The following is a 226,015-nucleotide window of genomic DNA, read 5'->3' as shown; positions in this document are numbered from 1 at the left end:
AAGGTATTTGCCAGCAGGAAGTCACCGTCGGGTTGATAGAGACTTATGAAGGGATTGTCACGGTAATGACATAGTGGTGTAGGATCGTGGGTATCGTCTCGACTCGTGGGGAGTTTCGTGTTATGCGCCAACCCATGGTGTTACGTCTTCATGCCTCCGGCATTCCGATCGACTGGTTGACGCTTGAAGAGGCTGCGGTGTTGATGTCGCGGGCTTTTGAAGGGGGAGTGGTGTGGGCCGATGGCGAGGCCGCCTATCGACTCCATGGTGGCACCAGCTCGTTGACAGGCCAGCAGTCCTTTATTGATATTCCCGAAGTGATCGGGGTGTCGCCGCCCGTCAATGCCATGCTGGCATTTGAGCATACCGGCTTCAATCGGGTGCTGTGCAAGTACCGTGAAGGACTGTGCTGCGCCTACTGTGGAGTCACGGTGACGCGTCAGGCGCTGACGATCGATCATATCCTGCCACGCTCGCGCGGTGGCCGGCTCTCGATGCTCAATGCCGTCGCCTGTTGCCAGCGCTGTAACAGCCTCAAGGGTAATCGCACTCCCGAAGAAGCGGGTATGGCCCTGCTGTTAAAGCCGTTCGTGCCTACCATGGCGGAAGTGCTCTATATGACCCGGCCAAAAAGCATGACCGCCAGACAGCTGTGGTATTTAAAGTGCCAGTTCAAAAATGCGCCACTTCGAGCCTATCTGACAAAGGCGCTGGTGGCCTGAAGGCCATTGATACTCAGTAACGCATCAGGTTGGCCATGCGCTCGCTCAATGTCTTGCCGCCCAGCCTGACGTTAGAGGGGGCTACCGGCACAAAGTGGCCCTTTTGCCAGAGCGCGCTTTGCGTGTCATCAAAGGCCACGATGGGCGTAAGGTCAGTACGCTGCGCCTGCGGCAATATCAGCGTGGTCAGGTTATCCAGAATCAGATAACTGCCATCATCCAGTTGATAGCGTAAAACGGCGTGATAGGTAGGGGTCAGCGTATCTCTGGCAGCAAGAAAGTCGAGCCTGTCTGCGGTCATGCCGGCGTCTCGCAGGATCTGGTATTTGGCGATGGCAAAGTCTTCACAATCGCCGTAGCCCTCACGAGTCAAACGGTCGAATCCTTTCCAGATATCAGTGTCTTCCTCCTGCTGACGCGCTGCATTGTTGATCACTCGATTGACGTACTGAAGCTGCTTGAGCCCCTGATATTGGCGTACTTGCTGTACCAGTTCGGCTTTCGATTGAGTGATGGCCATCTCGCTGCTGTCGTCCCACCAGGTAAAGGCGTGCGCCTGTGTGGCGAAGGACAGGGCAAGGCCGCAGGTCAGCAGAGTGGCGGCAAAAAAGCGATGGGTTTTCATGGGCAGATATCGACAGGGTCATGGGCGTGGCCGGAAATGGCGACGTTATGATGGCCTGTGTTGATCGTGTGTCATGACATGATCAGGCCCCTTAACCGGGGCCATTTTGTTGTTATCGGTTCGACACGCCTTCGACGCCTTCCAGGGCCGAGTCCTGATCCCCTGCAGTGCCGATCACACTGAAGGCACCATCGGTTTCCAGAACGACAGCGTGTACCTGCTCGACATCAGCCATGCCCTTTTCACGAATGGCCGCCAGAATTTCGGCCTTTGCCACACGCTCACGCTGCATGGCCTCCAGACGGTACTGGCCCTTGAACAGCAGCAGAGTAGGCTGAGACTTGATCAACTTGAGCACGCCGCGCGAGCGCACCGAAGTGAACGTAATCACAAACTGCAGCATGACGATCACAATGAAAGCGGTCACGCTCTGGGCAAGGGAAACCTGTGTTGAGGTCAGTGCCGTGGCCAGAATGGAACCCAGCGCGATGGTGGTGACAAAATCGAACGCGTTCCATTTTGACAGGGTGCGCTTTCCCGAGAGGCGTAAAACGATAATCAGGACCAGATAGCTTAAAATGCCCACCACAATGGTATGCATGACAGGGTTCATGAGTGCTGCCTTTTGAAGGAATATAAAGTGAACCTTCAGGGTAGGTGTAGAGGAACCCTGATGTCAGGTTGCTGCGGGAAAATACAGGTGCGACAGGTTGTGTTGCCGCCACGAAACCGGAGATGTCTCATGTTGGACAGGCACTTGCCAGTACGCTGTCAGTGGGTTCAGGGTAATCCTGTGCTGGCGCACTATCACGATCATGAATGGGGCGTACCGGAACCTGAGGGTCGGGCGCTGTGGGAGAAGTTGATGCTTGATGGTTTTCAGGCAGGCCTGTCATGGCTGACCGTGCTGAACAAACGCGAGGCCTTTCGTGAGGCTTTCGAGGGATTTGATCCCGAACGTGTGGCCTGTTTTACCGAGCGTGATGTTGAAAGGCTGCTGGGTAATGCCGGCATCATTCGTTCACGGGCCAAGATTGAGGCGACCATCGGCAATGCCCGGGCCTTTTTGCATATGCAGGATCAGGGCGAGGATTTCGCGACGTTCTGCTGGTCGATGGTAGAGCATCGGCCAATTCAGAACTCGCCCCCGGTACCGGCGCAAACGCCGCTGTCTGCCGCGTTTTCGAAGGCGCTCAAGGCAAGGGGATTCAAGTTTGCAGGGCCTACCATTGTATATGCCTGGATGCAGGCGACGGGAATGGTCAACGATCATGCGCATGACTGTCATCGGCGCCAGACCGTGGCTGCAATGGGCCAGGTGCCCCTTATAAGTCGGCCATGATGACGGATGCCGGCCGACATGCGTCGGCCGGCAGCTCCTTTTAGGGTTGTAAAATGGTCATGAAAAACATCATTGCGCCCGAAGGGTCAGGCAATGTGTTCGTGAATGACGGCTTCGGGAAAATAGCGACGCAGCATGCGGTTTTGAAAACCATCCACGAAGCTTGAGTTGATGATGATGATGAATCGCTCATAGGGTTGCCCCGAGTCTTCCTGACGCAGCGCCTTTGCGCCGTGGAAAAGGCGATCATCACGCAAATGAAGTACATCGCCTGGTTCCATGACCTGATCGGCCAATAGCGTCTGGCCTGCACGATCTGCGTAGAGAACGCTTTCGGCCCCGCTGACGTTGTGACGGTCCAGTACCATGATGCTCAGATAGCGACAGCCATCGGCATGAATGCCCTGTCCCTGCAGGGGGTCAAGCTCCCCCGAGCCTCTGACGCCGGTGATCTGCATCAGGATGGGCTCGTTGGCACCCAGTCCCCAGAGCCCGGCCCAGGCTTCTACGAAGGCGCGGACATCGGGACGATCAAGAAAGTCCTGTTCCAGCGACGGGTACCAGCGCAACTTGTCCGCCATGCTTTCAGCGTCGTTGTACTGTCCCCCCTGTGCCATGGGGCATTCGCCCAGGTTTTTCATATGGCCGTGCTCATCAAGTGCCAACCAGGACATACGCTTCCAGCGGCGTTCAACGTAAGGGTCACGGGGAATGTCGCGGGTATAGGACTGCCATGCCTTTAGATCAATATGATCGCGAACATGGGTAAAACACCAGTCGTGTTCGGCAAGCGCTGTGGGTACATTGTGCTGCCAAAAGGACTGTGCGTTGGTGGTGGTCATCATGTTTCTCCTGAAAGGATAATAAGTCACGCTGACTGTCTGCATTTGCAGACAGCCCGCAGACAAATGTTATGGGCTTTCAGAAGTGGATTGATGATCGAGTGCGGAGTATGAAGGGAAATTCGAGTCGACAGCAGCGTACGGGTCACGCCTCAATTATTCCTTGTGACATGACGTAAGCTGTTATGCTGACAAGCTACGCCAGTATTTTTGACCAGCCGACCCTTGTCCGGGTCAGATCAGGATTAATCGGAGATGCGTATTTCGCACAATGACCCGCGCTATGGCCTGGTTCTATGGATAGTGGGCCTGGTAGCAGCGCTGGTGATCACACCTTTTATTGGTGCGCGTAATCTGGCGATCATGATTCTGGGACTGGCCCTTCTTGCGGTTCTGCTGGCCTGGCATCGCACTCGTTCGCGTAATCGCCAGCTCTATCAGCAGCTTCATCATCCAGCAAATCGCCTCAGCAGCCACGAGCGTCTGCGCTACGATCGAAGCGAGCAGCGCTTTCGGGCACTGCTCGAAAGTCTGCCGCGCGTCGCCGTGCAGGGTTATGACCGTAAACGGCGCGTTATCTACTGGAATGCTGCCAGCACGCAGCTCTATGGCTATATGCCTGATGAGGTGATGGGGTGCCGGTTTGAGGAGCTGATTATTCCGCAGGAGATGCGCGAATCGGTGGTACGTGCGCACCAGACCTGGATCAATGAGGGTGTAGAAATACCCGGCAGCGAAATGGAGCTGGTACACAAGTCAGGACGCAGTGTGGCGGTGTTTTCTCATCATGTCATGCTGGGCCAGCATACGGATAATCCGTTGATGTTCTGCGTAGACGTTGATCTTTCGGTACAAAAGCAGGCCCATCGCGACCTTGAGTTCATCCGGCGTTATGACCCGCTGACACTGCTCCCTAATCGAGCGGCCTTCATCGCAGAGCTCAATCGGCTGCTTGAAGATGAGGATCGTCACAGGGCGCCGCTGGCGGTCTTTTTCATCGATATCGAACATTTTTCCGAAATCAACGATTCGCTGGGGTATGAGCAGGGAAACCACCTGCTGACCCAGGTCGCCGAGCGACTTTCCCAGCACTGTTATACCTCTGATTTACTGGCGCGATTTGGTAATGATGAGTTTGTCATGGCCTGTACTCATCTTGATTCCAGGCGCCACGCGCTGCAGTTGATTGACCGGGTCGACAGCATGTTTGAGCTGCCCTTCATGCTGGATGGCAAGCCCCATCATATTACAGTCAGTCAGGGCATCAGTCTTTTCCCCGACAATGGTGAAGATGCCCAGTCACTGATTTATGCCGCCAATGTGGCTCGAAATCGGGCCAGAATGCCCGGTGAAAGCCGCTTTCAGATATTCAGTCACGAGTTTCATCGCGATCTGATTTACCAGCATGAATTGCTCAAACGTCTTGAAAATGCCATCGATCAACAGGAGCTGGCGCTGCATTTTCAGCCGCAGATATCGCGCAGCGGGCGCATTGAAAGCATGGAAGCACTGCTGCGCTGGTTTCCCTCCGAGGGTGGCATGGTGTCGCCGTCAGAATTCATTCCACTGGCTGAACGGTTTGGGCTGATGGGGCGACTGGGAAGCTGGGCCATTGAGGCGCTGTGCTGTCAGCAGGCCTGCTGGAAAGCCCAGGGGCTTCATGGCTATCGTGTGGACATCAATCTTTCGGGAGAGCACCTGCGCTCTACCGCAATGCTTGAAGAGCTGGAAAGGACCATGCAGCGCCATCAGCTTTCCATGCGCGATGTGGGTATCGAGATTACTGAAAACGTCCTGGTGCAGGCTGACGAGACGGTCAAGGCCCATCTGCAAACGCTTTATCATCGTGGCATGAAAATCGCCATCGACGATTTCGGTACCGGTTACTCCTCGCTGGCCTACCTGAAACAATTCCCCGTGACTTCTCTCAAGATCGATCGCACCTTTGTCATGGACTCTCCCGAGAGCCTGAAGGATCGGGCCATTCTGGCCGGTATCGTCTTTATCGGTCATCGTCTGGGTCTTGAGGTCATTGCAGAAGGCGTGGAAACCAGTGAGCAGCTGGAACTGGTTCACGAGCTTAATGTCGATCTGGTGCAGGGGTTTTATTACTTTCGCTCCATGCGTGCAGAACGCATTACCCCGCTGCTTGAAACCCAGCCTCTGTTCCAGGGTCTTCGAGATCCCTCTCTCAAAAAGTAAATACACTTCGGGTCTTTGTGAAAGTGCCTTGTATGGCACCTTCGGATTCGCCAGAGCGATGCCCGGTCCGGAGATTGCGGCGCGTTTCCCTCTAAACGATTGATTTTTTTGTAACTTGCATAATCCAGGTTAGCGGCATTTGAGCGTGATTCGTCCAACAATGGCGCCTATCTTTGGACGGTAATGCATCAATTATTACTATAATACCGAATGGTGATTTCAAGGCTATTCGGGGGGTGCATGCCATGTTGGACAGGGATCGCTGCCTGGTGCGTAACTTCAAATACTATTGTGCGCTTGATGAGACAGAAGCCGAGCTTCTGGCAGCACTGGAAAAAACGCCTCAGACCGTGTCGAATGCCCAGATGTTGTGGGAAGAGCACCAGCCCGCTGAAAATCTTTGTGTCCTCAGCGAGGGTTGGGCATGTTCGTATCGATCGATGGACGATGGTACCCGGCAGATCCTCAATATCTTTTTGCCGGGAGATGTGGTCGGTCTGAGCGATTTTTCGCCTCGTCGTCATTTGACGTCGGTGGCCATGCTGACAGAAGGCATTGTTTGCCGTTTTCCGATCAAGAACCTGACGGATATTTTCACGACATCACCCAAACTGACCACCGTACTGTTTTCGTTGGCAGGCCAGCAACAGGCCATCATGGCAGAGCGGCTGGTCAATATGGGGCGGCGGACAGCGCGTGAAAAGGTGGCTCATTTCATTTGTGAAATGCATTTGCGTTTAAGCAAGACCTGCCCGGACATTACACATCGATTCAACCTGCCGCTTTCGCAGCAGGTGCTGGCAGATGTGCTCGGGCTGTCGGCCGTTCATGTCAGCCGGACCTTTTCCGAACTTAGGGAAGAAGGGCTTTTGTATCGTGAACGCAATCGAATCGAGATTTGCGATTTGGAAGCCTTTTACAAGGTGGCCAATTTCTCGGATATCTATCTGGGTGATAGTGTCAACGAGCTATTGAAACTGTTTGAAAGGGACAGCAATACACTGCGTTGATGCCTTCATTGCCAAAATCATCAATTTATTAAACTCCTGATGACTCTACGGGCAGGTCACATGATGACCTGCCCGCCTCAGCACGCTTCTCGTATCGTCTTGCTACTGTCATGGTGATCGTGCCCTCACTGCCAATAAACAGTTTCTCCCGGTTTGTGGCTTCCATTGGTTGCCGTTTCCTCTTTTCGTGGCCCACTATACTGTCGCGACGCAGTGTTGTTTGACGTCTGTCGATGTCGTATGACGGATTTCGGCAGGCACGTTGAGTCTGTTCCGAGCGCAATTGACAGCACTGGTTGCGCCAGCGATAAAACTGTTGCGCCAGTGATAAACCTAATAGTGGAGATGAGCATGACGCAGTCCATCGAACAGTTGAGCGCTACCCGCAGTCATGGCGGGTGGGTCAAACGCTTCAGCCATCGCTCGCAGGTGCTTGATTGCGACATGACCTTTGGCATCTTTTTACCGCCTCAGGCCGAAACCGGGCCCGTTCCGGTGCTGTGGTGGCTCTCGGGGCTGACCTGTAACGATGAGAACTTCATGCAAAAGGCCGGGGCCCAGAAAATGGCTGCCAGGCTGGGCATGGCCATTGTCTGCCCGGATACCAGCCCGCGAGGCACTGATCTGCCGGGCGAGCATGACAGCTACGATTTTGGTTCGGGCGCCGGTTTCTATCTCAATGCCAGACAGGAGCCCTGGAACAAGCACTATCACATGTATGACTACGTGGCAGATGAGCTGCCGGCGCTGGTGCGCGAGCATTTCCCCATCAGTGCGCGGGAAGCCATCAGCGGACATTCCATGGGTGGGCATGGTGCCCTGGTCTGTGCTCTGAAACAGCCGGGTCGTTATGCCAGCGTGTCTGCCTTTTCACCTGTCGTGAATCCCATGGATTGCCCCTGGGGTGAGAAAGCTTTCAGCCGTTACCTGGGAGATGATCGCGCCGAATGGTCGGATTGGGATGCCTGTGAGCTGGTGCTTGCCGGGGCATCCAAACAGGCGATGTTGATCGATCAGGGTGAGAATGATCAGTTCCTCGAGGAACAGCTCAAGCCCGATCATCTGGAAAAGGCATGCCATATTCAGGGCGTCTCGCTGAAACTGCGGCGTCATGAAGGCTATGACCATAGCTATTTCTTTGTGGCGAGCTTCATTGACGACCACCTCGAATACCACGCCCGTCACCTCTTTGCTGATCACGCATAGTCGTTACCGTCGGTCAATGCTCGGTATCCTTGCACGTTGTCATCTCCGGGGCGCTTTTAAGAGCCCCGGAGGCGTATTAGCAAGAATAGATGGTAAGGGCATTCATGATCCGCTGCGTGTAACCTGTGGTCTTTAACAATGATCGAGCGACCCCGCTGTCCTGAACGCAGGGCAGTGTGGACAGGCACACGTCGCCGACACAAAAGGGGATGAGGGCATTGATCGGACAGCTGCTGCGCTGGTGCGTCAAAATCGTATTGGGCGCGATTGTGTTTTCAATACTGCTGGTCACCCTATTTCGCTTCGTGCCATTGCCCGGTTCAATGGTCATGCTGGAGCGCAAGGCAGTAGCCATGATCGATCGCGAGCCCATTACGATTCACTATCACTGGACGCCCTGGCGTTCCCTGTCCGATCAGGCCAAGCTTGCCGTGATGGCCGCCGAGGATCAGAAGTTCCCATACCACTATGGGTTTGATCTGGACCAGGTGTATGCCGCCATCCAGGCCTGGAAGCAGGGCAAGACCCTGCGTGGTGCCAGTACCATCAGTCAGCAGACTGCCAAGAATGTCTTTTTGTGGTCGCAGCGCAGCTGGCTGCGAAAGGGCCTTGAGGTCTGGTTTACGCTATTGATCGAGCTGATATGGCCCAAGGAACGCATCCTTGAGGTTTATCTCAACGTGGTGGAGTGGGATAGAGGCGTCTTCGGACTTGAAGCCGCTGCACAGCACTATTACGGCATCGGTGCCAGCCAGGTGACGGCAGAGCAGGCGGCAAGGCTTGCCGCCGTACTGCCCAATCCACGAGGCTGGAGCCCGATCTCGCCCAGTGCCCGTGTGGCACAGCGTATTGCGTGGGTTCGACAGCAAATGCGACAGCTGGGCGGCACACGTTTTTTACAGCGTCTATAGTGGGATAGGGTCTGCATGGAAAGACAGGGCAATAAAGCCTTTAAAATTAATTACATGCAGTAACAAATTCAGTTGAACTTAGTTTGTCGTGCGGCGTCATAGTGACAGTACGCATTGAAAAGCAAAGGTAGTCAGGAGGATGTTCATGAAACGTTTTGCCGCAGTTGTTTCCGCATCGCTGGTCGCGACCGGCCTCGCTGCCACGCCGGCGCTTGCCGCTCAGGAGCAGCCGGCTCAGGGCGCTCAGAGCCAGCAGCAGTCACAGAATTTCAGCGATGACCAGCTGCAGAACTTTGCCTCTGCTTCTCAGGAAATTGCAGGCATCTCTCAGGATTATACCAAGCAGCTTCAGGGTGCCGGGGATGCTGATGCTCAACAGAGCATCCGTGAAGAAGCCAACCAGAAAATGGTTCAGGCTGTGCAGGACAATGATTTGCAGGTTGAGCAGTTCAACCAGATTGGTCAGGCCGTTCAGAACGATCCTCAAATGATGCAAAAGGTTCAGCAAATGGCGCAGAAAAAGCAGTAAGCCATTTCAGCGATCTCAAAAGGCTGCCTCGAAGAGGCAGCCTTTTTTGTGTCAGAAAGAAAACATCACCCTGACAATTCGAGCAAACCGAGATTTTCTACTAAAGTCTTCTCCTGGTTAAATTAAGGTCAGCGAAAGGCTGATGACATTCAGGGATGAAGACGGACGTATATGACGGATCAAAAAGGGGCCGGCGGGATAGGCTACATACTTTCCATCTGCCTTGTGGCCGCACTGGGCGGTATTTTGTTTGGCTACGACACGGCGGTGATTTCAGGGGCCATTGACTCGATCACTACCTATTTTGATCTCTCTGCCACCATGAAGGGATGGGCGGTATCGAGTGTCGTGATTGGCAGCATTGCAGGTGCATTGGGGGCCGGTTACCTGGCCAATATTCTGGGGCGTCGCATGACCATGATGACGGCTGCCGCCCTGTTTCTGGTGTCGGCACTGGGCTCGGCTCTGGCACCTGCCTTCTGGTTTTACATTATCCTGCGTCTGGTCGGCGGCGTCGCCGTCGGGATTGCAAGCGTGGTGTCTCCCATGTACATGGGAGAGTTGGCCCCTCAGCATTGGCGGGGCAGAACGCTGAGCATGTTTCAGCAGTCCCTTGTGGTGGGTCAGACCATTGTTTTTTTCGTGAACTATTTCATCGCCCGTGATGTGGCCCAGAGCTGGCTGGATAATTATGGGTGGCGCTGGATGCTGGGCTCCGAGGCCATCCCTGCCGTACTTTTCGCGGGTTTACTGCTTTTGGTGCCCGAGTCGCCGCGCTGGTGCATTATGCATGGTCAGCAGGATCGGGCACGACGAATTCTGGCACGCTTTACACCGCAAAAGGATATCGAGCCAATGGTCGAGGAAGTGCGCAACTCTCTCGATGAAGGCAAGTCTTCCGGACGGCGTGCCATGAATCGTCAGCTTCGCCAGGAAAAGCGCGGCTCACGCAGTGCGCTCAGAAAGCCGGTCATGATGGGGATCGCGCTGGTGGGTATCTTCCTGTCGGCAGCGCAGCAGTTTTCCGGAATCAATGTCGTGATGTACTACGCGCCGACCGTGCTTTCGGGCGTGACGGACAGTACCGGCAGTGCGCTTTTACAGACCGGTTATATCGGGCTGATTTTCATTGTCGGTAATCTGGCAGGCATGTTTTTGATCGACCGCGTTGGGCGCGTTCGTCTTCTGACCATTGGCTCGCTGGCCTGCATTGTCAGCATGGCCATTCTGGGTACCGTGTTCTGGTTTGATGTACAGGGCTATACCGCCATGATTGCCATCATGGTGTATGTGACCGGCTATGCCATCTCCTGGGGATGCTGCAGCTGGGCGCTGCTCTCGGAGATTTTCCCCAACGCCATTCGTGAATCCGGCATGGCACTTGCCATGGGTGCACAGTGGACAGCAGGCTTTATCGTGGCGCAAACCTTTCCGATGATGCGCGGCAGTGAATGGCTTAATGACGTTTTCAACGGTGCCTTTCCGTTCTGGCTCTTTGGTGCCATGACGCTTGTCAGTCTGTTTATTGTCTGGCGCTTCGTGCCGGAAACGAAAGGCGTACCACTGGAATCAATGGAGACGCTCATGAGCGAGAAATTCCGACAGGGGCGCATCAACAACTTTTCGCAGTACCGCCAAGGTGACGCGCAGACGGCTTGAGCCTGATGCCATTATCCAAAAAAGGCCCCATTTCGATGGGGCCTTTTTCATGGTTCAAGCCGCCAAAAGGAGGCTAGATGACCCACATCAACATCAACGGCAAATAAATAAACGAGGCCAGTGTCGAACACATGACAAGACTTGCCACAAATTCCGGCGAGCGCCCGGCCTTTTGGGCAAAGAGGTAGTTATAAACCGCCATGGGCATACACATCATCACCATGAGAATGCCCCGCGCTTCCTCATCCAGGCCCAGCAACAGGCCGATCCCCTGAGCGATCGCACCGGCGACCACCACGCGACTCAGCGCGAAGGCAAGTCCTACTGACAGGTTACGAGCGCGGATACTGGCCAGCGCCACGCCAAGCGTAATCAGCATGATGGGGATGGTCATGCCGGCAAGCAGTTCGATACTGTTGGAAAGCCAGGCGGGCAGCGTAATCTGATAAGCCATCAGCAATATGGCAATGATGCTGGCGTAAATGGTCGGATTGGTCAGCAGGTTTTTGACCGGCCGGGAGCTGCTGGTGATACTGCCCACGACAAACTGTGCGATCGAGACGATTACGAAGACGGCAATGGCCAGTGAAAAGCCGCGTCCTTCGCCAAAGGCATACATGGCCAGCGGCAACCCCATATTGCCTGTATTGGGAAACAGCACCGACGGCACAATGGTGCGCCAGTCCATTTTGGTTACCCATGAGAGCAGCAGGCCGACAGCCAGCAGTACCAGAAGACACAGGAATGTGGCAGTTGCCATGCTTGAGAAGGCTGAAATATCGACATGGGTGCTCGACAGGGCATTGACGATAAGACAGGGGGTGCCAACGTTGAAGACCAGCTTGGTAACAAACCCCGTGGGATAGGGCTGTCGAAAGCGCACCCAGAAGTAGCCGATGCCAGCACCCACCATGATGGGCACCATGACAGCCATAATTTGTGAAAACATGAAAAACCCTGTGGAGTCGACCGTAGTAACGGCAACGAAGCGTGATCGTTATTTTCACGGGGTTATAAGGACAGTTGCAAGCTGTCCGGGAAAAATATTCTACTTTCGTAGTGTTTCTATTTGGGCAGCGTAATGGTGTGCCCACGTTTGTCGGCCAGCCGACTGTCCTGTCCCAGTCGCCGAGCGCCATGTCGGGCATGGCTGATCAACCCGGTAATCAGAACGCGCTCTGGCATATGGCGCCAAAAGCGCGAGGGCATACTGCGCACCATGGTTTTTTCATTGAGACGGGCCGGGTTAAACGTACTGGCGTAGTAGGCCAGCCAGAGATCCTCGGCATCGTCCTCCATGGTCGATAGCGCCTGATAGTCCTGAACGGTAAAGGTCCCGGATTCGGGACGTTCGATATGCCACTGTCGGCCATCGCAGAGAATGGCTCCCTCAGGCGTCATGATCAGCCAGCGGTGCTGCCCCATCCGGTCGATAAAGTGTCGTGCGGCCGCCTCAAGCACATCATGGCGGGGCTCGAACCAGGCAATGAATTCCGGGGCGTGCTGTTCTTCAGGGGTAACAGGTTGCTGATGAAAACGCAGAAAGGCATGCATATGATGCACTTCATGATTGACTGCCTTGATACGCTGTTCGACAACGCCACCGTCGCTATCCCCTGCCAGCAATGCTTCACCTTCACCCTGGGCCAGTCGCCAGACGACACGATAAAGCAGTGCCCAGCGGCACTCCTGTTGATGAGTAGGCCAATAATGCGAAGCACACTCGAGCCGACGAAGGTGCTGCCTTGAAAGCTTCAGCGCCAGCGGTGTCTCGCTCGGTGGCGGCAGATCCGTATCGCCGCTGGCGAAAAGATCGCCTGCCGAGTCATCGTCCTGCCACAGTACGTCCCCGGGTGACACCCGTGCTGCCAGCAGCCGGCGGGCGTTATCGCGCCAGGCAACGAAGTCGGCCTGTGCCATATGCAGGGTATACATCGTCATGGTAGTGGCTCCCAAAGCCCTAGAGCAGGGCCATCTGCGCCGGCGTTGAGGTCTGCATCTGAGCCAGCAGTGCCTGTCGTTCGAGACCGGCCTGACGCGGACGATAGTCTTGAGTGGTAATAAAGGGGGCCAGCTTCTTCATGGAACAGCCCAGCCGGGTCAGATCGGTATAGCGAATACGCCGTTCACGACGCAGTGTCTCGATCCGCTTGGCACTGGTAATCCCGATGCCTGGCACCCGGGCAATCATGTACATGTCTGCCTGGTCCAGATCGATGGGAAAGAGCTCCCGATGGTTGAGTGCCCAGGCAAGCTTGGGATCAATGTCCAGGGACAGATTACCCGGCCCTGTCAGGAGTTCATCGGCGCGAAAACCATACCCCCGGATCAAAAAATCGGCCTGATACAGGCGATGCTCACGCAATAACGGTGGGGCGATCAACGGGACCGACGATGGGCTTTCGGGAATAGGCGAAAAAGCCGAGTAGTAAACCCGCTTGAGTCGGTAATCACCATACAGGGACTGAACGTTGCCCAGAATGGTGTGATCATCGGTATCGTCAGCTCCCACAATCATCTGGGTGCTCTGACCGCCGGGTGAAAAGCGGGGGGCTCGAGGTTCGGCGGTCGCCTCATCCAGCCCATCGCGAATGGTCGACATGGCAAGACGAATAGTGGTGTCGCTTTTTTCCGGCGCCAGACGATTGAGGCTCTGGCTCGTGGGCAGCTCGACGTTGACGCTGAGACGGTCAGCGTACAGTCCGGCCTGGCGGATCAGGTCCGGCGAAGCATCCGGAATCGTCTTGAGATGGATATAGCCGCGAAACTGGTGCTCTACGCGCAGTGTTCTGGCCACCCTGACCAGAGCCTCCATGGTGTAATCGTTGGAGCGGATAATACCGGAACTTAAGAAAAGCCCACTGATCAGGTTGCGGCGATAGAAATCGAGCGTTAAGCGCACAATTTCATCCACGCTGAAACGCGCTCTGGGCACGTTGCTGGAGCGCCGGTTGATGCAGTACTGGCAGTCATACAGGCAGAAATTGGTCATCAGGATCTTGAGCAGGGCCACGCAGCGGCCATCCGGCGTAAAGCTGTGACAGATGCCGTTGCCGTTGGTCGCCCCTAGTCCCTTCTGGCCCCTTGATGAGCGTTTGGGCGCGCCGCTGCTGGCGCAGGAAGCGTCATACTTGGCGGCGTCCGCGAGAACGATCAGTTTGTCAGTGAGCTGCATGAACACTCCTTTAACTGTATTTGTATACAGTAGTTGGGGCGCGCATAAACAACAACTGAATTACATTCATTGTGGCGGCAGGATATGTGAGCGAGTTCCCTTATCGCCGAGGGGCTGTCGAGTCCGGTATGGCATCGGTCATGACGGCGGTCAGTGCATGGTTTCCCATATCGGCAAAGTCACCGATCAGACGTACGCCAGGCAGCCATGTATCACTCAGGGCACAGTTCAGTACCAGTCTGCATTGGCCCGGTGAGACCATGGGGTCCAATGCCTCGACTCGAGCATCGTGAAAATAAAAGCGTGTGCCGGTGAGCGGATAAAGGGCCTTGAACAGGCTTTCCTTGAGCGAGAAGGTCAGGGTGATCGCGCGGGCACGTTGTTCAGGCAGCAAAGTGCCAATTACCTGCTGCTCGCACGGTGTGAGAATCGAGGCGGCCAGATAATCGGCACGCTCGGGGGTCAACCAGCGCTCGGCATCCACGCCCACCCCCTGGTGGGATGGCGCTGTACTGACCAGCGCCGCCGCAAGGTCGCGCGCATGAGTAATGGAACCTCGGGCCAATTCCGGCCAGTCAACCTGACGGTCGGCAAGGCTTGGCAGGGCGTTGACATGAATATCAAGGCGCGCCAAGGCATGACGGGCGCATACCCTGCCGGCCAGATATTCGGCGCGGCGCTTGGGGACCGCACGCGCAAGGCTTTCTGGCAGCGCCATGCTACAGGCAGCGAAGGCGCTGTCATCAAAGCGTTGTACATCAAAGGTGGCAAGGCTGAGTCGCGCCCCCCGGTCCGGGGAAACAAAGGGCCAGCAGGATTTTGGGGGCGCGATGGCGTTGGACATGGGATGCAAGAATTACAGCGACAGTAAGCCGACGATAATACCACCGAAAATCAGCCACTTGATCACGTAATACAGTGTCTTGTTGCGCTTTTTAAGGCGCTTGCCGGCTTCACGAACCTTGTAGATGTATTTAAAGGCACGATTGAGTCCGCCGGTGTGATCATTTTCGTCATTGGGAGAGGCTGCGGCGGCCATGACGTTGCGACTGAACCAGCGGTTGACCGCCGCCGCCCAGCGATACTTCATGGGCCGCTCGATATCGCAGAACAGAATCAGGCGGTTCTGATCGGTCTCATTTTGGGCGTAGTGGATGAAGGTCTCGTCAAAAAGCACCGCTTCGCCGTCTCGCCAGCTGTAATCGATGCCATCCACATTGATACGGCAGCGGTCATCGTTGGGTGTTCGCAGGCCAAGATGATAGCGGATCGAGCCGGCATAAGGGTCGCGATGCTTCATCAGCTTGCTGCCGGCGGGCAGTTCGGCAAACATCGCCGCCTTGACGCTGGGGATGCCGGCCAGAATCTCGGTTGTGCGCGGGCAGAGCTGCTGCGCGGATTCATGGCTTTCGCCGTACCATTTGAGATAAAAGCGCTTCCAACCACGCCGGAAAAAAGAATTGAAGCCGGCGTCGTCCTTCTTGGCGGACCCCTTGATATGGTTTTCAAGGGTCAGGGCTTCATCGCGAATTTCCTCCCAGTGCGAGGTCAGGGCCGCGATTTCAGGAAAGTCCTCGGCGCGATGGTAGGGGCGATCCGGGACCTTTGAAAACAGATACATGAACGCATTGATGGGCGCCATGAAGCTCGAATGGTCCGACAGCTGACGAAAGGGTTTGTGCCGAACACGGCCACGAAAATGTACATAAAGAATACTGGCCACGATCAGGGCCACGATTGTCCATTTGATCATAGCGATCTCTTTTTCGGGATAATTGCCCACAACGTCGTCGATGATGTTGGCTTCCAGACTACTGGCGGCGCAGTCTCGCATGTCCGTGATGGGGTGTCATTACGAAAGTCTTAGGGCCTGGGACAGGCTAGGAACATCATGGCTTTGATCTCTTCACTTGTCGATATGGTTTGCAGACTAATGACTTGAAAGCTGCCCTGCATGGCCTAATGTCAGTACTGGGCAATTCAATGTCCATGGCCGATGGCCACAAGGCGTTTACAAGGCGCCCTCGGGCGCCACTGACAGGAGGTCGCATGATTCCCGATATTGGTCTGGGTACTTATCGACTCAAGGGACAGGACGTCATCGATTCGGTGACCACAGCGCTTGAGCTGGGATATCGACATATCGATACCGCACAGATGTATGGCAATGAAGCTGAGGTCGGGCGTGCCATCGCTGACAGTGGTGTGGCGCGTGAAGATATTTTTCTGACCACCAAGATCTGGACGGATCGCTTTACCCATGATGACCTGATTAAAAGCCTTGAAGATAGCCTTGAAAGGCTGGGTACCGATTACGTCGATCTGGTGCTGCTGCACTGGCCTTCACCCGATAACGAGGTGCCGGTAGCCGAGTCGATCGGGGCGCTGGTCGAGGCAAAGTCGCGCGGTCTGACCCGTAACATCGGCGTCTCCAACTTCACCATGTCACAGCTTGATGAGGCGCTTGAGGTCGAGGGCGGTGATCAACTCATTACCAATCAGATTGAAGTGCATCCCTTTTTGGCCAACAAGGCCCTGGCCAATCATTGCAGTGAAAAGGGCGTCAGGGTCACGGGCTACATGCCGCTGGCAGTGGGCAAGGTCATGGAGGATGACAGGCTCAAACAGATTGCTGATAACCACAGTGTGACGGCGGCACAGATTGCGCTGGCCTGGGTGGCGGCGCGTGGCATCGTGGTAATTCCTTCATCCACGAAACGGGCGCACCAGCAATCCAATCTGGAGGCCATGAACCTGACGTTGAGCAACGATGAGATCGAACGCATCAATGCGCTCGATCGGGGAGAGCGTATTGCCAATCCCTCGTTTGCCCCGGTCTGGGATGAGTAATCCTTCCAAGCAAGAGGGAATGGTCAGGAGATGAAGTCCTGCGATAATTATTAGTAGAAGGGGCGCCCGATGGGCGCCTCTTCTGCTGATGGAACACACCCTGCCATTACCTCACGAGGTCAGCAGAGACGGATTGAGCGTCAGCATCTGCATGGAAAAGGCCGTTGGCGTTTTCGGCTTGCCCTCGGCGTCAACAAAATATAGCTCGAACCCTGTGCACTGGCGTCGCGTCTTGCTGGAGTTGACGTAACTACCCAGGTGCTTGAGTCCGTCAAAACGAATACCCCGATCTTCGACGGTGACCTGAATCAGCGGGTTATCCAGCAGGTATTCGGTCACCAGTTTGATGGTGCCCTCCGTGGTGACCTGGTTGGTCGTAAAGCATCCCAGTCCTCGACTGAGTTTGTCCTGACGCCACAGAAAATGCTGCGGTATACCAGTGGTCAGTTTGACCTTTTCGCCATTGATCATCATTTCGCTGACGCCAGTCATGCCCACCGTTGTTTGGCCGCCTGCATTGCGAGTGAGGCTGTAACGCTCGTAAAGCCCCTCACCCTTGCCGATCGTAATGGCATCCGAGAAAGGTAAGTTTTCACTATCTTCAAGCGTCAATGGACCGCCCTTGGTGCGCATCAGGATGCCCTTGGCCGAACCAGCACTGTTTTTACTGGCTTCAATGACCAGAGGCGGTAGATAGGCCCATTTGTCGGCCTGCTGAATGATGCTATCCGGCGTAATGCGCATCGCACGGCCTGATGCACTTCTCACCACCACTGCGCCGCCATGTGCAGACACGCCACCCATGCGTGCATCGTGCAACAGGGAGCTGAATACGTTACGCCAGCCCCAGGTCACTTTATTGCCCGCAGCGAAGCAATTCATGATCTGTTGATAGCTGGTACTGCGAATGGCGGGGTAGCCACTCTCATCGTCGGTTTCATCTGCAGGGGCTACCAGAGGCACCTCGGCGGCAGTACCAGTACTCCGACGTTTTTCCCACCAGTTGCCCGTGAAGTTACAGTCATAAATATGCGAGGCCACCACCGCGTCACCACTCAGGAACTCAAAGATGTTGTCCTGAAAGGTAGAGCCATTGATCTGGCGACGAAAAACAAAGGCATTGCCGCAGTTGTTGAACTCGTTACGCAAAAAGCGCGCCGTGGTCGAGTAGCTATTTTTGCTGTCTTCACAATACAGACCATGGCCCACCTGAATGCAGACACAGTCCTCCATCGTAAAGTTGACTACGATGTCTTTTACATAGATAGCGTACTGAATATTGCTGAAATGAATATTTCTGAAAACGCTGTTGTAACCGTAGGCGTCAAAAGCGGTCTTGCCGTCGCTTTCCTTTTGCCCCTGAATCAACAGGTTGTCAACCATCGGACCCTGTTTAATAAACATGGCACCACTGAGGCCGCTGCCTGGACGAAGGCGGGCACGGCTGCCTTTCTGATTTTCACGCAAACGGCCAGGGCCACTCAGGTTTTTGTACTGCAGGTCTACCGTTGTGGCGATCACGTAGTCACCCGGCGGCACGATAACCGTAGTGACGTCATCAGAAGCGGCAGCACTAATGAACGCTTGAGAGCTGTCGACCTTGCCGGTCGGATCAGCACCAAAATCGAGCACGGTTTTCATTGCAGTAGCAGTAACAGTTGTCATGAGTATTCTCCAAAGATAACCATATTGAGAGTTTTCGTTAACCTTTTTGGTTAACTTGTAATCATGGTTAATCATTTGGTTAATACGGTCAACCCATAATTGGTTAAAATGGTTAATTATTCTCAGTCGAAATAAGTAACCCTTTCCAAACAATAATTTACTTACGGTCTTTTTGGAGGCTATCGGCGAAGCATCATCTGCGCCATGACGACGCCAATGATTCGACAGTGCGGTCCCAGCGTCATGTACTGCTGCGCCCAGCCCCGATTCAGCGCCTTGAGCATGGGTGGCTGACCCGGTTCCTCGATATAACGTTTGAAAGTAGCTTCAGCGCTGCCGTGCTCCTCACATTGAACGATCACATCATCACCTGACATGGCTTGTACATCAGGGTCAACAAAGATCAGGGTGCCCGGCGGATAGACTTCCATCATTGACTCGCCGCGTACGCGCAGCACAAAACAGCTCGGGCCACAGTTGGGCGGGCGGGGAAAGGACTCCTGATCCCCGTCATCAATGATGCTTGCCGAAGTATCTGTCCATGCACCGGCCTGTACCCAGCTCAAAAGAGGGGCCATTCCGCTCATGATGGGGGCCTGTTCAACACTGTTGTCACTGCGTGATGGCATGGCGACCACGTTATCGTCATGAGCCGAGGGCTGTTCATGGAGGCTGTCCAGCCAGCCATCTTCCTTGCCAAAGGCCGATTCAATACGGCGCGCGAAATCATCGCCGATATTGCGCGTCGCCTTGCTGCTCAGTACCCGGCTGGCCGCCGGCGGTTCAACGCCAACACACTCTGCAAATGCCTTGTTGCTTCCTGCCTGGTCGCGTAGCGCGCGCGCGTTTCTACGTCGTATTTCACTCACTCTTTGCATGACAGATTCTCATTGAGAGTATTAAGACTTTACCAAAATTATCCTTGATGGATAATTAAAACCGAAGCATACTCCGCTTTGTTAACCAAATGTGTGCATATTGTGCATCCGGTGACTGAATATTGCCATGTGAAAAGAACGTGAGTCACGGCATGTCAATGCGCTTCACGTAGCACCTGTATCCATGGAGAGTCTCATGAATGAATCACAGCGCAGCAAAATTATCGTCGCCCTGATGAAACGCGAAGGGGGCTTTGTTGATCACCCTGATGATCGAGGCGGCGCAACCAATTATGGCATTACCCAGCGTGTGGCGGTTGATCATGGTTATCGCGGCAGCATGCGTGATTTACCTCAGGCATTGGCCGAGAAAATCTATCTGAAAACCTACTGGCATGCGATGAAACTGGATGAGGTCAGTGTGCGTGCGCCCGCACTGGCAATCATGATGCTGGATTATGGCGTGCACAGCGGTACCAAACGGGCAGGTCGACAGCTACAGGAGGTGTTGAATGTATTGAGCAACAATGGACGGCGCTGGAGCGCCATCGATATAGACGGTTGCATTGGAACGCAGACGCTAGTGGCAATGGATGCCATGTTCAAACTTCGCGGTGTAAATACGGGTCATACACTCGCGAGTACCATCAACGCGCTGCGTCTGGCGTGGCTGGTCGATCTTGCACGACGCGATGTTTCTCAGCAGGCATTTGCACAGGGCTGGATCGACCGTGTCGTCAGGCTTGAAAAGGATATGTATGACTTCGAATCTGACACTGGTCGAAATGGAGCATCCGAAGAACGACGAGGAAATCGTCATGGCCTGGTCTGACGTCGGACGACGTCTTGAAAAGGAGGCGCCTGAACTGGCAGCGCTTTTTAAAAATCCGGATAACTGTGACGCATTGGGCGCGATTGTTGCTGCCACCCTAGAGTGCTGGGCAAATGCTTCTGCGCAAGGGGTTACGGACATGCTGGATCAGAACCCGGAGGCCATTGAGCGCCTCAGACAGCTGGATTTAGAGCGCATCAAGCTTCAGTTGGATGTCGCATCACAAAAGCCGTTGATGCCGCGGGCAACCGGAAACGCGATCAAGGGGCTTTTCAACAACGACTGGCGAGCTGGAGTCGGCTGGACACTGTGTGGCATGTTGGCACTTATGTCGGTAGCCATCTGTATTACGGTCATCAGGGACCCTGACCGCATTCAGGATTGTGTGGATATCATGACCTGGTTGATTTTCTCCGCCAGCGGAATACTGGGTGTTAACCTGCACGGCAACAGCGTAGAGCGCCGTGTCATGATGGAGGAGACGCATATGGGGATGCAGGAACGTCATTCGCAGGGTGCGGCGCCGCCTCGCCCGAGGGACCTGCAGGATTGAAAGGCTTTTACCTGCCCTGAACGCCCGGCCATGCCGGGCGTTCTTGTATGTACCGGCTTATCGCTCGATCAGACGTGCATTGAACTCGATCGGTATAGTGTCATCAAGACGCTTATACCCCAGCAGCGATAAGACGGTCTGCGCATTGTCCAGCTTCATCAGCTGTTGGGTGTCCACACTGATCGGCTCGGCCAGCGTCAGGTGATAGTACTGCTGATCCAGTCGCTCAAGCGTTAAAGGCACCTGCTCGCTTCGTTCAAAGTGATTGCCACTGGCCGTAAGCGTCACGTTACGGGTGGTCGAATCCCCCGGCTGCAGATTACTCAGCCAGGCCGGATTAACCTTCGTTGACAGGGTCACCATGGCAGAATCGGATGAAAGCCCCGACAAAAGACCACCAAGACCACTCTGCTTGCCCAGCAGATCGGTCTGTTCAAGACGCAGCGGCATCTCGAAGCGCCCGTCATCATCAATGGTGCCCTGTAGATCCGAGACGTGATAAGTGCGTTCCATCGAGCCGCGCTGACCCTGGCCTGATACATGAGCGGTAATCTCACTGTCGCCAGGGACAAACTGCCAGGCTGCCTGTGCCTGAGTGGTCACCGCAAGCGTTACGCCTGCCACACCCAGCATCTTCCAAAAACGATCACGCATGCGCTCACTCCTTGTTAATTACAGCACTGGTCTCACAGCGATGCTTTGGGTATTATACGCAACCGCAATATCAGGGCCTATAGCTCAGTTGGTTAGAGCAGGGGACTCATAATCCCTTGGTCGTAGGTTCGAGTCCTACTGGGCCCACCAATCATTTCAATAGCTTACGCTATTTCTTGCCTGCCTCATCACCCTCATTTGTACCCGGTGTCAACGTTGTGTCAACGCCGCGTCTCGGTCCGAATTTCACTGCTTCCAGTAGGTGTTCCGGGGAGAGGTGAGCATAGCGCATGGTCATCTGAATGGTTTGATGGCCAAGTATCCGTTGCAGCGTCAGCAGATCGCCGCCGTTCATGATGAAGTGGCTGGCGAATGTGTGCCTTAAGACATGGGTTCTCTGACCCTTTGGCAAGACAATCGTTGTCCGGTTCAGTGCCAGGGTGAATGCCCGGTAGGCATCTGTCGGGAATATACGGCCAATCCTTGGTCCGTGTGCCTTGAGCTTCAGATAGAACTCGCTGTCTACCGGCACGGTTCGCTTGCGTCCGTTTTTTGTGTCGACATAGGTCACGGTGTTATTGCGCACGTACTCGGCGCGCAGCGACTGGGCCTCACCCCATCTTGCCCCAGGTATACAGGCACAGCTCTGCCATCAGCACCACATGACGGTGACGCGACTCGTGCAGCACGGCAAAACTATCAAAATTGACATGATGTCTGGCCGCTTATCTTCTTCGTTTTTCACAGCTTGACTCCACTTTCCTTTTCCCTTTAAGCGTTGCGCTAAGGCTGTCCCCAACCCCAGACAGCAGTAGAAGTGCGCGCCGCAAGTTTAAAATTGACATCTAAAGCGGACTTCAACGGCGATTCTGTGCTTGAAGATAAACCAGCGAGGTTTATGATTCATTTTGGAAACGGAATTTAAGGTCGCTTTCTCACGTGAAAATAAACCAGCTATTGCACAGGATTCCCTATGGCGCCGTGGTGACGACCGCATGGTTGGCGTCACACGGCGTCACTTCTGACCAAGCACGAAAACTAGCCAGTAGTGGCTGGCTGCAACGCGTGGGGCACGGCGCCTATTGCCAAGCGGGGGAGCCTCTTACCTGGGAGAGCGCTGTTTTCGCCTTACAGACGAGCGACGACACGGATTTGCCACCGCTTTGGCCGGGTGGCCAGACGGCCTTGGCACTGCATGGCTTCGCCCACTATCTGCCCATGGGGGAAAGCACGACGCACCTGTATGGCCATGAGGCCGTTCGGCTGCCTCGGTGGTTGAGTGATGCCGAGTGGGCAGGGCGGATGGTGCTCCAGTCTGAAAAGGGCCTGCCGGCGCAGCTTTCTGGCAGCTTCACGGGCTACGCACCAGATGGCAGGACCTTCAGTTTGCAGATATCGACCCCGGAGAGAGCAGTTTTGGAGTGGATTGTCGTGACGCCAAATGAGCTGCTGTTCAGCAGTGAGCTAGTGGATACCTTCGATGGGCTCAATACACTGCGTCCGCGCCGGCTGCAGGCATTGCTGGAGGGGTGTCGTTCTGTGAGAACGAAGCGTGCCTTCCTTGTGCTGGCTCGTCATGCTGGACATGCCTGGTATAGCCGTCTTGAACCAAACCAGCTGGACCTTGGCAAAGGAAAGCGGCAGCTCTGCCAGGGCGGCAAGCTGGACAGGGAATATCAGGTCACGGTACCGGAGGCATTCCTGCATGCCGGTTGACGCTCGCTACCACGAACAGGTCAGGCTGCTGGTCTCGCTGCTGCCTTTCCTCAACGACGAGCCGTGCTTTGCCCTGAAGGGCGGTACGGCCATCAACCTCTTCGTGCAGCCTTTACCTCGTTTATCTGTCGATATCGATCTTGCCTACCTGCCGCTGGAGCCCCGTGATGAAGCCCTGCAACGCTGTCGCGAAGCGCTGGGGCGATTGTCAGAAGCCTTTAATGCTCGGCTGCCAGGTGTGCGGGCCGAGCTTCAGGAGAATCGCCGAGACGAGCTGAGGATTTTGGTGCGCAGAGAGCGTAGCCAAGTAAAGGTGGAAGTGTCGCCGGTGCTGCGTGGCACCCTGCACCCGCCTCAGGAGCGCGATGTCGTTGGAGCCGTGGAAGATGATTACGGCTTTGCTGCAGTGCAGGTGGTGTCACTGCCGGACCTGTATGGCGGCAAAATATGCGCCGCGCTGGATCGCCAGCATCCTCGCGATCTCTTCGATGTAAAACTTCTGCTTGATCAGGGTGGCTTGGATCGAAGCGTATTCGAAGGGTTTTTGGTCTATCTGCTAGGCCACCCACGACCCTTGAATGAGGTGATCAATCCGCGATTCAAGCCACTTGAGGATGTCTATCGACAGGAATTTGTCGGGATGGCCGGGGCCGATATCCCGTTGCAGCAGTTGGAGGATGCCCGGCACGAACTTCTGACGCGGCTGAGCCAACTGATGACGGATGAAGATGTTCGCTTCCTTCTGTCCTTCAAGCAGGGGGCCCCTGACTGGAGCCTGCTGCCTCATAACGGCATTGATCGGCTACCTGCCGTGCGCTGGAAGCTCGCAAACATCCAAAAGATGCATCCAGACAAGCATCATGAGTCTCTGACGCTGCTAGAGGAGGCGCTAAGCAGATTTTGAAAGTAATGCCTACCATCAAAAAACGTGCCTTCTTAAGTAGGGTTCTCTTAATATCGCTAAAGCGCTAGCATGTTACACATGGTTACGGGGGGTTATTGTAACTTCATAGGTAGAAGGCTTGCTTATAAAGATGCCCCCCTGTGAAGAACATTAGCTCGGTAATTATTACTACTGTGCTGTGATTTGGGGATGGGATACATGTACCTTAAAAAGGTTGCGATACGAAACTTCCGTCGTTTAAAAGATATATCAATCGATTTTGAAGAAAAAGAAACTGTTTTTGTAGGGCCGAATAATAGTGGCAAGACATCCGCAACCGCAGCGATTAGGAGCTTCCTAAGCAATCGGGACTTCAAGGTTCACGATTTCTCGCTTTGCTCCCTAACAGCTATCAACGCATACGATCCAGATGCTCCTACAATTCACCCATGCATCCAGCTCGATCTTTGGTTTCACATTGACCCTGACGCGATCGAGTTTGGCACAGTTTTCGCGCTGGCAACTGACCTCACAGGCGACTTCACGGAAGTTGGTATCCGATGTTCCTTGGAAGCAGAGGATGCAGGTGAGCTTTGGACCAAGTATGATCAAGCATTCCCTGTTAGAGCAGACGGTCAACGCAAAAAGACCTTGGTAGATTTCCTATCTCTAGAAGGGAATCTCAATGCTTATTTTAAGACGAGATATTATTCCCTAAACAATAGTGACACGGGTATCGTTCCAACTCCGCTTGATCCCGGCGTGGGCAAGAAGACACTTCGCTCTTTGCTTCGTGTCGATTTTGTTGATGCGCAACGGAATATCGATGACGAAAATGCTTCTCGAAGTAACAAGCTCTCAGAAGCATTTGCAGCATACTATCAAAGGAATCTGCAAAAAGCTGAAGTCGCCGAGGGAGCGGTGGCAGTGATCGAAGAGAATAATCAGAATTTGACTGATCACTATCAACAACATTTTCAGCCCTTAATGGGGATCATTTCGGAATTGGGGTTGCCCTCGCACAATGATCGGGCAATGAAGGTTGTCTCGACACTTAGCTCCGAAGTTGCACTGCGAGGCAGTTCCGAGCTCTTTTATGTAGATGCTTCGTCCAGTCATGAATTGCCTGAGGCTTACAATGGTCTTGGCTTCAAAAATCTTGTTTTCATGGCAGTCCAAATCGACAATTTCTATAAACAATGGCTTACGACTGAAGAAAACCGGCCACTCTGTCAGGTGATCTTTGTCGAAGAACCAGAAGTTCATCTGCATGCGCAGGTGCAGCAAACATTTATTAAGCAGATGTGGAAAGTGGTCACTCAAGGCGCCGGTGACGACAAGCCGCTTCCACAACTTACTGTAACAACGCACTCGTCTCACGTTCTAGATGCGGTGGACTTTTCAAAAATTCGCTACTTCTGTCGCGTTGATTTGGATGATGGCGGCTCTGGGAATACATACCCAGGATCGATTGTAAGAAGCCTAAGAGAATTTCGGCCTGATGAAATAAATGTTGGCGATATTAATATCTCTTCAGATGAGGCATTAGCTTTTCTAAAAAAGTATCTACGGTTAACACATTGCGATCTATTTTTCGCTGACGCTGCCATTTTAGTTGAAGGGGCAGTTGAGAAATTGCTCTTACCGAAAATGATCGACCTGTCCGCTAATGGTTTAAATTCGAAGTATCTCACGATTTTAGAAGTCGGCGGCGCATACAGTATGCGGTTTTCTAAGTTGATTGATTTTTTGGGTATTCCGTATCTAATTATTACCGATATCGATTCTGTCGATCCGGCCGACAATAGAAAGGGATGTAAGGCAACCGATGCAGGAGCCGTTACTTCGAATGCTTCTATAAAGTATTTCTTCTCCGATAGCGATCTTGTCTCTGACTTGGCCACTAAAGCCAACGTGGATCATATCCAGGCTGACAATATGCGATTCGTCGCTTATCAGAAAAAATTAGAGATTGAATATGAGGGTGCAGTCCACAGCTTCCACGGTAGGACACTTGAAGAGACCTTTGTTTATGAAAACCATGAACTCTTCTCTAGTGAGGCGCTATCGATTGGTAAGGAAATACCTGCTGACGCTGCAGAGTTCCACGATGTTGTATGGGGACGGATAAAGAGTTCAACTTTTAAGAAGACAGAATTTGCGATGGATGTTCTGGCTTGGGAGTCAGGCGTTGAAGGCTCTGCGCCTTGGGTGGTACCAAAGTACATAGCGGACGGATTGCGCTGGCTAGAGAGCCGTGTAAACGACCAGCTGGTCGCAGGAGAATAGAATGTCTAATCTTAAGCCAACTGAAGCAGATAGCGAAATTGCAAGTTGTATTGATGGAAAAACATCTTTTGCGGTCATTGCCGGTGCTGGATCGGGTAAGACTACATCCTTGATTGAGGCCTTAAAAAAAATTCGGAAGACCCAAGGGCGTCAACTGAAAGAGTGTGGCCAGAAAGTGGTTTGTATTACCTATACCAATCGGGCCGTAGCGGTGATTTCATCACGTCTGAGGTTTGATGAGCTTTATTTTGTAACGACACTCCATGGGTTCCTCTGGGGAGAGGTTTCTAGGTTTCAAGCTCCTCTGAGAAAGGCGTTGGTCGAGCACATTATTCCTAGCCATATCAGTAAGGCTCAAAAAGCCGATAATGGAGGGTGCTCCCAAAGAGCGATAGCCGCGAGAAAAAAGGTTGAACGTTTACAATCTGAGCTCGCGGCACTTATCGAGAACAGTCCACCCGTGAATTACGCAGAAACAACAGCAAGCGATTATTCGAAATGCTTACTTAATCACGATGACGTCATAGATGTGGCTTCGCACTTAATCTCAACGAAACCAATGCTTCAAAAAGGTCTCGGCTTCAAGTACCCCTACATTTTCGTTGATGAAGCACAAGACACCTTTCCGCAGGTAATGACTGCGCTAAATTCTGTTTGCGCTTTGGAAGGGCTCCCAATCATAGGGTATTTTGGCGACCCCATGCAGCAGATTTACGACAAGCGCGCGGGGGATTTCGCTGGGCCTGAAGGATCAGTGCCTATTACTAAGCGAGAGAATTTCCGCTGTTCTATCTCCGTCATTAACCTACTTAATAAGTTTAGGGACGATGTCGAGCAGTTTCCTGCGGGTAAGAACGTGGACGTCGAGGGTAGTGTTGAAATCACTATCGCTCGGGCCCCGAATCCTGAGGGGAGCAGAAGAACATACACGCCAGAGCAGCTTGATCATGTGTCCAGCATATTTCATCAAGCGCTGGAAGATTGGGAGTGGGATAACGATCCGACTGTGAAAAAGCTGTTCTTGGCAAGGCAAATGATTGCAAGACGTCTGAATTTCTCAAAACTTCATCGACTGTTCACTGGCATTTACTCATCATCTAGGTCCCAATCCGAATACGAAGACGGGACACACTATCTTCTGAAGCCTTTTTTGAAAGTAATTTACCCTTTGGTTTCTGCCTCGATCAAGGGTGATTCGAAGCGCGTTCTAGATGTCTTACGTCACGAAAGTCCCGCATTCTCATCAAATGGCCCGAACAAGGGGAAGTCGCTCAAAAAAATGCTCAACCGGGCCGGCGAGGTTTCTCGGCAACTGTCTGACTTGTGGGGTGTTGCGACAATTAAAGAAATTATTAAGTACTGCGAGAGCGACGACTTGCTTTCGATTTCGGATCGCCTTTCTTCACAGCTAGGGCGTGATGCGCGCGATGATTTTGACCCGGAGAATGAGGACCATCAGCGAGACAAAGGAGACTGGTTGGCCGATGAGTTTTTTAAGATGGGTTGTAGCGAAATCGCTCCTTATGCGGACTTTCTTGATGAAAACTCCCCGTTCAGTACTCAGCATGGTTCTAAGGGCGAAGAATATCCGAAGGTGCTGGTGATGATCGATGATGTCGAAGCCTCTTGGAATACGTACAGCTTTGGGAAGATACTTACACCTGGAACTGTCGGGAATCCAACCGAACGTCAAGCCGAGCTTACCCGAAAACTTGCTTATGTTTGCTTTTCGCGGGCTGAAATAGATTTACGCATCCTCTTTTTTTCTCTTGATCCAGAGAAGGCCGGATGTGAGCTGATCAACAAAGGCTTATTCACAAAGGAACAAATTTCTTACATTTAACAGTCCGAGCAAAACTAAGATGTTCACGCCGCTGGACGTTTTGCCCGTGTAACTGAAGGTGTTTTACACTCCAAGCTATATTCGAGAAAAGAGGGGAGCTTTAAACAGTACATCAGTAGTACACATACTAGCTTCGCGTGCCATCCTCAACTTTCGCTAAACTACTGATTATAAAGAACTTTACCTTTCGCTTGATTACGTTAGCTTTTCCTTGTGCATCAGTGGTTTATTGTTTTAAAAGCCAACTCATAATCCCTTGGTCGCAGGTTCGAGTCCTGCTGGGCCCACCAATAAAATCAGTACGTTAAAGCCAACCTTGTTGATCTCTAAATACGCTCTCTGGATTTGGGAAGCATATAGGAAGCATGGTGAAAACGTTTCTACTTTGATCCCTGTCCAGCAGTTCGGATTCCCTTCGATACATCTCTTTGTTTAGTTAACTGACTTGAGTGGCATGCTCAAGCCATTGATACTTCTTTTCGCATTTTTGGCATCTTTTCGGCAGCTCTGTGTGGCTTTGGCGCATAACGTCGGATCTGAGTTTATTCACCCCATGCTGACGATTCATACCCCCTTTCAAAATGTCTGCTATAAAAAAGCTGACTTTTTAAAGTACTACTCTTTAGGTTTTAAACCAATCCCAGAGCCCGGTGGAATAGCCGCTGAATAAATCAATACCCAGTGCAGACTTGAGTAAATACAAAACAATCACAATAAAGCAGGTCAAAAATATAACGGTCAGTGCGATAAGCAGAAGCATTGAGAATACAGCAATATATTGTTCCGTGGCATTTAAAGTACGGCGGTTTTTACCCATTAAAAAGACCAGATAAAAACTGAACGGGACAAAAGGTAGCTTAATGGTAGTGCGTACGTCGATTGCGTGTACGCGACCTCCACGGGCCCCGACTATCGATGCCAGCGCGATGAGCTGCTCAGTGGTAAAGCTGTTTGCGATAGACGGCGATAATCGCTTTAACAGCGCCTGCATTGCCGGGTCGGATGTAGGGTGGCTGTTTTTGCTCATGGATCATTTTCCTTCACTTCATGGTGATAGACAGGTAGGTAGACAAGCGTTGGCGAACTACCGCCAAACCGTTCAACTCAGATGGTAGCCAGCGCCAACGGAGTCTTCCACAACATAGCCAAGCTAAAGATTCGTATTTTTGGTAGGTGCATATATTCCCTTTGCCCCAGCGCTTAATGCCTTGTAATCAATAAAAAGATAGAAATGCTGCTTTCCCCAGCCTTGTGTCCTGATCATCTAAAGCCTCTCAGTTAATGAATGTGCGCTCGATAGCCTGGCTTTTAATCATTAGCTTTCCCCCTTCTGTTATCGGTCAAGATAGTTGGCGTCCATTCAATCGCTTTAATTGCAGCTGGTGCAGGGGTTTTTGTCTCAACCAATGAGATCGGCCATGTGCTCGTACTCTTCAAGGCCAAACGGGAAGCCATAGCCTTCGCTCTGCCAGTAGGGTGGGGCGAGGTAGAACACACGATCATACGATTGAGGCCTGGTAGTGGTGGCGGTGCCGAAGGATTGTCCTTCAATCCGGGCGCCGAAAGCGTTCTGCTGCAGATAATACAAGCGGGCGGCCCGCTGAATATCGGTTAGCTTTTCGACGCGGTTCATCTTCAGCCACTCGAATACCTGATGCGAGCTGAGCGCCCACTTGAACTGGCGTACGAAATTTTCGAGGTGATTCTGGACTACGCGATACAGGTTGACCAGATCGCCGTTGATGTCATTCAGCACCTCGACCTGCGCTGGCTGTGAGCGACGGAAGTAGAGCGCTGCGCCGCCGGCGAACGGCTTGACGTAGCAGTCATGTGCTGGCATCAGCGGGAAGATTTTATCGGCGAGTCGGCGCTTGCCGCCTATCCACGGGACGATTGGTTGAGCCACGAGTTTGTCCCCTGTTTGGCATGGAGCTTGCGGTCGAGAGGTCACTGGTGCCCGGGCTGAATCGTTGTGGAAGCTTGCTGATAGCGCTTCAGAGGGCTGCTCGGCGGATAATGGCTTTTGAATATGCCATTACCCGCCTGCTTTCGGAAAATCAGGCTTTACTGGAGCGCATAGGCAAACCCGCCCTGTTCATCAAGCGTGATATCGAGGCGTTCGATGGCTTCACCGCGCGCCATACGATCCAGCACCTGCGCTGAGAGCGAGGGCATGAGTGATCCGGAAAGAATGTTGTCAATGCTGCGGGCGCCGCTGTCGGTGTCGGTGCAGCGCTCTGCAATGGCTTCGATAATGTTCGGGTCATAGACCAGCGTTGCACGATGGTTGTACTCGAAACGGCTTTTGATGCGCTCAAGCTTGAGGCGCACGATGTTGGCCAGAATTTCCTTTTGAACCGGGTAGTAGGGAATGATGTTGAGCCGTCCCAGAAAGGCCGGTTTGAAGACCGTGTTGAGCTGGTCACGCAGGCCGTTGACGATATCATCTGGTGCCGGCAGGGTCTCGGCCCCCAGACAGCGCCGCATGATCTCCTCGGTGCCGACATTGGAAGTCAAAAGAATAACCGTATTGCGGAAGTTGATCTCGCGGCCTTCACCGTCATCGAGTACGCCCTTATCGAAGACTTGGAAAAAGAGCTCCAGCACATCCGGATGTGCCTTTTCGACCTCATCAAGGAGCACGACGCTATAGGGCTTGCGTCTGACGGCCTCGGTCAGCACGCCACCCTCGCCGTAACCCACGTACCCCGGCGGAGAGCCCTTGAGACTCGAGACCGTGTGGGCTTCCTGGTATTCCGACATGTTGATGGTGATGACATTGCGTTCACCGCCATAGAGCGTATCAGCCAGCGACAGGGCGGTTTCGGTCTTGCCCACGCCACTGGGGCCGAGCAGCAAAAAGACACCGATCGGTTTGTTGGGATCTTCCATACGGGCGCGTGAAATGGCGATACGCTTGCCGATTTCAGCCAGTGCGTGATCCTGCCCCAGAACCCGCTCGCCCAGCAGTCCGGGAAGCTGCTGAACCGTAGTGATCTCGTCGCGCACCATTTTGCCCAGCGGGATGCCGGTCCAGCCGGAAATGACTTCACCGATCACATTGCCATCGACATGACCATGTACCAGCGACGCCGTCTCCTGAGCCTGTGAGAGCTCGCGACGGATATCACCGATCTGGCGGCCAAGTGTCTCAAGATCTATTTTTGAGTCGTCTTCATTATCTTCTGCCGCTGCCGCTGCCGCTGCCGCCGTATTGCTGATCAGCTCGTTGCGGCGGGCTTCCAGCGCTTTTAGCCGTTTGACAATGTCCATTTCGCACTGCCAGCGGGATTCGAGCGACTCGATCTCCTGGTGGGTGAACTCGAGTGTCTCGTTGAGTGCCGCCAGGGCGTCACTGTGATCACTGCCTTCGAACTGCTCACGTTCGAGCACCTGAATTTCGGTTTGAAGATTATCAACACGGCGATGGGCGTCTTCCAGCGCGGCAGGCTGGGAAGACTGAGCCAGCGCTACGCGGGCGCAGGCGGTATCCAGCACGCTGACAGCCTTGTCAGGCAGCTGCCGGCCGGTGATATAACGATGAGACAGCCGAACGGCCTGAACGATGGCGTCGTCCATGATGGTCACGCCGTGATGGTCCTGCATGCGGCTGGCCAGACCACGCAGCATGTTGATGGCCACCGGCTCTTCGGGCTCTTCAACCTTGACAACCTGAAAGCGTCGAGCGAGGGCGGCATCCTTTTCAAAGTATTTTTTATACTCCGCCCAGGTCGTGGCCGCGATGGTTCGAAGCTCGCCGCGGGCCAGTGCCGGCTTGAGCAGATTGGCCGCATCGCCCTGGCCAGCCTGCCCCCCGGTGCCGATCAGCGTATGGGCTTCATCGATGAACAAAATGATTGGCTGGAGACTTTTGCGCGTCTCTTCGATCACGTTTTTGAGACGGTTTTCGAACTCGCCCTTGACGCCGGCACCGGCCTGTAAAAGGCCGAGATCAAGCGTGCGCAGTTCGACATTTTTTAACGGTGGCGGCACGTCACCGTTAACGATGCGAAGGGCCAGGCCCTCGACCACGGCCGTTTTCCCCACGCCGGCTTCGCCGGTGAGAATCGGATTGTTCTGGCGCCGACGAGTCAGAATATCGACCATCTGACGCACTTCCTGCTCTCGCCCCAGTACCGGGTCGATGCGTCCGGCCCGGGCATTGCCTGTCAGGTCAATGGTGTATTGGTCGAGCGCCGGGGTTTTTGGGCTTCGAGCACTGCCGGCAGCGCTTTGGGCGCTTTTTGGGCCAGAAGGGTCGGCTGAGGCTGGGTGGGCATGAGGGTCCTCGCCGCTGCCGGCGACCAGGTCACTGAAATGAGCCTGCAGGTCATCAACATTGATGCGTTCAAGTGCTCGCGCGCCATCCATCACGACGCGGCGCAGTTCGTCATCCTTCAAAAGCGCCAGCAACAGGTGGCCGCTTCGAATCAGGTCGACGCCCTGGTCAATGGAGGCAATGACCCATGCACGTTCGATCAGTTTCGTAATGCGCGGTGATAGGGCAGGCGTGCGCGTGTTGCCGGTCTTGAAAGTCGCAATGGTCTCTTCAAGCTGACCGGCCAGACGATCAAGTGCCACGTCATAGTGGCGTGCAATGCGCAGCACGTCATTGTCGTCGCTATCGAGCAGCTTGAGCAGCAGGTGCTCAATATCAACGTCGTACTGACGTTCGGCCAGACAGAGTGCTGCCGCTCCCTCGGTGGCAGTGCGGCTGGGTTCATTGAGCTTGTCGAACAGGGATTTGAGACTCACGCCGTGGCTCCATCGTAGAAAATATCAAAGATTGCATGACCGTGTGATCGGGGCGGGCGACTGCCTGACGTCAACCATCCCAGCTGCCCTAGGCAAGCGTTACCGTTTGCGCCGAGCTGCGGCTCTGGAATGGCACTGCGGTCAAGGATCAGCTCAATCTGGAAATCCAGTTCGATGCCGACATAAAAACGCGCCATGCGTACCAGCCTGCGATACTGCTCGGTGCCTGGCAGCAACGCCTTATAGGCCTCAAGGGTGAGTGGTCCGAAGGTGATGCGAAAGGTGGACTGGTAGTCACGTACCCGGGTACCCGCGATGGCACTTTCCCCCAGCGTCGCATTGGACTGACCCAGGCAGGTGTACTGATCGCGCGCCAGTGTGATCCAGCGTCCGGAAAAGGAGTCGACCCTGCAGGGCTGGCGGAAAGTATATTCCAGCATTGCCTGCAGGTTGCCGGCATTGCGGGGTCGCTGCGTCCAGAGCCCCGAGAACCAGTCAAACAGCTCACGGCGCAGCGCTGCCGGATCGTCATCGGCAAACGTTCTGGTCATGGTGTTTCGGGTCAGGCCGGTCAGATGCAGCAGGGCATCTTCAAAGGCGGCGCTGCCCTTGCGCTCGTACTCGATATGAAAGCGATACTTCTGCCATGCCTCGTAGAACAGCGCCGTCATGCGATGCGAGAAAAAGTCCATGAACGCGTGGGCCGCATCGTCACGTTTTTCCATGTGGCGATTGATCAAAAGTTCGGTATAAGGGCGAGGCAGCACGCCCGAAGGACCGACCAGCCCCATGAACGTCACCTGAACCTCGCTGAGCGGGGCATCGCCGGCAGGTCCTGACGGTACGCTTTCAAAACGCAGATCGCTGATCTCGCTGGGTGGGAAATTCAGCGAGAGCAGGCTACGAAACCGCAAGGGATCCTGATGCGGCCGATTCTCGGGGTCGATGCGCCCATTGCGGCTGTAGTGAAGACGCAGCAGTCGCACCAGCTGAAAAAAACCGAAGCGCCAGGGCTCCGCGCGCGCTTGGTCGATCAGACCAGGGGCTGAGTACCGGTTCTTGGAGGCCATTGGGCTACTCGCTGTTCGCGCTGGTGCGAGCGCAGGGTCAATTGGGTGAAGCTGTTCAGGGAGCAGTACAGGCCGAAAAAGTGATCCAGCACCATGGCAAAGAGATAGATGCCGCTGCCGGTGAACTGACTTTCATCCAGTGTCAGTGTGATGCCGGTGCCGCGCACGAAAGAGGGCCGTGGATGACCGATACGCGTCATGACCGGGGCACTCTCTACGGCGGTAATGCCATTGATCTGCTTGCGGGTGGCTGACGTCTCGCGGTAGTTGTACAGCGACAAAAGCTCCATTAGAGCTTCGCGTCCGTCATTAACCAGCGACATATGGTTGAGTGACAGATGCGAAACCAGACGCCAGATTCGTCCCTTGCCCAGCGGCGGGCGCACCGGTGTCGTTGGTTTTCTCAAACCGCGGATGCGCTGTACGACCTGCTCCTGCTCCATGGTGAAATCTCCCTGCGGATGACCGATGGTCATCAATCCCGGGAGATCACGGTTGCTGCAGGTCAGACGCAGACTCAGGGTGTCGCTGCTGCTTTCCAGAAGCTCCAGTTCGCGGTCGACGATTCGCAGTCGCATGTCGGTGCCCGGATCGCGACCGTTGGCGGCGGCGACGCGCCGGCCGATCCAGTAGCTCTGGTGTTTGCCATGATCGCTGTCGCGGGGCTCGAAAAAGGGTAAACAGGGCGTCACCTCATCGCGAGTCGCGCTGCGGATCACGCGGGTCACCTCATCAATGGACACGATTTCCGTTGAGCTCGCGTGGCGCACATCGGGAACTACCGGATATTCATGCCGGGTATGGGTCAGACGAACGGGTTCGGCCTGCTGGCTGAAGAGGTTGACGATCGGAGTGCAGCCCAGGCGGAAGTTATGCCGGCCAAGCGTCTGCTCCAGGCGTGCCAGCTGGTCTGCCTGGTCATATTGATGAAACGAAATGTTGATCTGAAGGGCGGTTATGGGACGATCACGCAGTCGCCGGGCCATGCCATTGAGATCGAAAAAGAGAAACTTCTCGGGGAATACGAAGTATTCATGCAGTAGCCGATAACCCATGAAGGAGCGTGATGAATAATCGATCAGACCTTCTTCGGCGCTGAAACCGACCGGGGTAATGGCACCGTGATCAAGTGCCATCTCGCGGCGCTGGCCATTGTCGATAAAACTCAGACTGACCCGTGCAACGTTATTGAACAAAAGCTCATGCAGCGTGTGCATCAGGCCGCCTTCACCATCCAGGAAAAAGCGCAGCCGATCGACTTCCATCTGGGCGAAATCGGTACTGCCAAGACTTTCCAGAGAGAGGCTCAGGCGTGCCACGTGCTCATTGCCGTGGGCATTGAAAGCCGAGCGCTCCAGCCTTTTCATGCTGGCATCCGTGACGGCGATGGGCCAGACATCGACGGGATAGCAGGTGCGAAAACGGCAGAAGGTATCGCCCACCGGACGCGAGTGCAGAAGGCTGTGGCGCGGGACATGGTAGCGCCCGATCAGCGATGTCTGCTTGCCCGGCTCGAACTCGACAATCGACATCGATGGCGTGGGGCGAAGATAGTGGGGATAGAGCACGTCCAGAAAGGACTCGACGATTTCGGGAAAGTCGTCATCGAGCTTTTTGTGTACGCGCGCACTTAAAAAGGCAAAGGACTCGATCATGCGCTCGGCATGCGGGTCTTCGCAGTGATCCCCCTCCAGCAGCAGGCGGGAGGCGATCTTTGGGTAACGTCCAGCAAACTCCTGACCCAGAAAGCGCAGGTGCGAGAGTTCCTTTTCGTAGTAGGGAAGCAGATCGTCGAGCATCAGGTCAGATTCGATACCTTGTATTGACGGGTGGTCACCTGAAGCACGGCATCAAAGGCAACCCGCTGTGAGACTTCGCTCAGTGACAGGACGGCTTCAACACGAAACTGCAATACGCGCTCGTGATGCTCCTGATTGAGCAGGCGTACCCTGACGCTGCTGAAACGTCGATCTCCATGTTCAATGGTGCGCTCAAGCTGGCGCTGAATCAGGCGTCGGTCCTCGCTGCTGTGTAGCCCTCGGCTGATAAAGTCAGGCAGGCCATAATCGAGCAGAGTGCCCTGAAGGGCAGGCCAGTCATCCAGTTCGCGGGCCAGGAGCTCGCGACGAGTGTTGACCAGCAGCTCAAGGTCACGCACGACGCTTGCCTTGTATTCGTTCAGCGAGCACAGGTGCCCCGGCCGCGATTCACTCGATCGTGCAGGCTCGTCGTCGAGCAGTCGATCCAGCAGGGTCGGCACCATTTGCAGGGTGTCACTCATGAAGGGCGCGCTCCTTCAGTACGGTGGCTATCAGGCAGGCATCGAGAGAGGCTCCCGATGCCTTTTCATTTATTCCTGACTATGAGCCGCGTGTGGACTGCGGTAGCTCCGAGACCAATCGCAGCGACGCGGTCAGCTCATCAAGCTGATAGTGCGGGCGCAGGAAGGTGACGGCCTTGTAGGCGCCGGGCTTGCCGGGCACCTCGGCGACTTCGACGCGTGCTTCGCGCAACGGATACTGCGCCTTGGCTTCCTGACCGGCGTTGTCATCGAGCAGCACGTATTGCGACAGCCATTCATTGAGGTAGTCCTCGACGCTCTGGCGTGATGCAAAGCTGCCGACCTTGTCGCGCATGATCGCTTTCATGAAGTGGGCGATGCGTGACGTGGCAAAGATGTACTGCAGCTGCGAAGACAGCCGGGCGTTGGCATTGGCCACGTCCGTGTTGTAGTGCTTGGGCAGCTGTGCTGATTGTGTACCGAAAAAGGCGGCATAGTCGGTGCCCTTGCAGTGCACCAGGGGAATGAAGCCCAGATCCGATAGCTCCTTCTCGCGACGATCGGTGATCGAGATTTCGGTCGGACACTTGAGCGCCACTTCACCATCGTCAGTCTGGAAGGTGTGTGTCGGAAGATCCTCGACCAGACCGCCACCTTCGACGCCACGAATGGCCACACACCAGCCATATTTCGAAAAGGCGTCATTGACGCGCGCACCCATGGTGTATGCCGCGTTCATCCACAGATAACGGTTGTGATCACGTCCATCGACGTTTTCGGTGAAGTTGAATTCCTCGACCGGTGTGGTCTCCTCACCGTAGGGCAGTCGACCCAGTACATGCGGCAGGGTCAAACCCACATAGCGGGCGTCTTCGGAGTTACGAAACGATTTCCACTTGGCATATTCGACGGTGTCGAAGATCTTTGACAGGTCGCGGGGCCCGGACATGTCGGTAAAGGAATCCCAGCCAAAGAGTTCGGATGAGGCCGAGGAGATGAACGGTGCATGCGCCGCGGCGGCCACGTGAGAAACCTGCTCGAGCAGGTACATGTCCTGAGGATGGCGGCCAAACTCGTAATCCCCGATCAGCATCCCGTAGGGCGCGCCGCCGAAGGTGCCATATTCTTCTTCATAAACCTTCTTGAACAGCGCGCTCTGATCAAATTCAGAGGCTGACTTCAAGTCCTTGACCAGATCCTTTTTCGACGCATTCAGCACATGAATTTTCATGTTGGTGCTGGTTTCGGTCTGATCGGTCAGGTACTTGAGCCCGCGCCATGAGGATTCAAGCTGCTGGAACTCGCCGGCGTGCATGATCTCGTTGAGCTGCTCGGATAAAAGCGAGTCGATTTCGGCAATTCGTGAGTCGAGTACGGCGATCAAATCCTTGCTGGGCGTGACTTCGCCATCAAGTACCTGATGAACCAGCTCGTCGATCAAGTCGCGCGTACGGCTGCGCTCGGACTCTGAACGAGCCACACGGCTTTCTGAGATAATGTTGTCAAGCAGCGACGATTCGGGGGCGAAAACGTCGTGGGCCTCGCCCTGGGTCTGCTGGTCAGTCTGATTCTCGGCCATGATTGCTCCTGTTATTCCTTGTCTTTCTGCGGGCTGGTGGCGGCCGCTTCACGGCCAAGCTCTTCGCCAAGCGTCTTGAGCTTGTCAGTGTTTTGCAAAACATCCATCAAGAGCTCTTCCAGCCGGTCGTTGCCTCCCATCTTGTTGCGAAGGTCTGCCAGCTTGCTGCGGACTTCCAGCAGCTTGCGCAGCGGTTCGACCTGACGCACCACTTCCTGCGGCTCGAAATCTTCCATACGGTTGAAATTGAGCTCTACCGGCAGTTGGGTCCCGTCATTGGTCAGGGTGTTATCGACCCGATAGTTCAGACGCGGCTTGATGCCCTTCATGACATTATCGAAGTTGTCACGATCAATATTGACGAACTTGCGATCCTTGAGCCGCGGTAGCGGTTCGAGGGGATTGCCGGAGTAGTCACCCATGACGCCGACCACGAACGGCAGCTCCTTCTTTTCGGTGCTCTCGCCGATTTCGACGTCGTAGGTCAGGTGAACCCGGGGGGCGCGCACGCGTGAAAGCTTGTGCTGAGTACTATCGTTTCTGGCCATGAAAGGGGTCCTCTCTCGTTATGGCAAGGGGGTTGACGGATCATTGCGATTCGATAGGGCAAAAATCATGTTTTGGGGGGCATGTCGCGCATGGCCACAAGAAGCTGCTCGCGCAGGTCGTCCTGCATGGTGTCGAGAGCGTCTTCATCGATTAGTTCTTCAAAGCTTTGGCTGCCTGAGATCTCGGTGCTCTGACGAATAATGCTTTCATCCGGCAGTATTGCATCGATGGGTGAGCCCATGATGCAAAAGGGGAGGTCACCAAACCCCTCAAGACGTTGAAAGCTGATGGGAAAACGCAGATCCCGCAGCAGTCTCCCCAGCCCTTCTGCCTTGCTGAAGCAATGAAACAGCATCAGATAGTGCACCAGAAAGCGTTGCAGCTCGGCGCTGCTGCGATTGGGGTCACCGATCACCTCCCGAAAGCGACTCGGTTCAAAGGAGGCATAGCCCACCACCCAGCGTACCGGGCTGCTAACACTGATCCTTTCGTCAGACGTAAGGGCAAGATCGTATTCCAGTGCAAAAAGCGCCGGTGTCGAGCTGGTCACGTTCAGCGGGATATCCAGCTCATTCATCAGATTGAAGGGCTGTGCACCGGCATGCTTGTCAAACAGGGTTCGAAACGCCTTGAAATGGTGCTGGCTTTCCCGCCCGCTGCCTCGTGGTGCGCCCTGTAGATATTCCCCGAACAAGGGTTGCGGCCTGACCAATGGTGCCAGTGTGGACAGGTGATCACTGGCCTTCGTCCGGAGCAGATCCGAAATCACACGGGTGCGTTTTCTCGCCTGAATGAACGTTTCAACATCGAAGGACTGAGTCATCGCGTTTTCCTGACCATGGTTGCAGATGCCTTGCCTATGGGCCGCGTCATGCGAGGGCTGACAGGCGCTACCTTGCATCAGCTTTTATTAAAATAACTAATCGATGTACCACTGCATTAAAGCTTCTGTTATTTTCCGGGCTAATTTTGACATGCCTTTAAGCTGATATTCCATTGTCATTCGCTTTTTGACCGTTGGCATTCAGTACCCAAAGGCTTCAGGAAGACGGCATGGCAGCTATGGAAAGGTCAGGTGTCATGGGCTTTAGCAGGGCCGGCTCGCCCTCATCGTTGGTGACGCCCCGGCCTTCATTGTCAGCGGGTTGAAGGGTGCCATCTGCGCGAATCAGCATAAGACGGGGGGCGCCAATCTCTGGCGCAAGTCGGTAGCGCTGGTTCTCTTCATCAAAGAGATCATGCTCGAGGCGCCACCGTCCCCAGATGGTATTGACGCGCTGGCCACCCGGGGCATCGATCCTGACCTCGTGCAGGTAAAAATTGTCAGGGGCACCAGTGACGGGATCACGACGGATGACAAGGTCGGTGACGACGCCGTGACAATCCGGGCAGGGCAGTGTCCCTTCAAAACGCTCCGCGACCTTGATGGCATGAACCTGGCTGGAAGGTGTTGAAGCGCAGCCGGTTACCCATAGAAGGACTGTCATCATGGTCGATATCAGAATTAGTGCTTTCATGGGTCCCCTGTGTATTCAAAAGTATCTTTTGGTAATATTAAGTTAATATCGTGGCGGATTATAGCGATTTAATCTGATAAAGTACGTCATGATATTTTACCGAGGTTATGGCAGCCATGTCTTTTCCTCGATCAAGGACCCATTTAACCCGGGGCGTTAGTGATGTCAGCAATGCGTTCGGTATTAATACTTTTTATGACTTTTTTGATCGCGGGCTGTGGTGTTGCTGATCGGGTCAGTAATCGAATGAGTGATTCCTGGGCAGGTGACCTGCTCGGAAATCAGGAGCGCGTGAGAGTGGTCATCGATAGTGACACCTCGCTGAATCCGGATGCTCAGGGTGAGCCACTGTCGGTTGTGGTGCGCCTTTATCAGCTTGAGGCGCTGCCGCCCTTTGCAACGGCTGCTCCCGACCAGCTCTGGCGTGACGCTGACGATGCGCTGGGCAGCGCACTGATTTCTCAGCGCGAGCTCACACTACTGCCCAATGATGAAAAAATTGATGTGGCGGCTCTGGATCAAAAAACCCGCTACGTGGGCATTGCAGCCTTCTTTCGGCATACGGAACAGAACGTATGGCATGTGGCGCTGGACGCCGATGAGCTGCGTCGAGATGGTCTTTTAAGCGCATCCGATGGCATTCGGATACGGCTTGTCAACGATCGGATTGAGCTCGAAAGGGGGGATGATCTGATCAACCGTCAGGGGCAGGGCAGCAGTGTTCATTGACAGGACATCGGGTAGTGGCATTGGTGCCCCGCATCAGTGTGCTGACAGCATAACGGCAAACGCGGCGGCGTTCGGGATGGGTTCAAGTGAGCAAGCGTAATCGCATCATGTGGTCAGAAGGCATGTTCCTTCTTCCCCAGCATTTTCAGTATCAGGACGAATTTCATCAGCGCCAGCAGGCCGCGGCGCGACAGTCCCAGACGCCGTTTCACTGGGGGGTACAGCAGCTTGCCATCGATGAGGGGGCGCTGGAGCAGGGCACTCTTCGACTGACTCGCCTCAAGCTGGTTTTCCCTGACGGCACGCTGGTGGATGCACCCCAGCATGACCCGCTGCCTCTCGGGCGTGATCTCAATGAACTGTCGCGTAACGCTGAAGTGCGGATTTATGCGGCACTCAGGGTGGTAGAGCCCTGGGCGCCCAGCTATCTGAATGAAAATGGACCGCGCAGTGGTCATCGTCGTTTTATTCAGCGCTTTGACTCGATGGTCGATCTGAATGAAGGGTCGCTCGAAAATGAGCTGGGGACACTGGAGCTCAATGTCACTCTCCTGATGGAAGGTGACAGCCTGGATGGTTATACCAGTTGTCCGATTGCCCTGTTAAAACGCAATGCCGCCGGGGGGTTCAGCCTTGAAACGCGCGAATTCATGCCGCCTTCACTGCATCTTTTCTCTTCGTCATTGCCCCTGGACATTGGTAATCGGCTGATCGGCATGCTTCAGGCGCGCAGCGAAGCCCTGTCAGGACGTCGGCGCGAACGCGCCGACCAGGTGGCCGAGTTCGGTTCCAGTGACGTCACGCTTTTCTGGCTGCTCTACACCATTAATCGAGCCTACCCCCAGCTGTCGCATCTCGTGACCCATACGGGGGTTCATCCTGAAAGGCTCTATCACTTTCTGGCAGAACTTGCCGCGAGTCTAATGACCTTTTCGATGTCGCATGCGCTGGCCGATATTCCTGAATACGACCATCACGATCCGGCGCCTTCGCTGCTGCGACTCGAGCAGGTCGTTCGGGAGCTGCTCGACGTTGTCGTGCCCAACCAGTACATCCCCATTCCGCTTGAGCAGACCCGCCCCTCCTACTATGTCGGGCGGCTCAACGATGCTCGCCTCAAGGATGCTGATTTCTATATCAGCGTGCATGCCGACATGCCCGGCGCGCGCATTCTTGAACTGGTGCCTCGGGCCTTCAAGGTTGGCTCCCCGGAGGACATCGAAGTCGTGGTCAACACGGCAATGCCCGGCGGCACGCTGACCCATGCATCTCGTCTGCCCAGTGCCATCCCGGCCAGGCTGGACAACCATTATTTTGCCCTTGAACCCCGGGGCAACGTTTATGAACGCATGATGCAGGCCCAGGCGATTGCCTTCTATGTGCCCAGCGGGTTCACCAACCTCAGCATTGAACTCATGGCGGTAATGAAATGAACGAAGCCCTTGCCCGGCCGGTCGATGAGGCCGCTCCCCGAACCCTGAAATATCTCTCCCGCGATTTCATCTCCATGGTGCTGATGGTCCGGCGCGGCCAGCAGGCTGAAAGCGTCGAACGATTTCTGGAGAGCGTTGACCGGTGGCTCAAGGATTTTGAAGAGCGTGCCCGCGGTGAAAACTACAGTGCCGACGCTGTACAGGATGCCCAGTATGCGCTGTGTGCCTTTCTGGACGAGAGCGTGCTCAAGGGGGGCGTGGGCAATATTCGTGAACATGTCGAGCTGCATCCGTTCCAGTACCGCTACTTTGGCGTGCATCTCGCCGGTGAAGGGTTCTATGACCGTCTGGATACGCTTCGCTCGGACGTACGAGGCAATCTGGATGTGCTGGAGGTTTATCACCTTTGCCTGGCGCTGGGCTTTGAGGGCAAATACAGCCTGGAGAATCGGGAACAGCTTCGCTACATCGCCAACACGCTGGGTCAGGATATCGCGCGTTATCGCCATCATGACGCCGGCATCAGTGAAAGCTGGAAACTGCCTGACCAGGTCGGGCAGCTGCTGCGCTATGAAATTCCGTTCTGGGTGTATCTTCTGGCCATTGTCGTGTTCTGCCTGGCCGTTTATGGCGGCCTTCACTGGTGGTTGGGCAGTGCGACCGATGCTCTGATCGAGCAGATTCAGCAACTGTTTAATACCCCCGGTCAAGAGTGAGTCAGACATGATGCGTTTTCTACGATTTCTGCGCTCGCTCAAGGGATTCTGGTCGCTTGCCATCGTGCTGTGGCTGGCAGGCCTTGCCATGTGTGTTTTGCTGCTGCCGCTGATTACCCGGGAGCGCGAACAGATTTTCATCGCCATGGCACTGGTGACGGCCGTGTGGCTGCTGGCCGTGGTGCTTCGCCAGTACCATCGCATCCGCACCGAGCGCAATATTGAAAACCTGGTCGAGCTGGAGGTTCATCGCGAAGCCGCCGAAAGTGAGCCGGGCGACTATCAGGTCCTGAGTGAGCGACTCAAGCATGCCCTCGCCATGCAGCGTGCTTCGCGCTCGGTTGAAGGCGGGCGAGCATCGCTGTATGAATTGCCCTGGTATCTGGTCGTGGGCATGTCTTCGGCAGGCAAGACCTCGCTGCTGACCCGCTCTTCGCTGTCGGCCACCATGGCTGGCGGTAGCCAGCTGTCGGCGGTCAGCGGCACTCAGCACTGTGACTGGTACTTCAGTCGCGAGGCGGTGATGATCGACACCGCCGGTCGATATCTCACCGATGATCGTCCTGCCAGTGAATTTGCCGACTTTCTGAAAACCCTTCGCAAACAGCGCAGCCGCCCGGCCATCAATGGTCTGGTGCTGGTGGTAAGCCTGCCCGATCTACTGAACGATTCTCGACAGCAGGCTCATGCGCTCGCCGAGCAGTTGGTCAATCGGGTCGGCGAATATCGTGACTGCCTGGGGGTCAATCCGCCCGTCTATCTCTTTTTGAGCAAGACGGATCTGCTGCCCGGCTTTACGCGCACCTTTGAATCACTTGATGCGACCGAACGCCAGCGCCCCTGGGGCATTACCTTTTCTCTTGAAGAGCTGCGCCAGCAGGGCGTCATTGCCGCCTTTCAGCAGCGCTTTCCGCATCTGGTTGACCAGCTTCGTACCACGGTGGATCGACGCGTGCTGGAAGAGGGCGTCGAGGCAGACAGCGAGCTATTGCGCTTTTCCGATTACTTTGCCGAGCTTTCGGGCGTGCTCAGTGATTTTCTCGAGCAGTTTGACAGCCAGTTTCATGGCGCGCGCGCGCCTGTTTTACGTGGCCTTTATTTTACCAGCGCCCTGCAAAGCGGCCCGACGCTACCAGCCCTGCTGGATGAAAAGACACGTCATGACTTTGCCCTTGAGCAAGGCTCCGAGGTGGCCGGCACTCGTGCGTCGCAGGGCGAGAAAAGCTATTTCATTACCGATACCTTCCGTGAAGTCATTTTTGCCGATCGCAATCTTAGCCTCTACTACTCAAGACAGGGAAGTCGTCGCGCGCTCCCGCCATTTCTGATCGGTACGGCAGGGCTGCTGGGCGTGGCCGCTATCGCAGCTCAGGGCTGGTCTGCCTGGCACAATCATCAATGGGTCGATGAAATCAGCCACACGCTGGCGCGCCAGGGCGCTGATCCCGTCATGAGCATGGATCAGAGGCAGCGATTGACCCTGCTTGAAGATATCCAGCGTCAGCTGACGGCCATTGAGCAGTATCGCCAGCAGGGGGTGCCGCTGCGACTGGACATGGGGCTCTATCAGGGAGAAGCCATGCGCGATGCCCTGATGCAGGCCTGGGGGGCGCTGTTGCGGGCTGAGGCGCTGGTGCCGCTGCAGATTCAACTGGCTCGTCAGTTGCGCGAACTTGGTGCGCTGGCCGGCGATCATGAGGGTCTGGATACGCGTGATGACGCGGCCGCCACGGCGACCTCGAACGACAAGGCTGCCCCGCAGGAAAAAGGTGGTGAACAGCATAATGATCGGACGCAGGCACTGGGCGCGCGCGGTCAGGCCATTGGTAACAAGGCCGTAGCACGGATGAAGGAGCGCTCTTCAGAGCGCCCGACGCTGGGCAGTGCACCGACCAGCCTTTCCGAGGTGGGCAGTCGGGTCCGCAGTGAAGCCCGCTCGCGTACCACTGACAGTGCTCGTGATGCCTGGTATTCGGCGCGCAGCGATATTCACACCGACGTGGAAGAGGGCATGCGTCATGGGGGAGATGCTCTTGCAGGGACCAATGACAGTGAGGCGGATTCATCCGTTTTAACCCAGGAGGGCGCGCGTGGGCCATCGCTTTCCGAAGAGATGCTGACCCGGCTGGATCAGGCGGATATCGAACGATTGATTGAAGGCTACTCCTCTTTGCAGCTCTATCTGATCCTGACCGATCCGAAGGCTCATGAAGATCAGGCCGACTTTGTGGCCACGGCGCTGCCGCGTCTGCTTACCGATATGGCGCATCACCAGGACATTGCACTCTCTCGGGAAAGCATCGTGGATAATGCGGCGCTGTATGTGCATTTCCTGCAACGAGGCGAGGCGCCGGCCCTTGAGCGCAGTGACCTGCTGGTGGCCGATACACGCAGCAACCTCAACGCCTTTTTGATCGACAGTAGCCTGGTGGATCGCGAGTACCTGCGTTATCAGCTTGAAGTCGATAAACGCTTCGATCCACTGACACTGTCTCGAATGGCGCCCGACATGCCCGGCCGGCTTTTGTATGCCAGTCGCGCCGTGCCGGCCTTTTATACCCGTGAGGTCTGGGAGCAGTATCTGCGCCCTGAAATTATCAAAACGGTTTCCGGAGATCTGGCGCGCGAATCCGACTGGGTGCTCGATGATGAAAATACTGACGATGCCGTCCAGTCAAAGGCGCGTTTTGTCAGTCAGCTGATGGCCCGCTACAAGCGCGATTATGCCAGAGCCTGGGAGCGCTTTCTGGCCAGCACCCACGTCTCGCAATTCGACACGCTCGATCAGGCCAGCACCCGACTGGCCCAGTACAGTGATCTTCAGGCATCGCCGCTGCGCCAGGTTCTGGCTGCCGTGGACGACAACACCCGCTGGGATTCACCGCGCGCCCGCGACGAGCAAAGTGATCAGAGTGGCCGTGAGCAGGACCAAAGCTTCTGGACCCGCGTGACCCGTGTCTTTGGCGAGGGCAACGCCGAGGGGGCGCCGGTTGATCTGGCTTCGCTGCCCCGCATCAACGACGGCATGCTGGCCCGCCATTTCCGTCCGGTTTCACGATTGCTGGCGGCCGATGAAGCCACTGGCAGTGATGACTCCGTGGTCAATCAGTACCTGCTTGATCTGCGTCAGCTCAAGAGTCGCATCGATAATATCCGTGGTGCTCAGGATACCGGGCGCAGCAGCAAGGCACTGATCATGGAAACCCTTGCAGGGGAATCTTCCGAAATCAACACGCTGCGCAACTTTATTGCAGCACGGGTGGATACCTCGCGAACGCCGCTGGTCGCATCACTTCAACCCCTGTTTCGTACGCCTGTAGACAATACCTGGAAGGCGCTCAATGCCCCGGCGCGCGCTCAGCTCAATGGTGCCTGGAACGATCAGGTCCATACGCCCTGGCAGCAGATGGTCGCCGGTCGCTATCCGGTCGCTGATGCTGTCAATGAGGCGTCGGTGCGCGATCTTTCGCACTTCACCGACCCCGACGACGGTGTGCTGTCGAAATTCCGCCGTGACGAGATTGGCGATCTGGCCGGGTCCGGTAGCGGTCAGCGCTCCGACATGGTGGATCCTCGCATGCTCAGCAGCATCGACAACGCCACGGCCCTGGGACGGGTCATCGATAGCCTTTCCGACCTGCAAAATGGCTTTGAGCTACAGATGAACCCGACAGCCGGTCTGACCGAAATCGTGCTGACCATCGACGGACAGACGATTCGCTATCGCAATAACAGCCAGCACTGGGAGCGACTGGTCTGGCCCGGTGATGGCAAATCCTTTGGTGCCCGCATGGACATCATCAATCGCAATGGTGAGCGTCATACGGTCTTTGATTATCCGGGACGCTGGGGCTTTTTGCGCATGATCGACAGCGCCCATATCACGTCGCTTGATCGGGCACGCCAGCGCTTTGGCTGGCAGACCTGGATGGGCGCGGTCAGCTTCGACGTGCGCAACTTCGGCGGGGTCAAGGTCTCGGATCTCAAGCGTATCAAGGCACTCAGCATTCCCGGCATGAGTCAGTGAACAGAGACGGAGCAACATGATTGGCTGCTTTGGCAAGATTCCCGGCAGAGCTGATTTTGTAGGGGTGAACGCGTCCGGAGAGGCCATTAGAGAGCTCGATCAGTGGCTTCAGCGCGCATTGCTGCGCTTTGTGGATCACGCGGACTGGCAGCAGCGCTTTGATGCGCTGCCGATCTGTTATTTCAGCTATCACGCGCGCACCGGGAGCGATGTGATGGGGGCGATGATCAGCTCGCTGGATGCTTCTCAAAGGCGCTACCCCTTTTTTATCTATCAGATGCTCAAGGGAGAGCGTGCCCGTGCCTTGCCCTGTCAGCATACCCTGGCCGAAATCTTTGCCGGGCAGGCCAGACAGCTTTTGACGGATGCCGTCCATGGGGAGGTGCTGGTCGACCCGACCCTTGCACTGCCAGAGCTGCGCAGCTGGAACGATCAGGATCTGGCGCTCTATCAGCGCGTCCATGAGCGTTTTCTGGATCATTACAGCCTCGCCGACGTCACGGCGGCAATGATGTGGAATTGGCCCGAATTCGTACCGGCGGCGTGTCTGCATCGTCTCTACTACGTCATGCAGTGCTGGCAGGCCGGAAGCACGATAGCGGTGTTGCTGCCCTTGCCTGCAGAGCGAGGGCTCAAACGGCCGGTGGCCGATCTCTGGCAGCAGTGGGTGGGTCGTGCCTGCCCGAGCGGCCGGCCGGCAATGAGCCTGCTGATTGATGATTTCATGCTGCCGCGTCTTTTGTTGATGCCGTCCTGGTCAAGCGCCGAGCAGTTTTATGAAGTGCTGTCGGATCCGAGCGACCATCGCCACTGTATCGACGTGATGGCGTCGTTCCACCCTGACGAAGTGCATCCCGGGACACTGGCATTACCCGATATGCACCTGAGCCTGGCACAGGCCATGGCACGTTTTCCAAGTCACGCCTGACGGCGGTGAGCATTAAGCGGATAACAGCGATGAAACGTTTCAAACCGGCCTATCTGAAATACGCTTTTTTCAAATATCAGCCCTATATCCTGGGTGTGTTGTTTTTTGTCGCCATTTTTCTGGTCTGGCGCATGGGCGTGGCGCTGGGACTGGCTTCGCTGACCAGTCTGCTCATCGGCATCCTCGTATTTTTGCTGGCATCGGCGCTTTATGTCCTGCTGCTCTATCGCGGCGTGGGCCAAAAGCGCAATCTCGAAAGATTGTTGATGGATGACGCCGATGCTGCCGTGCTGGAGGCCAGCCCACAGGATCGTGAAGAGATCAGCCTGTTGCGCGAACGCCTGCTTAAATCGATCGAACGGCTAAAAGGCACCGGCAAGGGACGTGGCAAGCGTTCAAGTGATGCGCTGTATGCACTGCCCTGGTACATGGTCGTGGGGCAGCCGGCAGCGGGCAAAAGCACCATGGTCTACCAGTCCGGGCTCAATTTTCCCTTTGCCGAGCGAGAAAATGCCCGCGTGGCCGGTATGGGGGGGACGCGCCACTGTGACTGGTTTTTCAGCGCGGATGCCATTTTGCTGGATACTGCCGGGCGCTACATGGACAGTGAGGAGGAGGCCGGTAAATGGAAGGCCTTCATGGGCATGCTGCGCGAACAGCGAAAACGCTGCCCACTCAATGGATTGATCGTGGCGGTCAATATCAGCGATGTCATCCGCGCCGACGAGCGTCAGCGCAGCGTTCTGGCACGACGACTTCGAGAGCGTATTCAGGAAGCCCGCGAGCAGTTGCAGTCACGGGTGCCCCTCTATCTGGTCTTTACCAAATGCGATCTGATCGAGGGGTTTGCCCCCTTTTTCGAGCGGCTTGATCCGGCTCGGCGCAGTGAGGTGCTGGGCCATACCTTTCCGCATCAGCAGCCACCCAATGTCAATTGGGGCGAGCAGTTCGACCAGGCGCTTGGCGATCTCTGCCGTCACTGGCAGCAGGTCGGGGATGACGAAATCATTCAGCGCGATATTACCGATACGCGACGTGAAGTGGCGGCCTTTCAGTTTCCGCTGGAATTTGAGGCCTTGCGCGGCCCCCTGAGTGAATTCGTGACAGCGTTGACCAACGCCAATCCCTATCAGAGCGCGCCGCTGCTGCGAGGCTTCTATTTCGTTAGTGCCCTGCAGGAAGGAGAAGCGATCGAAGGCGAGCACGCCCATCGCGTCAGCCGCCACTTTGCCCTGAATCGAGCACCGGTCACCGCGGCCGAGCGCGCGCATCGGCCGTATTTCATCGCCAACCTGTTTCGCGATGTCATTATTGCCGATCAGCACCTGGCTGGTCGCCATGTCCACAATACCCACGGCCGGCGCCAGCGTCTGGGCGGGCTGATGGCACTCGCCCTTTTGGGGCTTCTGGTCAGCGGGCTGTGGGTACACTCGGCACTGCGCAATCACAATGAGATCGATACGCTGTCGCAGTCCCTGGTCAAGGCCAGCGACATGGATGACCGCCAGCCAGAGCAGTACGCCCGCTGGCAAAGCCTTGATGTGCTGCGTGACTGGAGTCAGCACTACTACGACCGTCGCCATGAAGGCGTGCCGCTGGCGATGCGCTGGGGGCTTTATCAGGGCGGGGAGATCGAACCGGCCCTTCGTCAGACCTATTTTCAGACGTTGAAGCCCATCATGCTCGAACCGGTCGAGCAAAACCTGACCCGTTCGCTTTATACGCTGACCACCATTGACGTCTACCGTCGCAGCAGCGACGAGCTGCACAAGGTGGATGGACCGGAAACCGTGGCGCCGTTTGCTCGCCCTGACAATAACAGTGCCCAGTCACTGGCGAAGTTTGGGCGAGCCACGCTGGATACCTATCTCATGCTCTCGGAAACCGATCGTGGCGACATTGATCCGGCGCTTTTGCGCGCTCAGTTGCCGGCATTCTGGTATCCCGATATTGCCCGTAATGCCAAAAGCGACACCCGGGCCGGTGAGGACTATCGCGAAGCCGGTCGCCAGATTGATTTCTACACCCAACAGCTGCCCGAAGCGGACGTGCCCCGCATTTCTTCCAATGCGTTTTTGATCTCCAGCAGCCGGAATTACATCGACAGTCTGCTGGAACAGACGCTGTCTACTGCTGAAACCATTGTGCTGGAGTCGGACACCCTGTTCGCCTTCGGGCGTGGTGACTATGCCGGATTGCAGCAGGCCGGTCAGCAGGAGCTCGATGCGCTTGCCCAGAGGCTGCTCAATACCCGGGATCTGGGCGAGATCAGGATTACCGGTCACGCCGACCCCATCGGTAATGCCAAAACCAACCGGCAGCTTTCCCTGCAGCGTGCTCGTACGGTTCGTCAGTATCTGGTGGGCAAGGGTGTCCCGGCAGAGCTTGTCGAAGCCATTGGCGCTGGCAGTGATCGCCCGCTGGTGAGCTGTGACAGGGAGCAGTCACGTGCCGAGTTGATCGACTGTATGGCCCCCAATCGACGCGTTGAAATCGAAGTGCGCAAACAGTCCTGACGATGAAAAAAAATTGTGCAGGTCTGAAACGATCAAGAATTTTGCTTCAAAATTGGTATGTTCGCGTTCACTACACAAGGCATCAAAGATATAATTTGAGTTAACCGATGCAAAGCAAGCCATTGGTTGGCCATGGGCAGGCGGCCCTGGTGCTGGAGCAGTTCATTCGGCCGGGTAACGGGGTGCGCAGCACCTCACTGCCGCACATACGGCAGGGAGAGAGGAAGGCGCCGACATGGCTCGGATGCGCTTTTTCAAAGACTGAAAACACAGGAGAACTGGATAACATGGCATTTGATACGTATCTCAAGATCGATGGCATCCCTGGTGAAAGCCTGGATGACAAGCACAAGGACTGGATCGAGCTGCTGAGCTTTGATTTTGGTGCCAGTCAGTCCACATCGGCGACGGCAAGCTCTGCCGGCGGTGCCTCTGCAGAGCGCGTGAACCTGAGCGAATTCCGCGTTCAGAAGTTCATCGACAAGGCATCCGCCAAGCTGTTTGAAGCCTGCTGCAAGGGCCAGCACATCAAGGAAATCACTATGCACGTTAACCGTGCCGGTGGTGACAAGGTGCGCTACATGGAAGTGAAAATGGAAGAGGTCATTGTCTCCTCGACCAACATGGAAGGTACTTCCGTATCGACCGGCTTCGAGCAGGATCAGAGCGAAGACCGTCACGATCTGCCGCATGAAACCATCAAGTTCAACTATGCGCGCATCAAGATCACCTATACCCAGCAGAAGCGCTCCGATGGTCAGGGCGGCGGCAATGTTGCTGGCGGCTGGGATCGTACTCGCAACAAGGTCTACTCCTGAGGTCGAGCGTTGCTCATTGAGAGCAACAGGGTAGCCCTCGGCACGAGGGCCGCCTGATCGATCCTTTTGCGCCCGCCAGCTGGCATCCATGATGCTTCTGGTGGGCGTATTACGTTTTATCAGCCTGTATACTTGATTGTTTTAATACAGCGCGATCTGAAAGATGATGGCGTCAGGTGCAAGGGATCGGGAGAGAGGCAATGAATGAACTGGGTGAGCTTTCCGTCGAGACGCTGCTGGCGCCCATCGAGGGTGGCAGTGGTGAAGACCTCACCTTTTCCCTGTTGTTTGACGACATCAAGGAAGCACGTCGTGCTGACCCTGATTATCTGCCTCAGGGAGAATGGCAAACCGAACTCAAGCAGGCCGATTGGGGGCTGGTCATTCGCCTTGCAGCGCAGGCCCTGGCCGAGCAAAGCAAGGATATCCAGCTGACGGGCTGGCTGTGTGAGGGGCTTGCCCACCGTGAAGGATTTGCCGGTATTCGGTTTGGTCTGCACCTGACGGCCCGGCTGGTCGACGAGTACTGGGAAAGCCTCTATCCGGAGCTTGATGAAGATGATCTTGAAGAACGCTCCGCTCGACTGAGCTGGCTGAGTGACACCCTGACCGGCGTTGTACGTACGCTACCGCTGGTGGCAGGTGAGGGCTACGGGCTTGCCGATTACGAGGAGTCTCGTCAGGTCGAAAATCAGGCACGCAATGATCCCAACGCCATGGACACGGCGCTTGGCGAAGGCAAGATCAACGACGAGATTTTTCAGCGCTCCGTAGTGCTCAGCAGTACCGAATTCCTGAAAGGCCGCCACGCCAATATTGTTGAGGCGCTGGCCGGCCTGCATCAGCTGGACAGTATCTGTGACCGGCGGTTCGGGCGTGATGCTCCCAGCCATGGCGCACTGCAGAAGGTCATGGATCAATGCCGCGACCTCACCGAACGATTGCTGCGCGATCGCGGTGCCAGCATCTCAAGCGAAAGCGATGAGGCGCCGTTCGAGGCGCCAATGGCCATGTCGGACGCGCAAGCGGCCTCCCCGGAATCCGACGTGTCGCCAGCGTCTGTGAGCGCGGCGACGGCCGGCGCCCTTCGCAAACACCCGCAAAGCCGCGATGAAGCCTTTGAAATGCTCAACGGCGTGGCCCGCTACTTCAAGGAGCGCGAACCCCACAGCCCCGTGCCCTATCTGGTCGAGCGCGCCATCAAGTGGGGGCGTATGCCGCTTGAGGAGTGGCTCAAGGATGTCATCAAGGATGACGGTGTCATCGACAACATCCGCGATACCCTGGGCACCCAGCAACGGGATGATGACTGACCATGTCTCGCGCCTCCATCTTTGATCTGCTCCATCAGCGCCAGCAGGATGCCGCCCCCGTTGTCGAGAAGACCGCTGCGCGCAGCGACTACCTGATCGATCGTCTACTCCTTGTCGATGGCGTGGCGCTGACACCGGCCGGCTTCGTGGCACGCGGGGTGCTGCCCGAGGCCGTGCCACCGGTGCTTTCCGAATCCCTTTATGGTCCCGATGGCTATCGTCTGCTGGTGCATCCCATTACGGATGTCATGCCGCTGGAAGACAACCGCTTGAAGCGGCTGGAGCACAAGGCACATCGGCTGAATGCGCTGGTTCAGACCCTGATGGTCGAGGCACTGATCATGCTGGAAGCCCTGCCGGAGGCGGCGGGTTTCGACTTGGTGCTGACGCTGCCGCTCAGGTCGCCACAGGTCGGCGAGATCGTGCTGGCTCAGGCCCGCGAGGCCATCATGGAGACCCAGTATGGTGATCGCCTGGAAAGCGCTCGGCTGGTGCCCTGTCAGGGGGAGCTGCATGATCAAATGGCAGTATCGGAGGCGGGCGGCGCCGCCCGGGTGCTCTGGCTGAGTGCCGATTCCCTGCTCAACGACGATGATGTGGGGCGCCTCAACGCTCGTGGCGTATTGGGCCGCTCGTCAAAAGGACCGGGCCTGCACCCCGGCGAGGCGGTGAGTGCACTGCTGCTTCAGCGTGTGCTACCGGAAGACGCCTCCTTTGACCGGGGCTGGCTGATCGGGGCGGCCACGACCCGCGCCCACGCAAGGCGATCCGATCAGCGTGACTATCCCCGTCGCGAGAAGCTCCTCGCCCTGCTGGGTGAGGCCTGGCCCGACACGGCCGACGATCCCGAGCCTACAGAGGAGAGCATGTCGCTTCCGAACGCACCGGCGCGGCTGGTGGTGGACAGCCTGACGCTGCCCGGGCGTGCAGTGGAAGCCGGCGGCGCCCTGATGGCGCGTTGGGAAATGCTGGATTTGATCGATGATGGTATTGGGGTGGATGTGCACGGCGGCTGGCCCGGAGAGGCCATGAGCGCGCTGCAGCTGGTGCTGGCCATGGCGCCCCTTGAAGAAGGTGACAGTGCCTTGGTGCTGGAGATTGCCGCGGAAACACAAAGCCGGGCGCTGGTGCTGCGGGCCTGCGCCGGCCCGACAGCACTGGCGAATCAATTATGACCGTGATCGCCATTATGCGAGGAGATCAGCGTGGCGCCACAGGCCGTCTTGTGGCCATGCATGGCTACCGGCTTGCCGTTGACGGTCATGGTCGGGTGGCCTTCGACAATGGCATTGGTGCTGTGGCCGGTCTTCGGGCAGGTCACCTTGTCACCGACACAGGCGACCGGTTTGCCGTTCACCAGATAGTTGCTTTGCGCGGTGATTACCTTGCCGCCATGGCTGGTGGCGTCACCCAGTACAACGATGCCTTTCATGTGGTCGCAGTTCCCCGAAAAGAGTGAAGGAAAACGCCCCGAACCAGGTGCGTGAAGGAAGATTAATTTAGCCACTGCCAGAGGTGTGGCACAAGCGGTCAGTGCCAGGGAGAGAGAGATGGCGGGAACTTCATTGCTGGAGCGCATTCAGGACGCGTTCGATATCACGCTGTCGCAGTCGCAGCGCCTGCTGCGTCTGGAGCTGGCCGGCGCAGCGCTATTGCCGCACCGGCTGGTGGGCGAGGAGCGCATCAGCGCGCCGTTTCGCTATCGTCTCGATTGCATGGCCCAGCAGGGCGATATCGAACTCAAGTCGCTGATGGCCCAGCCCGCACAGCTGAGCTTTTGGCAGGCCGACGGCAGCACTCGCACCCGCCACGCGCTGGTCGAGGAGGCCGCGTTGCTGGGCGAGGACGGCGGCGTCTACTATTACCAGCTCACTCTGGTGCCGTGGCTTGCGATGCTGAAGCTCGGCCGCGACAGCCGCCTCTTTCAGGACCGCAGCGCGGTCGACATCCTCACCGAAGTGTTCGACGGCCACGCCATCGCCCGCGGCGGCTACCGCTTTGACCTGCGCCGCGCGTATCCGCCGCGCAGTTACTGCGTCCAGTACCGCGAGAGCGACTTCAATTTCATCAGCCGGCTGTGTGAGGAAGAAGGGCTTTTCTACTATTTCGAGCATGCCGGCGACGGCGTCAGCGACCCTGACGGCAGTGAGCGGGGCGGTGACAATGGCGCCGCCTTCGACGGCCACCGGCTGGTCATCACCGACGATGTCGACACCTGCCCGCCGGTCAGTCCGCAGGCGATCCGCTTTCACCGCCAGGCCGCCACCGAGACCGAAGATGCCCTGAATCAGTGGGGCGGCGTGCGCCGCGCCCAGCCCACCCGCGTCAGCGTCGGCACCTTCGACTACAAGCAGCCGGCGCTCACCAAGCGTACCGGGCTGGACACTCTTGATGATCAGGGCAACCTGCCGGCCACCGAAGTCTATGACTACGCCGGCGAGTACTATTACCACGGCCATGATCGCGGCGAACGCCTGACCGAGAACCGCCTTGAGGCCCTCGAGTCGCTGGCCAAACGCTTTCACGGCGCCGGCGGTGCCCGTCAGCTGCAGGCCGGTCACTGGTTCGAGCTTACCCAGCACCCGCTACACGACACCGGCGGCGAGGCCGAACGTCAGTTCCTGCTGCTCGGCATGACCACTCATGCCGAAAACGCCCTGCCGGTCTCGGCCCATCTCAAACGCCTGCCCGGCAGCCTGCAGGCCGAGATGGACGCTGCCCGCCGCGCGCATGGGCTTGATGAGAATCAGGACGACAACCCTGAGGCGCTGGACAGCTATCGCAGCGCCGGAACCGGTCACTTCCTGGTTGATATCGAGGCCCAGCGCCGCAGCCAGCCGTATCGCACCGCGCTGACCCATCGCCGCCCGGTGATCGGCGGTCCACAGACCGCCACCGTGGTGGGTCCGGAAGGCGAGGAGATCCACACCGATCACCTCAACCGGGTGCGCGTTCAGTTTCACTGGGACCGTACGGGTCAGCGCAACGAACAGTCCGGCGTGTGGCTGCGGGTCGCCCAGCCCAGCGCCGGCGGCGGCTGGGGTGGGGTGTTTGTGCCCCGGGTCGGTCAGGAAGTGCTGGTTGATTTCCTCGAAGGTGACGCCGACCGGCCCCTGATCACCGGTCGCATCTACAACGGTGAACAGACCCCCGACTGGCACAGCAACGGCCTGCTGTCCGGCATCAAGAGCAAGACGTATCGCGGCAGCAAATACAACGAGCTGGTGTTTGATGACGCCACCGATCAGGAGCGGGTGCGGCTCAACTCCGAGCACTCCAAAAGTCAGCTCAACCTCGGCTACCTGATCCACCAGAACGGCAACCACCGCGGTGCCTTCCGCGGCACCGGCTTTGAGCTGCGCACCGACGCCTATGGTGCCATCCGTGCCAACGAGGGGCTGTATCTTTCCAGCTGGGGTCAGCTCGGCGCCAGCGGTGATCAGCTCGATCTGCGACCGGCCTTTCAGCAGCTCCATACCGCCCACGAGATGGCCGAGTCCCTGAGTCAGAGCGCCGCCGGCCACAACGCCGAGCCGCTGGCGAGCAATACATCGCTTAAAAAGGCCGGAGACGACACGCAGGCCCCCTACGGCAACAGTGAAATGGCCGAAGGCGATCAGAGCAGTGCGCGCGGCGCCGTCGACAGCGGCGGGCGCGGCCAGAGCCCCGGTTTGAAAGCCCCCTGGCTGCACGCCGCCGCCCCGGCCGGCATGACGCTCAGCACGCCGGAATCGACCCACCTTGTTCAGGGGCGCTCGCTCGGAGTGGCCAGCGGCGAGGATGTGACGCTCGCCACCGGGCGCAACCTGATTGCCTCGGTCTCCGAAAAGCTCTCATTGTTTGTGCAAAAGGCCGGCATCAAGCTCTTTGCCGCTCGCGGCAAAATCGACGTTCAGGCCCAGTCCGACAACCTGGAAGCCACCGCCCGACGCGATCTCAACGTCACCTCCCGCGATCAGAAAATCGATTTCGCTGCCGCCGAAGAGATTCTGCTGGTCAGCGGCGGGGCGTATGTGCGCCTCAAGGGCGGCAATATCGAGATTCACGCGCCGGGCAGGGTGGACATCAAGGGCGCGAGCAAGAGTTTTACGGGGGGGGCGAGCATGAGCTATGCGTTCGATGATCTTCCTCGTGAGCCGCTTTGCTATTCATGCCTGTTGGAAGCGGCTGAGAAGGGGGCGACGTTTTTGCGTCGATAATCGCTCATGAAAGAAGAAATACTGGCTCTGGCGGATGAACGGTTACAGGGCTTGTTCAGGCAGGCTGATTCAGAAGATCTTGTGGGTTATCTGCTGGTTGATCTGTCGATTGATCGATGGACACAGGGCTCCATTCTGCCGATTCACCGTCGCGGTGCCTCACGTAGTCTGTTTCAGGGCAAACCGGAGGAAGGTTTTTCTGCTATCGCACCGCACCTCATGGCGCTCGACATGCTGACGGATGAGGAATGGCAAAAAATAATGACTCAGGATATCGAGCTGGCTGCCTTCAGCTGGTTATGGATTGATGAAACGGCACGCGATGACCTCTTCAGCCATCTGCAAAAACAGCTCGATATGCGCTTGTCTGACGGTGGTGTGGCCCTTCTGCGCTACTACGATCCGCGGGTCTTTACGAAACTAATGCGGTTGCTGGACGAGGGCCAGCGACAAACGTTATTCGGTCCCATTCGTTACTGGAGTGTCTGCATCATGAACGAGCGGCAAGTGTTTCAACCCACTGATGCAATGCAGGAAGCGATATAGTGATTGAACTGACACCGGATCAGGAACGCCAGCTGCGCCTACCCGAGCGGCAATCAATGATCGACGAGACGATAATATTTCTGCAGTCTCATCTGCCCACGCTCTATCAACAGCGAACGCCAAAGGCTCATGCAGAGCTGCTGGGTCATGCTTATGATCGCGCCACCGGCTTTGGCATGACGCGCCGGAATCTGATTCACAAGTACATGCTTTACGGGCTGAGCGCTCCTGCCCTGATCGAGGGTGAAGCGGTCACCCACTACTTTCAACAGGGTCAGCAATCGCCGGATCTACTGGCACAGGACCTGCTGGCACTGATTGAGATGCCCTCGGCCAATACCATAACAAGAGGAAACATCTAATGGTATTGCCCCTTATTGCGTTTGGTGGCTACGAAGCCCTGGTGTTGCTGGGCATCGTTGGTACCGGTACAGCCGCCGCTGCTGTCGAATCGCAGACCGGTGCTGTCTCGAAAGCGGGAAGCGCCATGGCAGAGGCCGGCAGGGAAGTCCTGACCACCGCAGTGGACTACAACCTCGCCATTACGCGCGAGGCGCTCACCGCAGTCGGTGTGCTGGACGCAGCGGAGAGCGACAGTAGCAGCGATACTCGCTCGCGGCCGGTCGCGGGTGACGCCACCGATACCGACACCAACGAGGATTGCAACGACTGCGAGCCCAGAAAGCGTGGTAACAAGTTCATTGCGGGTCGACGTTTCGAAACTGGCGATGGTCGGTGGCCCGAATATCAGCTGAAAATCGCCAACATGGGCGGTGGGCCACATTTTGCAACAGTAGGTCCGAACAGAATCGAGGAGTGGAAATTCGGAGTTGATTTCGATGGCTTCTGGTCAGCCAGTTGTACTTTAATCGAGGCGAAATATGGTTATCGGCGATTTCTGGAGCAGGATCTGGATGGGGAGTGGGGACCAAGATTAATCGTCAACAGCCGTGGCAAGCGGCTGGATTTCATGTCGAAGACAATCAATGGGTTTCCTGTTCAGGCACGTCAGCAGTACTACACCATTGAAGGCAATATGCCACCAGCTCAGCTGCTCTGGTACTTTTCAGATGAAGTAGTTCGAAATTATGTTGATGAGCAGTTCAATGACAGCTTGTTACCTGTTCCATGTATCTACGAACCCTTTTGAACTCATTGGCATAAGGAACTTTTTATGAGTTATGCCGGAGCGGTATTGCGCTTTGTGATTCCTCCTGTCAAGGAGCCCATGGCGGCTGAAATCGTCTATGATCAGTGGATTGCCATGCTTGATGCGATAAGTCAGGAAGATCCTGTGCTGAGCCAGTGGCGTTATGCCGACGATGATCGTGGTGTACTAATAGATGTTCATGATCGTGCGAGAGTCATTCAGCTGGGTATTAACGAAGTTCGTGAGTTCAACCACAATTACAATGGTTCAGGCCTCATTTCGTTTACCTCCTACGGAAATTTCAGCATGGAGGAAAAGAAATACCATTACACCGAAAATGGCTTTTCTTGGGGGGGGCAGCTGCCAGGAGTTTTTTCGCTACGAAATACTCGGCTCAAACAAACCGCTTGGCCAGATTACTGGCAGGTCTTTGCCAACTGTCTTCGACATTTGTCTGGCGCTATGCCTCCCCGGTGGGCCGATATTGCTCCTCGACGGTACCGTCCACATGCTGCGTTTCCTCATCGCGTGTGGGTCGGCTGGATGGCACTGGTGCCGGAGGTCGATTTGAGCGACGAGATGCCTTTCGTCGCACTGGCCGAATACCTGCCCGGCATCGGGACGCTGATAGTCACTACCAAAGAGCCGTTCGACCCCGACAATGACGAGCATATCAAGCTGGCTCGGGCGACCGAGGTGTTTCTGGCGGATCGGGGGCTACTGCCGGAACGAGGGCTTTGAACGATCGGCCGTAATAAGCTTCAACTTATTCGGTGCTGACGGCCGATGTCTTTACATGCCCTGCGGTACGCTTTGGGCATACTGTTACTACTCCTGTTTTCTACTGCACAGGCAGCGTAAGCGCCAGTCACGCCTAGTGCCAACCCAGCCAGCCGACTCGACGCAATTGACCGGGCTATTGGAAAAGGTTCGATTGCCGGGTCCCGGGTGCGCGTTCAGTTTCACTGGGACCGTACGGGTCAGCGCAACGAACAGTCCGGCGTGTGGCTGCGGGTCGCCCAGCCCAGCGCCGGCGGCGGCTGGGGTGGGGTGTTTGTGCCCCGGGTCGGTCAGGAAGTGCTGGTTGATTTCCTCGAAGGTGACGCCGACCGGCCCCTGATCACCGGTCGCATCTACAACGGTGAACAGACCCCCGACTGGCACAGCAACGGCCTGCTGTCCGGCATCAAGAGCAAGACGTATCGCGGCAGCAAATACAACGAGCAGGTGTTTGATGACGCCACCGATCAGGAGCGGGTGCGGCTCAACTCCGAGCACTCCAAAAGTCAGCTCAACCTCGGCTACCTGATCCACCAGAACGGCAACCACCGCGGTGCCTTCCGCGGCACCGGCTTTGAGCTGCGCACCGACGCCTATGGTGCCATCCGTGCCAACGAGGGGCTGTATCTTTCCAGCTGGGGTCAGCTCGGCGCCAGCGGTGATCAGCTCGATCTGCGACCGGCCTTTCAGCAGCTCCATACCGCCCACGAGATGGCCGAGTCCCTGAGTCAGAGCGCCGCCGGCCACAACGCCGAGCCGCTGGCGAGCAATACATCGCTTAAAAAGGCCGGAGACGACACGCAGGCCCCCTACGGCAACAGTGAAATGGCCGGAGGCGATCAGAGCAGTGCGCGCGGCGCCGTCGACAGCGGCGGCCGCGGCCAGAGCCCCGGCCTCAAGGCCCCCCTGGCTGCACGCCGCCGCTCCGGCCGGCATGACGCTCAGCACGCCGGAATCGACCCATCTCGTTCAGGGGCGCTCGCTCGGGGTAGCCAGCGGCGAGGATGTGACGCTCGCCACCGGGCGCAGCCTGATTGCCTCGGTCTCCGAAAAGCTCTCGTTTTTCGTGCAAAAGGCCGGCATCAAGCTCTTTGCCGCCCGCGGTAAAATCGATGTTCAGGCCCAGTCCGACAACCTGGAAGCCACCGCCCTACGCGATCTCAATGTCACCTCCAGCGATCAGAAGATCGACCTCGCCGCCGCCGAGGAAATCCTGCTGGTCAGCGGCGGCGCCTACGTGCGCCTCAAGGGCGGCAATATCGAGATCCATGCGCCGGGGAAGGTGGACATCAAGGGCGCGAGCAAGAGCTTTACGGGGGGAGCAAACCTAACGCGTCGTATATCAGGCATGCCGGAAGCACAGGGACCGTTTGAGGAGTTCTTTATCTTAAAAGATAAGTCTTCAGGAAAGCCTATTCGGTATGCGCGTTATCGAGTAAAGACTGCTGAAAACAATGTCATTACAGGGCGTAGTGATGGAGAAGGTAGAACTCAAAAGATACTTACGCGTCGGCCCGAGAAAATGCAGGTAACGATACTTGATCGATTCGATGACGCTGCCGAGGGGGAATTGTCGTGAGTCAGGATGTGCTTACCGACGGAGAAGCTGAAACAAGACTGAATGCCCAGGGAAAAGATGCTTATCATCAACCAGCGGATCAGCTCTTTTATATGGTAGGCAAGAATACGATTCTTGCTGTACCGAGTGATGACATCTCAGACCTTCTAGATGAGATGCGCCTTCTTGAAAGCGTTGTTGAAACTCAACAGGAAGCAATCAGCCAGCTTAAGGGATGTCAGGATAGGTACATTCAGATCAAACAAGCCAATTATTTCGAATCTGATGAACAAGTTGTGTTGTCGCAGTCCGATAGTGCCGAGTCATTTGAAGAACAGATCGTTCTTGCACAACAAGTTCTGGATGAAGCCAACCAGAATTTAATTCGTGAAATTGAGCCGCTAACTTCACTCAGTGACAATGCTAACCATATTAACGAGTTAATACCCATCCAGCGTCGCGGCGCACAAGCCTCTGTGGCCGGTTTCAAAATGACCTATGTTGGATCAGAAAAGATGAAGAATCACTGGCGCAAATATCGGCTCACTTCCAAGGCTGATACTACTGGTGCCGGTGAAAGTGTGCTGACAAACGGGCAGGTTGATTGGAAAAAGTTAAAAAAGCAGCTTAACGACATTAGTGGTAATACCTCTATAAAAACCGACATCCCCTGGTTTGATGATTGGATGAAACTGGACGACCAGCACAAGGAGCTTTTTCATTGGAGTGATAAACTTAATCAGGATCTTAATGCTGCCTGTTCCTATCAACATGGTGAGGATCATGATAGAGGCAGTGTTAAGGTAGATCTTGGCGCAGAAGCACAACTAATGCGCTGGTCCTACGGGGCAAGTGGGGTTAGTGGTGAAGCCAATCCTTTCAAGAAAAAAGCTGCCATTAAATCCAGTGGACATGCAGAGCTAATGCTGGCAGAAGCCAAGGCTTCCATCGACTGTTATGAACCGCCAGGTGGATATATGATGGCTTTTGGCGATGTCCATCTAGGCATGCTGCGTTCTCATTCTATTTTAAGTGTTGCAGGTGGCGTGGGGGCCAGCATTGCGGCAGAACTTAACATTGATGCAGAGTTCAGCGGCAGTGGAGCAAAGGCTAAAGGTGCTAGAGGAACTTCTCGAAATCGAGGCATTCCCGGAAAGAAAACAGTTGATATGGCCATGCCCGATAATAGTCAGGGTGGTAACTTGGGCGCATTTGTTGGTGGCCAACTCGAAGCCACGGTGGCAGGACAAGTAGAGTGGAAAAGCCCTGAAAGCAAGAAATTTGAACCTTTTGCTAAAATAGCACCCACTCTAGCAGGGCTTGCAGGAGCGGGAGGAGAAGCAACTTTTAAAATATCTTATGCCGCGGGGAAATTTAGAGTTTTAGCAAAAGCAGCTTTTTGTTTTGGAGTTGGCGCAAAGGGGAAAGTTGTTCTGGAAGTCGATGGTGATTTAATAACGGAATTTGTTAGATGGGTGGCATACCAGTTAAAAAACTCCGACTATAGCAAACTGGGTTTTATAGATGAAGAGGCATTTGATGCCTTGTCAGAAATCGTAGTGCTAGCAGCACAGTATGGAGGGGATTTGAAAGATTATATGTATGAAACTGCAGGGGTGATAAAAGCTACTGCGGAAAAATCATTGGCCCAACTTCAAGAGAGTATAGAGGCTGCAGGGGAGCGCGGACAACTAGTTGTTCGCATTAATTCAAACCCCGATTTTCTACGTTATGTCACTCCAGATGCAAAAGGGGCCATGCTGTACCGGTTAATGCAAACCAACGCTTTTGATAATTTAGACCCAGACAACCGAACCAATGACCCTACAGATTTTAATTTCTGGCGATTCGGTTATATGACTGAACGCAAACGGGCTATAATAAAAATATTTGCTTGGGTACAATCTCAAAAAGAATATCAAAATATAATGCAAAAAATAAAATCCGAGACTAGTGATGAGAATATATCAGTTGATCAGGGTGAGAAGTTGCTTCTTGATTTTCTGGGTCGCGGAGAGCTAGCTGTCTGGTCTAGTAATTACCCTGCAAACTTAAAATCTTTTTATAAAAGGTTGCGTGTGAGGGCTAGCAAGGGAGAGCCTATTATTCGCAATGATATGCAGGAATATCTTACACAAAATGATATCTCTAACGATTTTGAAAAACCTTGTTTTAATAGGACGCAGTGTTTGACTGGCTTTAAAACTAGCATTGCTTAAATAAGCAAGGTGAGCTAAGCCCACCTTGCTGGTTCAAGATTATGGATTGTCATTCAATACACAACGAAAAGTATTTGGATATGATGGTTCGTTTGATAATATAGGATTGTTTTCGAGCGATAAATCTGGTTTTGCATGTCGGCGATTTACCGTAAGTAAGTCTCTATCTTCACCAGCCAACTCTCCGCCGCGGCGAATTTTTTCTTCGCCATTTTCAGGACCAGTTGGATTGTTTTCTGGAGAGTTCTTATAGTAGTCCGGACTATACCAATCATGTACCCATTCAAAACCGTTTAGGCCCATCTGATATATCCCAAGAGGATTGGGTGGATAACTAGCAATGGTGCTAGGTGAAAGAGAGTCATTTGCGGGGGTCGCTTGTTTTCTATCCTCTCTGGTGGAGTGATTTACACCTGGTTTTAATGTTCCATCGTTAGTAGAAAATGGCATAAATTTCCCTCTGTCACGAGCCGCATACTCCCACTGTGCCTCTGTCGGCAATGCAAAAGGTTTATCTGTTTCTTGTGCAAGCCAATGACAATAATCATTTGCTTGGTGCCAGTTGACTCCGGCTGGGACATTAGGCGCTCTATATTTAGAGTTTGGAATTTCTGTATTTATTTTAGTCTTGCCCACTGCTTTAGTGAATACGTCATAATCAGAATAAGAGACTTGACGGCTAGAAATAAAGAAATTATCCAGATTTGCCTTGTGTAAAACCTTATTGTCATCATAAAAACTATATGGTAGTCCATTTGCTTTGGGATCAATCGGACCGAAGTCTCCCATCTGAAAGGAACCGCCTTCCACAAGAATCATGTTATCTTTCGTCTTTTGAATTAGATCCTTGACGGCTTGTGAGTTTTCTCCACTGTCAGCCTGGCTGCCATTGCAAGCCGTCATGCTCAGTGCCAGCAGTGAGATAAAAACGGTTCTACTGCGCAACATCAGAAATCCTCTCGCATTCTTTCAGAAACGATAATCCTGCCATAAAAAGTCTCATTTAGTGATCGCCGTATGAGATGAAAGCCCTTCAGCTTTGCCGTAGTGCTGGCAGAGAAGGAGAAAAGTATGACATTAGTATGCAATAACGTGCCTTGAGTGCCGACCTCCCATGTTGCATATGTTAAATTAGCCGCTTCGCGATAAGGGCTAGAGGACCTTTTCCCTGGCCCATGAGCGCTACCGCGTGGGACAACGAACCTCAGGTTGCAGGAAAGGGTGCAGGAAAATGTCAGATTCGCTACTGGATAGTGTCTTGGAACAGTTCGGCATAACACTGTCGCAATCGCAGCGCCTGCTGCGACTCGAACTGGCCGGCGCGGCGCTGCTGCCGCACCGGCTGGTGGGCGAGGAGCGCATCAGCGCGCCGTTTTGCTATCGTCTCGATTGCATGGCCCAGCAGGGCGATATCGAACTCAAGTCGCTGATGGCCCAGCCCGCACAGCTGAGCTTTTTGCAGGCCGACGGCAGCACTCGCACCCGCCACGCGCTGGTCGAGGAGGCCGCGTTGCTGGGCGAGGACGGCGGCGTCTACTATTACCAGCTCACTCTGGTGCCGTGGCTTGCGATGCTGAAGCTCGGCCGCGACAGCCGCCTCTTTCAGGACCGCAGCGCGGTCGACATCCTCACCGAAGTGTTCGACGGCCACGCCATCGCCCGCGGCGGCTACCGCTTTGATCTGCGCCGTGAGTACCCGTCGCGCAGCTACTGCGTCCAGTACCGCGAGAGCGACTTCAATTTCATCAGCCGGCTGTGTGAGGAAGAGGGGCTTTTCTACTATTTCGAGCACGCCGGGGACGGCGTCAGCGACCCTGACGGCAGTGAGCGGGGCGGTGACAATGGCGCCGCCTTCGACGGCCACCGGCTGGTCATCACCGACGATGTCGACACCTGCCCGCCGGTCAGTCCGCAGGCGATCCGCTTTCACCGCCAGGCCGCCACCGAGACCGAAGATGCCCTGAATCAGTGGGGCGGCGTGCGCCGCGCCCAGCCCACCCGCGTCAGCGTCGGCACCTTCGACTACAAGCAGCCGGCGCTCACCAAGCGTACCGGGCTGGACACTCTTGATGATCAGGGCAACCTGCCAGCCACCGAAGTCTATGACTACGCCGGCGAGTACTATTACCACGGCCATGATCGCGGCGAACGCCTGACCGAGAACCGTCTCGAGGCCCACGAGTCGCTGGCCAAACGTTTTCACGGCGCCGGCGGTACCCGTCAGCTGCAGGCCGGTCACTGGTTTGAACTCATCCAGCACCCGCTGCACGACACCGGCGGCGAAGCCGAACGCCAGTTTTTGCTGCTGGGCATGACCACTCATGCCGAAAACGCCCTGCCGGTCTCGGCCCATCTCAAACGCCTGCCCGGTAGCCTGCAATCCGAGATGGACGCCGCCCGCCGCGCGCACGGGCTTGATGAGGATCAGGACGACAACCCTGAGGCGCTGGACAACTACCGCAGTGCCGGCACCGGCCACTTCCTGGTCGACATCGAGGCCCAGCGCCGCAGCCAGCCGTATCGCACTGCGCTGATCCATCGCCGCCCGGTGATCGGCGGTCCGCAGACCGCCACCGTGGTGGGTCCGGAAGGCGAGGAGATCCACACCGATCACCTCAACCGGGTGCGCGTCCAGTTCCACTGGGACCGACAGGGCCAGCGCAACGAACAGTCCGGCGTGTGGCTGCGGGTCGCCCAGCCCAGCGCCGGCGGCGGCTGGGGTGGCGTGTTCGTGCCCCGCGTCGGTCAGGAAGTGCTGGTCGACTTCCTCGAGGGCGACGCTGACCGACCGCTGATCACCGGTCGCATCTACAACGGCGAACAGACCCCTGACTGGCACAGCAACGGCCTGCTCTCCGGCATCAAGAGCAAGACCTACCGCGGCAGCAAATACAACGAACTGGTCTTCGATGATGCCACCGATCAGGAGCGGGTGCGGCTCAACTCCGAGCACTCGAAAAGCCAGCTCAACCTTGGCTACCTGATCCATCAGAACGGCAACCACCGCGGCGCCTTCCGCGGCACCGGCTTTGAGCTGCGCACCGATGCCTACGGTGCCATCCGCGCCAACGAGGGGCTGTATCTCTCCAGCTGGGGCCAGCTCGGCGCCAGCGGCGATCAGCTCGATCTCTCTCCCGCGCGTGATCAGATTCAGAGTGCCTGGAATTTGTCCGACACGCTCAGCCAGAGCGCGGCGGATCACAATGCTGACCCCTTCGAGACGCTGGAAGGTCTGAAACAAGCCGGTGATGACGCCGACGACCGCTACGGCAACAGCGAGCAGCTGGCCGATGCCGACCAGAACAGCGCTCGTGGTGCCAGTGAATCCGGCGGGCGCGGCGAATCCGCTCGCATGAAAGCCCCCTGGCTGCACATGGCCTCGCCGGCGGGCATCACCCTGAGCACGCCCGAATCCACCCATCTGGCGCAGGGGCGATCATTGAGCGTGTCGACCGGCGAAGACATGAGCATTGCCACCGGCCGCAGCCTGATTGCCTCGATCTCCGAGAAGCTCTCTCTGTTCGTCTATCGCGCCGGCATCAAGCTCTTTGCGGCAAAGGGCAAGGTAGAGGTGCAGGCCCAGAGCGATGAGATGGCTCTGACGGCGCAGAAGGATGTAAAGATCACCTCCACTGAAGGACGGGTACAGATCAATGCTGCCAACGGCATTCTGCTCAGCAGTGGCGGCGGCTACATCCGCATCGAGGGCGGCAACGTCGAGATCCACGGCCCCGGCAATATCGATGTGAAGGGCGCACAGCATGTGTTCGATGGCCCGGCGAGCATGGACATGGCGATGCCGGAATTGCCGGAAGGCAGTGACTGCCAGACCAAACATGCAGGGGCCGCCAGCAAGGGATCATCCTTTGTCGGCTGACAGGCTTAAAACATGACCACCTGGTTACTGCATGATCATCTCAATGGCTCACTGGATATAAAGGAAGGGGTCGAATTCGCTGGTGCGCTTGCGCCTCGTCAGCGCAGCGATCTGCACGCGCTTACCCCTCATCTTTATCGGCTCGATGAGCATGTGTTAGACACCGCAAGGGAGCAGGCCAATCGGAGATGGCAGCACAAACTGCCGCCCGGAATCTGCGCCATCCTGCACGCAGATATTGATGCACAGATACTGCGTGAGCAGTTGAGCCGTTTTTGCCTGTTTAGAGTTCAGAAAGGGCAGACAAGATATTGCCGCTATTTTGACCCACGAGTCATGACCCATCTTCGATGGATTTTGACTGATGGTCAGCTTCATTCCCTGTTGTGGCATATTCAGAACTGGGAGCTGATGGACTCGAACGGCCAGTGGATTTTGACGTCTCCACCCGAGTCGAGTGCAGGGCGGATGATGCGCCTGACACTGGATGAAAAGCAGCGTTTTTATCTTGAGATACTGCCTGCCATTCGTGAATGCCTGAAGCATTGGCGCGCCATGTATCCAGACAGGCTGCGGGATGATGCCGAGGCAGGCCTCTACCTTGCCAGTCGCTTTGCTCGTGCTCAGGCACTGGGTTTGGGGAATATGAAGGACTGTCTGGCACTGGTGCTCCATGAGGTGCTGGTGCATCCCAGGGTCAAGGACCACCCAAGAGTCGCTGCTGTCATCGACGCGGTAAAGGAAGGCGCTTCCTATCAGAAAGCGACAGCACACTGGTCGTCGGAAGACTGGCAGGCCATTCAGAAACAGTTGAACGCAGAGGGCAGGGTCACATGAGTTCTACACCCGATATCAGTGCCATTGTGGGGAACGCCAGCAGTCAGGTTGCGACGACCCCATCGGCTGCTACCGGCTCAGGCGGCTGTGATGATTGTACAATGTGCGAGAAATCGCCCGGCCTGGTGATTCTGCCTGTACGTTACTCGGCCATTGCCGAGAGCCATGCCCATAGCATTCATGGTTTGACCCCAATTTCACAGGGCGGCCCGTTTGGAGAGGGCGTACTGGATAAATCCATGCAGCGCGCCAGGTACATCCTGCGCTGCATGCGTCAGGGCTATTTTTATCTGCATTTCCCGAGTGGCGACGCCGAAGGGAGCACCTGGCGAAAATATGCGGTCACCAGCGACAGCAACTTTATTCCGCTGCCTCTGGATGCGCCTCTCCCCGATATTGAAAAAAATCAGGCCTGTCGGCGGTCAAGTGACTGGCAGATGGCGCGTTGCGTCACTATCAGTAAGCCGGAGGAAGTGTCAGAAGCCTGGCTGGCCTTTTCGGACACGCACTGGGATGAAAGCATTCGCAACCATGTGGCGCAGGACCCGTCAGAGCGCATGCAGTTTCTGTCTCCCGCCCAATGCATTGGTGGAGGCGCGGGTCAGCCTCATACCGCACCGCTGTCAGAACTGACGAATTGGGTCAGCGAATACCGTCCCCTCGCATCACACTCCTTTAACAGTACGGTGGCCGATCTGGATGATGACCAGAATACCGCCACTTTCGAATCGGTATACCCGTTCCACTGGCGGGCCTTCGAAGCCGATACCCTGATTGAAACGGCTGAAAGAAAATCAGACGGGCGCGCCATTATGTTTGCAGCCCACGACCCTCGGGGCATCACCGTCGAGCTTAACGCCGAGCAGATTCAGGCCGTCGCAGCATCGCTGCAGCTCTATAGCTGGCGTATTGCCTCGTGGGAGGGCATACAGGCGATCAAGAATACCGTTCAGATCACGGAAGAATCCATCTACCGAAATGGCGTGGCTGACAACCAGGCCATGATGCTGGAAGCCCCGGAAGCAAGGCTCAGAAATGCCAGAAGAAGAGTTGCGAGCGGTACGGCGACGCAGGCAGACCAGCAAACCATGGAGGATATGGAAAGGCTTCTGAACGAGACAAAAGCCACCACTCAACATCAGTATCTTGATGCAGACATTATCAATGATCGTCGTCAGCGAGTATGGCGAGAGACTCGTAATGATGTCTGGTTCGGGCTTTTCGAGTTTAAAAATGAATATTTAAGGATGTCGGATGAGGAGCTGAAGCAGGACTTCCAGGCTAACGTTGCCGACCATCTGAGAAACGACCACGACAATATTCATACACCTATCTCGGAAGATCATGCGACCTGGCTTGGTTCGGACGCATTAAAAACCTGTTTTAAATGCGACTATCGAACCGATGACCTCGATTCCGGTATCCACTATGTCCATCATTTTATCGAGTGCCTTGAGGATGCAGCAGACCGCGCGGAATGCGAAAGCGTGATTCAGAAGTGGGTTAGCCAACCTTTTCTGGATGACACTTCCAATCTATTGATGCGCAGCCTGATCTGGAATCAGGATGAACATGAAAAAGTCGCTAATGATCTCTCGGGCACGATCATTACAACCAGTAATTTCCAGATGACGCTCGACAAGATCAATGGTGCCTGGGAAAAGAGCCGAGAGCACATGTTTGAGCCTGCTCAAAGCGAGGACGCCGCCAAAAATGTTTTCTCTCAGCTGCTGTATCAAACCGGGGCGCCCGTGGCTAAATTTCTGTCCCGCCAGTTCGATTCGGCAGCGATGAATGTTTATCTGGCCGTCTCCATGCTTTCTACCGGGCGCCTGATGCTGGAGCGACCGTTGGAAGGCACTCCCCGACAGCATATCGACTGGCTGAGCGCACAGATGCGTGAACGCATACCGCGTAACAAGCGCCCCAGTGCCAATCAGATGCGCCGTGTGACGCAGGCATGGCTCAAGGCAGGAGGGGCAGAACCCACTATCCGCATACCCAATATTATTTTATTGGATGATGATCTAATGCGTAGCGTTGCTGACGGCCCGGGCTCAGGCAGGGCAGCAGAAGCTAGACTGCTGCGATCCGGGCAACCCATTCTTCTTACGAGTGACAATATTCGTGAAACGGCCCTGCCAAAGTTTCAGGCCTTCGTGAATGCAGATACTCGTATAGCAGCCGTCGGGTTGCTCTTTAGTACGGTTTCAATATTGTTTTCGCGTGATCAGATGAAAGACGCCGATGTGTTTGCCGATGAGGAGGCGGCTGGACGTTACTATGCCAGCGGCGTGGGATTGATTGGTGCTGTTTCAAAAGTTGCAGAAACAGGCATAAAACGCGCAGTGGCTGTTAATGCTATCAATGCTGCCAAAAAGAGTAGTGCTATAGCATGGTCCAATGGGTTTGAACGTGTCGGACGTTTTCTTGGTGCCTTGGCAGCTTGGGGGTTTGCTTATTATGATTTTAAACAAGCGGGCGAAAATATTAACAAAGGAAATTATGGATTGTTTTTATTTTATTTGGCTTCGGGTATCACAAATACTTTGCTAGGTTTTATGTCAATTTTTACTAATTTGCTTGCTGGCTGGGCAGGGCTGATATTTATGGTTGCGTTAGGTATAAACTTGATAATAGAAAAAATTAAGGATAGCGAGGCGCAGAATTGGCTGAAGCACTGCTTTTATGGCAGTGAGGAGCGCTGGCCAAATATTAAAATAAGCGACAAGGAATTAGTAAAGGTGTTGGGAAGCTAATTATGAATAAGGCTCAGAAAAAAATTCTTGAAGCGGTAGGCGTTTTAAGTAAAAATAGAATTTACTATTCTGCTTTTTCTAAAAAGCACGTTTTAGATGTCAAAGGAGGCAGGAGCGAAGTCAAAATCCCTAGCTTTATATGTTCTAAAACGAACAACTGCCTTATTTTGGCGGAGTCTTGGTTTAGGGAAAGGGGTTTATATTTATCATGGGGTGCTATAGGTAGTGCTTTTTTATTAAGCATTTGTGTTTATTTTTCGGCGGCCATTTTTTTGAAAGAAGGAATTACAAACGTTCCTGCAACATTGGCTGCTATGACTGCCTTGGTCATGGGTTGGGCAAGCGCTTACCCACTTTTTTTTGCTGCTAAAAGCGAGTTGAAAAAGCAGGGTTTGCAATATGCTATATTTAATACTGAATCAAAAAATATCTACTTTGTCAGTGACTTAGACTTTCAGTCCAAGACTTGTCGCTGGGAAGAATGCACCTTTTGTATTGCTTATTCAGCTGGCAGTATCGAAGGACGTTATTATGAGCTTAGAGGTTATCTCTTCAACGATGATGGTAGCGTCCGAGATAGTTTTTCCTTTGATGACTACCATTATATGACTACAAATAGTGAGCAACATCGTCAGTTAATGGTTGAAGATCTTTCTGCCAGATTCGAATATGTTCGTCGCTTCATGGAAGATGGCGCAGATTCGGTTGAACCTGTTACAGGGCATCTGGATCTAAAACCAAGTCTTTCCGAGGCCGCGCATAGATTCCAGCCCAGATCCAAAGTCTCCGATGGAAAAAAATTCCATATCATCTATTCAATTGTACGCACGGTGTTTTTAATTCCATTCAGCGTACAGGTAGTAGGGCATTACTTCTTTTGCAGATACTGTCGTTTGCCTGAGTGGCCTCAGAGCGTTATTGATGAATGTGGAAAAGAGGTATTTCCGCGTCGTTGATTTCTGGGATTGATGGGATCGCGAGGCAAATATAAAAAACGCTGTGGCATTTGCCACGGCGTTTTTTATTTCACGAAAATGCTTTTTTTACCATGTCAATCAGCATTTCCGGGGAAAGCGGAGGTGAGTCGCTACAGTGTCAGAATCAGCCTTGGCGCGTTGGTCTTGGGCAGTCAAGCGCTTATTGAAAGATGATCAGCAGCGGCGCAGTCTCAAGGCCTTTCATCCTTGTCAAAATGATCATGGCACACACAGCACAGCTTGTTGCCCTCGGGGTCACGCAGGTAGGCACCGTAAAAATAGTCATGATACTGCGAGCGAAGGGCCGGCGCGCCTTCGTCGAAGGCCCCCAGGGCCATTCCGATGGCGTAAAACTGATCGACAATCTCATGGCTGTGCGCCTTGAAGGCGACCATCGTTCCGTTACCGGGCGCTGCGGCGTTCTGATCAAAAGGGCTGCAGACCAGGAAGATGATTTTTTCCTGCGGGGCGGCGTAGCATAGCCATGGGTGGTCGCTGTCATCGTCATCATGTCGATGAAGACCGATGCACCCCAGCAAGGGGTCATAAAATTCTCTGGCTTGCACCAGATCGTTACTTCCTACCATGACATGACTCAGCATGATCTGTGGCTCCGGCATCTGCTGTTCTGGCAGGTGTTCATTGGCACAACCAAACGTACGGTTATTCTGACATCACATTATGATTGGATGATCAGATGATAACAGTGCCGGGCAGACTGAATCACCAGCGCCTGGGCATGCATGATCGAAGGAGCACGGCAGGGGGCGTTGAGAGCTTGATCGGGAAGAAGGCAGACGATCATGAAAATCGCGACTACTGCCCGGAGACAGTAGCCGCGATCAGCTTCCATGCTTATAAAAGCAATCCATGCTTCAGGCATTCCATGCGCGGTGTGGTTCCTTCCACCTGTTCAGACTATTCACACTGGCGGCAACGTGCCATAGCGTCCACTTAAAAAAGAGTCTAATCCGGCACTCGGCATAAAATGATCCAGGTTATTGATTCAGTTTATTAGCGGCGCTTCTGAAGGTGTTGCTCAATGAGCGCTCTCAGGTAAACAGTGACATGAGATCGCGCAGGAGCTGAAGGGTATTGCTGATGGCTTCTGCCATGAGGGTGATCTCCGTAAACGGTCAGAACAACAGGACATCAGCGAGCGGAGTGATAAACAAAGTCATCGCTGGCGCGCTGGTAGCGGCTTGTTCCCAGAGTGCCGGCCTCGGCGCGTTCGCCACTGCGCTGCATGGCTTCACAGCTGATGTCGGTATGGCCGGTGAAGGGCATCAGGCCGGTGCTGACGGCGGTTTTCAGTACGGCGTAGCATACACCATTATTGAAGGGTTCAAGTTCTGCATCACTATAGTGATGGTCACCCGAATACGTCAGTTCAATATTGATATCGTCGGCGGTCAACGAGCGAATATCGTAGCCCACCAATCGTTCATCCTTGAGCATGCTGTCGAGCATGTCGGTAAACGGAGCTCTCGGGAGTGCTTCGGCCTGGGCCATTGAAAGCCCGCTGAATAGACAAGTGCCCACCAGCAGAAACAGCGATAAAAATTTTCGGTTCATGTCACCCTCATCGTGATGATGTACTAATATCCTGGCTGCTTTGGCACCAGGCCGCTGTGCTGAAAAAAAGATGGCACAGGTTAAATTGGCGTATGGTTAAATTCTTGCCTAGGCTGCAAAGTGCCTGTTTTCGAAAAGGAGAATTCGAAATGACGTTCAAGGGTATCGCTACTACCGCAGTACTTGCATCTGTTATCGGACTGGCGGGTTGTTCCGGCGCCGATGTGCAAAATCAATCACCCTATGCGCAGGCTGATGGTCGTTATCAGGGCACGCTGCCGTGTGCTGACTGTGCCGGTATCAAGACCAATCTTGAGATCCGCAATCAGGACAACACCGGTGCAAGCTTCATGCTGGAAAGCACCCGTGTCGGGCAGAGTGAAAAGCCGCTGCAGACTCAGGGCCAGGTCCTGATCAAGCAGAATGTGGGGCCCAACAGCTACCCCCTGGTGTATGAATTGAAAAATGGTCAGGGCAACACCATTTACAACCTGCTGCCGGTTGGCAATGGCGATATGCGTCTGCTGGATCGCAACTATTCACGTATCGATTCCAGTGACAACCTGACACTCAAGCGCATTCACTAAGCAATGCCTGAGTTCAAATAACCCGGCCCCTTGTGGCCGGGTTTATTGTAGGTCTCAACGTTGTGATAGAGGAAATTGACATGGGTGATCTGTCTGAAGAAATGAGGATGCCAACAGCGTGTCCTGAATGCGGCAGTCATAGTGTTCGCCTGTCAGAAGCACATAACCCTGATGACAAGGTATTCTGCTCTTCGTGCAATACGCTGCGTGGTCAGTACGCCGATCTTCAAAAAGAGCTTGAGAACAAGCCAAAAAGCGAAGCCGAAAGGTTGCTTGAAGAAGTGGTCAATAAAAAGAGTGATGCTCCGGACCAGTCATAACGACACTCGATGTCCTGACCGCTCATACCGTATTCAAAAAGGCCCGCTTCCATGGAAGCGGGCCTTTGCGTTGCAGCGTTGCCGGTATCAGCTCTTGATGCCGCCCCAGTTGCGGCGATGGCAGTCGCACTGGCTGTCCTGGCAGGACTGATTGTCCGGATGTGCCGTTGCGCAGGCTTCACAGCAATAAAACTTGCCGTTTACCTCGGTCGCCGTATCGGGGACAACGCATTCACAGTAAGGGCAATCACAGATGTGCTGTGGCATGAAGCTCTCCTTTTCAAATGAAATCGCATGACGTCATGAGCTGTCTCAAGCATAGGTCATTGTGAGCAAAACGTGCCCTCGACACCCTAACCCATGAAGGCATTGGCAATAAAAAGCCCCACAAGTGCGGTGGCCCAGCCCAGTGTGGTCGGCACGGAGACGACCAGCATCTGGTGTTTGGCATTCTTGACGCCCAGCATCCGATTGACCACCCAGAAGTAGCTGTCATTGAAGTAGCTGAAAAACAGCGCGCCCAGACAGGCCGCCTGAGCCGCCAGCACCATGTTGACGTCCGGCATGGCGGCAAGAATGGGCGCTGAAATGGAGGCCCCCGTGATCATCGACACCGTGCCGCTGCCCTGAGCAAAGCGCACCAGGGTGGCAATGATGAAGGGAATCAAAAATGCCGGCAGGGCCAGCGAGGCCACTTGCGCACCAATATAATCCCCGGCGCCGCTGGCGCGCAGTACCGCGCCCAGTGCGCCCCCGGCGCCGGTAACCAGCAAAATGATGCCGGCGCTTTCCACGCCCTTTTCCAGATGATTGAGCACCTCTTCGCGCGGCATCTTGGGCACCAGCCCATACACGGCGACCAGTACTCCGATGCCCACGGCAATGACCGGATTGCCAAAGAAGGTGATCAATTGACCGACCACGGAGCTTCCAGGCGCCACGCTGTCATCAAGGCTTGCCAGCGCACTAAACAGCGTATTGAGAAAGATCAGACCGATCGGCAGCGCAATGGGCATGATGGAGCGCACCAGAGAGGGCAGTTCCTGTTCGCCGGGCTGCATCTGCTCCGTGGTCGTGTTCTCGGTAGGTGCCAGGCCCTGGCCCGTGTCGCGCTCGATCATGGCCTCGATGCGCGGGCCCATGAATCGGGCATACAGCACCATGACGATCAGTGCCGGCGCGGTGAACACGATCCCCCAGGCAATCATCAAGCCGATATCGATCCCGAAAATACCGGCCACGCCCAATGGGCCCGGCGTTGGCGGGACGGCGCTGTGGGTAACGATCAGGCCGGACCCCAGGGCAATCCCCAGCGTCAGGACCGAGCGTCCGCTGCTGCGTGACAGCGCCCGTACCAGCGGGTTGAGAATGACGTAGGCGGAATCACAAAAGATCGGGATCGAGACGATATAGCCGGTCAATGCCATGGCCCAGTCTTCGCGCTCCTTGCCCAGCAGACGCAGGATGGTGCGGGCCAGCCGCTGTCCCGCACCGGAGACCTCCAGAATACGTCCCATCATGACGCCAAACCCGATGACCAGGCCAATGGTGGCAAGCGTTGCCCCGAATCCGGTCGTAATGGCGCCAATGACATCGTTGGCCGGCATGCCGCCGATCAAGCCGGCAAGCGAGGCTGCGGTGACCAGCGCCAGTAACGCGTGCACGCGGGTTTTCAGTACCAGAAAAATCATCACAAAGATGGCAATGCCCAGGCCAATAATGACCTGGGGGCCTGCAATGGTGGCATCTGTCATGACGGGAGGTTCCCTGAATGAAAAGTGTTGGCGCTGGAGCGGATTGACCCGGCCCTGAAGGCCTTGCGTGATCAGCCCTGCTGGCGGCTCATGTAGTGCTGATGGGCACGCACGATGTCGTCGAATTGCTCATCGACCCCAAAGCCCAGTGACAGGGCGTATTGGTTATCAAAAAGCGGCGCCCAGCTGTACACGATCGCCTCGATCTGAGCGTCACGCTCATAGCGGATCAGTGACGTTGTCTCGGGTCCGGCCACGCGCTCAAGACTTTCGATCATCTCCGTGACCCTGATCGACATGCCCGGCAGGTTGATGGTGCGACAGGCCTCCATGCGCTCGCCTTCAAGAGAGAGGGCATGGGCGAGATTATTGATGATGGTCTCCGGCGAGCAGATCCAGATGGCAAAGTCCGGGTCGATCGGACAGACCGCCTCTTCACCACCCAGCGGCTCACGAATGATGGAGCTGGCAAACGAGGACGCTGCCCGGTTGGGACGCCCGGGGCGGACCACAATGGTCGGCAGCCGGCATACTCGACCATCGATGAAGCCGCGCCGGCTATAGTCGTTGACCAGCAGTTCGCTCATGGCTTTCTGGGTGCCGTAGGAAGACAGCGGCTGCGGTGCGGTCTGCTCGGTCAGCGGCGAGGGCATGCCGGGGCCGAATACCGCCAGTGAACTGCTGAACAGAAAACGGATGTGGCTGCCACGATGTCTGCAGGCTTCGAGCAGTGAACGCGTGGCATCAAAATTGACCTGCATGCCCTGATCAAATTCCGCCTCGGCGTGAGAGCTGACAATGGCGGCCAGATGGCACACGGCAATGGTGTCGTCACGAAAGGCGCGCTCAATGACGGCCGGGTCACTGATATCGCCCACGATGGAGTCGATGCGGGCGTCTTCCACCGGGCAGGGGGCCAGATCAAGGCTGGTGATATGGCTGATGGGCTGACCGGCAAGCTCCCCCTGCTCGAGCAGTTTCATGGCCAGTCGTGCGCCCAGAAATCCGGCGGCGCCCGTAATGATGATGTGCATAGCCTGCTTCCTTGTGTCAGTTGTCGGACAGCTTCCTGTAAGCCCTGTGGGTGTCGGTGGCAATGACCGCCTGTCTGAATGATCAAGTCCCTCGAGCGATATCATTCAAGAAGGTATTGAGTGTTGCTCTTTTTTTTGTAATGTTGTCTGACAACTATTGGGCAGGGCAATATGATCATTGGTCGAACACTCGGCGCCGGAGCGTCGTTTCTTTCAGGGCCGCGTCTGACATTGAGGAGGGCGCACCATGGCTGATTCGCCATCAGGCAACCGCGTGTTGGAAGGGAAAGTCTCGGAAAGAGCCCCCGGGCTTGCCGAACAGATTGCCAATGCGCTGACCCGGGCCATCCATACCGGTGAGCTGTGCCCGGGGCAGCGCCTGCCGACCGAGGCAGCGCTCGGAGAGCGCCATGAGGTCAGTCGTTCGGTGGTACGCGAGGCCATTTCCATGCTGCGCAATGCCGGTCTTGTTGTCTCAAGGCGCGGTAGCGGCAGTTTCGTGGCCGATGAGCCGAGGGTCTCGCTGGTACAGGCGTTGCCTGGCGAGTCACTGGCTTCTGTGCTGCATCTGCTGGAGCTGCGTCGTGCGCTGGAAGGCGAGGCGGCCTTTCATGCCGCAACGCGCTGCTCGCGGGCGCAGCTGCGAAGATTGCGCAATGCCATGGTCGACATTGATGAGGCCGTAGACGCCGGCGAGTCCGGCGTCGAGCAGGACATGGCCTTTCATCGCGCCATTGCCGAAGCCTCAAACAATGAGTACTTCATCACGGTTCTGGATTTCTATAACCGCTTCCTGCATCAGGCCATCAGTCTGACCCGACGCAATGAAGCGCGGCGTGACACCTTTGTCGCTGAAGTCATCAGCGAGCATGACGCCATTCTTGAAGCCATCGCCCTGGGGGATGGTGATGCGGCGCGACAGGCGGCGTGGTGGCACATGGATCAGGCCCGCAGGCGCCTGAGTGATATACCGCCATCGTTGATCGAGGCGTTCGAGCACACTGGCAACGATGGCCAGCATTAATTTCAGCATGGACTGATTTTATCAAGGACTAATTGTGTCAAGGAGTAATCGCATGGCAGACAGACTCAGAGCAGGCGTGATCGGGTTGGGGTCAATGGGTATGGGGATGGCGTCATCGCTGATCCGCGGCGGGTTCGACACCCTGGGCTGCGATATCAACGCCAGCGCCCTTGAAAAACTCACGGCCGAGGGGGGAAGGCCGGTCGCCAATCCCGCCGAGATGGGGCGTCAGGTCGATATCGTCTTTCTGGTGGTCGTCAATGCCGCCCAGATGCGTCAGGTACTGCTGGGAGACGACGGCCTGGCCTCGACTCTGGCGCCCGGCAGCATCGTGGTGGGGTGTGCCACGGCGGCGCCGGACGATGTGATCGCGCTGGCGGCCGAGCTAAATGAAAAGGGGATCGACTATCTCGATATCCCCATTTCGGGCGGCGCGGTCAAATCCGCGGCCGGTGAACTGACGTTGATGGCTTCCGGTCCATCAGAGGTGTTTGAGCGTGCCCAGCCGGCACTGGATGCCATCGCGGCCACCATCTTTCGTCTGGGCGAGGCGCCCGGGCAGGGCTCGCAGGTCAAGCTGGTCAACCAGCTGCTGGCGGGCGTGCATATTGCCGCGGCCGCTGAGGCGATGGCCTACGGCATCAAAAGTGGCTGTGACCCGCAAACGCTGTATGAGGTGATCACCAAAAGCGCCGGCAACTCCTGGATGTTTGAAAACCGCGTGCCGCACATTATTGCTGGTGACTACACCCCGCGCTCGGCGGTAGACATCTTCGTCAAGGATCTCGGTCTGGTGCATGACACTGCGCGCGCCGGGCGCTTCCCGCTGCCGATGACTGCCCAGGCCCTGACCATGTTCAGTCAGGCTTCTTCCATGGGGTTTGGTCGCGAGGATGATGCCGGCGTCGTGCGTATCTTTCCGGGGATCGATCTGCCCACCCGTGCTGCCAACGACTAATTCTGCCAACCAGGGAGAGCCCCATGCCTTTACTGGGCTGTATTGCAGATGACTTTACCGGTGCCACCGATCTGGCCAGCCAGCTGGTCAGTATCGGCATGCGCACCGTGCAGACCATCGGCGTCCCCGATGAGGGGCTGGCCGACGAACTCAAGGACGTCGATGCCGTAGTCGTGGCACTCAAGAGCCGCACCATTGCCTCGGGTGATGCGATATCGCAGTCACTGGCAGCGCTGGAATGGCTTCAGGCCCGCGGCTGCGAACAGTTCTACTTCAAGTACTGCTCCACCTTTGACTCCACTGCCGAGGGCAACATCGGTCCGGTCACCGATGCACTGATGAAAGCGCTCGATGCGCCCTTTACCGTGGCTTGTCCAGCGCTGCCGGCCAATCGCCGCACGGTCTACAACGGCTACCTGTTCGCAGGCGGTGTACCGCTCAATGAAAGCGGCATGCAGGATCATCCGCTCACCCCGATGACGGATGCCAATCTGGTGCGCGTCATGGGCAGTCAGACCCAACACCGGGTCGGGCTGGTCGACCTTGATTGCGTACGCCTGGGCAGCGAGGCCGTTCGCCAGCGTTTTGAGGCGCTGCAGGCGGATGGCGTTGGCGTGGCGATTCTTGATGCCATCGAGCAGCGCGATCTGGAAACGCTCGGTGAAGCCTGTCGAGACCTGCGTCTTGTCACTGCCGGTTCGGGGCTGGCGCTGGGCCTTCACGCCCGCTGGACCAATCAACTGACCGGTGACCGCGCTGCCGAGTTACCGGCCACTTCAGGGCGTGAAGCCATCCTCAGCGGCAGCTGCTCGCGCGCGACGCTGGCCCAGATCGAACACGCCAAAGCGCACTATCCCCATTACCGGCTCGATGCGCTGGCATTGGCCGAAGACTATCAAAGCCAGATCGACGAGGCGCTGTCACTGTCACGAGCGCACCTCGACGCATCGCCCGTGCTGATTTATGCCAGCGCCGCTCCTGATAATGTCAAAAAGGCGCAGCAGACACTGGGCGTGCAGGAAGCCGGCGAGATTGTCGAGCGCGCGCTGGGAGAGATTGCTGCGACTCTGGTCAGGGATATGGATGTGCGCCGCCTGCTGGTGGCCGGTGGCGAAAGCTCGGGCGCCGTGGTCAGCGCACTTGAGGTGAAAGGCCTTCAGATCGGGCCGAGCATAGATCCGGGGGTGCCGTGGACCGTGACGCTGGGCAGCCATGAGCGGCTGGCCCTGGCGCTCAAGTCGGGCAATTTCGGCAGCGAAGACTTCATGACAAAGGCCTGGGAGACAATGCCATGAGCCATATCAATACCCACAGTGAAGAAAATCGCCTGCGCGAGGAGATCAGTGAGATCGGACGGGCCTTTCGTCAGCTGGGCATGGCGCCCGGTACCTCTGGCAATATCAGCGCCAAATGCGAAGGCGGCTGGCTGATGACGCCGACCAATGCAAGCCTGGGCGCGCTGGACCCGGCCGAGATCTCAAAGCTCGATTGGGAGGGCAATCTGATTTCCGGCAAGCCACCGACCAAGGAGTCCTTTCTTCACCGCGCCTTCTACGAGACGCGCGAGGAGGCCGGCGGGGTCATCCACCTGCATTCCACCCATGCCTCGGCCGTCTCCTGTCTGGCTGGACTGGACGCCAACTCCTGTCTGCCGCCGATCACGCCCTATTTTGTGATGCGCGTGGGGCGTCTGCCGCTGTTGCCCTATTTCCGTCCGGGCGACCCGGGCATGGGGGAGGCGGTGCGTGAATACGCCCCGGATTACAGTGCCGTGCTGCTGGCCAACCATGGTCCGGTGGTCGCCGGCAAGACTCTGGAAGCGGCCCGCAACGCCATCGAGGAGCTTGAAGAGACCGCACGTCTGTTCCTGATGCTCCAGGGGCACAGTATCAATACGCTGAGTGAGGCGCAGCTTGATGATCTGCGCGAGCAGTTTGGCGCCCGCTGGTAGGGCACCTTGTTTCCGGCGCCTTCGGGCGCCGGGCCATAAAGGTCTGTTGTTATCCATTGTTTAAAGGAGCGCTCATGCCGCGTTTTGCTGCCAACCTCACCACGATGTTCAACGAAGTCGCCTTCATGCAGCGCTTTGAACAGGCCGCGGCTCAGGGCTTTGAAGCGGTGGAATATCTCTTTCCCTACGCCTTTGAGCCCGATGACATCGCCCGGGAGCTCAAGCGACATGACCTCAAGCAGGTGCTGTTCAACCTGCCTGCCGGAGACTGGGACGCCGGTGAGCGCGGTCTTGCCGCGCTGCCCGGGCGTGAAGGCGAGTTTCGTGACAGCGTCGAGACGGCGATCCGTTACGCCCGCGCGTTGAACTGCCCGAGAGTGCATGCCATGGCCGGGGTGGCCGCCGAGGGGGCTGATCTTTCGGCCATGCACTATACCTATCTGAACAATATTCGCCTTGCCGCTCGTCGACTGGCCGAGGAAGGCATTACGCTGCTGCTTGAGCCGATCAACAGCCGCGACATGCCGGGATATTTCATCAACCACCAGCATGACGCGCACGAGATCATCGAAACGCTCGGCGAGCCCAATGTTCGGGTGCAGATGGACTTCTATCACACCCAGATCATGGATGGAGATATCTGGACCACCTTTGAGGAGTACCGTGAAGGGGTCGGCCATATCCAGATCGCCGGTGTGCCCGAGCGTCATGAGCCCGATACCGGCGAGGTCAACTATCCCTGGCTGTTCGAGCAGCTGGATCAGGTGGGTTTTGACGGCTGGCTGGGCTGTGAGTACAAGCCCCGCGGTGAAACGGCAGCGGGGCTTGAGTGGTTCAAGCCGTGGCGTCGTCTCTGACGCCACAGGGATGGGGTTGATGTCCGGCGCAGGAGGGCTCGGTCAGCCCGAGCATTGAGCCTTCCTGCTCGGCGGCCAGATGCCAGGAGAGTGCTTTTTCCAGGCAGTGTGGCGTGTGGCCGCCGCGCTGGCATGCCTCGCTGAAATAGGCACGCAATGCCGGCCGGTATAGCGGGTCGGCACAGTGCTCGATGATGATGTCGGCCCGCTCGCGGGGTGCCAGACCACGCAGGTCGGCCAGGCCATGTTCGGAGACCAGAATGTCGACATCGTGCTCGCAGTGGTCCACATGACTGACAAAGGGCACGAAACTTGAAAGCGCGCCGTTTTTGGCCGTCGATTTGGTAATAAAGATCGACAGGTGGCCATTGCGGGCAAAATCTCCCGAACCGCCGATGCCGTTCATCATCCTGGTGGCATTAACGTGGGTCGAGTTCACATTGCCGTAAATGTCGGCCTCAAGCGCCGTATTGATGGCAATGATGCCCAGGCGCCGCACGATGCCCGGGTGGTTGGACATCTCCTGCGGGCGCAGCACGATGCGGTCTCGATAGTCGGCCAGGTGTGGCCAGATACGTTGGCCGCACTCCTCGGAAAGCGTGATCGAGCTGCCCGAGGCAAAGGTCATCTTGCCGCTGTCGAGCAGGTTGAAGGTGCTGTCCTGCAGCACTTCCGAGTACATGGTGAGATCCTCGAAGGGTCCCTCCATCAGGCCGTTAAGCACGGCGTTGGACATGGTGCCGATACCTGCCTGAAGGGGCATCAGTGACGGCGGCAGTCTGCCCACCTCAACTTCATGCTCGAAAAAACCGATCAGATGCCGGGCAATACGCTGGGTGTCTTCATTGGGAATGCCCACCGTGGAGGGACTGTCCTGACCTTCGGTGAGCACGATCGCGGCAATTTTGGCCGGATCGATGGGGATATGGTCCACACCAATGCGGGTGCTGGCATCTACCACCGGGATGGGTTGGCGGGCCGGTCGCATCTGAGGAATATAGATGTCATGCAGGCCGATCAACGCCGCAGGCGTGGCGAGATTGAGCTCGATGATGACCTTGTCGGCCAGGATCGCAAAGCTTGCCGAATTGCCCACCGAGGCGGTGGGCACAATGCCGCCGTCCGCGGTGATCGCGCTGGCTTCAATGATGGCGACATCGATATGCCCCAGCTGCTTGTTACGCAGCTGCTCGACGGTCTCCGACAGGTGCTGATCGATAAACATCACCTCGCCGCGATTGATGGCGCCTCGCAGTGTCTTGTCGACCTGAAAGGGCATGCGCCGGGCCAGTACGCCGGCTTCGGTCAAATGGCGGTCGATGTCATTGCCCAGTGATGCGCCGGTCATCAGGCTGATTTTTAGCGGATCATGCCTGGCACGGCGCGCCAGGGCCAACGGTACCTCCTTGGCTTCCCCTGCGCGGGTAAACCCGCTCATGCCGACAATCATGCCGTCCTGAATCAATTCGGCGGCCTCATCTGCGCTCATCAAACGCGATTCCCATCCCTTCAACTGACAGCGCTCGCTGGCGGTTGCCTTCATGCTGACCCTCCCTTTAAAGCCATCCCGACCGATATGAGCCGTGCATCGATATCAATGCTCCGTGCTGACGTTCTACTTTAACGGATACGGATGCATGACATCTGCCCCAAATCAAAAAGAAGCCGATCAAAAGGAAGGCGGTGCGCCACGGTAAAAGGGCCCCACAGGGGCCCTTTGGCGTCGGTGCGTGTCATGGCGCGCTGAATCATTTTACCGGGGGTTGGACCATTTCCCGTTTCGGACCGGTGCGGACATGGGTGGTATAGAGGGTCAGACCCGTAAAGGCGAGTCCGCCGGCCAGGTTGCCCAGCACGGTGGGGATCTCGTTCCACCACATGTAGTCCCATACCGAGAAATCACCCCCCATGATCAGCGCCGAAGGGAACAGGAACATGTTGACGATCGAGTGCTCAAAACCCATGTAGAAAAACAGCATGATCGGCATCCACATCGCAATCGCCTTGCCGCTGACCGAGCTTGAGACCATGGCGCCCACCACACCCATCGACACCATCCAGTTGCACAGCATGCCGCGCATGAAAATGGTCAGCCAGCCGGCCAGTCCGTATTCGGCGTACCCCAGGGTGCGCGCCTTGCCGATGCTGGCAATCTTTCCACCGATCTCGCCCGGGCCAATGGAGAAGCCGTAGGTAAGAATGAAGGCGATCATGAAGGCCACCGTCAGTGCCCCGCCAAGATTGCCCAGAAACACCCAGCCCCAGTTGCGCAGAATACCGTTGAGGGTGACGCCGGGGCGTCGGTCCAGCAGCGCCAGCGGCGTGAGCATGAACACGCCCGTGAGCAGATCAAAGCCCATCAGATAGAGCATCACGAACCCGACCGGAAAGAGTATGGCGCCGATCAGGGGCTGGCCGGTCTGTACCGTAATGGTGATCGCAAAGGCAGCGGCCAGGGCCAGAATGGCGCCGGCCATGAAGGCTCGAATCAGCGTGTCACGCGTGGACATCGCAATCTTTGACGCACCGGAATCGACCATTTTGGTGGCGAATTCAGCAGGGGTGAGATAGGACATGGTATGGCCTCTGGTGTGTTGTTGTTATGCCATGCATCGATGGGGCCGGTGATCAAATCGTCGCCATCAGACAATGACGACGCATTCGCCCTCGAGCCGGACATCAAAGGTGGCCAGGCGAACATCGCTGTCTTCAAGACAGACGCCATCGGTGAGCCGAAAGTGCTGCTTGTAAATGGGCGAGGCGACGACCAGTTCACCGGCCTTGTCGCCGATGATGCCGCGACCGATCACGTTGGCGTTCGAAAAGGGGTCATGATTGTCGATGCCAAACACCTCCGGGGCGCTGTGACGGTCGCGCCCGTGGGGCAGATAGAACAGCGCGATCTGGCGGCCGTCGTGCAGGGCCACCACGCCCGAGTAGTCGACCAGGTCATGGACGCCGCACAGGACCTGAGCAGTGTTTTTGGCAGCAGTTGCAGTGCTCATCAGCGAATCTCCACGGCAAGGGATTGAAGCTCGTTGGTACGGGCAGGACGGGGCTGATCGCGTTCGGTGATGTTGACGATGTCCGGGTCACCGCCATGCTCGTTGACGAAGGTTCTAAAGCGCTTGAGCTTTTCCGGGTCCTTCAGGGCATTGGCCCATTCACACTCATAGGTATCGACCACGTGGTGCATCTGGCGCTCGAGTTCGTCCCCCAGACCCAGACTGTCATCAATGATCACCTCTTTGAGGAAATCGAGGCCGCCTTCGAGGCTTTCCCGCCACACCGAGGTGCGCTGTAGCTTGTCGGCGGTGCGCACGTAGAACATCAAAAAGCGGTCGACGTAGCGAATGAGCGTGGCGCTGTCGATATCGGTGGCAAAGAGTTCGGCGTGGCGTGGGCGCATGCCGCCGTTGCCGCAGACATACAGGTTCCAGCCGGCTTCGGTGGCGATCACGCCGATGTCCTTGCCCTGGGCTTCGGCGCACTCGCGAGTACAGCCCGAGACGCCCATCTTGACCTTGTGCGGGGTGCGCAGGCCCTTGTAGCGATGCTCGAGTTCCAGCGCCATGGCGACGCTGTCCTGGACGCCGTAGCGACACCAGGTATTGCCCACACAGGATTTCACTGTACGCAGCGACTTGCCGTAGGCGTGGCCGGTTTCAAAGCCTGCGTTGATCAGCTCCTCCCAGATGTCCGGCAGCTCGTGCAGCTCGGCACCGAAAAGATCGATGCGCTGACCGCCGGTGATCTTGGTGTAGAGGTCGTACTTCTGGGCCACCTGACCCAGTGCCACCAGCTTGTCCGGCGTGATCTCGCCGCCGGCGATCCGCGGCATGACCGAATAGGTGCCGTTTTTCTGCATGTTGGCCATGAAGGTGTCATTGGTGTCCTGCAGCGCGACGTTCTGCGGGTCCATGATCGGCTGGTTCCAGCAGGTGGCAAGAATCGAGCCGATGGTCGGCTTGCAGATATCGCACCCCAGGCCGTGGCCATGCTTCTCCAGCAGCTCATCGAAGGATGTGATTCCTTCAACGCGCACCATGGCGTAGAGTTCCTGGCGGGTATAGTGAAAGTGCTCGCAGAGACTCTTGTCGACGTCCATGCCGCGGGACTCGAGCTCATGCTCGAAAACCTGCTTGAGAAGGGCCGCGCAGCCGCCGCAGCCGGTGCTGGCTTTCGTCTCGATCTTGAGCGCGGCGATATCGGCGCAGCCATCATCAACGGCCTTGCAGATGGCACCCTTGGTAACGTTGTGACACGAACAGACCATGGCAGTGTCGGGCAGGGCATCGGCGCCCAGCGTCGGTGCACCGCCTTCGCTTTGCGGCAGGATCAGCGCGGCCGGGTCTTTCGGCAGGTCGATGCCGTTTTGAACGTACTGCAAAAGCGTGTCGTAGTAGCTGTTGTCGCCGACCAGTATCGCGCCCAGCGCCTTTTTGCCATCGCTTGAAACCACCAGACGGCGATAGCCGCTGCCGGCCTCGTCGATCCAGCGATAGCTTTTCGCCCCCTCGGTGGTGCCAAAGGCGTCACCGATCGAGCCGACATCCACGCCCAGCAGCTTGAGTTTGGTCGACATGTCCGCGCCGCTGAAGGGTTCACACACATCGGTCAGACAGCCGGCCACGGTGCGTGCCATGGTGTAGCCCGGTGCCACCAGGCCGAAGGTCTTGCCGTTCCAGAGCGCGCACTCGCCGATGGCGAAGATCTCCGGGTCAGAAGTGCGGCAGGTTTCATCGATGACGATGCCGCCACGTTCGCCGATCTCCAGCCCGGCATCGCGGGCCAGCTGATCCTGCGGGCGAATGCCGGCGGAAAAAAGCACCAGGTCGGTATCAAGATGTTCACCGCCTCTGAAGTTCATGCGGTAGGCGTAGTCATGACCGGGGGTGGCGACGATCTCTTCAGTAGCACAACCGGTGTGTACGCCCACGCCGAGGGCTTCGATGCGCTCGCGCAGGGCCGTACCACCCTGATCATCCAGCTGTACCGGCATCAGGCGCGAGGCAAACTCCACCACATGAGCTTCAAGGCCGAGGGATTTGAGCGCATTGGCCGCCTCAAGGCCCAAAAGACCACCGCCAATTACCACGCCCCGACGGGCATGAATGGCGTGGTGTCGAATGGCATCAAGATCCTCCAGCGTTCGATAGACCAGCCGTGCCTGTGGGTGTTCGCTGACCTCAGGACCCGGAATCGGCGGGACGAAAGGCCAGGAGCCGGTGGCGATGATCAGACTGTCATAGGGCAGACGACCCTCGGGAGTGAGGATTTCGCGTCGGTCACGATCGATGCTCGAGATGCGTACGCCCAGATGCAGTAGTACCCCGTGCGTGGCATGCAAATTGGCTTCACCGAGGGCGAGGGCATCGGCATCCTTTCCCGAGAAGTATTCCGACAGATGCACGCGGTCATAGGCGCGGTGGCGCTCATCACCAAACACGTGAATCTGGTAGTCCTGCGTAGCGCCACGTTCGATCAGCTGCTCGACACAGTGGTGGCCCACCATGCCGTTGCCAATGATGATGAGCTGCTTTTTCTCTGGATGAATCGTCAGGTCCTGCATGATCAGGCAGCCTCCTCAAGCTGTTGGGTGGCATCCGGGGCGCCAAAAAGCAGCGTGTCACGGCAGGGCGTGAGATCGCCTTGCTCCAGACTCCGGTGGAAATACCAGGCGCCATCGCGGGTGTCGCCATAAAGCACGGCGCCGACAAGTCGGTTGTTGCGTAAAATCAGGCGGCGGTAATCGCCGTGGTCGGCATCGAGATAGCGCAGTACCTCGTCACCGGGTTCGGGGGTAAGGATGCCGAAGGCATAAAGGTCAACGCCGCTGACCTTGAGCCGGGTTGCACAGGGCGTCAGGGCGTAGCGTCGATCACCACCGCAGAGCCGATCGGCCAGTACCTCGACCTGAGCCCAGATGGGGTCGACCAGTCCAAAGGTGGTGCGCTTGAATTCACAGCACTCGCCCAGTGCCATGATGTGGGCATCGCTGGTGGTCAGTGTGTCATCGACACGAATCGCCTGATCGCAAGCCAGGTCGGCTTCAATACCGAGTTCAGCATTGGGCACGATGCCGGCGGCCACGACGACCAGCCCGGCCCTGAGACGCTCGCCGTCATCCAGTACCACGCCCGAGACGCGCCCACCATCGTCGCTGTCATAGGCAACAGGCTGGCGCCCGAGGCGCAGTGTCAGCCCCCGGTTTTGAAGCGCTTCCAACAGCAGCGCCGCGGCCTGTTCATCGAGCTGGCGGTTCATCAGATGCGTGCCACGATGCACCACGGTGACGTCAAGGCCGCGCTTTCTAAGCCCCACGGCTGCCTCAAGCCCCAGCAGGCCACCTCCGATGACCACGGCGTGACGGGTGTGATGCTCTGCCGCCATCAGCGACGTCACATCCTCGGTGGTGCGAAAGCCGTGAATGCCCGAAAGCTCGGCGCCGGGCAGATCGAAAAGACGCGCGCGTGAGCCGGTCGCGATGATCAGCCGGTCGTAGTCGTGGCGTATTCTCTGGTCATCGATGATCTGGTGGGCCGAACGGTCGATGGCGGTGATACGTCGGCCGCAGTGCAGCGTAATGTTGTGCGCCTCGAACCACTCGCGCGTGCGTAACGTCATCTCGTGTTCGTCGATCTCGCCGGCCAGCAGGGGCGAGAGGAGAATGCGGTTGTAGGCCGGTGTGTGTTCATCACCGAACACGTGAATCTCCGCCGGGCGCTCGGGCCGGCTGACAAGCTGCTCCAGCAGGCGCTGGGTGGCCATGCCATTGCCGATAATCAGCACCTGTCTGGTGGCCAGGGCCTGTGCGGTGTCGTGATCTCTGGTCATGCTCGACCTCCCGGCGTGATGGATTGTCGATGGCGCAGGGGATGCCTGCACAAAAAGCGATATGCCTGTCGTGTCGGAAGGCGGTCATGCACGGTTCGCCCTGCAGTTGATCGAGCGAACGCCGTGCCAGAAATGCGGGAGCCCTTTAATTTCAATTCTTTTCAGGAGCATGTGCGCCGGCATAAAGCACGCAGCGACAAAAATCTCACCAACAGGGTGTCATCAGAGTGCAGCGCGATATCCGCCTGGCCATCTTTTGGTGCACCGATCCCGAAAGGTGAAAACAGGTTGAATGCCAGCCGCCTGCTGTCGCGGCAAAACCCGTCTCATGGCCCGGATATTGCTGATTCAGGCTATCAATAATGGTCGCGCCCCTTTTTGATGAAGATCAGATTTTTCTGCATTGACCTCGACCAAAGTCGATAGTGGGCATGGTGTGGAAGCTGTGACAGGTGCCGTCAATTCGATTAAGGCGGTCAAATAGATCAAAGCGTCGCCTGCCAAAAAGGAGTGTCTGATGCAAACGAACACCACCTGTCCCTACTGCGGGGTTGGCTGTGGCGTAGTGGCCGAGCACGATACAACACGCTGTGACACGCTTGTGAGTGTGACGGGAGATCCATCACATCCGGCCAATCAGGGCAGACTCTGCGTCAAGGGCTCGGCACTGGCACAAACGCTGGGTCATGACGGGCGGCTGACACATCCTCGTATCAACGGTCTTGAGGTCAGCTGGGAAAGGGCGCTTGACGAGGTCGGCGCCCGGCTTGGAAGGATTCGGCAGCAGCACGGCAGTGGTGCCATTGCGGGCTATCTTTCAGGGCAGCTTTTGACCGAGGACTATTACCTCGCCAACAAGTTTTTCAAGGGCTTTGTCGGCACCCCACACGTGGATACCAATTCCCGACTGTGCATGGCCTCGGCCGTGGCGGGCTACAAGCGCGCTCTGGGGGCGGACGCCGTGCCCTGTTGCTATGAGGATCTGGAAGAGGCGGAACTGGTGGTACTGACCGGCAGCAATCTGGCCTGGAACCATCCGGTGCTCTATCAGCGCCTGCGCACGGCCAAACGCCGCAACCCCCTGATGAGAATCGTGGTGATTGATCCGCGGGTGATCGACACCTGCGAGATTGCCGACCTGTATCTACCGATCGCGCCGGGTGGCGATATTGCGCTGTTTAATGGCCTTTTGACTTATATGGCCGGCAAGGGGAGGCTCGATCGCGACTTTATCGAGCGCCACACCGAAGGGTTTGATGAAGCCCTTGCCGCTGCACAGCTTGAAGCGCCTGATATCGAGACCGCCGCTGATCTATGCGGCGTTGATGTCGAGCGGCTGGAGACCTTTTATTACTGGTTTGCCAGTCAACTACACGTGGTGACGCTCTATTCCCAGGGCATCAATCAGTCGAGCAGCGGCACCGACCGGGTCAATGCGATCATCAACTGCCATCTGGCCGGCGGCAGTATCGGCCTGCCGGGGGCGGGGCCCTTCTCGATCACCGGACAGCCCAATGCCATGGGCGGGCGCGAAGTCGGCGGGCTGGCCAACCAGCTGGCGGCGCACATGGATTACCACACGCCCGGCGCGCTGGATCGCGTTACCCGCTTCTGGACCACCCCGGGACTGGTGCCCACGCTGCCCGAGGGACCCGGTCACAAGGCGCTGGCGCTGGTCGAGGCGATCGAGCGTGGCGAGATCCAAGCGCTGTGGATCATGGCCACCAATCCGCTGGTCAGCCTGCCGGACGCCAACCGGGTCCGTGCCGCACTAAAGAAGTGCCCGCTGGTGATTGTCTCCGAATGCATGGCTCGCAACGACACGCTTGAACACGCCGATATCCTCCTGCCGGCCAGCGGCTGGGCAGAAAAGGACGGCACCGTCACCAACTCCGAGCGACGGATTTCGCGCCAGCGCGGAATATTGCCGCCGCCGGGCGAGGCCCGACACGACTGGTGGATCATCTGCGAAGTGGCCCGGCGTATGGGCTTTGGCGAAGCCTTTGCTTACAGCAGCGTGCATGAGGTTTTTGACGAGCATGCTCGGCTGTCGGGTTTTGAAAACGACCCGCAGGCCACGCCGGAGACGGGCTATCGCCTGTTTGATATTTCAGGATTGGCCGGGCTTGATCGCACCCAATATGACGCGCTCGCGCCGATCCAGTGGCCGGTCAATGCCAGTGCGCCACAGGGGACGGCGCGGCTGTTTGAGGACGCTCGCTTCATGACGCCCAGCGGTCGGGCCAGACTGATCGCGGTCGCTTCTCGTCCTGCGATGCAGCGACCCGGTAGCGACACGAGGCTTTTGCTCAATACCGGGCGCATCCGTGATCAGTGGCACACCATGACCCGTACCGCCCGTGCCTCGCGGCTCATGCATCATCGAAGCGAGCCCTTTATCGAAGTGCACCCCGAAGATGCGCGACAGGCCAGCGTACAAAACGGACAGCTCGCACGACTGCACAATCCGCTGGGCGAATATCTGGGCCGCGTGCGCGTGACCACCGCCCAGCCGCAGGGGTCACTTTTCGTGCCCATCCACTGGAACGATCAGTTTGCCCGGCAGGCCCGGGCGTCGGCATTGATTGCAGCCTTCTGTGACCCGGTCTCCGGCCAGCCCGAATCCAAGCAGGGGCGGGTGGCACTGTCACCGGTGCCCGCGCAGTGGGAAGCCTGCCTGCTGCTGGGCAGTGACGTGACCGCACCGCTAGAGGCGTGTGACTGGTGGGCACGCATTCCACTGGCGCACTGTCAGCGCTGGCAGATGGCAGGTGAAAAGGTGCCTGACTGGCGGGTGTGGTGCGAGCGCATGCTGGGCCAGGCGCCCACGCTCTGGAGTGAGGATGAAACCCGAGGTCACTTTCGTGCAGCCTGCCTGCATGGCGGCCGGCTTCTCTGGTGGCTGGCGGTAGCACCGGTCGGCACGCTTAATCCGATGCTGGGGGATATCGGCTGGCTGGATGACTGCTTTGTACTTGAAACCCTTGAGCCCACACAGCGTCGTCGGCTGCTCGCCGGCCGGGCAGCCAGCGGTGAAGATGGCGGGGCCACGGTGTGCAGTTGCCATCAGGTGGGGGAGAAAACCATTGCTCGTGCCATCGCCGGTGGCTGTAAAAGCGTCGAAGCTCTGGGAGAACGGCTGGCCTGCGGGACGCAGTGTGGCTCCTGTATTCCGGAACTCAAAAAGCTCCTCACGGCGCAGACCGAGCGCCGCGAAGAGCCTGTTGAAAGTACGCCGGCCTGACGGCGAGCCTCAGCCGGCATCAAGGCGGAAGTCGTGGATTTCTGCGCTGCCGCTATGCACTTCCATGGTGATGGAGTGGCGGTGCGGCGCCACGAAGCTTGCCAGCGTGACCGAGAGCTGGCGCCGCTCGCCGTTGATCAGCATCTCGACGCTGCCGCGGTCGACCCACCACTGAAGATGAATGCGCCGCCCATCGAGTTCGCCAGCGAGTCGCTCACCCGGAAAGTGCTGATCAAAGCGCGCCACGCCGCTGTGGCCCTCACGTCGGTAAACAACTTCGGTGGTGTCATCACCTGTCGAAAGCCTTAGCCGCTGCTGGGTCCCCTGTTGAAGGGAAAAGTCCAGCTGGCTATTGGCGGTCAGCACCAGCGTCAGTTCACCGCGCACCAGATCCGCGTTCGGCGTGGCCAGTACATGCTGCCCCTGCGTTAACGGCGCTCCAGGGCAGGCCACGTCCAGCGGCGATATGCCATGATCCAGTTCATCGGCAAAACGCTGATGCAGGCGAACACCCTGATCGGTCGCGACCAGATGTAGCGTTCGAGGCAGGGTCATCGCACCGCGCCAGCCGGCCTCGGGCGTGTGGCCGGCGTACTGCCAGTTGTTAAGCCAGGCGATAGCCAGTCGCCGGTCGGGGACATCCGAGAAGCTCTGCACGGCGTAGAAATCGCGCCCCTGATCCATCAGCAGCAGCGGCTCGTCAGGATAGTCGTTGTGAAAGCGCTCGCCGTCGAAGTGGCCGATGAAGTACTGGGTGAAAGAGCCCAGAGTGTCCTGCGGACCTTCGTGATCGATCCCCACGCCCACCACCAGTATCCAGCGGCTGGCCTCTGCCTGGTCGCCTTCGAGAGGCAGTTCGAATAGATCCGGACACTCCCAGGGGCCGTCGGTATGGCATCCCTGCCCATCACCAAATTCGCTGGCCAGCTGCCAGTCGAGCAGGTTGGCAGAGGTGTAGAAGCGGATGTGCTGACCGCAGGCCAGCACCATCACCCATCGTCCGCTCGGAGCGTGATAAATCACCTTCGGGTCGCGAAAGTCGCAAAAACCCGGTGGTGCGATGATGGGATTGCCGGCGTATTTATGCCAGCTGCGACCGTTGTCGCGACTCCAGGCAAGGTGTTGTTCCTGCTCGTAGTGCTCTTCATCGTCGCCCATGAAACGATGAGCGGTATAAAAGGCCACAAGCCCTTCACCACCGTTGAACAGACCACTGGCGTCATGGCGGTCGACCACGGCGCTGCCCGAGAAGCACATGCCGTCATCGTCCGGCGTCAGCGCCACCGGCAAGTGCTGCCAGTGGCACAGATCGCGACTGACCGCATGGCCCCAGTGCATCGGTCCCCAGACAAGACTGTTCGGATGGTACTGGTAGAACAGATGATACTCGCCGTCGTGATACACCAGCCCATTGGGATCATTCATCCAGCCCTGCGGCGGGGTAAAGTGGCGCATCGGTCGTTCGGTCGGGGACGCCTGGGGGGCGGAGCCGGTCATGTCGTTATCCTGTCAGGGGTTGATAAAAGCAGGTGTCACGGGGCGCCCGCCACGACGTGTTCAGCCGTGGCGATGCGATTGCCCCAGCACTGTTGAAAAGGGAATAGACGTCGTCCCGGAAGGCGCGTTGCCGTCCAGCAGCAGCTTCATGGCCTGACGCCCCATCTCGAGATGGGGAAGCGCCATGGTGGTCAGTGACGGTGTTAGCGCGCCGGAGATGGGCTGTTGGTCATCGAAGCTGACGACGGCCAGGTCTCGTCCGGGACCAAGGCCGCGACGCGCCAGCACCAGATAGAGCTGCAGGGCGATGCGATCCTGGCCACAGAGTATCGCTGTGGGTGGCGTCTCTGCGGTCATCAGCTGTGCCATCGCGGACTCGACAAGATATTCTTCCTCGCCGCCCGGCGTACCCACGCAGGCGGTGATAACCGGCATTGATGATGGTTCGATACCGGCCTCAAGCAGGGCATCATGAAAGCCCGTAACGCGCAGTGGTGTGGCCACTGAGCGTGGATTGGGGGCCAGAAAGGCGATATGTCGATGCCCCTCGGCCAGCAGCAGGCGTGTGGCCTGTTGTGCGGCGAGGCGCTCATCGGGCACCAGTGCGGGCAGGGCCGTAGTCGTGCTGAAACCGTTGACCAGCAGCGAGGGCAGCTGCTGCATTTCCAGGGGCAGGGTGACCTCGCGGTGGTAATCGCAGGCGTAGAGCAGGCCGTCGACACGCTGCTCCATCAAAAGCTCGAAAGCGCGGCGGCGGTGGTCGTCACCGGCGTCGGCATCAATGTTGAACAGCATCAGCAGGCGTCCGTGAGCGTCTGCCATCTGCTGGGCACCGCGCAGGATATCTCCCGAGTGAGGCTGAGTGGTGACGCGGTCGGACAAAAAACCGATGATGCGTGATTGATTGCTGCGCATCATGCGGGCCCCGCTGTGGGGCCGATACCCCAGCGCGCGGATCGCCTCGCTCACGCGCTCGCGGGTGGCCGGATTCACCCGCTGATCGCCATTGATGACGCGTGAGACGGTCTTGAAAGAAGTCTCGGCGTGACGTGCCACGTCCTTGATCGACACCATGGTGTTGTTCCTGCGATCTTCATCTCTCACTGCATCAGGCCGCCTGTGCTTTCCGGGTATCGCTTGTAAAGGACTCGCCGTAGACATCCTCGTGGTCCCTTTTGAGCACGAAAAAAGCGTAAACCCCGGCGATGAGCACAATGGCGCTGATGATGGAGAAGGTGGTCTGATAGCCGACATTGTCGCGCAGCATGCCCAGCAGCGGCGATAGAATGATGTTGCCGCCCTGCGCCGAAATCTGAAAGCCGACCAGATAAAGCGTGGCCGACAGCGCCGGATTGAAGTGCAGGGTAAAGTAGCGAAAGATCGCCAGCACGAACAGGGGCACTTCAATGGCGTGAAACATCTTGACCATCGAGATCAGCAGAGGATCGTCAAATACCGCACTGCCCAGAATGCGCAGAAACATCACCATCGAACCCAGCAGGATGGTATTGCGTATGCCGATGCGGTGCATGAGCAGAGGGACCAGGCCCATCATGGCCGCTTCCAGAAAAACCTGAGCGGCATTGAGCATGCCGTAGAACTGCTGCCCGCGGGCGGGCGAGTCAAACAGGCGGGTATAAAACTCGGGAAACATCTGCTGGTCATAGACGGTGTAGAACGTCCAGGAGAAGAACACGAAAACGATCAGCTTCCACAGCGCGCCGATTCTGAACACATCGATCATGTCGCCGAGGGAAGGGACCTGCTGTTCCTGCTCGGTAGGCGCACGAGCTTCTACCGGTGCCTTCCAGACCAGCAGCATCAGCAGCAGGGCAATCCCGAACAGCGAGCCCATCCAGAAGATCAGGCGCGCATCAAGGGTAAACAGAAAGCCTGCCAGCAGCGCCACTACAGCGTAGCCCGCCGAGCCCCACATCCGCGCCTGACCGTATTCAAAGCCGCTGCGGCGGCTGATGCGCTCGGCGATCGCCTCAAACAGCGCGAAGGCGGCCAGAAACCCGGCCGACAGGAACACGGCACCTACCGTCACGCCCAGGGCAAAGCTGTTTTCCAGCAGTGGGCGATAAATCCAGATCATGAAAGGGCCCACCAAAGACGCCGCCGTGGCCGCCAGAATCGCCAGATGCCGACGCGTCCCGAGGCGGTCCTGCAGGGTCCCGTAACCAATCATGAAAAAGAGCGTGGCCAGCGAATTGGCGGCATAGACGATACCGACCGAGGTGCCGTCCAGACCCAGACCGTTTTCCTCGCTGGTCAGCCAGATCTGGTAAAAGGACCACCAGATGCCCCAGGAGGCAAAAAACAGCAACAGGCTGAAAGAGCTCTGCAGGTAAGCGCGTGTCAGTGAAATACCGAGGAAGTGTCTCAAGCCAGTCTCTCCGGGCAGCAAGCGAAACGATCAGCCAGTCAATGATTGTGACAACGTTGTCACGGCCACTGTATGGATCACTGTCACTGGTGTCTTTACGACTTTTGCCCAAGGTCTTGTCAGCAGGAGGGCGATACGAGGTCAGCGATAGCCTGCGGCCTGTAACTCGAAAAGCTCGGCGTAGCGGCCGCCGTCGGCCATCAGCTCGCTGTGGCTGCCGCGCTCGATAATGCGTCCGCGCGCCATGACCACGATTACATCGGCACTTCTGACCGTCGAGAACCGGTGTGAGATCAGAATCGAGGTTTGATGACGGCTGTGGTCGCGAAAGCGGTTGAAGACAGCTGCTTCTGCGGCTGCGTCCATGGCGGCGGTGGGTTCATCAAGAACCAGAATGTCGGCGCTTTCACGCATCCAGGCTCTGGAGAGAGCGATTTTTTGCCATTGGCCGCCGGAGAGTTCCTGACCATCCTTGAACCAGCGCCCGAGCTGTGTGTGATAGCCCGAGGGCAGACGCTGGATGAAGTCATCGGCCAATCCACGCTGCGCTGCTGCCTGCCAGCGTCTCTCATCTTCAAAGGCGTGGGTGTCGCCCACCCCCAGATTTTCGCCCACGGACAGCTGATAGCGTACGAAGTCCTGGAAAATGACGCCGATCCGCTGGCGCAGGACCTGCGTGTCCCAGTCGCGCAGGTCACTGCCATCGAGCAGAATGCGCCCGCTACTCGGATGGTAGAGCCGGGTCAGCAGCTTGATCAGGGTCGTCTTGCCGGAGCCGTTCTCGCCGACCAGGGCCAGACTCTGACCGGGTGCCAGGTGCAGTGAAATGCCATCGAGCACCTGTTCGCCACCGGGGTAGGCAAACCCCACATTTTCAAAGCGGATGCCATCGTCGGGTGACTCGCCTTTGGTCAGGGTACCGGCTTCCCGCTCGGTGGGCTGCTCAAGAAATTCATAAAGATTGGAAAGGTAGAGGTTATCCTCGAACATGCCACTGACGGCCGTGAGACTGGCCGAGAGTGCCCCCTGGCTTTGCTTGAACACCAGCAGATACATGGTCATCTGTCCCAGTGTCAGGGCGCCAATGATGGTCTCAAGCACGACCCAGCCGTAGGCGGCGTAAAAGGTCAGCGTACCCAGAAGCCCCAGCAGAAATCCCCATAGCGTGCGTCTGAGCGTCAGGCGGCGCTCTTCACTGTAGAGATTGTCGAAGATAGCGCGGTAGCGGGCCAGAAAAAGGCGCTCCAGCCCGTAGAGCTTGACCTCCTTGATGCTGTCCTCGCGCGCCAGCAGGGTTTCCAGATAGCGCTGCTCGCGCATCTGCGGGGAACGCCAGCGAAAAAGGCGAAAGGCCTCGCCCGAGAATTTGGCTTCGGACACAAACACCGGAAGGGCGCCGCCCACGATAATCAGCAGTGCCCAGGGAGAGAACTGCACCAGCAGCACGCTGAAACTGGCAAGCGAAATGGCATTTTGCAGCAGTGAAAAGGTTCGAGTCACCAGCGACAGCGGTCGCGTTGAGGCCTCCCGGCGGGCGCGGGTCAGCCGGTCATAAATCTCGGAGTCCTCGAACTGCGACAGCGACAGCTCACCGGCCTTGTCGAGCAGCATGACGTTGACCTTCTGGCCCAGCTGCGCTCGCAAAAGTGACTGCTGGGCATCCAGTACTCGCTGCGCCAGTGCGATCAGGGCAATCAGTCCCCCTTCGATAATGACCAGAGACAGCACCGGTGACAGGACGCTCGACAGGGTCGTGGCCTTTTCAGGCCAGGCAGCCATGGCCTGCACCACACCGTCCACGATCAGCTGGCCCACCCAGGCCACCACGGCCGGCAAGACCCCGGCCACCAGCGTTGCCAGTGCAAGCCCGAGCATCATCAGACGTGACGTTTGCCAGACCAGCAACAGTGCCCGATGGGTATAGCGAAAGACATTGAAAAAATCGCCCGGCACGGTAGCCAGGCGATGTTTGAGGCGAGAGAGAGGCATGATCAAACGGCCATTAGAAGGTCTGACGTGAACGCCTGCGAGGGGTGGCCCCCTGGCGGGGGGCACGGCGCATTCTGATGTTGCCCTGCCAGAGATGGGTCAATGAAGGCATCAGCGGCCTGACCGTCTGGCGTTTGGCGCGCCCCTGGCGCGGGGCCGGTATATCGCGCATGCCTTCTCGTATGCATACGCCCAGACTTGCGATCACGGCCACGCCTGCCATGACAAGGCTGGTAACACTGCTGATGATAACCAGTGCACCGGCAGCAACCCCCAGTGCAATCAGCATGACGGCCAGGCAGATATCGCGTGAAAATCCTCGCCATAGCCCGTAGCCCCCCAGGGTGATGGCAAGAAATGCTATCCATAGCAGACTGATCATGATGTCACGCTCACTTTTGATGGGCGCCTCATGCCCCCATAGATGTGCACCGATGATTTTAGTGCATTTTGTGACAAAAACACCTCAAAGAATGACAGCCATGAATCAAAATGTCGTCATTCTATCGGGCCGTAGTGGCGCCGGCCGGCATTTATGGTGTTTCAGGGTACGTATAACCTCCCAACAGGGCTGATCCGAAACAACCTTTAGTGCCGTCGCGCAGTGGTTTTCCAGGGATCACCCGGTGAGCGGATCCCAAACGACGATTGATCACTGCCGAGCGCACTGGGACATGAATATCCTGTGCGCAAGCGGCCGCTGAGGGGCGGGCATCATGCGCTGGCATGCTATCCTTATCACCAGTAGCGGTACCAGGAACCCGTCAATACACGGGGCACTCTTCGCGCCCATACGCCGCTTTTTCAACGACGCAGGAGCATAGGTCATGGCTATTGGGCATCGCAAAGGCTTGAGCATTGCTGCCGGCATTGCCGTGGTGGTGGCAGGCAGTCTCTATTTTGCCGGCCCCTGGGCCTTGAGAAACTGGGCGGTCGATAAACTTCGGGAAACGACCGGACAGCCGGTAACGATGGAGCATCTAGGCTTCAATCCCTTTACAGCAACTGCTTCGCTGGCGCAATTGACGATCGGTGACAGTGAGTCGCCGATCATTCACGTCGACAAGGGTGAGATCACCCTGGCGTGGCGCACGCTGTGGCAGTCCGGCATTCATATCAAGCGTGTCGACCTGAATGGTCCTCTGCTGCATCTGGTGCAAACGCCTGAAGGTGATCTCAACATTACCCGGCTGGGCGGCAGCGAAGATTCCGGCGAGAGCACCGCACTGAGCATCGACAGCATCAATGCGCATCAGGGGGAGATCGACTGGGTCAATCAGAGTCAGTCGCCATCCACACAGCTGGCGGTGACGGATCTGGCGTTGACGCTTGAAGGCTACGACAGCCGGACATCTTCCCCCATGAAAGGACAGGCGACCGGCACGCTGAATGGCGGTCAGCTCAGTGCCAAAGGGCAGTTTGGCTTAAGTCCGCTGACCGGGGATCTGCAGATGGATGGCCAGCAGATCGGTCTTGATCTAATCAATCCCTGGCTTTCTCAGATGAGCAACGTGCAGGTCGACAAGGGCACTTTAAGCGGTCATGGCACGCTCGCCTTTGGCGAGGCAAGGCAGGGCAGGGTCCAATGGCAGGGGGATCTGGATACGAAGGCAGTGTCCCTGCTGGATGGCCTTGATCGACCGTTATTCAGCGCCGATCAGGCCCGGCTTACGGGCATGGATTTGTTGACCGGTGATCATTTGAGCGCTGATCGACTTTCAATGTCCGGGTCAAAAATGATGGCCATCATTGATGAGCAGGGAGAATTCAACCTGACCAACTCGCTTGGACTGCAGTCAGATGAGTCGTCTGCACCAAAGGGGGATGCCCAGGGTGATGGCGCGCAAGCGAGCGACGCGCAAAAGGACGAACCGCAACAGAACGATTCCTCTCAACAGGGTTCACAGCAGGGTGACTCGTCGCAAAACGGTTCACAGGGCGATGGCATGGCGCTTGCGCTGGGACGTCTGGAGGTTTCCGATGGCGTGTTCAATTTTGAGGACCGGAACATGTCACCAACGGTGAGCCTGGGAATCGACTCGCTCGAGGGCACCATGGAGGACTTTGATACTCGTCGCGACACGCCGACCAGCTATTCCTTCAAGGGGTTCGAGAGTCAGCGAACGCCCGTTGTCATCGAAGGCAGGTTCAATGCTTCCGAGCCCTCGGGTGTGATGCATCTGGTCGTCGATCGACTGCCGCTTGAACGGTTTGCACCCTATATCCAGCGCTTTGGCGGATACCGGATCGAGCAGGGGACAGCGGATCTGGACCTGAGCTACCGGCTTCGTGATGGCCACCTTGATGCCGATAACCATGTGGTCCTGCGCCAGCTTGATCTGGGCGAAGAAGTGCCCGAGGGCGATACCTCCCTGCCGCTGAAAAAGCTGATCGGTATCTTGAAGGGTGACGATGGCGTGATCAATCTCGACATTCCCATCAACGCATCGGTAGAGGGCGCAGGTATCGATGTCAGCAAGGTTATATGGCAGGTTATCGGCGAGGCAATGGAGAACATGGTGACATCGCCCATCGAGACACTCGATGCCATGATCAATGGGGATGACGATGACACAGCGGATAAATCGTCCGGGCGCTATACCGAAGGCCCCCTGTCACAGGTGGCCACCGAGCCGCATGATGATTGAGTGCTGGACAAGGATATGAAGGCGGCATGAAAACGGATAATGGGCAGTGGCCCCGATGGAGCCATGGCGTACGACCCGGTGCATCAGCGCTTTTGCTTGCTGCGCTGATCAGCGGTTGCGCCAGTTATGAGGGTATTGAGCCTGAGGGCAAAATGGTGTCGCTCAATCGGCTGTCGGCCCTTCAGGCCGTAAAGGATGTCACTATCTCCTCGGCCAACTGGCCGGATCGTCAGTGGTGGAATGCACTGGGTGATCCGCATCTGGAGGCCCTGATTCAGGAGGCACTGGCGGATTCTCCCGATATGGACGTTGCTCTGGCGCGCCTGCGCTCAGCCAATGCAGCCGTTGGTCAGGCCGGAGCCGAGCGTCTGCCAACAGTGGATGGCTCTGCCACGCTGTCGCGCTCGCGGGTCTCTGAAGTCGATGATCCTCAGGGGCAGGGCAATCTCTATAGTACGAGCCGTGGGCTGTCATCGAATTTCAGTTACGACGTGGATTTGTGGGGTGGACATCGAGCCGCCTGGTCAGCCGCACTGGGGGAAGCCCGCGCCACCGAGATCGATTTGCACGAGGCGGCGCTGACGCTGTCGGTGAATGTGGCTCGCGCCTATGTACAGCTCGCAGGCGATTACGCTCTGATGGATATTGCTCGGCAGCAGCTTGAACGGGCACAAACCATTGATAACACCAACCAGCAGCTTCAGCAGGCCGGTCTGAGCGATCAGTCGGCACGGCTGCAGTCACGCTCCAGTGTCTCCACCGCACGCCAGGCGCTGGAATCGGCCGAGCAGGCTGTGCGAAGTGATCGAATTTCGCTGGGGGTGCTGCTGGGCAAGGGCCCGGATCGCGGGTTTGGCATCGAGCGCCCCCGGCCGCTGTCTCCGGCGCTGCTGTCGTTGCCTTCGGTCGTGCCAGCCGAACTGGTCGGGCGGCGTCCGGATGTGGTCGCGGCGCGCTGGCGGGTGGAGGCCCAGACCCAGCAGATCAAGGCGGACAAGGCGCAGTTCTATCCCAACCTTAACCTGAGTGCGATGGCCGGTTTCAGCTCACGGCTGGGCAGCTATTTCTTCGCGGAACCGGCCAAAAGCTGGAGTGTCTCCCCGGCGCTGTCACTGCCGATTTTTGAGGGTGGGCGCCTTCGTGCCAATCTGGACAGCACCGAAGCGGATTACGATCTGGCCGTGGCGCAGTACAACCAGACCGTGATTTCGGCGCTGGGCACCGTGGCCGATACCATTACATCCGTTCAGTCACTGGATCGTCAGCGTCAGTCGCTTGAAAAGGCGCGCGATAACGCTCAGCAGGCCTTTGATCTGGCACTTGAGCGCTTTCAGGCCGGCATCACCAACTATCTACAGGTGTTGAGTACCCAGCAGCAGTTGCTCGATGCCCAGCAGTCGCTGGTCAGCCTAAACAGCCAGTTGGTAGATACCTCGATTCAGCTGGTACAGGCGCTGGGCGGTGGTTTTCATGAGGGGCTTGATGTGCCGCATGCTTCTGGAGGCTATCCGCACGCGCCCAATCCACAGACAACAGGCAGGTCTCCTGCCCCGTCGGATTCCTGAGCTGGTTGTTGAGAAAGGCTGCCATAAAAAAACGCCCCATGAAGGGGCGTTTTTTGTGGCCGGTACATCATGGGATGAGGCAGGGGATCAGGACTCGTCGTCCTTGTCCTTCTTGTCATCATGATGGACCTGAGCCACGGCACGGTTGTTGTCGGCCGTTTCAAGCTTGGCCAGAAGTTCTTTTGACTCGGTCTTGAAGCTTGCCAGCTCCTTGCCGGTCAGTGAACGTCCGCCCGGCAGTTTGACGCGCATGGCATTGACCTGTGAGCCATTGGCGATGATCTCATAGTGAAGATGCGCGCCGGTACTGCGGCCGGTATTGCCTGATTTGGCGATTTCCTGCCCCATCTTCACGCGCTGACCTGGTTTGACCTCCGGCTTTGAAAGGTGGAGATAACGGGTTTGATAGCCATTGTCATGGGTGATCACGATATATTTGCCGGCCAGCGGATGACTGACCACCTTCGTGACACGACCATCGGCCGGGGCGCGAACTGTAGTGCCGACCGGCATGGCAAAATCGGTGCCCTTATGGGGAGAGATGCGCCCCGTGATCGGATGATGCCGCTTGAGATTGAACGGCGAGCTGATGCGATAGTGCCCCTTGAAGGGATAACGGTTGAACGCCGGGTCAAGGCCCTTGCCGTCGGGCGTATAGTAATCGCCGTCATGACGCAGGATAGTGAGATCGTCGCGACCTTCGTAATGGGCCGCCAGAATGCGGGAGTCGAAGGGCTGGCCATCAATCACATCCGACTCGACCAGAACCTGAAACCTGTCGCCGGCGCGGGCCGAACGGCTGAAGTCGAGCTTTTTGCCCAGCACCGAGATCAGCTCGGCCACTTCGCCGCTGGAAAGGCCGGTAGCGCGTGCCGATGAACCGAAGCTGCCACTGACCGTTCCGGCGAAAAGCCGCTGTGTGGCTTCACCGGTACGTTCAATGTCGTTGACGGCAAAGCTTTCATCAGCACTGTCGCGCTCGAACAGATAGCCGCGGCGCGTATTCTGCATGACGCGCAGCGCCAGCAGGTGGCCATCCTTGTCGACCTTGTAGTCCAGCTCGTTGCCAACGCGAAGATTGGTCAGTGCCTTTTTGTCAGGCGCATCATCAATCAGTTTGAGCACTTCGCTGTAACCCAGCCCCAGACTGTGCTCTGCAAGCTCTGCAAAGGTATCGCCCTTTTGAACCTTGTAGGTCTGCCATTCGGGCGTATAGGGCTCGCGGGTCTCGATCTGGCTGCTCAGTGAGAACTGATCGTTGAGGCTTTCATCGCCGGAACCGGTGTAATCACCGGTGTCGTCGTCGTTGAAGTTATCGACGTAGGACGTATGACCGCTCAGACCATTACCCATGCCCGTGACATGATCGGCGCGGGCAATGGCCATCTCGTCATTATCGGTGGCGAGGTCGTTGCCAAGCATTGCCTCGGCATTCATGGCAGAGAGGTTGGAAGCCACGGCCAGCGCCTGTTTGACGTTGAGCTGGCTGGTGTTGGCAACACGTTCTGGTGCAGGTGTCGCCAGTGCCAGTGCGCCGGCAATCTCGAGATGCGTTGGCTGGCTGAAGGCGCGCGCCTGCTCCTGTGTGTCCGCAAGCGCAATGCTAATAGGCTGTGTCGCCTGTTGAAATTCTGCGACCGTGGCATCGGTCGCAGCCGAGGTGTTCGTATTCTGGTAAAGCTGATGCGCACCCAACACGCCAACCATGGCGGTAACCGGTAACAATAAGAGCCTGTGCGTGCGGGGTAGCGAACGAAAAATTCGCAACATGATTGTGAGCGCCGTATACAGATAGATAAAAGGGATAAAGGCCGGATTACCTTACCTCAAGGGCAATGATATGCCTAGTGCGAACGCCATTAAATTGACCACCTTTATTGCAGGTTAATACGTCCTGTACATGCGCTTGATTGTGCTGCGAGTCATTGTGAAATTATTGTACAGGAATAATTTTTTGAATTAGAGGTATGACATACCTGGTTGGCATGGCTTTTCCTGCCGCCGCCGCATGGCTGTCGTGCTGACGCCCCGGGATACACCCTCATATGGCTGTAGAAGATGTATCGATTATGGTTGTTTGACACTGGATGTATGAACAGTTTTTTGATGCTGAACCTGAAATGCACGTGATGCCTTTTTTATGCATTAATCCTGTAAATGGTGAGTTGTTTTTAGAAAAAAAAGACTTTAAAAAGACACATATTTTTTAAAAAATGACCGGTATTAAAAATAAATTTAAAGGATGTTTTGAATACCGATTTAATCCGCATTGTATTATTTTGTTATGTTGAAAAGGGGTTTTGTTTTTCTTCTTTATGTCGGGTGTTAATGATCTCTTACGTAGCGGATTATACTGATACTGTGCTGATCGAAGCATTTAGCTGCATGATTGGAAAGAATTTTTCAGTGCAGAATTGATCTAATAGGTCGTATAAAACATATCGATGCTCTCTTTGGTTGACAGGATGTAACATGGCCCGAGTCACGCTGGTCCAATGGAAAATGCTGGCAGCGGTGGTGGATCATGGTGGCTTCGTGCGTGCTGCAGAAGCGATCCATAAAAGCCCTTCAAGCATCAATCATGCCGTCCACAAGCTTGAAGCCCAGCTGGGGGTGCAGCTGCTTGATACCAGCGGTCGACAGCTGCGCCTGACCGAGTCGGGAGAGATGCTGCTGCGCCGGGCACGTCAGCTGCTGGAAAGTGCCGATACTCTTGAAGCCGTTGCAGACAGTCTCTCGGGAGGGCTTGAGGCCGAGATCGCCATCGCGATCGATCAGATTCTCGGGCCTGAAACATTGTGTTATGCCCTTGACCGGTTTTCTGACCGGTATCCGCATACGCGGATTCAGCTTCATGAGGCGGTGCTCAACGGTGGGATAGAGATGTTGCTGGACAATCGCGTGGATCTTTTGATCTGCGGTCTGCCGGTGCCGGGTTACCTGGGCGAGCTTTTGGGCGCCATCCGCTTCATCGCCGTGGCGCACCCCGATCATGCGTTGCATCAGCTGAATCGACCTCTGGATTTGCGTGATCTTCGACAGCACCGCCAGATCGTGACGCGAGATTCCGCTCTGCGCGAACAAAACGACAGTGGCTGGCTCAAGGCCGAACAGCGTTGGACGGTCTCTCATGTTGCGACCTGTCTGGATATTCTGACCCGCGGCCTGGGGTTTGCCTGGGTATCGCAGCCCCGGGTTCAGCCCCTGCTGGACAATGGACAGCTCAAGGCGCTGCCGCTGCAGGCCGGTGGCATCCGGGAAGTGCCGCTTTCTCTATACATCAATGATATGGAGGGTGTGGGACCGGCCGTTCAGGCCATGGCAGAGGCGCTGCGCCTTGAGTTTCGGACCTGATGGTTTAAAGGCAGGGCAGGGGGCTGGCCGATTGAGGTGTCAACGACGCCAGGAGCGACTATCCTCACGGCCCGAACATGCGTTTCCCGGTGAGGGCTTGATCCGGGCAAGGAGACTGTCATGGGTTTACTGGTTGAAGGGCAGTGGGTAGACCGCTGGTATGACACCAAAGGTAATAACGGCGAGTTTGTTCGCGAGTCGGCAAAGCTGCGGGACTGGGTGACGCCTGACGGTGACCCTGGTCCGGAGGGGCAAAAAAGCGTCAGCGCCGGCAGCAATCGCTTTCATCTTTATGTTTCGCTGGCCTGTCCGTGGGCGCATCGTGCGCTGATCATGCGTCGCCTGAAAGGGCTATCCGAGCTGATGGGCGTGTCCATCACCAGTCCGTACATGCTGGATGAGGGTTGGACATACGAGCTCGATGAAGGCTCAAGTGGTGATCCGGTTAATGGCGTGCGTCGCCACTATCAGCTTTATACGTTGACGGACCCGCACTATACGGGGCGCGTCACGGTTCCTGTGCTGTGGGACAAGAAGATATCGCGCATTGTCAATAATGAATCTTCCGATCTGATGCGTATCTTCAACACGGCGTTTGATGAGCTGACCGGCAATCATCTTGACCTTTATCCCGTGCCACTGCGCGACGAGATCGACCGTCTCAACGCTGAGGTGTATGACCGGGTCAATAACGGCGTCTACAAGGCCGGGTTTGCCACTGATCAGAAAGTGTATGAAACGCATGTCACTGCGCTTTTTGAAACGCTGGATCGACTGGAAGGGTTGCTCGACGAGCGCCGTTACCTTGCCGGCGAATATCTGACCGAAGCCGACATCCGCCTTTTTACAACGCTTGTCCGTTTTGACAGCGTCTATTACAGCCACTTCAAGTGCAATCTTCGTCGCATCGAGGATTACCCGGCGCTGTCGAACTACCTGCGTGAACTCTACCAGTGGCCGGAGATTGCCGAGACCGTCAACATGGCGCACATCAAGCGCCATTACTATGGCAGCCATCCGGGAATCAATCCCAACGCCATTGTGCCGCTGGGCCCCGAGCTTGATCTTGATCGTCCGCACGATCGCGAGCGTCTGCCCGGCAAGGGCATCTGGCAGTCCCATCACGACTAAACGGCCAATTGACGCACCGTAGATCACCCCCATCAGCAGGGGCCATCAATGTGATGGCGCCCTGTCATTTCGCATGTCTTCGACTTTCGGCGTGCACTACCGACCCGGCTGTGATAGATTATGTCCACCTCGCTTGTGAAGACCCTGCCATCTCTGCTGATTCGCCCCCATTGAGACTGCCGTTGCGTAGGGGACGATTCTCCAAGGCGCCATAGCGCCCACGCATCGATGGAGCATTGGGCACCATACGACGGCAGTGACTGCCACGACCTGTCGGTCGCCGCGTATGACGTGTTGCCCAGATGCAATAACGGTCGCCACATGCCACGGATGTCGTCGTTTGTTCGTCTGTTGTGCGGACAAATCGTGACGATACGAGTGCGACCGGTCCGGGAACCATCCGATATGTCTATCGTCCGATGAGTGTCTCCCGACCAGACATTTTCCCCCGCCGGCCCAATGCCGGCTTATAAGGTGTGACATGACTTCTACTTCCGTTGCCTCGCCGACTTTCGGTGACATGGCGCTGCTGCCTGCTGTTCTCGAATCTCTTGTATCTCTGGGCTACGAAACACCGTCTCCCATTCAGGCGCAGACCATTCCATCGCTTCTGGAAGGCGCTGACCTTTTGGGTCAGGCGCAAACCGGCACCGGCAAAACGGCAGCCTTTGCCTTGCCGCTGCTCTCCAAACTTGATCTTGAGCGTCGCGAACCGCAGGTGCTGGTACTGGCCCCGACACGCGAACTCGCCCAGCAGGTTGCCGTAGCCTTCAGTCGCTATGGTCAGAACATCAAGGGTCTTGAGGTCGTCACGCTGTGCGGTGGTCAGGACTACCGCGAACAGATGCGCGGCCTGAAAAGCGGCGGCCAGATCGTCGTGGGTACGCCGGGTCGCGTCATTGACCACCTGGACCGCGGCTCGCTGAGCCTGACCGGCCTGAATGCGCTGGTGCTCGACGAAGCCGACGAAATGCTTCGCATGGGCTTCATTGATGACGTCAAGCGCGTCCTCAAGGACACCCCGACCGATGCGCAGCGCGTGTTCTTCTCCGCCACGCTGCCACCGGAAATTTCTCGCATCGTCAGCCGCTATCTGGTTGACCCGATTACCGTGCAGATCGAAGCGCGTGCGGCCACAACCACCATTCAGCAGCGTCTGTGTCGCGTTGAAGGCCCGGCCAAGATTGAAGCACTGGCTCGAATCGTCGAAGTCGAAGCCGTTGATGCAGCCATCGTTTTCGTACGAACTCGTGCCTCCTGCACCACGCTGGTTGATCAGCTGGTCGCCCGTGGCATTGCCGCGGCGCCGCTGTCCGGTGATCTCGATCAGAGCCTGCGTGAGCGCACCGTGCAGCGCCTGAAAAAGGGCAAGGTCGATGTGCTGGTGGCCACCGACGTCGCCGCCCGTGGTCTCGATGTACCGCGTATCACGCACGTCATCAACTTTGATATGCCCCACGACACCGAAGCCTATATCCACCGCATCGGCCGTACCGGCCGTGCTGGTCGTGAAGGCACGGCAATCACCTTTGCCGGGGGTCGTGAAGTGCGCAAGATCCGCTGGCTCGAGCAGGCCACCGGACAGAAAATTGAAATCATGGAGCTTCCTGACGAGAAGACCATGCGTGCGCACCGTGACGAGAAGTTCAAGGCGCGTGCCGAAGCCATGCTCGAGCGTGGTCATGAGCATCAGCGTGCAATGGTCGAATCACTGCTGGAAGAGGGGATCGATCCAATCGATCTGGCCTGCGTCTTTGCAAGCCTTGCCCGTGCTGGAGAGCCGCCGATTCGCTCGCTGCCGAAGTCCAATCCGCGCAGCGAACGTCCTGAGCGTGGCGATCGTCCGGAGAAGGGCGGTGAGCGCCGGGCGCCGCGTCGTCAGGGTGGTTCGACAGAAGGCATGACCCGTTATCGCCTTGCCGTTGGCCATCGCGACAACATCAAGCCGGGCCAGCTGGTCGGTGCACTCGCCAATGAAGGCGGCATCGAAGGCGCCCGTATCGGTCGCATTGATATCCGTCAGACGCACAGCCTCGTCGAGCTGCCCACCAGCCTGCCCGAGACCGTGCTGGCCAAGATGGCACGTGCGCGTGTCGGTGGCCGCCCGCTCGAGATCAGCAAGGACAGCGGTCGCCCCGAAGGCGGTCAGAGCGAAGGTCGCACCGAGCGTCGCCAGCAGGCCTCCTGAGGTCGTGATGCCGGTGCGTTAACAGGCGCACCCGCATGACAGGCATGACGAAAGGCCCCCTGCCTACCGGCAGGGGGCCTTTTTGTATGTCGGGTCTCGTGGTGCGTCAGGAATCGGCATGGTTTATGGAAGTGGCGCGTCATGACAGGCGTTGTCTACGCTCACACCACAGTCAAAGGATACGATGATCAGGAGGGTGCATGGCATCAAAACGCCAGCCATTGCATGAATGGACCATTGAGCCCGAAAGCGCCATCGCGCTACAGAAATTACTGGCACCGCGCATCGTATGCTGTGACCAGACAGGAGAGATCAGCCATATCGCCGGCGTGGATATCGGTTTTGAAGAAGGTGGAGAGACCACGCGTGCGGTGATCGTCGTCATGCGCTGGCCGTCGCTGGAAATCGTTGAGCGCGTGTTGCATCGCACCCCCACAAGGATGCCCTACATTCCCGGGCTTTTGAGTTTTCGAGAGTTGCCGGCGGCGCTTGAAGCCTTCGAGCAGCTTTCCATCACGCCTGATCTGCTGATGGTGGACGGCATGGGCATTGCGCACCCACGTCGTCTGGGCATTGCCGCGCATCTGGGGCTCTGGCTCGATATACCGGCCATCGGTGTCGGCAAAAGCCGCTTGTGCGGCCGGAATGATGAGGTACCCGAAGCGCGCGGCAGCTGGGTCCCTCTGACCCATCGCAATGAGACCATCGGGGCTGTTTTGCGCACGCGTGAGCAGGTCAAGCCGCTTTATATCTCGATCGGCCACCGGATATCGCTCGAAAGGTCGATTCACTGGGTGATGCAGTGTCTGACCCGTTATAAGCTGCCCGAGCCGACACGACAGGCCGACCGCCTTGCCTCTCGCCGTACTGCCGAGACGCGCTGCCCTGAAGGTGATGCCGCGCCCGAGCAGGATACGCTGCCGTTCTGAAAATATACCGTTACCCTTATCGAATGGCTCAGTGTCCCTGGTTGAGCCATTTCAGCAGTGCTGCATGAAAGCGCTCAGGCGCCTGTACCTGAGGTGAGTGGCCCAGATCCTCAAAATGAACATAGGTGGATGCCGGAATCTGTTCGGCGATTTTCGGCCCCAGCTCGTCGTAATGGCCCAATGTTTTTTGAATCTCTTTGGATGCCAGACCCTTGCCAACCGCGGTGTTGTCCTTGTCGCCGACAATCAATAGCGTGGGCACCTTGAGGTCGCCGAACTCGTAAACGATGGGCTGAGTGAAGACCATGTCGTAGGTCAGCGCCTGACTCCAGGCATTAATGTCACGCCCTTCACCGCGATACATGCCGGCCTGCATCTCGACCCAGCGGTCATATTCGGGTTGCCACTGACCGGCATAGTAGGTCTCTTTTTGATAGGTGCGCATCTTCTCGGCGCTGGCCTTCTTGCCGCTTTCATACCAGTCGTCGATCGACTGCCAGGGCACGCCCTTTGCCTTCCAGTCTTCCAGCCCGATGGGGTCAACCAGCACCAGCTGGTGGGTGGCCTCGGGGTACATCAGGGTGTAACGGGTGGCCAGCATGCCGCCCATCGAGTGGCCCATGATGGTGGCGCGTTCGATCCCGATATGTGACAGCAAAGCATTCGTGTTGGCGGCCAGCTGATGAAGACTGTACTGGTAGTGCTGCGGCTTGCTGGATTTACAAAAACCGATCTGATCCGGGGCAATCACGCGATACCCTTTTTGCGTCAGCGCCTTGATGGTGCTCTCCCAGGTTGCGGCGCAAAAGTTCTTGCCATGCATCAGCACGACCGTCTCCCCGTTGGATTTACCCTGTGGGGCCACGTCCATATACATCATTTCAAGGGACTGCTGCTGAGAGTCCAGCTCGAAGCGGTGCAGGGACCAAGGGTAGTCGAATCCTTCCAGCCGGGGACCATAGACCGGGGCATCATCGGGGGTGTTATCCCCGGCCATGGCAGGCAGGGTCAAAGAAGCCAGTAGTGGGATCAGCAAAAGCGAGCGCATGACATATTTCCTTGCCAGACATCGTGGGGCGATGCCATGGGAGTGAAGACATTGATCGTTGGATGGCGCTCTCCAGTCTGGCAAAAAATGACCGCTCGCCAAGAAACCAACACGATATTTTAAGCTCCCCTCAAGACCCGTAGCGCACGGTCGGGCACGGCCCTGGAGGATTTGACCTGTCATGATCCTTCACTACAGGCGACATGCAGGCCCTGTATCCCGGCATGGTCGGCACGCGGCGCTGTCGAAGTGTTCGTTTGTTTGCCATGATATGACCCCTGAACCCACTACGCCCATCGCAATGAAAGGACCCCTGTCCATGCAGAAAAAAGGTATTGGCGATTTCTTTTTTACCATCGTTTTATGGATCCTGATCGGTGGTCTGGCTCAGTGGCTGATGCAGCACCAGCTCAATGGCGGGGAGGGCAGTGCAGCGATGACCGGCATTTCCACCGGCAGTAGCACGGCTGAAGGCGTCGGCTTTTCCTCCTACTGGAGTGCTCTGGGGTTGGTCTCGCTGTTTTTCGCCGTTATTGCTTTCATGGCACGTGATCTGATGCGTGATAATCCGGTGACGAGATCCCTGAAAGTGATCGGCACGCGTCTTCTGAGCACGACCTTTGATATCGGTCTTTTTGCACTCGGCGGTACGCTCTTTTTGATGTTGAGCCCGGGTGCGGTCAATACAGTGCCGCAGTGGCAGGCACTTTTCATTGGCATCAGCCTGCCGTTTTTCATCGTTATTCTGGTGGTGCTGGGCGTGATCTGGTGTCTGCTGAGATTCTCGCGTCTGTCGCTGGTCAGCATTCCGGCCCTTGAGTTCAAGCCGCTGATCCGGGTGGCGCTGTATGTGGGCCTGCTGGCGATTCTGGTACTGGCTGCTTGGCTTGCGATATAAACCGTGCTCGATGTGAAAGTGCTCGATGTAAAAAAGGGCCTCTACGGAGGCCCTTTTTCGTGGCTGGAAGAAAAGGGAGCGTTGAGCCGCTCAGCTCAGGGTGATGTCACTCTGGCCGTTGCCTCGCGGTGCCACCCTGATCTGCACCGGTATGCGCTCATGCATGTCCTGAACGTGTGAAATGACGCCCACCCGACGGCCCAGCGATTGCAGCGCGTCGAGGGCATCCATGGCCTGGGACAGTGACTGGGGGTCGAGGCTGCCAAAGCCTTCATCGATGAACAGGGTTTCGATCTGAAGCTCGGAAGACGCCATCGAGGCCAGCGCCAGTGCCAGCGCCAGCGAGACCAGAAAGGTTTCCCCGCCAGACAGCGAATGCACCGAGCGTCGCTCATCGCCCATGTCGGTATCAATGACCAGAAGCCCCAGCTCGCTGCCGCCACGCGCCAGTCGATAGCGCCGCGCGAGGCTTTGGAGATGGATGTTGGCATGTTCGATCAGCCGCTCCAGGTTCCAGCCCTGAGCAATGCGACGAAACCTCTTGCCGTCGGCGGCACCGATCAGTCCTGAAATGCGGCCCCAGCGCGTCACTTCACGTCGATGCTGCTCCAGAGCCTGTTCGATCTCGCGGGCCTGGGCACGACAGTGATCATCATGGCGCAGGGCATGGTCAGCGTCATCGCGCAAGCGCTGAGCCTGGGGGAGATGGGTTTCAAGATCCGACTGATGCCGGCCAATTTCAGCAAGTCGCTCATCACGCCATACCTTTAGAGTGCGCGACGCGTCCTGTTCGGGAAGGGCATTCTGCGCCGACAGGGCATGTTCACTGTAGTGCTGACGATGATGCACAAGCACCTCCAGACGTTCCTGAGCCAATAGATGCGCATCGTTGAGGCGCTGATCCATGGCCGACATATCGCGGGCAAGCGCCTGATGCTGATCGCTTGTCACGGCCAGAAGCGCTGCCAGAGTGTCATCACTGATATCGGGGTGTGCCTTGCGCCACTGCGCCATCTCCTCTGAAAGCGTCTGGTGGGCAAGCGCCTGGTCATCATGCTGCTGTTGCAGCTGCACAACCTCCTGATGGCGCTTCTGGCACTGCGCGTCACAGGCCTCTCGTTGCTTTTGGGTGGCGGCCAGCTGTTGCTCACGAGTCTCAAGCTCATGATCGAGCGCCTCCCGCCAGCGATGGACGTCCGGATAATGGCCGAGCTGTGTTTTCAGTGTTTTGGCCAGCGTCTCGCGCTCGTGGTTCAGCGGGGCGCAGGCGGCGTCCAGTGTCTGAATCTGCTCATGGGTATACGTGACGCCAGCCTCAAGGCGTACGGCTTCGACTTCAAGGCCATGCAGCTGCTCCTGAAGCGGCGCTCTGGTCTGATGATCCCGGTCAAAGTGTGCCAGATGCTCGCAGGCCTGATCGTGGGCAGTCGTAATGTGGGCCAGGCGACGCTCGAGCCACGCGTGACGACCTTCCGGATCGACTTCCAGCATGGCCTTGCTCTCTGCACAGGCATCAAGGCGCTGGCGCGCTTCGTGTCGCTGGGCGTTGAGGGCATCAAGCGCTTCATCCCGCTGCGTGATCTGGCTCTGGAGTTCACTGTAGCGGCCTCTAAGCTCGGCGCAACGCTGGTCCAGGCGGTCGCGCGCCTGACGGGCATCATCAAGCTGGCGCTGCTCTTCGCGCTCGGTCGCCACCAGCATGTCATGGGCTGGTTGAGGCGGCGGGTGACGGGTGTAAGGGTGATCATGGCTGCCGCACACCGGGCAAGCCGTGTCGGCTTCAAGCCCTTCACGCATGGCAAAAACGCTGTCGCTGCGGGCAGCGCGCAGGCTCGCAATGCTTTTCTCGAGCTGCTCAAGGGTGATTCTTTGCCGGTCAAGCGCCGTACGGGTTTGCGTGCCTTCCTCGCGCAGCGTTTCAAGGGTCTGGCGATCGGTGGTCTGGTGGGTCTCCAGGGCCTGAAAGCGCTGCTCCAGCTGATGCCAGTGGTCGTGGGCATGTTTCAGGTCGCGCAGCGCCTGACGCTTTTGCCGGTACTGATCCAGCTGGTTCTGAGTGGCTTCGCGCCACTGCGTAAAGGAGGGGGCGCCTTCGGTCAGTTGCTTGAGCCGTGCATCCAGTTCCTGCAGGGACACTCGCTGCTGGTGCTCCCTGTGTCGGCAGTTGGCAAGCGCTTTCTCCTGATCCGACAGGGTCTGTCGGTGTTCTCCAAGCTGCTGCTCGGTGTGCAGGACACGCTGATGCAGATCCTGATATCGCTGTTCATCCAGGGCGCACTGGGCCAGCAGAGGCTGCTGCTGTCGGTGCTTCTGGCGGCTTGTCTCCAGATGCGCTCGATGTGCTTCCTGCTGGCTGACCATGTCATCGCGCTGGCGGCTGGCGGCGGCGAGATGCTCGCGCGCTGTCCCCAGGCGGTCTTCAAGGGTCTTGATCGAGGTCGTCAGCGCCTCGTGCTGCACAAACAGATGCCGCGCGGGGGCCAGCGCCTCGAGCCGGGCCAGCCACTGGCGCTGGCCGGTCTGTGCCTGTTGTGCGCTCAGGGCGTCTTCATGCGCCTGGCAGGCGCTGTGCCAGTGCGATTCAAGGCGTTCATCGGTGGCCAGCCATGCCTGTTCGCGTTCAAGCGCCTGCTGTTGTGTCTGAAGCTTCTGAAGCTGTGCCAGCGTCTCGGTGGCATGCTGCTCAAGCGCTTGGCGCGCTTCGGGGTCGGCCGGCGTTTGATGCCCAAGCTGCACCTCCAGTGCGGCGACCTCGCGTTCACTGTCGCGGGTGCGTTGAAAGGCGGCGATCGAGAGGCGCGAGTAGATGTCGGTGTCGGTCAGCTTCTCCAGCAATTCGCTGCGCTGGTTGTCGTCGGCTTTTAAAAAGGTACTGAACTCGCTTTGCGCCAGCAGTACCGCTCTGGTGAACTGCTCGAAACTCAGGCCAAGGTGCTGCGGCAGCAGACGATCGAACTCTCGTTTTTGCGAGGTGATGACCCGCTCATCCGGTAGTGATATCAGGCTCTGCTCAACGCCCTGAAGCTTGCCATCCGCCTTGTGGCGGGCGCGTCGCACTCGCCAGCAGGCGCGATAGTGCGCGCCATCCCGGCCGCGAAAATCGACCTCGGCATAACCGCTGTTTTCACCTCTGCGCAGCAGGGTCCGCGGGTCGGCAGTGGTCAGGGTTTCCTCCCCGACATCCGGGGAGACGGAGTCCCGGCCGGGCGCGCCGCGCAGGCGGGGTGTGCTGCCATAAAGCGCCAGGCACAGGGCATCCAGCAGCGTGCTCTTGCCGGCGCCGGTAGGGCCGGTAATGGCAAAAAGGCCAGCGCTGTCGAGCGGACTGGCGGTGAAGTCGATGGTGTGCGGGCCGCTCAGCGAGGCGATGTTATGAAGGCGAAGGGCCAGAATTCTCATGGGGTGTCCTCGGACGATTCATCGTCATGCAGCGTCTGCAGCAGTGCCTGAACATCCTGCATGACCTCATCGGGTGGGGCATCGCCAAATTCTCTGGCCCAGGTGCGGGCGAAAAGCTCTGCCGGCCCCAGTGCGTCCAGTGATTCGCCTGTGTGCTCCGGCGTCGAAGCGCGCGCCATTCGGGTCGTGATGCTGACCAGGCGCACGGCCTTGCCCTTGAGGGCCTGCTCGACAAGAGGGCGAAGATCGACCCGGGGGGCATCCAGAATCACGCGCACATCCAGCCAGGGCCACTGCTCGCGCGGCAGACCAGTCTGCGTGTCGTCCGGAAAATCGGCGCTTGCCAGCGCGTCGAGCACATCATCCAGTGATAAGGGCCCGACTCGGTGCATGGCAACGCTGCGGGGGATGGGCAGCGATGTCACCTCACTGACGTGCTCGCCCTCGAGGATGACTTCAAGCACCTGATGCGGGTAGTGGGTCTCGGAGAAATCCATCGCCAGCGGCGAGCCGCTATAGCGGATATGGTCACTGCCCACCCGCTGGGGCTTGTGCAGATGCCCGAGGGCGACATAGGCCACCTCGGGCGGGAAAAGCGCCGCCGAGAGCGACTCTTCACCGCCGATCACGATGGGGCGTTCGCTGTGTTCAGACACGCTGGCCCCGTGAAGATGGGCATGACTCATGGCGATCAGCGCCTGACCCGGTGCGCGCTTTTGAATGCCGGCTTCAAACAGCGCTTCATGAACACGCACCATGCCGCGGACGTAGCTGTCACCGGCCGTTCTGGCCTCTGACGCCGGGGCCTGCGGGGTGTCGGTTGAGGCCGCCTCGGCAGGGCCGCCGGTCACTTCAGCCGGGCGCAGAAAGGGCAGGGCCAGACACCAGGCGCGTATCAAGCCGTGTCGGTCCGGCAGGGGGACGATCAGGCGATCCACGTCGGGCTCACCGCTGTCATGCCAGAGGATGCGTCCCAGCGCATGAGTGTTCAGGCGGCGCAGGAGCGGGGCGGGCAGCTCGACGCGTGTGCCGCTGTCATGGTTGCCGGCGATCATGACGATGGTCAACTGAGGCAGGTGCTCATGAGCCTTGATCAAAAAGTCATACAGCAGGGACTGGGCCGCGATGGAAGGGTTGATGACATCAAAGATGTCACCGGCGATCAGCAGGGCATCGGGCTGTCGCTCGTCAAGCGTCGCCACCAGCCAGTCAAGAAAGTCGCGGTGCTCATTGTGGCGCGACTGGCCGTGAAAGCGCTGGCCGAGATGCCAGTCAGCGGTATGGATCAGTTTCATCAGGCACTACCGTCACGTAAGAGATGGCCAAGGGTATCGGGATCACGCCGGGGTGATCGAGCAATTTGAGAAATGATGAGGGTCTCAAAATGTAAGGACAGGGTCAGCCCGGGTGTGATCGTGAAAGTGGTGTGTCACGCTTTAGCGTCTCAAGCTCGACATAATAGGAACGACCGATCAATACGGGTATATTTCTGCCCATCGCAGGGTCGAAGATATGTGCTTCTATGAAGGCTGGGCTGTCTGCACAGAAGGTGAAACAGGGGATCGCCGCTGACACGGTGTCACCATGTTTTACGCAGGCGCAGGGAACTGCCAGTGCGTGCGATGGTCGATTCTGGTTAACCATGGGTCATCCAAAAGCCTCATGATGGATTGACCCTGTATCAACTCAATACTGGATGGCGGCTCGGGCAGGGTCGTATCGTCTCAAAAGGAAAGTCTTGTCCATGGATCGAAGAACTCTACTCAAGGCATCTGCGGCGCTGTCTGCGCTTGGCATGTCGACCAAATCCCTGATGGCACGCGCCAGCGGCAACAACAACCGTGGCCCGGGCGAGGGGGTCGAGGTAGCGCTGGATGACAAGGGCACCGATTTCGATTTTGACTGGCTCAAATCACATGCCCGGGATATGGCAAAGTCGGAGTACAAGGATACCACCGAGAAGCTGCCCGAGACGCTCACACTCGACAACCTTGATCCGCTTGAATATCAGGCCATTCAGTACGACCAGAGCCATGCCTTGTGGTCCGATCGCGGCAATTCGGCCGTGCAGGCCCAGTTCTTTCACGTCGGCATGCAGTTCAACCAGCCGGTGCGCATGTACAGCGTGGTGGAAGACAAGGCCTATGAAATCCATTTTCGTCCCGAGCTCTTTACCTATGAAGGGACAGGGATCGATGTTGACCAGCTCAAGGGCCATGATCTGGGCTTTGCCGGCTGGCGGGTATCCCGCAATCCGGACTTTTCAGCGCTTGCCAACGTGGTCTCCTTTCTGGGCGCAAGCTATTTCCGTGCCATCGACAAGAACAATCAGTTCGGTCTGTCGGCACGCGGTCTGGCCATCGACACCGCCATGCCGCCGGAAGAAGGCCAGGAAGAGTTTCCGGTGTTCACGCATTTCTGGTTCGATGAGCCACCGGCCAACCGCGCCCGGTTTACCGTGTATGCCCTGCTGGACTCTCCCAGCGCGACCGGGGCGTACAAGTTTGATATCGACTGTCAGTCAGAGCGCGTGGTCATGGGCGTAGAGGCCAATGTCTACCCGCGCAAGAGCATCGAGCGTCTGGGCATTTCCCCGATGACCAGCATGTTCCTCAACGGGACAAGCCAGCGGGTACGGCGCGATACCATCATTCCTCAGGTGCATGACTCCGACCGCCTGTCGATCTGGAGCGGGGACGGCGAGTGGATCTGCCGGCCGCTGTATAACCCTGATGCCCTGCAGTACAACACCTTTGAAGATGAAAATCCGCGTGGGTTCGGGCTGGTCCAGGACGATCATGACTTCGAGCACTATCGCGACGTGGTCAACTACTACCACGCGCGTCCGAGTCTGTGGTGCGAGCCGACCAGCGACTGGGGCAAAGGGTCAATCACGCTGATCGAGCTTCAGACCATGGGGGAAACGGTCGATAACATCGCTGCTTTCTGGCAGCCCGCTGAACCGGTCGAAGCCGGCCAGCAATTGAGCTACAGCTACAACCTGTACTGGAGCCCGCGTCCGCCTGTCAGGCCTTCCGTCGGTCAGGTCGACAAGACCTGGAGTGGTATGGGAGCGGTACGTGATGGCTGGATTCCCGGTGAGCATTCACCGGAAACCTGGGCGCGACGATTTGCGGTCGACTTTCGCGGCGCGCCCATCAACGACATGCCGGCCGATGCCAAAATGGAGGCGGTCCTGTCAGCCTCCAGCGGTGAGACGCAGGTGGTCTCGGTGACCAAACTGGGCGGTCCGCTTCAAATGTGGCGGGCACAGTTTGACTGGTATCCCAAAAGCGAGCAGACCGACCCGGTCACGCTGCGGGTCTATCTCCGCCTGGGCGATCAGACGCTGAGCGAAACCTGGCTTTACCAGTTCGTGCCGCCGGCACCGGCCGATCGTAACTGGGACCGTCACGGCTGAGCCTGATTATATGGATCGTATTGCAACGGACCCTGCGGGGTCCGTTTTATTGTGCGGACGTCCGTAGAGGGTAACGCCTGCGTGTTGCGAGGCGTACACTGAAAGGATTATCCGCTGACTGATCAATGCCGGAATTTTCAATGAGCGAGTTATTACCGCGTCCCTTTGTCTTTCTTCGCCACGGCGAAACCTTTTTCAACCGTGCCTATCTGATTGCCGGCAGTCCGGATGTACCGCTGACGCCGTTGGGTGAGTCACAGGCGCGTGATGTCGGCATCGTGCTGGGTCAGCAGCCTTGGTCCCATGTGGCGGTCAGCACCATGTTTCGGGCCCGCAAAACGGCTCGCCTGGCGCTGCCTGACAGTGAGCTGAACTTTTACGCCGGGCTTCGAGAGCGTCACTGGGGCGAGCTGGAAAAAACAACCATTCAGGACCCCATGCCCTATTTTGAGACGCCGGAAGGGGGCGAGGCCTGGGCAGACTTTCAGGGCCGGGTGGTGGATAGCCTCAATGAGCTGCTGACACGCTTTGAATGCCCGCTGGTCGTGGCGCATTCCGGCATCTTTCGAGTGATCTGCAACGTGACCCAGGGGCATCCTTATGGTGCCCGTATCGGCAATGTCGCGCCCGTGTGGTGTCAGCCGCCGGGATCGGAGCATGAGCACTGGCAGCTCACGCCCTGGCAGGCGTAGTCGAACGCCCCACTCGAATCCATTTTTCAAAACGCCTGTATCGAAGGCAACCACACAAGCGAGGTGTTTTCATGACGACAGTAGGCTATGGCGATGATCACGTTGAAGTGGGTGGCCATTTTCCCGCACCGGGTGACACGGCACCGTCGTTTTCCCTGACGGGCCGGGAGATGAATGAGGTCTCTCTGGAGGATTTTGCCGGACAGCGCAAGGTGCTTTCGATCGTCCCCAGCATTGATACCGGTACCTGTGCTACCTCCACGCGCAAATTCAATGAGCAGGCGTCACGGCTGGAGAATACGGTGGTACTGGTGGTTTCGGCAGATCTCCCCTTTGCGGCCGGTCGCTTTTGCGGCGCGGAAGGGCTGGACAACGTGCTGATGCTTTCAACGTTTCGCCATCATGCAGAATTCGTTCAGGCCTGGGGCGTGGATATTCAGAGCGGCCGTCCGCGCGGGCTCTGCGCGCGCGCCGTGATCGTGCTGGACGAACACAATCAGGTCCTGCACAGCGAACTGGTTGATCAGATCAAAAATGAGCCTGACTATGAGGCTGCGCTATCGGTCCTGTAGCAATCCCCATCCGTGAGGAAGTTGCCAGTGTGGCAGGACTGACTATCCTGTGAAGAGTATCCCGCCGGATAACCGTGCAAGGTGTCCAGCTGAATACAGGAACATTTGAAGACTATTTGCACCAGGGAGGCATGTAATGGCCATTCAGAAGCAAGGTTCTGCCGAATGGAAGGGAAGCCTGAAGCGGGGCAAGGGTGTCGTCTCCACTGAAAGTGGCGCGCTCAAGGACAATCCCTATGGTTTCAATACCCGCTTTGAAGATCAGCCGGGCACCAATCCGGAAGAACTGATCGGCGCGGCACATGCCAGCTGCTACTCCATGGCGCTGTCCATGATTCTGGGTCAGTCGGATCTGGAGCCTGAAAGCATCAAGACCGAAGCGACCGTAACGCTGGATCAGGATGACAGCGGTTTTTACGTCAGCAAGGTGGCGCTGAAAACGGTTGCCCGCATTCCAGGTGCTGATCAGCAGGCCTTTGAAAAGGCCGCCAACGACGCCAAGGAAGGTTGCCCGATCTCGCGTCTGCTTAATGCCGATATTACGCTTGAGGCCACGCTCGAAGGCTGATGTTTCAGGTTCGGTAGCCTGATGATGGTGAATCAAAAAAGGGCCCCGCTTCTGGCGGGGCCCTTTTTTTGATCCCGCTCGACACTTTTATGGCGTGTCAGGGTCTTTCAGCACGCCAGGAAAAATGTCGTAAAAGGTATCGGAAGCAATGCCGATCAGAACAATATCGTTACCGAGTCGACGCCAGGCATAGCCTTCATAGCGGGGCAGGGCCTGTTTGACCGTGTCAGGCAATTGTTCGCTTTCAACGTTCTCCGGCAATCGGTCACCCATTTCCAACGGCGGTACAACCGCGTCAAAGGCCTGACGCTTGAAGTCTTCCCGATGGGCTGCAAGGGTTCTCAGCACCAGACGTCGATCCACTTTCGGACCGCTCTGGGGCTCACGGGGGGTACTCGCTCCCGGCGAGGCCTGATATCCCTGTTGGGTCTGTGGTGCCGCCTGCACCTGGCCCTGAAAGATTGCCAGCAGCAGGCCCAGACTCAGGGAGACTTTCACAAACGCTGGACACATACGCATTCCAGTTTCCTTCCAGCAAAATATTGATGCCGGATTACCCCGGGACAACGAGCGTGTCGTCGGCGTAATCCTCATGAGAATTGTTAAGGGACGCTTTTTATTGTGGCATGCGCAAGGGGCCGCTTTCCTGAAAGCGGCCCCGCCAGACAAACGAGACGGTAACGAGGGTGCAACCGACATTCAATGCACCAACCAGTCCTGTCCCGGGCGAATAATGCTTGGCGCCGGCGCAGCGCCATACTTTTCATAGTATGCCTGTCGCTGGCGCCATTCTGCACGTTGAAGGCGATGTTTGAGCTGAACAAATCCTTCGTGACGATCATATTCGCTGTCATCGATCAGCATGGCGGAAGCCCGCCCCGGAGACGAGGCAAGTTCTGCATAGCAGTTTTGTGACGTGTCGGCAGATGTCGAACCACGTTTGAAAAATTTCATGAGGCTCCCTCCCTTGAACTGTAACAGCAGTGTTTCTTTTGTCATCTGTACAGTATCGATATCGGCCTGATCCCTGGCTGTGCCGTTACGTTATGTGACAGTATAGATGGTTGAATCAGCAAAATTCACGCTTTTGCATCAACCTTTCTATCAGGGCACTCCATGAGTATTGATGCGCATTGCCTGTCTTCCGGGTTCTGCCGCCATCACTGCCTTGAGCCGGGCTCGAAGGGTGAAGCCTCAAATGCCGTGACGACTCTATTCTGCCATCGTCTCTCCCAGAGTCTTCATGAAACGTTCACCTCTGGTGAGCTGCTCAATCGAGATGAACTCATCGGCCCGATGGGCCTGCTCTATGCTGCCAGGACCACAGATGACGGCTTGCAGGCCGGCCTGCTGGAACTGTCCGGCTTCAGTGGCATAAGCAACGGCCTGACCCTCTTCGCAAACGCCAAGGCGCTCGAGCAGTGCCATGGGCTGATCATTATCACGGTTTTCAAGGCCGGGCACGGTTTGGGTCAGTGTGGTGGTCTCGATGGCAAAGTCGGCATTGACGGCCTTGAGTGTGGCTTCAAGCTCGTCACTGTATTCGCGAAATCGCGCATAAACCGCCTCGAACCCTTCTTCGGGCAGATTGCGAATTTCCCAGTCAAACTCGCAGTGCTGCGCCATGATGTTGATGGCATTACCACCGTGAATGGTGCCGACATGAAGGCTTGAGTGGGGTACGTTAAAAGCATCATTGAGATGCTCGTCTTCGGCAAGCTCGCTCATGATGTCTTCGATGCGGCTGACAAGACGTGCTGCCACATGAATGGCCGAGATGCCCTGGTTGATCTGGCTTGAGTGAGACGGCACGCCATGGACCACCGTCTTTAACGTCGTGATGCCCTTTTGCAGGATGACCGGCGCCATCAGGGTGGGCTCGCCCACAATGACAGCGGACGGGGTGGGGTGGTGGCTGACCAGATGCTCGATCATGCGCGGTGCCCCCAGACAGCCGATCTCCTCGTCGTAGGAAAATGCCAGCCAGATGGGACGTTTCAGGTCGCGCCGGGACCAGTCCGGTACGCCTGACAGGGCACAGGCCAGAAAGCCTTTCATGTCACAGCTGCCCCGGGCATAAAGGTGTCCATCCCGCTCGGTGAGAGTAAAGGGGTCGCTCTTCCAGTTCTGGCCCTCCACAGGGACAACATCGGTATGACCGGACAACACCACACCATCGGCCACATCGGGGCCAATACGGGCCAGCAGGTTGAAGCGCTCGCCGTCATCACTGGGGATGCGTTCATAATGGATGCCATACGCGTCGAGGTACTGCTCGACCCACTCGATCAGGGCCAGATTGGACTGTCGGGACAGTACGTTGAAGCTCACGAGTGTGGCCAGAATGTCCCGGGCAGTGGTAGGCAGTGAAGCAGGTGTGGCGGTCATGGCATTCTCGGCATTCAGGCAAAAAGGGATGACCTGCCGAATATCAAGGCGGCAGGTCCTGACAGAGAGTGTAACGCAGCTCCGGCAACATGAAATATCGCCTTGCCCGGGGAACTTCTGTCGACTTTTGTGCGTGATTTTTCTGATATGATCAAACCCGGTTCAGCCGGCCCTCATTTTGCGTGATCCGCAAATGCCGGTGGTTCAGGTCGCGTGATCCGCGATCAGATTGACTCTGTATGTGCCACGTCAACTGCTTATTTGATAGCGACCTTACCCATGAACAATACCAATTCAAACGGACCATCGACGTCCGTGACGCGTCCGTTGGGCGCCCGTGATATCAAGACACTGGGGCTTTCTGCACTGGGTGGTGCGCTTGAGTTCTACGATTTCGTTATCTTCGTTTTCTTTGCAAGCGTGGTCGGTCAGCTCTTTTTTCCACCCGACATGCCTGAATGGCTGCGTCTGGTACAGACCTTTGGCATCTTCGCCGCTGGCTACATCGCTCGTCCCATCGGCGGTGTCATCATGGCGCACTTCGGTGACCGGCTGGGTCGCAAGAAGATGTTCATGCTCTCCATCATGCTCATGGCCCTGCCGACCCTGCTGATGGGCCTTTTGCCCACCTATGCCACGATCGGCTATCTGGCCCCGATTCTGCTGCTGGCGATGCGCATGCTGCAGGGCGCGGCCATCGGTGGCGAGGCACCCGGCGCCTGGGTGTTCGTGACCGAGCATGTACCGGCCCGCCACACGGCCTTTGCCACCAGCACCCTGTCAGCGGGGCTGGTTGCCGGCATCCTGTTGGGCTCCTTCATGGCCACCGGGCTGAACTACGTCATGAGTGAGGAAACCCTGTACAGCTGGGGCTGGCGCGTGCCTTTTCTGGTCGGCGGCGTGCTGGGTTTTGTGACGCTTTATCTGCGTCGCTATCTGCATGAGACACCGGTATTTACCGAAATGCAGGAAAACCAGTCCCTCTCCGAGGAGCTGCCCATGCGTACCCTGCTGCGTGACTACCTGCCGGGGGTGGCCATCTCCATGCTGGCCACCTGGCTTCTGACGGCAGCGGTAGTGGTCACGATTCTGATGACGCCGACGCTTTTACAAAGCTTTGCCGGCATCGATCGTGGCCTGACCCTGCAGGCCAACTGTGTGGCGATTGTCTGTTTGATCATCGGCTGTCTGAGCGCCGGTGCGCTGGCGGACCGCATTGGCGATGGCATCGTGCTGGTCATTTCCTGCGCCGGGCTCGGCATCACCTACTTCTATTTCTTCTGGTTGATGCACCATGACGTGAGCATGCTGTTTCCGCTCTACGCGCTGGTGGGCTTTTTCGGCGGTCTGACCGGCATCGTGCCAGCCATTGCGGTCAAGTCGTTTCCGGCAGCCATTCGTTTTACGGGGCTTTCGTTTTCCTACAACGTGGCTTATGCCATTGCCGGTGGTCTGACCCCCATGATCGTGACCACGTCGATTAAAACCCTGCCGATGTCGCCTGCCTGGTATGTGGCCGGCGTCATGAGTGTGGGGGTGGTCATGGGGATCATGCTGGCCAGGCGCCATTATCACTATCGTGCCCAGCCCGCGCACTGAGACGACCTTTCCCGTTAGACGCTTATCAGCCAGGCTCATGGGAGCCTGGCTTTTTTAATGGCCACCACTTTAGGGACAACCTCTCAGGGAGAAACCAATGGAGATCACGCTCAAGGGCAAAACGGCGCTGGTGACCGGTGCCAATCGCGGTATCGGCGCACACATGGCCGAATCGCTCGCCCGTGCCGGCGCCAATGTGGCCTTTCATACGCGAAAGCCGCGAGATGAGGTCAATGACACTGCCGAGCGTCTGGCCAAAGAGTGCGGCGTCAAAACCGGCGTGGTGGTCGCGGATCTGAGCGACCCGCAGGCCATTGATGACATGTTCGAGCAGTTTGATGGCCAGTTCGAGCAGATCGATATCCTGATCAACAATGCCGGTTTCGAAAACGCCCACGCGCTGGAAGACATGCCGCGCGAGGACTGGCTGGCCCTGATGAACGTCAATCTCAACGCGCCGTTTTACTGTTCGCAGCATGCCGCGCGGCGCATGAAAAAGGCCGGGCAGGGCGGTGTCATCATTAACGTGCAGTCCGTTCATGACGAAGTGGTCAGAAAGGGCGTGGCACACTACAGCGTGGCCAAGGCCGGTCTCAAAACCCTGACACGCGCCGCCGCCGTGGAGTGGGGCGAGTACGGCATTCGCGTGGTCGGGCTGTCGCCGGGCGCCATTGGTACCGATATCAACCAGGAAGACAACGAGCGGCTTGGCATCGACAACATGAACAGCTGGATACCGCTAGGCTTTATTGGCGAGACGAAGGATGTGGCCGGCGTGACGGTTTTTCTGTGCTCGGAGCAGGCACGCTATATCACCGGCACCACGCTTTATGTCGACGGGGCCTTCATGCACAACGTCATGCGCTATGACATGCGCCCGGACCATGATCTCGGGGTCTGACACCGGCACGACTCACTGTCGAGCACTAACCCGCGCCAGACTGCGCGGGCTTATCGCAGTGTGAAGGCTTCGCAGCCCCCGGCGGTGCAGGTAGGATAGTCAGCCCCCTCCGACTGCTGTGCCACCGGGAGCGCGATGTTTACCGTCCTTCATGCCAATCATCTCGAAGATCTGCGCGATCTGGCTACGGCGCTGTCTGAGCGCGACCCGCTGGCACCTCTTGAAAGTGAAACCTTTCTGGTCCAGTCCAACGGCATGGCGCAGTGGCTGCAGCTTTGCCTGGCCCAGCACCATGGTGTGGCGGCATCGCTGGACTTTCCCCTGCCGTCAAGCTTTGTCTGGCGGGCCTATCGCGCCGTGCTGGGCGATGATATTCCCAAACGCTCTCCCTTTGACAAGGGGCCGATGACCTGGCGGCTCATGCGTTTGTTGCCGCGACTGCTGCGCCAGAGCGAGTTTGCGCCACTGGCTCATTATCTCGATGACGAAATGTCCGGCCCGGATCAGCCGGATAGCGTGGCGCCCTGCGGCGAGCGCAAGAGCTATCAGCTGGCCTCCCGGCTGGCGGATCTCTTCGATCAGTACCTGGTGTATCGACCCGACTGGATGGCCGCCTGGGCGCGGGGAGAGACGGCGCCTGCCGATATCGCTCCGGTGGATTACTGGCAGCCGGTGCTCTGGCGTGCGCTTTTGGAAGACGCTTCCGGTCAGGCGCAGCGGCATCATCGCGCCGCGCTGCATGACCGTTTTCTGACCGAAGCCCGTGCGCTGGAATCCGTGCCAAAGGGGCTGCCGCGGCGGCTGTTTGTCTTTGGTATTTCGGCGCTGCCGTTTCAGCTGCTTGAAGCCCTGCATGCCCTGTCCGGCGTGATGGATGTGGTCCTGATGGTGGCCAACCCGTGTCGCTTCTACTGGGGCGATATCGTGGCCGACCGTGAGGCGCTGCGGGCCCGACTCAAGCGCGACAGTCATCGTCAGCGCCACCAGGAGGCGCCCACGCTTGAAGGACTGGACGTCGAGACGCTGCATCTCAGTGCCAACCCGCTGCTGGCGGGCTGGGGCGCGCAGGGGCGTGATTTTATCGAAGCGCTTTATGATTTCGAAGCCGACAATGCCTTTGACATGGAGCACGACATCTTTCGTGACCCGCAGCCGGAATCAGGCGCCAGCCTGTTGCATCAGCTTCAGCAGGAGGTGCTGGATCTGGTGCACCCGGCAAGGCGGGCCGAACAGGAGGGCGGCAAGCGCCATATCGAGGCGGATGACCGCTCACTGGCCTTTACCCGGGCGCATTCACCGCTACGTGAGGTAGAGATCCTGCATGACCAGATGCTGGATGCCTTTGACCGCGATTCGAGCCTTCGCCCGCGGGATATGGTGGTGCTGGTGCCTGATATCGAACGCTACGCCCCCCTGATCGATGCCGTGTTCGGACAGATTCCCCGCGACGATGCCCGCTATATCCCCTATACGGTCTCCGATCGTATTGCTTCGGGAGCGAGCCCCTTGATGAGTGCGGCGCTGTCGCTGCTGGAGCTGCCCGAGCGGCGTCTGGGCGTCAGCGAAGTGCTTGACTGGCTGGAAGTGCCGGCCTTTCGTCGGCGCTTTGGCATCGAGGAAGAGGAGCTTGAAAAGCTGTCGCACTGGCTGGCCGGCAGCGGCGTTCGCTGGGGGCTCGATGGCGAGCATCGCGACATGCTGGACCTGCCGGGGCTTGACGAAAACACCTGGCAGTTCGGGTTGGATCGCATGCTGCTGGGGTTTGCCATTGGTGAGGGCAGCTTTGACGGCATTCAGGCCTACGATGAAATCGGTGGGCTGGAGGCAGACCTGGCCGGCCGTCTGGCCGAGCTGATGGCCCGCCTGCGGCACTGGTATCAGTATCTGAACACCCCGGCCGTGGTCGATGATTGGGTCGCGCGTCTGGAAGCGATGCTGAGTGCGCTGTTTGCCCCCATCGAGCAGAGTGATTTCGATATTCTTGAGCGCCTTTCCAAAGCGGCCCGCACCCTGGCCGAGGAAGGCGATTGTGCCGATTTTGGCGAGAGGCTGCCGCTGGCGGTATTTCGCGAGGCACTGACCGACCGATTGGATGAGGGTGGCCTGGCCCAGCGCTTTCTGGCCGGGCGGGTCAATTTCGCAACGCTGATGCCCATGCGCGCCATTCCGTTTCGCCATACCTGGCTTTTGGGCATGAACGACGGCGACTACCCGCGGGTACGGCTGCCTCAGGACTTTGACCTGATGGCCACCCGCCATCGCAGCGGTGACCGCTCGCGCCGTGATGATGATCGCTATCTGATGCTCGAGGCCATGCTGGCCAGTCGCGAGGCGCTGATGATCTCCTGGGTCGGGCGTGACCAGCGCGACAACAGCGAGCGCGCACCCTCGATTCTGGTCAGCGAACTGCTCGATACCCTGTCGATGGGCTGGCAGGCCGGAGACGATGATACCGAGACTGCGCTGTTTGAGCGCCTGATCACCACCCACCCGTTACAGCCCTTTGCACGCGCCTATTTTACGCAGGAGGTGTCATCAGGCCCCTCCGGGCGGCTCTTTACCTTCGAGCGCAGCTGGGAAAGCGTCCATCATCCTGCGCCCCCGGTCGAAGTCGAGCAGCTGGAGGCGGCATCTGCGCCGCAGGAGGCTGCCAGCCTCGATGATCTGGAGCGACTGTTGAGGCGCCCCTGGTCGATCTGTACGGCCGGGCGCCTGGGCATTCATTTTCATCCCGTTGCCGTGCAGGAAGAGGACGCCGAGCCCTTTGCCATGGACGGACTTGAGCGCTTTTCCTTTAAGAAACACCTTTTGGAAGGCGCCTGCCGCGAGCGCGATTTAAGCGAGATGGCAGAAGAGGCGCGCCGCAAGGGCATGCTGCCGGCGCTGGGGTTTGGTGAGCGACTGGCAGAAGATCTGATCAAGCCCCTGAGACAGCAGCTCGGTCAGTGGCACGCGCTGACGGATGGCCTGACGCCGGTCGAGGCCATGCGGGTCGAGATCATCGATGAGGGCGGCATGGCCGTACTGTCGGAACGCATCGATGGACTATGGCGTGGGGAGGACGGCGCGCTTTATCGCTGTGTGCTGGCACCGGCTCACTTTGGGCACCTGCGGCGCGACCGCAGCGGACGGCTGACGCAGTACGGCAAGCCGCATCGACTGATTCGTGCCTGGCTTGAGCAGCTGGCGCTTGCCGCCACGGGTGAGCAGGTGAGGGTCACGGTGTTGTTCGAGGATCGTGAACTCACGCTGCCCGTGGTCTCGAGCGAGACGGCGCGCACCACGCTCTTGTCACTGTGTCGGCAGTGGCGAGAGGCCGCTGACGCACCGCTGCCCACGGCACTGGAGCTGGCCATGGAGTACTTTGCCGGCTGGCCTCGACAGGCGGATGACACGCAGGAAAGCGATTATCAAGAGGCGGGGCTTGCCCGGGCACGGACCTGCTATGAAGAGGCTCAATTCAACGGGCCGGCGCCGCTGCGTGAGCGTGAGCCCATGATGGGGGAGCTGTGGTCACGCTTTGACACGCTGTGCGACGCCGGTTTCGAACCCGCCACTCGAGCATTGTATGCACCATTTACGGCCATGCTGACCGCGCTGGTGGAGGGCGGCGGCAATGCCGGGGGCGAGGCCCAGGCTTAAAGCCCCAGCTGATTGAGCCCTGGATGGTCCTGCGGGCGCGGGCCGGGCGCGGGCCAGCGAAAACGACGCTCATCGACCTCGATGGGTATCTCGTTGATGCTGGCTTCGCGGCGCACCATCAGGCCGTGCTCGTTGAATTCCCACATCTCGTTGCCGTAGGCGCGATACCACTGATCGGAGCGGTCGCGCCATTCGTACTGAAAGCGCACGCCGATGGTGTTGTCGGTAAAGGCCCAGAGCTCCTTGCAGAGTCGATAGTCGAGCTCGCGTTGCCACTTGCGATGCAAAAAGGCGGTGATGGCTTCGCGGCCCTGAAAGAACTCGGTACGGTTACGCCAGCGTGAATCCTCGCTGTAGGCACCGGCGACCCGTTCGGGCTGGCGGCTATTCCAGGCATCTTCGGCAGCACGCACCTTGGCGCGGGCACTGTCCATGTAAAACGGGGGAAGCGGCGGGCGGTTTTCCATGCGGGCACTCCATCACATGAAGGTACAGGGACGCTCAGGCTAGCATGTTCACCAAGGCTTCGCCTGACGCGGCGGGGGGATCATGAGGCTGCTATCCTTGTGGGCATTATTCCCTTTTTCTCCTCTTGGAGTTCTCCGGCATGCGTCATCTTGATCTGCAGGTCATTCAGCAGGCTCGTGAGTGGGCCAGCACCCATTCCACGATCTGGCTGTGTACCGTTTTGGGCACCTACGGCTCATCCCCCCGGGCGCCCGGCTCGATGCTGGTGGCCACCAGCGAAGGCGAACATGTTGGCTCGCTGTCCGGTGGCTGTGTTGAAGAGGCCTTTATCGAGAGCCTGCAGGATGATGCCTTTTCACAACCTGCCACCATCGTGCGCTACGGTGAAAGCCAGGAAGAGAGCCAGCGGCTGCAGCTGCCCTGCGGCGGCGTGCTGGAAGTGCTCATCGAGCGCCTTGAGGTTACCGATGAGCTGATGGTCCATCTGGAAGTGCTGGAGGCCACGCTGTTGGGGCGCAAGCGTCTGATTCGTCGGGTAGACCCCCGGACCGGGCGCTATCGCGTCGTACTCGATGAGTCGCCCAACGGTCCAGGCGTTTCCCGTGATGAGCAGGGCCTGGTGCAGATTCGCGTCGGGCCGGCCCTGCGTCTGATTCTGGCCGGTATCTCGCCGGTCGCCGGCTTTTGTGCCCAGTTTGCCCGCGCACTGGGCTATGAAGTCATTGTCTGTGACCCGCGTGATGACGTGCGACGTGATTTCATCGCCGCCGGTCACGCTGAGGGTGTGGAAGTGCAGGCCGTGCTGCCGGCCCTGTTCATTGCCTCGGGCGCCTGTCATGAGGCGACCGCCGTGGTGGCACTGACCCATGACCCGCGCATCGATGACCCGGCCATGGTCGAGGCGGTCAAAACGCCGGCGTTTTATATCGGTGTGATGGGGTCACAGAGAACCTCGCAAAAGCGCGCCGAGCGGCTCAAGCGCTCCGGGGGGCTGAATGACGAGCAGATCGCACGTCTTCACATGCCGATTGGCATGAACCTTGGCAGCAAGGCGCCGGCTGAAATTGCCCTGTCCGTGGTCGCTGATGTCATGCGCGTGTTCAACGGCAAGGCCGGCGAAACGCATATCGCTGCCGCACCGGTGGCCACCGCGATCTGATGGCGCCTTCCCGACACAACCCCTCAAAGGACACGCCCGACGTGCTGGGTCTGATTCTGGCCGCAGGTCACAGCCGTCGCTTTGGCGGCGACAAGCGTCTGGCGGCGCTTGACGGGCAGACGCTGCTGGCCGCCACGACTGCCAGGCTGGCACCGCATGTGTCGTCCGTGGTCGTCATGTTGCGGCATGGCGAACACGCCAGGGCCTTTGGATTGCCGGCAGGAACCCACACGCTGCAGGCGCCTTCGTCCCCCATTGGCATGGGGACCAGCCTGGCTGCCGCAGTTTCCGCACTGCTGGTTTCGTCCGAGCCGCACCATCAGCAGTGCAAGGCGTTGGCGCTCATGCTGGGGGATATGCCCGGGGTGCGTGCCGAGACCCTTCAGGCACTGGCAGGGCGTGCCCGCCACGACAACATTGTGCGGCCGTATCATCAGGGCCGCGCAGGCCACCCCGTGATCTTTGGGCGGGCGTTCTGGCCGGCGCTGGCCGAGCTTCAAGGTGATGAGGGGGCGCGGGCACTGTTGAGGCGATATCCGTCACGGGTCGTGGTGTTTGATGTGAACGACCCGGGTATTCTCACCGATGTTGATACGCTGGATGACCTGTCTTCCCTTCAATGATTTGAGATCTCATGGCTCGAGTTGCGCTTTTTGCAGATGTACAAAACATCTATTACACCGCCCGCGAAACCTTTGGCTGCCAAGTCAACTACGCAGCGCTCTGGCGTCACGCCGTGGGGCAGGATACGGTCGTGGCCGCCCATGCCTATGCCATCGAGCGCCATGACCCGCGTCAGCAGCAGTTTCAGTATGCGCTGCGTGATATCGGCTTTAACGTCAGGCTCAAGCCCTTCATTCAGCGCCGTGACGGCAGTGCCAAGGGGGACTGGGATGTCGGGATTACGTTGGATGTGTTCGAAACGGCGCATGAGGTCGATCGCGTCGTACTGATTTCCGGAGACGGCGATTTTTCCGAGCTGCTCACCCGTATCCAACAGCGCTTTGGCGTCAGGACCGACGTCTACGGCGTTCAGGCGCTGACCGCGCAGGCCCTGCGGCAGGCGTCCGAGCGTTTTTTCCCCATTGAAGGGGCGCTGTTACAGAATAGCCGGCGCTGAGCCGGATCGGTTTATTGCACGCTGTAGTGATGGCCTGCCAGACAGGCGGCCAGCGCCCGCCGATAGGTGCCAGCCTGTGCCCTTGAAGGCGGTTCCAGCGTGTTCGTGGGGTTGAAGCCGCTCTGATCAATGGCCCAGCGATGACATAGACCGTGGTCCTGCTGCTGCTGGCGAAGCGTTTGATCATTGATCGGGTAGGCGATGACATCAAACATGTCGGCACCGGCCATCTGGATCTCGCGTGGCGCGGGTACCGAGGTGTAGCGCGCGTCACTGCCGGATGCCAAAAACCAGGTGTCGCGTGCCAGGTAGTAGCGCTGATCGCCGATCCAGACCGGACGGGCATCGTCGGGCAGCCCGGCACGTTCGACAGACGGCGGTGCCGCCTGAGCCGATGTGGCGCCCACAAACAGGGCGGGCAGCAGGGCACGGATCAGACAGTGAGACAGAAGGGGCTTGACCATGAAGTGGCTCCATGACGCGGAAAGGCACTGCAGCAGGTGCCCTTTGAGGTCATGCCAGGGTATACGACAGGAGCACGCAGCGCCATGACCCGTTATCTATCAGCATCGCGCGTTCGCGCCATCACGCTTGCCGCTCAGGGGTTCGGGGCGGATCGAGACGGCCCGGCGCCTGGCCGTCGGGCCATCCTGAGCCTGGTTCGAAGGCTTGGGCTTTTGCAGATCGACAGCGTCAATGTGCTGTGTCGGGCCCACTATATGCCGCTTTATTCGCGGCTGGGGCCCTATGATCGAAGCTGGCTCGAGCACTTCAATCAGGGCCCGGCATCAAGGCGCAGGCTTTTTGAATACTGGGGGCATGAAGCCTCGCTGATTCCTTTGGAAGACTATCCGCTCTATCGATTTCGTATGCAGCGCGCCCGGGAGGGCGGTGGCGGGCTTTACAAGCGCCTTGAGCGCTTTTCCCGGGAGCAGCCTGCATTCATTGCCGCTGCGCTTGAGGAGATTCGCCATCATGGGGCGCTGGCGGCGTCCGATCTGACCGACGGCGGACGCGGGCAGGGCAGCTGGTGGGGCTGGAGTCATGGAAAGTCGGCGCTTGAGTATCTCTTCTGGAGCGGTCAGGTGCTGGTGTCCCATCGGCGCGGCAATTTTGAACGGGTCTATGATCTGCCGGAGCGCGTGGTCGGGCGCGACGCCGTCGAGGCGCCGATGCTGTCGCCGCAGGCAGCGCAACGCGCGCTGGTCGCGCGGGCGGCCAGCGCCATGGGCGTGGCGAGTGCCCGTGACCTGCAACGTTATTTTCGCCTCGATGGCCGCGAGACACGGTCGCGTATCGATGAGCTGGTCGAGACCGGCGAGCTGGTGCCCGTTGAGGTGGAGGGCTGGTCCATGCCGGCCTGGCAGCATATCAAGGCGAAGGCCAACCGGCGGGCGAGCGATGCAAGCGCACTGTTATCACCCTTTGATCCACTGATGTGGGATCGCGAGCGTGCAGCTCGGGTCTTTGGCTTTCACTACCGCATCGAGATCTATACGCCGTCACATCTGCGCCAGTACGGCTACTACGTGCTGCCCTTCATGCTGGCCGGGCAGATGGTTGCCCGGGTGGATCTCAAGGCCGAACGCACGCAGGGGGTGTTGCAGGTGATGGCGGCCCACCCGGAACCTGACGTGACCTTGGAGACACTGGCCCCGGCGCTGTTTGAGGAGCTTGCCCGGCTGGCGCGTTTTCTGGGGCTTTCCCGCGTAGAGATGATGGGCAGCGGTCTTCTTGATCGGGCCCTTGAGGCGGCCAGTGTCAGAGTCTGAAAGGATCGGGCGCCGGGACTGTTACAAGTCTGCTGGCAGGCGTATGGTAAATGTCATACAACCTTATCCCGTGACCACCACCACCGAACAAGACCATGTCCTCTGATCAATTGGCGGGCGCCACGCCCGTCGGCACCAACCTTCGCATCATCGCCATTGTCAGCTCGACCTTCGTCAGCATGCTCTGCATCGGCATGACCCTGACGGTGCTGCCGCCCTGGATGCACGGCCCTTTGGGCTTTGATGCCTTGACGGTCGGTGCCGTCATCAGCCTGCAGTTTGTGGCAACCCTGCTGTCGCGACCCTTTTCCAGTCAAATGGCCGACCGACTTGGCGCCAAACGCGTGGTGCTGCTGGGCATGACCGGCTGCGCCCTCAATGGGGCGTTGATTCTGCTGGCAGCATTGAGCGTTCAGTGGCCACTCGCGAGTCTGGTTTTTCTGATCCTGAGCCGGCTGATGCTGGGCATCTCTCAGGGCATGATCGGGACAGGGTCACTCAGCTGGGGAATCGGGCTGGTCGGACCTGCATTGATGAGCAAGGTGATCTCCTGGAACGGCATTGCCGGATTTGGCGCACTGGCCATTGGCGCCCCACTGGGCGCCGTGCTGGCACAAGGTTTCGGCGTGATTTGTGTTGGGGTGTTTATCGTACTGATCGGTGCCTTGGCGCTGGCACTGGCCTGGCGGCGCCCGGCCTCACCGATTGTCAGCGGCAAGCGGGTGCCGTTTGCACGTGTCTTTCGGGTCATGGCGCCCTATGGGGGCGCGCTGGCCCTGAGCTCGGTCGGATATGGCGTGATTGCCACCTTTATTACGCTGTATTACGCCGAGCAGCATTGGGAACATGCGGCCTGGGGGCTCAGCGCCTTCGGGATGGCCTTTATCACGGCACGCGTGCTTTTTTCAGGTGCCATCAGCCGCTTTGGCGGTTATCGTGTGACGCTGGTGTGTTTCGTGGTTGAACTGGCTGGGCTTCTGGCGCTGTGGCAGGCCAGCCATCCGGGGGTTGCCTTGCTGGGGGCAGTACTGGCAGGGCTTGGCGTGTCGCTGATCTATCCGGCGCTTGGCGTGGTCGCAGTGGCCAAGATTGCCGCCACCAGTCGCAGTGCAGCGCTGGGCGCTTATTCGGTCTTTCTGGATGCTGCCGTGGGGCTGACCGGGCCACTGGCGGGCTTTATCGCCAACAGGGCCGGCTACTCGGCCATTTTCCTGGCGGCAGCGCTGTGTAGCCTGGCAGGCTTCGGGCTTTGCGCAGGCCTTTATACCGTCTCGATTCAACGCCGGGCGCGTGCCCAGCGTCAGGCTCTGAAAGAAAACCGGGCATCATCATCGGATTCACACGTTCAAACCTGAGCGTTGCGAGCTCGATCCAGATCATCTCTGGTATGAAGAGAAAGCTGGTGCTCAAGGTCGAAATAGTTCCCCCACTGCTCATCGAAGTGGTCGGGCTCGAAACGCTCAAAGCCACTGCCTGGGGTAAATGTCATCTCTCCAAAATAGACCTGCCCCTTAAGGCTGTAGAGATCCACCCGTACGTAGGCAAATCCCTTTGAAAGAGTTTTGGCGCACTCGATCAGGGCTTCCAGGTTTTCAGGTCTTGCTGGACGGCGGGATTCCGGGCTATTGGCGTATTTGACCTTGAGCGGCAGCCGCTGCCAGTCGGTCGTGAAATAGTCACGGCAGTGGCCGCTGAAGCGGTCGCTATCGACCTGGACCATGCAGTGCGATTGCTCTGTGCTGTTGAAACAGTGAAACTTGTAATCGGCCGGAATGTTGCCGCTGTCGTCGAGCATGAGCTGTTCAACCACCAGCTGCGGTGCAATGTTGCGGTACTGGGTCTCGCGTGACCCCATATAAAAGTTGCGACTGAGCCAGCCATCCGTCTGACGTTTTAGCTCGTCAAAGGAGAGGGCGCTCTTGTCGGTGACGATGCGATTCATGGCGCTGCCATGGTTACCCTTGATGACGAACCGCTCGGGCAGAGCCTCAAACATGTCTCGTGTCAGCACCGGGTTTGACGCCAGCAGCGGGATCAGGTGTTGCTGGCCCAGTCTCTGCGCCACAAAGTCACGCACCGCCAGCTTGTCGGCCAGGGCACGAAAGACAGGACGGTCGGCATCAAGCTTGAGACATGTGACCTTTTCGCTCCAGGTGCGGGGTGCCTTGAGCGACGGTTTGTGACCAAAGCGTTTTTCAAATTGCCTTAGAGCTTCGCGCTGATCCGAACGTTTAAGACGTCGAAGCCCTTCAGAGCATCGTTGACGAGCGCGCAACAGTGATAGAGACAGGGGGAAAAAAGCATTGTCGGTCACAAACACCTTCCATGAAATACTGACCAAAATATGCTGAGACGATAGCAGGATCCATCGTGTTATTGATTAAGTAATTGTTAAGCGCTATTAATTAATCGTTTTGACAGCTACCTTTTTGAATAGCTTTTATACATTGCATGTTTTGATGATGGGCAGGCGTTTTAAACCCTCGTCCTGTTCTGGAGCGCAGACGATTATGAGCGACAACAACCCTCAGCAGCCCCGCGAGATCGACGAAGAGACGATCCGACTGGCGGGTGAAATTTTTGATGCTGCCCGGGCCGGCAAGGCCGAGCTGTTTGGTGACTGGCTTGCCCATGGTCTGCCCCCCAATCTGTGTAATCACAAGGGCGACAGTCTTTTAATGCTGTCCAGCTATCACGGTCAGTTCGAGACTGTAAAAGTACTGCTTGAGCATGGCGCCGACCCCGAAATGCGCAATGACAACGGGCAGAACCCGCTGGCCGGTGCCGCGTTTAAAAATGATCTGGCCATGGTCAAATTGCTGCTGGAAAACGGCGCCGACGTTAACGGCTACGCGCCGGACGGCAAGACGGCGCTGATGTTTGCGGCGATGTTTGATAACGCCGAAATCGTTGAATATCTGCTGGCACAGGGCGCTGACCCAGAGCGGCGAGAGAGTCGCGGCATGACGGCCGGTCAGCTAGCGGTCGGTATGGGGGCTGAACATACCCCGGCGCTTTTGGGAGAAACCCGCCCGGATTGAATTCCTGATTCGGGTGCTGTCTGTAAAGTATCCCTCCATACGCGTACAATCGCCCGCCAAACGTCATCATTCACGCCCGAGCCGGTATTCCGGCTAGGGCGCCCTTTCGGATACTCCCCTTGCTCTCTACTGCCAATATCACCATGCAGTTTGGCCCGAAGCCGCTGTTTGAAAATGTTTCTGTCAAGTTCGGCAACGGTCATCGCTATGGTCTGATCGGCGCCAACGGTTGCGGTAAATCCACCTTCATGAAAATTCTGGGGGGGGATCTGGAGCCCTCCGGTGGGCAGGTCATGAAGGATGCGACCACCCGGCTTGGCAAGCTGCGCCAGGATCAGTTTGCCTTTGAGAGCGAGCGGGTCATCGACACCGTCATCATGGGCCATGAAGAGCTCTGGGCCGTCGCGGCCGAGCGCGAGCGCATCTATTCCCAGGCCGAAATGACCGAGGAAGACGGCATGAAGGTCGCCGACCTTGAAGTGCGCTACGCCGAGCTGGATGGCTACACCGCCGAGGCGCGGGCCGGCGAGCTTCTGCAGGGTCTGGGGATCAACGATGAACAGCATCAGGATCTGATGAGCACCGTGGCACCAGGCTGGAAGCTGCGTGTGCTGCTGGCACAGGCACTTTTTGCCGACCCGGATGTGCTGCTGCTCGATGAGCCGACCAACCATCTGGACATCAATACCATCCGCTGGCTGGAAGATATCCTCAAGGCACGGCGCGCGACGATGATCATCATCTCGCACGACCGCCACTTCCTGAACAGCGTCTGCACACACATGGCGGATCTGGATTACGGCGAGCTGCGCCTGTTTCCGGGCAACTACGATGAGTACATGATTGCCGCCACCCAGGCGCGCGAACGTCTGCATTCCGATAACGCCAAGAAAAAGGCCGAAATTGCCGAGCTTCAGCAGTTCGTCAGCCGCTTTTCTGCCAACGCCTCCAAGGCCAAGCAGGCGACCTCACGCCAGCGCAAGATCGACAAGATTCAGCTCGATGAGGTCAAGCCGTCCTCGCGTGTCAGCCCGTTTATTCGCTTTGAGCAGAACAGGAAGATTCACCGCCAGGCACTGACGGTAGAAAACATCAGCAAGGCGTGGGGCGACAACGTGCTGTTCAAACGCTTCGGCCTGCAGGTCGAGGCCGGTGAGCGAGTGGCCATCATCGGTCCCAACGGCATCGGCAAGACCACACTGTTGAACTGTCTGACCGGCGACATGGCAGTAGAAAGCGGCGAGGTGAAATGGACCGATGCCGCAGAAGTTGGCTACTTCGCTCAGGATCACGCTGCGGACTTTGAACGTGGCGACACGCTTTTTGACTGGATGGGGCAGTGGACCACCCAGGGCGAGCAGCAGGTACGCTCGGCGCTGGGACGCATGCTCTTTTCCAATGACGATATCGGCAAGTCGGTGCGGGTGATTTCCGGTGGTGAGCAGGGCCGTATGCTCTTTGGCAAGCTGGCGCTGCAAAAGCCCAATGTACTGGTCATGGATGAGCCGACCAACCACCTGGACATGGAGTCGATCGAGGCGCTCAACTTGGCGCTGGACAACTATCCGGGCACGCTGATCTTTGTCAGTCACGATCGCGAGTTCGTAAGCTCGCTTGCCACGCGCATCATCGAAATGAAGGATGACGGTATCGTCGACTTCAGCGGCAGCTACGAAGACTACCTGCGCAGTCAGGGCATCTACGGCTAAAGGCATGTGAGGGCAACGGCGTACTGTAGGCGCCGTTGCTGGCAGGTATTTACCCGGGCATGACAACGCGGCCATGGCGAAGAGCAGCAACACAGTCTTTACGCCCATTTTGAAGTGCCAGCCGAGCAGCGCCTTCCCAGTCGTAGGCGACCTGTCGGTACTCGACACGCCATGCGGTCCCGGTGCGGATCAAAATGGCGTATCGGGCATGAGGTGAGCCCGTTTCCATGACGTGAGGTAAGGGCGCTTCGTCGTCGTAGGCCTGCAGCCCGACGCTACCTGGATTTACGATCAGAGTACCATTAGGCAGCATCAGGTCACGCGGGATATGGGTATGACCGCACAGGACCAATGAAACGTTTGGCTCGCCGCCTCTGGCGATGGCCTCTTCAGAGGTAGCAGCACGTCTGCCACCAGCAGTAATTGTTTCCAGCCAATAGGTAACGTCGTCAGCAGGTGTTGCATGCACCAGCAGTATCTCCTGCTCGATATTGAGCGAAGCTGGCAACGCTTTCAGCCATTGGAGTTGCGTGTCATTAATGGCGGAACGTGCAAGGCTGTCTGAAAGCCCCATGGGGCGCGTGTCATCCAGAAGCTGTCGTTCGTGATTGCCTCTGACGGTAGGTAGCTGCAAGGACATCAGATACTCTGCTGTCTCACGAGGTTGAAGTGCTCCTGAGAGCAGATCGCCAAGGTTGACTGTCAGATCCACTCCCTGCTTTTTGATATCTGCCAGTACGGCTTCCAGTGCCATCAGGTTTCCATGAATATCCGCAATAGCCGCTACCTTCATTGTTTATTCCCTTCCCGCGACGTCAAATAATAAAGGGTAAACAAAAAGCCCCGTCGTTGACGGGGCTTTTTGTTATCGGTTGGAAGAGCGTCATGGCGTGAGCGGCTTGTCCCAGCTATCGAGTGTGGCATCACTCCAGCTGCCGTAGGTGGCGTTGGGCAGCACGATCCAGTCGGTGCCAAAGCGCTCGGCATTGTCCTGGACCGCCTGATATTCATCGTTGAGTGATTTTTTGGCAAAGTCTTCCGAGAAGTCATGCAGGGTATCGCCCAGTTGCATCACGACTCGGTGGTCCTTCTCAACGCTGGCACGACGCGCCTGCTTGGGTGGGCCAAGCAGCAGGACATGTTCCCTGTCGACCTGTGGCAGGCCCAGGGCCTTCAGTGTCTCCATGGTATGGGTATGGTTCTCTTCCAGCCGGTCTGATATGTAGTAGATCGCCACGTCATGATCGCTGGCATAGTCCAGAAACGCCCTGGCCCCTGGAATCAGGGTCGGCTCGCCTTCCTTCTCCCAGCCTCCCCAGGTATCCCAGCTCGTGTAGTCATGACAGGCATTGAGGTCTCGCACCAGCAGGGCACTGTTATCGATGACGGTCTCATCCAGGTCGGTAATGATGGCCAGTGGTTTACCTTCCTGCGGCTCGCTCAAAATATCCTTGAGACGATAGGTGGCCAGGGCCCAGGACTGGCGCTGTAGAGCGCGAATCTCCGCCGATTGCTGCTGATAGCGAAGCCCCATGGTATAGGCCGCCACCGGGCAGTTCGCGAGTGCCTTGTCAGGCGTCGCCGGCGCACCGGCCTGCGCCACTGAGGACAGGGTGATGCAGGCAGCCACCAGAGCAGAGACAGGCAGATATCGATGGTTCAGACGTCGCATGAAAATCCTTGAGTTGTTGTGGTTTTAATAACGTCAGCCATAACGTTATTTTATTTTGAACGTTCATACAATAAAAAATGCGGGCGCTGTTTCACCATACAAGCTGTTAAACGTTGTGCATTTTTATGCCGTGATGACTGTTTTTGATCATCACCCTTCGGTTGCACTCGATTATCCCGGGTTACGCAAGCGACGTTTTTTAATAACGCAATGGCCGGGGATTCATAACCCTGGTTAGCGCATTACGCGATCCAAAAAACAATCGTTGGACAGGGCGTTTGAGGGCTGTAATGACGCGTAACCATGCCCGGTGATGAAGACGCCTATCACGCTCTGTAAGTCCGGCATGCCGGGAACTATCGGGGGCTGTTCGAAGCCCAAGGGCTATCATGCCAACCAGGAGGGCACATCATGAGCAAGCACAGCAGTGAGCAGTTCGAGAAGTTCAAAAGCGGTCTCAAGACACAGGTTGCTGTCGCGACCAACAGTGATCGTCTTTATGAGGACGCGGAAAAACAGCGCCTGATGGTGCGTCTAATGGAGACAAAAGGGCTGACGCAGGATGAAGCCGAGAAGGAAGCCGCCGAAAAGCTTCGCAACGAATAGGCAGCGAATGTGTATGGCTCTGACCGGTGTGAATCCGTCGTGCCATGCCGAATGGGTCCGTCATGACTTGTCGTGCCGGGCCCTTCCTCTTATCGGGTTGCCGTGATCAGTTCGCCCACCAGCGCCTTGAGGCGGCCCAGATAGCTGCCGCTTGAGGGCGGCGCAGGGTCGGAGGTCAATACGATCGTCATGTCCTGCCCCGGGACCACAAACAGTATCTGCCCACCGTAACCCCAGCCGTAATACACCGGTTCATTTTCAATCTCGCCGGAAAACCAGCCATAGCCGTAATCATCGCCGTTATAAAATGACTGCGTGCGTGGCCGCCATGAGGCTTCAATCCATGTTGATGGCAGTATCTGCTGACCGTTGTAGGCACCATTGAGACGATACATCTCGCCAAACGCCATCAGTGCCTGTGGCGTCATTCCCATTTCGTTGCCACCGAAGTAGATGCCCTGTGGGTCGCGCGTCCAGGGTGGAATGCTGATGTCCAGCGGCGTCCCCAGCCAGTCACGCATCAACGCAAGCGTTGAGCGCCCGGTGGTGTGGGTCAAGGCGGCCGAAAGCAAATGACTGTTGCCGGTGGAATAAAGCATCTGACCGCCCGGCTCCGAGACGAAAGGCCGCGAAAGGGCGCTGCGCACCCAGTGGTGACTGGCCACCCAGGCGCCGTAGTGCTGCCCCGAAGTACGCTCAAGCCCTGCCTGCATGGACAGCAACTGACCCACAGTAATGTCTCTTATACGCGGATCGGCCTTCGCGGGGATCTGATCGGGCGCCAGAAGCTCGACCACCGGCTGATCAACGCCCTTGATGACACCACGCTCGATCGCAGCGCCCACCAGGGCCGACATCAGCGTTTTGGACAGCGACTTGATGTTGGTCGTCTGATTCGTGCGGTGCCCGCGATAGCCGCGCTCGATGACGGTATTGCCGTCAATGGCGACCATGAAGGTATGGGTACGCGGCAGGGTGCCGGCGTGGTCGGCAAGCCTGGCCAGTACTGATGCATCAGGCGTGATGGGCGCCGCAAGCGTTGGCATCGACAAAAGCCAGCAGCACATGATAATCATCATCAGAGCATGGCGCAGATGTCCGGGCTGTTGCATGAGAGACCACTCCATCAGGCAGGGTGACTCAAGTGTGGCGCATCTTCCGGGCAGTCGCCCGGGCACACGAAAGACCTTCAGCCCCAGCTGAGCCTGGCCTGAGCCGTCATAAATCATTCGCCGGAGGCTGCGTGGTGCGTGCATGCTGTCAAGGGTCGATACACCTTCACTCATCTTCGGAGGATTTGATGACGCGCCCCAATCTACTGATTCTGATGGCCGACCAGGTCAACGGCACGCTGTTCGAGGACGGCCCGGCCGACTTTCTGCACATGCCTCATTTGAAAGCGCTGGCACAACGCAGCGTGCGGTTTAAAAATGCCTACACGCCAAGCTATCTCTGCGCACCGGGACGAGCGGCCTTCATGTCCGGTCAGTTGCCCTCGCGGACCGGCGTGTACGATAACGCCGCCGAGTTTCCCTCAAGCGTGCCCACCTGGGCGCATCATCTCAGACGGGCGGGGTATCAGACCTGCCTGTCCGGCAAGATGCATTTTGTCGGGCCTGATCAGCTACACGGGTTTGAAAGCCGCCTGACCACCGACGTGTACCCGCCTGATTTCGGTTGGACGCCGGACTACCGCCGGCCCGGCGAGCGCATCGACTGGTGGTATCACAATCTGGGCTCGGTCACCGGGGCAGGGGTGGCCGAAATCTCCAATCAGATGGAGTATGACGACGAGGTCGCCTTCCACGCCGAGCAGAAGCTCTTTGATCTTTCGCGTGGTCATGACGATCGCCCCTGGGCGATGTGTGTGAGCTTCACGCACCCTCATGATCCCTACGTGGCCCGTCGCCGGTTCTGGGATCTGTATAACGACTGCGAGCATCTGGAACCGACACTTCCGGAGGTTCCCTACGCCGAGCAGGATCCGCATTCCCAGCGCCTATATGAGGCCAACGACTACACAAAATTCGATATCACGCCGGAAAATGTCCGCCGCGCACGGCAGGGGTATTTTGCCAACCTGTCGTATGTGGATGACAAGGTGGGCGGTATCCTGGATGTGCTCAAGCGAACGCGCATGGAGGACAATACCATCGTCATGTTCGTGTCCGACCATGGTGACATGCTTGGCGAACGTGGTCTGTGGTTCAAGATGAGCCCGTTTGAAGGCTCTTCGCGCGTGCCTCTGATGATCAGTGCACCGGGTGTTGAACCCAGAGTCGTTGATACGCCGGTCTCGGCCATTGATATCAATCCCACCGTGGCTGATCTGGTTGGGGTGGATCTCAGTGCCATTGCGTCCTGGACCGACGGGGAGTCGCTGGTCCCGCTAATGAATGGCGGCACACGTGATACGCCGGTCTATATGGAGTACGCCGCCGAGGGTACCTATGCGCCGCTGGTGACCATCCGAGAAGGCAAGTGGAAGTTCAACCACTGCGAGATCGATCCGCCGCAGCTGTTCAATCTGGAAGACGATCCGGACGAGCAGAACAATCTGGCAGAAAATCCCGAGTACGATTCGGTGCTCACCGAATTTACCCGCAAGGTGAGAGATCGCTGGGACATGGCCCGGTTCGATGCTGACGTACGTGAAAGTCAGGCGCGCCGTCTGATCGTGTACGAAGCCCTGCGCAATGGTCATTACTTCCCGTGGGACCATCAGCCGCTACAAGTGGCTTCCGAGCGTTACATGCGTAACCACATGGATCTTAATATACTGGAGGAGTCGCAGCGCTTCCCTCGCGGCGAATAGCAAAACCCTGTAGTGGACAGGCCCCCGCATGATTGAACATGTGGGGGCCTTTTTATGTGCTCACGATGACCGATCGACCGCCGGAGGTATACGCCGTTGGGCTGTATCAGTACCGCGAATGGGGCATCAGGAGCTTTCATGGCAGGGGTTTGTCAGAGGCGTACCCTCAAGGGCTGAATCAGCAGAGAGGGCGAGCGGGATGGAGGCATTCTGGACAGGGCTGGGACTGGGGCTTTCATTGATCATGGCGATCGGTGCCCAGAATGCATTTGTATTGCGTCAGGGCATTCGCGGCGAGCATCTCTTTTGGGTTTGCCTGACCTGTGCGCTCTGCGATGCGCTGTTGCTGACGCTTGGAGTGTATGGCGCCGCCACGCTTCTGGCGCGCTTCCCGGGCCTTGATCACTGGATGCGCCTCATGGGGGCGCTTTTTTTATTGCTTTATGGCGGCCGAAGCCTGGTCGCGGCACTGCGTGGTGGTCAGGTACTGAACCCGGCCGGGCAGGCGCAAATCTCGCTGGGAAAAACGCTCGCGGTGTGTCTGGCGCTGACCTGGCTCAATCCGCATGTCTATCTGGATACGGTAGTGCTGGTGGGTGCGGTGTCAGCTCAGCAGACCTCGAAAAATGCCTTTCTGGCAGGGGCCATTGTGGCTTCCTTTACCTTCTTTTTTGGCCTGGGCCACGGTGCGAAGCGGCTGCGAGGGCTTCTGGCCCGGCCGCGGGCCTGGCAGGTGCTTGATGGTACGATGGCGTTTTTGATGTGGGGTTTGGCGGTTTCACTGGTGTGGCCCATGGCGTTTGAATGATACGTTGAGATCATCAAAACCCCCGCAATGGATCGCTGCCCGACTATGGTTGAATATCGTTCATCTTGTGGGTGAATAACCCTCGGTGGTATTCACACCGGCGCCACGGCATATTGCGTGACGAAAACGCTGTTAAGCAGCACTTGTTGATTAAGGAATGATCATGTCTTTACCCATGCCTCCCTACCGCGCCGACACGGTTGGCAGTCTGCTGCGCAGCGATAACATCAAGACCGCCCGGGAGCAGCTGGCTCAGGGCACCATTGACCAGGCGGCACTCAAGGCCGTTGAAGATGAGGAAATTACCCGGCTGGTCAGAAAGCAGGAGTCTCTGGGGCTCAAGGCCGTCACCGATGGCGAGCTGCGGCGCGCCTGGTGGCATTTTGATTTTCTTGAACACCTGACCGGCGTTGAAGGCTTCGAGTCCGAGCAGGGCATCCAGTTTCAGGGCCGCCAGACGCCATCACACGGCGTGCGTGTGGTGGATCGTGTCAGGTTCAACCCGAACCACCCGATGCTTGAGCATTTTCGTTATCTCAATGCGCAGACCACCGGTTCTGTCGCCAAGATGACGATCCCAAGCCCCAGCGTACTGCATTTTCGCGGTGCCGGTCAGGTCGATCGGAGTGTCTACGCAGAGTGGGGCAGCTACTTCAATGATCTGGCCGACACCTGGCGTGAGGCCATTGCCGCGTTTTATGAGGCGGGCTGTCGCTACCTCCAGCTCGATGACACGGTCTGGGCTTATCTCTGCTCCGACAGTGAAATTGAAGCGGCCCGTGAGCGCGGCATCGAATCGCCCGAGAACCTTCAGTACGTTTATGCCGACGTTCTCAATCGTGCGCTGGAAGGCCGTCCGGCCGACATGCACATCAGTCTGCACGTTTGCCGCGGCAATTTCCGTTCGACCTGGATCAGCGAAGGGGGCTATGAGCCGGTCGCCAAAACGCTGCTGGGCAGCGTCAATGTTGATGCCTTTTTCCTCGAATACGACACGGACCGGGCCGGTGACTTTCGCCCGCTGCGCTTTTTGCCGCGAGGGGTTCAGCAGGTCGTACTGGGGCTGATCACGACCAAGACCGGGGAGCTCGAATCCGGTGAGCAGATTCAGGCGCGTTTGAAAGAGGCCTGCGAATACGTGCCGATGGATCAGATCTGTCTGAGTCCGCAGTGCGGTTTTGCCTCGACCCATGAAGGCAACAATCTCACCGAGGAGCAGCAGTGGGAGAAGCTGGATTTAATCGTTAATCTTGCCGAGGAGTTCTGGGGCTACTGATCAAGCCCTGAGCCGCTCACCAGCGCCTGACCGTTTCCCGGTCAGGCGTTTTTTATATGCTTTTTGCTTGTGAGGGCTGCAGGCGTGGGCGTGTCCCGCTATCGTTGGCGCATGTCTCCACACAAAAGGCGTTTCTCTTGGCACGACCGATCAATACAAGCAGTGCCTCACGCTATCAGGCGTCATTGCTGGAAGGCCCGGTTCTGGGCTCCCTTTTAAAACTGTCTGTTCCCATTGTACTGGCCAATATTTTGCAGTCCGGCTATCAGCTCATTGATGCCTTCTGGGTCGGGCGATTGGGCGGACACGCGGTGGCCGCCGTCTCGGTCAGTTTTCCGGTGACCTTTTTGCTGATCGCACTGGGTTCCGGGTTCAGCATGGCCGGCTCCACCCTGGTGGCGCAGCACATGGGGGCAGGCAACCATCACCGGGTCAATCAGGTGGCGGGACAGACCATTTTGCTGGTGGTGGTCACATCGCTGTTTCTTTCGGTCATCGGCATTTTATTGGCGCCGGGGCTTCTGGGCCTGTTGGGGGTCGAGGAGGCGGTGTATGACGCGGCACTGGTCTTTTTGCGCATCTCGATGGCGGCCACGGTCTTTACCTTTGGCTTTTCCATGTTCCAGGCGCTGATGCGCGGTGTCGGTGAAGTGCGTCTACCGCTGTATATCGTGACCGGGACAGTGCTTTTGAACATGGTGCTGGACCCGCTGTTTATTTTTGGCTTCAATCTCGGCGTAGGTGGTGCGGCGCTGGCCACGCTGGTGACTCAGGCGATGGCGCTGGGCACCGGGCTGTGGCTGCTGGTGCGCGGGCGCCACGGCATCGCGCTCAAGCGCCATGATCTGCGCCCCGATCCTGTCTTCATTCGCCGCGCGCTGTCGCTGGGGTTGCCGGCGTCGGTAGAACTGTCGGCCCGGGCGCTGGGCATGAATGTGATGGTCTTTCTGGTCACGGGTTTTGGCACGGTCACCATTGCCGCCTACGGCGTGGGTACCAATATCATGGCCTTTGTCATCATCCCGGCGCTGGGGCTTTCCATGTCCACAGCGGCCCTGGTGGGGCAGAACATCGGCGCCGGCCAGATCGAGCGTGCCGCCCGGATTGCGCGTCTGTCTGCCCTGATCGCGCTAGTGGTCCTGAGCGCCATCGGAGTGCTGGTTTTTGTGTTCGCCCGCGAGCTGGTGGCCTTTTTCGTACCGGGGGATGGAGCGATCATCGAGGCAGGCAGCCACTTTCTTCATATCACGGCGCTGACCTTCGGGTTTATTGGCGCCCAGATGGCGCTGACTGGGGTTTTTCGGGCGGCCGGACAGACTGTCGTGGCGATGCTGCTGGCACTGGTGTCGCAGTGGGTGCTGCAGTTTCCGTTGGCCTTTATCCTGTCCCGCGATACCGTACTTGGCGTGGATGGTATCTGGTGGGCCTTCCCGATCACCAACATGATCACGGCGCTGATCTCGCTGATGGTCTTTATGCGCGGTCACTGGCAAAAGGGGCGTCTGGCCGAACAGGAAGACCCGCTGACCACACAGGTGTCCGGCGAGATCATCGGCAAGGGCCCCGGGTCGGCGTCATGACCGCCAACAGCCCCGGAACCCATAATAAAGAGGAAAGCTCCACATGACAGACAGTGATCGGTTTGATGCAGCAATGGCGCAGCTGGATGCACTACACGCGCAGGACCCGCGCACGGAGACGGTCGATGGCGAAGAGGTGCCCTACGAGCTCTTGTATGCTCAGCGCATGAGTGACTGGCTGGAACGGCTCCGACCCGATGCCGGCGAGACGCTGCAGCTGGCAGTGCGAGCCCAGCACCTGAAGCGCTGGGAAGTGCCGCGTGACAGCTATCCGATGGACCGCCCCGGCTATCATGCCTGGCGCACCGGTCTCAAGACCCGGCAGGCCGATATGGCCGCGGAAGTGTTGCGCCAGATGGGCTACGACGAGACAGACTGCACGCGGGTAGCGGCGATGGTGCGCAAGGAAGATCTGAAAAACGACGAGGAAACGCGTGCGCTTGAGGATGCGGCCTGCCTGGTCTTCCTGCAGGACTATTACGCCCCCTTTGCCGCCGAGCATGAAGACGACAAGGTGCTCGGCATCTTGCGCAAGACCCTGCGCAAGATGTCCGCCGACGGTCACCGGCTGGCGGGTGAGATTCCGCTGGAAGGTCGTGCCAGAACACTGCTTGAAAAGGCCGTTGAGATGGAAACGCACTGATCTTTGAGCCCTGTGCATCAGGGGACATGGCCGAACACATGAAAAACCCCGCCGAAAGGCGGGGTTTTGGTGAGCAGAGTGGAGATCAGAATTCGGCCCACTCTTCGGCAGTGTGGCGCTGTACGCTCGGTCGTTTAAGCTCGGCGCGGGCCGGGGCGGCAGGCGCTGTCGTCGTTCGGGCGGGATGTGCCACGGGCGCACTGACCGGCCTGCTGGAGCTCCCGCTGGATGTACCCACAGACGCCATGGCATCGACCCTGAAAAACGAGATCTCCTGCTGAAGCTCGGCGGCGCGGTTGCGCAGGGCGCGGCTGGCCATGCTGGATTCTTCCACCAGCGCGGCATTTTGCTGAGTGACGGCGTCCATCTGGGAGACAGCCGCATTCACCTGGTCAATGCCCGTGGCCTGCTCGCGCCCGGCCACCGCGATTTCGCTGACCAGGTCGGTCACGCGCTTCACGCTTGAGACGATTTCGGTCAGCGTCTGACCCGAACGATTGACCAGCTCGGCACCGGTATCCACACGTTTGACACTTTCTTCTACCAGTTGCTTGATTTCGCGCGCCGCGTTGGCACTGCGCCCGGCAAGGTTGCGTACTTCATTGGCCACCACCGCGAAACCGCGTCCCTGTTCGCCAGCGCGGGCTGCTTCTACTGAGGCATTGAGCGCCAGTAGATTGGTCTGGAAGGCAATTTCATCGATCAGGCTGACAATGGTGACGATCTTGTGGCTCGAGGCGCTGATGTCGCCCATGGCAGACACGGCGTTTTGTACCACATCGCCACCGGTCTGGGCTTGCTGGCTGACTTCACGAACCAGACGGTCGGCCTGAGCGGCATTGTCGGCGTTATGGCGCACCGTGGTTGTAATCTCTTCCATTGAAGCGGCGGTCTCTTCAAGGCTTGCCGCCTGCTCCTGGGTGCGGCGATTGAGATCCTCGTTGCCACGGGTGATGTTGTGCGCGGCGTCATTGACGGCCACGGCATTATGACCAACCGAGCGAATGACCTCTGACATCTTGTGCTGCATGGCGGTCAGCGCCCGCAGCATGTCGCCAAACTCATCCTGACAGGTCACGTCGGTCTCAAGAGCAAGGTTGCCCTCGGCCAGCTCATTGGCGAAGTGTCTTGCCTTGCCCAGCGGCGTCATGATGCCGCGTATCAGCCAGACCGACAGGACCAGTGACAATACTATGGCCAGTGCGATGACACCGAGCACGATATTTTTGAGGGCGTGATAGGCCGTATTGCTTTGCTGATAATAAAGGCCGGCGTTGGAGACTTCTTGTGCGAGCAGTTCGTCAATTCCCGCGGTGACCACCTTATAGTCCTGGCGAATGGCGGCGTCATTAAAGGCTTCTGCGGCGTCAAAATCGCCGGTGGCCATGATGTCCATCATGTTTTGCAGGTTGGACTGCAGCGTTGCAATGGACTGCTGTAACTGCAGAGCCTGCTGCCGCTCCTCGGCATTTGTAATCACACCTAGATAGGTGGTCATGGCAGCGTTGATGTCGGCATCATTCTGGGCCATTTCGGTTTTTGTGATCGGCGCGGTGGCGGCAGTGCGGTCACGCTGCTCGGCCACCATCTTGACGCGGTTATTCAAAAGGGTCGCTCGTACGCTGCCCAGTCTTTCGATCGCCGTCACGTTATATTTATAGGTGGCTTCCAGCGCCTGCTGAGACTTGTGTGCGCTATAGATGCCCAGTGCCCCGACTACCAGCAGCAGCGCGATACAGACCGCCAAGCTGCCCGAGAGCCGGAGTCGGACGCTTTTTTTAGGGTTCATCATTTGAGGTCTTCCTCGAAGGGTTGATCCGATCGCTTCCGTGCGAGTCGGTCGCGCACCCGGCGCAGACCCTGACATGTCGGAGTAGATTGAAATAATCACGGTTGTTCTCGAGGGCTTATATCGACCGCTTTGATGTTTACTCAAGGTTACAAATCCTATCGAGGCCATTAACCCATGCTAATTAAAGCTCGCTTAGGGAATCCGGCGTCTACTGCCCGGCAGGGCATCCGGTCGTAAAGTTTCTCGTCGCTGCGCCGATGATGATGGGTATTCAATGGATCACTCATGGCGTGAGGCCATATCCGAGCGATGCGATGGCGTCGTGTGGATTCAGGGCCTTTAGCAGGCGGGGAAACCGGGATGGCGCACTCCCTGAAGTGGTATGTGATGGCACTGCTTTTGGTGTCTTCAATGACAGCGATGGCTGGTGGGTCGCTGCAGATGACGCAGGCAGGCCACGACACGCCTCTTGATCAGGCCGTAGTGGAAATCATGCTTCCCGGTCACGGGGCATTTAATACGCCTCATGACCACTACGAGATCGTTCAGCGCAACGCGCATTTTGAGCCGCTGGTGACCGTGATTCCCGTTGGCGCCAGCGTCAGCTTTCCCAATCAGGACACGACCCGTCATCAGGTCTTTTCCTTCTCGCCGCCAAAAGTGTTCAGCCTGGATCTTTATCTCAAGGAGACGCCGGCGCCGGTGGCGTTCGAGACGCCCGGCGTTGAGGTGCTGGGGTGTAACATCCATGACTCGATGGAAGCCTTTATCGTGATCAGCGAAGCGCCTTTTTTTGCCATGACTGACAAGAGCGGTCGCATCAGCCTGGATCAGCTACCGCCGGGGCGTTATCCGATGCGGGTATGGCACCCGCGCCTTGAAGACACCCATCAGCAGTGGTGGGAAGGCGAGATCGATACCCGAAGTGAAAATCGCGTGGCGCTGACACTGGCCGCCACGCCGGCGCCATCCTCCGAGCCCTCTCTTTTGCAGCAGCGCTTTCAGCGCGGCCTTCAGCATCAGGAGCATCCGTAATGTCCTTTCGGCGCCGTCTTTTGCTGGTCATGCTGGCCGTGCTGGTGGTGGCACAGCTGGGCACGGCCATGGCCACGCTTGACACCATTCGGCGCGACGTTTTGCACAAGGGCAGTCGGGAGATCGATGTGGCCCTCGATGTCAGCCGACGGCTGCTGGCCGAGCGCGGCCATCATCTGCGCGATAACGTGGCAGTACTGGCCTCCGATTACGGTTTCAGGGCTGCCGTGGCGACTCAGGACACCAATACCCTGAGCAGTGTATTGCTCAATCACGGCGAGCGTGCCGGCGCTGACATGGTGCTGCTGACCGATCCCGAGGGCCGTATTCTGGCCGGCAGCCACCAGGCCGTGGGCACCGAAATGCCTTTCCGGGCCCTGTGGGAAAAGGCCGGCAGTCATGACAGTGCCGTGGGCGTTGTCCTGCAGGATGGCGTGCCCTATCAGATGGTTTTGATGCCGGTGCGTGCGCCGGGGCTGATCGGCTGGGTCGGCATGGGCTTCATGCTCGATGACCAGCTGGCGCACGAGCTTGGCGCGCTGACGCGTCTATCGGTCAGTTTTCTGGTGGATGAGCCCGGACGCAACGACACGCAGCCGACCTTTGTGGCCGGTGCCCTCCAGCCTGCACCCGTGTCGGTTCTCAACGCCTTTCGAGATGCGCTGATGCAGGGGCGTTTTATCGATCATAGCGACATGGAGCAGATGACGGATACGCTGGCACGGGCCATGCAATTACAGGGTGATGATTCCGGCCGCACCTGGGTCATCATTCAGCATGGTCGCAGCGATCTGCTGGCCGTGTATGATGCCCTGAGCTGGCAGCTGTTGTGGATTTTTGCCGCCATGCTGGTGCTGACCGCCATAGTGGCAGCCCTGATCGCCCGCAGCATGACCCGCCCCCTGTTGCGACTGGTGGCCTCGGCTCGTCGCATTGGCCGTGGCGAGCGGTTGTCGGCACTGGATCATGGCCGCCATCGCGAGATCGGTCTGCTGGCGGACACCCTCATGGGCATGCAGGACGATATCGACCAGCGTGAACAGCGCCTGATGTATCAGTCCCGTCATGACCGTCTGACCGGGCTTGCCAATCGAGACAGCGCCCAACAGGATATCGCCGATACCCTTGAGCGCGGCACGCCCTTTACGCTGCTGCGTCTTTCCATCGTGGGCTTTCGCCAGATCAACGACACCTTTGGCTATACCGTGGGCGATGAGGTGCTGCGCATGCTGGCGCAGCGCCTTGAGGAGCTTGCGCTACCGGGTCAGCGAACCTATCGCCTGGGCGGCGACGAGTTTTTGCTGATACTGCCGGGAGAGGGCCTTGCACCACAGGACATTGTTACCCTGCATGCGCAGCTGTCCCGTCCCGTTGAGCATGAACACTCGCCGATTGCCCTGACGCTGATCGTCGGGGAGGTCAGCTACCCCGAGCATGGTGTGAGTGCCGATCTTTTGCTGCGCTGCGCTGAAATCGCCATGGACCGTGCCCGCCATGGGCATACTCGCCATATGCGCTATGAAACGGGGCAGGACGAGCAGCATCAGCGCCGGCTGGCGTTGGCCCGCGATCTAGGGACTGCCGTGGAGCAGGATCAGCTCACCATGGTCTATCAGCCCAAGATCCTGGCCGCCAGCGGTGAGGTCATGGGATTTGAAGCCCTGATGCGCTGGCGCCATCCGGGCTTCGGGTTTGTGCCACCGGATGAGTTCATTGCACTGGCCGAACAGTCGGGGCGGATCACGCAGCTGACACAGTGGATGCTGCGTACGGTCTGTCGCCAGATTGATCTGTGGGCACAGCAGGGGGAAGTCGTGAGTGTGGCAGTCAATCTATCGGCACATGATGTGATGGATATCACGCTGCCCGAGCGTATTCATTTGCTGTTGCAGGACTATCAGCTCGGACCTGAACGGCTGCGACTTGAAGTGACGGAGAGCGCGCTGATTCAGGATCCCGCTCTGGCTCAGGCCAATCTGATCGCACTGCGCAAAGCCGGTCTGCATATTGCGGTGGATGACTACGGCACCGGCTATTCCTCGCTTTCCCAGCTCAAGCGCCTCCCGGTGCAGGAGCTCAAGATCGACAAGTCCTTCATCCTGAAACTTGATCACGATTCGGAAGATCGAATTATTGTGCGCTCCACCATCGAACTGGCCCATAGCCTTGGGCTGAGCGTGGTGGCAGAAGGCGTCGAAACCGATGCCTCGCAGGCACTGCTGCTGGCCATGGGGTGTGATGTGCTCCAGGGCTATCTGATTTCACGGCCGCTGCCGTCTGATCAGGTGATCGACTGGATGACACAGTATCGCAAAGGGGATACCACGACCCGGAGGGCGCACGGATGAGGGCCAAACCTAGCCTCATGCTGCTGATCGGGATCTGCGGGTTGCTGATGGGCAATCCGGTGCTGGCGGGTAGCCGCCTGCTGGGCACGGGCGGTGTCATGCAGATCGAGGGCGCCAGCGGGGGCGGTCTTTCTCCCTGGGGCGTGCTGGCAGGTACGGCCAGTGACAACGAAGTCGGTGTGACGCTGGGGGCTACGCGCGCCGATGTGGACGACTACCATCTGGTGGTCAGCGGCGTGGCGGCCAACCTTTATGATCGCGTCGAGCTTTCCTATGCCCATCAGCGCCTGGCGCTGGATACCCTTGGCGGGCATCAGGCCCAGGACATCTACGGGGCCAAGCTGCGCCTGTTTGGCGATGTGCTCTATCGCCCCTGGGGGGTCTGGAGTCTGGGTATCCAGCACAAGCAGCAGGTTGAGGGTCAGGCACTGGCCCGCGTCGTGGGGGCGCGCGATACCCAGGGCAATGATATTTACCTGGCCGGCAGCAAGCTTTTTTTCGATGCGCTGGCCGGGCGCAATCTGCTGGTCAATACGACGCTGCGTTCAACCCGCGCCAACCAGGGCGGTCTGCTGGGGTTTGGTGGTGACGAAGGCGATCATCGCGAGTTGATGATTGAGACCTCGGTCGGGCTGTTTCTGAATTCGGACTGGGTCGTGGGCGTCGAGTATCGCCAGAAACCGGATAACCTTGGCTTTGCCGGCGAGGATGACTGGCGCGATCTTTACGTCGCGTGGCTGATCAACAGGCATGTGTCGCTGACCGGGGCGCTGCTGGACCTGGGCAGTATTGCAGGCCTTGAGCAGCAGCGTGGCGGTTACCTATCCCTTCAGCTGTCGCTGTAATCCGTTTCGGGGGCAACATGCGTACATTTTGCAGGATTGCTGTCATCGCGATACTGATCGGCAGTGTGTCAGGCTGCGCCGGCCAGCCGGTGGCGTCGCCATCGCTCTATCAGCGCCTGGGCGGTGAGACGGGTGTGCATGACATCGTCACGAATTTTTTGATCAACGTGGCTGATGACCCTCGTATCGTGGGCTATTTCGCCCATACCAACATCGACTACCTGGCGGGCTCGCTTGAGCAGTACATCTGTGACATCAGCGACGGACCCTGCACCTACCAGGGGCCCTCCATGGCGCGCGCGCATCAGCACATGGGACTGACCGATGCCAGCTTCAATGCGCTGGTCGACGATCTACAAAACGCCATGATGATGCAGAATATCGACATCGGCGCGCGCAATGCGCTGCTGGGTCGACTGGCGCCAAAATACAGTGACGTCATGCGCGATCAGTAGGGCCCCCCTGCCATGGTTTGTGGCTTCGTGGCGCCCGGTTTCAGACGCCCAGGTTTTACAGTGACAGCCGGCGTTTCGCGCTCGACAATACGGCTTCATTTTTTGAAAAGAACCGGTCATGAGCGCGACAGGGAAAACCACACTGGTACTGCTGCCCGGCTGGGTGTTGGGCCCTCAACCGCTGAGGCTGCTGGCACAGGCCATCGAACGCCGCGATGACACCATCCGCGTGCAGTGTGCCCCCTATCCCCACCTGAAAAGCCACCGTCTTGATGAGTGGCTCGATGCACTGGATGCGCGACTGCCCGATGATGCCTGGCTGGGGGGCTGGTCAATGGGGGGCATGCTGGCAGCAGCACTGGCTGAACGGCGCGGCCGGCACACGCCAGGATTGATTACGATGGGGGCAGGCGCGCGGGTGATGCCCTCTGAACCGCCGGCCGGGAGCCTGCCGCCGCCGGAAGCCTGGCCTGCTCTGCTGGATCAGGGGCGACATGATGTCTGGCATCTGGGCAAACGTCTGTTAAAGACGCTGCCTCGTACCGGCACGAGGCAGTCAGCCGTGGAGCTGGCGCTGCTGGGCGCCATGGATCTGCGTCAAACGCTGCGCCGGTTGACCATGCCGCAGCTGCATCTTTTTGGCGAACACGACATGCTGATCCCGGCACCGACGAGGCAGGTGGTGGCAGAGCATCTGTCACCTGCCGGGCAAATACAGTTGATCCCTGACGCCGGTCATGGCTTTGTGATCGATCAGGCGGATCAAACGGCACAGGCCATTGTGGCCTTCATGCAGGCATCTGGCCGGTAACTTCATCGAGGCAAGGACGTATATCCTTGAACGCATTTAGAAATGCCGGTAGACGTGAAAAGGCATGATGGCAGTCAGGCCATCACGCGTTTAAAAGAAGGGGGCGAGGATCAATGACCGCGTGACAATGCCATGACGTCAGCGCTGTTGGCGCGGCGGGGTGCGGCCACTTTTGGTCGTCGTGTTTCTACCCTGTTGGAAGCGGCTCCAGACGTGCTGGGCGGTCTGTTTGGCCTTGCGGCGGTTTTCCGGCTTGCGCAGCCAGTTGGCGATGAATGCTCCGATAGCGCGTTTCATGATGCTCCCTCCATGGGTGTCGGGATGTTTCCCTTCAAGCAGTATATGCGACCAGAGCCAGCAGGATTCAACATGAAGCCTGAACCACGTCTGAAGTTGCCCTCCAACGCGTCAAGTTAACGTTCTATGGCCTTTTAGCGTCTCAAGGGCTCACGATGGCCGTGTGCAGGCGACGGTCTGCTGCGCCATAGGCTGACGCAGCAGACGAGGAATGTGAAATCTCACAGACTCAGCGTGACAATCTCGGGGTGATCGGCAGGCTTGCCCATACTCAACTCGGCACGTTTTTCCGTCAGGTTCATGACAATGGTGAAAAGCGTCTCCATGCGCTCGGCTGCAGGGATATCCGGGTTCTCACGCCGGTTAATGGCGTCCGGCATGCCCTGTTCATCACTCAGGTGTGACCGCAGCGATTCAAACGATGGCTCGCTTTCTGCGACCAGCGCGCGCAGGCGTTCAAGACGCGTGAAGGAATCCTCGCGCGGGAAGTCCTCCAGTCCCGGCGGCAGATGTTTGGCAATCAGATGATTGGTATGACAGAGCCTGCCGTGGCGCGGGGTCATGGCGCTGTCGCCCATCGGTGAGACTTCAACCCCGGCGGCCTGGCCGCTGCCATCGGCAATCAAAAAGTGCGCCGGGGAAGCCACGCCAACCTCATCGATCATGTCGAGGGCATGTTCAACCCCATCGCTTTCCAGTACCCGGCGCAGCATGATGTGCACGGGCAGCTTCGGCCTGCAGATCTGCGAGCGCAGCGCATTGAGACACACGCCCACGCCGTGCTCATTGAAGCCGATCTTGCCGATGATGCCGGCCTCGGTGACCATCGTAATGGCCGGCTTGTTCGGTGCACGCAGGGTCAGACAGATCAGGGCGTCGCGCTGCGAGGCCTTCCAGTCCCAGTTCTGGGCCAGCCACTGGGCACCGGTCTCGGCATCACGCTGGGAGAGTGCCGAGCAGCCGTCAGGCTGAATGGGGCCGCCGGCGTGGGTGAGGGCGATTTCGCTGCGCGCATTGAGCACCAGCACGTCGAGTGGATCGATGTCGGCGCCCCGGGCGATCCCGGCCATTTCTTCCAGCAGTTCGGGGCAGACATGCTCGATGGCGGCCTTGAAGCGTTCGGCTTCATAGCGCGCCGTATCCCAGTCCAGCCCGGCCATGTCCTGAAACATTCGACGATAGGTGGCAAGGCTGATGGCGATTTCCGAAGCCGCCTGTCGGCCGTGTGCTTCACCGATTTCGAAATGGGTGCCTCGAACATCGATATGTTTGACCACGTCGCGCTCCTGTTGTTATCCGACCTGTTTCACTTTCAGCATGAGCCTCAGAAGTCGATCCGTCGAGTATCCGACAAGAGTCGATGCGCGACACCATGCGACAGCAAAGGTAGGGCGGAATGCCTTGAGTGCTGGAAGTGACCCATGGCACACAGGGCGCGGCGATGGTGTAATGCGCTTATGACGACCTCCCTTGATATCCCGACGCTGCCGCTGAACGGGCGCCGCCTGATCGAAGCCGGCGCCGGCACCGGCAAGACCTTTACCCTGGCCGCACTCTATGTGCGCCTGGTGCTCGGCCATGGCGGAGACGCTGCCTATCCGCGTCCCTTGATGCCGCCGGAAATTCTGGTGGTGACCTTCACCGAGGCCGCCACCGAGGAGCTGCGTGATCGTATTCGCGCGCGGTTGCGCCAGGCCCGTGAGGTGTTGCTGGGACGTGCCGACAGTGACGCCGTGCTGGACCGGTTGCTCGATGATATCGAGGTGGATCACCGTGAACGGGCGGCGTCGCGGCTTGATGCTGCCGCGCGGGTGATGGATGACGCCGCCATCTTTACCATTCATGGCTTTTGCCAGCGCATGCTCAAGCGTCATGCCTTTGACAGCGGTGCGCTCTTTGCCAGCGAGCTGGTGCCCGACAGCAGTGCCCTGTTCAAGTCGCTGGTAGAGGACTACTGGCGCCGTCAGTTCTATCGACAGTCCACAACGCGTCAGCGATTGCTGGCCCAGTGGTGGGAGACCCCCGATAAGCTGCAACAGGAAATCAGTCTGTTGCTGCACGGCGGGCGCCCTCGAGCGCTCATGCTGGGGGAAATACCGATTGATGCGCCAGCGACGCTGGATGACGCGCTGGGCCGACTGGATCGAAGCCTGGCGCAGAGCGATGCCCAGCTGGCTCGCCTGCGTGCGCTGTGGCAAACCGACAGAGACAACATTACGGCGCTGCTGCGAGAGGCCATCGAGGGCGGGGCGCTTAAGGCCAACATGTTTCGACCGGCAGACCTGGACGCCCGTCTAGGCGCTCTGGCGCAATGGATGATGGGCGAGCACGACACGCCCGACGAGACGCTTCGGGACTCAAGGGGGCGACTTTGGTGTTCGCATGTTCGTCTGGAAGACGGGGTCAAAAAAAATCATGCCCCGCCTGAGCACGCCTTTTTCGAGGCGCTGTCGCAGTTCGAGACGCTGATGGAGGGGCAGCGCGATCAGCAGAGCACCGTGCGTGCACAGGTGCTGGCGCATGCCCGCGATGCGCTGGCGCAGGCGCTGAGTCAGGAAAAGCGCCGGCGCGGCATGTGGGATTTCGACGATCTGCTCAACAGTCTGGATGATGCGCTGGCGGGGCCGGCCGGTCCAAGGCTGGCCGAGCGCATTCGCCGCAACCTGCCGGTGGCGATGATCGATGAATTTCAGGATACCGACCCGGTTCAGTACCGCATCTTTTCTACCATCTACGCGCTGCCGCAGCAGATGACGGGTCTTGCCGCGGCCGATGATGAGGCGCTTGAAACAGGTACGGCGTCGCCGGACAGCTCTGGCATGCCTGTCGCGCTTTTAATGATCGGCGATCCGCGCCAGGCCATTTACGGATTTCGAGGCGCCGATATCGAGACCTATCTGCAGGCGCGGCGTCGTGTGGATCAGCGCTATACGCTGGATCGCAACTTTCGCTCGACTCAGGCGATGGTCAGTGCCGTCAATCAGCTGTTCGCCACCAAAACCCCTTTTCAGCTGGAAGAGATTCCCTATGAAGCGGTTACGGCTCAGGGGCGTGATGAGGTGTTCATCGAGGCCGGGGAGCCGGTCGAGGCGCTGACCTGCTGGCACATGGACGGTAACGAATCGGTCCGGCGCGATGATTATCTCGAGACCATGGCGACGGCCACCTGTGCCGATATCACCCGACTTCTGGCCGGGGCGCATCGTGGCGAGACCGGTTTTCGCAGTACTGATGGAGCGTTCAGGGCACTCAAGCCAGCCGATATCGCCATTCTGGTGCGTACTGGCAGCGAGGCCCTCCGGGTGCGACAGAAGCTTTTGGAAGGCGGCGTCCGCTCGGTCTATCTGAGTCAGAAGACCTCGGTGTTCGAGTCGCGCGAGGCGTTTCACCTGCTCCAGCTGCTCGAAGCCTGTGCGCATCCACGCAATGACCGCTCCCTGCGAGCGGCGCTGGCCACCCGGCTGATGAGTGATTCACTCACGGAAGTGGCGCGTCTGGAAGCCGATGAGCTGGCCTGGGAGGCCATGGTGGAGCGATTTGATGGCTACCATCGTCTCTGGCAGCGTCGGGGCGTGCTGCCGATGCTGCGCGTGATCATGCGTGACTTTGATGTGCCGACAAGGCTTCTGGCGCAGTCCGACGGCGAGCGAGCGCTGACCGATGTGTTGCATCTGGGTGAGCTGGCGCAGACGGCCAGCGCCCGACTCGATGGCGAGCAGGCACTGCTGCGCTGGTGGCATCAGTCGCTGGCCGGGCGCCATGACAGCGGTATGGACCCGCAGTCACTGATTCTGCGCTTGGAAAGCGACGATACGCTGGTGCGGGTCATCACCATCCACAAGTCCAAGGGGCTTGAATATCCACTGGTCTATCTGCCCTTTATTGCCGACCACCGCGAGGTAGACAGCAAGAGCAAGACGCTGATGCTGAGCGATGAGGTCCACGGCGCGTCGTTGATCATACAGGTCAACGATGAGCAGCGGGCGCGTGCCGACCGGATACGCCTTCAGGAGGATCTGCGCCTGTTGTATGTGGCGTTGACCCGCGCCCGTTATCTGTGTCGGCTGGGAGTAGGGCCCATCTACAAGGGCACGCCGCGCAAGGATACGCCGAGCGGGGCCACGACCCTGGCCGGTGCGGCGCTCGGTGCGCTGCTGTGTCAGCACGGTGGGGTTGCGTCACTGGATGCCACGACATTGATAGAAGTGCTTGAGTCTCTGGTCACGCCGGGCAGTCTCGCCCTGAGCGCGCCGCCCACCATGAACGAGCAGCCGATGCTGGCACCACATGATCCATCGAAGATGGGCCGTGCACGCCGGTTTGAAGGGCACATCGATCGCGACTGGTGGGTGGCGTCCTACACGGCGCTGGTTGAAGGCGCGCGCCAGCCCGGCGACATGATCACTCAGGCGCGTGAGACGATGCTTGATGCCCAGGGGCCGGGGCTTGATCTGGAAGTGCTGACGGAAACCAGCCCCATTCCGCTGCCGCCTGTACGACGTCTGCTCGATTTTCCACGCGGCCCGCGCGCGGGCACCTTTTTGCATGCGCTGCTGGAAAACATCGAGCCTGACCGCCTGAGCGAACTGGCAGAGCCGGAGTCAGGCTATCGCGAAGAGCTATATCGCCTGATTCGCCAGCGCGTGCAGCGCGCCAACCTGGACCCACACTGGGTGGACGTGCTGCATGACTGGTGCTGCGCGGTACTGACAGCGCCGCTGCATCCGGCCCTGCCGGGGCTGTCTCTTGAGAGGCTTGCAGGCTGGCGCACCGAGCTCGAGTTCTGGCTGCCGGCCCGCGGCATCAGCAGTCGGCGGCTGGATGCCCTGATTTGCCAGTATGAGACGCTGCCGGGCGTGCGCGCAGAGCTGGCGCCCAGAACGCTTGCCGGAATGCTCAAGGGCTACATCGATCTGGTGATCGAATACGACGGGTGCTTTTACGTGGTCGACTGGAAGTCCAATCATCTGGGGGACACCCTTGAGGCCTATGATCAGGCCGCCATGATGGCCTCGGTGGTCTCGCATCGTTATGACGTGCAGTACGTTATCTATACCCTGGCCCTGCATCGCCACCTGCGAAGTCGACTGCCAGACTATGATTACGATCAACACCTTGGCGGCGTGCTCTATCTCTTTTTGCGCGGCATGACGGCGGAAGGCGGCCGGGGCGTGTTATATCGCAAACCGGCCCGTGCGCTGATCGAACAGCTCGATGAACTTCTGGCACAGGGCGAGCGTGTCCAGGATAGAGTGTCTTTTGACGCCCGGGCGGCTGGTGCAGGAGAGATATCATGACGCGCCGCGACAAAAGCCTCGATAGCGGGCAGTTCTCCCTTTTTGATGACCCCTTGCCAACGCCGGCAGCCGTCGATCCGCTGGACGAGCCTTCCTCATTTGAGGCCGGGCAGATACCGCCGCCGCTTCCCTCGGAAAGGGTGATCGACGCGCACTTTATCGCCCATCAGCTGGAACGCTGGGTTGAAACCGGCTGGCTGCGCGCGCTGGATGCGCATCTGGCGCGCTTTGTGAGCGACCGTGAGCCGCAGGGCGATCCGCTGGTGATGTTAAGCGCGGCCCTGGTCAGCCATCAGCTGGGTCGCGGGCATATCTGCCTGGATCTCGAGCATGCTCTGCGTGAGCCTGATGCGGTGTTGTCACTGCCGCCTCATGACCTGCAGGCATCAAATGAGGCGGCAGAGATTGTCACGCCCGGCGCATTGCTCTCGAGCATGGGGGTTCACCACGTCGACCTATGGCGCTCGCGCCTTCATGCGTCCGGCGTGTTGGGCCAGGGGGCGGGTGATGAGCATTCCCGGCCGCTGGTGCTGGAAGATCAAAGGCTTTATCTGCGCCGCTTCTGGCAGCATGAATGCAGTGTGGTGGCGCGCCTTCAACGATTGATGGCGCGCAACCAAAGCGTCAGCGACGAAATGATGGCGCGTCTGGACACCCTTTTTGATAATCCGGGGGCGGCCTCTGGGCCCGACTGGCAGAAAGTGGCCTGTGCCATGGCCCTGCGTAACCGTCTGACCGTCATTTCCGGCGGGCCGGGGACCGGCAAGACCACCACAGTGACACGGCTTCTGGCATTGCTGCAGGAAAGTGCGCTGAAAGAGCAGGGGCGGGCGCTGATCGTGCATCTGGCCGCGCCGACCGGCAAGGCGGCCGCCCGACTGTCGCAATCACTGGGAAGTGCCGTAGCGGCGCTGGCAGTCTCCGAGACCGTTCGCGCCTCCCTGCCGCGTGAGGCCACCACGCTTCATCGCCTTTTGGGGGTTCAGCGTGACAGCCGTCATTTTCGACACAATGGCGATCATCCGCTGGCGCTGGATGTGCTGGTCGTCGATGAGGCCTCCATGGTGGATCTGGAGCTGATGGCCTCGCTGTTGGCGGCGCTGCCTGCGCATGCGCGGCTGATACTGCTGGGGGATCGTGATCAGTTGGCCTCAGTGGAAGCCGGGGCGGTGCTGGGCGATCTCTGCGAAGGTGCTGAGCAGGGACAATGCAGCGACACGGTGCGCAGGCTAATGGAGCGGGCGGCCGGACAGCCATTGCCGCCATCGGGCAAGCCCCCTTCCGTGTTGGCCGATCACGTGGTCGTGCTCCAAAAGAGCTATCGCTTTCATGAGCATTCCGGCATCGGTGCCCTGGCCCGCGCCGTCAATCGCGGCAGTCTGGAGGAGATCCGGCAGTGCTGGCAGGCCGATTTCAAGGACATCGATTTCCAGCCGGTGAGGGAACATGGCGGCGCACTGCTGCGGCGAGCGGTGAGTGGCTATCGAGAAGCCCTCAGGGCCATCGGCAACGGCGCAGGGCCGGAAGAAGTGTTGGGTCTTTTCTCACGCTTTCAGGTGCTTTGTGCCCTGCGCCGTGGGCCATGGGGCGTTGAAGGGCTCAATGATGCCATCGTCGAGGCGCTTTTTCGGGAGAAGCTGGTGGGCGGTATACGTGGCTGGTACGCCGGACGCCCGGTGATGGTCACCCGTAACGATCCACAGCTTGGGCTGTATAATGGCGACATTGGCATTGCGATGTTTGTGCCCGAACAAGACCCGAATCATGAGCGTGCCTCGGGGCGACTGCGTGTCTTCTTTCCGCATCCTTCGGGGCAGGGGGTTCGTGCGGTATTACCCGGTAGACTGGGCGGTGTCGAAACGGCCTTTGCAATGACCATTCACAAGTCTCAAGGGTCCGAGTTTGATCGAATTCTGCTGGTATTGCCCGACCGGCCCAACCCCATCATGACCCGAGAGCTGGTGTATACCGGTATTACGCGAGCGAAATCACACTGCTTGATCATGACAGCCTTTGCCGGTGCCATCGAAAGTGCCGCCCTGCGACAGACATGGCGAGCCTCCGGCGTGGGCAAGCGTCTTGGTGTGCTGATGCCGGCGCAATAACAAGGCATACAAGGCTTGAGACGCGGTCAGTGATGACAAAGACGAACCAGAAGCCGTTCGCGCACCACGGCCGGGCAGGTCGCCAGATAGCGACAAAGCAGTTCCCGGGGCAGGGCGTTCATATCGACCAGCCGGGTATTGTGAACACGCAGATAATCACTTGCAGACATGACAACATCTCCTCTCTGGGCGATCGACATGTGCTGATGGCGACACACCACCATGGGGTGGCTTGAGCGACCATTCAATGGTTCAAATTCTTGTACATTATCGGTACAAGGTTCTGTGGCTTGCCAGTCAATATTCATGAATTTTCACAATCACAAAACGCAGGATTTCTGCACACTGTTTTTTAAAGCCCGCTTTTAAAGGGGTTTCAGGCTGCAGGTTCCTCATTTCATGATGCTTTTTAGAACGCGGCAGCGGGTCCGATAAACTTGTACAATTATGTGCTTATAAAAACGTGCCCTGACTGCACGACATCGCTTTTGAAGCGGCAATGCTGACTGAAAAGTCACTATTGCCAGAATTTTGATCAGCAACGCACCGGGGTGACAGGGGATTTATGGCAGCAGCGACACTGTCCAGAGCGCAGGCCTGGGAACATGTATTGCGCGTCCGCCGGTTTGATTGGCAGCGCGGCTTCTCGTATCAGCACGGTTCGATATCAATAACGGCCGGCGGAGAGTGGCACTGTAGTGACGACATCGAGGCTGGTGCCTCACAGCTGCTGGATATCATGCTGCCGCTGGTGGCCCGCGCCACGCCTCTGGTTATGGCACAGCTGGGGCAAAGTCTTGACGGACGTATCGCCACGGAATGCGGGGCGTCCTATTACGTCACGGGGGAGGAAGGCCTTGTCCATCTGCATGCCCTGCGCGCGGTGGTCGATGCCGTGGTGGTCGGCGCCGGTACCGTGGCCATGGATGATCCAAAACTGACCGTGCGCCATGTCACCGGGGATCATCCTGTTCGGGTGGTGCTGGACCCGCGGGGTCGCGTTCCCGAGCAGCGCTTTATTTTTGAAGATGACAGTGCCCCCACACTGCATCTGGTGGGGCAGGCGCATGTGGCGCGCTGGCAGGCCTGTCACGAGCAGCATGGCCATGATGTCAGCGTCTGCGGACTAAAGGTGGGTGAGGACGGGGTCGATCCGCGTGCGGTCGTCGATCTTCTGAGCTGCCGGGGGTTGACGTGCATACTGGTGGAAGGCGGCGGCATGACCATTTCACGGTTTCTACAAGAGGGGTGCCTGGATCGTTTGCACAGCATGGTTACCCCGATGATTATCGGCTCTGGCAGGCCCACGCTGACCCTGCCGGTCATTGAATGTCTAAGCCAGGCGATGCGACCGGCCGCGCGTCATTACACGCTGGGCGATGATGTGCTTTTTGATCTGGATTTTACAACTGTTGCAGAAAAAGGCATTAATTAACCTTTCTTTTTAGAGCCTTCAATGACTAGTTCTCTGGGAAAATGCTAAAGTCCCCCCGCCATTGAACGGAGCCTGAAAATGAGTGTGAAAGGGTTAGTATCGCTGCTGTTCTGTGTGTTGCTGGTGGCGTCAGGGATCTGGCTGACGCTTGATCAGGCACAGCAGGAGCGACAGTGGAACCTTCAAAAGGATGCCGCCAACGGCGTTATCCCCGGAGAGCTTCCCGGTGATGAGGCCACTGCCGGCACCGGCGAGCAGAGCAGCGAAGACGACAACAGCGGCATCGTCAACATGTTGCCCTGAGCCTAGCCGGGGGCCTGTCGTCGTATCGTGTGTCGCCCCGCCAGAAGTACCACGGCGCCCGGCAGACTCGAGATCAGTATGACGGCCCCATAGGTCATTGAAATGGCCACCCCCTGCTGAGCAGACAACCCCGCCAGTATCCAGATCAGCGCCGCAGCGCTTTCCCTGATTCCCCAGCCGGCCACCGACAATGGAATGGCCATGGCCATCAGTACCGGCGGCGTGAGTGCCAGCAGGGTCGTTGTTGATAATGGCTCCCCCAGCGCTCTGGCACAGCAGACAAAGACCAGCATGTAGCTCAGGACAATGGCCAGCGAGCCCAGCAGCTGGCGCAGCCATAGACGTCGATTCCACAGGCCACGCCTTAGATCCCGCCGCAGCGCACCCATCCATCCGGGCGGATGCCGACAGATCCACACGCCGATCAGCAAAAGCGCCAGCAGGGTGATGTAAAACGGGGCATAGGGCACGCTGGTATGCGCATTGAGCATCAGGCTGACCTGACGGAATCGCTCGATCACACCATGCCGTAGCGGCGTAAAGACAAGTAATGTGGTGACGGCCACCAGCAGGAGTGCCACCTGCCCGGAGGCACGTTCAATAATGACCGCCCTCAGGGCGGCGCCATAGGACACGTCCCGGATACCATGTCGCCAGGCGCGTCCCAGATCCCCTGTCACACCACCCGGCAGGATCTGATTGAGAAAGGTCGATAGATAGTATTCGCTGATGGCCGTGGGCAGCGACAGTGACATTCCCATGTGACGCGCGGTCAGTTGCCATCGCCAGGCCGACAGCATGATCTGGGGAATCGAAATCAGCAGGGCCAGAGCCATCCATCCCGGAGAAAGATCCCTCATGCGCGTCAGCAGCGCGCCAATATCCACCAGCCACACCACACTGGCCAGAATGACCAGTGTAAGCACCCAGCGCACCAGCGAAGACGTCAGCACCTGGCGATAGCCGCGTCTGGTGGTCGACGGTTGTGAAGGCTTTTGGGCCTTCATGTCATCCCGGGCGCGTCGGGAATGGCGAGAAGATCGGTATGTCCCACCCTGACCCTGAGACGTCCAAGAGCAATATGCTGCTGGCGGCTTTCATGCCACTGTATCAAGGCCTTTCGCTGATCGGGTGCCTGCTCCAGCGCCGCGTCAAGCCAGCCCTGGACAAGTGCCTGCGCCAGCAGCGCCTCTTCGCGATGACGACAGTCCAGCTGCCAGGGCGCCTCTGCCGTGGTGACCTGATAGCCCGCGTTTTCCATTAGCGCCCGGGCCACCGCTGGCGCGTGCGTGCCCAGCGCGCCGTTGAACCCCTTGTCGAGCTGTTGGTGAGCCTTGATCAGCCGTTGTACGTGTTGATCCATCTCGAGCAGCGCGGTATCGATATTGGCATCATCAGGGTCCATCAGCGCGTTGTCTCCGTTGATGCTCATGGCCAGCCAGACAGCGCACTGATGCGAGGCGCACTGTTTGATCAGTGTTTCAAGCCACGGCTCGGAAACCAGGTCGAGCAATGCAGAGGCCGTCACAATGTCGGTGCCTGCCAGCATGTCCCCGGTCAGGGCCTGATCCAGAAGGGAGAGATCACGCTGCAGGCATGTCAGTTCCTCAATATGGTCATGGCGGGGGCTGCTGTCATCGCCGGCATGCGCCAGCAGACTGGCATCCTGATCAATCAGGCGCCAGTGCTGATGAGGCGGCAGACGGGGGGCGAGGTAACGCAGATTGTTGCCGCTGCCACAGCCCAGATCCAGAAGCGTCAAGGGGCCCGGATGCGCGCGCGATGTGAGCCAGTGTCGGCATGCCATGCTCAGCGGCTGAACATCGCGTGCCCGATGATCGGCTGTCTCGCGCAGTGCCAGCCACGATGAGCTGAAATCACTGTGCGCGGCCATAGCGTTTGAAGGCGATGGTTGGGTCATCGACGGTGACTCCGATCAAAAGGCAGGGATGGCATGCAGGCGTTTCAGACAGGTCAGAAAATGCTCGGCGGCTCCTGGCCAGTCATTGAGAGTCTGACGTGCGTCGATCGCCCCCTGGCGCAGCGTCCGATATTGCGCGCTTCGCGTGGTGCCATCTTCAAACAGCATCGTGCGCAGGGCATCGCGAAGCGCCGGGGCATCATCGGGTGGCACATGAAGACCGGCACTGGCAGGCAGGGTATCGGCCAAGGCGCCACCGGTGGTCGTCAGCACTGGTAGTCCATGGGCCAGCGCCTCGGTAATCACCATGCCATAGCCTTCGTAGAAAGAGGGAAGCACAAACAGATCACTTTGCTGCCAATACGTTTCAAGCGCCTCGGGAGGCAGTGCGCCATGGAGGGTCACGCGCTGTTCGAGCTGATGCTCGACCATCAGGTCACGCAGCCTTGCGGTATAGCGCTCGTCGCGCGAGTCATCACCGATCAGGTGACAGTGCCAGTCGTGCGCCTTGAGATCCGCCAGTGCCTCGAGCAGCAGATGCTGCCCCTTGCGCGGGATCAGGGTGGCAATACACAGCAGCTGCGGCGTGTCGTTGTCTGCCGCGGCCACCGGCACCGGCGTGATACCGGGCTCGATCACGCTGATGCGTGACGCCTCGATGCCCAGCTCGATCAAACGTCGCCGGGTAAAGGTGCTGGTCACAATAATGCCGGCGGGTGCCTGCAGCGCCCGGCATTCAAGCTTCAAGAGGGTTTCTCGCTGGTGGTCTTCAAGGCCGGTTTCATCGCCCAGCGGGTGATGAACAAGGGCCATCAGCGTCAGACGGTGCGCATGCACTTCCAGAACCTCGGGCATGGCACTGGCGGCCAGACCGTCAACCACGACCAGGCTGCGATCGGTACAGCCGCCCAGTGCACGCTGCAGCGACTCGCGAGCGATGTCATCCGGCCAAGGAAAGCGCCCGTCCAGCCCGATGACCTCGACGGCAATGCCGAGCTCGCGCAGTGCCTCGACGATACGCCTGTCGTAGATATAGCCGCCGGTCAGCTGATCCGGTCGACCGGCCACAATAAGGGTCAGGCGGCGAAGGGGGCTCTCAACGGTCATAGCGTCCCTTCGTAGCTGGCCCAGGCGATATGGGATTCGTGCAGGGTGACATTCAGCGCCGTTAGCCCCTTGCCGGTCTCGCCGAGCTGGTCGGCTTCAATCGAGGCGGCCATGCGGTCAAAGATGACTCTGGCCATGAATTCGGTGGTGGTATTGCGCCCCTTGAATTCCTCGATCTCATCGAGATTTTGCATGTTGATATCGCTCAGGACATCCGACAGCGTCTGGCTTGCCAGGCCGATATCGACGATCAGGTCATCCTGATCCAGATCCGGACGCTTGAAGGTGACATCTACGATGTAGGTGGCGCCGTGAAGCTTCTGAGCCGGGCCAAAGATCTGGCCGTTAAAGCTGTGGGCGATCATGACGTGATCGCGAACGGTAAGGCTGTACATGGCAATACTCCGGAAAGGGGAACGACTTTAAAAACTGTAGCGAATGCGGTGACACAGGGCGCCGGGCCGAGTGGTAATGCGTGCCATGGTGTCGGGCAGGTCTTCAAAGGCGCTTTCTGCATCGATAAGGACGTCGAGCCGGTCATCTTCAAGCAATGACAGCGCCTGCATCATGCGCTCGCCATGGGTACGCCGTGCTGAACGTGCAGGAGAAACGGTGCCGACCTGGCTTGCGCGCAGCGTCAGCCGTCGGGAGTGAAAGGCCTCGCCCAGCGGCAGACTGACCGCCTGAGCACCAAACCAGCTCATTTCCACAATGGTCGCTTCCTGACCGGCCAGAGACAGGGCCTGCTGAAGCCCACCCTGACTGCCGCTGGCATGAATGACGAGATCGCATTCCCCCTGTGCCCGTTCAGGTGTCGAAAAATCGATATCCAGTGCCCGGGCCAGCGTCTCACGCGAATCGTCGATATCGATCAGCTCGACCCGGGTGCCGGGAATATTGCGACACAGCCAGGCCACCAGAGTGCCCACCACGCCGGCACCGATGACGGCGATGCGATCACCGATGCGGGGTGCTGCGTCCCAGAGGCCATTGAGCGCCGTCTCCATGTTGGCAGCCAGCACGGCACGCTCGGGCGGCAGTGCATCCGGCAGAGGCATGGCCATGGAGACCGGAACAACGTAATGATCCTGATGGGGGTGCAGGCAAAATACATAGCGGCCCTTGAAATCATTCGGGCCTTCTTCAACCATGCCCACGCTTGAATAGCCATATTGAACCGGCGCCGGAAAGTCCCCCTGCTGGAAAGGGGCGCGCATGCGCGCATATTCGCTTTCGGGCACCCTGCCATGAAAGACCAGTGTTTCGGTGCCTCGGCTGATGGCACTGTAACAGGCTCTAATTCTGACCTCATCCGGTCCGGGCGTTGCCAGCGACTGTGTTCGAATGGCGCCGTGACCGGGTGCTTCGACCCAGAAGGCGCGGGCTGTGTTTTCCGAGCTCATTCATGACCTTGTGCGTTGTGAAAAAGACACCGCGTCGCCAAAAGCGCGTCGGGTAGTATAGACCCTGTCGGTCAATTCGCCGTGTCCTGCAAAGCTTAAGCCGCACCGTTTTTGTCGACCCTGATCCGTTACAACCAAAGATCAGGCGCTATTGTGATAACACGGTTTATCATAACGGTACGTTGTTTTCCTGCTGTATGATGACTTCCTGATGAAGTTTTAATGCTTTTTTGGGGTCGTATGAGACGTGATTCACCAGAGATGCCGACGCACGGGGAGGGATCTGACATGAGTGAACAACGGATTGTCATGCGCCAGCCTGAATGGCCTGCCTCCAGCGTGCTCAGGGAGCTTCTGATCGGAGGTGCTGGTCTGATGCTGCTGGTGGGCGTGTTGCATCTGACATATATGGCCCCCGCGTTACTGTATCCCGTTGCCGGTGGCGTGTATCTGGTCCTGGCGACAATCATGATGTGGGGCTGGCCTGCAGGTCAGCAGGGGCTGGGCTGGGCCAATCGCGTCACGTTGACAAGAGCGCTTCCCATCGTGTTGCTCACGGCCATGCTGCCGCTGCCGGGGTTTATCAATGAACACCATCTGCTGGTGTTTGGCATGGCGCTGACAGCACTGGCGCTTGACGGCGTGGATGGCTGGGTCGCACGGCACGCACACTGTGAAAGCCGTTTCGGTGCGCGTCTGGATATGGAACTTGATGCCTTTTTTATCCTGATGCTGTGTTTGATGATGGTCATCCAGGACAAGGCGGGCTTCTGGATCATGGCCATTGGTGCCATGCGCTATCTGTTTGTGGCCGCCGCCTGGGGGTGCTCCTGGCTTGGGGAGGAGCTCCCGGTCAGCTATCGGCGCAAGACGATCTGCGTCTGGCAGGTCAGTACCCTGATGACGTGTCTGACGCCCTGGGTGACGCCCCCCTGGTCGAATCTGGCGCTGGCACTGGCGCTGCTGCTTTTGGTGATCTCCTTTGCCATGGATATCGTTTACCTTTACAGGGGCGCGGTTGCTCGACAGAACTGTACTTTTAATCGTGGCCGCCGATAACGACCTGGCTTGCCATGACTTTTCTGAAACGCTTTCATGAGTATTCGTATGGCCCGTGATGCCTTTGTACTGGCGGGAGAGAAGGTGCTTCCCGGCCAGCGCCGCCAGATTGATGTACCGGTTGCTCGCCTTTATACCCATACGCCGCTCAACATCCCGGTCGAGGTGGTTCACGGCCGACGTGAGGGCCCGGTCATGCTGGTATGCGGCGCCATTCATGGTGACGAGATCAACGGCGTTGAGATCGTTCGGCGTGTGCTCAAGACGCGCTCGCTGTCGCGTCTGCGCGGCACGCTGATTGCTGTACCGATCGTGAATGTCTTCGGCTTTGTGCAGCACAGTCGTTATCTGCCGGATCGCCGGGACCTGAATCGCTGCTTTCCCGGCAGTGAATCCGGGTCTCTGGGCTCGCGTATCGCGGCGCTCTTTCGCGAACAGGTCGTGGATCTGGCCACGCACATTCTGGATCTGCATACCGGTGCCATTCATCGCACCAACCTGCCGCAGATTCGCGCTCAGCTGGAGCGCAACGAACAGACCCGCGACATGGCCGATGCCTTCGGTGCGCCGGTGATTCTCAATGCCGAGCTACGTGGCGGTAGTCTGCGTGAATATGCCGAGCGTCGCGGCATTCCGGTGCTGACCTATGAGGCCGGGGAGGCGCTGCGTTTTGATGACTGGGCCATCAGTGCCGGGGTGCGCGGCGTACTGCGCGTCATGCGGCTGCTGGACATGCTGCCGGCCGGTCGTGGCAGCAAGGTGCCGGCCTCTGAAGTGGCCCGCAGTTCAAGCTGGGCCCGCGCGCCCATTGATGGCGTGCTGCGTCCACGTGTTCGACTCGGCGCGCGCGTGGTCAAGGGCGAACGGCTGGGAATCGTGGCCGGGCCATTTGGTAATGAAGAGGGGGATGTGCTGGCCTCAAGTGACGGCATTGTCATCGGCATGAGCAACCTGCCCTTGGTCAATGAAGGCGAGGCGGTCTTTCATATTGCCCGTTTTCACGAAATCGAGGACGCAGAGCAGGCCGTTGAAGCCTGGCAGGCGCGCGTCGAGTAATCGTAACCATCCTGACGCCGAAGCGTCAGGACAGGATGCCGACACGGCCTCAGGCTGCGCCGGGAATGGGCGCATCCATTGATACCAGACCCTCATTCCAGAGGGTTTGCCACAGGGCATTGGGAATGGCAGTGGCCATCAGCGCCTGATTTTCGGCAATGCGTTCGGGGCGGGTGGTGCCTGGAATCACGGCAGCCACGGCACGCGGCGCCGCACTGAACTGCAGCGCCACGGCGCGAATATCGACCCCGAAGCGGTCGCAGATGTCGCGCAGACGCCGGGTGCGCTCACGTATGTCGCTGGAGGCCGGCTTGTAGTCATAGTGATCCCCGCCAGCCAGAATGCCCGAATTATAGGCCCCACCGATGATCAGACGCGTGCCGCGACGGTCGCATTCCGGCAGCAGGGTGTCCAGCGCGCCTTCATGGTCGAGCAGCGAATAGCGCCCGGCGAGCAAAAAGCCGTCGGGGTCTGCCTTTTCAAGGGCGCGCGTACAGGCCTCCACACGGTTGACCCCCAGCCCCCAGGCGCGAATCACGCCTTCCTCGCGCAGTCGCGTCAATGCACGTGCGGCACCGTTCATGGCCTGATCATGCACTTCTTCCCAGTGCTCACCGTGGGCATCAGCTGCGCAGTCATGGATCCAGGCAATATCGATGCGATCCATGTTCAGGCGTTCAAGGCTTTCTTCGATGGAGCGCAGGGTGCCGGATTCTGAATAGTCATATGCCACCTTGTTGGTGCGCCCGTGAGCAAAGATGCCCTGTTTGGGTTCCTGCTCATCAAGAATCAGTCGCCCCACCTTGGTAGACACCACATACGTGCCACGGGGTTCGTCGGCCAGAGCTTCCCCCAGACGCATCTCCGAAAGTCCGGCGCCGTACTGCGGCGCGGTATCGAAATAGCGAATACCGGCGTCCCATGCCGTGCGTAGCGTCTCGATGGCACGTGTATCCGGCACTTCCTCAAACATGTTACCCAGAGGTGCTGTGCCCAGCCCCATCTTGCCTGGCAGTTCAAAACGCATAGCGCCTCCTTGACGATCATGATGTGCCCGGGACTGCCCCGGGCGGTGGGTCAAGTATGGCCAGGGTGACTGAAAGGACAAATCGGAAAGGCAGGAAGGCGCTCGCTGCCGAGCCGAAAAGAGGCAGGGCCGCCGTGCTTGAGGCGTCGGTCAGTCCGGCAGATGTGCCGGCAGTTCGCGTTCGGCATCAATATCGTTGACCAGTTCGAGCGCCTGGTCGAACACCTCGATACCGGCATCCGGACGATGAGCGGTTTCTGACAGATAGCGCCGAAAACGGCGACCGCCGCGGCAGCCGGTAAAGAGACCGAGCAGATGGCGCGTGATGTGATTGAGCCTTACGCCCGATTCAAGACGCGAGATCAGGTAAGGACGAAAGGCCTGCATGGCGTCGTGCCTGGTCGGTGGTGCGGTGTCTTCACCGAAGATGTCGCGGTCGACATGGGCCAGTAAAAACGGATTCTGATAGGCCTCGCGACCGACCATGACACTGTCGACATGCTCTAGCTCACGCTGACAGTCGCTGATGGTCTTGAGTCCACCGTTGATCCCGATATGCAGTTCGGGATGAGCCGTCTTGAGACGATGCACGCGTGGATAGTTCAACGGCGGCACGTCACGGTTCTGTTTGGGGGAGAGCCCCTCGAGCCAGGCCTTGCGGGCATGCACGGTAAAGGTCGTACAGCCGGCGGCAGCGACGGTATCAATAAAGCGCGCCAGATCCTCATCCTCGTCCTGATCATCGATGCCGATACGACACTTGACCGTGACCGGAATCGAGACCGTCGCCTGCATCGCCGCCACGCAGCGTGCCACCAGCTCGTGATGGCCCATCAGGCAGGCACCGATCATGTTGTTTTGCACGCGATCACTCGGGCAACCGACGTTCAGATTGACCTCCTGATACCCCCAGCTTTCGGCAATGGCGGCACATTCGGCCAGCGCTGCCGGATCACTGCCCCCCAGTTGCAGGGCCAGCGGATATTCCAGCGCATCATGGCCGAGAAAGCGCTCGCGCGGCGTGCCATGCAAAATGGCACCGGTGGTGACCATCTCGGTATAGAGCAGGGCGCGTTTGGTCAGGGTGCGTGCAAATGCTCGCTGGTCACGGGGCGTCCAGTCCATCATGGGGGCTATCGAAAACCGGCGTGCTTGATCTGCCGGGTTATTTTGCGATTTATCAGTCACTTGGGGCATCCGTTTGATCGTTTGTCATCCCGTTAAACCCCTTTAAATACCGTCCAAAACCGTCGGTGGTGTACCATTGACGTACCAAATCGTAAAAATCAGGGCAAAGCCAAAAAAGGTGGTACACCAGTGGCAACATTTCAAAAGCGGGGCACGAGTTGGCGCGCCATTGTACGAAAGAAGGGTCACCCTGCCCAGACACATACCTTCTCCACGAAAGCCCGGGCTCAGGCATGGGCGAAGGAGGTCGAAAGCGAACTTGAAAACCGCGCAGCCGGCATCAAGCCAGGTCTTACTATCGGCGACGCATTAAAGCGTCATGAGGCACACCTTGAGCGCATTTCATCGCGAGGGCGCAAGAACAAGACCTCAGCGAACAACCTGCGCAAGAGCATCGATACCGAGATGCTGTTATCTCAGCTCCAGTACCAGCACCTGGTGACCTTTGCGGATACGCGGAGAAAAGTCGACGGTGTCGCGGCCTCAACGGTCATGACAGATGTCATGTATCTGTCCGGAGCGATCACGACCTGCGTGGTTGAAGAGCTGGCACCGCCCACCCTTAAGGCATCCATGTCCAGCTGGCGTGCCGGGCTCAAACGCGCCGGGCTGATCGGTAACCCTGAAGACCGTGATCGACGCCCGACTGACAAGGAGCTCGAAGAGCTGCTGATCCATACGCGCCATAACCGCGCGCTTCGCCACATTGGCTATAACGCCCTGATTCGTTTTGCAGTGGATTCGTGTATGCGCCTGGACGAGATATGTTCACTGCGCTGGGCGGATCTTGATGCGGCCAATGGCACCATTATTGTCAGGCTGCGCAAGCATCCAACAAAAGCTACTGATCAGGTCGTGCCGTTGATGGGGGAGAGTCTGGCCATTATCGAAGCACAGCCGAGGAAGGAAGAAAGAATATTCCCGTACCGAAGTGAGTCAGCGTCGAACGGGTTCCGACGGGTTTGTCAGAACCTGGGTATCGAGGATCTGCATTTTCACGATCTGCGGCACGAGGGGATCAGCCGGTTGTTCGAGCGGGGCTATCAGATTCAGGAGGTGGCCATGGTGTCCGGTCACCGTGACTGGAAGAGTCTCAAACGATACGTGAATCTGCGCCCGGGCGAGCTGGTAAGCAAGGACCGGGCGCGAAGCGGGAGCGCTTAAGCAGCGCTCCCGCGTTGAGTGTCGATATACTTCGCGGCATCGGAGATATGCACCATCGGCTGCCGGGCGGTTCGTGTCAGCGGTACCGGAAAGGTTCCCCCCGCAATGCGATTCCGTGCTGTCTGAAGACTCACACCCATGATGTCGCTGCAAAACACGTCGAGCGGGATCAGTGGTTTCTCGTAGCACGCCAGCAGCATGAACTCGGTTTTCATTTTGAACCCCCTCTCTCAAGCAGCCACTCGGCCACCGGTATCAGTTCTTCAAGCTCGCTCTCCGCCAAAGGAGAGCGGGCGGCTGGACGCAGCTGTATCATTCGAGACGTCACCAGCCCGAGGCAGACACTTCTCACGCTGCCCGGGAGTTGGTCGGGCTGTGTCGTATCAGCCGCTCGACCCTTATCGGTCGAGCGCATTTCGTAGCGGATCAAACCCTCGGAGAGGGCTTCGGCCAGCACCTGCCGATCCACTCTTTCAATAGTTCCTTGCCAGTACTTCTCTGCCTGCACGATGTTCATATGCCCACTGACCTGCAGGTCCATGATGTGGCATATATTCGAAATTTCTTTACTCTTTGCTGGGTCGATCATTACCGGAGTCCTCCAGCATGGAAGGGAAAGACAATATCGATTTTTTCGACGAGCTGACCGGCAAGATTCTCGCGAGGTTGTACGAAGCCTTTCCTGTGCGTGCGTTGCTCAAGTCGGCTGACTTCGTTGATAACCCGACCACTTATTCCGATGCCGTCATGGCAGATGTGGCTTCCAAGGAATCCGAGTTTTTCATGGCGACTGCAGAATGGCTTCAGCGCGCTGGCTATATCGAAGCAACGATGAGTGATCGCAGTCGTTTGTACATTCACGGTGCTGTCCTGACGGCAAAGGGTCTGGAAGTGCTCAAGGTGCGCCCTGACAACCTCAGTACCGGGCCGACGCTCGGGGAGCGCATGACCAGCGCCGCAAGAAGCGGCGCCATGGATACTGTCAGGACGAGCGTGGGGCAGGCACTGAGTATGGGCGTGCGTCTGGCCATGGGGCAGTGACTTAACGCTGATCACGACGTTTTCCCCGCTCGCTGGCCGCAAGCCGATTCGCCATGCGGCTGTATTCGCTGTAGGCGTGGTTGAGCTCGTCCTTGGCCGTTTCTTTCCCCAGCAGATAGACAATGCGCAACGTGACGAAGGCGAGCAGAAAAATCAGGGCAAACTGAACAATCTGAATCATCGACGAACTCCTTTGGCCTTGTGTTCACGGATCGACTGGCAGTCGATGCAGGTGGTGACGTGTGGCGCGGCCTGTCGGCGCGCCCGCGGGATATCCAGACCGCAGTCCTCGCATTCGGGCGAAGTGACGGCTGTCACGGCACTGAGCGCCCGCTGGGCGGCCAGTTGCTGGTCGAGCTGGCGTATCTGGTAATCGGTGGCGTAGTCGGCAGCGTCTGCCATGGGGTCGTTCCTCGCGTTGGTGTTTTGCGGGCACGGCGTGGCCGGCCCTTTTTTGGGTCAAATCGGGTGATACTCGGGCATTGATGCCCACGCCGAGGGCGGCGGGGCGGGCTGGTTCAGCTCGGCCAGGGCGATCTGAACCTCTTCATGCTCCTGCTGGGCCAGCTCTATCTCGGCCCGGTATTCGGTACTGGCCTGCCACTCCTGATACCGCTTTGCCTGCAGGGCTTCTTCCTGGGGGGAAAGGCGCTTTGGTGTCAGCTGCCGTGCCTCGAAGTCAGGCCCCGTACAGTTATTCACACAAGTCCAAGGGTCACTCGCTTCGCTCCCTCCATAACTGCCTTTCTGGCTGAAGTCGTAAGCACCGGCGCGCGTCTTGCGGCGCATCTCCCAGCTGTAAAAACGGGTCAGGTACTCGGCGCCCTTGATCAGCACGCCAAACGTCACCTGCATCTGCTCGCCATAGCGGCCCTTCGCGATGACGGTCTCCTCACCGGTGACACGGCTGAAGCCTTCGCCCTCGCTGTTGCACTTGTGAACGTTCCACGGTTTGGCGGGTTGCATATTGCGCGGCGTCATCGGCCCGCCCATGAGCCTTAGGAACTGATCCCACGCCCCGGCGTTGCAGGCGGTGCGCAGTTTCCTGACGAACTCCCGCACGCGCTGGCCGGGGCGGGTGGCTTCTTCCCACGCGGCCAGCTGCTGGGCCTGCTGCTCGGTGATGCGGCGTACTTCACGCCAGACGGTGACAGAGGGTAGGCCGACAAACTGAAACTGCCGGATGCCCCACACGGCGGCCCACGCCTCGATGCGCGGCGCGCTGGATTCCATGGCGTGGCCGTACTGGTCAGCAGCCATGTATTGCTGACCGTTGATGTTCTTGGAGATGTACTTGGCGACATACCCGGCGGCGCTGCCCTTGGCCGGATCAATGGCCACGACCTTGAGGCGGTTGCGCTGCGCGCCCGGTTCATCCGGGGAGTCGGCCAGCGCGTAATCACGCATGATCTCGTTGATGCGCTCGACGTTGTCGGCATCGGCCCAGATCAGCATGTGCCAGTGCGGGGTGCCGTCGTGGTGGGGCTCGACCACCCGCAGGCCATACATGCCCAATTCCTCGCGGGCGAGCTGAGCGCGAATGCGTGCCCACAGGGCCGTGATATAACCCTGCGCATCACGCGGCGTCGCGCCGTCATAGGCCGGATTGCGCGAGCAGGACTTCGAACGCACCGGGTGAAAGCGGCTCGGACAGGTGAGGGTGTAGAACAGTCCGGCATGACCCAAACGGCGGGCCTCGGCTTCGGTATCGCGAATGCGCAGCATCAGTTCGGCGCGGCGGTGATCCGGATTCGCCAGCCCCAGCTCCGAGAGTTCAGCGAGGGTATAGGCCTGCCCGTGCTGGTTGATCGCCTCGACCGCTTCGAGCAGGGCGTTATTGCGTGCCTTCTGCTCGCTACGGCGTTTGACCGTCACGCTGGAGCAGTAGATGCCCGCGCGGCGGTGCACGCGGCCAATGTCGCGCTGCACTTGCTCGATCCGGCGGCTGGAGAGACGGCGCAGATTGCGGCGCCACCACAGCGAGCAGGACAGCCGTGCCAGCTGTGACGACTTCGGCATGCGGCGCGGGAAATCCGGACGGATGTGGTGCTCTTCGGCCCGCTTGAGCGCAAACCAGAGCGTCTGGCGTACCACGTCAGCCTCGGTGGCGGTGGGGTCATCCCGCAGCTGTGCGCCAATCTCGGACTGGCGCTTCTCGATGGCCCGGGCCTGCGCCTTGGCATGCTCGACCAGTGCCTCGTCGTCGTGGGTCACGTTCCACGGCCCGGCGATCAGCTGGCGGGTGACGTCAGCCAGCCAACGGTTGCCCGCGGCGTTGCCATCACTTTTGGCGCGCAGGACAAAACCGCTTGCCAGATCCTCGGCCAGCAGCGGGAAACGGTCGAAAAAGCGCGTCTGGCGCCACTCGGCACAGCCCGGGGTTTTGGCATTGCCCGGTGCCCCAAAGGCGCGGGATTGTTCAATGGCATTGGTCATCGGGACTGCTCGATAAGATTCAGGAAGTGCAGGGCGGCCGTGGTGTCGCCTTCGGCAAGCGCGGCCCGGGCACTGGCGGCCAGTGCCACGGATGGGTGCGCCTGCCGCTGGTGCAGTCGGTCGGTCAGGCGTTCGGCGTAGTGGCTCATGCGGTAAACGGCGTCACGGATAGCGCGGCGGCCGACCGGCGTCATCTCATCGACCGGGCGGCTGTACAGATCAGCGTCCAGATTGGCGCTGGCCAGCAGCATGCGGCGCTCGGCCGGGGCCAGTTCCGCCCACAGCTCGGCCAAGTCGAGGCCGCTGGCACGGCCGCGCAGCTCATCACGAGCCGCCAGAAACGCGGCCCGGGGATGCGGCTGCGAGGTGCTGTTGTCTGAAATCAGAGCGAGCGATGCCATGACGACCTCCTGTCGCCGAAAAAATGGGGAAGGGTTTGAGTGGTGCTTAGTGCGTGACGGGCGTCACATCCCGGTGCGCAAGGCGCGGGTCATGCCTCAGGGCGAGAATGTCGCGCAGCGTCATGGCGATAGCGGGGCCATTGGCCTGGCGGATCACGACCAGATTGCCGGTGCTGGCATCCGTATCGATCCATGTGGTCTGGTTCATGGCTTCCAGCTCGGCGTAGGATTGCAGCGCCAGAATGCTGGCCTTTTCCTGAGGCATGTCGTGTTCCTGCATCAGATGCGCGGTGCAGCGGCCGACGGCCTCTTCCCGACGGATCGGGCGCGGCAGCCTGAGCAGAAACGAGGTGGCGGCGTTGGTATCATCAAGTCGGTTCATGGTCTGGGTTCCTCTCGAAACAGATCGGCCTGGCGGTAGATGACCGGCATGTGCTCGGACATCCGGCGTTGATACTTCGGGTTGGGCCGGGCGCTGGGGCTCAATGTTTTCAGCACCTCGAACTCGCCCTTGCCCGTCCAGCCGCAGCGCGGCTCCATGCACTCCATGTAGGTCTCGCGGTAATCCTTGAGATCCTGCGTGGAGGTACGGATGCGGGCGCGGGTCTCACACACCGGGCATTTCCACTCGACCAGCCCGGCCACGCGCTCGCGGCGGTTACGCTCGCGAATCTCGATCACTTCCGCCGCACTCAGGCGGCTATGGGCAAATGTCTTCTTGATCAGGTTTCTGGCCTGACTGCACCACCCGCAGGAGGGCTCGGTGCACTGCTGATAGCAAACGCCTTCCTCCGTACCCATCATGCGCGAGCGCACCATGCGTACCGGGTTTTCACATTCGGGGCAGCGCCAGCGGATCACGGTCAGTCCTTCCCTACGGGGCGCAGCGCCCTGCGGCCGGTGGAACGGCGCGCCATGATGCGCATGCGGCGGCGCAGCAGAAATTCGGCGGCCTGATCAATCGTTTCCAGCCCCTGCTGTTCGCGCACGGCTTCCAGCACATGGCCAAGGTCACGATCATTGGGGATATCGGCCTGTCTGGTGGTCGGCATGGTCTCTCCCTGAGCCGTTTGGCCCTTTAATGGAGCTGCGAGACAGCCCGGCATTCAGCGACACTGATGGCATCGAACTCTTCCATGCTGCGAAGGCCGAGCGACTCCAGTGCTTCACGCATCACCATCTCGCGCAGCATCGTGGCCATTTGCAGGCCGTTGTAGCGCGCCAGTGCTTCGAGCAGATCGAACTCGTAGTCATCGAAGTTCACGTGGACGCGATTGGTCTTGTACCGCCTGGGGTCGTTATGCATGAGAATGTCCTTATTCAGGCTTTTGGTTTGTCTTGTCAGCGCTATGCTGAGCGGTTGATACAGACCAACAGGAGTTATCGCAGTGGCTGCTCTGGATAATTTTCAAAATGCGATTCGCCTCGTTCAGGGAATTACGGATATTTCCAGAACAGGTGGTGACCTCCCCAGACACCTGACCCGGGTCGAGACGGCGCTGGTTGATCTCGAGAAGGAGAAGCTGGCAGTCGAGAAGGAACTGCAGGCGGTCAAGCAACGTGTTCACGAGCTTGAACGTCAGCTCGGAGAACATGAGCGATTTGACCTCGAAGAAGCGCACTATGAAGACCGCGCTTTTCCGTCCGGGGCCTGGGTAGTTGTTGAGAAGGCGCAGGCGGCACTTGCTGGCCGCTCCGGCGATTCGGTTCTGATACCGAAATACTTTTGTCAGGCCTGCTTTGAGCGAAAAAAGCGCTCGATACTCCAGCCGGATGCGGCGTCTCAGCCAAGTGAGGTCTTCGTTTGCCATCTTTGCGGCCTCTCTGTGCCTTACAAGGCGCCAATGCGTTCGTCGGTTACGTTTTGCTGATTAGCGCGCGCCGGGTAAACGGCGAGCTTCTAGTGCTTCGAGCACCAGCATTCGGGTCATGCCGGTCTTGCTGCGATGCTCGCGATTGGCCAACTCGGCGACTTCGGCGTCGGCTGCTGCAGGCAGGTCGAGACCGATGCGGCGGCCGCATTGCGGGAGACGGTGGGGCTGCTGGGGTGGATGGGGAGCCTGAATAGCATCCATGGTGTATCCTCGGCGTGTGATGAACTGTTACGCATAATTAAGAGACAGCTACACAATGGTACCGAATGGTGCCCTTGTCAAGTGGGATTTATACCGAATGGGTACTATTGGAGAAAGGATTCGACTGGAGAGGGAGCGTTTGGGGCATAGTCAGACCACTCTTGGCGGTCTATCTGGTGTTACCAAAAAAACCCAAATGCTCTACGAAACAGATAAGCGAATCCCTAAAGCAGACTATCTCGTTGCGCTTGCTCAGGCTGGCATCGACGTTCAATACGTGCTCTCAGGAAACAAGCTCATTGGTTCATCAGGGGGTGAACCATTCGGTTACCATAGTGAGGAAGAGTCGGCATCAGAAATGGTGGGGTTCTCCAAAATACCCATCTACGACATCGAAGCCGCCGCAGGCGATGGCCGTTTATTCGACGCCGAGCTGATTGAGACTGCTATCCATTTCGATACCGAACAGCTTCAGCATGACGGGCTCAACCCCTCACAACTGGTTGGTATTCGTGTGCGCGGTGATTCGATGGGGGAGACTCTGCAGGATGGTGACCGTGTGCTGGTCGATCGCAGCAGCCGAACCCCGGATGGCGTGTTCCTGCTGCGGATGGATGGGGGCCTTCGGATCAAGCGCGTGCAGCGCGTGGCCGGTGGCGCCTGGATGCTGATCAGTGACAACACGCATTACCAGCCCGAGATGATCAAGCCCGAGGAGATGGGGCAAGTGGAGATCATTGGGGAGTGCCGGGTGCGGATTGGAAAGATTAACTAATAAGCCAGTCAGAGCTTGTTTATAGTTAAAGTGGAAAGCCTTAGGGCTTGTTAACTATTTTTGAGGTTTAATATGCAAATTAATATTGGGCAAGTTTCTTTAGTTGACTACTTGGGAATGCTAGAAAGAGAAGAGGTTATAGTCAATAGAGACTACCAAAGACAAAAAGGGGTATGGCCACATTCAGCAAGAAGTTATTTTATAGATACTCTGCTAGAAGGGTATCCTATACCTAAAATATACTGGTATCAGCGACTTAGTGAAAAAACTAAACGACCCATTAAAGAGCTTGTTGATGGTCAGCAAAGAACATTTACGATACAGGATTTTTGCAACGACAAGTTTGCTTTAAATTCCGCCTCTCAAAATTATAAAGGAAAAAAGTTTTCAGATTTGCCTGAGGATGTTCAGATGAACCTGATGTCCTATCAGGTCGAGTATTCGACAATATTGTCAGCAACAAGAAGTGAGTTGCTTGAAATGTTTCGAAGAATGAACTCTTACACAGCTCCTTTGAAAGAAGCAGAAAAACGCCACTCTATTTATCAAGGGGCATTTAAATGGTTTGTGGTGGAGCTGGCAGATCTGTATTCACCTATGCTTATAGATTATGGTGTGCTGACAGATAAAGTAGTGGCTAGGATGGGCGATTCTGAGTATATCGCCGATCTTATTATAGTTTTGGAGAATGGCATTGTTAATCGTGCTGTTGGCCAGTTCAACAACCTGTATAGAAAATATAATAACGATTCGGAAGGTTTCGACGGTGAGGATTATTTTAGCGAAGTCCTCCAAAAGATTTTAAATGAAATAAGAGATAATTTGGGCGACCTTGTAGGTACAAATATGATGCGGCCTTATATGGTGCATTCTATTTTTAGCGCTTATGCTTCTGTTTGGTATGGGTTTCCTGCGTCAGAGGAAGACTTTAATGTTGCTCCAGATATTAATTTCAAAGTTGATTATTCAAAAACTTTGCCTAAGTTGCTTGAGCTGTCGGACGCTCTTGAAGATGAAGATTCTGACTCTGATTCTGAATACCATAAATTTGTACAGGCTTGTAGCTACAGTACTACCAAGCGCCCTCAGCGTAAAACACGTACTAGCTTTATAATTAATGCTCTAAAAGGGCAGTAATATGCTGAGCGCACTGAAGAGATACGAAAAAAAACGATTGAACTATCTCTATCGCTTTGCTGCAATAAACAAGAAAAGTAGTGAGATGCCTCTTTGGCAGTATCGTTACCTTAGCGAGGCGTTGCTGTCTGATGCATGGCAAGGATGGTGCTTGTTTTCTAAGGATCTAATTTTTAACTCTTATAGAGGATGTTTTGCACGTGATGGCTCATGCGTAAAACCTTTAGTGCGGCCTGACTATAAGTATTCTAGAGTTTGTTACGAAGCAAAACAGTGTGGTTCTAACCCTCAAAGTAAAATAAAAGAAAATGGCCATCTGAAATTCCTTCCTCATCAGGAGCCTACGTGGGGGAGCTTAGATTTTATCTTAAATACTGTATATGGCATGGGTGTAGATAATAGTGAGTATTTGGCTAGTGTCTTTGGCTCTTTTCCACACTTGAGAATGATTCAGGAAGTAAGAAATGCTTGCGCTCATAAAAATGGAAATATTATCCGGAAGCTAGAAAATTATAAAACTAAATATTCTATTAGGGAGGTGGCTCACCCTGTAGATTATATGTGGGGAAGAGAGAAAAAAGGTCGACTTCTAGCTTTTGAAGTGTGGTTAGATCTTATGGGACAAGCTGCACTTCTCGCTACCGCCACTGCTAAATAAAGGTAATAACGTGTTTTGGCTTAAAAGCCTTTTTTCAATCAATAGTATGGGTAAATCTTTTCAAGTCATTTTGGCTTTGCTCGGAGCCATTTTTACTTGGAAATGGGCTGCCCCATACATAGATGCTAATGCACCTCAGCATCTATTTTTCACTGTCTGCTATCTGGCGATCTGGTGGGCGTTTGCTTTTATTGTCATCGCTTTTTTTAAAGCTATCGCGAGGGCGTCTAATGGTGTGGCTAGAGAGTACATACTAGAGAAGCAAGCAGACAGTTTTTTAGAGAAAGAAGCTGAGCACCTTCAAGGTATGATCGCCTTTCTTGGGGAAGAAGAAAAAGCTCTTGTTTTCAGAGTTTATGAAGAAGGTCCGATCAAAATGCCGACGCTTTCTCAACCGGTACACCGCTTAATACAAAATGGGTTTCTACTAAAAAAATACAGCGTCAATGAAGATTTTCTAGTTTGCCAAATGACTAAAGCTGGACGGCAAGCTGTCCATCGCTTTAAAAAATTTGCATAAATACGTCTTGGAGAAGTAGTCATGGCGGAACAAGAAATATTTGGTGCTATTTTCGTTGATACTTCTATTTTCATGAAAGAAGGGTTTAGGTTTGGTGGCCCTAAACTTTCTTTGCTGAAACAATTCCACGATACACCACAGCACCTTTTAGTTGTTGACGTTTTATGTGCAGAGCTGAAAAGGAAGTTTAAGCAAAAGGTAGAGGAAAGTAATGATAATTTGAAAAGCGCTTTGAATAATGCAAAAAAAACGTTTTTGTCTCAGGAGCAATATGATTTTGCTTCTAGCGTTGTTCTTACAGACGATGGCTTGAAATCATATTGTGAAAGCGTTGTTGATAATTTTTTTGAAGGGTGCGATAGCAGAAATATTAATGTAAGCGATTTTGTCAATGTGGAAAGAGTTTTTAGCTCTTATTTTGAGCAGACCCCACCATTTGCTAAAGGCAAAAAAGAAAAAGAGTTTCCTGATGCATTTGCGCTTTTTGCTGTTGATCAATGGGCGGAAGATAATGAAGTAAAAGTAATAGTGGTTTCTCAGGATAAAGATTGGCAAAATTACTGTACTTCCTCAGAATGTTTGATCGCTTATCAAGATTTAGGCGATGCCTTAAATATGATTCAAAGTGTAGATAATGTGGATTACTACTCGATCAAGCTTGACGCTTATCTTTCTGATGGAAATGGTTTTGACTTGCTAGATAATGCAGCAGGTATTTTTAGAAATTTTTTGGAAATCAATGCTATACCTGTAGACGCTACAAGCCGGTTTTATTTCGACCATGGCACGCTAGAGGTACATGATTGTAACGCTAGATTTTGGGGCAATCATTTTAAGGATAGCTTGAAAATAGTTTCTTCTGGAAAAGATGAATTCGTAGTAAGTATCACTATTGAAATTGAATACAATGTATCTTGTATGTTCAGCTTTGAAAATCATGATAGAGAAGGCTCTTTATATATCGGCGGCAGCGATGAGGAAAGGTTGTTCAGCGATAATATAGAGGTCTTGGTTTACTGCTCTGTCAGCGATGATACTGCCTTTATCGATGATATTGAATTAAGTAATCTGCCTCACTATATGGACTTTGGAGAAATTGAGCCCGATTTTAGCTAGTTTTTTATGGCTCAATCTATACTTCATAAAGTATTTTTGAGCTTTTCTACTAAAGCGGGGCTATGTTTCAACTTCGTCTCACATGCCCATATCACCACCACATTCCATCCCTCATTCTCCAGCTTGATCTGGTGCTCCAGATCCCGTACCCGGTTCCGTTCCAGCTTGGGCAGCCAGTAGTCCGGGTTGGATTTCGGCAGCCGGGCGTCCTTGCAGTCCGGATCCGGGTGCTGATGCCAGAAGCACCCATGTACGAAGATCACCGTCCTGTATTTGGGCAGCACGATGTCCGGTTTGCCGGGCAGGTCCTTGCGGTGCAGGCGGAAGCGGTACCCCATTTGATGCAGCAGGCGGCGTACCACCATTTCAGGTGAGGTGTTCTTGCTGCGGATCGCCCGCATGTTGGCGCTGCGGCGCTCAGGTGAGATGTTATCCATCGTTCTTGTATGGTAGGCATCTGAAGTAGCGTCAAGCGGCAGCCACCCCCATCGGGTGGCTGCCTGTTTTTGTTGCAGGTACTTCAAGGGGGGCCGGGTGACGACAGCGCAGGAAGTGGTGAAGCGTTTTACGCGGTCAGGCAGTTCGGGAGAAGAGCAGCTGCTTAAAAACGGTATTACACAGCGAGATCCAGCGGCAGGTCGCTGATATCTTTCAGGCGCTTGCCTTCGACCATGATGTTTAGCATGTCGATGGCCTGATCCATCTCCAGCTCTTTGAGGGTCTCTTGCAGCTCATATAGCGCAAAATGATAGACGCAGTCGATATCACCGGTGCCCAGGGCGATGGAAACGAGGCGGCTTGGCATGGGTTCGGCGGTAACGACTACCACATGCGGCAGACGCCCCTTGCGGTTGCGTATCAGATTGAGCGCCTCTGAACGGGCGTTTTGGGCGCGGTCACTACGAAGCGTCCATTTGCAGGAGATGCTGGCGTGCAGCAGTGGCCGACCGTTGTTGCTGTGACGCAGGCTGGCAAGTCGGCTGACTTTATCATCTACCAGCAGTTCATGTGCGTTGATGTGCTCATCGCTTTCCGGATAGCGGGCGACGACGATATCGGGGGTTATGGTGTAGTCGCTGCCAAGCGCGGCTGCAAGGGCCGGATTGTTATTCGCAGCATCATTGAGCGCAACCAGATGGGCGTACTGATCGTATTTTGCGATTTCGAGCCGGTTACGCCCTTTCACTTGGTGGACGTCCCATGTGCCCGGACGCAGATGATTCAGCTTACAAAAGGTGTTTTTGACGAATTGGCTGCAGGCATCCTCGAACTGATTGCCAGAGGTCTGGCCGGCAATTCGCTCCCCGATTACTTCTGCTTTCAAGCGATCTGCAATGCCCAAAGCAATTTTGATGCTGCTTTTGTAGCCTTTATCAGCATTGCTAGGGATGCCCTTGTCGTTGATGGTCAGGGTCTTTTTGAGCAAAGAGGCATGAAAGGCTGTGCGGGCGAAGTCGAACTCGGAGTGGGGCATGGGCTGTCTTTGTGCTGATGGTTTTGAACTTCAAAAGGCACCCGGCTTCTTTGAGCCGGGTGCCTTTATAAAGCGCCGCTGAAATACAAGCGTTTACATTAGCACTCAGGCAACCACTTCAGCAGCCTTGAATATGGTTTTTGTTGAGAGGGCTGCGAAGATCTGCTTGCCAACGGCTTCTGCCACGGGTGGCGGGAAGGCGTTGCCGATCTGGCGGTAGGCGGCAGTCTTGCGGCCGAAAAACTGCCAGTCATCCGGAAAGCCCTGGATGCGAGCGGTCATTTTGGCGGTCAGGCGCGGCATGCCTTCAAAGTCCGGCTCGGGCGGGGCGTCCCATAGGCCGTGGCCGTCAACGCTGAGGGTCGCCCAGGCACGCTTGGCGCGGGTAGGGCCAAGGTCAGGGCCGCCATGCTTTTTGGAGCCGCCGACCAGTGTGGGGGCGATATCGTTGGCCAGTTCGCGCCATTCATCGGCGCCTTTCCAGCCGTTTTCCTTCATCAGGTCGTGCAGCAAGGCGCCCACGGTTAGAGGCGGCAGCTTGTGCGGTTCTGGCCAGCTGAATTTGTCGGCCAGCTTTTTCTTGATGGCCACACAGATCACGCGCGGGCGCAGCTGAGAAACGCCGTAGTCAGAGGCATTGAGCAGTTTCCATTGGGCCTTGTAGCCAAGACTTTCCAGACGGCCAACGATCTGGGCGCGGTAGTCTTCAAATTTGGGGTCCAGCAAGCCGCGGACGTTTTCCAGCATGACAGCTTGGGGGCGGCATTCGTCCACAATTCTAAGAGCTTCGGGGAACAGATCGCGCTCGTCTTCTGCACCAAGACGTTTGCCTGCCATGGAGAAGGGCGGGCAGGGCACGCCGCCGGCCATCAGATCTACACCGGGCAGCAGGACAGCACTGAAGTCCCGCACGTCGCCTTCAACCACATTCCAGTGCGGGCGGTTTAGCCTGAGCGTTTGGCAGGCGGGTGCTTCGAACTCAACGAGGTTGACGTGCTCGAAACCGGCCCTTTCCAGGCCAAGCGCCTGACCACCGGCGCCACTGCATATTTCAATAGAGGTGAATTGGCTCATGCCTGCTCCGTCACGGATTCGTTTTGCTTTTCATCATCACGGCGGGCAAACAGGCTCGTTTGACGGCCATCATGATGCTGCTTTGCGTACATGCGCATAAATTCGCGCAGTACGTCAGAAGCAGGTCTGTCCTCGGCACGGCAAGCGCTGAGAAAAGCTTCTCTTAGCTCCCGCTCGACTCTGATTCTGAGTCCGACGTCCTTGGATGACATAAAATTCTGCTCATGGATACACATGTGTGTATCCATTTTACCGCTCTTTCATCAGCCGAGGCCAAGAGAGTTGTAAAGTTTTGTTGTTGCAACGCGTTATATAACCTGCATTATACTGTATGCAAATACAGTTGGCAGTCTTTTACGATGCATGTGAACTACCTTGGCCCGCTCTGCTTCCAGCCTGAACATCCTTCTCTGCGTGGTTATGACCTCAGCCATTTTCCCAATAGCTGCTATGCCGTCTGTGTCGGAGAAGATGCCGGCGTAAACGGACCTTTGATCGAAGGCGACATACTGATTGTTGATGAGTCGAGGGTACCCGGCCATGGGGATCTGGTACTGGCCGAGGTCGAAAGCGGGCAGCGGTTGTTTCATTACTGGCGTCCCGGTTATCGCACGCTGCTGCGGCCGCTGAAGGAGGGGCGTTCGTGGGAGGCGAAAGCGGATCGATTGCGGGGTGTGGTGGTGAGTCTGCTCAGGCAGTACGCTGCCTGAGCCCTAAGCAGAGTGGTTCAGCCAAATAGGGTGGTCACAGACTGTGGCAGTGAGGCGCCCTGGCTTTTCCGGAGTGAGTAGAAGACACGTTGTGAGTCCTTACGGGTATCGACGAGCCCAGCATCACGGAGCACCTTGAGATGCTGCGACAGCGCCGACTGCCCAAGAGCGATCCATTCATTGATCTGCCCCACCTGCATTTCTCCCTCGGCGGCCAATATCTTGAGCACTCGGTATCTATCCGGATGCGCCATGGCTCTGAAGATTTTCACTTCGTGGTCGTGCTGATCATCAATAGCCGGATGATTGCCGATAGGCAGACTAGTAGTAATGCTCAAGATGTGTTCCTTTTTGTGCTCGATTGATTTTGTATCGACGCGGCGAGGATGAAGTTGAGTTACGTAGCCAGCTTTTGATACAAAAAATTATTAACTCAAGTTATTTGGCGAGCCTGCCGATTTCATGTTGTAGGTGCCACATGGGTGCTCAAAACGTACCGTTGTTGAAAACACAAAGTTCATAGGGCGTTACATGGAAAGGTTTGATATCGGGCAGTTTATGGCTTTCGAAAAAAAAATTACTGAAGCGATAGAGGTGATACTAAAGCCTGAGCTTGACAAATTATTTTTCTACGAGTTTAAGGTTCAGAGGTTCAATGCTGGCGAAAGATCCATGTTGGATCTTTATTATCAAATGGACGAAAAGTCTCAAAAATCTTTGTTGATTAGAATTAGATTTCTTCATCCAGAAAGGGAGTTACAAATTCCGAATATACTTCTTCCAGAGCAAATGAGATGGCGGCGTTTGGGGAAGCGCACAATAAAGAGCGTTTTCGACTGTTGTACCTCTAAAGAGTATGAACTCTGTATCGTCGAAATGACTCCAAGTTTTCATCAGCGGTTGTTGGATCGTAATGCGCTGGAAGTCGATGAGGATACAGTACAGATTACCCATGAGACAGAGCTTGAAAAAGATATAGGCAGTCCGCTTATGGGATATTATTAGATTTTTATGGCTTTTCATTTGCCTGCGATCTAAAGCGTTTTTTTCACTTTTGGATTGTTAGATAACTTTTAGCTATCCCATCGGTACCGTTTGATTTAACTGCAGCGCGATGGGATAGAGGTAAAGCAATAAAATTAGTGCATCATTGATGATGCTGTTTCGGCTACTTTTAATAAAGATATGGTTCTACAGCGCTTGCACGAGAGGGCCCCCAAGCGCCTGCAAATTCCCGATAGAGATCATCAGGAGCATAGCCCTTTTCATTGGCAATCTCGTCGATATAGTCCTTATAGGCGATCGCCTCAGTGCCAATGATTTCACCACCTTTCATGGCGAGCTCGACCATTTTATCCAAGGTTTTATAAACGCCATCCTTTGGGCTGTCGACAATTCCTGTCATATAGCCAGCAGCTTCATGAGCCATATTGTCGTTGTGAACGTTTCCAATCATGGCTTCGAGCTTTTCTGAGTCACGATCTTGCGAACCCAGTTCGCGATATTCCTCAAATATTGAACGGTGAGTAGCGTCACCTCTAAATGCAGGACCATTTCTAAGCGCTTGCAGCGCTATGTCACGTTCATAGTCAGCCCTTGCATCAAAATCATCATCCATACCGAAATCCTCATACAGCGGTTCCAATGTGGCCGAAACTCAAGCCAAGCGTAAGGGAATACGTAGCCAGATGCCCTTTAAACGAGTATTGGTACTCATGGCTTTTTTTCAAGGAAGGCACCGCGGTCGGTCAATTTTTTGAGCGATCTAGTCAAATTTTTGTAGTTTCGCAGCTAATGCGTGTGACATAGCCTCCTTCATTCAATGAGTCTTCTACTCTGGTAACTAGCCACCCAATGTCATCGATCTGTGCTTTCCAGCCGCGCAGAGTGACGGGCGTTTCGGGCGTAATGTCCGCGCGCCCATGGGCTATGGTCAGTTCAAACTCTGCCATGCCGCGCTGGATGCGGCGTAACTCTGATTTTGCGGCTTCGAGGGCGTCGGCCTCTGATGCATAGGTGGCCCGCAAATCCTTGAACTTTTCCCCCTCTCCGGCGATGGCCGTCTGCCTTTTGCTTCCTGCCTTGTCGTTCCAGTGCGCGCGCACGCCGGTGTAGCTGTCACGATCGGTCTGGCTGTAACGGTGCTGGTCGCCGTCGCGTCGGGTGAGCGTGACGCCGGGCAGGGCGATGCCGCTGGCCGTGAGCGCTTCACCGGCAAGCGTGAACAGCATCCGTTCGGACTTGATCGCGGCGATGGCGTCATAACGCTGGCCCAGCCGGGTCAGGAAATTGAGATCGCTCTCATCAGTCTGGTCGATATGGCCCAGCCGGATGCCGTGCAGAGTGTCGCCGACCACCGGGGTAAGCTGGTGGCGCTTGGCGATGGTGTCGACGATGTCGCCCAGGGTGATGTCATGCCAGCTTTGACTGCGCTTGCCGGGCAGCAGGTTGCGCATGTCGGCGGCGCGGACGCGGATGGTGAGCTGGTCCGGGCTGCCGCTGTGCTCGATCTCATCGACGACAAACACGCCCCGGTCGAGCAGGCCCTCATCCTGCCAGCCGATGGAAACGGTGAGCTTTGCGCCCTTGGGCGGCAGTTCGAGCTGGCCATCGTGATCGGCCAGCGCGAGGTCGAGCTGGTCGGCCTCCTGCCCGCGCTGGCTGGTGATGCGCAGATTGATCAGGCGGCCATTGATGCGCGGCGTGATGTCCTGCCCGGCGATGGTGATGCGGTAGCCGGGGCGGCGATATTGCGGCTGCTCTCTCATACAAATGCCCCGACCAGCCGGGCGCCGGTGTAGAGGGTCAGATCCCCGATCATGTCGGTGCGCTCGTCATCGACGTGCTCCAGCGTGAGACTGAACTCGATTTTCGCGGCGGCGCCGTCGCGGTAGAGCGTGCTCGATGTCTCATCAACGCCGGTGATCACCCATAGGCCGTACTGCCTGCCCGTGCCCTCGACCAGTGGCCATGCCTGCCCCTGATCGGCCATTTCGCGGATCTCGTCGAGATCCAGACGCCCGCCCGTGAACTCGGGCAGCAGGGTGCCCGAGAGGGTGATGGTATCGGCACCGGGGCCGATGAACTGATAAGCGGCCCGGTCGCCGACACGCGACTGGCTGGCGTGTCGCCACTCGGTGCGGCGCTGCAGTTCCTGGTAAGGTACCGTATGCGTTTCAAATACGAACATTCCGAGAGCCATGAGCATTAAACATCCCCCGAGTGAAGAAAAAATGGATAGTTTGGGCGTGCTTCTCTACGTCTGTCTGTCAGGGCTGTTGGCATCAGTAATGATTGAAGTACTTGAGCGTCTGGGCATTCTTTATAAAGCCTATGTTTTGATTGGTGCTGCGGATATCTCAGGCCTGTTGGTCTTCATCGCAGTAGCGATTTCATTACCCCTTATCAACAACCCAAGAAAATTCGTGGTTATTGCCATTTTCGTTCATGGGCTATTGCTATCGCTGATGCAGGTTTGTATCAAAAATGCCCATATTTTCGGCTTCAATGAGCCTTCGAGTCAGAAGGAGTTGGAAGTTTTCCATACTGTTTTAACCTATGGTTTTTTGATCGCCTTCGTCGGAATCTTGGTTTTATCTGTTTTGGGAGTGCTGCTGATTACTCTCGATCCAACATCGAAGACCTCTGACGCGCCGACCGCTCCCGTTCCCTCCGATCTAGCTCGCGACTTACGGCTTTCGCGATCGCGTGCTCGTCGCTCCCGGGTGGGGCGTTGATCGTGATGGTGTAGTGGCTGGTCGAGTGGTCCTGATAGCCGGGCGCTGCCGCCTGTGATGCCAGCGGGGGCCGGTTATCAAACCGGATCGGCTCGCTGGCCGTGATCGAGGGCATGGCCGCTGCCGGTAGCGCCATGGCGCCGAGCGCCAGCCCGGCACCGGCAGCGCGGACGCGGCTGGCGATGTCGGTGATGCTTTTCGCGGGATCATCGCGCTGGCGATCGAGACCGAGGGTCAGGCCGTCAACGGTGTGGCCACCGAGTGCGGCGAACACGCGCGAGGGCGAGTGAATATCCAGCTTGTCCTTGAACCAGCCTGTGACGCTGTCGGCGATACCGACCACGCTATTTTTCAGCTCGCCGAGCTTGCCGAACAGACCGCCAATCAGGCCATCGATGATCGTCCCGCCGAGTGACTTGAACTGCTCGGGCACTTCGATGCCGAGCGCTGACAGCGCACTGGTGATGCCCCTTTGCAGCAGGCCCAGCGGCGACCAGCCGAGGATCAATCGCGAAATGCCAGCGATACCCCCATCAAACGCGGCTTTCACGTCCTGCCATCGCTGGCTGAACCATTCGCTGATCGCGCCCCAGTTTTTGTAGACGAGGTACGCAGCACCGGCGAGCGCGGCCACAGCAGCGACGATGCCCAGAATGATCCACGTCATCGGGTTGGTGAGCAGGGCCAGCCCGGCCTTGCCGATGGCACTGGCCATGGTCAGAAATCCTTTCCCGGTAGCGATCAGCCCCTTGCCCAGCGCGGGCAGAATTTTGCTGGTCAGCGAATAAACCTTGCCGCCGAATCCGCCGGTCTTGATGCCCAGCATGTTGAGCCCCAGACGCACGGTGACGATGGGGCCGAGCATCGAGGCCAGCATGATGGTGAAGGCGCCGCCGGCGGCGACCTTGGCGATGGTGCCGGCCAGCTTCGGGTTTTCCTTGATCCAGTTGCCGACCGCTCGGGTGATGTCCGTGATTGACTGGATGAGATCGCGCAGGGCGCCATCGTTGGTATCGGTGATGCTTATACCGACTTCCTCCCACGCCGAGCGCAGGTTTTTGAGATCGCCGCCGATGTTGTCGGCCATGACGCTGGCCATCTCGGCGTTTTCACCATATGACTTGCTCAGGTTGTCGATCAGCTTATCCAGCTGGCCGCTGCTCATCTGATTGACCAGTTCGGCCATGCCGCTGCCGGCCTCGGCACCAAACAGCTCTTGCAGCGCGGCCTTGCGCTCGACATTGCCCATGTCTGCCGTGGCGGCGTTGATGTCGCGCAGGATGTCGGGCATCGCGCGCATGTTGCCCTCGGCGTCAGCGACCTTGAGCCCCAGATCGTCCATGACAGCGGATGCGGCGGCGGTGGGTTTGGTCAGGCGGTCCATCATGGCACGCATGGTGGTGCCGGCCTGGCTGCCCTGAATGCCGATGTTCCCCAGCAGGCCGGCCATGGCGCCGGCTTCTTCCAGCGTCAGGCCCAGATCGGACCCGGCGCCGAGGTACTTCATGGTTTCGCCGAGCATTTCCAGATCGACGTTCGCCCGACTGGCCGTGCCTGACAGCACGTCAGCGACGCGCTGCATGCCGCCGGCGGCCTCGACATCAATCTTGAATCCGCCGGCGATGTTGGAGGCAATATCGGCAGTGCGGCCCAGCTCGGTGTTATTGGCCAGCGCGAGGTTCAGAACGTCACGCATGGATGACTGGATGGCCTCGGCGCTCATGCCTGCGCGCAGCAGGAATTCCTGACCGCTGCCGACCTCCCCGGAACTGAATGCGGTGGAGCCGCCGAGGTCGCGGGATTGCTGTTTCAGCGCCTCGAATCTTTCATCGTCAGCCGAGAACCGGCCCACCGCCTGAACGGTGCTCATCTGCTCGCCCCAGCCGATGCCGGGGGCGAGCAGGCGCGCGCCGCCGTATAGCGCTGCACCGCCGGTGGCGAGTCCGGTAAATCCGGCGCTGCGCATGGTGTTGGCACGCCCGAGGCCGCGCTGGTACCGATCCGCCGCCTGCTGGGCCTTTTTCTGCGCCTGCGTGACCTCGTTCATGCGGCGCTTTTGAGTCTCCAGCGCCTCATTGGCCTGCCGGATCTGGCCGACGAGGCGTTTCTCGCTGCCGGATAGATTATCGGTGCTGGTGCCGCCGGCTCTCAGACTGGTGCGCAGCTCGCCGAGCCGACGGCGCTGATCGCCGAGGGTGGAGTTGAGGCGTTCGACTTCATGCTGGGCCTTGAGGAATTTCTGCTGGAATTGCTCGGTGGGCGCTTTGGTCGCCTTGAGTTCGCTGCGCAGGTTGCGCATGCGCTCCTGCGCTTGTGCGAGTGCCTCGCTGTTGTCGCGGGTGGCGCTCTTGAGCTTGCGAAACGAGGACAGGTCTTTCTGCTGGCGTTCGAGCTGGCGCAGCTGATCGCGCGAGGCTTTCAGGGCTTCGGCGGTTTTGCCGCTGCCTTGGGTGATTTTCTTGAGTGGGCCGGTGGCTTTATCGACTGCGTCGAGAATGACCTGCAGCTTGAGATCGCGCGCCATGAGAGTTCTCGGGATTGGATCGCTTACGGGCGCGCTCGCGCCAGTCCATCAGTTCGCGCAGGCTGAACTCTGCGCAGTCGGCGGGGGTCCAGTGAAACACGATGGCCAGATCAGCCATCGCGTCCTCGACTGAGGCGGGCAGGTTTATGCGGCTTCGCCCTTCACCCGCTTCGAGACCAAAAAACCTGCGATCTCGCCGCCGAGCTGGACCAGATCGGCGGGGTCCATCTGGCGCGCTTCATGGTCGGTGAGGCTGGGCACGGACAGGCGCGGGATCAGCTTCATGATCGCGTCGGTCTGCAGCTGCAGTACGTCGGAGAGATTGACGCCGCGCAGTTCGCCGGCGCTGGGCTTGCGCACGCTGATGCTGTCAATGGTCTGCTCGCCGCGAACGATGGGCGTATCCAGCTCGATAGCCTCACTGACGTGGGCGGTGTTGGTGGCTTTCTCTTTGGCCTGGGCCATGGTCTTTCTCCAGTTGATGCGCGGCACCTTCGCGCCGCCTGCGATGAAATAAACCAGCACCACATAAATGCTCCCTGCCCAGCTGGGGTAATCCTCGATTACGCTGAGCATGTAAGCCCACGGCGCGAGGATGGTCAGGAAGGCGCAGCACAGGCCACGGGTAGCATTCATGCGGTGTTTCCTTGTTCAGATGCCGAGGGCGCGGCGGCGGGCCGCGTGGCGGTCGGTGCCGTTGACCTTGAACACGTTGTTAGGCAGATCGATCTCGATCTTGGTGGCGCCATCAATCACGAGCTTGTAATAGCTCAGCGTGGTGGTGATCTGGTGTTCGGTGTTCTCACCCGATTGAGCGTCGCCGAGGTCGATCTCGGTGTGACGGCCACGCATGACCACCTCGACGGCCACGACCTCATCGACGTCGTCGCGCTCGTAGCTGCCGGTCATGCGCAGCAGGTCGGCGTCGATGCGTGAACTGCCGTAGTTATCAAAGATGCTTTCGATCAGGCCGCCGACCGTCCACTGGCACGTCATGAGGCCGTCCTGTCCCATGTCAATGCCGACGGGGCCGTCCATGCCGCCGCCGCGCCATTCCTCGATCTTGCGGGTGAGAGTGGGCAGCGTGACGGACTGGATCACGCCTTGATACGAATCGCCGTTACCGAACAGGTTCAGGCCCTTGAGCTTTTTGGGTAGTGCCATGGTTTATCTCCTGCTCAGCCGGCGTTCACGCGGTCGGCGAAATCGGCCAGATAGGTATCGGTGATGCGCTGCTGAAAGCCGAGGTCTTCCAGCGGGGGCACCGGGGTGTAGTCGTAATCGATGCGCAGCTTGCCGGCCTTGAGCGAGGTCTCGTCGTTGAGTTCCTCATTCAGCCAGGCGGTGCCGTCGACGATCAGGCCGAGGCTTTTCAGCTCCGAAAACTTGGCGTTGACGCCTTCGATGATGTCGCGGGCCAGCGAGGGGTGCAGGGGCTTATCCACTGCCCACATATGCGCCTCGGCGATGGAGTCGGCGAGGATCTGCGCGGTGCGGGTGTAGTTCTCGAACGCAAAGAGGCTGGTCGGCCCAGCGCAGGTACGCGAGCCCCAGAACCGGAAGCCGTCACGCTGGATCAGCGTGGTGATGTCGGCGGCATTGAGTAGGCCGGCGTCGGTGTTGGGGTTTTGCAGCGACCAGAACACGTCTGCACTGATGCCGGTCACGCCGTTGACGGCGACGTTCGAGAGCGTTTTGTGCCAGCCGATCTCCTGATCGATTTTGGCGCGTAGACCGAGGGCGCAGGCCACAGCGCTGATCGTCATGGTTTCAGCGGCGGCCACGTCGAACGCCTCGAACTCGGGCCAGATCAACATCAGCTCACGGGCACCGAACTGGTCGCGGTAGGCGGTGACATCGCTGATGGTGGTGCAGTCGTGGGCGTAGCTGTAGACGAACGCGCGCAGATCCTGCGCGATGCTGACCAGCGCGGTGGTGACGGCCTGATTGTCGAGCCCCGGTGCGCCGAGGATGCGCGGGGTAACGCCGAGTGCGGCGCTGGCCGACAGCAGCGCCTGCGCGCCGGTGCGTCGGCCCGATTCGTCGACGGTGCCGATGACGTTGGCCGTGGTTTCGTCAGCGTCGGCGCCTTCTTCGACGCGGACCGCGACAATAATCGGCTTGGTCTGGGATTCGATGGCTGTCAGCGTGCGGCGCAGGGTGCCCCTGGTGCCGGCTTTGCCGATGGCCGTGGAAACGTTGGTGATGAGCGTCGCGCGATTGAGCGGGAAGGCTTGCGCGTCAGCATCGGCGCCGGTGCAGACAATGCCGATGACGGCGGTCGAGACCGTGCGGATAATGCGGGTGCCGTCGTTGATCTCAACGACGCGAACCCCGTGGTGGTTTTGGTCGAGTGCCATGATATGTCCTGATCAGGAAGCGGGCAGGGTGATCCAGTGATGTGGTGACATGGTGTGTGGTGATGCGGGGCAGGGCGAGCGGCGGGCGTTGTAAAAGCGGGCGTTACAAGCTAGAGGTGCTTTAAGCAGATAGGAGGAAGCATGGAGACATTTGCCACGATTTTATCGGGCGTCATTGTATTCGTATTGGGCCAGTTGATGATGCGCTTTGTGATAGAGCCTGCTGCGGATCTGAAAAGAGAGCTTGGCTCGATCACTAACACCTTTCTTGAGAGAGCAAACGGCGAGCACAGTGTGGGTTTAAGGTCTGATGATTCTTCCATCTTGCTAAGGCAGCACGCGGCCAAGCTAATGCAAGGGTTATGGTCTATTCCCATGTATCACCGGGTGCGTATATTTTTTGGTCTTCCTCCAGCCGAACATATTGTTCAAGCTGCGCGGGATTTGAACGTTATAGCTCGCTTTATTGATGAGCTGGCAGAGAACGCAAAAAAACAAAGGGCTGATGAGGTCAGCTATAAGATTCATGGAGAAATCCATGACGCTATCCAGAGCCTCGCTGATAACTTGGGCATAGCTGTCTTTCTTGGCAGCATTACAAGGCTTCTTGATCCCCCTGAACAGTCATAAAAAAGCCCGGCATGGCCGGGCTTTTGACATGGATATGGGTTAGGCGTCGGCGGTCGTGGCCAGCGCTTCGAGCTGATCAACAAAGGGCCGCGCGGTTTCCATGAAGTCGGCATCATCACTGGCATCACGGATCGCGGCTTTACCCGCAAGGCGGATACGGCGCACGTCCTGCAGCCGCTCCTGCACCCGCGCGGCGGCTTCGGCGATCTGCTGCGCGGCGTCCTCGACGGTCAGCCCTTCGGCGGTGGCGTAGCTCTGGATCGACTCGGGCACCTCGGCGTCGGGATGCGCGCGGTAGTCGGCCAGTGCCTGGGCGACCAGCTGATACTCGGCATCGAGATACCGCCCGACGGATCGGTCGGAGGCGCGGGCGCGGTCGGCGGTGGCGTCGATCCAGTTGACGGCCTGTGCGCGTCGGGCATAGGCGGCCTGCTCACCTATCGCTACCCATTGGGGCATACCAGCGGTATCAGGAGACCGAACCATCCCCTCGGGAGGGGGATTCACGCCGAACTCGTCGTAAATCACCTTGCTGACTTCCCTTGCGTCAGCGGGCCACGTCCCGGCGTCTTCGTAACGGCTCCGGGTAATCGAGGGATAGAGCATGTTCCGCTGCGGGCTGTAGAAATATTTCATGCCGTTAGTACCCTATTGCGCGCCAGTGGAATGTCATTTCGGTCGACCACTCGCCTGTCAGAGCGATCTGGGTTCTGCCTACGGGTGCGCACCCCGTATTGCGGTCGTTGACCGCGTTACCCTGGGTTTGCCGGTAACTACAAAACGGGATAAGAAACGAGTTCGGAAACTCGATGGGCAGGTCCACCACGCGCCCCGCAGGGGGATTGGCCACGTTGACAACGCCCCACTGCAGAACCAGCCCGCCGATCCATTTGGGAAACATCACATAGCCGGTCGTGCTGAGTCGATACGCTATCCCGAACCTCAGCCTGTCAGCCGTGACGACTCTTTCGGCGGTACCGGCATTCACTTCCGATTGCGTGGCAATGTTCGCCCACGCGGCTGATCCCAGCGCCTGCTTCAGCTCGGCAGCCCCTGCGATTTTCCCTGCCGTACCCGATATCAGCTCTGCGACCGTGGCGCGATCTTCCGATGTGAGTACCGCAACCCAGCCTTTCCATGAGGCACCACTGCACGCGTTATAAAACATGTGCCGATTGCTATCGATCACGATGATGGCGCAGTCAGCGGTGGTGCCCCGCGACAGATAGATCACCTGCCCGTACTCATGCGCACCTTCCGGGTAATTCCGGGGCTTTGACCCGGTGACGGTGTACAGCTCATTGTGCGGAGGTAGCGCCAGCAGATCGTCGGAGCTGGTCAACCTGGTACCGCCAGATCCGATCCCGAATGCACCCACCTCCATCACATTTCCCACGGCCCTGCCTACGGTCTTTCGCGCAGCGTTGCCGAGGTTAAACAGCACGCTCCAGAGCTTTGTCGCACCCGCAAACACGGGAAGCTCTTCGTTCAGTTTGATGCTTGAGGCGACGTGCGCGTCTTCTTCCTTACGGTGATCGTCGAGCTGGGCCATGCCGCCGGCGGGTGTCTGGGCGGCTTTCGCTTCTTCCCCCTTTTTCGACTCCGCTACCGTGGCATACCGCGCGAAACCCTTGTTTTTGGTATCGGCATCGGGATGGTTTCGGCTCTTGGCATGTGCATCGAGCTGATCATCGACGTACTTGCGCGAGGCCATGACCACGCTGGGGTCGATCCGCAGCGTCACCGCGCTGGTGTCGGTGGTCTCCATCACGAATCTGATCGTCTGGGTACGGCTTGAGCCCTCCGATAATTGGGGCTTGTAGGTCTCGGGATAGTTGCCGTAGGCGACCAGATTGCCGTCGGTGTCATAGAGGCCGACCTCGCGAATCGTCCAGCCACCGACGTCCGGCGGCAGTACCTGTTCAGCGATAATCCAGTTCGGGTTATCCGGATCGGTGGTGATCTGATTGATTGGGCCTCGGCGCACCTCGTTGACCAGGCGCGTGACGGATGCATCAGGCGAGGGCAGTTTGCCTCCGCCATCTCCGATGGCCATGGTCGCAATGGTCAGCGGCTCATTGTAGGCAATGGCATTGGATATCAGCCCCTGACCGATCTTCGTCGGCAGTGTAAAAAATTGGCTCATATGGCCTCGCTCATCATGGGGTAGATGGTGGTGGTGTCGAATGTCTCGACCGTGGCGCCGAGATAGATCAGGCCATGGGAGGTGATGAATTCGGGGGCGTAGGGGTAGACGGTGGTGGTGTCGCCATCGTGGGTGGCCATGCCAATGTAGATTTTGCCGCGTGTCTCGCCGAGCAGATCGAGGCCGATGATGTGGCGGGTCAGTGGTTTGGCGTCGAACACCAGCCGGGTCAGCTCTGAGTACATCTCGTCGGTAATGCCGGTATCCAGCACACCGATGCGCAGGGCGAACGTGCCGGGCTCACCCTCGGGCACCATTTGCCACCATTCCTCGACTTCGAGCAGATAGCCGAGCGGCTCGACGACGCGGCGCAATGCCGAAATCGTGCCCTTGCGCGAGTGGACATAGAACGCGGATCGCACAACACCGCGCTTGGTGGCCTCACTCCATGTGGTGTCCCAGCGGTCGACCGAAAACGCCCAGGCGAGATAGGGCAGCAGGGGCAGCGGGCAGTCATCGGGACTCATGAGCGTGCGCAGCGGTACCGGCACGCGCTCGAGATCGGCCAGCGCCTCGGCGGCGAGGCGTTCCAGCTCGGTGCTGTTGGGCGGCAGCAATCTACTCATCATTGCCCCCGAGCGTCAGGGTGACGCCGGTGCAGTGCGAGGCCTGGCTGTCATCGAGCACCACATCGGCCGCAGGGCTTTGCAGCTCGACGCGCTGGACGCCTTCGACGTGCAGGGCGGCGTAGAACGCCGACAGGCGAATATCGCGCCCGAGCCGGCGCTGCTCGGCGACGTAGGCTGATGCCCTGGCATTTGAGGCGGCCATTATTGGCTCCTGCTCGGGGCCGGGGTAGAGATAGAGCGTGGCCTCAATCGCATAGTCGACGATCTCGGCGGACTGGACGGTAAGCCGGTCGCCAACCGGGCGCACGTCTTCGGCAGACAGGGCGGTCTGCACAATATCGAGCAGATCCTGCGTGGCCTCGCCGGTGCCGAGCTGTGACAGCACGGTGACGACAGCCACGCAGGGACTGGGGCTGACGGCGGTGGCATCGGACACTCGTCCATCAGCAGAGAGCGCGTGGAACACATAGGCGCCGGTCGGGCCGGCGACGCTCAGCCCCTCGAATGCCCGCTGGGCGCGCAGGCGCAGGCGGGTATCGCTCTCAAACGTCGGCGGTACCGGCGGCACGGCGTCGGGATCACCCGGATCGATCATCAGGCGCTCGACATTGACGTTTGCGGCCAAATTGTCGAGATCAGCACCTGTATTTAACGCGAGCATGCAGGCCCTGGCGGCTTCATTGACGCGCTGGCGCAGCACGACCTCGCGATAGGCGTTTTCTTCCAGCAGCTTGGTGATCGGCTCGGATTCCAGTGCGAGACGGGCGGTGATGTCGTCGCGCTCGTTTTCCGGGTAGAGCGAGATCAGCCATGCCTTGCGTGAGGCCAATATGGTCTCGTAATCGATTACCTCGACAATGTCCGGTGCGGGCAGCTGGGAGAGATCAATCGGGCTGCTCATGTGTCACCCCTTAGTGGAACGGTCAGGTCGATGTTTTCCCCGGTATCCACCCGGCGGCCGGTGATGGTCAGCAGCAGGCGACCCGGGCGGTCGGGATCGATGAGGCGCTGCACCTGCTGGACCCTTAAACGCGGCTCCCATTTCATCAGCGCCACGACAGTCGCAGAGTAAGCGCGCAGGGCGGTGGCGCCGTTGAGCGGCTGGTCGATGAGATCCGGCAGCAGGCTGCCGTACTCGCGGCGCATGACGCGTGAACCGATGGGCGTGGTGAGGATGTCGCCGACGCTTTGGCGGATATGCTCATTGCCGGACAGGCGCGCGCCGGTGTGGCGATTCATACCGCTCATTGCGGTGGCCCCGAGGTATCCGAGCCGGATTTAACGCCGGTGGTTTTGTGATTGACCAGGCTGATGCCGGACGCGGTGACATCGGCGGGCGTGGTGATGGCCTCAGAAACATGCAGCGTGCCGGTGATCGTGACCGGGCCAGTGACGGCAACGCCGGCAGGGGCGGTAATGGCCGCCGAGCCGGGCAGGGCGGCGCGCAGGTGGCTGGCCGCGTGGTCGTACTCGATCACGGCGCCGTCGGGCATATTCCAACGGGTCAGGTTCGGGTTACTTGACGGGGCCGGATGGGCATTGCTGTTGATGGCGCCCAGCACCACGGCCCCGGCCAGTTCGCCGCCGGGGGCAAGCAGCAGCACCTGCTCGCCCTGGGTGGGCGGGTTCCATGTGCGGGTTTGCCCGGCGCGGGTCTCGCACCATGGCAGCCAATCGGTGAGCAGCTCGCCAGTGTTGACGCGAACACGCGCGGCGGCGTGATCGATCTCGGCAACGGTACCGAGGCGGATCAGGTTCTGAAGGAGACGGGCGAGTTCGACGGGATGCATCGGCGCTCCGGGCAGTAAGTGAAAATATGCACCTATCGTCCGAAGCCAAGCACTATTTTGCTATCAAGAAGCGTTGTAAAAGGGGGCTTTACAAGTCTGGCTCAGAGGATTTGCCAGCCGAATTCTGACCAGATGTACTCGAGAGATTTTTTCTCTTTTCCGTCCAAACTAGAAAAACAGCATTCAAATTTTAATTTTGAACCAATTATTGCTTTTTCGATGTTGGTGTTTGGAAATTGATTTTGCAGGAATCTCAGCGTAGGTATTCTTCTAGCCCGATCATCTTCAGCCTGTAACAGATAATGCTCTTCAAATAGGTTGGGTATTTTTTGATATCCATCTCCGAAGTCTATCTGGGCTTTAAGTTTGAGCTTCTCGCAGTCCACTGAACCCAAGTTTTTGTAATCAAATAGAGTTTGATGTACGTTTTCGGCTACTAATACATTGTTATCTACGACATTGCCTTGACCATTTAAAGCTGCAATCCTTATTTTTGGTTTTTGCGAGACTTTAAATGCACGTAAGTTTATCCAATAAGCATAGATGGCGAAGCTGGCAGCAATCATTGTGCCTACCGATGCCGATAGCGTAATGGTGTGGCCTATTTTGTCAGATAAAGAGATACAGGTATTAGAAATGAAACATGTCGCGATAGCGCCGCATATGAGGATAAATAGAGTAATTGAGAATGGAGTTTTCATCGCTACAGGGTTCCTCCCACAGATTTCCAAAAAGATGCCCCATTTTATGGGGCATCTTTTTGATTAGCGAATGCCGAGGCGGTCGCGGGCGGCGGTCAGCCGGGGCTGGTAGCGCCGGGCTAGGGAGGCGCCTTCGGATAGGTGGCCGTAGAGGCTGGGGCCGATCGGTGACTGGAGGTGTTCGAACATCTCGCGCAGGTGGTACTGCCGGTAGAGTTCGTGCAGGCGCAGCATGTGGCTGCACAGGGCGTAGAGGTTGACCTGATCGGCCTCGTCCAGGGTGTCGTCGTTGGCCGGGGCGGGGAGCCATTGGCCATCCAATGCACAGGCGGCGATGAAGTTGCAGGCACTTTCCAGCTCGGTGGCGGGGATCATCTCAGCGCGGGGCACGTTAAAGCGGGTATGCACCAGACTCCAGAGCTTGGCGCGGGCCTGCCGTTTGGTGGCGCCGGGCAGCACGTTGATCTTCTTGCCAATCAGCTCGTGGAGAATATGCAGGCCATCGGTGCCGATGGTCGCGGTGGCAATGTCATAACGGCCGTGCTGACGAATGGCCGGCAGCACTTCGGCGGTGACCCACTTCTTGAAGCGCTTCGCCTCGGCCTTGCGCGAGCGCAGGATCGCAGAGTAGAGGCCAGACTCGCTTATCAGGGCAACTCCTCTGGGACCAAAACCGACGATTTGTCGGTTTTGCACTTCGTCGTCATCCAGCTTACGTGTCATCGCCTGCGCATCGGTATAGAGCAGGGCAGATGCCACATCCATGGCAACGAACCACGGCTGATCGTCAATCAGCAGCGTGCGGACTTCTTGGGTATCGAACTGGAAAGGCAGGATCTGGGCGGTAGCGGTCATAGTGAAGCTCCAATGTTGCTGATTGGAGTTCGCCGCCATCCTCTCACCGATGGGGGCGAACCGTACGCGGGGTGAGAGACCGGGGCAACATAGGAAACCCGGCACACCCGAAGGTGTCCCGCGCACGGCCCGCCATAACTGACAGGCGCAAAAAAAGCGCCAAGTGGCGCCGTGCGCCTTGTTGCAGATTCGGGCTCTCACACCCGTTCGCTGATTTTGCAGCGATAGAGAGATAGTGGCGTACTAGACGCGATTTTGCAATTACGATGAGAAATGCGGGGGGGAGGGATCAGGAGGTGAAGAAGGCGACCAGCTCGCGGCAGGTCTTGAGGGTCTTGGCGGCTTCCTTATAGGTCATCGGTCGATTCCACTCATAATCAGCACGGTGGCGCAGCCTTTTGACCATGTTGAGCTGATTGCCCCTTCTAGCCAGATCCGGTTTATCTATGAGTGCCTCGATAACTTTCTGGTGGGCAGCGCCATGGCCTACATCCACGTCATTGCGGCTGCAGTAATCACGGGCGGTAAGGAAAGCCGCGTAGTAGGCGCGGTTGACGACGCTGCGCAAGCGGGGCTGTTCGGTATCAGGGGCTGAGAGAAGCTCATGGGCAATGTCGAGTAGACGTTCAGGCATCAAGAAGCTTTAGCCTCTACCGTGCCGACAAAGTCTCTCACAAGTACGCCAACGCTTTTATTCAAAGATGCGCTCACTCTGCTGCGATCGGAGAGCATATCCAGCAAAGCGTCATCAAGCCTATCCACCTGTTCACTATCCAAGTCGATGCCAATTTCTAACAGGATTTCATTGCTGTCGTCATCGTATTGCTCCACATCCATGCCTGTACCGAAGCGTATGTCAGAGCGACCTTCAAGGATGGGCCTTATCAGTTCATGAATATTTTGGATGTGACTTTGATATTCGTCGTTAGTAATGCCATGTCTGCTCAATACAGCAATCGCTGAGCCGTGAAGGGCTTTCATCTCATGATGATTATCGCTACCCAGCTTATCAAGCTGATCAAGAACTTCCCCATACAATGTCAAATCGGCTGCATGCCAAGAGTTATGCAGGATATGAGTTAGCAGGCGCGGGTTAGTGCTATCAGCTTCGAAAGCCTTGCGGTTCAATCTTGTGGCGAGTGTGACGTTGAGGGCGTGCAGGCTTTCCAAGGCAAAATTGACATATATGCTTTCAGGATGAGCAAGGATACGCATCTCCAGCAATGATTCTACGGCCGCGTCAAAACTTGCAAAATCTCTTTCCCATAGCGCCGTGAATGCTGTTTGAGCCAGCTGGCTTTCATCGCTTTGATCGAAGGTGCTCAGCGTCTTGCGTAAGCGTCGCTCATCCAGTGCTGTGATGTTGCCACGGTGTTCTTCCATACGCCTAAGCTCTTTCAATGCCTTTGTGATGACATTGGCACGTGGTTGTGGCTGAGCCATGGGAGCACCTGAGAGGTAAAAGAGGGTATTACGGCAAACGTGAAGCTTATCTTCGATGCTTTTGTCTTGATCGTCAATTTTGTCCATTGCTTTAGACGCCGTTCAGATGATCGAGCATGGAGTCGCGCAGCACGGTGCGGTCGTGATCGGTGAAGCCGAGCAGCTCGCGCTGTTCGTACTGCACGCGGGGGCCGTTGATCGCGACGCGATCCCGCAGGCCGAACTGGTGGGTCTTGGCGATGCTGGCCACGCGACCGAAAAAGCCGACTTCGACCCCGTTGGCACTGGTGCGCACGCGCAGATATTTGGCGGTGCGCAGCTTGCCGAACATGGCTTTCCGACGAATGGCGCCTTTCTGGTCCTGCGATTTACGCGGGGCGTAGCGGGTGCCGTCGGGGTTTTTCTGGGCCTTGATGCGTTCGCGCTGGGCGCGTCGCAGGTCGGTGGCCACCACCCGCGCCAATCTCCTGCGCTCCTTGGCATCCAGTTTGGCCAGTAAGGGCGCGGCCCAGTCTTCGAGGCGTTCGATGTTGTCAGCCATTGAATCCACCTTGCGGGCCTTGCCACTCGGCGACCTGCTCATATTCACCGCCGGCGTTATCGTCCCTGATCAGCAGCTGCCAGCGCTCTGTTGGACACCGCTCGGTGTCAAAGCGAGGCATGCGGTGGTGGGCGTGGATCTGGCCGGTCGTGCAGTCGCGTTTGGCGACGACGCGCTCGTTGATCTGAACGCGCAGGGCGAGATCGACGGCGTCATTGTTGAGGATCTCGGCCTCGAACCTGACGGCCTCGGCGGGCACCAGATCGGGCTGGTATACCGCGAGCCAGTCGAGCAGCGGGATCATGATGGTGTCGATGTCGTCGGCGAAATCGGTCAGCACGATCTGTGCGGTGAACGTGTAGCCATGTGAGAGGTTCGGGCCGGGGGCAAACTCGATGGTGCCGTCCTCGACGAACGTCAGCAGCTGGTCGGGGTTGCGCTGCAGGTGGGGCACGGCATCGAGCAGGTGCTGGCGCAGGGCGGTGAGCTTTTTCATGGTGCGACCTCATGACAGGCGATGACGGCGTCGACCTCGGCGGCGCAGCTTGCCCAGGCGGCCTCGGTGCGTTCGAGCTGCAGGTGCAGTTCGCCGTTATTGGCCGGGTGGCTTGCCGGCAGGGTGCAGGGCGTCGGGGTTGCGCACTGATTGACGATAAGCGTCGGCGCCGGTGACGGCGGGGCGCTGGCGCAGCCGGATAACAGCGTCAGGCAGGCGAGTGTCGGCCCAATCTTTCGTGTCGGTGTCATCGCGCTGGATCTCCCTGATCTGTTCGAGGCGATTGGAGGCGGTGCGGGTCAGCTCGGTCTGTTGTTCATCGAGCGCCCGGCGCTGGGATTCGAGGCGCCGGGCGTTATCCCACAGGGCGTCGATCACCACCTGCCGGCGCTGGTTTTCCTGCTCAGCGGTGTCGCGTTGCTGGGCGATCCGGTCCGCGCGGTCATTGGCGGCATTGCCACGCTGCCAGAGCGCCCAGCCGCCGAGGGTGAGGCCGGCGATCAGGGCGACGGTGATGATCAGGCGGTTCATGTGTCGCCCACCGCGTAGCGCAGGTTTTCGGCGACGCGGCGCGACCAGCCCTTGCCGAACGCCTCCCACGTCGATAGTCGGGTATAAAACGCCTGCCGCTCGGCGTTGAGCAGCACGATCAGGGCAAGCGGGTCATGGGCGCTGATGGCTGCCAGCGTAACGGGACCGATGATGCCGTCATCAGCGACGGCAGCGGCGCGCTGCAGCATGCGGATCGCGTTGCCGATGCCGCTGTTCACGGCGATGTCGAACAGCTGATAACCGATGGCGCCGTGGTACTGATCGCAGCGAGCGCGCAGCCAGTAGCCGGTCAGGTAGATCTCGCGGGCGCGGTCACGGGTCAGGTCGCGCATGTCTCCGTGATAGCCGGCTTCGCGTGCGGTACGCTGGGTGATGCCCCATTTGGTGGCGCCGCCGGGATCATTGGGGTGATTGACGTAGCCGCCTTCATGGCCGATCAGGCGTTCGAATGCTTCTGCGAATGTCATGCGTTGACCCTCACGATGCGGGCGACGTTGCCGCGTGCCCGGTAGATGAGCACGGCGCAGACGCCGAGCAGGATCACAAACGACCAGCTGATGGGCAGTGCGATATAGCGCCCGCCCAGAATCTGGATGGCGAGCGTGCCGCTGCCGACGAACAGGCCGTAGGCCAGCCACGAGATATGGCGCCGGAAACGGGCGCCATGGCGGCGGTAGGTGAGCAGCCGACCACAGATGGCCAGCGCGATGAACAGGGCGAGCAGGGTGGGCAGCTGCTGGGGCTGCACCATCATCCACGCGTAGTCCTCGGGCAGAGGCAGCAGGAAAAACGGGGTCATTTTCGGCCTCCCGGAAATAGTCGGCTGATATCCAGCGATTTGACGCCCTCGATCACGCGCAGGCTGAACGTGACCACGGCCACGGCGGTCAGGAATGCGGGCAGGGCGGTGGTGTCCCAGCTGGGCCAGAAATGCCGGGCGAGCGTCGGCCCGACCAGATAGCCCATCAGGATCGAAATCAGCAGATAGATCAGGCGCTCGATAATCGAGAGTTCGCGCGCGCTAACGACGAACAGCGAGGCGCCGGCGAATGCGCCGATCAGGGCGCTGACATCCAGCCCGATCATGAGGCTGGCCAGTGTTAGCCCGGCGGTTCCGGCGGCAACGGCGGTGGTAGAGGGTTCGGCCATGATGTTCTCTCAGTCCCAGAGCTGCACGCGGGCGCGGCTCGGTGGTGTGTTGATGTCCGGCAACGTGACGGCGGTGCCCATGGGCAGGATCGGACCGAGTTCACTGAGGCCCGGATTGTGTTCATAAACACGCTCAACGAGGCTTTTGGTACCGCCGTAGTGCCGGTAACAGAGCGCGTCGACGGTGTCGCCCTGAACGGCGCGGACGGTGCGGGCCATCAGATCAGCTCCACGATGACGTGTGACTGCCCGAGGATCTCGCTGACGGCCCAGCTGGCATCGCGGCGGTAGCTGTCGCCGGCGTACTCGTTCAGATCGCCCCGCTCGCGGGTGCTGGCCGTGGCATCAAAGTCCCGGTAGGCCTCGACGATGGAGGCGTGGGCTGTGGCGAATACGGCGCGTTTGTAGAGGGCGATATAGATACCGGGCGGCTGCCAGCTCGGCGGCGGCACGTCCTGCGCCTGCCGGTAACCGGCATCGGCCTGCTGCGCCTGCCAGTCACGTAAGCCGCGGTTGATGGTGGCCATGGCGGTGAGCAATGCATCCATTACCCGGGGCGGGGTGACGGTGCCATCCAGCCGGCGGGCCTCTCTGAACTCTGCAGGCTCGATTGCAGGCCAGAAGCCGTTATTGGTGATAGGTCCGGCGGGGGTGGCGTTGGCATTGCCGGTGGCGACGAAACTCATGGCGCACCTCGGTTCTCTCTACCCTGAATACAGGGGGTGGACGGCATTTCGGCGATGGGCGTTATGCCCTGCGTCCACGCCGTGCCCCCTGGCGTCGGCGGTCGACTCGGTCAGGCTCCGGGTGAGCCGTTGTTCTGCTGCTTCAGTTCGCGCTCGAGCTTCTCGATGTCCTTCTTCACGCCAGCGCGATCATTGAGCTCCAGCGCGCGGCGCAGGTGCTCCAGTGCTTCGGCATCGTGATTGCCCCGGGCACGGGCGGCCTGTCCCCATGCCTTGTAGAGCTTGGCGCGGATCTCGTCATGCATGTCCGCCTCGCGGGTCAGGGCTTCGGTGCGTGCCAGAATCAGGCTTAACCGGGCAGCCCGTTCGGCGTGCTGCGAGGCTTCTTCCTCGCGATCCATACTGCGCAGGGCGCTTTCGGCGACTTCCTCGGTGATGAGCGAGGCGGTATCGCGCTCATAATGATCCGGAGTGTCGAGACCGTGACGCATGGCGTATTCCGCGATGGCCAGCGCGCCGTCGAGATCGCCGGTATCGATGCGCCAGACCATGACGGTCATCACCACGACGTCCTGGGCCCCGTTGCCGCCCTCAAGGACACCGGCCACGTAGTCATCGAACTGCGGCAGCAGCTCGCGCTTTTTGGCGATCTTGGCCTCGCGGGAGCGAATCGCTTTCAGGGTGCGGCGCGCTTCCCACAGGGCAGCGGCCATAAGCTCAAACTGTTCGCCGTGCTGTGGCTGGCCGGGCTCGGCGTCACCTGCTGCCCGGGCGGCGGTGACTCGCTGATAGTGTCTGCGGGCGGGGCTATTCACTGGCACCCCCTGTGGCGTTCTTCCAGTCGCCGAAGACGATGTTCTCAACCAGGCAGCCGAATCCATAATCCTCGACCACATAGCCATCGTTGGAGGATTCGTAGTTTTCGATCCGGTTACGTTTCGGGTTGTCCAGCAGATAGCGTCGGCGTGATCCATTCTGCCAGTAGAGAGACAGGTTCTCGGGCGGCGTGATTAACAGGGTGCCGTCCGGCATGAACGGCACCCGGGCGGCCTGCTGGCCTCCCATCCGCTGCTGGCTGACGATCATGTCCAGCGCGCGCTGTTCGGTGGGCTGCTCGTATTGCTGCAGCAGCGGGAAATACTTGTCGGCCAGCATTCGGCGGCCACAAATGGCACGAATATCCGTTGATTCCCGATGCCACGGGTCGATCATTTCGTTGACGACATCGAACACCAATGCGTCGAGATTGGCGTAATCACCGCCGGGGCCGATACGCACCTCGCCGGTATTGGCTCCGGCGCTCATGGTGCGGGCCGGGGCATGCTGCCGGTACTGCTCAAGCCAGCCGATGTTGACGTCCTGGAGCATCGGGTTGGTGGCGCGGTCGGTTTCAACGGCTGCATGGGTGCCGTTGAAACCGATCATGATGCGGTCCAGCGCCTGCTGCCGGATGATGGCGTTGCGCACGCGGGTCTGGAAATCCGGAAACTTTGCCCAAGCATCCAGCTTTGCCCAAGTGATGTGGGTATCGAACTCGGTGCTCAGCAATTCAAAATCGTGCGTTTCAAGCGCCGACACATCGCGGGTGTTGCGGTCCTTCCGAGTGACGTCGGTTCTGCTGGCGATCGGGCCGGAGACGCCAAGGCCCAGCTTCTGACCCTTGAGCTCATCGACGCCTATCATGTTGATCGAGCCAAGAAAAGCGCTCGATTCCTGGATTTTGCTCTCCAGCGTCTGCTGGACGCTGGGCTCGACGGTGAACGACTCACTGGCGCTGGAGACGTTGGAGAGATGCGCGAGGCGCGAGAGCAGCTGGTTGAATGCCTGTCGGGTATCGTTGCGCATGGTTTCCTCAGCAGTCGGTCAGTTCGCCGCCGTTGCCACCGGTCGCCTGAGCGCGGTGAGGCTGGTCGGGTTCGTTATCGAGTTGGGTATAAAGCTCGTCGAGCTTGCGGCGTGTCTCGTCGTGGGCCGTCTTGAGGCGGTTGAAGGCTTCCGCACCGGGACGCTTTTGCAGATCCTCTTGCAGGGCACCATAGCGCTCGGCAAACAGTTCAAGGGTCTGCTCAAGATCCTTGCGGAAAGCGGTGAAGTCCTTGCCGGTTTTCACCTCATGGCGCTGGAACAGCGCCCGGGCCTTTTCCAGAAGGGACTGGCCGTCACTTTCCTGAACAGGCGCTTGTTCGCTGAAATCGAGATCGATCTCGATGGCTTCGGAAAACAGATTGCCGTCGTGTTGCTTGCGTGCGGCCAGCGGTGAACCCTGCCCGGCGTTGCGCGAGAAATTCAGCATGTCAGTGCCGAGGCTCGCCGGTGAGTCAGTGACGGCCAGCCCTTCGAGATAGGCCTCGCCGGAGTCGGCAAAGTTCGGATTGACCTCGATGCTGGTGTACACCTTCTGGCGGTCCTTGTTCATCGCTTTCAGGCGGTCGGTAGGGTCGATATCGGCGAACAGGGCAACCTTGCCGTCCTCGACTTCTTCATGCTTCAGCGCCTTGACGTCGCCCAGGGCGGAAAAGGGGCCGTCATGAAACAGGCCGCGCATGTGCTCCATCCAGATGCGCGCGCCGTATTTTTTGGGGTCATAGTTGCCCGCCATCTGGGTAATCCAGTCGCGGGAGATTTTGCGGCCGTCCGTCGTGGCGCCTTCGGTGGCTACTCGAAACCAGGGCATGAGCGTCCTCGGGGTGATTGATCGGGGAGCGATTGCCGTCAGGTTCTGCGTAAAGCGGGACAGGCTCAACGTGGCGCCGTTGTAAACGCGCAGCTCACAAACTGTTCCGGCTGGGTGCCGGTGTCGTTGCGGGTACGCTGCCGGGCATGACGACACAGCCTGCTGATACCTTCGAATCCCCCCGCATATTTGCCCGCCACCTGTATTGGCAGGGCTGGCGCGTGGCACGCATCGCCGAATTCATCGGTGAGAACCCGCCTACGGTGCACAGCTGGAAAAAGCGCGACGGCTGGGAGGCGGCAACGCCGACGCAGCGGGTCGAGGGTGCGCTGGAAGCGCGGATTGTGCAGCTGATCGCCAAGGAGGTGAAGGAAGGGAGGGATTACAAGGAGATCGATCTGCTCGGGCGGCAGATCGAGCGTATCGCGCGGGTGCACCGCTATCACGAGACTGGGCGGGAGTCCGACCTTAACCCGAATATCGAGGCGCGCAACGAAGCGCCACGCAAGAAAAAGAAACGCCGTAATTACCTCGACGATGAACAGATCGAGGCGCTGGAAGTCGCTTTCCTGGAGTCACTGTTCGACTACCAGCGCACATGGCACGAGGCCGGCCAGAAACACCGCATCCGCAACATCCTCAAGAGCCGTCAGATCGGGGCGACGTTCTACTTTGCCCGCGAAGCGATCGTCGATGCGTTCAAGAATGCCCGCAACAAGATCTTCCTCTCTGCCTCGAAAGCACAGGCGCATATTTTCAAGAATTACATTATCCAGTTCGTCAAGGAGACCTGTGATGTCGAGCTGAAAGGGGACCCGATCGTGCTCGATAACGGGGCCGAGCTGCATTTTCTCGGCACCAACTCCAAGACGGCGCAGGGCTACCACGGCGACGTTTACCTGGACGAGTATTTCTGGATCCACAAGTTCGAGGAGTTCCGCAAGGTCGCCTCGGCGATGGCCACCCACAAGCAGTGGCGTCAGACCTACTTTTCGACGCCTTCTTCACTGGCCCATGAAGCCTATCCGTTCTGGACCGGCGAGCGGATCAACCGGCGGCGAAAGAAAGCCGACCGCATCGAGATCGATACCAGCCACGGTGCGCTCAAGCAGGGCGAGCTGTGCGGCGACCGGCAGTGGAAGCAGATCGTTACGGTGTATGACGCCGAGCAGGGCGGGTGCAATCTGTTCGACATCGAGGATCTGCAGTTCGAATACAGCCCCGATGAGTTCGCCAATCTGTTCATGTGCGAATTCGTCGACGACAGCCAGAGTGCGTTCCCACTGGCGCTGGTTCATCCCTGCATGGTCGATAGCTGGGAAGCGTGGTCGGACGACTACCGGCCCTACGCGCCCCGCCCGGTGGGCAACCGTGGGGTGTGGGTGGGATACGATCCGACCGGGACGGGCGAGAATGGTGATGGCGCGGGTCTGGTGGTGGTTCTGCCGGCGCGCCACGGTGACGAGAAACACCGGATCCTCGAGCGCGAGCGTCTCAAGGGGGAAGACTATCAGGCCCAGGCCGACAGGATTCGCCAGCTCAGCCAGCGTTACAACATCGAGCATATCGGCATCGATACCAGCGGTCTCGGCGAAGCCGTGGCCGAGCACGTCGAGAAATGGTTCCCAACACTGGTGCGCTTCCGCTACGACCCGGTGGTCAAGGGCAGGCTGGTGATTCAGGCGCAGCAGATCATGCGCCGCGGCCGGCTGGAGTTCGATGCAGGCTGGAGCGACCTTGCCGGATCCTTCATGGCCATCAAACGCGAGCTGACGCCATCCGGCCGGCAGTTCACCTACAGCAGCGGGCGCAGTCAGGCCACCGGGCACGCCGATCTGGCCTGGGCCACCATGCATGCACTATCCCACGAACCGATCGACGGGCCGGCAGAAGATACCAGCCGGTCCATTATGGAGATGTCCGAATGACCGATATAGCCAGCAAGCCGAGGATCCGTTTGCCTGCAGGGTACACTCATAAGCGGAGCGCTCCGGCACCGCGCGCCGAGGCGTTCTCGTTTGGCGATCTGGTGCCGGTGACATCGGTGCGGGATTTCCTCTATGAAGGGCTCTGGCTATAGCCGAACGAGTGGTATGAACCGCCTATCCCGCTCCAGACGCTGGCGCAGAGCTACCGCGCAACGCCGCATCATGGTTCCGCGCTACAGGTAAAGCGCAATATTCTGCTGCGCACGTTCAAGCCGCATCCGTTGCTCGGGCGGCAGGCCTTCGCAGGGCTGGCGCTCGACTATCTGGTATTTGGCAATGCCTATCTTGAAGAGATGCGGGGCAGGCTGGGCAAGCGGCTGCCGTTTCAGCACCGTCGCGCCAAATACATGCGCCGGGGTGGCACGAACGCGGACCGCTATTGGTGGGCACCGACCTACGCTGACCGCATCGAGCTGCCGCGGGGCAGGGTGGTGCATCTGCTGGAGCCGGACATCGATCAATCGGTTTATGGCATTCCCGACTACATCGGCAGCCTGCAATCTGCCTGGCTGAACGAGAACGCCACCCTGTTCCGACGGCGATATTACCTGAACGGTTCACACGCTGGATTCGTGATGTATGTCAGCGATGCCGCCCAGGACCGGCAGGACATCGATGCCATGCGCACCGCGCTCAAGGAATCGAAGGGGGTGGGCAACTTCAAGAACCTGTTCATGTACTCACCCAACGGCAAGAAGGATGGGGTACAGATCATCCCGATCTCTGAGGTGGCCGCCAAGGATGAGTTCTGGAACGTCAAGAACACCACCCGCGACGACCAACTGGCCGGGCATCGCATACCGCCGCAGCTGATGGGAATCATTCCTCAGAACACCGGCGGATTCGGGGATGTGGAGAAAGCGGCCAATGTGTTCGTCGCCAATGAACTGGAGCCACTACAGGCGACCATGCGAGAGATCAACGAATGGGCCGGTGAGGAGATCGTCGTTTTCCATCCTTACTCTTTGGGAGAAAACGGCCCCGGGCCAGAGCTCGATCCGACAAAGTAGACAGCAAAATTCAACACTACTGCAGCCGCCCTAAAGTGGGCGGTTTTTTGTGCCCGGGTAGAGCTGACCACTCACGTTTAGCCAGGGCTGTCAGCACCGCTCGCGCGCCGTCGACTCCCCGCCCCGCCTGCGCTCTAAATGGGTCGGAAATTACGCATCCTTGCAGCTGAACGAATACCGCGTTGCTTCTGGGTGCTCGGGAGGTTGTGAGGAAGCGATTTTTTATGCGGATTTATGCAAAATCTAACGTTTGACGGCATAAATTTACTATCGCTTTACATTGAGCTCACTGAGGCACGATTCATGGCAACACCCGACATCGAAACACTGAAAAATATCGAGGCGATGGAAGATACCGAACTGCATGCTCTATGCCAGTCGTGGATCGAATGCCTGGAGCGATATTCCAGCCTGCATGCTCGTTATGAGATCGATGATAACGGGTGGTGGCACAATGAGCGCGCCTCCATCAGTCTCTTGGCCGGTGCAGCCTGGAAGCTGGGATGGGTGGCTTTGGAGGAGTTCGGAACAAACAAACGTGGCCACAAAATACCCTCAGAAGAGCGTGGCGAAAGGGTGGGACGATGTGATCTATATCTAAGCTCCGAGAAAACCTCGTTCGCGATCGAGGCTAAGCAGGCATGGCAGAGGATTGGTGAGCGCAGCGCACCATTTGCTGACGCTGAAAATCAAATGCAAAAGGCTTGGCAGGACTCGGGTTATCTTCATTCCCATGAAGCTGATCGCAGACTCGCCGTGACCTTCATTGTTCCTCATTTGCCTATCTCGCAGGTCAAAAACAGTGATGCAGGACAGGTCGATGCCCATAAGCTGAGGAACCACGTGAACGAATGGTTGGAGCAGGTTGGAGACTTTCAGCGCCTGCGCGGGAAAGCAACTCGATACGCTTATTACTTTCCCACCGACGGCCATCGATACACCAATGAGTACACAGGCAGGATCTTTCCAGGGGTGGTGATGGTAGCTGAAGAGAGGCTTCGAGGCGGCTAGCCAGTGTACCCATAGTGTACCAAACCCGCTTCAAACCGCGTGTTGGCGCGGTTTGTTGTCCCATCCATCATCGGGGCAATGGAAAAACGGCGCGCGGCGTCAGCGGCGTGAAACGAAGTGGTGGCGGGCATGACAGATGTTTTCCGGCGTTACGGGTCGGTCTGGAGACAGGGCGTTATTTTCTCACAGCCCCGGCCATTCGCCCAATCAGGACGATGGGGGCTCACTGGCAATGGCGTCCTGAATCTGGCGACACCATGCAACACCCTGCTGTCTCAGATGTGCCTGATTGCGCTCGGGAATGCGTTCGGGATGCGGGAAACGGGCCAGTGCAGCTTCAAGGCTGGTTTCACGTAATAGATGAAACAGCGGAAAGGGGGAGCGGTTGGTGTAGTCGGCGGCGTCCTCGTGACCGGGCGTGGCCTGGCTGTCGCCAAATAGATAATCAGGGTGGAAGCTGGCCAGCTGATAGACCCCTTCGTAGCCTTCACTGATCATGAGCCGCTCGGCCATGTCGAGCTTGTCCAGAAAGGTGAAGAAATCCTCGGCCCCGGGGGTCAGCACCAGCAGCGTGGTTTCCGTGTTCTGATGCTGTTCAAGGTGCTCGCACTCTTCGATCACGGCCATGAGCAGGGTGGCGTCATCAGCGGCATCGAGCTGGCGGTAGCGGATGCGCTCTCGTTCAAATTCGGCTGCGGCAAACGGGCACAGGTCCTGCGCCATGACCCAGTCCCTTACCCAGCGTCGGGTGGTCTCCAGAGGATGTGTTGTCACAATAGGCTCTTTTTAAAAAGGAAAAGGGCCGACAGTGTGTCGACCCTGAAAACACTATATCAGTCTCGATCAGCATTGGCCTCCATGAGCGTCATGTTTGATGCTGAGCTCGAAAAATCAATGGATCAGGTTGTTGATGGTCAGCCTATTGGGGCTGACCTTCCAGCGTGATAGGCATGCGATCATCAGCGGTTTCGGCTTCAGAGCCCATCATCTCATCATGCGTGACACTGTGCTTGAAGTAGATCGGGACGTCTTGCATGCCGCCGATATCACGCAGCATGGTCTTGGCAGCGTTGAGAGATTGCGGCGTCAGGATCGTGCCATCTTCATTGAGCAGGGTATCGACTTCTCCCTGAGTGGTGATGTGCAGGGTAAAGATATCGCCTTCCATCGACTCGATGACAATTTCATCAAGCTGGCCGGCATGCGCCCTTTCAGTCAGTTCGTTGAGTTTCATCTGCCTCTCCATGACCTCCATCATCAATAAGCCTTTTCAATGTAGCCTGTCTGCCCGGAAAGCCACGTTGATGCAGGGTTAAAAATTGTCATTGGGTGATAAAGGGCGATACCGCATGGCAGTCTCAGGCGCTATGATCGACGTCATCTGCCTGATGGCCAGGAGACATTTAAATGAGTGACAAGAGTCCACCGCTGGAAGATTTAAAGGGAAAGATCAAGGAGGCGTGGGGAACGCTCAGCGATGATGAGGCGCTAAGCGATGAGGGCGAGGTCCAACAGCTGGCCGCCCGACTTGAAAAGGAACAGGGGCTCTCTGCAAAAGAGGCCCAGCGTCAGGCCGAAAATACCCTGCGTGGCCGACGCTGAGATGTCGGGATATCTTCTGGTGCATCAAGGCCTGTTCACATATCAGAGCCTGTGAAGCTCGTCATTGTGTGACGTCTCCAGCGGCTTGAAATGCTCATCCACCAGCTGCAGCGTGGCGTTGCTTTCCATCAGTAGATAGATGGGGGCATGCGCTTCGTCGCCGCGAGCAGGGTGCAACACATAGACCGTGCCGCCACCGGGCACGGCATTGCCACTGATGACCTTCCAGTTCCCCTTGCGCTTTTGTGTCTGGCCGTCTGCGGGACCACCGTGAGGGGTCTCGGTCAGGGTGTAGACACCGCCTGCGCTGTCGGTGCTGAAGTTCAGCGCTACTTCGGTATCTATGCCGTCACAATGATCACATGGCAGCGAGCCGCCATAGATCTGGTTGGTGCCGGAGCTGCGCTGTGACGAGCTGGTAGCCGGGTTTTCATCGCCCGTATCACAGCCTGTCACCAAAAATCCCAGAAGCGTTGCTGTCAGCGCCAGTGCGCTAAAACGTGTCAATGTCATGCCCTCGCTGTCCTGAAAGTCCTTGTCCTGAGCAGGCGACCATACCTCCATGCGCTGCCACAGTCGTGAAGCCTAAACGATCCACCCGGTCCTGTCGCTGGTGACGGGTTCATCAGTAGATTCGGTCATCCTGATGAATGTTGACTATCGACTATGGTCCAGGAGCTATTGTTGTTCGTAACGTTCGAGGTGAAAATCCCTTTGTTTTAACTTAATTCGAATATGACATTGTAAAGGGATGGGACATGAAAAAGGGGCTGTGTTGCACGCTGGCGCTTATGGGTATGGGCCTGTCATCACAGGGTTGGGCGGCTGGTGCCTTCGATCCCGATGGCGATTTCATGTTTGGAGACTGGGGAGGCGCACGCACCAATCTGGCCGGTCAGGGCGTAAACTTCCGTTTCGAATACATCTCCGAAATGGCCTATTCCGTTGATGGCGGCTTTCGCGACAAGCACACCGGCCGCTACGCTGACCAGTGGACCGCTGGCGCCAACTTCGATCTTGACAAGCTCTTTGGCGTGCCCAATGCCCAGTTCCAGTTCACCCTGACCGATCGCAACGGCGAAAGCCTGACCAACGACGTCATCAACAACCCCAATAGCGTCGGCGGATCCTCCAGTCAGGAAGTCTACGGACGTGGTAGTGTCACGCGCATCACTCAGATGTGGTACGGCCAGACCTATATGGATGACACCTTTGAACTCAAGGCGGGTCGAGTGCCGGTAGGGGATAATTTTGCGGTCATCGACAGCAATTTCCAGAACCTTTATCTGGGCAGCGGCGAACCCGGTAACCAGAATGGTGGTATCTGGTACAACTGGCCGATCGCACAGTGGGCACTGGTGGGTAAATGGAACATCACCAATGATCAGTACGCTCAGATCGGGTTTTTCAATCTCAATGAATCCAACCTGGATCGCGACCACGGGCTGGATCTAAAGCACAGCGGCACCACTGGCACCCTCATTCCGGTGGAATATGGTTTTGAGCCGGAACATGGTTTCAACGATCTGCCGGGTCATTATCGACTGGGTTATTACTACAGCAGCGCCGATGCCGATGATTATTCATCGCGCGACAATAACTCGGATGCTCAGAAGGGCCATCGCTACGGGCTTTACTACGTCATCGATCAGCAGGTCACCAGTCGCGATAACGATCGCAGTCGCGGGCTTGGTGTGTTCAGCATGGGCACGTGGAACGATGGTGATACGGCTACCTTTGATCGCTATCTGTCGGCTGGTGTGACCTATACCGGCCCCTTTGATGGCCGCGAGAAGGATGAAGTCGGGCTGGGTCTGGCCTATGTCCATGTCAACGATGACTACAATGACTGGTCACGTTCGGGCAATGCGTCACTCGCGGGCGGATCTTCCTCGCTCGAGTACGTGCCGCGTCAGGGAGAGGAGTACAACGCCGAAGTTTATTACTCCCTGCAGGCCACACCGTGGATGGCTTTTCGGCCCAACCTGCAGTACGTACGTCATCCCGGTACGGATAACGACGTCGATAATGCCTGGATAGCCGGGCTTTCGGTACTGGCCACGTTCTAGGTCCTTATGAGGGGCGCTGCTATTGCGGCGCCCTTCGCGCCCTCGGAGGTTGAGGAGGCCACTCCTCAATCCATGCGCCTTGCTCAATCAATGGCACGACCTCGTGAAGCTGCTCGGGCATGTGACGAAGTCCGCACTCCCATACAACGACGGCTCGCCACCCCAGAGCGTTAAGCTGTTCCAGCTGGCGCCGGTCACGCGTGACATTTCCCGCCAGTTTTTCCTGCCAGAAGGTTTTTCGCGTTGCCGGTGAGGTGGCATAGAAGCAGTGCTCGTGACGGTGCCAGAAACAGCCATGCACAAACACCACGCAATGATGTCGTGGCAGGATGAGATCGGGCGTGCCCGGCAGGTCACGTCGATGCAGTCGAAATCGATACCCACAGGCATGTAGATAGCGCCTGACCAGAAGCTCGGGTTTTGTGTTCTTGCCCTGAATACCCGCCATCATGCGAGAGCGTGTCGCAGCGTCGACCACATCGACCAATGTCATGCCCTCCCGATTCTTGAATGAACGCATTCAGTGTAGGAGATCATGGTCTGGCGTGACGTCAGAAGTTCATGATTTTCATCGGCCAGAGGGCAGGGATGGTGGCATGAAAGACAAGCGTATTGCCCAGTGCTCTTTCTTCGGGATGACGTGTGCCGGTGTCACCGAAAATGTTCAGGGTCATGTTGAAATCCTGCTCGATTCTCTTGACCATCAGTCGGGCGTTTTTCTCAACAAGATAGAGGCCATTACCATCAAATCGAGCGCATTTTCTTGCCAGTATCAGGGTGCCTGGCGGGCAGAAATCAAAGCGTTCGGGGCGTTGAGGCGTCAGCAAATAGTCGTCTTTTTTGATCAGGTCATTATCAATAAACCCCATGGGAAAATGCGAGATCGGCAGGGCATCATTGCCGATTGCGTCAGGTGATGGTGTCAGTGGATAAAGGGGCAGTGACGACATTGGGGTATGGCTGCTGCCATGAGCATCCTGATCATTGCCCAGCAAATGCCCGATGCTGCAGCGCAGTGCTCTGGCCAACGGCTCAAGGCGCGAGTGTCCGACGCGTTTGATGGTGCCATTTTCCCAGTAGGAAATGGTGACATCTGAAACACCTACGCGACGGGCCAGCTCCGCCTTGCTTAATCCACCCTGTTCTCGCAATTTGCGAATGCGCTCGCCCAACTCGTTCATGCGTGGCCTCACATGTCTCATAAGCGAGCCAGCATAGCGATCCAGGTGTTAAGTATGTTTAGTAGTTTGTCACTAATTGAACACAAGGGCGATCGGTTGATTTAATTTTTTAGTGTTAGCCGGTTTATTCGTAAAAGTGAAAAAGGTGGAAGCCTTTTTCAAAAAAGACATCAGTTAAACCTGATGCATTGTCATCGATTCAGCCACCCGGCCAGAAGCGGAAGGACGATGGCGCTAAGAGCCCCGTTAAGTCCCATGGCAAGGCTGGCAAAGGCCCCGGTCTGGGGATCGATGCCAAACCCGCGGGCGGTGCCCAGGCCATGGCCGTTGAGTCCGAGCGCCAGACCGATGACACGGGGATCCTGACAGCGCAGGATGGCCGCCAGTGGCGGAATGGTAGAGGCGGCCAGAATCCCGGTCACGGTCACAATGCCTGCCGTCAGGCCGGGATAACCTCCCAGCCCCTCCGAGACGCCGATGGCAATGGGGGTTGTGATCGACTTGGGTGCCAGTGAGGCCAGAATGGCAGGCGAAAGCCCCAGCGCCCAGGCAATGGAAAGGGTCGCGGCACAGGCGGTGATTGAGCCGATGACAAGACTCACCGTGACGGGAATCAGCAGCCGCTTGATGTGCTGAAACTGCTCATAAAGGGGAATCGCCAGTCCAACCGTCGCCGGCCCCAGCAACAGCGTCAGCCAGTGGGCATCGAGATAGTAGGTATCGTAATTGATCGGCAGGACCACAATGAAAAACGCCAGCATCAGGCTGCCGGTCAGCATGGGGGGGGCCCAGCTGGGGTAGCGCATCCACTGGTGCAGCGACAGGGCCAGCATATAGGCGGCCAGGGTGATGACCACGGCCAGTGCCGGCGTGGCCATCATCTCATGGGCCAGTGCCTGGAGATTCATGAGGTGCCTGCTGCATCGTCTCGGCGCTGTTGCCAGCGCACCATGGCCTGCATGGTCAAAAGCGTGACCACGCTACTGATCAGTGTGCCCAGTACGATGGCAATCAGAAGCTTGAGCCAGTTATCGGTCAGGGTGGTGCCCAGAAAGAACAGCCCTGCCGCGCTGGGCAGAATCAGGAGGGTGAAATAATGAATAAGATGGCTGGCGGCGACGGCCATCGAGCGGGAGGAGCGCTGGCGTGCAATCAGCACCATAAAAAGTATCAGCATGCCCAGTACGCTCCCGACCACGGGTAGCGAAAACATGGTCTGTAAAAGATTACCGATGACCAGAAAGATCATCAGCCACATGAACCCCTTTAACATCACGGCCTCTGGAATAAGCGGATCAATATATCTCCCACTGGCAGCCCTTGTCGGTCTGGCAGACTTGGGGTTGGGCTAATGATAAGCTAATGATATAAGGGAATGCAGTGATAAATCGTGAATGCTCTCTGGCATCAGCTCGCCTGCCTGACGGATATTGACGACGCTTTATACATACCTTCGATCGAGGCAATGGTTCATGGCAAAACGCATTGAATTTGCAGAAACCGGCGGGCCGGAAGTGCTCAGAATGCAGGAATTCGAGCCTGAAGCGCTCGGGCCGCGAGACGTTCGTGTTACCAACTGGGCCATTGGCCTCAATTTTATCGATATTTATGTACGTACCGGCCTTTATCCGGTCAGTGAGCTGCCCTCTGGTCTGGGTACCGAAGGAGCAGGCGTTATCGAGGCCGTGGGGGAAGAGGTAAAGGAGTTCCGGGAAGGCGACCGCGTGGCCTACGCCACGGGACCACTAGGCGCCTATGCCACCCATCATACCCTGCCGGCCGACAAGGTCGTGATGCTGCCGGACAGCATCGGTTTTGATCAGGCGGCAGCGGCCATGCTTAAAGGGCTGACGGTGCAGTATCTGCTGCGCCAGGTCTATCCGATCAAAAGCGGCGATACCTTTCTCTTCCACGCCGCCGCCGGTGGTGTGGGGCTGATCGCCTGTCAGTGGGCGAGAAGTCTGGGCGCACGTCTGATCGGCACCGTGTCCACGCCGGAAAAGGCAGAGTTTGCCCGCAAAAACGGCGCCTGGGCGACCATCAACTATAGCGAAGAGAACGTGGTAGAACGCGTACGTGAACTGACCGACGGAGAAATGTGCCCGGTGGTTTATGATTCGGTAGGCCGTGACACCTGGGAAACCTCACTGGACTGCCTGGCGCCGCGTGGCCTAATGGTGAGCTTTGGAAATGCGTCCGGCCCGGTAGAAGGGGTCAACCTGGCCACGCTGAACAAGAAGGGATCGCTGTTTGTGACGCGCCCCAGTCTTGCCGGCTACGCCGATACCCGCGAACGACTGGAAGCGATGAGTCAGGAGCTTTTCCAGGTCATTGCCAATGACAGCGTGCACGTCAATATTGGCTGTCGATTCCGCCTTGATGAGGCAGGCGAGGCGCAGCAAAATCTGGCCTCACGTCACACCTCCGGTTCGACCATTCTGATTCCCTGAGCAGGCATTTCGGGGACAAGGCGGCACAGGGTTTGCGCTGGCCGCCTTCGAGAGAAGAAGGCGGCCAGCGCGTGCCTGCCTACCACTCAATGGGCGTATCGTTCCAGTCGTAAAACGCACCACTGTCTTCCGGGGTGCGTCGATTGATCACCTCCAGCAGCTGCTCGGCGACAAATTCCGGGGTGAACAGCTTCTCCTGCGGCACTCTGGCCTGAAAGGGTCGTGACAGTTCGGTATCTGTCGTACCCGGATGCAGGCAGAGCACAATGGCCTGCGGATTACGCCGTTTAAACTCGACCGATGCCGTTTTCATCAGCATGTTGAGCGCTGCCTTGCTGGCGCGATAGGCGTACCAGCCCCCCAGTTCATTATCTCCAATTGACCCTACCCGTGCCGATAGCGTGGCCATAATGGCCGGATGACGTGTCATGCGATCAATCAACGTGCTGATCAGCATGGCGGCTGTGGCTGCATTGACGTGAAAGGTGTGGTGCAGAGCCTCAAAGGAAAGTCTTTCAATCCTTTTTTCAGGCGCAATGGCCACGGACTGATCATTTTGCCTATCGTGCAGGACACCAATGGTATTGAGCAGTAGGTGGATCGGCGTTTGATCGATGTAATCGCTGAGCGTTTGAAGCCCCGGCTCGGTGGTAACGTCCGCCTCAACGATCTCGAGGCGTTCGATATCGAGCTGCGTATCCTGTTCCAGGCGTGCACGATGGCGGGTGACGGCAATCAGCCGACCGGCCCGCGGGTCACGGCAAAGCCTTGCCAGCAGGGCGCGGCCAATGCCACCGCCGCCGGTGATGATGGAGGTGTACTGATCGGGAAGATGGTCAGGCATGTCAGAGCTCGCTCGGTCGATGAGAAACGGTCATCAGATGATGAAGGTTTTTCACAAGCGTAGCGGGTTCAGAGATATCAGGCGGGACGCATGAGACCGGCAAGCTCGGGATCAATGCGCTGACACAGCACGGTCAACCGGCTATCGGGATCTGCCAGAAGGCGCCGGGGGGTGTCGTACTCGACCAGATGTCCCTCATCGAGCATGGCGATCCGATCAAAATCCTCAAGCTGAATCAGACGATGCGTGATCACGATCAGCGTACGCCCCTGGCAATGGTTGCGAATCGCATGCCATACCTGCTGCTCGGTGGCTTCATCAAGCCCTTCGGTAGGTTCATCCAGCAGGACGATGGGGGCCTTGCGTAGCAGGGCGCGAGCAATGCCAAAGCGTCTGAGCTGTCCGCCGGACAGCGAGCTGCCGCGCTCGTCCGGAAAGCCCGATAGCCCGTCAGGCTGTTGCTCCAGCCAGTCGCGCAACGCCAGAGTATCGAGCATTGCCATGATGGTCTCATCATCGATGGGCTGGCCCATGGTCAGATTATCGCGGTAGCTGGCCGCAAAAAGATGCGTCTCCTGCTGGGCCACGGCAAATTGAGCGCGCAGGGTCGCCTCACTCAGCTGATTCAGGGGCGCGCCTCCTAGCGTCATGGTGCCCTCACTGGGAGAAACGAATCGGATCAGGCTGTTGAAAAGGGTTGTCTTGCCACTCCCGGACGGCCCGAGAATCAGCAGATGCTCGCCTTCTTCTACCTCCAGACTGACCGAGTAGAGGACAGCGATACTCGCCTCAAGGTGCACGCTGAGCTGATCGATGGACAGGCGATGACCTTCCGGCAGGCACTGCTCGCTCTCTGCCGGAAAATCGGTTTCCGATACGCGCTGGCGGACATCATCAAGACGCGTTGCGGCACGCTGAATGCGCCCCAGGTTCTGCCAGGCCTGTGGGAGCAGGGCGATGGCCTCGAAGGCGCCCATGATGGCAAGGCCCATGAGTGCGACCAGGGTGGCGTCCAGCTCGTGCCGGGTGACCGCCCAGCCGGCCATGCCCAGTACCCCGGTCAGCGTCAGACCCAGCAGCGTCTGGGACAACAGCTGCGAGCTGCCCCACTGGCGGGCAAGCTGGTATTCATGGGCATCTCGAGTCTGCTGTCCTTCGATGAGGCTGTCGACCTCGCCATGCCAGCGGTTATAGATCATCAGTTCCGAAAGGCCATTCAAGCGCTCCAGCAGGCGTGCCCTCAGCCGGGTGTTGTCCTGATGCCAGGCATCGGAATGGGCCTGGCCGGCGCGCCAGGCAAGCCATGGTCCCAAAAGGCCCGACAGCAGCAGGGCCAGTGCGGCAAAAAGCCCGATGGCTGGCGCAAAGACGCCGATGACCACGCCACAGATTACAATGCCTAGAAGCGCCACAATGGAAGGCGCCAGTACCCGCAGGTAAAGACCGTCGAGGGCATCCACGTCAGCCGTCAGGCGCGTCATGAGCTCACTTTCCCCGTGGCGCTGCAGCTGGGCGGGTGAGAGCGGCTCAAGGCTTTCATAGACATGCTTGCGCAGTCGCGACAGTAAACGAAAGGTCGCGTCATGAGTGACGAGTCGCTCGCCATAGCGGGCACCGGTACGTGACAGGGCAAAAAAGCGTACGCCGGCTGATGGCAGCAGATAGTTGAAGGTATGTGCCGTGGCAATGCTCAACCCTGCCAGTGCCGAGGCGGATAAAAACCAGCCGGAAAGCGCCATCAAACCGATGCTGGAGGCCAGCGCCATCAGCTGCAGGGCAATGCCCATGCCCAGCAGCCAGGTCCAGGGCGTCATGAGGCGCACATAGGGCAACAACTGTCTAAACATCGCGCGTCTCCGAAGGGTGGGCTGATACCGAGCGTGCCAGCGGCCCGCCCGGCGCGCGCAGATTATCCAGTGTCTCCAGCGCCTGAACGCGCCCCTGATCCAGCATCAGGACCCGATCCGCCAGTGCCAGAAGCTCCATGCGGTGCGTCAGCAAGACCACCGTGCGCCCCTTGCAAAGGCGTGCCAGTGCTTCCATGACGAGCCGCTCACTGGCCTGGTCAAGGCTGGCGGTCGGCTCATCAAGCAACACCAGGCGTGCATCTCGTAGAAAGGCGCGGGCCAGCGCAATGCGTCGTGCCTGACCACCCGAGACGGCCCGGCCGCCTTCTCCCAGCCGGGTGTCAAGCCCGTCAGGCAGGCCGGTCAGCCACTGCTGGAGCGCGGCCTGTTCCAGCGCGTCAAGCAGATCCTGATCACTGGCCTCGGCGTTGGCCAGTCGCAGGTTCTCGGCCAGCGTCCCGGAGACAATCACTGCCGTCTGGCCGACCCAGGCGATCTGAAGCTGCCAGTCATCAGAACGGATATCGATCAGCGCGCGCGGTGTCTGGTCACTCTCCAGGACGTTCAGCGAGCCGGCTTCGGGGTGCATAAATCCCATCAGCACGTTGAGCAGCGTCGATTTGCCCGCACCACTTGGCCCGATAACGGCCAGCATCTCCTGAGCACGAATCTCGATGGAGATGTCATCAAGCGCTGCCGATGAGCGCCCGGCATAGCGCGCTGTCAGCCCTTCAAGCGACAGGGCAAGGCTGCCTTTCGGCTGCCATGCTGGCTGATCGGTATCGCGCTCGAACACGCGCCGGTTGAGGATGGGCATCAGATCTTCGGCGGCGGCTTCGGCTTGGGCTTTGGCGTGATAGTGAACGCCCAGCTCGCGCAGGGGCTGATAGAACTCGGGGGCCAGAATCAGAATGAAAAGGCCCATGAACAGATTGATGCCGTGGTCATACATGCCGAAATGAAACTGGCCCAGATAGACAAAGCCCAGATAGAGCGCCAGAAGGGCAATGGAAACCGAGGCAAAAAACTCCAGCACGGCCGAGGACAAAAACGCCAGGCGCAGAACGCGCATGGTGCGACGTCGGAAGCTCTCGGAGGTGGTATGGACTTCATCGGCCTGACGCTTGCTGACCCCGAAAAGCTTGAGCGTGGAAAGCCCCTGTAGCGTATCCAGAAAGTGCCGGCTCATGCGGCCCATCTCCAGAAACTGATCCTCCTGACGCTTTTTGGCGCCGATTCCTACCATGGCCATATTGATGGGAATCAACGGGCCGGTGGCGATCAAAATCAGGGCAGCCGCCCAGCTCAGTGGGGCAACAGCGATTAAAATAATGATCGGGATAATTCCGCACAGCAGCATCTGAGGGCGGTAGTCGGCGTAAAAGCCCTGCAGGGCATCAACCTGATCCCAGATGCGGTTGCTCAGCGTGGCGCTGTGTTGACGTCGCGCCCACAGGGGGCCAAGAACGGCGATACGCTCAAGCAGTTCCCGGCGTACGGATTGACGTATTTCGATACCGCCGCGGGCGCCACAGATGGTACGGGCTCGCACCAATAGTCCTCGAGCGATAAACGCCGGCGGCAGCAACAGCAGTGGCGTGACAAGCGCAGAGAAGTCGGTGCTGTCGATCACCATGCGCTGGGCAATGGTGGCAATGCACCATGCCTGTACCAGCAAAACCAGCGTTGAAAGGGTGCCTGCAAGAACTGAAAGTCGGCTCCAGCGAGCGCCTCGACTGGCAGTGCGCTGTAGCCACTGGCGCGGTGTTTCATTCGAGGCCATGACGGCTCCATCGAGAGCGGGCATACAATATCAACAAAAAAGTGCCGACACGCACAGCGGTACTTCGTCGCAGTCGTGCCCGAACAGCACCGTGTGCCACCTTAA

216 protein-coding genes, 1 tRNA gene and 3 pseudogenes are annotated in these 226,015 nt (G+C 57.9%); 101 read left to right on the top strand and 119 right to left on the bottom strand.

The window, feature by feature from the left end:
- Window positions 1-122: 122 nt before the first annotated feature.
- A complete protein-coding gene (locus KSP9073_RS07985; protein ID WP_108842447.1) occupies window positions 123-722 on the top strand; it encodes an HNH endonuclease in 600 nt (199 codons plus the stop codon).
- Window positions 723-735: 13 nt separating this feature from the next.
- Here KSP9073_RS07985 and KSP9073_RS07980 read toward each other — a convergent pair whose 3' ends face one another.
- Both KSP9073_RS07980 and KSP9073_RS07975 read right to left on the bottom strand, forming a co-directional pair.
- Window positions 736-1,347: a transglutaminase-like cysteine peptidase gene (locus KSP9073_RS07980; RefSeq protein ID WP_108842446.1), complete on the bottom strand. Its 612-nt coding sequence runs from the start codon at window positions 1,345-1,347 to the stop codon at window positions 736-738.
- Between the two features lie 112 nt (window positions 1,348-1,459).
- The gene (locus tag KSP9073_RS07975; RefSeq protein ID WP_108842445.1) at window positions 1,460-1,960 is read right to left on the bottom strand and encodes a DUF421 domain-containing protein; all 501 of its coding nucleotides are present in this window, start codon (window positions 1,958-1,960) and stop codon (window positions 1,460-1,462) included.
- 129 nt (window positions 1,961-2,089) lie between these two features.
- Between KSP9073_RS07975 and KSP9073_RS07970 the strand changes: the two genes are divergently transcribed.
- Complete coding sequence (locus KSP9073_RS07970) at window positions 2,090-2,689, top strand: DNA-3-methyladenine glycosylase I (protein WP_108842444.1); 600 nt, start codon at window positions 2,090-2,092, stop codon at window positions 2,687-2,689.
- A gap of 86 nt (window positions 2,690-2,775) precedes the next feature.
- Here KSP9073_RS07970 and KSP9073_RS07965 read toward each other — a convergent pair whose 3' ends face one another.
- Window positions 2,776-3,534, bottom strand: coding sequence for a 2OG-Fe dioxygenase family protein (locus KSP9073_RS07965; protein ID WP_108842443.1), 759 nt, complete (start codon window positions 3,532-3,534; stop codon window positions 2,776-2,778).
- Window positions 3,535-3,786: 252 nt separating this feature from the next.
- Here KSP9073_RS07965 and KSP9073_RS07960 point away from each other — a divergent pair, with 252 nt between their 5' ends.
- From KSP9073_RS07960 to KSP9073_RS07935, 6 genes are all read left to right on the top strand, one after another.
- Window positions 3,787-5,733 (top strand): putative bifunctional diguanylate cyclase/phosphodiesterase, encoded by a 1,947-nt coding sequence (locus tag KSP9073_RS07960; protein ID WP_243409168.1) that lies wholly within the window; start codon window positions 3,787-3,789, stop codon window positions 5,731-5,733.
- 173 nt (window positions 5,734-5,906) lie between these two features.
- Window positions 5,907-6,743 (top strand): Crp/Fnr family transcriptional regulator, encoded by an 837-nt coding sequence (locus KSP9073_RS07955; protein ID WP_243409167.1) that lies wholly within the window; start codon window positions 5,907-5,909, stop codon window positions 6,741-6,743.
- 345 nt (window positions 6,744-7,088) lie between these two features.
- Complete coding sequence (gene fghA, locus KSP9073_RS07950; RefSeq protein WP_108842442.1) at window positions 7,089-7,949, top strand: S-formylglutathione hydrolase; 861 nt, start codon at window positions 7,089-7,091, stop codon at window positions 7,947-7,949.
- Window positions 7,950-8,158: 209 nt separating this feature from the next.
- Entirely contained in the window at window positions 8,159-8,860 is a 702-nt protein-coding gene (gene mtgA, locus KSP9073_RS07945) for a monofunctional biosynthetic peptidoglycan transglycosylase (protein WP_108842441.1), read from the top strand.
- Window positions 8,861-9,005: 145 nt separating this feature from the next.
- Complete coding sequence (locus KSP9073_RS07940; RefSeq protein ID WP_108842440.1) at window positions 9,006-9,389, top strand: DUF4168 domain-containing protein; 384 nt, start codon at window positions 9,006-9,008, stop codon at window positions 9,387-9,389.
- A 171-nt stretch (window positions 9,390-9,560) separates the two neighbouring features.
- Window positions 9,561-11,048 (top strand): sugar porter family MFS transporter, encoded by a 1,488-nt coding sequence (locus tag KSP9073_RS07935; protein ID WP_108842439.1) that lies wholly within the window; start codon window positions 9,561-9,563, stop codon window positions 11,046-11,048.
- Window positions 11,049-11,121: 73 nt separating this feature from the next.
- On the opposite strand, the gene KSP9073_RS07930 is transcribed toward KSP9073_RS07935, so the two are convergent.
- The 5 genes from KSP9073_RS07930 to lpxO all read right to left on the bottom strand — a co-directional run bounded on the left by KSP9073_RS07930 (window position 11,122) and on the right by lpxO (window position 15,976).
- Complete coding sequence (locus tag KSP9073_RS07930; protein ID WP_108842438.1) at window positions 11,122-11,997, bottom strand: AEC family transporter; 876 nt, start codon at window positions 11,995-11,997, stop codon at window positions 11,122-11,124.
- 116 nt (window positions 11,998-12,113) lie between these two features.
- On the bottom strand, window positions 12,114-12,989 hold the full coding sequence (locus KSP9073_RS07925; RefSeq protein WP_108842437.1) for a TIGR03915 family putative DNA repair protein: 876 nt from the start codon (window positions 12,987-12,989) through the stop codon (window positions 12,114-12,116).
- A 19-nt stretch (window positions 12,990-13,008) separates the two neighbouring features.
- Window positions 13,009-14,223, bottom strand: a complete 1,215-nt coding sequence (locus KSP9073_RS07920) for a putative DNA modification/repair radical SAM protein (protein WP_108842436.1) — start codon at window positions 14,221-14,223, stop codon at window positions 13,009-13,011.
- 100 nt (window positions 14,224-14,323) lie between these two features.
- Window positions 14,324-15,067, bottom strand: a complete 744-nt coding sequence (locus tag KSP9073_RS07915; RefSeq protein WP_108842435.1) for a 4'-phosphopantetheinyl transferase family protein — start codon at window positions 15,065-15,067, stop codon at window positions 14,324-14,326.
- A 12-nt stretch (window positions 15,068-15,079) separates the two neighbouring features.
- Window positions 15,080-15,976, bottom strand: coding sequence for a lipid A hydroxylase LpxO (gene lpxO / locus KSP9073_RS07910; protein WP_207771440.1), 897 nt, complete (start codon window positions 15,974-15,976; stop codon window positions 15,080-15,082).
- Between the two features lie 296 nt (window positions 15,977-16,272).
- Here lpxO and dkgB point away from each other — a divergent pair, with 296 nt between their 5' ends.
- The gene (dkgB, locus tag KSP9073_RS07905) at window positions 16,273-17,073 is read left to right on the top strand and encodes a 2,5-didehydrogluconate reductase DkgB (protein ID WP_108842434.1); all 801 of its coding nucleotides are present in this window, start codon (window positions 16,273-16,275) and stop codon (window positions 17,071-17,073) included.
- A 111-nt stretch (window positions 17,074-17,184) separates the two neighbouring features.
- Here dkgB and KSP9073_RS07900 read toward each other — a convergent pair whose 3' ends face one another.
- A complete protein-coding gene (locus tag KSP9073_RS07900; protein ID WP_133241009.1) occupies window positions 17,185-18,813 on the bottom strand; it encodes a right-handed parallel beta-helix repeat-containing protein in 1,629 nt (542 codons plus the stop codon).
- A 104-nt stretch (window positions 18,814-18,917) separates the two neighbouring features.
- Window positions 18,918-19,616 carry a LexA family protein gene (locus KSP9073_RS07895; protein WP_108842432.1) on the bottom strand — a complete coding sequence of 233 codons (699 nt, stop codon included), beginning with the start codon at window positions 19,614-19,616 and terminating at the stop codon, window positions 18,918-18,920.
- Between the two features lie 196 nt (window positions 19,617-19,812).
- Between KSP9073_RS07895 and KSP9073_RS07890 the strand changes: the two genes are divergently transcribed.
- Both KSP9073_RS07890 and KSP9073_RS07885 read left to right on the top strand, forming a co-directional pair.
- Window positions 19,813-20,448 carry a glycoside hydrolase family 108 protein gene (locus KSP9073_RS07890; protein WP_165814206.1) on the top strand — a complete coding sequence of 212 codons (636 nt, stop codon included), beginning with the start codon at window positions 19,813-19,815 and terminating at the stop codon, window positions 20,446-20,448.
- A complete protein-coding gene (locus tag KSP9073_RS07885) occupies window positions 20,348-21,001 on the top strand; it encodes a hypothetical protein (protein WP_165814205.1) in 654 nt (217 codons plus the stop codon). Before KSP9073_RS07890 ends, KSP9073_RS07885 begins: the two co-directional genes overlap by 101 nt.
- A 57-nt stretch (window positions 21,002-21,058) precedes the next feature.
- On the opposite strand, the gene KSP9073_RS07880 is transcribed toward KSP9073_RS07885, so the two are convergent.
- On the bottom strand, window positions 21,059-21,655 hold the full coding sequence (locus KSP9073_RS07880; protein WP_108842429.1) for a hypothetical protein: 597 nt from the start codon (window positions 21,653-21,655) through the stop codon (window positions 21,059-21,061).
- A gap of 73 nt (window positions 21,656-21,728) precedes the next feature.
- On the opposite strand from KSP9073_RS07880, the gene KSP9073_RS07875 reads away from it, so the two are divergent.
- Window positions 21,729-21,805, top strand: a tRNA-Ile gene (locus KSP9073_RS07875).
- 19 nt (window positions 21,806-21,824) lie between these two features.
- Here the strand turns inward: KSP9073_RS07875 and KSP9073_RS07870 are convergent.
- Window positions 21,825-22,241 carry a tyrosine-type recombinase/integrase gene (locus KSP9073_RS07870; protein ID WP_243409166.1) on the bottom strand — a complete coding sequence of 139 codons (417 nt, stop codon included), beginning with the start codon at window positions 22,239-22,241 and terminating at the stop codon, window positions 21,825-21,827.
- 353 nt (window positions 22,242-22,594) lie between these two features.
- Between KSP9073_RS07870 and KSP9073_RS07865 the strand changes: the two genes are divergently transcribed.
- From KSP9073_RS07865 to KSP9073_RS07850, 4 genes are all read left to right on the top strand, one after another.
- Window positions 22,595-23,371, top strand: a complete 777-nt coding sequence (locus KSP9073_RS07865; protein ID WP_108842427.1) for a type IV toxin-antitoxin system AbiEi family antitoxin domain-containing protein — start codon at window positions 22,595-22,597, stop codon at window positions 23,369-23,371.
- A complete protein-coding gene (locus KSP9073_RS07860; protein ID WP_108842426.1) occupies window positions 23,361-24,275 on the top strand; it encodes a nucleotidyl transferase AbiEii/AbiGii toxin family protein in 915 nt (304 codons plus the stop codon). The genes KSP9073_RS07865 and KSP9073_RS07860 overlap by 11 nt, the downstream gene beginning before the upstream one ends.
- A gap of 198 nt (window positions 24,276-24,473) precedes the next feature.
- Window positions 24,474-26,543 (top strand): ATP-dependent nuclease, encoded by a 2,070-nt coding sequence (locus tag KSP9073_RS07855; RefSeq protein ID WP_108842425.1) that lies wholly within the window; start codon window positions 24,474-24,476, stop codon window positions 26,541-26,543.
- 1 nt (window position 26,544) lies between these two features.
- Window positions 26,545-28,386, top strand: coding sequence for a UvrD-helicase domain-containing protein (locus KSP9073_RS07850; protein WP_108842424.1), 1,842 nt, complete (start codon window positions 26,545-26,547; stop codon window positions 28,384-28,386).
- Window positions 28,387-29,008: 622 nt separating this feature from the next.
- On the opposite strand, the gene KSP9073_RS07845 is transcribed toward KSP9073_RS07850, so the two are convergent.
- The 10 genes from KSP9073_RS07845 to KSP9073_RS07800 form a co-directional block, all read right to left on the bottom strand.
- The gene (locus tag KSP9073_RS07845; protein ID WP_133241007.1) at window positions 29,009-29,413 is read right to left on the bottom strand and encodes a 3-phosphoshikimate 1-carboxyvinyltransferase; all 405 of its coding nucleotides are present in this window, start codon (window positions 29,411-29,413) and stop codon (window positions 29,009-29,011) included.
- 372 nt (window positions 29,414-29,785) lie between these two features.
- Window positions 29,786-30,292, bottom strand: coding sequence for a DNA adenine methylase (locus KSP9073_RS07840; protein ID WP_108842422.1), 507 nt, complete (start codon window positions 30,290-30,292; stop codon window positions 29,786-29,788).
- Between the two features lie 158 nt (window positions 30,293-30,450).
- Window positions 30,451-33,141, bottom strand: coding sequence for a type VI secretion system ATPase TssH (gene tssH / locus KSP9073_RS07835; protein WP_108842421.1), 2,691 nt, complete (start codon window positions 33,139-33,141; stop codon window positions 30,451-30,453).
- A complete protein-coding gene (tssG, locus tag KSP9073_RS07830) occupies window positions 33,138-34,211 on the bottom strand; it encodes a type VI secretion system baseplate subunit TssG (RefSeq protein ID WP_108842420.1) in 1,074 nt (357 codons plus the stop codon). The genes tssH and tssG overlap by 4 nt, the downstream gene beginning before the upstream one ends.
- The gene (tssF, locus tag KSP9073_RS07825) at window positions 34,175-36,010 is read right to left on the bottom strand and encodes a type VI secretion system baseplate subunit TssF (protein ID WP_108842419.1); all 1,836 of its coding nucleotides are present in this window, start codon (window positions 36,008-36,010) and stop codon (window positions 34,175-34,177) included. The genes tssG and tssF overlap by 37 nt, the downstream gene beginning before the upstream one ends.
- The gene (tssE, locus tag KSP9073_RS07820; RefSeq protein ID WP_108842418.1) at window positions 36,010-36,492 is read right to left on the bottom strand and encodes a type VI secretion system baseplate subunit TssE; all 483 of its coding nucleotides are present in this window, start codon (window positions 36,490-36,492) and stop codon (window positions 36,010-36,012) included. The genes tssF and tssE overlap by 1 nt, the downstream gene beginning before the upstream one ends.
- A gap of 79 nt (window positions 36,493-36,571) precedes the next feature.
- Complete coding sequence (tssC, locus tag KSP9073_RS07815; RefSeq protein WP_108842417.1) at window positions 36,572-38,071, bottom strand: type VI secretion system contractile sheath large subunit; 1,500 nt, start codon at window positions 38,069-38,071, stop codon at window positions 36,572-36,574.
- A gap of 11 nt (window positions 38,072-38,082) precedes the next feature.
- Complete coding sequence (gene tssB, locus KSP9073_RS07810; RefSeq protein ID WP_108842416.1) at window positions 38,083-38,619, bottom strand: type VI secretion system contractile sheath small subunit; 537 nt, start codon at window positions 38,617-38,619, stop codon at window positions 38,083-38,085.
- Between the two features lie 65 nt (window positions 38,620-38,684).
- The gene (locus KSP9073_RS07805) at window positions 38,685-39,443 is read right to left on the bottom strand and encodes a hypothetical protein (RefSeq protein WP_108842415.1); all 759 of its coding nucleotides are present in this window, start codon (window positions 39,441-39,443) and stop codon (window positions 38,685-38,687) included.
- 217 nt (window positions 39,444-39,660) lie between these two features.
- Window positions 39,661-40,137: a copper resistance protein NlpE N-terminal domain-containing protein gene (locus KSP9073_RS07800; protein ID WP_108842414.1), complete on the bottom strand. Its 477-nt coding sequence runs from the start codon at window positions 40,135-40,137 to the stop codon at window positions 39,661-39,663.
- 162 nt (window positions 40,138-40,299) lie between these two features.
- Between KSP9073_RS07800 and tssJ the strand changes: the two genes are divergently transcribed.
- The 9 genes from tssJ to KSP9073_RS07755 all read left to right on the top strand — a co-directional run bounded on the left by tssJ (window position 40,300) and on the right by KSP9073_RS07755 (window position 53,792).
- Window positions 40,300-40,866, top strand: a complete 567-nt coding sequence (tssJ, locus tag KSP9073_RS07795) for a type VI secretion system lipoprotein TssJ (protein WP_243409165.1) — start codon at window positions 40,300-40,302, stop codon at window positions 40,864-40,866.
- Between the two features lie 86 nt (window positions 40,867-40,952).
- A complete protein-coding gene (gene tssK, locus KSP9073_RS07790; protein ID WP_108842412.1) occupies window positions 40,953-42,299 on the top strand; it encodes a type VI secretion system baseplate subunit TssK in 1,347 nt (448 codons plus the stop codon).
- Window positions 42,296-43,015 (top strand): type IVB secretion system protein IcmH/DotU, encoded by a 720-nt coding sequence (icmH, locus tag KSP9073_RS07785; RefSeq protein ID WP_108842411.1) that lies wholly within the window; start codon window positions 42,296-42,298, stop codon window positions 43,013-43,015. Before tssK ends, icmH begins: the two co-directional genes overlap by 4 nt.
- Window positions 43,016-43,022: 7 nt before the next feature.
- Window positions 43,023-47,042: a type VI secretion protein IcmF/TssM N-terminal domain-containing protein gene (locus tag KSP9073_RS07780; RefSeq protein ID WP_243409164.1), complete on the top strand. Its 4,020-nt coding sequence runs from the start codon at window positions 43,023-43,025 to the stop codon at window positions 47,040-47,042.
- Window positions 47,043-47,058: 16 nt separating this feature from the next.
- On the top strand, window positions 47,059-47,970 hold the full coding sequence (gene tagF, locus KSP9073_RS07775; protein WP_108842410.1) for a type VI secretion system-associated protein TagF: 912 nt from the start codon (window positions 47,059-47,061) through the stop codon (window positions 47,968-47,970).
- A gap of 29 nt (window positions 47,971-47,999) precedes the next feature.
- Window positions 48,000-50,486, top strand: coding sequence for a type VI secretion system membrane subunit TssM (gene tssM / locus KSP9073_RS07770; RefSeq protein WP_108842409.1), 2,487 nt, complete (start codon window positions 48,000-48,002; stop codon window positions 50,484-50,486).
- 287 nt (window positions 50,487-50,773) lie between these two features.
- On the top strand, window positions 50,774-51,304 hold the full coding sequence (locus KSP9073_RS07765; protein ID WP_108842408.1) for an Hcp family type VI secretion system effector: 531 nt from the start codon (window positions 50,774-50,776) through the stop codon (window positions 51,302-51,304).
- Between the two features lie 200 nt (window positions 51,305-51,504).
- Window positions 51,505-52,617, top strand: a complete 1,113-nt coding sequence (gene tssA, locus KSP9073_RS07760; protein WP_108842407.1) for a type VI secretion system protein TssA — start codon at window positions 51,505-51,507, stop codon at window positions 52,615-52,617.
- A 2-nt stretch (window positions 52,618-52,619) separates the two neighbouring features.
- Window positions 52,620-53,792, top strand: coding sequence for a hypothetical protein (locus KSP9073_RS07755; protein ID WP_108842406.1), 1,173 nt, complete (start codon window positions 52,620-52,622; stop codon window positions 53,790-53,792).
- On the opposite strand, the gene KSP9073_RS07750 is transcribed toward KSP9073_RS07755, so the two are convergent.
- The gene (locus KSP9073_RS07750; protein ID WP_108842405.1) at window positions 53,783-54,049 is read right to left on the bottom strand and encodes a PAAR domain-containing protein; all 267 of its coding nucleotides are present in this window, start codon (window positions 54,047-54,049) and stop codon (window positions 53,783-53,785) included. The two genes, KSP9073_RS07755 and KSP9073_RS07750, sit on opposite strands and share 10 nt — an antisense overlap.
- A gap of 118 nt (window positions 54,050-54,167) precedes the next feature.
- On the opposite strand from KSP9073_RS07750, the gene KSP9073_RS07745 reads away from it, so the two are divergent.
- The 8 genes and pseudogenes from KSP9073_RS07745 to KSP9073_RS07715 all read left to right on the top strand — a co-directional run bounded on the left by KSP9073_RS07745 (window position 54,168) and on the right by KSP9073_RS07715 (window position 63,069).
- The gene (locus KSP9073_RS07745; protein ID WP_108842404.1) at window positions 54,168-56,816 is read left to right on the top strand and encodes a type VI secretion system Vgr family protein; all 2,649 of its coding nucleotides are present in this window, start codon (window positions 54,168-54,170) and stop codon (window positions 56,814-56,816) included.
- Between the two features lie 6 nt (window positions 56,817-56,822).
- The gene (locus KSP9073_RS07740) at window positions 56,823-57,362 is read left to right on the top strand and encodes a DUF4123 domain-containing protein (RefSeq protein ID WP_108842403.1); all 540 of its coding nucleotides are present in this window, start codon (window positions 56,823-56,825) and stop codon (window positions 57,360-57,362) included.
- Window positions 57,362-57,724, top strand: a complete 363-nt coding sequence (locus tag KSP9073_RS07735; protein ID WP_108842402.1) for a hypothetical protein — start codon at window positions 57,362-57,364, stop codon at window positions 57,722-57,724. Before KSP9073_RS07740 ends, KSP9073_RS07735 begins: the two co-directional genes overlap by 1 nt.
- Window positions 57,724-58,512 carry a Tox-REase-5 domain-containing protein gene (locus KSP9073_RS07730; protein ID WP_108842401.1) on the top strand — a complete coding sequence of 263 codons (789 nt, stop codon included), beginning with the start codon at window positions 57,724-57,726 and terminating at the stop codon, window positions 58,510-58,512. The genes KSP9073_RS07735 and KSP9073_RS07730 overlap by 1 nt, the downstream gene beginning before the upstream one ends.
- A 24-nt stretch (window positions 58,513-58,536) precedes the next feature.
- Window positions 58,537-59,253, top strand: a complete 717-nt coding sequence (locus KSP9073_RS07725) for an Imm52 family immunity protein (RefSeq protein WP_108842400.1) — start codon at window positions 58,537-58,539, stop codon at window positions 59,251-59,253.
- Between the two features lie 207 nt (window positions 59,254-59,460).
- A pseudogene (locus tag KSP9073_RS17805) lies at window positions 59,461-59,970 on the top strand (type VI secretion system Vgr family protein); the annotation flags it as partial.
- A 256-nt stretch (window positions 59,971-60,226) separates the two neighbouring features.
- A complete protein-coding gene (locus KSP9073_RS17800) occupies window positions 60,227-60,871 on the top strand; it encodes a DUF2345 domain-containing protein (protein ID WP_243409163.1) in 645 nt (214 codons plus the stop codon).
- The gene (locus KSP9073_RS07715) at window positions 60,868-63,069 is read left to right on the top strand and encodes a hypothetical protein (protein WP_108842399.1); all 2,202 of its coding nucleotides are present in this window, start codon (window positions 60,868-60,870) and stop codon (window positions 63,067-63,069) included. Before KSP9073_RS17800 ends, KSP9073_RS07715 begins: the two co-directional genes overlap by 4 nt.
- Before the next feature lie 39 nt (window positions 63,070-63,108).
- On the opposite strand, the gene KSP9073_RS07710 is transcribed toward KSP9073_RS07715, so the two are convergent.
- On the bottom strand, window positions 63,109-64,017 hold the full coding sequence (locus tag KSP9073_RS07710) for a formylglycine-generating enzyme family protein (protein ID WP_108842398.1): 909 nt from the start codon (window positions 64,015-64,017) through the stop codon (window positions 63,109-63,111).
- 283 nt (window positions 64,018-64,300) lie between these two features.
- Between KSP9073_RS07710 and KSP9073_RS07705 the strand changes: the two genes are divergently transcribed.
- Genes KSP9073_RS07705 through KSP9073_RS17500 form a run of 4 tightly spaced genes read left to right on the top strand, consistent with a single transcriptional unit; the run spans window position 64,301 to window position 71,498 of the window.
- Window positions 64,301-66,946, top strand: a complete 2,646-nt coding sequence (locus KSP9073_RS07705; RefSeq protein WP_108842397.1) for a type VI secretion system Vgr family protein — start codon at window positions 64,301-64,303, stop codon at window positions 66,944-66,946.
- Window positions 66,947-66,958: 12 nt separating this feature from the next.
- Window positions 66,959-67,783 carry a DUF4123 domain-containing protein gene (locus KSP9073_RS07700; RefSeq protein ID WP_108842396.1) on the top strand — a complete coding sequence of 275 codons (825 nt, stop codon included), beginning with the start codon at window positions 66,959-66,961 and terminating at the stop codon, window positions 67,781-67,783.
- Window positions 67,780-70,542, top strand: a complete 2,763-nt coding sequence (locus KSP9073_RS07695) for a T6SS effector BTH_I2691 family protein (RefSeq protein WP_133241006.1) — start codon at window positions 67,780-67,782, stop codon at window positions 70,540-70,542. Before KSP9073_RS07700 ends, KSP9073_RS07695 begins: the two co-directional genes overlap by 4 nt.
- Window positions 70,543-70,544: 2 nt before the next feature.
- Window positions 70,545-71,498, top strand: a complete 954-nt coding sequence (locus tag KSP9073_RS17500; RefSeq protein WP_133241005.1) for a hypothetical protein — start codon at window positions 70,545-70,547, stop codon at window positions 71,496-71,498.
- A 212-nt stretch (window positions 71,499-71,710) separates the two neighbouring features.
- On the opposite strand, the gene KSP9073_RS07690 is transcribed toward KSP9073_RS17500, so the two are convergent.
- Together KSP9073_RS07690 and KSP9073_RS07680 are read right to left on the bottom strand one after the other, a co-directional pair.
- Entirely contained in the window at window positions 71,711-72,121 is a 411-nt protein-coding gene (locus KSP9073_RS07690) for a VOC family protein (protein WP_108842796.1), read from the bottom strand.
- A 550-nt stretch (window positions 72,122-72,671) separates the two neighbouring features.
- Window positions 72,672-73,094, bottom strand: coding sequence for a hypothetical protein (locus tag KSP9073_RS07680; protein ID WP_108842393.1), 423 nt, complete (start codon window positions 73,092-73,094; stop codon window positions 72,672-72,674).
- Between the two features lie 149 nt (window positions 73,095-73,243).
- On the opposite strand from KSP9073_RS07680, the gene KSP9073_RS07675 reads away from it, so the two are divergent.
- Window positions 73,244-73,681, top strand: coding sequence for a copper resistance protein NlpE N-terminal domain-containing protein (locus tag KSP9073_RS07675; protein ID WP_165814204.1), 438 nt, complete (start codon window positions 73,244-73,246; stop codon window positions 73,679-73,681).
- An 80-nt stretch (window positions 73,682-73,761) separates the two neighbouring features.
- Window positions 73,762-74,001 carry a hypothetical protein gene (locus KSP9073_RS07670; protein ID WP_108842391.1) on the top strand — a complete coding sequence of 80 codons (240 nt, stop codon included), beginning with the start codon at window positions 73,762-73,764 and terminating at the stop codon, window positions 73,999-74,001.
- 87 nt (window positions 74,002-74,088) lie between these two features.
- On the opposite strand, the gene KSP9073_RS07665 is transcribed toward KSP9073_RS07670, so the two are convergent.
- From KSP9073_RS07665 to denD, 3 genes are all read right to left on the bottom strand, one after another.
- Entirely contained in the window at window positions 74,089-74,268 is a 180-nt protein-coding gene (locus tag KSP9073_RS07665; RefSeq protein ID WP_108842390.1) for a metallothionein, read from the bottom strand.
- An 86-nt stretch (window positions 74,269-74,354) separates the two neighbouring features.
- Window positions 74,355-75,755 (bottom strand): GntP family permease, encoded by a 1,401-nt coding sequence (locus tag KSP9073_RS07660; protein ID WP_108842389.1) that lies wholly within the window; start codon window positions 75,753-75,755, stop codon window positions 74,355-74,357.
- Between the two features lie 71 nt (window positions 75,756-75,826).
- Window positions 75,827-76,789, bottom strand: a complete 963-nt coding sequence (denD, locus tag KSP9073_RS07655; RefSeq protein WP_108842388.1) for a D-erythronate dehydrogenase — start codon at window positions 76,787-76,789, stop codon at window positions 75,827-75,829.
- A gap of 247 nt (window positions 76,790-77,036) precedes the next feature.
- Here denD and KSP9073_RS07650 point away from each other — a divergent pair, with 247 nt between their 5' ends.
- The 5 genes from KSP9073_RS07650 to otnI all read left to right on the top strand — a co-directional run bounded on the left by KSP9073_RS07650 (window position 77,037) and on the right by otnI (window position 81,579).
- Window positions 77,037-77,813, top strand: a complete 777-nt coding sequence (locus KSP9073_RS07650) for a FadR/GntR family transcriptional regulator (protein ID WP_108842387.1) — start codon at window positions 77,037-77,039, stop codon at window positions 77,811-77,813.
- A gap of 52 nt (window positions 77,814-77,865) precedes the next feature.
- Complete coding sequence (gene ltnD / locus KSP9073_RS07645; RefSeq protein ID WP_108842386.1) at window positions 77,866-78,771, top strand: L-threonate dehydrogenase; 906 nt, start codon at window positions 77,866-77,868, stop codon at window positions 78,769-78,771.
- A gap of 23 nt (window positions 78,772-78,794) precedes the next feature.
- Window positions 78,795-80,066 (top strand): 3-oxo-tetronate kinase, encoded by a 1,272-nt coding sequence (gene otnK, locus KSP9073_RS07640; protein ID WP_108842385.1) that lies wholly within the window; start codon window positions 78,795-78,797, stop codon window positions 80,064-80,066.
- On the top strand, window positions 80,063-80,722 hold the full coding sequence (otnC, locus tag KSP9073_RS07635; RefSeq protein WP_108842384.1) for a 3-oxo-tetronate 4-phosphate decarboxylase: 660 nt from the start codon (window positions 80,063-80,065) through the stop codon (window positions 80,720-80,722). The genes otnK and otnC overlap by 4 nt, the downstream gene beginning before the upstream one ends.
- 74 nt (window positions 80,723-80,796) lie before the next feature.
- Window positions 80,797-81,579 (top strand): 2-oxo-tetronate isomerase, encoded by a 783-nt coding sequence (otnI, locus tag KSP9073_RS07630; protein WP_108842383.1) that lies wholly within the window; start codon window positions 80,797-80,799, stop codon window positions 81,577-81,579.
- On the opposite strand, the gene scpC is transcribed toward otnI, so the two are convergent.
- The 5 genes from scpC to KSP9073_RS07605 form a co-directional block, all read right to left on the bottom strand.
- A complete protein-coding gene (gene scpC / locus KSP9073_RS07625) occupies window positions 81,557-83,122 on the bottom strand; it encodes a succinyl-CoA:acetate CoA-transferase ScpC (protein WP_108842382.1) in 1,566 nt (521 codons plus the stop codon). The two genes, otnI and scpC, sit on opposite strands and share 23 nt — an antisense overlap.
- 205 nt (window positions 83,123-83,327) lie before the next feature.
- Window positions 83,328-84,155: a formate/nitrite transporter family protein gene (locus KSP9073_RS07620; protein WP_108842381.1), complete on the bottom strand. Its 828-nt coding sequence runs from the start codon at window positions 84,153-84,155 to the stop codon at window positions 83,328-83,330.
- 66 nt (window positions 84,156-84,221) lie between these two features.
- The gene (nirD, locus tag KSP9073_RS07615) at window positions 84,222-84,584 is read right to left on the bottom strand and encodes a nitrite reductase small subunit NirD (protein WP_108842380.1); all 363 of its coding nucleotides are present in this window, start codon (window positions 84,582-84,584) and stop codon (window positions 84,222-84,224) included.
- The gene (gene nirB / locus KSP9073_RS07610) at window positions 84,584-87,151 is read right to left on the bottom strand and encodes a nitrite reductase large subunit NirB (RefSeq protein WP_108842379.1); all 2,568 of its coding nucleotides are present in this window, start codon (window positions 87,149-87,151) and stop codon (window positions 84,584-84,586) included. The genes nirD and nirB overlap by 1 nt, the downstream gene beginning before the upstream one ends.
- Window positions 87,152-87,153: 2 nt before the next feature.
- Window positions 87,154-88,416 (bottom strand): NAD(P)/FAD-dependent oxidoreductase, encoded by a 1,263-nt coding sequence (locus KSP9073_RS07605; RefSeq protein WP_108842378.1) that lies wholly within the window; start codon window positions 88,414-88,416, stop codon window positions 87,154-87,156.
- A 517-nt stretch (window positions 88,417-88,933) separates the two neighbouring features.
- On the opposite strand from KSP9073_RS07605, the gene KSP9073_RS07600 reads away from it, so the two are divergent.
- Window positions 88,934-91,660, top strand: a complete 2,727-nt coding sequence (locus tag KSP9073_RS07600) for a nitrate reductase (protein WP_108842377.1) — start codon at window positions 88,934-88,936, stop codon at window positions 91,658-91,660.
- Between the two features lie 9 nt (window positions 91,661-91,669).
- On the opposite strand, the gene KSP9073_RS07595 is transcribed toward KSP9073_RS07600, so the two are convergent.
- From KSP9073_RS07595 to KSP9073_RS07575, 5 genes are all read right to left on the bottom strand, one after another.
- Entirely contained in the window at window positions 91,670-93,157 is a 1,488-nt protein-coding gene (locus KSP9073_RS07595; protein WP_108842376.1) for a glycoside hydrolase family 32 protein, read from the bottom strand.
- Window positions 93,158-93,217: 60 nt separating this feature from the next.
- The gene (locus tag KSP9073_RS07590; RefSeq protein WP_165814203.1) at window positions 93,218-94,231 is read right to left on the bottom strand and encodes a LacI family DNA-binding transcriptional regulator; all 1,014 of its coding nucleotides are present in this window, start codon (window positions 94,229-94,231) and stop codon (window positions 93,218-93,220) included.
- Between the two features lie 34 nt (window positions 94,232-94,265).
- Complete coding sequence (locus tag KSP9073_RS07585) at window positions 94,266-95,546, bottom strand: oligosaccharide MFS transporter (protein WP_108842374.1); 1,281 nt, start codon at window positions 95,544-95,546, stop codon at window positions 94,266-94,268.
- Between the two features lie 141 nt (window positions 95,547-95,687).
- On the bottom strand, window positions 95,688-97,535 hold the full coding sequence (locus KSP9073_RS07580) for an ABC transporter ATP-binding protein (protein WP_108842373.1): 1,848 nt from the start codon (window positions 97,533-97,535) through the stop codon (window positions 95,688-95,690).
- A 13-nt stretch (window positions 97,536-97,548) separates the two neighbouring features.
- Window positions 97,549-97,917, bottom strand: a complete 369-nt coding sequence (locus tag KSP9073_RS07575) for a hypothetical protein (protein WP_108842372.1) — start codon at window positions 97,915-97,917, stop codon at window positions 97,549-97,551.
- 445 nt (window positions 97,918-98,362) lie between these two features.
- On the opposite strand from KSP9073_RS07575, the gene KSP9073_RS07570 reads away from it, so the two are divergent.
- A complete protein-coding gene (locus KSP9073_RS07570; protein WP_108842371.1) occupies window positions 98,363-100,183 on the top strand; it encodes a DUF748 domain-containing protein in 1,821 nt (606 codons plus the stop codon).
- 26 nt (window positions 100,184-100,209) lie between these two features.
- Window positions 100,210-101,748: an efflux transporter outer membrane subunit gene (locus KSP9073_RS07565; RefSeq protein WP_108842370.1), complete on the top strand. Its 1,539-nt coding sequence runs from the start codon at window positions 100,210-100,212 to the stop codon at window positions 101,746-101,748.
- A gap of 87 nt (window positions 101,749-101,835) precedes the next feature.
- On the opposite strand, the gene KSP9073_RS07560 is transcribed toward KSP9073_RS07565, so the two are convergent.
- Window positions 101,836-103,455, bottom strand: coding sequence for a peptidoglycan DD-metalloendopeptidase family protein (locus KSP9073_RS07560; RefSeq protein ID WP_108842369.1), 1,620 nt, complete (start codon window positions 103,453-103,455; stop codon window positions 101,836-101,838).
- Between the two features lie 765 nt (window positions 103,456-104,220).
- Between KSP9073_RS07560 and KSP9073_RS07555 the strand changes: the two genes are divergently transcribed.
- From KSP9073_RS07555 to nfi, 4 genes are all read left to right on the top strand, one after another.
- Window positions 104,221-105,102 (top strand): LysR family transcriptional regulator, encoded by an 882-nt coding sequence (locus KSP9073_RS07555; protein ID WP_108842368.1) that lies wholly within the window; start codon window positions 104,221-104,223, stop codon window positions 105,100-105,102.
- 120 nt (window positions 105,103-105,222) lie between these two features.
- Window positions 105,223-106,233, top strand: a complete 1,011-nt coding sequence (locus KSP9073_RS07550) for a glutathione S-transferase family protein (protein WP_108842367.1) — start codon at window positions 105,223-105,225, stop codon at window positions 106,231-106,233.
- Between the two features lie 481 nt (window positions 106,234-106,714).
- Window positions 106,715-108,421, top strand: a complete 1,707-nt coding sequence (locus KSP9073_RS07545; protein ID WP_108842366.1) for a DEAD/DEAH box helicase — start codon at window positions 106,715-106,717, stop codon at window positions 108,419-108,421.
- A gap of 200 nt (window positions 108,422-108,621) precedes the next feature.
- Window positions 108,622-109,350, top strand: a complete 729-nt coding sequence (nfi, locus tag KSP9073_RS07540; RefSeq protein WP_108842365.1) for a deoxyribonuclease V — start codon at window positions 108,622-108,624, stop codon at window positions 109,348-109,350.
- A 28-nt stretch (window positions 109,351-109,378) separates the two neighbouring features.
- Here the strand turns inward: nfi and KSP9073_RS07535 are convergent, their stop codons facing one another.
- The gene (locus tag KSP9073_RS07535; RefSeq protein WP_108842364.1) at window positions 109,379-110,398 is read right to left on the bottom strand and encodes an alpha/beta fold hydrolase; all 1,020 of its coding nucleotides are present in this window, start codon (window positions 110,396-110,398) and stop codon (window positions 109,379-109,381) included.
- A 319-nt stretch (window positions 110,399-110,717) separates the two neighbouring features.
- Between KSP9073_RS07535 and KSP9073_RS07530 the strand changes: the two genes are divergently transcribed.
- Window positions 110,718-111,296 (top strand): hypothetical protein, encoded by a 579-nt coding sequence (locus KSP9073_RS07530; RefSeq protein WP_108842363.1) that lies wholly within the window; start codon window positions 110,718-110,720, stop codon window positions 111,294-111,296.
- Between the two features lie 90 nt (window positions 111,297-111,386).
- Here the strand turns inward: KSP9073_RS07530 and KSP9073_RS07525 are convergent, their stop codons facing one another.
- Complete coding sequence (locus KSP9073_RS07525; protein WP_108842362.1) at window positions 111,387-114,695, bottom strand: AAA family ATPase; 3,309 nt, start codon at window positions 114,693-114,695, stop codon at window positions 111,387-111,389.
- Window positions 114,692-115,990 (bottom strand): exonuclease SbcCD subunit D, encoded by a 1,299-nt coding sequence (locus tag KSP9073_RS07520; RefSeq protein WP_108842361.1) that lies wholly within the window; start codon window positions 115,988-115,990, stop codon window positions 114,692-114,694. Before KSP9073_RS07520 ends, KSP9073_RS07525 begins: the two co-directional genes overlap by 4 nt.
- Window positions 115,991-116,439: 449 nt before the next feature.
- On the opposite strand from KSP9073_RS07520, the gene KSP9073_RS07515 reads away from it, so the two are divergent.
- The 4 genes from KSP9073_RS07515 (at window position 116,440) to KSP9073_RS07500 (ending at window position 119,948) form a co-directional block, all read left to right on the top strand.
- Window positions 116,440-118,116: an OpgD/OpgG family glucan biosynthesis protein gene (locus KSP9073_RS07515; protein WP_108842360.1), complete on the top strand. Its 1,677-nt coding sequence runs from the start codon at window positions 116,440-116,442 to the stop codon at window positions 118,114-118,116.
- A gap of 140 nt (window positions 118,117-118,256) precedes the next feature.
- A complete protein-coding gene (locus KSP9073_RS07510) occupies window positions 118,257-118,808 on the top strand; it encodes a histidine phosphatase family protein (RefSeq protein WP_165814202.1) in 552 nt (183 codons plus the stop codon).
- A 71-nt stretch (window positions 118,809-118,879) separates the two neighbouring features.
- The gene (gene tpx / locus KSP9073_RS07505) at window positions 118,880-119,380 is read left to right on the top strand and encodes a thiol peroxidase (RefSeq protein ID WP_108842358.1); all 501 of its coding nucleotides are present in this window, start codon (window positions 118,880-118,882) and stop codon (window positions 119,378-119,380) included.
- A gap of 136 nt (window positions 119,381-119,516) precedes the next feature.
- The gene (locus KSP9073_RS07500) at window positions 119,517-119,948 is read left to right on the top strand and encodes an OsmC family protein (protein ID WP_165814201.1); all 432 of its coding nucleotides are present in this window, start codon (window positions 119,517-119,519) and stop codon (window positions 119,946-119,948) included.
- A gap of 87 nt (window positions 119,949-120,035) precedes the next feature.
- On the opposite strand, the gene KSP9073_RS07495 is transcribed toward KSP9073_RS07500, so the two are convergent.
- From KSP9073_RS07495 to argE, 3 genes are all read right to left on the bottom strand, one after another.
- Entirely contained in the window at window positions 120,036-120,467 is a 432-nt protein-coding gene (locus tag KSP9073_RS07495) for an RcnB family protein (RefSeq protein ID WP_165814200.1), read from the bottom strand.
- 180 nt (window positions 120,468-120,647) lie between these two features.
- Window positions 120,648-120,902, bottom strand: coding sequence for a hypothetical protein (locus tag KSP9073_RS07490; protein ID WP_108842356.1), 255 nt, complete (start codon window positions 120,900-120,902; stop codon window positions 120,648-120,650).
- A 258-nt stretch (window positions 120,903-121,160) separates the two neighbouring features.
- The gene (gene argE / locus KSP9073_RS07485; protein WP_108842355.1) at window positions 121,161-122,336 is read right to left on the bottom strand and encodes an acetylornithine deacetylase; all 1,176 of its coding nucleotides are present in this window, start codon (window positions 122,334-122,336) and stop codon (window positions 121,161-121,163) included.
- Window positions 122,337-122,615: 279 nt separating this feature from the next.
- Between argE and KSP9073_RS07480 the strand changes: the two genes are divergently transcribed.
- The 3 genes from KSP9073_RS07480 (at window position 122,616) to recC (ending at window position 128,478) form a co-directional block, all read left to right on the top strand.
- Window positions 122,616-123,935, top strand: coding sequence for an MFS transporter (locus KSP9073_RS07480; RefSeq protein WP_108842354.1), 1,320 nt, complete (start codon window positions 122,616-122,618; stop codon window positions 123,933-123,935).
- A gap of 97 nt (window positions 123,936-124,032) precedes the next feature.
- Window positions 124,033-124,836, top strand: coding sequence for an SDR family NAD(P)-dependent oxidoreductase (locus tag KSP9073_RS07475; RefSeq protein ID WP_108842353.1), 804 nt, complete (start codon window positions 124,033-124,035; stop codon window positions 124,834-124,836).
- 135 nt (window positions 124,837-124,971) lie between these two features.
- On the top strand, window positions 124,972-128,478 hold the full coding sequence (gene recC / locus KSP9073_RS07465) for an exodeoxyribonuclease V subunit gamma (protein ID WP_108842352.1): 3,507 nt from the start codon (window positions 124,972-124,974) through the stop codon (window positions 128,476-128,478).
- Here the strand turns inward: recC and KSP9073_RS07460 are convergent.
- Window positions 128,475-128,945: a nuclear transport factor 2 family protein gene (locus tag KSP9073_RS07460; protein ID WP_108842351.1), complete on the bottom strand. Its 471-nt coding sequence runs from the start codon at window positions 128,943-128,945 to the stop codon at window positions 128,475-128,477. The genes recC and KSP9073_RS07460 overlap by 4 nt on opposite strands.
- Window positions 128,946-129,085: 140 nt before the next feature.
- Here KSP9073_RS07460 and KSP9073_RS07455 point away from each other — a divergent pair, with 140 nt between their 5' ends.
- Genes KSP9073_RS07455 through KSP9073_RS07445 form a run of 3 tightly spaced genes read left to right on the top strand, consistent with a single transcriptional unit; the run spans window position 129,086 to window position 131,225 of the window.
- Entirely contained in the window at window positions 129,086-130,105 is a 1,020-nt protein-coding gene (locus tag KSP9073_RS07455) for an XdhC family protein (RefSeq protein ID WP_108842350.1), read from the top strand.
- Between the two features lie 41 nt (window positions 130,106-130,146).
- Window positions 130,147-130,728, top strand: a complete 582-nt coding sequence (locus KSP9073_RS07450) for a nucleotidyltransferase family protein (protein WP_243409162.1) — start codon at window positions 130,147-130,149, stop codon at window positions 130,726-130,728.
- Between the two features lie 11 nt (window positions 130,729-130,739).
- Window positions 130,740-131,225, top strand: coding sequence for a LabA-like NYN domain-containing protein (locus tag KSP9073_RS07445; protein WP_108842348.1), 486 nt, complete (start codon window positions 130,740-130,742; stop codon window positions 131,223-131,225).
- A gap of 11 nt (window positions 131,226-131,236) precedes the next feature.
- Here KSP9073_RS07445 and KSP9073_RS07440 read toward each other — a convergent pair whose 3' ends face one another.
- Complete coding sequence (locus KSP9073_RS07440; protein WP_108842347.1) at window positions 131,237-131,689, bottom strand: hypothetical protein; 453 nt, start codon at window positions 131,687-131,689, stop codon at window positions 131,237-131,239.
- Between the two features lie 84 nt (window positions 131,690-131,773).
- On the opposite strand from KSP9073_RS07440, the gene KSP9073_RS07435 reads away from it, so the two are divergent.
- The gene (locus tag KSP9073_RS07435) at window positions 131,774-132,997 is read left to right on the top strand and encodes a winged helix-turn-helix domain-containing protein (protein ID WP_108842346.1); all 1,224 of its coding nucleotides are present in this window, start codon (window positions 131,774-131,776) and stop codon (window positions 132,995-132,997) included.
- Window positions 132,998-133,092: 95 nt separating this feature from the next.
- Window positions 133,093-134,352, top strand: a complete 1,260-nt coding sequence (locus KSP9073_RS07430) for an MFS transporter (RefSeq protein ID WP_108842345.1) — start codon at window positions 133,093-133,095, stop codon at window positions 134,350-134,352.
- Here the strand turns inward: KSP9073_RS07430 and KSP9073_RS07425 are convergent.
- Complete coding sequence (locus KSP9073_RS07425; protein WP_165814199.1) at window positions 134,343-135,311, bottom strand: ATP-grasp fold amidoligase family protein; 969 nt, start codon at window positions 135,309-135,311, stop codon at window positions 134,343-134,345. The genes KSP9073_RS07430 and KSP9073_RS07425 overlap by 10 nt on opposite strands.
- Window positions 135,312-135,507: 196 nt before the next feature.
- Here KSP9073_RS07425 and KSP9073_RS07420 point away from each other — a divergent pair, with 196 nt between their 5' ends.
- Window positions 135,508-136,038, top strand: coding sequence for an ankyrin repeat domain-containing protein (locus KSP9073_RS07420; RefSeq protein WP_108842343.1), 531 nt, complete (start codon window positions 135,508-135,510; stop codon window positions 136,036-136,038).
- Between the two features lie 119 nt (window positions 136,039-136,157).
- Complete coding sequence (locus tag KSP9073_RS07415; RefSeq protein ID WP_108842342.1) at window positions 136,158-137,747, top strand: ABC-F family ATPase; 1,590 nt, start codon at window positions 136,158-136,160, stop codon at window positions 137,745-137,747.
- 49 nt (window positions 137,748-137,796) lie between these two features.
- Here KSP9073_RS07415 and KSP9073_RS07410 read toward each other — a convergent pair whose 3' ends face one another.
- Window positions 137,797-138,540: a metallophosphoesterase family protein gene (locus KSP9073_RS07410; RefSeq protein ID WP_108842341.1), complete on the bottom strand. Its 744-nt coding sequence runs from the start codon at window positions 138,538-138,540 to the stop codon at window positions 137,797-137,799.
- A gap of 90 nt (window positions 138,541-138,630) precedes the next feature.
- Window positions 138,631-139,419 carry a 5'-nucleotidase, lipoprotein e(P4) family gene (locus KSP9073_RS07405; RefSeq protein WP_108842340.1) on the bottom strand — a complete coding sequence of 263 codons (789 nt, stop codon included), beginning with the start codon at window positions 139,417-139,419 and terminating at the stop codon, window positions 138,631-138,633.
- A 411-nt stretch (window positions 139,420-139,830) separates the two neighbouring features.
- On the opposite strand from KSP9073_RS07405, the gene KSP9073_RS07400 reads away from it, so the two are divergent.
- Window positions 139,831-140,025: a hypothetical protein gene (locus KSP9073_RS07400; RefSeq protein WP_108842339.1), complete on the top strand. Its 195-nt coding sequence runs from the start codon at window positions 139,831-139,833 to the stop codon at window positions 140,023-140,025.
- An 89-nt stretch (window positions 140,026-140,114) separates the two neighbouring features.
- Here the strand turns inward: KSP9073_RS07400 and KSP9073_RS07395 are convergent, their stop codons facing one another.
- Window positions 140,115-141,137, bottom strand: a complete 1,023-nt coding sequence (locus KSP9073_RS07395) for a serine hydrolase domain-containing protein (protein ID WP_243409160.1) — start codon at window positions 141,135-141,137, stop codon at window positions 140,115-140,117.
- A gap of 188 nt (window positions 141,138-141,325) precedes the next feature.
- Here KSP9073_RS07395 and betC point away from each other — a divergent pair, with 188 nt between their 5' ends.
- The 5 genes from betC to KSP9073_RS07370 all read left to right on the top strand — a co-directional run bounded on the left by betC (window position 141,326) and on the right by KSP9073_RS07370 (window position 147,147).
- Complete coding sequence (gene betC, locus KSP9073_RS07390) at window positions 141,326-142,840, top strand: choline-sulfatase (RefSeq protein ID WP_108842338.1); 1,515 nt, start codon at window positions 141,326-141,328, stop codon at window positions 142,838-142,840.
- 199 nt (window positions 142,841-143,039) lie between these two features.
- The gene (locus KSP9073_RS07385; RefSeq protein ID WP_108842337.1) at window positions 143,040-143,648 is read left to right on the top strand and encodes a LysE/ArgO family amino acid transporter; all 609 of its coding nucleotides are present in this window, start codon (window positions 143,040-143,042) and stop codon (window positions 143,646-143,648) included.
- A 163-nt stretch (window positions 143,649-143,811) separates the two neighbouring features.
- Window positions 143,812-144,924, top strand: a complete 1,113-nt coding sequence (locus tag KSP9073_RS07380) for a 5-methyltetrahydropteroyltriglutamate--homocysteine S-methyltransferase (protein WP_108842336.1) — start codon at window positions 143,812-143,814, stop codon at window positions 144,922-144,924.
- Window positions 144,925-145,061: 137 nt separating this feature from the next.
- The gene (locus KSP9073_RS07375) at window positions 145,062-146,504 is read left to right on the top strand and encodes an MATE family efflux transporter (RefSeq protein WP_207771439.1); all 1,443 of its coding nucleotides are present in this window, start codon (window positions 145,062-145,064) and stop codon (window positions 146,502-146,504) included.
- 43 nt (window positions 146,505-146,547) lie between these two features.
- Window positions 146,548-147,147 (top strand): DUF4202 domain-containing protein, encoded by a 600-nt coding sequence (locus tag KSP9073_RS07370; protein ID WP_108842334.1) that lies wholly within the window; start codon window positions 146,548-146,550, stop codon window positions 147,145-147,147.
- An 85-nt stretch (window positions 147,148-147,232) separates the two neighbouring features.
- Here KSP9073_RS07370 and KSP9073_RS07365 read toward each other — a convergent pair whose 3' ends face one another.
- Complete coding sequence (locus tag KSP9073_RS07365; protein WP_165814198.1) at window positions 147,233-148,939, bottom strand: methyl-accepting chemotaxis protein; 1,707 nt, start codon at window positions 148,937-148,939, stop codon at window positions 147,233-147,235.
- Window positions 148,940-149,299: 360 nt separating this feature from the next.
- On the opposite strand from KSP9073_RS07365, the gene KSP9073_RS07360 reads away from it, so the two are divergent.
- The 5 genes from KSP9073_RS07360 to KSP9073_RS07340 all read left to right on the top strand — a co-directional run bounded on the left by KSP9073_RS07360 (window position 149,300) and on the right by KSP9073_RS07340 (window position 154,433).
- Window positions 149,300-149,974, top strand: coding sequence for a cupredoxin domain-containing protein (locus KSP9073_RS07360; RefSeq protein ID WP_108842332.1), 675 nt, complete (start codon window positions 149,300-149,302; stop codon window positions 149,972-149,974).
- Window positions 149,974-152,322: a bifunctional diguanylate cyclase/phosphodiesterase gene (locus KSP9073_RS07355; RefSeq protein ID WP_108842331.1), complete on the top strand. Its 2,349-nt coding sequence runs from the start codon at window positions 149,974-149,976 to the stop codon at window positions 152,320-152,322. Before KSP9073_RS07360 ends, KSP9073_RS07355 begins: the two co-directional genes overlap by 1 nt.
- Window positions 152,319-153,167 (top strand): DUF3034 family protein, encoded by an 849-nt coding sequence (locus tag KSP9073_RS07350; RefSeq protein WP_108842330.1) that lies wholly within the window; start codon window positions 152,319-152,321, stop codon window positions 153,165-153,167. Before KSP9073_RS07355 ends, KSP9073_RS07350 begins: the two co-directional genes overlap by 4 nt.
- Window positions 153,168-153,184: 17 nt before the next feature.
- Window positions 153,185-153,622 carry a group I truncated hemoglobin gene (locus KSP9073_RS07345; RefSeq protein WP_108842329.1) on the top strand — a complete coding sequence of 146 codons (438 nt, stop codon included), beginning with the start codon at window positions 153,185-153,187 and terminating at the stop codon, window positions 153,620-153,622.
- 118 nt (window positions 153,623-153,740) lie between these two features.
- Complete coding sequence (locus tag KSP9073_RS07340) at window positions 153,741-154,433, top strand: alpha/beta fold hydrolase (protein ID WP_108842328.1); 693 nt, start codon at window positions 153,741-153,743, stop codon at window positions 154,431-154,433.
- Between the two features lie 138 nt (window positions 154,434-154,571).
- On the opposite strand, the gene KSP9073_RS17620 is transcribed toward KSP9073_RS07340, so the two are convergent.
- Together KSP9073_RS17620 and KSP9073_RS07335 are read right to left on the bottom strand one after the other, a co-directional pair.
- Window positions 154,572-154,730 carry a hypothetical protein gene (locus tag KSP9073_RS17620; protein WP_165814197.1) on the bottom strand — a complete coding sequence of 53 codons (159 nt, stop codon included), beginning with the start codon at window positions 154,728-154,730 and terminating at the stop codon, window positions 154,572-154,574.
- 221 nt (window positions 154,731-154,951) lie between these two features.
- Entirely contained in the window at window positions 154,952-156,007 is a 1,056-nt protein-coding gene (locus KSP9073_RS07335) for a C45 family autoproteolytic acyltransferase/hydrolase (RefSeq protein ID WP_243409159.1), read from the bottom strand.
- Window positions 156,008-156,187: 180 nt separating this feature from the next.
- On the opposite strand from KSP9073_RS07335, the gene recB reads away from it, so the two are divergent.
- Together recB and recD are read left to right on the top strand one after the other, a co-directional pair.
- Entirely contained in the window at window positions 156,188-160,027 is a 3,840-nt protein-coding gene (recB, locus tag KSP9073_RS07330; RefSeq protein ID WP_165814196.1) for an exodeoxyribonuclease V subunit beta, read from the top strand.
- A complete protein-coding gene (gene recD, locus KSP9073_RS07325) occupies window positions 160,024-162,132 on the top strand; it encodes an exodeoxyribonuclease V subunit alpha (RefSeq protein ID WP_108842326.1) in 2,109 nt (702 codons plus the stop codon). Before recB ends, recD begins: the two co-directional genes overlap by 4 nt.
- Before the next feature lie 26 nt (window positions 162,133-162,158).
- On the opposite strand, the gene KSP9073_RS17615 is transcribed toward recD, so the two are convergent.
- On the bottom strand, window positions 162,159-162,302 hold the full coding sequence (locus KSP9073_RS17615) for a hypothetical protein (protein ID WP_165814195.1): 144 nt from the start codon (window positions 162,300-162,302) through the stop codon (window positions 162,159-162,161).
- A gap of 395 nt (window positions 162,303-162,697) precedes the next feature.
- Here KSP9073_RS17615 and KSP9073_RS07315 point away from each other — a divergent pair, with 395 nt between their 5' ends.
- Together KSP9073_RS07315 and KSP9073_RS07310 are read left to right on the top strand one after the other, a co-directional pair.
- The gene (locus KSP9073_RS07315) at window positions 162,698-163,567 is read left to right on the top strand and encodes a RibD family protein (RefSeq protein ID WP_108842324.1); all 870 of its coding nucleotides are present in this window, start codon (window positions 162,698-162,700) and stop codon (window positions 163,565-163,567) included.
- 78 nt (window positions 163,568-163,645) lie between these two features.
- Complete coding sequence (locus KSP9073_RS07310; RefSeq protein WP_108842323.1) at window positions 163,646-163,870, top strand: hypothetical protein; 225 nt, start codon at window positions 163,646-163,648, stop codon at window positions 163,868-163,870.
- Between the two features lie 2 nt (window positions 163,871-163,872).
- Here the strand turns inward: KSP9073_RS07310 and KSP9073_RS07305 are convergent, their stop codons facing one another.
- Genes KSP9073_RS07305 through KSP9073_RS07285 form a run of 5 tightly spaced genes read right to left on the bottom strand, consistent with a single transcriptional unit; the run spans window position 163,873 to window position 168,301 of the window.
- A complete protein-coding gene (locus tag KSP9073_RS07305; protein WP_108842322.1) occupies window positions 163,873-164,877 on the bottom strand; it encodes a lysylphosphatidylglycerol synthase transmembrane domain-containing protein in 1,005 nt (334 codons plus the stop codon).
- Complete coding sequence (locus KSP9073_RS07300) at window positions 164,874-165,791, bottom strand: class I SAM-dependent methyltransferase (RefSeq protein WP_133241004.1); 918 nt, start codon at window positions 165,789-165,791, stop codon at window positions 164,874-164,876. The genes KSP9073_RS07305 and KSP9073_RS07300 overlap by 4 nt, the downstream gene beginning before the upstream one ends.
- 15 nt (window positions 165,792-165,806) lie before the next feature.
- Window positions 165,807-166,898: a glycosyltransferase family 4 protein gene (locus KSP9073_RS07295; protein WP_108842320.1), complete on the bottom strand. Its 1,092-nt coding sequence runs from the start codon at window positions 166,896-166,898 to the stop codon at window positions 165,807-165,809.
- Complete coding sequence (locus tag KSP9073_RS07290; RefSeq protein ID WP_108842319.1) at window positions 166,895-167,293, bottom strand: 6-pyruvoyl trahydropterin synthase family protein; 399 nt, start codon at window positions 167,291-167,293, stop codon at window positions 166,895-166,897. The genes KSP9073_RS07295 and KSP9073_RS07290 overlap by 4 nt, the downstream gene beginning before the upstream one ends.
- 27 nt (window positions 167,294-167,320) lie before the next feature.
- Window positions 167,321-168,301, bottom strand: coding sequence for a zinc-dependent alcohol dehydrogenase (locus tag KSP9073_RS07285; protein WP_108842318.1), 981 nt, complete (start codon window positions 168,299-168,301; stop codon window positions 167,321-167,323).
- Between the two features lie 288 nt (window positions 168,302-168,589).
- On the opposite strand from KSP9073_RS07285, the gene KSP9073_RS07280 reads away from it, so the two are divergent.
- Together KSP9073_RS07280 and KSP9073_RS07275 are read left to right on the top strand one after the other, a co-directional pair.
- On the top strand, window positions 168,590-169,360 hold the full coding sequence (locus tag KSP9073_RS07280) for a CDP-alcohol phosphatidyltransferase family protein (RefSeq protein WP_165814194.1): 771 nt from the start codon (window positions 168,590-168,592) through the stop codon (window positions 169,358-169,360).
- 48 nt (window positions 169,361-169,408) lie between these two features.
- Complete coding sequence (locus KSP9073_RS07275; RefSeq protein ID WP_108842316.1) at window positions 169,409-170,416, top strand: succinylglutamate desuccinylase/aspartoacylase family protein; 1,008 nt, start codon at window positions 169,409-169,411, stop codon at window positions 170,414-170,416.
- A 49-nt stretch (window positions 170,417-170,465) separates the two neighbouring features.
- Here KSP9073_RS07275 and KSP9073_RS07270 read toward each other — a convergent pair whose 3' ends face one another.
- A complete protein-coding gene (locus KSP9073_RS07270) occupies window positions 170,466-171,443 on the bottom strand; it encodes an aldo/keto reductase (protein ID WP_108842315.1) in 978 nt (325 codons plus the stop codon).
- Between the two features lie 150 nt (window positions 171,444-171,593).
- Complete coding sequence (dusA, locus tag KSP9073_RS07265) at window positions 171,594-172,640, bottom strand: tRNA dihydrouridine(20/20a) synthase DusA (RefSeq protein ID WP_108842314.1); 1,047 nt, start codon at window positions 172,638-172,640, stop codon at window positions 171,594-171,596.
- 120 nt (window positions 172,641-172,760) lie between these two features.
- Here dusA and KSP9073_RS07260 point away from each other — a divergent pair, with 120 nt between their 5' ends.
- Window positions 172,761-173,795, top strand: a complete 1,035-nt coding sequence (locus tag KSP9073_RS07260) for a site-specific integrase (protein ID WP_108842313.1) — start codon at window positions 172,761-172,763, stop codon at window positions 173,793-173,795.
- Here the strand turns inward: KSP9073_RS07260 and KSP9073_RS07255 are convergent.
- Together KSP9073_RS07255 and KSP9073_RS07250 are read right to left on the bottom strand one after the other, a co-directional pair.
- Window positions 173,792-174,010, bottom strand: a complete 219-nt coding sequence (locus KSP9073_RS07255) for a pyocin activator PrtN family protein (RefSeq protein WP_108842312.1) — start codon at window positions 174,008-174,010, stop codon at window positions 173,792-173,794. The two genes, KSP9073_RS07260 and KSP9073_RS07255, sit on opposite strands and share 4 nt — an antisense overlap.
- Complete coding sequence (locus KSP9073_RS07250) at window positions 174,007-174,384, bottom strand: hypothetical protein (RefSeq protein WP_108842311.1); 378 nt, start codon at window positions 174,382-174,384, stop codon at window positions 174,007-174,009. Before KSP9073_RS07250 ends, KSP9073_RS07255 begins: the two co-directional genes overlap by 4 nt.
- A 17-nt stretch (window positions 174,385-174,401) precedes the next feature.
- On the opposite strand from KSP9073_RS07250, the gene KSP9073_RS07245 reads away from it, so the two are divergent.
- A complete protein-coding gene (locus KSP9073_RS07245) occupies window positions 174,402-174,836 on the top strand; it encodes a hypothetical protein (protein ID WP_108842310.1) in 435 nt (144 codons plus the stop codon).
- A gap of 1 nt (window position 174,837) precedes the next feature.
- On the opposite strand, the gene KSP9073_RS07240 is transcribed toward KSP9073_RS07245, so the two are convergent.
- From KSP9073_RS07240 to KSP9073_RS07205, 8 genes are read right to left on the bottom strand one after another with little or no spacing between them, the layout of a single operon-like run.
- A complete protein-coding gene (locus KSP9073_RS07240) occupies window positions 174,838-175,017 on the bottom strand; it encodes a hypothetical protein (protein WP_108842309.1) in 180 nt (59 codons plus the stop codon).
- Window positions 175,014-175,238 (bottom strand): TraR/DksA C4-type zinc finger protein, encoded by a 225-nt coding sequence (locus KSP9073_RS07235; protein WP_108842308.1) that lies wholly within the window; start codon window positions 175,236-175,238, stop codon window positions 175,014-175,016. The genes KSP9073_RS07240 and KSP9073_RS07235 overlap by 4 nt, the downstream gene beginning before the upstream one ends.
- Before the next feature lie 57 nt (window positions 175,239-175,295).
- Window positions 175,296-177,272 carry a replication endonuclease gene (locus KSP9073_RS07230; protein WP_108842307.1) on the bottom strand — a complete coding sequence of 659 codons (1,977 nt, stop codon included), beginning with the start codon at window positions 177,270-177,272 and terminating at the stop codon, window positions 175,296-175,298.
- Entirely contained in the window at window positions 177,269-177,673 is a 405-nt protein-coding gene (locus KSP9073_RS07225) for a hypothetical protein (RefSeq protein WP_108842306.1), read from the bottom strand. Before KSP9073_RS07225 ends, KSP9073_RS07230 begins: the two co-directional genes overlap by 4 nt.
- 46 nt (window positions 177,674-177,719) lie before the next feature.
- A complete protein-coding gene (locus KSP9073_RS07220; protein ID WP_108842305.1) occupies window positions 177,720-178,055 on the bottom strand; it encodes a hypothetical protein in 336 nt (111 codons plus the stop codon).
- Window positions 178,052-178,534, bottom strand: coding sequence for an ogr/Delta-like zinc finger family protein (locus KSP9073_RS07215; protein ID WP_108842304.1), 483 nt, complete (start codon window positions 178,532-178,534; stop codon window positions 178,052-178,054). Before KSP9073_RS07215 ends, KSP9073_RS07220 begins: the two co-directional genes overlap by 4 nt.
- A gap of 2 nt (window positions 178,535-178,536) precedes the next feature.
- Entirely contained in the window at window positions 178,537-178,725 is a 189-nt protein-coding gene (locus KSP9073_RS07210) for a hypothetical protein (RefSeq protein ID WP_108842303.1), read from the bottom strand.
- A 26-nt stretch (window positions 178,726-178,751) separates the two neighbouring features.
- Window positions 178,752-178,979 (bottom strand): hypothetical protein, encoded by a 228-nt coding sequence (locus KSP9073_RS07205; RefSeq protein WP_108842302.1) that lies wholly within the window; start codon window positions 178,977-178,979, stop codon window positions 178,752-178,754.
- An 82-nt stretch (window positions 178,980-179,061) separates the two neighbouring features.
- Here KSP9073_RS07205 and KSP9073_RS07200 point away from each other — a divergent pair, with 82 nt between their 5' ends.
- Window positions 179,062-179,544, top strand: a complete 483-nt coding sequence (locus KSP9073_RS07200) for a hypothetical protein (RefSeq protein WP_108842301.1) — start codon at window positions 179,062-179,064, stop codon at window positions 179,542-179,544.
- Here the strand turns inward: KSP9073_RS07200 and KSP9073_RS07195 are convergent, their stop codons facing one another.
- Window positions 179,545-179,748, bottom strand: coding sequence for a hypothetical protein (locus KSP9073_RS07195; protein ID WP_108842300.1), 204 nt, complete (start codon window positions 179,746-179,748; stop codon window positions 179,545-179,547).
- Between the two features lie 97 nt (window positions 179,749-179,845).
- Here KSP9073_RS07195 and KSP9073_RS07190 point away from each other — a divergent pair, with 97 nt between their 5' ends.
- The 5 genes from KSP9073_RS07190 to KSP9073_RS07175 all read left to right on the top strand — a co-directional run bounded on the left by KSP9073_RS07190 (window position 179,846) and on the right by KSP9073_RS07175 (window position 183,954).
- Complete coding sequence (locus KSP9073_RS07190) at window positions 179,846-180,523, top strand: XRE family transcriptional regulator (RefSeq protein WP_165814193.1); 678 nt, start codon at window positions 179,846-179,848, stop codon at window positions 180,521-180,523.
- A gap of 72 nt (window positions 180,524-180,595) precedes the next feature.
- Complete coding sequence (locus KSP9073_RS07185; RefSeq protein WP_108842298.1) at window positions 180,596-181,660, top strand: DUF262 domain-containing protein; 1,065 nt, start codon at window positions 180,596-180,598, stop codon at window positions 181,658-181,660.
- 1 nt (window position 181,661) lies between these two features.
- Entirely contained in the window at window positions 181,662-182,318 is a 657-nt protein-coding gene (locus KSP9073_RS17495) for a hypothetical protein (protein WP_133241003.1), read from the top strand.
- 10 nt (window positions 182,319-182,328) lie between these two features.
- A complete protein-coding gene (locus KSP9073_RS07180) occupies window positions 182,329-182,838 on the top strand; it encodes a hypothetical protein (RefSeq protein ID WP_133241002.1) in 510 nt (169 codons plus the stop codon).
- A gap of 21 nt (window positions 182,839-182,859) precedes the next feature.
- The gene (locus KSP9073_RS07175) at window positions 182,860-183,954 is read left to right on the top strand and encodes a PIN domain-containing protein (protein ID WP_108842296.1); all 1,095 of its coding nucleotides are present in this window, start codon (window positions 182,860-182,862) and stop codon (window positions 183,952-183,954) included.
- Between the two features lie 23 nt (window positions 183,955-183,977).
- On the opposite strand, the gene KSP9073_RS07170 is transcribed toward KSP9073_RS07175, so the two are convergent.
- The 4 genes from KSP9073_RS07170 to KSP9073_RS17795 all read right to left on the bottom strand — a co-directional run bounded on the left by KSP9073_RS07170 (window position 183,978) and on the right by KSP9073_RS17795 (window position 186,750).
- Window positions 183,978-184,478 (bottom strand): very short patch repair endonuclease, encoded by a 501-nt coding sequence (locus KSP9073_RS07170; RefSeq protein WP_243409157.1) that lies wholly within the window; start codon window positions 184,476-184,478, stop codon window positions 183,978-183,980.
- 89 nt (window positions 184,479-184,567) lie between these two features.
- Window positions 184,568-185,428 (bottom strand): NgoMIV family type II restriction endonuclease, encoded by an 861-nt coding sequence (locus tag KSP9073_RS07165; protein WP_108842294.1) that lies wholly within the window; start codon window positions 185,426-185,428, stop codon window positions 184,568-184,570.
- A gap of 105 nt (window positions 185,429-185,533) precedes the next feature.
- Complete coding sequence (locus KSP9073_RS07160) at window positions 185,534-186,502, bottom strand: DNA cytosine methyltransferase (protein WP_108842293.1); 969 nt, start codon at window positions 186,500-186,502, stop codon at window positions 185,534-185,536.
- Window positions 186,499-186,750: a hypothetical protein gene (locus KSP9073_RS17795; protein ID WP_243409156.1), complete on the bottom strand. Its 252-nt coding sequence runs from the start codon at window positions 186,748-186,750 to the stop codon at window positions 186,499-186,501. The genes KSP9073_RS07160 and KSP9073_RS17795 overlap by 4 nt, the downstream gene beginning before the upstream one ends.
- Before the next feature lie 111 nt (window positions 186,751-186,861).
- On the opposite strand from KSP9073_RS17795, the gene KSP9073_RS17490 reads away from it, so the two are divergent.
- A complete protein-coding gene (locus KSP9073_RS17490; RefSeq protein WP_133241001.1) occupies window positions 186,862-187,212 on the top strand; it encodes a LexA family protein in 351 nt (116 codons plus the stop codon).
- A 17-nt stretch (window positions 187,213-187,229) separates the two neighbouring features.
- Here the strand turns inward: KSP9073_RS17490 and KSP9073_RS07145 are convergent, their stop codons facing one another.
- Window positions 187,230-187,550 carry an ArsR/SmtB family transcription factor gene (locus KSP9073_RS07145; RefSeq protein ID WP_243409155.1) on the bottom strand — a complete coding sequence of 107 codons (321 nt, stop codon included), beginning with the start codon at window positions 187,548-187,550 and terminating at the stop codon, window positions 187,230-187,232.
- 193 nt (window positions 187,551-187,743) lie between these two features.
- Between KSP9073_RS07145 and KSP9073_RS07140 the strand changes: the two genes are divergently transcribed.
- A complete protein-coding gene (locus KSP9073_RS07140) occupies window positions 187,744-188,217 on the top strand; it encodes a hypothetical protein (RefSeq protein ID WP_108842291.1) in 474 nt (157 codons plus the stop codon).
- Between the two features lie 169 nt (window positions 188,218-188,386).
- Here KSP9073_RS07140 and KSP9073_RS07135 read toward each other — a convergent pair whose 3' ends face one another.
- The 3 genes from KSP9073_RS07135 to KSP9073_RS07125 form a co-directional block, all read right to left on the bottom strand.
- Complete coding sequence (locus tag KSP9073_RS07135) at window positions 188,387-188,830, bottom strand: hypothetical protein (protein WP_108842290.1); 444 nt, start codon at window positions 188,828-188,830, stop codon at window positions 188,387-188,389.
- A gap of 151 nt (window positions 188,831-188,981) precedes the next feature.
- Window positions 188,982-189,980, bottom strand: coding sequence for a phage late control D family protein (locus KSP9073_RS07130; RefSeq protein WP_108842289.1), 999 nt, complete (start codon window positions 189,978-189,980; stop codon window positions 188,982-188,984).
- Window positions 189,977-190,414, bottom strand: coding sequence for a phage tail protein (locus tag KSP9073_RS07125; RefSeq protein WP_243409154.1), 438 nt, complete (start codon window positions 190,412-190,414; stop codon window positions 189,977-189,979). The genes KSP9073_RS07130 and KSP9073_RS07125 overlap by 4 nt, the downstream gene beginning before the upstream one ends.
- On the opposite strand from KSP9073_RS07125, the gene KSP9073_RS17485 reads away from it, so the two are divergent.
- Window positions 190,413-190,949 (top strand): hypothetical protein, encoded by a 537-nt coding sequence (locus KSP9073_RS17485; RefSeq protein WP_133241000.1) that lies wholly within the window; start codon window positions 190,413-190,415, stop codon window positions 190,947-190,949. The two genes, KSP9073_RS07125 and KSP9073_RS17485, sit on opposite strands and share 2 nt — an antisense overlap.
- On the opposite strand, the gene KSP9073_RS07120 is transcribed toward KSP9073_RS17485, so the two are convergent.
- The 5 genes from KSP9073_RS07120 to KSP9073_RS07100 are packed head-to-tail and all read right to left on the bottom strand — an operon-like array spanning window position 190,831 to window position 195,833.
- Entirely contained in the window at window positions 190,831-193,473 is a 2,643-nt protein-coding gene (locus KSP9073_RS07120) for a phage tail tape measure protein (RefSeq protein ID WP_108842287.1), read from the bottom strand. The two genes, KSP9073_RS17485 and KSP9073_RS07120, sit on opposite strands and share 119 nt — an antisense overlap.
- Window positions 193,427-193,591: a GpE family phage tail protein gene (locus KSP9073_RS07115; RefSeq protein WP_108842286.1), complete on the bottom strand. Its 165-nt coding sequence runs from the start codon at window positions 193,589-193,591 to the stop codon at window positions 193,427-193,429. The genes KSP9073_RS07120 and KSP9073_RS07115 overlap by 47 nt, the downstream gene beginning before the upstream one ends.
- Before the next feature lie 26 nt (window positions 193,592-193,617).
- Entirely contained in the window at window positions 193,618-194,109 is a 492-nt protein-coding gene (locus KSP9073_RS07110) for a phage tail assembly protein (RefSeq protein ID WP_207771438.1), read from the bottom strand.
- A 15-nt stretch (window positions 194,110-194,124) separates the two neighbouring features.
- Complete coding sequence (locus tag KSP9073_RS07105; RefSeq protein WP_108842285.1) at window positions 194,125-194,637, bottom strand: phage major tail tube protein; 513 nt, start codon at window positions 194,635-194,637, stop codon at window positions 194,125-194,127.
- 14 nt (window positions 194,638-194,651) lie between these two features.
- Window positions 194,652-195,833 (bottom strand): phage tail sheath protein, encoded by a 1,182-nt coding sequence (locus tag KSP9073_RS07100; RefSeq protein WP_108842284.1) that lies wholly within the window; start codon window positions 195,831-195,833, stop codon window positions 194,652-194,654.
- Window positions 195,834-195,974: 141 nt separating this feature from the next.
- On the opposite strand from KSP9073_RS07100, the gene KSP9073_RS07095 reads away from it, so the two are divergent.
- Window positions 195,975-196,463, top strand: a complete 489-nt coding sequence (locus tag KSP9073_RS07095; protein WP_108842283.1) for a hypothetical protein — start codon at window positions 195,975-195,977, stop codon at window positions 196,461-196,463.
- Between the two features lie 39 nt (window positions 196,464-196,502).
- Here KSP9073_RS07095 and KSP9073_RS07090 read toward each other — a convergent pair whose 3' ends face one another.
- The 22 genes and pseudogenes from KSP9073_RS07090 to KSP9073_RS06985 all read right to left on the bottom strand — a co-directional run bounded on the left by KSP9073_RS07090 (window position 196,503) and on the right by KSP9073_RS06985 (window position 210,125).
- On the bottom strand, window positions 196,503-196,970 hold the full coding sequence (locus KSP9073_RS07090) for a hypothetical protein (protein WP_165814192.1): 468 nt from the start codon (window positions 196,968-196,970) through the stop codon (window positions 196,503-196,505).
- Between the two features lie 133 nt (window positions 196,971-197,103).
- Window positions 197,104-198,609, bottom strand: coding sequence for a phage tail protein (locus KSP9073_RS07085; RefSeq protein ID WP_108842281.1), 1,506 nt, complete (start codon window positions 198,607-198,609; stop codon window positions 197,104-197,106).
- Window positions 198,606-199,235 carry a phage tail protein I gene (locus KSP9073_RS07080; protein ID WP_243409153.1) on the bottom strand — a complete coding sequence of 210 codons (630 nt, stop codon included), beginning with the start codon at window positions 199,233-199,235 and terminating at the stop codon, window positions 198,606-198,608. Before KSP9073_RS07080 ends, KSP9073_RS07085 begins: the two co-directional genes overlap by 4 nt.
- Window positions 199,228-200,139 (bottom strand): baseplate assembly protein, encoded by a 912-nt coding sequence (locus KSP9073_RS07075; RefSeq protein WP_108842279.1) that lies wholly within the window; start codon window positions 200,137-200,139, stop codon window positions 199,228-199,230. The genes KSP9073_RS07080 and KSP9073_RS07075 overlap by 8 nt, the downstream gene beginning before the upstream one ends.
- Window positions 200,136-200,477 carry a GPW/gp25 family protein gene (locus KSP9073_RS07070; RefSeq protein WP_243409152.1) on the bottom strand — a complete coding sequence of 114 codons (342 nt, stop codon included), beginning with the start codon at window positions 200,475-200,477 and terminating at the stop codon, window positions 200,136-200,138. Before KSP9073_RS07070 ends, KSP9073_RS07075 begins: the two co-directional genes overlap by 4 nt.
- A gap of 5 nt (window positions 200,478-200,482) precedes the next feature.
- Window positions 200,483-201,028, bottom strand: coding sequence for a phage baseplate assembly protein V (locus tag KSP9073_RS07065; protein WP_108842277.1), 546 nt, complete (start codon window positions 201,026-201,028; stop codon window positions 200,483-200,485).
- 101 nt (window positions 201,029-201,129) lie between these two features.
- The gene (locus KSP9073_RS07060; RefSeq protein ID WP_133240998.1) at window positions 201,130-201,729 is read right to left on the bottom strand and encodes a hypothetical protein; all 600 of its coding nucleotides are present in this window, start codon (window positions 201,727-201,729) and stop codon (window positions 201,130-201,132) included.
- Between the two features lie 63 nt (window positions 201,730-201,792).
- A complete protein-coding gene (locus KSP9073_RS07050) occupies window positions 201,793-202,584 on the bottom strand; it encodes a BRO-N domain-containing protein (RefSeq protein ID WP_108842274.1) in 792 nt (263 codons plus the stop codon).
- 289 nt (window positions 202,585-202,873) lie between these two features.
- Entirely contained in the window at window positions 202,874-203,218 is a 345-nt protein-coding gene (locus KSP9073_RS07045) for a HEPN domain-containing protein (protein ID WP_108842273.1), read from the bottom strand.
- Window positions 203,218-204,114: a hypothetical protein gene (locus KSP9073_RS07040; protein ID WP_108842272.1), complete on the bottom strand. Its 897-nt coding sequence runs from the start codon at window positions 204,112-204,114 to the stop codon at window positions 203,218-203,220. The genes KSP9073_RS07045 and KSP9073_RS07040 overlap by 1 nt, the downstream gene beginning before the upstream one ends.
- Window positions 204,115-204,118: 4 nt before the next feature.
- Window positions 204,119-204,568, bottom strand: coding sequence for a phage virion morphogenesis protein (locus tag KSP9073_RS07035; RefSeq protein ID WP_108842271.1), 450 nt, complete (start codon window positions 204,566-204,568; stop codon window positions 204,119-204,121).
- On the bottom strand, window positions 204,561-205,064 hold the full coding sequence (locus KSP9073_RS07030) for a phage tail protein (RefSeq protein WP_108842270.1): 504 nt from the start codon (window positions 205,062-205,064) through the stop codon (window positions 204,561-204,563). The genes KSP9073_RS07035 and KSP9073_RS07030 overlap by 8 nt, the downstream gene beginning before the upstream one ends.
- Window positions 205,061-205,270, bottom strand: coding sequence for an Rz1-like lysis system protein LysC (gene lysC, locus KSP9073_RS17930; RefSeq protein WP_369333032.1), 210 nt, complete (start codon window positions 205,268-205,270; stop codon window positions 205,061-205,063). Before lysC ends, KSP9073_RS07030 begins: the two co-directional genes overlap by 4 nt.
- Window positions 205,191-205,595, bottom strand: a pseudogene (gene lysB, locus KSP9073_RS07025) (Rz-like lysis system protein LysB); the annotation flags it as partial. The gene lysC and the pseudogene lysB, both read right to left, overlap by 80 nt.
- Window positions 205,592-206,083, bottom strand: a complete 492-nt coding sequence (locus KSP9073_RS07020; RefSeq protein WP_108842268.1) for a glycoside hydrolase family 108 protein — start codon at window positions 206,081-206,083, stop codon at window positions 205,592-205,594. The pseudogene lysB and the gene KSP9073_RS07020, both read right to left, overlap by 4 nt.
- Complete coding sequence (locus KSP9073_RS07015; RefSeq protein ID WP_207771437.1) at window positions 206,080-206,415, bottom strand: phage holin family protein; 336 nt, start codon at window positions 206,413-206,415, stop codon at window positions 206,080-206,082. The genes KSP9073_RS07020 and KSP9073_RS07015 overlap by 4 nt, the downstream gene beginning before the upstream one ends.
- Window positions 206,412-206,765 carry a putative holin gene (locus KSP9073_RS07010; RefSeq protein WP_108842267.1) on the bottom strand — a complete coding sequence of 118 codons (354 nt, stop codon included), beginning with the start codon at window positions 206,763-206,765 and terminating at the stop codon, window positions 206,412-206,414. Before KSP9073_RS07010 ends, KSP9073_RS07015 begins: the two co-directional genes overlap by 4 nt.
- A gap of 9 nt (window positions 206,766-206,774) precedes the next feature.
- Window positions 206,775-206,984 carry a tail protein X gene (locus KSP9073_RS07005; protein WP_108842266.1) on the bottom strand — a complete coding sequence of 70 codons (210 nt, stop codon included), beginning with the start codon at window positions 206,982-206,984 and terminating at the stop codon, window positions 206,775-206,777.
- The gene (locus KSP9073_RS07000) at window positions 206,984-207,451 is read right to left on the bottom strand and encodes a head completion/stabilization protein (RefSeq protein WP_108842265.1); all 468 of its coding nucleotides are present in this window, start codon (window positions 207,449-207,451) and stop codon (window positions 206,984-206,986) included. The genes KSP9073_RS07005 and KSP9073_RS07000 overlap by 1 nt, the downstream gene beginning before the upstream one ends.
- A 110-nt stretch (window positions 207,452-207,561) precedes the next feature.
- Complete coding sequence (gene gpM / locus KSP9073_RS06995) at window positions 207,562-208,266, bottom strand: phage terminase small subunit (protein ID WP_165814191.1); 705 nt, start codon at window positions 208,264-208,266, stop codon at window positions 207,562-207,564.
- Window positions 208,259-209,296, bottom strand: coding sequence for a phage major capsid protein, P2 family (locus tag KSP9073_RS06990; protein WP_108842263.1), 1,038 nt, complete (start codon window positions 209,294-209,296; stop codon window positions 208,259-208,261). Before KSP9073_RS06990 ends, gpM begins: the two co-directional genes overlap by 8 nt.
- Window positions 209,297-209,303: 7 nt before the next feature.
- A complete protein-coding gene (locus tag KSP9073_RS06985) occupies window positions 209,304-210,125 on the bottom strand; it encodes a GPO family capsid scaffolding protein (RefSeq protein WP_108842262.1) in 822 nt (273 codons plus the stop codon).
- A gap of 146 nt (window positions 210,126-210,271) precedes the next feature.
- Here KSP9073_RS06985 and KSP9073_RS06980 point away from each other — a divergent pair, with 146 nt between their 5' ends.
- The 3 genes and pseudogenes from KSP9073_RS06980 to KSP9073_RS06970 all read left to right on the top strand — a co-directional run bounded on the left by KSP9073_RS06980 (window position 210,272) and on the right by KSP9073_RS06970 (window position 214,134).
- Window positions 210,272-212,053 carry a terminase large subunit domain-containing protein gene (locus KSP9073_RS06980; RefSeq protein WP_108842261.1) on the top strand — a complete coding sequence of 594 codons (1,782 nt, stop codon included), beginning with the start codon at window positions 210,272-210,274 and terminating at the stop codon, window positions 212,051-212,053.
- A gap of 173 nt (window positions 212,054-212,226) precedes the next feature.
- Window positions 212,227-213,123: pseudogene (locus KSP9073_RS06975) on the top strand (phage portal protein); the annotation flags it as partial.
- 303 nt (window positions 213,124-213,426) lie between these two features.
- Window positions 213,427-214,134: a hypothetical protein gene (locus KSP9073_RS06970; protein ID WP_133240997.1), complete on the top strand. Its 708-nt coding sequence runs from the start codon at window positions 213,427-213,429 to the stop codon at window positions 214,132-214,134.
- Window positions 214,135-214,341: 207 nt separating this feature from the next.
- Here KSP9073_RS06970 and KSP9073_RS06965 read toward each other — a convergent pair whose 3' ends face one another.
- Together KSP9073_RS06965 and KSP9073_RS06960 are read right to left on the bottom strand one after the other, a co-directional pair.
- Window positions 214,342-214,908: a DUF1415 domain-containing protein gene (locus KSP9073_RS06965; protein ID WP_108842259.1), complete on the bottom strand. Its 567-nt coding sequence runs from the start codon at window positions 214,906-214,908 to the stop codon at window positions 214,342-214,344.
- A gap of 145 nt (window positions 214,909-215,053) precedes the next feature.
- Window positions 215,054-215,368, bottom strand: a complete 315-nt coding sequence (locus KSP9073_RS06960) for a DUF6482 family protein (protein WP_108842258.1) — start codon at window positions 215,366-215,368, stop codon at window positions 215,054-215,056.
- A gap of 173 nt (window positions 215,369-215,541) precedes the next feature.
- Here KSP9073_RS06960 and KSP9073_RS06955 point away from each other — a divergent pair, with 173 nt between their 5' ends.
- Window positions 215,542-215,736 (top strand): CsbD family protein, encoded by a 195-nt coding sequence (locus KSP9073_RS06955; protein ID WP_108842257.1) that lies wholly within the window; start codon window positions 215,542-215,544, stop codon window positions 215,734-215,736.
- Between the two features lie 42 nt (window positions 215,737-215,778).
- Here KSP9073_RS06955 and KSP9073_RS06950 read toward each other — a convergent pair whose 3' ends face one another.
- Window positions 215,779-216,249, bottom strand: a complete 471-nt coding sequence (locus tag KSP9073_RS06950) for a copper resistance protein NlpE N-terminal domain-containing protein (RefSeq protein WP_165814190.1) — start codon at window positions 216,247-216,249, stop codon at window positions 215,779-215,781.
- A gap of 245 nt (window positions 216,250-216,494) precedes the next feature.
- Here KSP9073_RS06950 and KSP9073_RS06945 point away from each other — a divergent pair, with 245 nt between their 5' ends.
- Entirely contained in the window at window positions 216,495-217,805 is a 1,311-nt protein-coding gene (locus KSP9073_RS06945) for a carbohydrate porin (RefSeq protein ID WP_108842255.1), read from the top strand.
- Between the two features lie 19 nt (window positions 217,806-217,824).
- Here the strand turns inward: KSP9073_RS06945 and KSP9073_RS06940 are convergent, their stop codons facing one another.
- The 4 genes from KSP9073_RS06940 to KSP9073_RS06925 all read right to left on the bottom strand — a co-directional run bounded on the left by KSP9073_RS06940 (window position 217,825) and on the right by KSP9073_RS06925 (window position 220,244).
- Window positions 217,825-218,298 (bottom strand): very short patch repair endonuclease, encoded by a 474-nt coding sequence (locus KSP9073_RS06940; protein WP_243409151.1) that lies wholly within the window; start codon window positions 218,296-218,298, stop codon window positions 217,825-217,827.
- 58 nt (window positions 218,299-218,356) lie between these two features.
- Complete coding sequence (locus KSP9073_RS06935) at window positions 218,357-218,986, bottom strand: helix-turn-helix domain-containing protein (RefSeq protein ID WP_108842254.1); 630 nt, start codon at window positions 218,984-218,986, stop codon at window positions 218,357-218,359.
- A 191-nt stretch (window positions 218,987-219,177) separates the two neighbouring features.
- Window positions 219,178-219,894, bottom strand: coding sequence for an LrgB family protein (locus KSP9073_RS06930; RefSeq protein ID WP_108842253.1), 717 nt, complete (start codon window positions 219,892-219,894; stop codon window positions 219,178-219,180).
- Window positions 219,891-220,244, bottom strand: a complete 354-nt coding sequence (locus KSP9073_RS06925; protein ID WP_165814189.1) for a CidA/LrgA family protein — start codon at window positions 220,242-220,244, stop codon at window positions 219,891-219,893. The genes KSP9073_RS06930 and KSP9073_RS06925 overlap by 4 nt, the downstream gene beginning before the upstream one ends.
- 214 nt (window positions 220,245-220,458) lie before the next feature.
- Between KSP9073_RS06925 and KSP9073_RS06920 the strand changes: the two genes are divergently transcribed.
- Window positions 220,459-221,436 (top strand): NADPH:quinone reductase, encoded by a 978-nt coding sequence (locus KSP9073_RS06920; protein WP_108842251.1) that lies wholly within the window; start codon window positions 220,459-220,461, stop codon window positions 221,434-221,436.
- 79 nt (window positions 221,437-221,515) lie between these two features.
- On the opposite strand, the gene KSP9073_RS06915 is transcribed toward KSP9073_RS06920, so the two are convergent.
- From KSP9073_RS06915 to cydD, 3 genes are all read right to left on the bottom strand, one after another.
- Complete coding sequence (locus KSP9073_RS06915) at window positions 221,516-222,280, bottom strand: SDR family NAD(P)-dependent oxidoreductase (protein WP_108842250.1); 765 nt, start codon at window positions 222,278-222,280, stop codon at window positions 221,516-221,518.
- A 77-nt stretch (window positions 222,281-222,357) separates the two neighbouring features.
- On the bottom strand, window positions 222,358-224,127 hold the full coding sequence (gene cydC / locus KSP9073_RS06910) for a thiol reductant ABC exporter subunit CydC (RefSeq protein ID WP_108842249.1): 1,770 nt from the start codon (window positions 224,125-224,127) through the stop codon (window positions 222,358-222,360).
- Window positions 224,120-225,910, bottom strand: coding sequence for a thiol reductant ABC exporter subunit CydD (gene cydD, locus KSP9073_RS06905; protein WP_165814188.1), 1,791 nt, complete (start codon window positions 225,908-225,910; stop codon window positions 224,120-224,122). The genes cydC and cydD overlap by 8 nt, the downstream gene beginning before the upstream one ends.
- Between the last annotated feature and the right edge of the window lie 105 nt (window positions 225,911-226,015).

Origin of the sequence: Kushneria phyllosphaerae (genome assembly GCF_900312995.1) — a bacterium.
Taxonomy (GTDB): Bacteria; Pseudomonadota; Gammaproteobacteria; order Pseudomonadales; family Halomonadaceae; genus Kushneria; species Kushneria phyllosphaerae.
This window is presented reverse-complemented; position numbering and strand designations above follow the sequence as displayed.

Bases quoted from the DNA above. Each gene is read 5' to 3' on its own strand.
- KSP9073_RS07985 (WP_108842447.1), top strand. From the start codon at position 123: ATGCGCCAACCCATGGTGTTACGTCTTCATGCCTCCGGCATTCCGATC.
- KSP9073_RS07980 (WP_108842446.1), bottom strand. From the start codon at position 1,347: ATGAAAACCCATCGCTTTTTTGCCGCCACTCTGCTGACCTGCGGCCTT.
- KSP9073_RS07975 (WP_108842445.1), bottom strand. From the start codon at position 1,960: ATGAACCCTGTCATGCATACCATTGTGGTGGGCATTTTAAGCTATCTG.
- KSP9073_RS07970 (WP_108842444.1), top strand. From the start codon at position 2,090: ATGTTGGACAGGCACTTGCCAGTACGCTGTCAGTGGGTTCAGGGTAAT.
- KSP9073_RS07965 (WP_108842443.1), bottom strand. From the start codon at position 3,534: ATGATGACCACCACCAACGCACAGTCCTTTTGGCAGCACAATGTACCC.
- KSP9073_RS07960 (WP_243409168.1), top strand. From the start codon at position 3,787: ATGCGTATTTCGCACAATGACCCGCGCTATGGCCTGGTTCTATGGATA.
- fghA (WP_108842442.1), top strand. From the start codon at position 7,089: ATGAGCATGACGCAGTCCATCGAACAGTTGAGCGCTACCCGCAGTCAT.
- mtgA (WP_108842441.1), top strand. From the start codon at position 8,159: ATGAGGGCATTGATCGGACAGCTGCTGCGCTGGTGCGTCAAAATCGTA.
- KSP9073_RS07940 (WP_108842440.1), top strand. From the start codon at position 9,006: ATGAAACGTTTTGCCGCAGTTGTTTCCGCATCGCTGGTCGCGACCGGC.
- KSP9073_RS07935 (WP_108842439.1), top strand. From the start codon at position 9,561: ATGACGGATCAAAAAGGGGCCGGCGGGATAGGCTACATACTTTCCATC.
- KSP9073_RS07930 (WP_108842438.1), bottom strand. From the start codon at position 11,997: ATGTTTTCACAAATTATGGCTGTCATGGTGCCCATCATGGTGGGTGCT.
- KSP9073_RS07925 (WP_108842437.1), bottom strand. From the start codon at position 12,989: ATGACGATGTATACCCTGCATATGGCACAGGCCGACTTCGTTGCCTGG.
- KSP9073_RS07920 (WP_108842436.1), bottom strand. From the start codon at position 14,223: ATGCAGCTCACTGACAAACTGATCGTTCTCGCGGACGCCGCCAAGTAT.
- KSP9073_RS07915 (WP_108842435.1), bottom strand. From the start codon at position 15,067: ATGTCCAACGCCATCGCGCCCCCAAAATCCTGCTGGCCCTTTGTTTCC.
- lpxO (WP_207771440.1), bottom strand. From the start codon at position 15,976: ATGATCAAATGGACAATCGTGGCCCTGATCGTGGCCAGTATTCTTTAT.
- dkgB (WP_108842434.1), top strand. From the start codon at position 16,273: ATGATTCCCGATATTGGTCTGGGTACTTATCGACTCAAGGGACAGGAC.
- KSP9073_RS07900 (WP_133241009.1), bottom strand. From the start codon at position 18,813: ATGATTAACCATGATTACAAGTTAACCAAAAAGGTTAACGAAAACTCT.
- KSP9073_RS07895 (WP_108842432.1), bottom strand. From the start codon at position 19,616: ATGCAAAGAGTGAGTGAAATACGACGTAGAAACGCGCGCGCGCTACGC.
- KSP9073_RS07890 (WP_165814206.1), top strand. From the start codon at position 19,813: ATGAATGAATCACAGCGCAGCAAAATTATCGTCGCCCTGATGAAACGC.
- KSP9073_RS07880 (WP_108842429.1), bottom strand. From the start codon at position 21,655: ATGCGTGATCGTTTTTGGAAGATGCTGGGTGTGGCAGGCGTAACGCTT.
- KSP9073_RS07860 (WP_108842426.1), top strand. From the start codon at position 23,361: ATGCCGGTTGACGCTCGCTACCACGAACAGGTCAGGCTGCTGGTCTCG.
- KSP9073_RS07855 (WP_108842425.1), top strand. From the start codon at position 24,474: ATGTACCTTAAAAAGGTTGCGATACGAAACTTCCGTCGTTTAAAAGAT.
- KSP9073_RS07850 (WP_108842424.1), top strand. From the start codon at position 26,545: ATGTCTAATCTTAAGCCAACTGAAGCAGATAGCGAAATTGCAAGTTGT.
- KSP9073_RS07845 (WP_133241007.1), bottom strand. From the start codon at position 29,413: ATGAGCAAAAACAGCCACCCTACATCCGACCCGGCAATGCAGGCGCTG.
- tssG (WP_108842420.1), bottom strand. From the start codon at position 34,211: ATGGCCTCCAAGAACCGGTACTCAGCCCCTGGTCTGATCGACCAAGCG.
- tssF (WP_108842419.1), bottom strand. From the start codon at position 36,010: ATGCTCGACGATCTGCTTCCCTACTACGAAAAGGAACTCTCGCACCTG.
- tssE (WP_108842418.1), bottom strand. From the start codon at position 36,492: ATGAGTGACACCCTGCAAATGGTGCCGACCCTGCTGGATCGACTGCTC.
- tssC (WP_108842417.1), bottom strand. From the start codon at position 38,071: ATGGCCGAGAATCAGACTGACCAGCAGACCCAGGGCGAGGCCCACGAC.
- tssB (WP_108842416.1), bottom strand. From the start codon at position 38,619: ATGGCCAGAAACGATAGTACTCAGCACAAGCTTTCACGCGTGCGCGCC.
- KSP9073_RS07805 (WP_108842415.1), bottom strand. From the start codon at position 39,443: ATGACTCAGTCCTTCGATGTTGAAACGTTCATTCAGGCGAGAAAACGC.
- KSP9073_RS07800 (WP_108842414.1), bottom strand. From the start codon at position 40,137: ATGAAAGCACTAATTCTGATATCGACCATGATGACAGTCCTTCTATGG.
- tssJ (WP_243409165.1), top strand. From the start codon at position 40,300: ATGTCAGCAATGCGTTCGGTATTAATACTTTTTATGACTTTTTTGATC.
- icmH (WP_108842411.1), top strand. From the start codon at position 42,296: ATGAACGAAGCCCTTGCCCGGCCGGTCGATGAGGCCGCTCCCCGAACC.
- KSP9073_RS07780 (WP_243409164.1), top strand. From the start codon at position 43,023: ATGATGCGTTTTCTACGATTTCTGCGCTCGCTCAAGGGATTCTGGTCG.
- tagF (WP_108842410.1), top strand. From the start codon at position 47,059: ATGATTGGCTGCTTTGGCAAGATTCCCGGCAGAGCTGATTTTGTAGGG.
- tssM (WP_108842409.1), top strand. From the start codon at position 48,000: ATGAAACGTTTCAAACCGGCCTATCTGAAATACGCTTTTTTCAAATAT.
- KSP9073_RS07765 (WP_108842408.1), top strand. From the start codon at position 50,774: ATGGCATTTGATACGTATCTCAAGATCGATGGCATCCCTGGTGAAAGC.
- tssA (WP_108842407.1), top strand. From the start codon at position 51,505: ATGAATGAACTGGGTGAGCTTTCCGTCGAGACGCTGCTGGCGCCCATC.
- KSP9073_RS07755 (WP_108842406.1), top strand. From the start codon at position 52,620: ATGTCTCGCGCCTCCATCTTTGATCTGCTCCATCAGCGCCAGCAGGAT.
- KSP9073_RS07750 (WP_108842405.1), bottom strand. From the start codon at position 54,049: ATGAAAGGCATCGTTGTACTGGGTGACGCCACCAGCCATGGCGGCAAG.
- KSP9073_RS07745 (WP_108842404.1), top strand. From the start codon at position 54,168: ATGGCGGGAACTTCATTGCTGGAGCGCATTCAGGACGCGTTCGATATC.
- KSP9073_RS07740 (WP_108842403.1), top strand. From the start codon at position 56,823: ATGAAAGAAGAAATACTGGCTCTGGCGGATGAACGGTTACAGGGCTTG.
- KSP9073_RS07730 (WP_108842401.1), top strand. From the start codon at position 57,724: ATGGTATTGCCCCTTATTGCGTTTGGTGGCTACGAAGCCCTGGTGTTG.
- KSP9073_RS07725 (WP_108842400.1), top strand. From the start codon at position 58,537: ATGAGTTATGCCGGAGCGGTATTGCGCTTTGTGATTCCTCCTGTCAAG.
- KSP9073_RS17800 (WP_243409163.1), top strand. From the start codon at position 60,227: ATGACGCTCAGCACGCCGGAATCGACCCATCTCGTTCAGGGGCGCTCG.
- KSP9073_RS07710 (WP_108842398.1), bottom strand. From the start codon at position 64,017: ATGTTGCGCAGTAGAACCGTTTTTATCTCACTGCTGGCACTGAGCATG.
- KSP9073_RS07705 (WP_108842397.1), top strand. From the start codon at position 64,301: ATGTCAGATTCGCTACTGGATAGTGTCTTGGAACAGTTCGGCATAACA.
- KSP9073_RS07700 (WP_108842396.1), top strand. From the start codon at position 66,959: ATGACCACCTGGTTACTGCATGATCATCTCAATGGCTCACTGGATATA.
- KSP9073_RS07695 (WP_133241006.1), top strand. From the start codon at position 67,780: ATGAGTTCTACACCCGATATCAGTGCCATTGTGGGGAACGCCAGCAGT.
- KSP9073_RS17500 (WP_133241005.1), top strand. From the start codon at position 70,545: ATGAATAAGGCTCAGAAAAAAATTCTTGAAGCGGTAGGCGTTTTAAGT.
- KSP9073_RS07690 (WP_108842796.1), bottom strand. From the start codon at position 72,121: ATGCTGAGTCATGTCATGGTAGGAAGTAACGATCTGGTGCAAGCCAGA.
- KSP9073_RS07680 (WP_108842393.1), bottom strand. From the start codon at position 73,094: ATGAACCGAAAATTTTTATCGCTGTTTCTGCTGGTGGGCACTTGTCTA.
- KSP9073_RS07675 (WP_165814204.1), top strand. From the start codon at position 73,244: ATGACGTTCAAGGGTATCGCTACTACCGCAGTACTTGCATCTGTTATC.
- KSP9073_RS07670 (WP_108842391.1), top strand. From the start codon at position 73,762: ATGGGTGATCTGTCTGAAGAAATGAGGATGCCAACAGCGTGTCCTGAA.
- KSP9073_RS07665 (WP_108842390.1), bottom strand. From the start codon at position 74,268: ATGCCACAGCACATCTGTGATTGCCCTTACTGTGAATGCGTTGTCCCC.
- KSP9073_RS07660 (WP_108842389.1), bottom strand. From the start codon at position 75,755: ATGACAGATGCCACCATTGCAGGCCCCCAGGTCATTATTGGCCTGGGC.
- denD (WP_108842388.1), bottom strand. From the start codon at position 76,789: ATGCACATCATCATTACGGGCGCCGCCGGATTTCTGGGCGCACGACTG.
- KSP9073_RS07650 (WP_108842387.1), top strand. From the start codon at position 77,037: ATGGCTGATTCGCCATCAGGCAACCGCGTGTTGGAAGGGAAAGTCTCG.
- ltnD (WP_108842386.1), top strand. From the start codon at position 77,866: ATGGCAGACAGACTCAGAGCAGGCGTGATCGGGTTGGGGTCAATGGGT.
- otnK (WP_108842385.1), top strand. From the start codon at position 78,795: ATGCCTTTACTGGGCTGTATTGCAGATGACTTTACCGGTGCCACCGAT.
- otnC (WP_108842384.1), top strand. From the start codon at position 80,063: ATGAGCCATATCAATACCCACAGTGAAGAAAATCGCCTGCGCGAGGAG.
- otnI (WP_108842383.1), top strand. From the start codon at position 80,797: ATGCCGCGTTTTGCTGCCAACCTCACCACGATGTTCAACGAAGTCGCC.
- scpC (WP_108842382.1), bottom strand. From the start codon at position 83,122: ATGAAGGCAACCGCCAGCGAGCGCTGTCAGTTGAAGGGATGGGAATCG.
- KSP9073_RS07620 (WP_108842381.1), bottom strand. From the start codon at position 84,155: ATGTCCTATCTCACCCCTGCTGAATTCGCCACCAAAATGGTCGATTCC.
- nirD (WP_108842380.1), bottom strand. From the start codon at position 84,584: ATGAGCACTGCAACTGCTGCCAAAAACACTGCTCAGGTCCTGTGCGGC.
- nirB (WP_108842379.1), bottom strand. From the start codon at position 87,151: ATGCAGGACCTGACGATTCATCCAGAGAAAAAGCAGCTCATCATCATT.
- KSP9073_RS07605 (WP_108842378.1), bottom strand. From the start codon at position 88,416: ATGACCAGAGATCACGACACCGCACAGGCCCTGGCCACCAGACAGGTG.
- KSP9073_RS07600 (WP_108842377.1), top strand. From the start codon at position 88,934: ATGCAAACGAACACCACCTGTCCCTACTGCGGGGTTGGCTGTGGCGTA.
- KSP9073_RS07595 (WP_108842376.1), bottom strand. From the start codon at position 93,157: ATGACCGGCTCCGCCCCCCAGGCGTCCCCGACCGAACGACCGATGCGC.
- KSP9073_RS07590 (WP_165814203.1), bottom strand. From the start codon at position 94,231: ATGGTGTCGATCAAGGACGTGGCACGTCACGCCGAGACTTCTTTCAAG.
- KSP9073_RS07580 (WP_108842373.1), bottom strand. From the start codon at position 97,535: ATGCCTCTCTCTCGCCTCAAACATCGCCTGGCTACCGTGCCGGGCGAT.
- KSP9073_RS07575 (WP_108842372.1), bottom strand. From the start codon at position 97,917: ATGATCAGTCTGCTATGGATAGCATTTCTTGCCATCACCCTGGGGGGC.
- KSP9073_RS07570 (WP_108842371.1), top strand. From the start codon at position 98,363: ATGGCTATTGGGCATCGCAAAGGCTTGAGCATTGCTGCCGGCATTGCC.
- KSP9073_RS07565 (WP_108842370.1), top strand. From the start codon at position 100,210: ATGAAAACGGATAATGGGCAGTGGCCCCGATGGAGCCATGGCGTACGA.
- KSP9073_RS07560 (WP_108842369.1), bottom strand. From the start codon at position 103,455: ATGGTTGGCGTGTTGGGTGCGCATCAGCTTTACCAGAATACGAACACC.
- KSP9073_RS07555 (WP_108842368.1), top strand. From the start codon at position 104,221: ATGGCCCGAGTCACGCTGGTCCAATGGAAAATGCTGGCAGCGGTGGTG.
- KSP9073_RS07550 (WP_108842367.1), top strand. From the start codon at position 105,223: ATGGGTTTACTGGTTGAAGGGCAGTGGGTAGACCGCTGGTATGACACC.
- KSP9073_RS07545 (WP_108842366.1), top strand. From the start codon at position 106,715: ATGACTTCTACTTCCGTTGCCTCGCCGACTTTCGGTGACATGGCGCTG.
- nfi (WP_108842365.1), top strand. From the start codon at position 108,622: ATGGCATCAAAACGCCAGCCATTGCATGAATGGACCATTGAGCCCGAA.
- KSP9073_RS07535 (WP_108842364.1), bottom strand. From the start codon at position 110,398: ATGCGCTCGCTTTTGCTGATCCCACTACTGGCTTCTTTGACCCTGCCT.
- KSP9073_RS07530 (WP_108842363.1), top strand. From the start codon at position 110,718: ATGCAGAAAAAAGGTATTGGCGATTTCTTTTTTACCATCGTTTTATGG.
- KSP9073_RS07525 (WP_108842362.1), bottom strand. From the start codon at position 114,695: ATGAGAATTCTGGCCCTTCGCCTTCATAACATCGCCTCGCTGAGCGGC.
- KSP9073_RS07520 (WP_108842361.1), bottom strand. From the start codon at position 115,990: ATGAAACTGATCCATACCGCTGACTGGCATCTCGGCCAGCGCTTTCAC.
- KSP9073_RS07515 (WP_108842360.1), top strand. From the start codon at position 116,440: ATGGATCGAAGAACTCTACTCAAGGCATCTGCGGCGCTGTCTGCGCTT.
- KSP9073_RS07510 (WP_165814202.1), top strand. From the start codon at position 118,257: ATGAGCGAGTTATTACCGCGTCCCTTTGTCTTTCTTCGCCACGGCGAA.
- tpx (WP_108842358.1), top strand. From the start codon at position 118,880: ATGACGACAGTAGGCTATGGCGATGATCACGTTGAAGTGGGTGGCCAT.
- KSP9073_RS07500 (WP_165814201.1), top strand. From the start codon at position 119,517: ATGGCCATTCAGAAGCAAGGTTCTGCCGAATGGAAGGGAAGCCTGAAG.
- KSP9073_RS07495 (WP_165814200.1), bottom strand. From the start codon at position 120,467: ATGCGTATGTGTCCAGCGTTTGTGAAAGTCTCCCTGAGTCTGGGCCTG.
- KSP9073_RS07490 (WP_108842356.1), bottom strand. From the start codon at position 120,902: ATGAAATTTTTCAAACGTGGTTCGACATCTGCCGACACGTCACAAAAC.
- argE (WP_108842355.1), bottom strand. From the start codon at position 122,336: ATGACCGCCACACCTGCTTCACTGCCTACCACTGCCCGGGACATTCTG.
- KSP9073_RS07480 (WP_108842354.1), top strand. From the start codon at position 122,616: ATGAACAATACCAATTCAAACGGACCATCGACGTCCGTGACGCGTCCG.
- KSP9073_RS07475 (WP_108842353.1), top strand. From the start codon at position 124,033: ATGGAGATCACGCTCAAGGGCAAAACGGCGCTGGTGACCGGTGCCAAT.
- recC (WP_108842352.1), top strand. From the start codon at position 124,972: ATGTTTACCGTCCTTCATGCCAATCATCTCGAAGATCTGCGCGATCTG.
- KSP9073_RS07460 (WP_108842351.1), bottom strand. From the start codon at position 128,945: ATGGAAAACCGCCCGCCGCTTCCCCCGTTTTACATGGACAGTGCCCGC.
- KSP9073_RS07455 (WP_108842350.1), top strand. From the start codon at position 129,086: ATGCGTCATCTTGATCTGCAGGTCATTCAGCAGGCTCGTGAGTGGGCC.
- KSP9073_RS07445 (WP_108842348.1), top strand. From the start codon at position 130,740: ATGGCTCGAGTTGCGCTTTTTGCAGATGTACAAAACATCTATTACACC.
- KSP9073_RS07440 (WP_108842347.1), bottom strand. From the start codon at position 131,689: ATGGTCAAGCCCCTTCTGTCTCACTGTCTGATCCGTGCCCTGCTGCCC.
- KSP9073_RS07435 (WP_108842346.1), top strand. From the start codon at position 131,774: ATGACCCGTTATCTATCAGCATCGCGCGTTCGCGCCATCACGCTTGCC.
- KSP9073_RS07430 (WP_108842345.1), top strand. From the start codon at position 133,093: ATGTCCTCTGATCAATTGGCGGGCGCCACGCCCGTCGGCACCAACCTT.
- KSP9073_RS07420 (WP_108842343.1), top strand. From the start codon at position 135,508: ATGAGCGACAACAACCCTCAGCAGCCCCGCGAGATCGACGAAGAGACG.
- KSP9073_RS07410 (WP_108842341.1), bottom strand. From the start codon at position 138,540: ATGAAGGTAGCGGCTATTGCGGATATTCATGGAAACCTGATGGCACTG.
- KSP9073_RS07405 (WP_108842340.1), bottom strand. From the start codon at position 139,419: ATGCGACGTCTGAACCATCGATATCTGCCTGTCTCTGCTCTGGTGGCT.
- KSP9073_RS07400 (WP_108842339.1), top strand. From the start codon at position 139,831: ATGAGCAAGCACAGCAGTGAGCAGTTCGAGAAGTTCAAAAGCGGTCTC.
- KSP9073_RS07395 (WP_243409160.1), bottom strand. From the start codon at position 141,137: ATGCAACAGCCCGGACATCTGCGCCATGCTCTGATGATGATTATCATG.
- betC (WP_108842338.1), top strand. From the start codon at position 141,326: ATGACGCGCCCCAATCTACTGATTCTGATGGCCGACCAGGTCAACGGC.
- KSP9073_RS07385 (WP_108842337.1), top strand. From the start codon at position 143,040: ATGGAGGCATTCTGGACAGGGCTGGGACTGGGGCTTTCATTGATCATG.
- KSP9073_RS07380 (WP_108842336.1), top strand. From the start codon at position 143,812: ATGTCTTTACCCATGCCTCCCTACCGCGCCGACACGGTTGGCAGTCTG.
- KSP9073_RS07370 (WP_108842334.1), top strand. From the start codon at position 146,548: ATGACAGACAGTGATCGGTTTGATGCAGCAATGGCGCAGCTGGATGCA.
- KSP9073_RS07365 (WP_165814198.1), bottom strand. From the start codon at position 148,939: ATGATGAACCCTAAAAAAAGCGTCCGACTCCGGCTCTCGGGCAGCTTG.
- KSP9073_RS07360 (WP_108842332.1), top strand. From the start codon at position 149,300: ATGGCGCACTCCCTGAAGTGGTATGTGATGGCACTGCTTTTGGTGTCT.
- KSP9073_RS07355 (WP_108842331.1), top strand. From the start codon at position 149,974: ATGTCCTTTCGGCGCCGTCTTTTGCTGGTCATGCTGGCCGTGCTGGTG.
- KSP9073_RS07350 (WP_108842330.1), top strand. From the start codon at position 152,319: ATGAGGGCCAAACCTAGCCTCATGCTGCTGATCGGGATCTGCGGGTTG.
- KSP9073_RS07345 (WP_108842329.1), top strand. From the start codon at position 153,185: ATGCGTACATTTTGCAGGATTGCTGTCATCGCGATACTGATCGGCAGT.
- KSP9073_RS07340 (WP_108842328.1), top strand. From the start codon at position 153,741: ATGAGCGCGACAGGGAAAACCACACTGGTACTGCTGCCCGGCTGGGTG.
- KSP9073_RS17620 (WP_165814197.1), bottom strand. From the start codon at position 154,730: ATGAAACGCGCTATCGGAGCATTCATCGCCAACTGGCTGCGCAAGCCG.
- recB (WP_165814196.1), top strand. From the start codon at position 156,188: ATGACGACCTCCCTTGATATCCCGACGCTGCCGCTGAACGGGCGCCGC.
- recD (WP_108842326.1), top strand. From the start codon at position 160,024: ATGACGCGCCGCGACAAAAGCCTCGATAGCGGGCAGTTCTCCCTTTTT.
- KSP9073_RS17615 (WP_165814195.1), bottom strand. From the start codon at position 162,302: ATGTCTGCAAGTGATTATCTGCGTGTTCACAATACCCGGCTGGTCGAT.
- KSP9073_RS07315 (WP_108842324.1), top strand. From the start codon at position 162,698: ATGGCAGCAGCGACACTGTCCAGAGCGCAGGCCTGGGAACATGTATTG.
- KSP9073_RS07310 (WP_108842323.1), top strand. From the start codon at position 163,646: ATGAGTGTGAAAGGGTTAGTATCGCTGCTGTTCTGTGTGTTGCTGGTG.
- KSP9073_RS07305 (WP_108842322.1), bottom strand. From the start codon at position 164,877: ATGAAGGCCCAAAAGCCTTCACAACCGTCGACCACCAGACGCGGCTAT.
- KSP9073_RS07300 (WP_133241004.1), bottom strand. From the start codon at position 165,791: ATGACCCAACCATCGCCTTCAAACGCTATGGCCGCGCACAGTGATTTC.
- KSP9073_RS07295 (WP_108842320.1), bottom strand. From the start codon at position 166,898: ATGACCGTTGAGAGCCCCCTTCGCCGCCTGACCCTTATTGTGGCCGGT.
- KSP9073_RS07290 (WP_108842319.1), bottom strand. From the start codon at position 167,293: ATGTACAGCCTTACCGTTCGCGATCACGTCATGATCGCCCACAGCTTT.
- KSP9073_RS07285 (WP_108842318.1), bottom strand. From the start codon at position 168,301: ATGAGCTCGGAAAACACAGCCCGCGCCTTCTGGGTCGAAGCACCCGGT.
- KSP9073_RS07280 (WP_165814194.1), top strand. From the start codon at position 168,590: ATGAGTGAACAACGGATTGTCATGCGCCAGCCTGAATGGCCTGCCTCC.
- KSP9073_RS07275 (WP_108842316.1), top strand. From the start codon at position 169,409: ATGGCCCGTGATGCCTTTGTACTGGCGGGAGAGAAGGTGCTTCCCGGC.
- KSP9073_RS07270 (WP_108842315.1), bottom strand. From the start codon at position 171,443: ATGCGTTTTGAACTGCCAGGCAAGATGGGGCTGGGCACAGCACCTCTG.
- dusA (WP_108842314.1), bottom strand. From the start codon at position 172,640: ATGCCCCAAGTGACTGATAAATCGCAAAATAACCCGGCAGATCAAGCA.
- KSP9073_RS07255 (WP_108842312.1), bottom strand. From the start codon at position 174,010: ATGAAAACCGAGTTCATGCTGCTGGCGTGCTACGAGAAACCACTGATC.
- KSP9073_RS07250 (WP_108842311.1), bottom strand. From the start codon at position 174,384: ATGATCGACCCAGCAAAGAGTAAAGAAATTTCGAATATATGCCACATC.
- KSP9073_RS07245 (WP_108842310.1), top strand. From the start codon at position 174,402: ATGGAAGGGAAAGACAATATCGATTTTTTCGACGAGCTGACCGGCAAG.
- KSP9073_RS07240 (WP_108842309.1), bottom strand. From the start codon at position 175,017: ATGATTCAGATTGTTCAGTTTGCCCTGATTTTTCTGCTCGCCTTCGTC.
- KSP9073_RS07235 (WP_108842308.1), bottom strand. From the start codon at position 175,238: ATGGCAGACGCTGCCGACTACGCCACCGATTACCAGATACGCCAGCTC.
- KSP9073_RS07230 (WP_108842307.1), bottom strand. From the start codon at position 177,272: ATGACCAATGCCATTGAACAATCCCGCGCCTTTGGGGCACCGGGCAAT.
- KSP9073_RS07225 (WP_108842306.1), bottom strand. From the start codon at position 177,673: ATGGCATCGCTCGCTCTGATTTCAGACAACAGCACCTCGCAGCCGCAT.
- KSP9073_RS07220 (WP_108842305.1), bottom strand. From the start codon at position 178,055: ATGAACCGACTTGATGATACCAACGCCGCCACCTCGTTTCTGCTCAGG.
- KSP9073_RS07210 (WP_108842303.1), bottom strand. From the start codon at position 178,725: ATGCCGACCACCAGACAGGCCGATATCCCCAATGATCGTGACCTTGGC.
- KSP9073_RS07205 (WP_108842302.1), bottom strand. From the start codon at position 178,979: ATGCATAACGACCCCAGGCGGTACAAGACCAATCGCGTCCACGTGAAC.
- KSP9073_RS07195 (WP_108842300.1), bottom strand. From the start codon at position 179,748: ATGGATGCTATTCAGGCTCCCCATCCACCCCAGCAGCCCCACCGTCTC.
- KSP9073_RS07190 (WP_165814193.1), top strand. From the start codon at position 179,846: ATGGGTACTATTGGAGAAAGGATTCGACTGGAGAGGGAGCGTTTGGGG.
- KSP9073_RS07185 (WP_108842298.1), top strand. From the start codon at position 180,596: ATGCAAATTAATATTGGGCAAGTTTCTTTAGTTGACTACTTGGGAATG.
- KSP9073_RS17495 (WP_133241003.1), top strand. From the start codon at position 181,662: ATGCTGAGCGCACTGAAGAGATACGAAAAAAAACGATTGAACTATCTC.
- KSP9073_RS07175 (WP_108842296.1), top strand. From the start codon at position 182,860: ATGGCGGAACAAGAAATATTTGGTGCTATTTTCGTTGATACTTCTATT.
- KSP9073_RS07165 (WP_108842294.1), bottom strand. From the start codon at position 185,428: ATGCCCCACTCCGAGTTCGACTTCGCCCGCACAGCCTTTCATGCCTCT.
- KSP9073_RS07160 (WP_108842293.1), bottom strand. From the start codon at position 186,502: ATGAGCCAATTCACCTCTATTGAAATATGCAGTGGCGCCGGTGGTCAG.
- KSP9073_RS17795 (WP_243409156.1), bottom strand. From the start codon at position 186,750: ATGGATACACACATGTGTATCCATGAGCAGAATTTTATGTCATCCAAG.
- KSP9073_RS17490 (WP_133241001.1), top strand. From the start codon at position 186,862: ATGCATGTGAACTACCTTGGCCCGCTCTGCTTCCAGCCTGAACATCCT.
- KSP9073_RS07140 (WP_108842291.1), top strand. From the start codon at position 187,744: ATGGAAAGGTTTGATATCGGGCAGTTTATGGCTTTCGAAAAAAAAATT.
- KSP9073_RS07135 (WP_108842290.1), bottom strand. From the start codon at position 188,830: ATGGATGATGATTTTGATGCAAGGGCTGACTATGAACGTGACATAGCG.
- KSP9073_RS07130 (WP_108842289.1), bottom strand. From the start codon at position 189,980: ATGAGAGAGCAGCCGCAATATCGCCGCCCCGGCTACCGCATCACCATC.
- KSP9073_RS17485 (WP_133241000.1), top strand. From the start codon at position 190,413: ATGAGCATTAAACATCCCCCGAGTGAAGAAAAAATGGATAGTTTGGGC.
- KSP9073_RS07125 (WP_243409154.1), bottom strand. From the start codon at position 190,414: ATGGCTCTCGGAATGTTCGTATTTGAAACGCATACGGTACCTTACCAG.
- KSP9073_RS07120 (WP_108842287.1), bottom strand. From the start codon at position 193,473: ATGGCGCGCGATCTCAAGCTGCAGGTCATTCTCGACGCAGTCGATAAA.
- KSP9073_RS07115 (WP_108842286.1), bottom strand. From the start codon at position 193,591: ATGGCTGATCTGGCCATCGTGTTTCACTGGACCCCCGCCGACTGCGCA.
- KSP9073_RS07110 (WP_207771438.1), bottom strand. From the start codon at position 194,109: ATGAATGCTACCCGTGGCCTGTGCTGCGCCTTCCTGACCATCCTCGCG.
- KSP9073_RS07105 (WP_108842285.1), bottom strand. From the start codon at position 194,637: ATGGCACTACCCAAAAAGCTCAAGGGCCTGAACCTGTTCGGTAACGGC.
- KSP9073_RS07100 (WP_108842284.1), bottom strand. From the start codon at position 195,833: ATGGCACTCGACCAAAACCACCACGGGGTTCGCGTCGTTGAGATCAAC.
- KSP9073_RS07095 (WP_108842283.1), top strand. From the start codon at position 195,975: ATGGAGACATTTGCCACGATTTTATCGGGCGTCATTGTATTCGTATTG.
- KSP9073_RS07085 (WP_108842281.1), bottom strand. From the start codon at position 198,609: ATGAGCCAATTTTTTACACTGCCGACGAAGATCGGTCAGGGGCTGATA.
- KSP9073_RS07080 (WP_243409153.1), bottom strand. From the start codon at position 199,235: ATGAGTAGATTGCTGCCGCCCAACAGCACCGAGCTGGAACGCCTCGCC.
- KSP9073_RS07075 (WP_108842279.1), bottom strand. From the start codon at position 200,139: ATGAGCAGCCCGATTGATCTCTCCCAGCTGCCCGCACCGGACATTGTC.
- KSP9073_RS07070 (WP_243409152.1), bottom strand. From the start codon at position 200,477: ATGAATCGCCACACCGGCGCGCGCCTGTCCGGCAATGAGCATATCCGC.
- KSP9073_RS07065 (WP_108842277.1), bottom strand. From the start codon at position 201,028: ATGCATCCCGTCGAACTCGCCCGTCTCCTTCAGAACCTGATCCGCCTC.
- KSP9073_RS07060 (WP_133240998.1), bottom strand. From the start codon at position 201,729: ATGAAAACTCCATTCTCAATTACTCTATTTATCCTCATATGCGGCGCT.
- KSP9073_RS07050 (WP_108842274.1), bottom strand. From the start codon at position 202,584: ATGACCGCTACCGCCCAGATCCTGCCTTTCCAGTTCGATACCCAAGAA.
- KSP9073_RS07045 (WP_108842273.1), bottom strand. From the start codon at position 203,218: ATGCCTGAACGTCTACTCGACATTGCCCATGAGCTTCTCTCAGCCCCT.
- KSP9073_RS07040 (WP_108842272.1), bottom strand. From the start codon at position 204,114: ATGGACAAAATTGACGATCAAGACAAAAGCATCGAAGATAAGCTTCAC.
- KSP9073_RS07035 (WP_108842271.1), bottom strand. From the start codon at position 204,568: ATGGCTGACAACATCGAACGCCTCGAAGACTGGGCCGCGCCCTTACTG.
- KSP9073_RS07030 (WP_108842270.1), bottom strand. From the start codon at position 205,064: ATGAAAAAGCTCACCGCCCTGCGCCAGCACCTGCTCGATGCCGTGCCC.
- KSP9073_RS07020 (WP_108842268.1), bottom strand. From the start codon at position 206,083: ATGACATTCGCAGAAGCATTCGAACGCCTGATCGGCCATGAAGGCGGC.
- KSP9073_RS07015 (WP_207771437.1), bottom strand. From the start codon at position 206,415: ATGACCCCGTTTTTCCTGCTGCCTCTGCCCGAGGACTACGCGTGGATG.
- KSP9073_RS07010 (WP_108842267.1), bottom strand. From the start codon at position 206,765: ATGGCCGAACCCTCTACCACCGCCGTTGCCGCCGGAACCGCCGGGCTA.
- KSP9073_RS07005 (WP_108842266.1), bottom strand. From the start codon at position 206,984: ATGGCCCGCACCGTCCGCGCCGTTCAGGGCGACACCGTCGACGCGCTC.
- KSP9073_RS07000 (WP_108842265.1), bottom strand. From the start codon at position 207,451: ATGAGTTTCGTCGCCACCGGCAATGCCAACGCCACCCCCGCCGGACCT.
- KSP9073_RS06990 (WP_108842263.1), bottom strand. From the start codon at position 209,296: ATGCGCAACGATACCCGACAGGCATTCAACCAGCTGCTCTCGCGCCTC.
- KSP9073_RS06985 (WP_108842262.1), bottom strand. From the start codon at position 210,125: ATGCCCTGGTTTCGAGTAGCCACCGAAGGCGCCACGACGGACGGCCGC.
- KSP9073_RS06980 (WP_108842261.1), top strand. From the start codon at position 210,272: ATGACGACACAGCCTGCTGATACCTTCGAATCCCCCCGCATATTTGCC.
- KSP9073_RS06970 (WP_133240997.1), top strand. From the start codon at position 213,427: ATGGCAACACCCGACATCGAAACACTGAAAAATATCGAGGCGATGGAA.
- KSP9073_RS06960 (WP_108842258.1), bottom strand. From the start codon at position 215,368: ATGAAACTCAACGAACTGACTGAAAGGGCGCATGCCGGCCAGCTTGAT.
- KSP9073_RS06955 (WP_108842257.1), top strand. From the start codon at position 215,542: ATGAGTGACAAGAGTCCACCGCTGGAAGATTTAAAGGGAAAGATCAAG.
- KSP9073_RS06950 (WP_165814190.1), bottom strand. From the start codon at position 216,249: ATGACATTGACACGTTTTAGCGCACTGGCGCTGACAGCAACGCTTCTG.
- KSP9073_RS06945 (WP_108842255.1), top strand. From the start codon at position 216,495: ATGAAAAAGGGGCTGTGTTGCACGCTGGCGCTTATGGGTATGGGCCTG.
- KSP9073_RS06940 (WP_243409151.1), bottom strand. From the start codon at position 218,298: ATGACATTGGTCGATGTGGTCGACGCTGCGACACGCTCTCGCATGATG.
- KSP9073_RS06935 (WP_108842254.1), bottom strand. From the start codon at position 218,986: ATGAACGAGTTGGGCGAGCGCATTCGCAAATTGCGAGAACAGGGTGGA.
- KSP9073_RS06930 (WP_108842253.1), bottom strand. From the start codon at position 219,894: ATGAATCTCCAGGCACTGGCCCATGAGATGATGGCCACGCCGGCACTG.
- KSP9073_RS06925 (WP_165814189.1), bottom strand. From the start codon at position 220,244: ATGTGGCTGATGATCTTTCTGGTCATCGGTAATCTTTTACAGACCATG.
- KSP9073_RS06920 (WP_108842251.1), top strand. From the start codon at position 220,459: ATGGCAAAACGCATTGAATTTGCAGAAACCGGCGGGCCGGAAGTGCTC.
- KSP9073_RS06915 (WP_108842250.1), bottom strand. From the start codon at position 222,280: ATGCCTGACCATCTTCCCGATCAGTACACCTCCATCATCACCGGCGGC.
- cydC (WP_108842249.1), bottom strand. From the start codon at position 224,127: ATGTTTAGACAGTTGTTGCCCTATGTGCGCCTCATGACGCCCTGGACC.
- cydD (WP_165814188.1), bottom strand. From the start codon at position 225,910: ATGGCCTCGAATGAAACACCGCGCCAGTGGCTACAGCGCACTGCCAGT.